The following is a 162,820-nucleotide window of genomic DNA, read 5'->3' as shown; positions in this document are numbered from 1 at the left end:
CCACAAGACCACGGTGGCCTTGTCGCCGATGGTGGAGTTCGGGCGGCGCATGGACCTGGATGACAAGACCACGTTGCGGGCCTATGCGGCCTTCGGGCTGCGTTATACGCCGGACAACACGCATCGCATTGACGCCAGTTTTGCGAATGCGACGGCGGATAACGGCACGTTCACCGACCGGGTGCGTTCGCCGGAGCTGCTGGGCAAGGTGGACTTGGGCTTGCAGATGTTCCGCGCGGGCGGGTTGGAGATCAAGGCGGGCTATAGCGCTGACTTCAGCAGCTCGTTCCTGAGTCAGTCGGCGAACATCCGACTGGGTTATTACTTCTGACTTCAAGGCAGGCCAATTCATGATGACGCATTCACTTCGCCACGCCGTCAATATCAGCGCGGATCACGCCAGGGTTCGGGAAGCGTTGACCACCGCCCGCGGCCTGGAGCACTGGACCGCGGCAAAGGTTTCCGATCAGGGTGCGGCAGGCGAGTGGTCCTTTAAACACCTTGATGGTCCGAGCTTCGTATGGAGGATCACATTGCCTGATGCCGATACGGTGGTCTGGACCTGCATCGCTGGTCCTGGCGATGCCGCGGGTACGACGGCGACCTTCCAACTGGCCAGCGCAGCCGATGGCCGGCTCCATCTGACGCTGGATCATGGCGGCTGGCCCCATCAAGAAGGCAACTTCGTCAAGTGCAACAGCCTGTGGGGCATGATGCTGCACAGGCTCCGCGATTATGCGGAGCAGCGGTAGGTTGACTGCTCCCTTCCCTAAAGGGAAAGGGATTCCCACTTCACAGAACCGAGCCATTGCGCATCAACACTCATGCACTCAGGTCTTACCGTTTCTCCATGGGCTAACACCGCCAGCCCGGCGGCTAATACGTTATGTGCTGCGTTGAGGTCGCGGTCGCGGTCGTGGTCTGTGCGGCAAGCCGAACAAGTCCAACGTCGCACTCTCAACGGCAGCTTCGGTGACACATATCCGCAAACGTGGCAACGCTTGCTCGGGCGTGGGATAGAACCGGAATCGGTAGACACGTTTGGTTTGGATGCCCAAGATACTATCCGCGCCAAACCAAATAACTGGATATTCATCCAGATAATCGCTCAAATCAGACCAATCCTGCAGCCTTACGGCTGCGCCCCTTTCCTCCCCGGCATGAATGCCGAGGTTTCTCGGAGTAATGGATGAATGGAATGTGCTATCAGGATTTCCGCGCGTTTCTTGCTGTTCTACGCGATCAAGGTGAGCTGGTCGATATCGACCGGCCGATCGCGTTGAAGTACGACGTTGCCAAGGCGCTTGCGAAAAGTAGTTCGGTCGACGGGCCGGCGCTGATGTTCCGGAACAACGGCACGGCCTTTCCGCTGGTTGCGGGTTTATTCGGCACGCGTCGGCGTGCCTTGATCGCGTTCGGCGCGGACGACCTGACGATTCATGACAGGGTGCGCAAAGGCATCGAACAACCCATCGGGCCGGTCGACTTCGAAGGCATACCGCCCTGCCAGGATGTCGTGCTTACCGGTGAGCAGATCGACTTGGCCAGACTACCCGTGCCCATCTACAGCCCCAAGGACGGCGGCCCGTATATTACGGCGGGGATCGTCATTTCCGAAAACCCGGAAACCGGCATTCCAGATATCGGGAATTACCGGTTTCAAATTCATGGACGCGACAGGATGGGCGTATTTTCGGCGCCCAATCACCGGTTCGGCAAGAATATGGCCAAGGCGACGCAGATGGGTGTGCCCCTGCATGGCGCGCTCGTCGTTGGCCTTGACCCAATGACGGCCCTGTCGTGCCAAGTGCAATCCAGCGACAAGACCAACGACTGGTTTGTCGCGGGCGGCCTACGGGGCGCGCCGGTCGCGTTGGCCAATGCCGTCACCAGCAGCCTGAAAGTGCCTGCCTATTCAGAGTTCGTCTTGGAATTTACAGTGGATACGGTGGACCAGCAGATGGAAGGCCCCCTTGGCGAATACACGGGTTATTACACCCCCGCCACCCTTAAACCTACCGCCAAGGTCACCGCGATTACGCATCGCAAGGATGCGATCTTCCAAGGACTGTTGACCGGCAAGCCGGTTACCGAGAACCATGTCCTGAAGCAGATACCGTTCGAGGCGTCGATCTTGCGCCAGCTCCAAACCCAGTTCCCGACCATACGGGACGTGGCGATTACGAGTTCCGGCGGCGTTCAAGTGTATGTGGTCATCGCGATCAGCCCCCGCTATGCGGGCGAGGCGCGGCAAGCGATTCTGGCCGCCATGGCGTCCAACCTGCATCCCAAATGGATTGTGGCCGTGGATCCCGATATCGACATCCGTAAGTCCGCCGAGGTGGAGTGGGCGATGTCATTTCGGGTCAAGCCCCGCCAGGACGTGTTTATTGTCGATGGCACGGCAGCCGCGCCGCTGGACCCCTATACCGACGGCGGCTATTCATCCGCAGTAGGTATCGACGCGACCCGCCCCTTTGGGGTCGAGTTTCCGGAAGTTTCCGAAGTACCCGGCTGGCGTGACTTTGACTTGCCGGAGATCGGAAGGCGGTAGTTCCCGGGCGCGTTTGCGCTTTGCGCTGTTTGTTAGTATCCCGCAATGCGCAACAATCGTACATTTTCAATTGAACATCAGGTGGCTCAGGCGCGCGTCATACTTGAACGGCATCTGGGGCCGAGCATCGTGGCAATTCACTTGTTCGGCTCGGCTGTTGATGGTGGGCTTCAGCCTTATAGCGATATTGACTTGCTTGTTACCGTGGACAAGCCTCCCGGCGCAACGGCGCGACATGAGCTCATGCGGGAACTGCTGACCGCCTCGTCCCCTCCAGGCGTATCCACTTCACTACGCGCACTTGAGGTCACTGTGCTGGTGCTTGCGAGCATCGTGCCTTGGCACTATCCCGCGAGGCGAGAGGTTCAATTTGGCGAGTGGCTGCGTGAAGATATTCTCGCGGGTGTTTTTGAGGCGCCGACCATAGACCATGACTTGGCTATTCTTATTGCGAAAGCCCGGGCACACAGTACCGCCATCGTCGGCCCTGCGGCCCACATTCTATTTCACCCGATACCACGAGCCGATCTTGAACGCGCGCTTCTGGATACCGTGGCGCAATGGAGCAAGCCTGAGGATTGGGCAGGCGATGAACGAAATATCGTGCTCGCCCTTGCCCGCGGTTGGTACACCGCCGTTACTGGCGACATCACGTCGAAGGACGCGGCTGCGACTTGGCTAATGGAGAAAATTGCACCTCGACATCAGCCTGTGTTGAGCAGGGCGCGCGCAAGTTACTTGGGGCAAGAGCAGGACAGCCTGAGCAATTATCCGGCTGACGTCGCAGGATTTATTGCCTACGCCAGAAGATCAATCGAGCAAATCTGCTCTGCGTGAAATGTCGCGTTGGGACAGGCTGCTGGCCCTCTCGCGTTAACGGCTGCTGGCCAATCGAATCCCCAATCCCACGAGTGCTGCGCCCATCAAGGCATCGACGACTCGGCTCACGCGTGCATAGACGGATCGCACGCGCCCCACGGAAAAAAATGCAGCAAGAGTCCCCAGCCACCCTGCCGTTATCAGGCCGACCATTGCGACCAGGCTGACATACACCCAGGTGGGTGCGTCGACCGGCAGTACGGTCACGAATAAGGTGGCAAAGAAGGTCGCTGTTTTCGGATTGGTGATGCCGACCATGAACCCTTGGCGCCACGCTTGCAGTGCTCCGACTCGCGGAGCGCCGTCCACGCGTGGTTCGCTGTTCCTGGCCCTGAAAGAGGCAATCAGCATCCGCGAGCCGAGGTAGATCAGGTAAGCCGCGCCGGCCAGACGGATGGTTTCATAGAGCCAGAACAATTCCTTGATCAGCAATCCAAATCCGAGGACAGCCAAGGTTGCCCAGATGACGACCGCGCAAGCGATGCCCAGGCCGACGAACATGCCGGATCGGCGGTCATTCAAGGCATTGGACGTGACGGCAACGAAGTCCGGCCCGGGACTGATGCAGGCCAGGAGAACGATGCCCGAGAGCGTGAGCAATTGAGGCAGGTATTCCATGAATCCAACTCGAGACGTGATTGATCGGAGCTCAGCGAATGCGCCAGCTGGGTATATGGAACCTTACCATTGCCTTAGCACCGATTGCGCATGGCGTCGGCCGTTGGATTGCACAACACACCGCGTACGGTCGAGCTAAAGCCGCAGGCCATTACGGACGTTGGCCTTTCAGCGACTGATTGGGCGTTCGTTTATCCTTGGCGCCTTAGGACGACATGCGTGGCCTTTTCCGATGCGGCGAATTCAACGCATTCGTATCCCAGAGCCCGCAAGTCAAGTCCATCGAACAGCGATTCCCCCCGGCCGAGCAGAACCGGCGCGATAGCGATATGCAGTTCGTCAATGAGGCCCTCACGAAGATACTGTCGGATGGTGTCCGGCCCACCACCGATCCGTACGTCTTTTCCGGCAGCGGTTTCGCGTGCGCGGTCGAGCGCCTCGCGAATGCCGCCTGTGATGAAGTGGAACGTCGTGCCACCTTCCATCTCGATGGAAGGGCGCGCATGATGGGTCAAGATGAAGGCTGGAACATGATACGGTGGGTTGTCTCCCCACCAGCCTTTCCAGGTAGTGTCCGGCCAGTCCCCGCGAATGGGGCCGAACATGTTCCTGCCAAGAATCCAGGCTCCGACATTCCGAAAGCCACGGGCCGCGAAATCGTCGTCAAGCCCAGTCGTACCGTCGTCCTTGCCGAACAAGGCCCGCTGGAACGTGCGTGTTGGGAATGCCCACGGGTGCAGTTCCGTTCCGCCAACGCCTAGCGGATTGTTGATGTCTTGATCCGGACCGGCTCCGTATCCGTCGAGCGAGATGGTGAAGCCCTCAACGCGAACTCGTGTCATCTTTGTCTCCGTGTAGAAAAAACTCGAACACGACCTGCTGCAAGAACAAACGACCTTTCAGGCCTCTTTAGGACCCGCGAGCTCACTCGCGAGAAGGGGTGAAGTACCCTCGAAAGCACGGTCACGGAGTTTTTTAACAGATTTTGCCCGAAGCGGACGCTCCACGACAGACAACATCCCGCCACTCACTCGGGAGTGCGTTTGTATGGCGAGAACGAGTTTAGTAATCTGAGCTGCCGGCTATCAGGGGTTTATATGTCAAGCACACTACCTACGTTACATCGGGAATTCGTGGAGCGGGTTCGCAGCGAAGTGCAGCGCGACCGGCGGTTAACGGCGTTGTTGGCTGGCGGTTCGTATATCCACGGGGGATTTGATGAACACTCAGACCTTGATTTCGTTGTCGTTGTAGAGGAAGAGTATTACAGCGAGGTCATGGCCTCGCGGCAAGAGATAGCGACGAGGGTCGGAGGGCTGTTGGCCGCGCTCAGTGGCGAGCATGTCGGAGAGCCGAGGCTGCTGATCTGCCTTTACGGGCCATCGCTGATACACGTCGATCTGAAGTTCGTGACGCCATCAAATCTGGACTGTCTAGTCGAGCGTCCCGCCGTGCTGTTCGCGCGTGATCGAGATCGACTCGAAGGTTATCTCAATGCAGCTGTTATCGCGTGGCCCAATGCATCGCCAGACTGGTTCGAACAGAGGGCGTGGATATGGCTCCATTACGGGGCGACAAAGCTGGCCCGCGGCGAGCTCTTTGAGGCGATCGGAATGTTGGGCTTTTTTCGAGATCAGGTGCTTGGCCCGATGCTACATCGCCGTGCAGGACACCCACAGCGTGGCGTGCGCAGAATCGAGATGATCGGGGGACTCTGCATCGAGCCGTTGGCAAACACGATCCCGACGTTTGATGCGGTATCGGTGCGCAACGCATACATGGCCGCAGTGGATTTGTACGTCGAACTTCGCGCTGATCAGCCCCCGAGTCAAACCGTCAAGTACATGCCGCAAGCGATTAGAAGCTATCTTGGGGCGAGTGCGTAAGCGGTTCCTTTGTTGGATCAGAGGGCACCACCTCGGTGGCCCATCCGCAATAGAGGCTGGTTCTGGCCGATGGCTGGCCCTGGTATTTGATGATACTTCCATCTCCGTACGGAACCCGCACTGAGCGATCGGCATGCGGGTTCACGTGCATGCCGATATCGAATAGGCAGTGGCCGCAAAAGCATTATGCGGCTCAGACCTTTCTCCACATAACTCTTCAAACAATAAGTCCGGTTCGCGTGACCGGCCATGCCACGTACTCAATCTGGCATCCCGTTATGGTCCCCTAGTGGTCTGGCAGGCCAGTCCACCCAGCGGTCCGCGAGGGTAGGTTCGTACGCTTCGTTGAGCGGGAAACGGACACGGTTGTCATCGCGTGGACGTTCCCCGATCACCATCAGCCGCACTTCGTTTTTCGTATTGTTAATGAAGGTGTGGCAGATTCCGGTGCCAGCCGGAAACGCGACGGAATCGCCTTCAGTAATGGGATGCAGTATGCCGTCGATCCACACCTCGGGCTCGCCCTCGAGCACGTACACAAACTCCTGCTCGGTACTTTCGGCATGCGGATATGACGTCCGTCGGCCGGGCAGAAGCCTGACATGATGAATGCCTATACGCGTGACGCCGAGTGCTGCGGAAAGCGGCGCGTCTAGCGCCATTGGCTCGGTATCGCCGGGATAGGTCTGCGCATCCGGTTCTTCGAGTTCAGTCCAGTGTTTGATGAAATCTGGCCGGCGCATTGGCTGTCCTCCTTTAGGTCAAGTATCGATAGTAGCGGTTGTGGATCGGACGTCAGCCCGCCGGTGTTTTCCGTGGGCTAGCGTCGCTGCGTACGACCCATTATTCGTTTCATGCATACTGGGAATGATGGCCTTCTATTGGACAGGTTCCAACGGCAAGGCCTATCTTTCGTCTCCAAGAGGTGGCCGATGTCACCCACAACAGGCTCCATCCAAAGGGGCAGGAGACGGTATGAACCAAACACGCCAGCCTATCCGCAGTGGCATGGGCCGTAGCACGCCCGACCAAATTTTCGTTCGAGGCCACGATCTGGTCCAGGATGTCATCGGCAAGCTCAATCTTGGCGATATGGCCTATCTGGAGATGACGGGGCGGCTGCCCGATGAGCATCAATCCCGCGTATTCAACGCCATTTTGGTCACGCTCGTGGAACACGGCATGACACCCATGGCGATTGCGACCCGACTTGTCTACCTGGGTGCACCGGAATCCCTGCAATCGGCGGTGGCGGCGGGTCTGTGCGGTATGGGGACGACCTTTGCCGGAACTGCCGAAGGCGCCGCCCGCATGCTGCAGGCGGGATGGGCGGATAACAGCAGCGAGGACGCCGACGCACTGGCCCGGAACATCGTGGCTGACTTTCGCAAGCGGGGCCTGTCCATCCCCGGCATAGGGCATAACCTGCACAAGCCGCACGACCCTCGCACAGCTCGTCTGTTTGAAGTCGCCACGGAAGAAGGCTACGCCGGGCGCTACGTGGCACTGATGACGGCCATTGGCCAACACGCGCAAGTCGCGTACGGCAAGCCGTTGCCGGTCAATGCGACGGGTGCCATCGGTGCCTTGTGTTGTGAACTCGGTTTTTCGTGGAAGGCAGCGCGCGGGGTCGCGGTGATCGGGCGGGCTGTCGGACTGGTGGGGCACTTGGTGGAAGAACAAGCCAATCCCATTGCGCGCGAGATCTGGCTGCGTACCGAAGAAGAAGCAAGCCGCCAGGATGAGACTGCGGTCGACACCGGCCGATAAGGAGGCCCCATGTTTATCAAAGCAAGGTGGTGCAAAGCTGTGGTGGCCCTGTGCCTGGTACTGACTGCACAGGCCGCGGAAGCAGAATGGCCGGATAAGCCTATTAGGTTCATTGTTCCCTACCCCGCCGGCGGGGGAACCGATATCGTGGCGCGTGCTGTCGGCAAGAAGATGGCCGATAGTCTTGGGCAACCCATCATCATCGAGAACCGGCCGGGTGCAAGCACCATCATCGGCACCGAGGTGGTGGCTAGGGCGGCGGGCGATGGTTACACCATTGGCCTGATCACCGATTCGCATGTGCTGAATCCCATTTTCTTTGGGAAAAAACTGCCTTACGACTCGAGCAAAGACTTCGCGCCGGTCAGCCAATTGGTATCCGTGCCGTTCATTCTGGTGGCAAATCCGAAGACCGGCGTGTCTACCGTCGGAGAGCTGATCGAGGCGGCCAAGACGCACCCTGGCAAGATTACTTACGCATCGATCGGCAATGGCACGCCGCACTACCTGGCCATGGAATGGGCCAGGGCGCTGGCCGATATCGACCTTGTGCATGTTCCCTACAAGGGCGTGGCGCCAGCGCTGGCCGACGTGGTGGGCGGACAGGTGGACGTGATGTTTACCGGCATGTCCTCGGGCTTGCCGCACGTGCGCGGTGGCCGCTTAAAAGGATTGGCCGTGTCCGGCCCGCAGCGCTCACCTATTGCGCCCGACTTGCCGACCGTGGCTGAGTCGGGGTTGGACGAGTTCGCATTCATGACGTGGTACGGCGTGGTGGCGCCGGCCTCGACGCCGCCAGAACTGGTGTCGCGGCTAAGCGCCGAGCTGCGCAAGGCGCTCGAAAGCCCAGAGATACAGGATCGGTTTCTTCAACTGGGTGTCGAGGCGGCGCCGTCCAGTCCTGCGGACTTTGCCAGCTTTATGGACAAGGAGTCGGTCAACTATGGCCGCATCATCAAACTGACCGGCGCGAAAGGTGAATAGTGGAATTGACTGATGAGCAGCGGCTTATCCGCGATACCGTACGCGCGCTAGCGCAGAAACAGTTTGCGCCGGTGGCGGCTCGTGCCGATAAAGAGTACCGGCCGCCGGTCGAGAATCTGAAGGTCCTGGCCGAGCATGGGTACACGGGAATTTTTTTGCCCGAGCGCTATGGCGGTGCGGGATTAGGGTTGCTGGAAACAGTCTTGGTCGTGGAGCAACTGGCGCGATCGTGCGCCAATACGGCCATGCTGTTTTCCTGCACAGATGGTGCCACGCCGCGCGCCATTTTGCAGATCGGATCGGAGGAGATCAAGCGCCGCTATCTTCCCGCTTTCGCGAAGGCGGAACTGTACGCCGCGTGGAGCATGTCCGAAGCGAATGCGGGTTCGGATGTGGGTAACGTGCAGACGCGGGCCGTCAGGCAGGGCGACCATTACGTGCTGAACGGCAGCAAGCTGTGGTGCAGCGCCGCCCAGGTGGCCGATGTGTTCCTGGTGCTGGTACGCCTGTCTGACGAGCCTGGCATGAAGGGTGTCGGTGCGGTACTAGTAGAGCGCGGCGCGGCGGGTTTCTCGGTGGGGCGTCATCTGGACTTGCTGGGCCTGCGCGGCACGGGCATGGCTGAACTGGTGTTTCAGGACTGCCGGGTACCAGCGGAAAGCCTATTGCTGCCCTCCGGCAGGATGAAGGATCTGCTGCAGGTGCTTGATGCCGATCGCATTACCGGGAATCCGCCTATTTGCCTGGGGCTGGCACAGGCCGCCCTGGCGCAGGCCGTGCAGCACCTGAAAGACCGGATCCAGTTCGGCCGACCCCTGGCCGACAACCAGGGGTTGCAATGGAAGCTGGCAGACATGGCGATGGATATCGAGGCGGCGCGTGCGCTGGTTTATGGGGCGGCCGTTGGCCTGGACCAGGGGCGACATTCGGTTGCGCAGGTGTCCATCGCCAAGACCTACGCCAACGAAATGGCGGTAAGAGTCACGAATCAGGCCATGCAACTGGCCGGTGCCTATGGGCTGTCTGAAGAGTACCCCTTCGAGCGGTATTTCCGCGATGCGCGCGGCATGTCCATCGGCTACGGAACGACAGAGATTCATCGCAATTCGATTGCGCGCGAAATACTGAAAGGCAATTACCTGACCTGACCCGGACGAGGATTCCATGCATTCCAATATCGAACTGATCGAAGCGGCGGATGGCCGCTCATTCCAGGCCTACATCAGCAAGCCGGCGCGTCCCAACGGACATGCGGTAATCGTTTTGCAGGAGATCTTCGGCGTGACGGCCACGATCCGCCAGGTGGCCGATCATTATGCGGAGGAGGGCTACCTGGCGCTGGCTCCGGACCTGTTCTGGCGTATCGAACCAGGTGTTGAGTTGGGCCACGACAAGGCCGGCGTGGCGCGTGCCTTTGAATACCTGCAACGTTTCGACGAACTGGCGGGCATTGAGGACATCGGCCGCACGGTGGAGCATGTTCGCACTATGGAGGGCTTTCATGGCCGAGTGGCGGTGATTGGGCTGTGCATGGGCGGGAAGCTGGCTTATCGGGCGGCCGCAAAGCTTCCGATTGATGCCGCCGTGGCTTTCTATGGCGTTGGAATAGAAAAGAATCTGGACGAAGCGGCTGCGTTGCAGTGCCCATTGATGTTGCACTATGGCGACCTCGACCGCTATGCGCCGCCGGAAGCCGTCGATCTGATCGAGGCGGCGTTGCCCGCGGCGCCGCGCGCAGTGTTGCATCGCTATCCGCAGGCCGATCACGGTTTCTATACCCGCGGTGCGGCGCAGGATGCCGACTTGGCGCATGCACGCACGCAGCGATTCCTGGTGTCGGTGCTGGGGGTGGATCAATGAAGGTCCTGCAGGGCGTCCGGATATTGGATCTGGGAAATTTCATTACCGCACCACTGGCCGGCATGCTGCTGGGTGAGTTGGGCGCCGACGTGATCAAGGTCGAGCGGCCCATTACCGGCGATCCGTTCCGTGCGTTCAAGGGCGGGTTGTACAGCCCGCAATTCCAGGCGCACAACCGGAACAAGCGTAGCCTGTCATTGGACTATGCGCGGCCTGAAGGGCTGGCGGTACTGGATCGGCTTGTCGCTGGGGCCGATGCCATCATCCTGAATATGCGTCCTGGCGTGGAAGAAAAGTTGGGGCTGGGCGCACAACGGCTGCAGACGCTCAATCCGCGTCTGGTGTATTGCGCGATCACGGGGTTCGGGGCAACCGGCCCTTATGCGACCCGGCCTGCCTACGACAACGTGGGGCAGGCCGCCTCGGGCTGGTTGTCCATGTTTCACGATGGGCCGGATCCCAAGGTGGCAGGTCCGGCGGTGTCGGACGCGGCCGCCGGTATCTATGCCGGGTTGGGCATACTGGGCGCGCTGGTCGAGCGTGCGCGTACCGGCCGGGGACGCAAGGTCGAGGTCAGCATGCTGGAAGCGATGATCGCGATGGCATGCGAACCGCTGGGGTCGATGCTGGCTACTGGTCAAGTCCCTTCCTTGTACAGCCGAGCGGCAATGTCTCAGTCTTATGTGGTGACCTGCCGCGACCAGCGCCGGATCGGGCTGCACTTGTCTTCACCCGAGAAGTTCTGGCGTGGCTTGGTGGCGGGCATCGATCGCCCCGATCTATTGATCGCTTACCCGACGCGCACCGAACGCGTCGACCGCTACGTCGAACTGGCCGCGACACTGGCGGCGGTGTTTGCGGAGCAGGATCGCGAGTATTGGGTTCCTCGCCTCGAACAGCATGACGTTCCGTTCACGCCCGAACGCCGGTTAGACGAACTGGCGGACGATCCGCAGGTTCGTCACCAGGGCGTGTTCTATGACCAGGTTCATCCGCGTCATGGCACCTTGCGTGCCGCGCACCGGCCCATCCGGTTCGACGGCGACAACCGTAGTGATTTTCTGCCTCCGCCCGATTTGGGCGAGCACACCGACGATGTGCTGCACGAGGCAGGCCTGTCAGATGAAGAGTTGTGGGATCTGCGCCAAACCGGCGTTGTCTGAACAGCTTTGAAAGGGGAGCGTCACATGAGCACACTGATGCAATGCGCACGCGCCGCCGCCGCGATGCTGCTGGGCCTGGTTTGTGGAGCGGCTCATGGCGCCTGGCCCGAGCGGCCCGTGCGCCTGGTGGTGTCGTCGGGAGCGGGCGGAACCGCGGATATTCTGGCCAGATCTCTGGCCGAGAAATTGACGGCGGCGCTGGGTCAGCCGTTCATCGTGGAAAACAAGCCGGGCGCGGGCGGTCACCTGGGTGCGGCTCAGGTGGCTCGCGCGCCGGCCGACGGCTATGTGTTCCTGGTAAGCGGCAGCCCGACGCATTCGGTCGGCCCGCACCTGTACAAGAATCTGACTTACGACCCCATGCACGATGTGCCGCCGGTGGCCATGGTGGCAGTGGCGCCTAATTTGTTGGTGGTGGATACCGAGTTGCCGGTCCAGTCTGTGGCGCAACTAGTGGCTCTGGCAAAGCAGCGCCCCGGCGAACTCACGTACTCGTCGGCTGGCAGCGGAACGTCGGGCCATCTGGCGGGCGCCATGCTGCAGAGCATGGCGAACATCCGCATCAAGCACGTTCCGTATAAGACCGGGCCCGAGGCGGTGACCGCCGTGTTGGCTGGAAATGTCTCGATGACCTTTTTTACGATGCCATCAGTGCTGCCCCAGGTGCAGGCCGGAAAACTGCGGGCCCTGGCGGTGACATCCAGTACGCGTACTGCGCTGGCACCCTCAGTGCCCACGATCGCCGAAGCGGGTTATCCCGGTTTCGAGGCGTTGGCCTGGTATGGACTGTTCGCGCCCAGAAATACGCCGCGGGAGGCCACGGACCGGTTGAGCGCTGAGATCAAGCGCATCGTGCAGCATCCGGACATGAAAGAAAAACTGATCCGATTAGGGGCAGAGCCGCATTACTTGAACGCCGAGCAACTGGAGGCGTATGTGCGAGTGGAGTCCCCCAAGTGGAAGGCGTTGATAGATGCCTCCGGCGCGGAGTCGGATTGATGGACACCTCTATGCCGAACGCCGAGCGGATCACGGGCTGGAAGGTATATGTGCGTCAACTGGCCTACGCTCGGCCGGTTCAATGGAGCGATCTGACCGAATCGGCGGCGAGCTTCGTGGTGTTGCGCATCGAGACGGAATCCGGCTGCGCGGGTGCTGCCGAATTGGCCGTCAAGCCCACTTGGGTCGGTGCCACGGCCGCCAGCCTGCGCTGCGTGTTGGCGGAGGTATTCGAGCCATTGGTCCGCAGACAAGGCCTGTCTGACCCGCACCATTTGCGCGTCGCCCTGGAAGCCATTCCTGGTAACCAGCCTGCCAAGACACTGATCGATAACGCATGCTGGGATTGGCTGGCCGCGCGTTCTGGCGTGCCGCTGTGGCGTCGACTGAACGGCACACAAAAGGTGTCCATGTCGTGGGCTGTTACGCGCCAAGCGCCCGAGACGATGGCGCGCGAGGCCCAGGACATGGTGCAACGCTTCGGATTCCGGACCCTGAAGATAAAAGGTGGGCAGGGGCAGACCACGGATCTGGCTTGCATGGCCGCGGTCAGGCGGGCTGTGGGGGACGGCGTCACGCTATATGTGGATGCCAATGGCGCCTATCCGGCCAGCGACGCGCCGACCTATGCCCGGGCCATGGTCCAGGCAGGCGCGGTGCTGGTCGAGGATCCTTGTCCGTTTCATCCGGACCGCGCTTTTGCGACGCTACGGCAGGAAGCGGGCGTGCCGCTGCTGGTGGATTTCGGTATGACGAGCCTGCGCGACGCGCGCCTGTTCCTGGAGCGTGGCGCAAAAGGGCTGAGCCTCAAGCCCGGCCGTTTCGGCCTATCGGATGTATTGGCAATGCAGGAATTGGCTATCGCTTCCGGTTGCAGCATGGTGGCAGGCCTGATGGGCGAGAGCGCGCTGGGAACATGGTCCGGCCTGCAGTTCGCCGCCGCTATGCCTGACCCGGTATTGCCGGCCGAGCTCAGTTGGTTTCTGGCAATGCGCGAGCAATTCATCGCCGACGTGCCATGTGTCATCGATGGAGAGGTTGCCATGCCCGAGTGGCCGTCGGTGTGCGAACGGGTCGACTGGACGGCGATGGCCGATTTCCAGGTGGCGCCATGAACCCCGTGCGCTATCGCGATCTTGCCGTGGGGGCAAGCTACGTTGGTACCGCCCGCACTTTGACTCAATCCGACCTGTCGCTGTCGTGCATGCTGACGGGAGACTGGCATCCCATCCACGCGGATGAGGTCTTCTGTCGCGCCGAAGGCATGCCAGGGCCCATGTTTCATGGGCCCTACGGAATCCTATTGGCCATGGGCATGTCGACCCGCCTGCCCGAGTTCGCCGAGCCGGTGATCGGAGCATTGGGCCTGAGAGAGTGGTGCTACCGGCGTCCCCTGGTGGTAGGCGATACCGTGCACGTTCGCACCTCGATTTGCGAGAAGCGTATCGCGTCGAGCGGCGGGCGTGCCGTGGTCGAGCGGCGTTTCGAACTACTGGACACCCAGTCACGGATCATCCAGGAAGGCTACGGCAGCACATTGCTGCGCTTGGTTTCGGAAGAGGAAGAAACATGATTCTTGGAGATGTCATCGAGCGCAACGCGCGCTGTTATCGCGACCACCCGGCCTTTGTATTCGAGGGGTGCAGCATCAGCCATGGCGAGTTCGCCGAGCGCGTACGGCGATTATGCAACGCTTTGATCGACCTGGGCCTGGAGCGAGGCAGCCGGATCGCCATCCTGGCCCAGAACTGCCCAGAGTACCTGGAACTCTACGCCGCCGCGGGCACCTGCGGATTCATCGCCGTCGGGCTCAATTACCGACTGGCGCAGGCGGATCAGGCGGGTATTCTGCGCGACTGCGAACCCAGTCTGTTGGTGTACGAGCCAGAATATGCCGAGCGAGTTGCCGCATTGCGAGCGGTATTGCCCGAGCATGCACAGGTACTGCGTCTGGGGCCCGGGCCGGATCCAGAGAGTTATGAGCACGCCGTGGCCCGCGCTGACGCGAGCATGCCAGCCTGGCGAGCGCAGGCGGGCGACACCTTGTTCCTCATTTATACCAGCGGTACGACGGGCACACCCAAAGGCGTCATGCTGGGCAACGCGGCGCAGGTGGAGCAGGCACGTATGCTGGCCCTGACCCATGGGGCCAGGCAGGACGACAGGATGCTCATAGTGATGCCCGCCTATCACATCGGTGGGCCCACCGAGTTGCTGAGCTACCTGATATGCGGTGCGACCATCGTCCTGCATCGGAAGTTCGACCCCCGCGAGATACTGACCAGCATCGAAAAGCATCGGGTCACCGCGGCGCATTTCGCACCGATCATGATTCAGGCCATGATTGATGTGCAGACCCGGACGCCTTTCGATGTGTCCAGTTTGCAGATGGTGTGCTACGCCTCTGCGCCTATGTCGGTGGCATTGTCTCGCTTGGCACGCGCGACATTCGGGCCTATTTTTATGCAGGTCTACGGGATGACAGAGCACGGGCCGGGAACGGCCTTGCTCAAGCACCAGCATCTGCCAGACGGTTCGATCTCCGAAGCGTCGCGCATGGCCTCGGCCGGGCAACCCATTCTAGGCGTGGATATCCGTATCGTCGACGAGCACGGCGCTGTGCTGTCCGATGGCCAGATCGGTGAAATCCACATGCGCTCCGCCGCCATCATGCAAGGGTACTGGGGCAAGCCGGACGAGACCGCCGTCGCGTTACAGGATGGCTGGATGAGGACGGGTGACCTTGGCTACTTCGACGAGGACGGCTATCTGTTCATTGTGGATCGCAAGAAAGACATGATTATCTCCGGCGGCGAGAATATCTATTCGCGCGAGGTCGAAGAGGCCTTGCTACTGCATCCGGCGGTGAACGAGGCCGCCGTTATCGGCGTGCCCGACGAGAAATGGGGCGAAGCGGTCAAGGCCTTCGTGGCCCTCAAGCCGCATGCGAGCGTGGATGAGGCAACGCTGATTCAGCATTGCCGCGATCTCATCGCCAGCTACAAGAAGCCGCGCAGCATTGAGATCATGGATGCGCTGCCCCGCCTGCCCAGTACTAACAAGATAGACAAGAAGGCGTTGCGAGCGCCGTACTGGCGCAAGGGTGCCAGACAAGTTGCTTGATATCCAATAACCGGAGACAACAATGAGCGTGATCAGGAAATTGGCAATAGGGGTTGCCGCACTGGTCCTGGGAGCGGGCCAGGCGGCTGCTCAGGACGAGGCATTTCCCACGAAGATGGTGCGCATCGTGGTTCCCTTTACCGCCGGCGGGTTGGCCGATACTGTCGCCCGCGGGCTGGCTCACGAGCTGGCCAGTCGATGGTCGCAATCGGTCGTGGTCGAGAACCGGCCAGGTGCCAATACCATCATCGCGGCCGAATATGTGGCACGGTCCGAGCCGGACGGCTATACCTTGCTGATGGCTAATGATCCCACGGTGTCATCCAATCAGTATCTGTATAGCAAGTTGCCCTATGACCCGGTCAAGGATTTCACGCCAGTCGTCAATGTAGTGCAGACCCGGGAAATCCTGTTGGTGAGTAATGATTTTCCGGCCGGAGACGTGCAGGAACTGATTGCGTTGGCCAAGGCCCAGCCCGGCCACCTTACCTACGGATCCTACGGACAGGGGAGCAAGGCGCACCTGGATGCCGAGACGTTTTCCGCGCTGGCGGGAATCAAAATGAATCACGTGCCTTACAAGGGTGTTACCGACGTCATGACGGCGCTGGTGGGAGGGCAAATCAACATGGCCATGGTGGGCGTGCCGCCGTCCATCCCCATGGTCAAGGCGGGCAAGGTGCGTTTGTTGGCCGTGGCCGCACCGCAGCGGATCGCGGCCTTTCCCGATACGCCCACGTTCGCTGAACTGGGCTTCGAAACAATGGTATCGCAGGCCTGGTTTGGACTGATTGCCCCCGCAGGGACGCCGCCCGCCGTCGTCGCGAAGATCGCGGCCGATGTCCAACAGGTAATGAGACAACCCGCGTTCCAACACAGATATGTCACGAGCGTAGGGTTGGAGCCCCTAGACCAGGGACCTGAAGAATTCGCCCGTTTCCTGGCGCAAGACCGCCGGGAATACGAGCGCAGCATACGTGCCGTGAACGTGAAGCTGGACTGAGAGGCAGGAGAGTTACTCATGAATTTCGAGCTTGCGCCTGAGCTGCGCATGTTGCGCGACTCGGCCCGGCGTTTCGTGGCAGAAGAACTCGCGCCGCTGGAAGCCCGCTACGCCAATGAGCCAGACATTCCGGACGATGTGCGCCGGGTGTTGCAGGACAAGGCGAAAACGCTCGGCTTCTGGGCCTTCGACTTGCCTGAAGAGGTGGGCGGAGGCGGCGTCGGGGTGACCGGCATGTGTGTCGTTTTCGAAGAGCTGGCGCGTTGCAACGTGCCGTCGTTCCGTGCTCCTACGGTGTTCACCCCTTATCTGGGGCCGGTACTGTTCCATGGCGACGAACGCCAGAAGGCACAATACCTGATGCCCGTCGTGCAGGGTTCGAAACGAACTTGCTTTGCTTTGACCGAAGCGGGCGCGGGCTCGGATCCGGCAGGCATGAGAACCACCGCCGTGGCCGACGGTGTGGATTTTGTTATTAATGGCGCCAAGATTTTCATCACTGGCGCCGACAAGGCAGACTTTGTGCAGTTGTTTGCCAGAACGATGCGAGACGGGCAAGACCTGGGCGTTTCATGCTTTCTGGTTGATCGCGCCACACCAGGCCTTCGACTGGGGCAATGCTTTGATCTGATGTCGCCAGACAAGCCCTGGGAACTACTGTTCGATAACGTCAGGGTGCCGGCCGAGCAGATTGTGGGCGGAATCGGCAGGGGATGGGAACTGGCCCGCGAGTTCCTGGACATGGGGCGCCTGATTCACGGACCCAAGTCGATCGGCCGGGCGCAGCGGGCGCTGGAACTCGCCATCGATTACGCGAATACTCGCCATACCTTTGGGCAACCGCTGGCCAAGCGACAGGCCATTCAGTGGATGATCGCTGATTCTACGGTGGAGCTGCACGCGGCGCGTGCCATGGTCTACCATGCCGCATGGAAGGCCGACCAGGGGCTGGATTATCATCTCGAGGCGTCTGCCGTGAAGCTGTATGCGGACGAGATGTTGATTCGGGTCGTCGACAGGGCGATCCAGATACACGGCGGCCTGGGGCTATCGCGCGAATTGCCACTGGAACTGATGTATCGTGACGCCCGTAGCCGAACCATTACCGAGGGGTCATCCGAGATGCAACGGATGATCATCTCGACAGGCGTGCTGTCCGGCCGGCATGGAGTGAATCGCTTCGACACCTGAACCTGCCGCGCCGTCACCAGCGAACAAGATCGCTCTACGGACAAGGACGATGAATATCGAGACTATCGATCTGAATCTGCTGGTGGCATTCGATGCAATGATGCAAGAGCGCAATGTGACCCGCGCGGGCTTGCGGATAGGCTTGTCGCAGCCCTCGATGAGTCATGCCCTGGTCCGCCTCAGGCAGTTGTGCGGCGACCCATTGTTCGTCAGGGTCAAGAGCGGCATGGAGCCCACCCCGTTCGCCCACCGCATGGCCACAAGTGTCAGGGCGGGGCTGTCCATCTTGCAGGCTGGACTGGAAAGTGCAGTGGCTTTCGATCCGACACAGTCTGAACGTATCTTCCAGGTGTTGCTGAGCGACCTGGGAGAGGTCGTCTACCTGCCGCGCCTGATGCGGCATCTGAAGTCGGCCGCGCCCGGCGTCAGCCTGCGAATTTTGCAGTTGCCGCGCGAAGGCTATCGCGACGCCCTGGAGACCGGGGATGCCGACCTGGCGATAGGTTTTCTGCCGGCATTATCGGCGGGGTTCTACCAGCAGCGACTGTTCAGCGATCAACACGTTTGCCTCATGCGGGCCGGCCATCCCCGCATTGGCCGCCGGCTGAACATCAGCCAGTTCACGGCGGAATCCCACATCATGATCGAGCCAGCGGGTTCGCGCTATAGCCGCGTTTCTCCGCATTCATCGACCACTACGCTGATCGAGCAGTACCTCGAAAAACAGGGACTGCGCCGCCATGTGGCATTGCGGGTGCCGCACTTCACGGTGGTGCCCGAGATTCTCGAAGCGACCGATCTGCTGGCTGTCATCCCCAGCACTGTGGCCCGGGTCATGGCGCCGCTGCGGCGCATCAAGATTCTGCCACTGCCGCTGACGGCGCCCGACTTTGAAGTCAAGCAATTCTGGCACGAGCGCAGCCACCAGGACGAAGGGACGCGTTGGCTGCGAGGTGTGATCGCCAGCCTGTTCATGGAGAGCCGGCCCGTACCAACGGCACCATGAAAGTCTCCACGTTTTGCATATACCAATATTTGTACCAATATAAAAATAGGTTTTCAATTTGGTCTGGTACTGGTACGCTTTGCTGCCATCCAGATGGCGTGATGGCCCACTAAAAATGTCAGAACAAGGAGGAGCACGGTGAATAAAAAAATATTGGTACCGCTAGCTTTTGCGGCAAGTATGGCGTTCTGCGCCGCATTGTCGAACGCGGCGGAGCCGGCCGACTCCTACCCTCAGCGACCTATTGTCATAGTTGTACCATTTGGTGCTGGTGGTTCTGCGGACGTTTACGCGCGTTATCTGGGTGAGCAGCTACAGAAGCAGTTCGGTCAGTCCGTCGTCGTCGAAAACAAACCCGGCGCCGGCGGCGTCATCGGCACGGCTGCCGTGGCGCGCGCTCAGCCTGACGGCTACACCCTGCTGGTCATGTCCAATACGCAGACCGTTAACGAGACCCTGCTCAAGGATAAGCCCTACGACTTGATGAAGGATTTCGAACCTGTTGCGCCGATCAACGAGGCGAGCCTTGTTTTGGTCGGCAAGAAAGGCCTCGACGTCTCCAGCGTGCAGGAGCTGATTGCGCTCGAGAAGAAAAAGCCAGGCGAACTTAACTATGCAAGTTCCGGTATCGGCACGCCGTACCACATCGCCGGCGCCTTGTTCGGGTCGATGGCGGGGACCGACGCGCAGCATGTGCCCTACAAAAGCAGTGGCCAGGCGCGAACGGGCGTGGCGGCAGGGGAGGTGGACTACATGTTCGATGCGATCGCCACGATGCAGGCGTTCGTGAACGACGGCCGCGTCAAGGCGCTGGCCACGACAGGTAAGAAACGTTCGCCCGTGTTTCCGGATATCCCCACTGTCAGCGAAGCCGGCCTGCCTGGCTATGAGGCCAATATCTGGCTGGGTCTGCTGGCCCCTAAGGGTACGCCGCCTGGCATTGTCGCCAAGCTGAATCAGGCCGTCAGCGCGATCGCCAACAATCCGGCTGTCCAACAACAATGGGCCAAGGACGGGGTCGCCCCGATGGCGATGACCCCCCAGGCCTTCCGGGAATACCTGCAGCAGGACATCGCGCGCTTGCGCAAGATCGCGTTGGACGCCAACATGGTTCAGCACTGAAATCAGATGATGCCAGTGAACATTCATGTAAACGGCACGCGTCACGAGATCGTTGCACAAGATCAGCGTTTTCTGCTGGACATCCTGCGCAACGAGCTCGGCTTGAAAGGGTCGCATTTTGGCTGCGGCGAGGGCAATTGCGGCGCGTGCATGGTTTTGGTCGATGACGTGCCGGTCTATGCTTGCAATACCCCTCTATGGTCGGTGGCCGGCAAGCAGGTGGTTACGGTAGAGGGGCTGGGCCGGCATGGCGCCGGCGCTGCCGTGCAGTGCGCCTTTATCAAGCACGGTGCGGCACAATGCGGCTACTGTACGTCCGGCATGGTGGTGGCGGCCACCGGACTGCTGATCAACTGTTCGTCTCCGGACGGCAACGCAATCCGCGAGCACATGGCCCGCAATTTGTGCCGCTGCGGCAGCCATCTGCGGGTGATCCGGGCTATTAACGAGGCGGCGGCCGATATCGGTGCAGACCAACCATGAAAGCCGCATTTTCCCCGCTTGCCTCTGATGATGGTGTACCGGTCAGCCTGAAGAGCAACCCGATGCTATCCACCTGGATCAGCATCGCCACCGAAGACGCTGGATACGTGTGCATACGCTCCGGTAAGGTCGAACTAGGGCAGCACATTCTTACCGCGCTCGCGCAGATCGCGGCGCAGGCGCTGGCCGTGCCCATCGCGCGCATCAAAATGGCGCCGGCCTGCACGGATAGCAGTCCCGATGAATCCTTCACGTCGGGGAGTCTGTCCATCCAGCATTCGGGAATGGCACTGCGTGTGGCATGCACTCAGGTACGGCAGCTGTTCTTGCAGCACGCGGCATCTGTGGCCGGTGTGGATGCAAGCGTGATCAGCGTGCGCGATGGAGTTTTTTTGGCAGTGGACCGGGAACTGGGCACTTACTGGAGTCTGGCTCGCGATGTGGATCTGGCGGTGCCGGTCGAACCGAATTCTGATCTGGTCGCGGCCCGATTCGAGGCCGGGTCGAGCGAACCGGCGTTCGGTCTGGCTGACAAGGTGCATGGCCGGTATGGTTTCATTCATGACATGCCGCTGCCGGATGGTTTGCATGGCCGCATGTTGCGGCCGCCCGCTATCGGCGCTCAGCTCTTGCACTTGGATCTGGCTGCTGTGCAGGGTCTGGAATGCGCCGTGCAGGTAATACGGGACGGTTCGCTCGTGGGTGTGTTGGCCGAACAGGAACACGTGGCCGATTTGGCCGTGACCAGGCTGGCGTCATCCGCTCAATGGCGCGAGCAAGCCTGCCTGCCGACCCAGGACGAACTGCCGGCGTGGTTGCGTCGCCAGCCGTGCGATACCCTGGTCTATCGGCAAGCCGGGCAAGCTGACCTGGACGGCGTGGCCGTCGCGGCGACATATACAGGCGATTACTTCAAACCCTTCATCAAGCATGCTTCGATTGGGCCGTCTTGTGCGTATGCCTGCCTGCGCGACGACGGCACACTGAAAGTGTGGACGCACGGCCAGGGCATCTACAACCTCAGGGCCGACCTTGCTGTTTCGTTCGGTATGGATCCAGAGCAGATCGTCGTCGAGCATGTGCCGGGGTCGGGCTGCTATGGCCACAACGGCGCCGACGATGCCGCCTTTGACGCAGCCTGGTTCTCATTACATGCGCCAGGGCGCCATGTGCGAGTGCAGTGGTCCCGCGCCGATGAATTGTGCTGGGCGCCGCAAGGACCGCCGATGTCCGTGCGGCTGCAGGTTGATGTCGATGCACAAGGCCGGATACTCGACTGGCGCACTGACGCGTGGGGACCAGGCCACAGCCTGCGGCCCGGCCGGGCGCAAACGCCGACGCTGCTGGGCAGCTGGTATCGAGAATCTCCCAGCCCGTGGCTATCGGCGATCAACGCACCGATAGCGGCGGGTGGAGGTACCGAGCGCAATATCATTCCTTGCTATGACATCCCGTGCAGCGCGCTGTCGTCGCACCGTGTCATCGATATGCCGGTACGCACCTCTTCGCTGCGCTCTCTGGGGGCGTTCGCCAATGTGTACGCCATAGAGGCCATGGTCGACGATATCGCGCGGGCCCATGACATCGATCCGGCGCAATATCGCTTGAGCATGCTGTCTGATGCGCGTGCCATCGCCGTCATCAACGCCGTGCGTGACATGAGCGGCTGGGACACCAGGCAGGGCGGCGGCCAGGATATCGGGTGGGGAATGGGTTTTGCCCGCTACAAGAACAAGGGCGCGTACTGTGCCGTTGTTGCCCGAGTGTCGGTGGCCCAAAAAGTGTCTGTGCATGATCTGTTCATCGCGGTGGATGTGGGCGAAGTCATCAACCCGGATGGGGTGATGCAGCAGATCGAGGGCGGTGCCATCCAGGCTTGCTCTTGGGCCATTATGGAACAGGCGCGCTTCAGTGACAGGATGCTGATCGACGACACATGGGACAAGTATCCGATCATCCGGTTTACCGATGTTCCTGATGTGCAGGTACGGATACTGGCCCGGCCGGACGAGCCTGCGGCCGGCGCCGGAGAACCCTCGTTGGGGCCTGTGGCAGGGGCAATCGGGAACGCAGTGCGTGACGCGCTGGGGGTGCGGGTGTCGACTTTGCCCCTGGATTTTGACAATATCGTGCGGGCCATCGAGGCTGCCGCATGACGTGTGCAATAAAAGGAGCATAAATGAAGCTGTCCATCTTGAGCGGGGGCGCTGCCTTGGGCCTGGTCGACACGGTGCGTGCCGGATTCGAAGCCGAAACCGGTTGCCGAATTGAGGGTGAGTTCGGCGCCGTGGGTGCCATGAAAGAAAAATTGCTGGCCGGGGCCGATTGCGATGTCGCGATCCTGTCGCGCAAGCTGGTCGATGATCTCGTCAGCGCCGGCCAGTTGCAGGCGCAGAGCGTGCGCGACCTGGGCGTCGTGAGCACCGGCGTGAGCGTCAAAGCAGGCAATCCGTCGGTGTCCGTGGATTCGCCAGCGGCATTCGGGCAGGCCTTGCAGGATGCAGACGCGATCTATGTGCCAGACATGCAACAGTCCACGGCGGGAATACACATGAAGAAAGTATTCCAGCAATTGGGTGTCCTGCAAGACATTGCCGCGAAGATCAAGGAATTTCCCAACGGTGCTACCGCCATGAAAGCAATGGCGACGGCACCTGGCCGGCCTTTGGGCTGCACGCAGATCACCGAAATCCTATATAGCCCGGGCGTGCAAGCGGTGGGCCTGCTGCCCAAGGGTTGCGAACTGGACACGGTGTACGCCGCTGCCGTGTCCACCGACACTCGCCAGGCTGAGCTGGCACGCCAGCTTATCGATGTGCTGACCGACAGCGGCCTGGACGCATACAAGAACGCGCATGGATTCCGAGTGTGATCCCGGGTATCGGCGTTTGCGCAGACGGCAACTAGACGGCAACCATTTTTAACGAAAAAGGAATCAACGTGAGGCTAGCAGCATACGAAGAACAGGGCATTGCCCGTATCGGCATCGTCTCGGATGACGGTCAGTCGATCCAACCCCTGGATCTGGACGGTGTGGATGCCAGGTTAGGGATCCTACCCCTGATTACCGCGCAGTTGCCTCTTGCCGATCTCGCCCGCCAAGCGGGTCCGGCCCGCTCGTTGAGCGGCGTGCGCTTGCGCGCGCCCGTACCGCGACCCGCACGCAATGTTTTTTGTGTGGGCCGCAACTACCATGAGCACGCCAACGAGCTATCTGGCTCCATCTTCAAAGACAGCAAAGACGGCGAGGATTGGCCCATTATTTTCTCGAAGGTGCCCGAATCGGTCGTGGGCCCCACCGACGATGTGCGCTTGCCCCAGGGGATATCTGCAGATATCGATTACGAGGCCGAACTGTGCGTGGTGATCGGCAAGCAGGGTAAGAATATCACCCGCGCTGATGCGCTAGACCACATCTACGGCTACACCATTGTGAACGACGTGACTGCACGCGATGTACAGCAGCGGCATCGTCAATGGCACCTGGGCAAATCGTTCGACACGTTCTGCCCCATGGGCCCCTGGATCGTCACCGCCGACGAACTGCAAGCCGGTAGCCTCGACATTCGCTGCCTGGTCAACGGCGAAGTCCGGCAGTCAGCCAATACGCGCGACCTGATTTTCGATATCGGCACCATCATCGAAAACTGCTCGCGCGGTATCACGCTGTATCCTGGAGACGTCATCGCGACGGGTACGCCGGCGGGTGTCGGGATGGGCATGAACCCGCCGTGTTTCCTGAAAAACGGTGATGTCGTGCGCGTCGAAATTCAGGGCATCGGTCACATCGAGAACGTGTTCAAGGTATAGTGTGCGCTCTTCCTGAGCCACACCATGCAAAACTTCCCAGCCGATGATCATGCTCATCCGGGCAGCCTGGCGGTGCCGCTGGCATCCGCCGTAGGCTCGAAGGCGGCCAGGCTGTTCTGGCAGCATCTCGACGCGCAATTGTCCAGCGGCAAGCTGCCGCCTGGTTCTCGGCTGCCGCCCGAGCGGCAGTTGGCCGAGCAATTCCGCATATCCCGAGGAACCGTGCGCCGGGTGCTCAAGCACCTCGAGGCTGAAGGCCGCATCGTCGGTATTCGCGGCAGCGGCACCTTCGTCCAGTCCGCCCCCGATGGCCAGGCCGAACCGCCGCATGTTCCCGAACTTGCCAGCCCGGCTGAACTGATCGAAGCGCGCATCTATATCGAGCCCCTATTACCGGAATTGGTGGTGCGCAATGCGCACGCCGATGATTTCAATGCCATGGAGCAGTGCCTGCGCCGCGCGGAGCAGGCGCAGACTCTGGCTGAATTCGAAACACTGGATCACGAGTTGCACCGGCTCTTTGCTGTGGCTACGCACAATTCTTTCTTTATCCACATCATGGATATGGTTGGCAAGGCGCGCACAGAGGGGGGCTGGGGCGTCCTGAAACAGCGCAGCTACACACCTGAACGGCATCGGCAGTACATGCAGCAGCATCGCGCCATCGTCGAGGCGCTCAAGAACCGCGATCTGGACGAGTCGCGCCGACTTATGACCGAACACCTGGTGCTGATCCGCAAGAATCTGTTTGGCGATTGAAGCGTTGCGGCTGGGCGCGACTGTCCCGGGCGACCTGGTCGGTGCTTGGAGCCAACAAGCATATTGGCAGCTACCATTAGTACTCCAACGTACAGCCCAAGATCCGCTAGGGAGATAGCTGATGGACAAATCCTCATCGATAGAAGACCCGGACACGCGTCTGCTCGTCTTGGAACGCAATTGCTGGCGTATCGAACAAGCGGATCGGTTTGCTTTCATTGTCGATGCTGATGATTACTTCAGGGCGGTGCGGGTCGCCATGCTCAATGCGCGTCAAAGCATCTTCCTGATTGGTTGGGATTTTGACTCACGCATCCAATTGGAGGCTGGCGAGGGCGACACGGGGCCGTTGACCTTAGGCGATTTTTTCCTCTGGCTGGTGCGGCGGACGCCCGCCCTGGAAATCAGGCTGCTACGCTGGGACACCGGCGCCTTCAAAGCGATCTTCCGCGGCAATACCTTGGCTACCGTCCTGCGCTGGAAGGCCCACCCCCGCATTACGCTGAAGCTCGATGGTGCGCATCCGATTGCCGCCTCTCATCACCAGAAAATCGTTGTGATAGACGACAAACTGGCTTTCTGTGGCGGTATCGACATTACCAGCGAGCGCTGGGATCGGCGCGAACATGCCGATGCGGATCCGAGCAGGCTACGGCCCAATGGCACGCCGTACGGCCCCTGGTATGATGCCACCAGCGCTCTGGACGGCCCCGCCGCGCTGGCGATGGGCGATCTTGCGCGCCATAGATGGCAATTGGCGACGGGAGAACAGCTCAAGCCCGTTTCTTGCGAGTCCGATCCCTGGCCGTCGGGTCTGGCGCCCACTTTCGAGGATGTCTCGCTAGGCATAGCACGGACCATTCCGCAAATGGATGACGAGCCAGGTGTTTATGAGATTGAGCAGATGTACCTGGACCTGATCACCAGCGCCAAACGAGTCATCTATGCGGAAAGCCAGTATTTCGCGTCACGCAAGATTGCTCGTGCAATAGCCCAGCGCCTGTGCGAGCCGGACGGGCCGGAGATCGTCATCATTAATCCGAAAACCGCTGAAGGTTGGCTCGAACCACTGGCGATGGATAGCGCGCGTGCGCGGTTGGTAGAGGCGTTGCGGCGAATTGATAAGTATGGGCGGTTTCAGATCTATCATCCGCAGACGGCGAGCGGCGAGTCCATCTATGTCCACGCCAAAGTCCTTATCGTGGACGATCGTTGGCTGCGAGTCGGATCGTCCAATTTCAACAACAGGTCCCTGCGGCTGGACACCGAGTGCGACGTGACGGTGTCGGTCGATCAGTCCGACGCGGTGCCCGCTCGCGCAAAGATCGCTGCCTTGCGCGATGATCTGCTTGCCGAGCACTTGAACACCGAGCCAGCGCACGTCGCCGAGACACTGAGCCAGACGCGATCCCTCATCGCCACGATAGAACGCCTACGTCAGCCCGGCCGTACGCTCGTGCCGTATGTCATTCCCGAATTGAGCGATACAGAGCAATGGCTGGCAGACAACCAGATCCTCGACCCGGAGGGGCCTGAGAAAATCTTCGAACCCCTGAGCCGACGGGGTCTATTCAGGAAATGGCGACGACCGACCAAGCGCCCTTGACGCTGCGGACGACGCGCGTAAAGCCACAACTGCATTGCGCGTAGGCACGGTACTTGCTGCGTCTCCTTCCAAATCACGCATGTGACCTGGCGACTAAGGAGGCGATCAAAAGTGACCCAACTCATTGACCATCGATATGCCCTGGTTGTGCACCCAGTGCAAGCGGTATTTCTGGCGGGGGCTTTTCCCTTGTTTCTCGGGGCTGCCCTCAGCGATGCAGTCTATGCGCAATCTTTTCACATCCAGTGGAATAACTTCGCATCGTGGCTTCTGGTGGGCGGTCTGGTGTTTAGTGGTGTCGCGCTGATCTTTGCGATTATCGATCTCTTTCGGCCTCATCAACGCGCACGGGGAATCATTCCCTATGTCTTGGTGCTGCTGGCGGTGTGGGTCGTGGGTTTCTTCAATGCGCTCGTGCATGCCCGCGATGCATGGGCGAGTATGCCTACCGGTCTGGGCCTGTCGATAATCGTCGTGGTGCTTGCCTGCGCGGCGATATGGCTGGGCTTTCGTACCCCGCACATCAGAGGCGCGACATGAAATACCTTAGCTTGCTTGCCGTGGTCCCGCTGTCTGCGGCGTTGGGCGTATGCAGCGGCCAAGCCGGACCTGCGCAGATCGGCCCGGACCCTGAATTGCCCCAGCCCGAACGGGGACTGCTGCCCGACATGGTGATTGCAGAACCGGCAGAATGGGGGGACAAGGTACCGACGGTGCCAGACGGCTATACGATTACCGCCATCGCGACCGATCTCAAAATACCGCGACAGACGCTGGTATTGCCCAATGGTGACATCCTGGTGGCTGAGGGCCGTGGCGGCAACGCCCCGCCACTCAAGCCTAAAGACGTGATCGCCGGCGTGATCAAGGCCAAGGGCACCAGCCCGATAAAGGGCGGTAATCGCTTGACGTTGCTGCGCGACGCCGACGGCGATGGCACCTATGAAACGTCGACTTTCGCGGAAAACCTGAATGCGCCGTACGGCCTTGCATTGGTGGATAACAATCTCTATGTCGCCAACCAGGACGCCGTGGTGCGATTCGACTACCAGCCAGGACAAACCAAGGCGAGCGGTCCACCTGAAACGGTGACGCCCTTGCCATCGGAAATCAACCACCACTGGACCAAAGCCATGGCCGCCAGTGCCGATGGGCAATATCTGTATGTAGGCATCGGCTCCAATAGCAACATCACGGAACGCGGCATGACGGCGGAGGTCGACCGCGCTCTTATCTGGCGAATAAATGCCCGCACCGGCGAACACAAGGCGTACGCCACGGGGCTGCGCAACCCCACCGCACTGACTATCCAGCCCGATACGGGTCAATTGTGGGCAGTCGTGAACGAACGCGATGAGCTCGGTCCGAACTTGGTCCCCGACTATCTGACAGCTGTCCAGGAAGGTGCCTTTTATGGCTGGCCGTACAGTTATTGGGGCCAACACGTCGACGAGCGTGTGCGACCGCAAGACCCGGAGAAGGTCGCCGCTGCGATCAAGCCGGACTACAGCTTGGGGTCGCATGTCGCGGCACTGGGCGTCGACTTTTCGGCCGACGCGATGGGTGGACAGTTCGCCAACGGGGTTTTCGTCGGAGAACACGGCAGTTGGAACCGCAGCGAACCCGCGGGCTACAAAGTGGTCTTCGTGCCATTTCGCGATGGGCGGCCGTCCGGTGCGCCCGTAGATTTCGTCGCGGGGTTTCGCGATAGCGATGGCAAGACCCGTGGCCGTCCGGTGGGTGTGACAGTCGACCCACGCGGCGCACTTATCGTTGCGGATGATCTTTCGAATACGATTTGGCGCATAACGCCGACGCAGACTACACAGGCGCCACAGCCGGTCGTGACGGCGCCGAAGAACTAGGCAGTCTCAAACGGAGCATGCCTCGACGCGTAGTACTCGCAGTCTATTTTCATTCACGTGCTCGTGCGGACACATCAGCCTCCTACCAGGACCGGCGTCTCCCGGTAGCGGTCGGGATATTCCTTAGCCAGGTTCTCTACCTTGGGCTGATCGTTGATGACAATGTATAGACTGTCGGGATGATGCACCAGGTAGTCCTGGTGATATTGCTCGGCTGGATAAAAACCCTGCAGATTCTCGATCGTGGTTGCCACTGGACGGGGATAGACGCCCGAGCGGTCTAATTGGGCGATGTAGGCTTGGGCAACCTGCCGCTGCGCTTCGCTGGAAGGAAAAACTGTCGATCGATACTGGGTGCCTGTATCGGGGCCTTGCCGATTGCGCTGGGTGGGATCGTGGGCCACTGAAAAATAGATCTGCAATAGTTGCCCGTAGCTGATGCGACTGGGGTCGTAGGTAATCTGCACGGCTTCGGCGTGGCCGGTGCTGCCGCCGCTGACGGTGTTGTAGTCGGCCGTGTTGGCGTTGCCACCGGCATAGCCCGATAGGGCCTGGGTGACCCCCTCGACGTGCTGAAACACAGCTTGTACGCCCCAGAAACATCCACCAGCGAGCACGGCGGTGGCCGTTTTGGCGCCGCCTGCGGACAAGTCGGCCGCGGGCGGCGGGATATGAAAGACGGTTTCGGCGGCGCGGCTCGGCGCGAGGAAGGCGAACCAGGCACTGCCGGCCAGTAGGGCTGCGCCAGCCAACCTGAAGTAGGTGCGGCGGGCATAGTCGCTAGGATTTGCGGCTGATGTGGCGCGTGTGGGGCTCATGGTGAACTCCTGTAGGATCGTTTTTCAAGAGGCCGTCGCGGTGAAGGCCAGAGCCACACCATTCATGCAGTAGCGTAATCCGGTGGGCTTGGGGCCGTCGTCGAAAACATGGCCTAGATGGCCGCCACAGCGACCGCAATGCACGGCGGTGCGCACCATGCCAAAGCTACGGTCGCTCGTGGTACCGATCGCGTGCGGCAGCGGCTGCCAGAAACTAGGCCAGCCGGTACCACTGTCGAACTTGGTATCTGATGAGAACAACGCCTGTTCGCAGCCAGCGCAGGCATAGGTGCCATCGCGGTGTTCATGGTCCAGGGGGCTGGAATAAGGCCGTTCAGTATCGGCCTGGCGCAATATGGCATATTGCGTCGGGGTCAGCAGGACACGCCATTCGGCGTCGCTGTGCATGACGGCAAAGGTTTGCGCCGCACGCGCTTGCGCGCTCGGGCCGGCCAGCGCGCCCAGCATCGCGGCCAGGGTGGCGCCGCCGCTGGCGGCCAGAAATAGCCTGCGAGTCGATTTCATGATTTGCTCCTATGGGCCGGTAGCGTTTGCGAGCGGGCGCCACCGGCTACGCCGCGACGGGCGATTATTTTTTCATGCCATCGTGGGACATTCCGTCTTTCGTCATGCCGTCTTTGGACATCGAGCTCTTGGACATACCGTCTTTGGCCATGCCATCCTTGGACATCGAGTCTTTCGACATCCCGCCCTTCTTCATACCGTCCTTGGACATCGAGTCTTTCGACATTCCATCCTTCTTCATGCCATCCTTGGACATCGAACTCTTGGACATGCCGTCCTTGGACATGCCATCCTTGCTCATGTTGTCGGCGGCATAGGCGCCGCCGGCCGCCAGGGCCAGGCACATCGAGACAGCGTAGATCGCGCTTTTTTTCATGGTGAAAGCTCCAGTTTGTTGCGGCGTCGCCGCGGGAAAAAATCGTTAGCTGCCGCCGAACCAGTTGTATCCCTGGTCTTCCCAGTAACCGCCAGGAAACGTGTTCGTCACGTAGATGGCCTGGATATGCTTGGGATTTTTGTAGCCAAGCTTGGTCGGCATGCGCAGCTTCATGGGAAATCCGTATTCGGGCGGCAGCGGTTGGCCGTCGTAGGTCAAGGCCAGCAAGGTTTGCGGGTGCAGCGCGGTGGGCATGTCAATGCTCGTGTAGTAGTCATCGGCGCACTTGAAACCCACATACTTGGCCTGCAGATCGGCGCCCACATGCCTCAGAAAATCCGCAAAGCGTACGCCACCCCATTTGCCGATGGCGCTCCAACCCTCTACACAGATGTGACGCGTGACCTGATCCTCCTGGGCCATCGCGCGCAACTGATCGAGACGCCAGGCACGCTTGTCGTTCACCAAGCCAGCCAGCTCGAGCCGGTAGTCGGTCTCGTCGACCTGCGGCACGTCTTCGATGCCGTAATAGGCATTGAAAGGAAACGGTCGCGTGATCATCGATTCAGGGTAGGTGGGTGCCAATTGGCCGGGATCGAATATCCATCCCTGCACTCCATCATTGAAGCGGGACACAGCGGTCAGGGCTTGTTCGACGCTTTCGTCGTCGCTGAGGCTGCAACCCGACAATAGTGCCAGCCCGCCCAGGCTCAGTGTGCGCTGCAGGAACGCGCGGCGTGTCGGCTGTTCAATACGCGGGGCAAGTAGCTTGCGTGCCTCTCGCAGGATGGCCGGGCCATCCAGACCGGGCAGGGTAGGGCGTTTGCGCGGAGTCATTCCGTATCCTTTATTTGCCGCGAATCATGGTCAGCAGGGTGCGCGGCACCAGCGCTACCATCAACACATGCACCATCACGAATGCGGCCAGCAGCGCCATCGCGATGAAATGCACATAGCGGGCCGCCTCATAACCGCCCATCAGCGCGCGCAGCGTTTCGAACTGCACGGATTTCCAGAGCACCAGGCCGGACAGCACCAATACCGCGATGTCGAGCATGATGAACAGATACGCCAGCCGCTGTACGGCGTTGTAATCTCGTGGATCGGCATGCGACAGGCGGCCGCGTAGCGCGGCGCCCAGGTCGGCGGCAATAGTGCGAGGCGACAGCGGGAAAAAGCGGCGTAGCAGGCGGCCACTGCCCAGGTTCATGCCCAGGTACAGCAATCCGTTGCCGGCCAGCAGCCACATGCCGGCAAAATGCCACTGCAGTGCGCCGCCCAGCCAACCCCCCAGGGTGATACCCGCCGGAAAAATGAAGTCGAACAGAGGCGATGCGTTATAAATACGCCATCCGCTGGTGATCATGATCAGCACAGCCAGCGCGTTCACCCAATGGGTTATGCGCAGCCAGACGGGGTGAACGACCCGGGTATCGACCGCGGTGCCAGCCTGCGGATAAGGATGCAATGGAGTAGCCATGTAGGCATTCTTGCCTGCCCCCCATGGCGAAGTCCTCACGAAAACTTAAATTAAATGTGATAACTAGCACGCCGCAATTGGCGACAATAGGGGGTAACCGGCACGTACTGCCCTCCCATATTTCCCACCCGCATTTCCCTCTATCGTCATATGTCCAAGCGCATCCTGATAGTCGAAGACGACGTCCATATCGCAGACCTGCTGAACTTGCACCTGCGCGACGAGGGCTATGCGGTGACCCACGCGGCAGATGGCGAAGCGGGCTTGCGCCATCTGGAATCCGGACGTTGGGACGCGCTGGTGCTGGATTTGATGCTACCGGGCGTCGATGGCCTGGAAATCTGCAAGCGCGCCCGCGCCATGACGCGCTATACGCCTATCATCATTACCAGTGCACGTTCCAGCGAAGTACACCGCATTCTGGGCCTGGAGTTGGGCGCCGACGACTATCTGGCCAAGCCGTTCTCGATGCTGGAGCTAGTGGCTCGCATCAAGGCGTTGCTGCGCCGTGCCGACGCGCTGGAGCGCAACGCCCGGCTGGATGCGGGGCGGCTTGACGTATCGGGCCTTTCCATCGATCCCGTCGCGCGCGACGCCACGGTCGATGACCGGCCGCTGGATCTGACGCCGCGCGAATTCGATTTGCTGTATTTTTTTGCGCGCCATCCAGGCAAGGTATTCTCGCGCATGGACTTGCTGAACCAGGTGTGGGGCTATCAGCATGAAGGCTACGAACACACGGTCAATACCCACATCAACCGGCTGCGTACCAAGATCGAAGCCGATCCGTCCGAGCCCAACCGCATCCTGACCGTGTGGGGCCGAGGCTATAAATTTGCCGCGGCGGCCGCCGGAGAGCCGACATGAAGCGCCTCACCCTCACCCAGCGCCTCTCGGTAGTGTTCGCGCTGCTGCTGCTGACCTGCTGCGGGGCATCTGCCTTGTTGCACATGGCTGCCAATGAACGCTATCAACAAGAAGTCGTGCAGCGACTGTCCAGCGGCCTGGCCGCGCACATCGCCGGCAGCCGCCCACTGATGGATGCCGATGGCTGGAAGCCAGAGTCGGTGCGCGTGCTGTTCGATCAATTGATGGCCGTGAACCCGGCGGTAGAGGTTTACCTGCTGGGTAACGACGGCCGCATCGAGGCCGATGCGGCGCCAGCCGGCCATGTCAAACTGGACCGGGTAGACATGGGACCCGTACGCCGTTTCTTGGCCGGCGATGCCTTGCCTATCCTGGGTGTTGATCCGCGAAATACCGGCGTACGCAAGGCGTTTAGCGCGGCGCCGATTCGGATCGGTGGGCAAGATCGCGGCTACGTTTATGTGGTGCTGCAGGGCGAGGCGCACGATGCCCTGGCCTCCATGGTATCGGCCAGCGCGGTCCTGCGCACCACGCTGTGGTCGATTGCTCTGGTCACGCTGCTAGGGCTGGTGGCTGGGCTGGCGGCGTTTGCGCTTATCACGCGGCCGCTGCGCGCACTGACGCAAGCGGTGCGCAATTTCGACGGCGATGGCGCCGCCGCAGCGGCACTCTATCGAGCCGACGACACCGACGGGCATGGCGACGAGATCGCCGTGCTGCGGCGCGCGTTCGGGCAGATGGGGCAGCGGATTGCTGAGCAGTGGCGCGAACTGACGAGGCAAGACCAGCAGCGGCGCGACCTGGTCGCCAATATCTCGCACGACTTGCGCACGCCGCTGACGTCGCTGCATGGTTACCTGGAAACCTTGCGCTTCAAGGACCAAGCGCTGCAGCCCGATGAGCGGCGCCGCTATCTGGATATTGCCCTGGGCCAAAGTGGCAAAGTCGGTCGGCTGGCTCAGGAACTGTTCGAACTGGCCCGGCTCGAATCCGGGCTGGTGCACCCCGAGCTCGACACGTTCGCATTGCCGGAGCTGGTGCAGGACGTGATCCAAAAATTTGAGCTGGCAGCCGAAGCCCGGCGTCAGCGCCTGAGCACTGATTTCCCCAGTGCGTTGCCGCCCGTGCGTGCCGACCTGGGCATGATCGAGCGAGTGCTGACCAACCTGCTCGACAATGCCATCCGTCACAGTCCCCCGGGTACTGACATTCAGGTGCGGCTGGGCAGCGCGGGCCAGGAGGTGGAGGTGCAGGTCAGCGATACGGGTCCGGGGATCCCGGCCGAGCTGCGCGCGGGGCTGTTCACGCGCGCTTCGGCGCTCAGCCAGCACCGGCGTGACGGCGGAGGGCTGGGACTGGTGATCGTGCAGCGCATTCTGCAACTGCACCGCAGCGAAATTCGTCTGCTTGACGAACCCGGACAAGGTGCGGTGTTTCGGTTCGATTTACCAACGGGACGATAAGCGAAACCTTCGGGTACCAAGAGAGCGTCGAAATGGAAGCTAGGTTCGCATCTGCCACGCATTGTTGGTCGTCATCGCGCCTTTGAACTGCTGTTCACGGGGCGTGTCTTCGATGCCAAGGAGGCGGCAGAGATGGGATTGGTGTCGCGGGTGGCGTCATCTGGGCAGGCAATGACGGTGGCTAGAGAGCTTGCCAACACGCTGTGCACCAAGTCGCCCGAGGTTGTGCGCAATGGCCGTCAGGCGTTCATGCACGCCAACGACAATGGCTATCGTGCCGCGGTTCGGGCGGCTGCGGACAGCTTCTGCGTAGCCGCCGGACGGCCCAGTGCCCGGGAAGGCATTGCCGCTTTTGTTGAAAAGCGCAAGCCCGTCTGGCCGGCCGATGGTTGATGTTTATCTCTAGTGGTTTCCCGCGTGTAAGTGCATCACCTAAGATCGATAGGGGGACGACTTGAATTACTTGCGTGTGGGTCTTGCCTTTCTGCCAATTCCATCATCAGATGCCCGGTTGACCCATTCCCTCAGGAGCCTTAACTGAATTGACCGGGCTTCGATGAGGATTCTCGAAAATATCTTCGACAGACCGCTTGAAAAGCGTGCTGATCCGAAATGCCAAGTCTAAGGATGGGTCGTGCTTTTCCGTTTCGATGGCATTGACGGCTTGGCGAGAGACACCCAATCGCTGCGCCAGATCCGCTTGCGTCCAGGCAGCCTCGGCGCGCAGTACTCGTAATCTATTTTTCATTCACTTGCTCGTGCGGACAAAGGGCGAAGCCAGCGCGTACATTGCCCAGAAGAATGGATAGATGAGCCAACCGGGAATATGGGGCGCAGCCGCGTAAGTCTCGCCAAATCCCCATGCTGTCCAGAGCGTCATCGCAGCGCCCGCGGCCAGGATGAAGCACTTGGCGACAATCACGCGCACGTATTCATCGCTCTCAGCCATGAGCCGCAGGGTGGCCCAGATCTGACCCGCCACAGGCAGGGCGACCGCCGCGGCAATCACCCATCCTTCGGGCTGTCCCAGGACGCTGTCGAACAGCCCCAGGATGGCGGCGACGTTGATCAGTATGTAGATCCCCATGAAGGAAAAAGTGCGAACGATGTAAGTACGAACAGTCGAAGGGGGGTGCAGACGATTGATGCCAGTATGCATACTGAAGGTTCCTTGTAAAGTAAACATGACTTTAATGATGTCAAGAAAACCTGTCAATAAGTAATTAACTCATTACATTGTTGTGAGTCTGTGATCTGTCCTCTGGACCCGGAGCACCCACCACATGGCCTGTCAGCGGTTCAGGCCATAAAGGCCCGCACCATGTCGCGGAGGTGGTGCTGTAGCGCGCCCGCCTTGTCCTCGTCGTAGGCGTAAGGCGGCCTCTCTTCCATGTAGGTCATCTGCGACAGTTCAAGCTGGATGGCGTCGATGCCGTGGTCCGGGTTGCCGTACCGGCGCGTGATGTAGCCGCCCTTGAATCGGCCGTTGAGTACTGCGTTGTATTCCTGTGCTTGGCGCGTCAGTGCCATGATGCGGTCGGCAAGTTCAGGCCGGCAACTGGCGCCGTCGGCGGTACCGAAGTTGAGGTCTGGCAAGCGACCCTCGAACAGGCGGGGTATTGTGGATCGGATTGAGTGGGCGTCCCACAGCCGGGCGTATCCATGCAAGCTATGCAGACGCTGCAGTTCTGTCGCCAGCGCGTCATGATACGGGCGCCAGTACTGCTCTACGCGCTGCGCGATTTCAGTATCGTTCGGTTCTTGGCCGGGCTGGTAGAGCGCCAGCTTGTCGAAAGTATCGAGGGGACACAGGGCCGTGGTGTCGCGCCCGGGATATAGGTTGGAGTTGTCGGGTGGACGATTCAGGTCGATGATGTAGCGAGAGTGAGTCGCCACGATCAACGAGGCATCCAACTCAGTGGCAAAGGCATAGAGTTTTTCAAGATGCCAGTCGGTGTCGTCCAGCGGCGCCGCATATTGTGTCATGCGGCGCGCGTAGGCATCGGGCAGTTCGGTGCCGACATGCGGCATCGAGATCAGCAGGGGCGATTTTCCTTGTCGCAGTGCAAAAGCGGGCAAGATGCGGTCGATCATAATGTGTGGCTCGTTGATGAAATATCGTTCAGTGGTGTGGCCGTTCGAGAACTCGGCCACGATGTGCCGCCCGCTGACATGCGCCGTGTCCGTCCAGACCGAGCCGTGCGCGGTCATCAAGTTGAGTACACGGCAGGGGCCTGCATGCAGGTGGGCCGTTACCGCGGCGTGTCCATCGAAAGTGCAGGCGTCACCGCGAACGCGTAACAGGACGTCGCCCTCATCCGCGATCTGCAGGGTCAGTCCGCCACCGTCCAACAGCACCAAGGTGCGCCGCACGCCGGGAAAGGACGAGAAGGCGCCTGTCTGTTTGATATCGGCAAGGCTAAGGCGCCACACAAGCGGGGCGTTGACATCGCTGGGGCAGCGAGCGATCTCGCGGGTGGTGCCGCCGCCGTTGCGCCAGCATTGCACGGGCAGGTCTTGTAGGAACAGGGTGCGAGGCGTGCCGGGCATCAGCGGATCTCCGGGTAGCCGCGCGCGAGGGCCTCGCGCTCCATGTCGATCAATCGTACGTAGCGGGCCGCTTCGGGCAACACGAAGCGCGCCACCCTAGCATCGCGCAATAGCTGTGCGTGCTGCGGATCTTCGTGCATCGTGAGCAAGACCCGCGACAGGCGTGCCGCGGTGGCACTGTCCACATCGGGACCGGCCACTAGCAACGGGTTGGGCGTCCAGGGGGTATAGGCCAGCGTGCGCAACCCAGCCAGTGCATCGGCGTCGTGTACGCGCAGCAGGTCCAAGTACCAGCCGTCCACGGCGGTCAGGTCAATCTCGTTACCGGCCAGTGCGCGCAGCAGGCCGCGCGGATTGCCGTACGGCCCCTTGGACTCGCTGAACAATGCCCCGCCGTGGATTGCCAACTTGGCCAGTACCGCGCGTGGCGCATTCCAGCCGGATTGCGAATCGCGCACCATCCAGCCGTAGCGGCTACCGGCCGCGTCGGCAAGTGTGCACCATGGACTGTCCGCACGCACCAGGAACTCGCTGCGGTAGCGTGGCTGGCCTTGGTAGGCCGGCCAGTCCGGCACGACGCTGGCAACGGCGGTGTAGGCGCGCCCTGCTTGCAAGGCCAGTGCGTAGGGCCAGCCGCACATGAATGCGCCGTACAGCCCGGGCAGACCCCATAGTTCGCCAATGGGTGTCGGCCAGCGGTACTCGACGAATCGCGCGTCCAGGCCGGCACGTGCTTGCGCGGCGCCCAGCAGCGCATGCCAGGCGGCCTGTGCGGCGGGGGCCACGTCGTACATGCGAGTCGAGGCGATGAGTTCCATCATGCGCCTAGGCGAATTTCAGCGTTTGGCCCAAGCCCATTTTTCGCGCCTTCTGAAGCATGGCGTAGCCCAGTGCGATGTCGGTCGTGGATAGGCCGCGATGCCAGAAGAGGATGGTTTCGTCATCGCGCTCGCGACCGGGCTTTGCGCCGGCTACGATCTGGCCGATCTCGGCGTGCAGATTCTCTTCGGTGATACGGTCGCTGTCGACGTGCGCGCGCAGCGAGCCATAGGGCAGACCCTTGCGGCACTGGCCCCAGTCGTCGACCACGACCTTGCTCATGATGTCGGTTAGGCTCAGTTCTACCGCGCTCATGGTGCCGTAGGGCATGACTAACGCACCCGGCTTGATCCATTCTGTCTTGAGCAGCGGCGTGGGTTCTGGCAGGCGCGAGGCCTCGACGATGATGTCGGCGCCGCGTACGCAAGACTCCCAATCGTTGACCACTTTGACCGGCTTGTTTAGGTCCCTGGATAGGCGCTCACCGAAGGCCCTCTGACTTTCGGGACGGCGGGAATGCACCCGGATCTCATCGAAGTCGTACAGGCTATCGAGCAGCCGCACGTTCCAGTACGAAGTGCCGCGCGAGCCGATGTGGCCCAGCACCTTGCTGTTCTTGCGCGCCAGGTGCTTGGCGCCCAAGGCGGTGACCGCGCCGGTTCGCATGTCGGTGATGGCGGTGGCGTCGATGACGGCCAACGGCTTGCCGTTGACGGGATCAAACAGGTTGAGCAGCGCCATCTCTGAAGGCAGGTCGATCTTGTAGTTGTCCACGAAGTCGCTGACAACCTTTACCCCTGCGATATGCAACGGTTCGACGTAGCCGCGCAGCACGTTGAAATGTCCCTTGGCCGAGGACTCGGGCACCAGGTGCATGCGCGGCTCGATGACGGTCTTGCCGCGGCCTTGTGCGTCCAGCGCGCTTTCCACGGCATCCAGGATCTCCGCGTCGGTCAGGTCCAGCGCATGCACGTCGGGCCCGTTAATGTAGGTGATGTCGATGGACTGCATGGTGTCTCCTCGGTTATTGAATGGGTTGAATGCCGGCTTTCTTGACGATGGCGGACCACTTGCGAGTCTCGTCCTGGATCGTACGGGTGAAGTCCGCGCGGTTGGAGCCGGCCGGATCCACGCCCAGACCGGCGAATTTCTGGCGCACTGATTCTTGTTGTACGGCAGCTGCGATATCGGCCTGCAACTTGTCAAGTATGTCTGCCGGGACCTCGGCGGGGGCGACAATGCCATACCAGGAGGTCACGTCGAAACCTGGGTAGCCGCTTTCGGCGACGGTAGGCACGTCTTTCAGTTGTGGCAGACGCTCGGGGCTGGCGACCGCCAAGGCCCGCAATTTGCCGGCCTGAATTTGCGGCAGCACGGTGGACACGCCCGCGAACATCATGTCGACGTTGCCGGCCACTACATCATTGACGGCGGCCGCCATGGCGTTGTACGGAATGTGCCGGATGACTATGCCGGCGGACTGATTGAGCAGTTCCCCGGCCAGGTGCGCGCCGCTGCCAGGCCCGGGTGACGAGTAGTTGAGCTTGTCGGGGTTCTGGCGGGCGTAGTCCACCACTTCTTTGAGGGTCTTGGCAGGTACGCCGTCATTGACCACCAGCACGTTTGGCGAGGTGGCCAGCAATGTCACGGGGGCGAAGTCCTTGGCCGTATCGAAGGGCAGTTTTGTGTAGAGCAGCGGGTTGACGGTCATGTTGCCCGCTGGCGCCAGGGCCAGCGTGTAGCCGTCGGGCTTGGCGCGGGCCACGTAGTCCATACCGATGTTGCCCGAGGCACCCACCTTGTTCTCGATGATGACGGGCACGCCCCATTGTTTGCTGAGTTCTTGTCCGACGATGCGCGGCAGGGCGTCGGCGATGCCACCCGCGCCAAAGGGCACGATGATGGTGACGGGTTGATCGGGATACTTTTCATTGGCGCCAAGCGCCGGCGCCGTGGATAAGACGCTGGCCAAGATGACACCGGTTATGCGGATGGCGAGAGACGTGTTCATGATTTCCCCTATGCAGATCTCACTGCTGTATTGACCCGATACTCACTGTGCGGCGTCGCGGGTCTCTTCAAGAAAGCGGCCAGCACGCGCGATGTCGTCGGCCAACCGCCGGTCTTCCGAAAGAAATGCCACCTGTGCGCGGAACGCCTGGAGCAGGGCACTGGTGCCTTGGCCCAGTGAGCGTTGCGGATCAGCGCGGGTGCGCAGGTCTACGGCCTGCGCCGCGTGCATCAGTTCGATGCCCAGCAGGGTGCGGAGCAGCCGCACTTGCTGTCGGACGCGTTGTGCGGCCAGCGGCGCATTGGTAGCCACGTCTTCGATGTGCCCGGCGACGACCAGCGCATCCGATGACACCGGGTGGGATAGCGCACGTATTTCGGTGGCCAGTGCCGAGACCGGCTTTTGGATAGTGGTGTACGCCAGTGTCTTGCTGTCGGGGGACAAAAAGCGCGACAGTTGCGTAAAGGAAGGGTCGCCCAGGCGCAGTACGCGTTGCGCTGATGATTGCGCGACATGCGAAAGCGCCACGCCAACCGATTCTAGTGGCACGACCCAGACCGTGGGGTCAAAGCCGGCGCTGGGCAGGATGGCTCCGCGTACATTGCCCTGGGTAACGTAGTAACGCGCCTCTTGCGGCGTGACGCCGACGGGCGGCACGGCGTCTAGCGCCACAGTGGGGTTGTCATCTGAGCTATTGATTTGGATGGTCAACTGCGCGTTTAGCGTCCGAAGGGCCTCGCGGGCCGCGCCGTTGACCTGGCTGACAGTGCGAAAGCTCAAGGGATCTTGCAGCCGTCGCTTGTCGTCCACTTGCCAGAGTGCGCTGCCCTTCAACAAGTCGAGGATGCGTCGAGCGGTCTGCTGTTGCCCCGCGTACGGACGCTGGGCTTGCGTGGCCGGCAGCAGGGGCGCGATGTTGCCGTTCAGACCCTCGAGCGACAGGGCCGCGACTTCGTCGGCGCGATCCAGTATCTGCTCGGCATCGTGCGCCCCCAAGATGGCCAGCGCGGCGCCGTACGCATTCGAACTAAGCAGCGATAGCGCGTCTTTGGCGTAAGGCTTGACTGGCTCAATAGCGGCATCGCGCATGGCGCGCGCCGCTGGCATGATCTTGCCGTCGACTTCGACTTGTCCTTCGCCCATCATCGCTAGCCCGATCTGCGGCAGAATGCCGATGTCGGCCTCGCCCACAGATCCCTGACCCAGCACCACCGGCGTCAGGCCCTTGTTCAGGAACGCCACATACTGGCGTACCAGCGCAGGACTCATACCGGTGCCGCCGAACAGCGCCGTGTTCAAACGCACCACCATCGCGGCGCGAACCACGTCGGCAGAGGCCGGTTCGCCGTAGGCCACAGTATGCGACAGCAGCATGCGGTGGTTGAAGGCTTCGGACAGCGCGCGAGCCTGGTCCGATACCGTGTCGCCCGAGAAAATCGTCTGGTCTTTGTTTTGTCCCACGCCGCGGTTCAGACCGTAGACGGGTTGGCCCAGGCGCGCATACTCCAGCAGCAACTCGTGCGAGCGGGCCACACGCCGCCAGGCGGCATCGGTGGGCGCCACGGCCTGGCCGTGACGCGCCACGTCGATCACTTGAGCGGCCGTCAACGACTCGCCGTCCAATGCCAGCGCTGTTTGCCGAACGGAGATATTGGTAGTGGTCTCGTGGTGTTCGGCCACCACGCTGGCGGCGTGGGCGCCAGGTGCCAACAGGGTGCTGGTAATACATGCCAGGGCTATGAACGCTGTGCCGGCTTTAAGCCGCAATGACAGGGGTAGAGTCGGTAAAGCTCGGTCCGCGGACCGTAGGGGGTAGTGCATTACAACTCCTTGGGCGCGAAGGGGGGTAGGGCACTTCTAGGTTTTGAGCATTGGCAGGTCGAGCCCGACGGCTTGGGCGCAGTCGATCGCGATGTCGTAACCGGCGTCGGCGTGGCGCATCACGCCGGTAGCCGGATCGTTGTGCAATACGCGCGCCAGGCGCTGATCGGCTTCGGCCGTACCGTCGCAGACGATGACCACGCCCGCGTGCTGCGAGAAACCCATGCCCACGCCGCCGCCGTGATGCAGCGACACCCAGGTGGCGCCGCCGGCAGTGTTGAGCAACGCGTTGAGCAGCGGCCAGTCGGATACGGCGTCCGAGCCGTCGCGCATGGATTCGGTTTCACGGTTGGGGCTGGCTACCGAACCCGAGTCGAGATGGTCGCGGCCGATCACGATGGGCGCGCTCAGTTCACCCGTTCGCACCATTTCGTTGAAGGCCAGAGCCAGTCGCGCGCGGTCGCGCACGCCTACCCAGCAGATGCGCGCCGGCAGTCCCTGGAAGGCAATGCGCTCGCGCGCCATGTCGAGCCAGTTGTGCAAATGCTTGTCGTCCGGGATCAATTCCTTGACCTTGGCGTCGGTCTTGTAGATATCTTCGGGGTCGCCCGACAGCGCTACCCAGCGGAACGGTCCGATGCCTTCGCAGAACAGCGGTCGGATATAGGCGGGGACGAAGCCGGGGAAGTCGAAGGCGTTGGTCACGCCCTGTTCCAACGCGACTTGCCGGATGTTGTTGCCGTAGTCCAGCGTGGCGGCGCCGCGCGCTTTCAGTTCGAGCATGGCGCGTACGTGTACGGCCATGGATTGCTTCGCCGCGGTCACTACGGCTTCGGGATCGCTTTGGCGTTTGTCGCGCCAGGTATCCATGGTCCAGCCTTGTGGCAGGTAGCCGTTCAAAGGGTCGTGAGCCGATGTCTGGTCGGTCAGGCAGTCAGGCGTAATGTTGCGGCGGACCATTTCCGAGACGACATCGGCGGCGTTGCCCAGCAGACCCACCGAGACCGCGCGATTCTCGGCCCGCGCTTTTTCGACGATCGTCAGCGCATCGTCCAGCGAGGTAGCCTTGACGTCGATATAGCGAGTACGGAGTCGGAAATCGATGCGCGACTCGTCGCATTCCACGGCGATCATGCTAAAGCCCGCCATGGTAGCTGCGAGCGGCTGCGCGCCACCCATGCCGCCTAGCCCCGCAGTGAGAATCCAGCGTCCCTTTGGGTCACCGTCGAAATGCTGATTGGCGACCGCGTAGAACGTTTCGTAGGTCCCTTGCACGATCCCCTGCGAACCGATATAGATCCAGCTGCCGGCCGTCATCTGGCCATACATCATGAGGCCCTTACGGTCGAGCTCATGGAAGTGTTCCCAGGTGGCCCAGTGTGGCACCAGGTTCGAATTCGCCAATAGGACGCGGGGCGCATCGGCGTGGGTCTTGAAGACGCCTACCGGCTTGCCCGACTGGATCAGCAGGGTCTCGTCGGCCTCAAGCCGGCGCAGCACTTCCAGGATCTTGTCGTAGGCAGGCCAGTTGCGGGCAGCGCGACCGATGCCGCCGTACACCACTAATTCGTGCGGGTGTTCTGCGACCTCAGGGTCCAGGTTGTTCTGGACCATGCGATAGGCGGCCTCGATCAACCAGTTCTTGCAGCTCAGGGTGTTGCCCCGGGGCGCGCGGATTTCGCGCGAGGCATCGTGGCGGGTGGGGGTGTTCTCGCTCATGGCTTGTCTCCGTCAGGTTTCTATTGGCTTTGGGCGCCTTGGCCAGGCTGCGCAGGTACGGTGGCGTAGCCGCTCAAGCGGTACGAGTCGCCCGGATGGATCAGGCGGGCGAACGTCGCGATATGAGGGGACGTCCAGGTGCGCCGCAATACCTGCAGGCAGGCCTGTGGGTCTGCGAGGCCCAGCCAGGCGGCGATCTCGGCGTTAGGCAGGATGGCTTCGATGGTGTGCTCCACCGCCGACAGGGGCGCCACGCGGCTCAGATACGCATTGGGCGTTTCGCGGCTGAAGTCCTGCTCGAGGTATCTCGGGGCGGTTTGGGGATTGACGTAGCGGTCTTCCAGTTGCACCGGCACGTCGTTGTCCAAGTGCAAGATGACTGAATGGAAGACGGGGTTGCCGGGTGCGATACCCAGCGCAATGGCGATGCCGTCGGTGGCCGTGTCTTGTTCGAGCGTGATGATGCGATTGCTGTAGCGGTGGCCTCGTTCGGCGATCTCGTCCGCAATGTTGCGTACTTCCAGCACGGGCAACATGGGCCGGCGTTCAGCCACGAAAGTGCCCACGCCCTGGCTGCGCACGAGCATGCCGTCCTGGGTGAGTTCGAGGATGGCGCGGCGCGCTGTCATGCGTGACACGTCGAACTGGGCGGCAAGCTGGTTCTCGGAGGGCACCTGTTCATTGACGGCCCACTGGCCCGACTCGATGTGCTCAATGATGTGCCGCTTGATGCGAGCGTAGGGGGCGAGGGGCAGGTCGCGGAGTGCGGCATTCATAGAGGGCTTCCAACAGGGTCATCGATGGAATGATTTAACTTGGATATACAAGTATAGTCAAGTAAACTTTCGTCCTATGCTTATTCAGAATAAGGAGCCGTTCCATGGCGCATCCAGGGACCGACAGGATTTGGGATACGTTGATTGTCAACGCCCGGCTGGCGACCTTCGCACCGGAGCGCGAAGGCGACTACGGCGTGGTCAACGATGCCGATGCACTGGCGATTGACCAAGGCCGCATCGTCTGGATCGGCGCTGCGGCCGACCGGTCAGCCCGGCATCAGGCAGCGGTCACGATCGACGCTGGTGGTCAGTGGGTCACACCGGGCCTGATCGACTGCCATACGCATCTGGTCTACGCCGGCTCACGTGCGCGTGAATTCGCGTTGCGCTTGAATGGCGCCAGCTACGAAGAAATATCGCGTGCGGGCGGCGGCATCGCCTCTACCGTACGCGCCACTCGCCACGCCAGCGAGTCCGCACTTATTGAGCAAGCTCGGCCGCGGCTGCGGGCGTTGATGCGCGAGGGGGTCACTACAATCGAGATCAAGTCAGGCTATGGTCTGAATCGCGACACCGAGCTGGCAATGCTGCGCGCCGCGCGTCACTTGGGCGAAACTGAGGCAGTCACGGTGCGCACGACCTTTCTGGGTGCGCACGCTTTGCCGCCCGACTATGCGGGCAGAGCGGATGCTTATATCGACATTGTTTGCGACGAGATGCTGCCTGCGGCAGCCGAGGCCGGGCTGGTCGATGCCGTGGACGTCTTCTGCGAAAACATTGGCTTCGATGTCGCCCAGACTGAACGCGTGTTCAAGACCGCCGCTGCACTCGGACTGCCGGTAAAACTGCATGCCGAACAACTGAGCAACCTGGGCGGCAGCGAACTGGTGGCGCGGTACGGCGGCCTGTCATCGGATCACCTGGAGCACCTGGACGAGGCGGGCGCGCGTAGCCTGGCCGCTGCCGGTACGGTGGCGGTGCTGCTGCCGGGCGCCTATTATTTCCTGCGTGATACCCATACGCCGCCCATCGCTTTGCTGCGCAAGCACGGTGTGGCGATGGCGGTGGCCTCCGACTGCAATCCCGGCACCTCTCCCTACGCGTCGCTGCTGCTGATGCTGAACATGGCGTGTACGTCGTTCCTGATGACGCCAGCCGAAGCCCTTAACGGCGTGACACATGTGGCGGCGCGGGCTCTGGGCATGGACAAGGACATTGGTAGTCTGGCCGTGGGCAAGCAGGCCGATCTGCTGTTCTGGCAGGTGGCCGATCTGGCCGAACTCTGCTACAGCTACGGCACGCACCTGCCCACTCGCGTGTTGCGCGCGGGCGTTGCACGTAGCGCCTAAACCTTATCAACCCTGCACCGCTGGACATTCCAATGCGCTATTTCGCAAGCTCTGCATTATTGCCCGATGGCTGGGCCGACAATGTCGTCCTGGATGTGGACGAGGGCGGCACGTTGCGGGGCGTCGCGCTCGGGCAGGACTGCCCGGCCGATGCCGAGCGCTTGGGCGGCTTCGTGGTGCCGGGTCTGGCCAACGTACATTCGCACGCCTTCCAGCGCGCCATGGCTGGCCTGACCGAATTCAGGGGGCATTCGCAGGACAGCTTCTGGACGTGGCGCGACCTGATGTATCGCTATGCCTCGCGCATCACGCCCATGCAGATGGGTGACGTAGCGCGCTGGCTCTATATCGAGATGCTTAAGGCCGGCTATACCGGTGTGGCCGAGTTTCACTACTTGCATCACGACGTCGGCGGTGTGCCCTATGCGCCGGCAGGCGAAATGTCGCACTGCCTGCTACGCGCGGCAGAAGATACCGGTATCGCCATTACTCTGCTGCCCGTGCTGTATGCCTATAGCGGCTTCGGNGGNNGGCCNNCCNCCGACGGACAGCGTCGCTTCCTGCACGATCTGGATGGCTACGCGGTCCTGCTTGCCGACTTGCATACCGAGTTGCGCGGCACGTCGCGGGCACGTCTGGGCATGGCCTTTCATTCATTGCGTGCGGTGGACGCCACGCAGATCGCCGGCGGACTCCAGGCGCTGAACGCGCTCGACCCACAGGCGCCCGTGCATATTCATATCGCGGAGCAGACGGCCGAAGTGCAAGACTGCGTGCGTTGGTCGGGTCTGCGGCCGGTGCAATGGCTGTTCGCGCACGCCCCGGTCGATGCGCGTTGGTGCCTGGTGCACGCCACGCACCTGGACGATGCCGAAATTGGTCAAATCGCGGCCAGCGGTGCGGTGGTAGCTATCTGCCCCAGTACCGAGGCCAACTTGGGCGATGGTTTTTTTCCCGCGCGACCGTACCTGGATGCGCCGGGACCATCGAACTGGGCCATCGGGTCGGATAGCCACATCACGGTGGATGCGGCCGACGAGTTGCGGCTTCTGGAGTATGGCCAGCGTCTGCTCTATCGGCAACGCGCCGTGCTGGCCAGCGCGACCTGCCCCTCTGTCGGTCGCAGCCTGTACACAGGCGCCGCGATCGGCGGCGGGCAGGCGCTGGGCCGCGATTGCGGTCGTCTGGTCGTTGGCGCACAGGCCGACTGGGTTGTACTTGATCCCGTTCATCCGGCCCTGGCGGGCCGGCGTGGCGATGCCGTGCTGGACAGCTGGATCTTCGTAGGCCAGCGCGCTTGTGTGCGAGACGTGATGGTGGGAGGGCAGTGGCAGGTGCGCGAAGGACGGCACACGCAAGAGGAGCAGGCTTACCAGGCGTTCCGTCGCGTAATCGACAGCCTGCGAGCGAATTCAGGCTAGCATTTTTGTCACATGCTCTCCGAGCTCGCGGTTGACTGCCCGATCACGCGCATCCCAGTCAGGTGGCGGATTTCCCCTGCCCGACTTGCTCTAAACACGCGATAAGCACCGTCGTCGCTTTCATAGGCGCGCTTGCAGGGACAAACCTACTCGAGCTTGATACCCGCTTCGTCGACCACCTTCTTCCATTTGTCGATCTCTGTCTCCAGCGCGCGCTGAAAGTCCGCGGGTTGACTGCCGACGGTCTCGATGCCATCCTGCGCCAGCCGTGCTTTGAGTTGCGGATCGGACAGCACTTTCACAATCGCGGCGTGCAGGGTCTGGATCACCGGTTGGGGTGTGCCGCTCGGCGCCAGCACCGCATGCCAGGCCGATGCTTCGTATCCGGGCAGGCCGGCTTCCTGTACCGTGGGCACGTTGGGCAGCAAGGGAGAGCGGCGCGAGCCGGTAACGGCCAGCGCCTTGACGTTGCCGGCTTCGGCTTGCTTGGAGGCGGACGCCGCGTCGCCGAAAGTCATGTCGACTACCCCACCGACCACGTCCAGCAAAGCTGGTCCCGCACCCTTGTACGGGACGGGAATGACCGAGATGCCGGCTTGCCGCGTGAAGAGTTCAACCGCCAGGTGTGATGAGCTTCCCTGTCCGGCTGTCGACAGCGTGAGCGTGCCGGGCTCGCGCTTGGCAAGCTCGATCAACTCGCGCAGATTGGCGACCGGTAGTTTGTTCTTGACGGCCACCACATAGGGATAGCTGGTCAATTGGGTGATGGGGGCAAAATCCTTGCGCGCATCGTAGGGCAGTTTGCTGTAGACGGCGGGATTGATGGCGTTCGGGCCGCTTTGGCCCAGCAGCAGCGTATAGCCGTCGGGGTCGGCCTTGGCCACGGCGTCGGTGCCGATGATGCCGCCCGCCCCTCCGCGATTGTCGATGATGAATGATTGGCCGAGTTGTTCGCCTACGCCCTTGAATACCAGGCGAGCCACGATGTCAGCGCCGCCGCCGGCGGCAAACGGCACGATGACGCGCACGGGTCGTTCTGGATAGGCCGCCTGGGCCGCCGTTGCGCCCAGCAAGGCAGCAGCGCCCATGAGCAGTCGCGGGAAGAGGCCGTGTGCCGCCACTTTTAGTAAATCAAACATGAGGAAATCTCCGTGTGCGGTTAGTTTTTTTGATTAATGTCTGGCAGACTGCGTCAATGCTGCTCGCGCTCATGCTTTGCCGGCGGCCTGGCCGCGCACTTGCACACCCGCTGCTTCTTCGACGTAGCGAATGATCTCGGTCAGGTCGGCGTCGTTGCCGAACTTGTCTCGTGTATCGTCGACCAAGCGGCGAGCCGCATCGCCGACCCGCAGGGGCACGCCCAACTGTTCGCTTTCTTCCAGGCATAGGCGCACATCTTTGGCCGACAAGCCGATCGCAAAGCCAAAATCGAAACTGCGCGTCAACACGAAGCGCGGAATCTTGTCTTCCGATGCATTGGTGCGGCCCGATCCGGAGTTGATGACCTGCAGCATGACGTCCGGATCCAGGCCAGCCTTTACGCCCATGACCATTAATTCTGAGGTAACACTCAATGCCGTTACGGAGATGAGGTTGTTGATGACTTTCATGGTTTGCGCCATGCCGGCTTGCTCGCCGACGTAGACTGACTTGCCCAGTGCGGCAAACACTTCTTGCAGGGCGTCATAACGGGCACGTGGACCGGAAATCATCAGAGCCAGCGTGCCGCGTTTGGCGCCCGTTACACCGCCGCTGACTGGGCAGTCGATGCTGTCTATCTTCAATGCCCCCAGGCCGTCGGCCAGCATGCGCGCCGCTTGTGAACCACTGGTGGACAGGTCGACCACGGTGCGCACGACGCTGCCGCGGGCCAGGCCTTCTTCGCCCAGCGCTACCTTCAACACGATATCGGGTGTTGGCAAAGACACTAGCACAGTGGCCGCGGCATCAGCCACGGCCTTCGGGGATGAGGCGATCTGGGCCCCTTTGGCGGCCAGCGCCTGTAGTGCGTCGGGCTGGGTGTCGTAGATCGTCAAGGTGTAGCCGGCGTCGAGCAGGCGTTCGGCCATGGGGTGGCCCATGCGGCCGATGCCCACGAAGCCTAGATGTTTTTCCGTCGTCATGATGCGTCTCGCTGTCGTAAAGGTGATGTAGGGTCGATCGCCACCCGGAACCGCTATGCGGCCGTCCAGCCACCGTCGATAGGCAGTGTCGCGCCGGTAATGTCGCGGCCGGCCTCGCTGCACAGGAAGATGACCAGGGCGGCTACGTTTTCCATCGAGACAAACCGGCCTGTGGGCTGGCGCGTCGCCAGGTAGTCGCGTTCGGCCTGTTGCGGCGACACACCGGTGCGCTGCGCAATCTCGGCGATACGGTTGACGATGGCGGGTGTGGGCGCGGTGCCAGGCGCGACGGCATTGCAGGTAATCCCGCTGGCCGCGGTTTCGACGGCCAACGCGCGGGTCATCCCCAGCAAGGCCGTCTTGGTGGTGACGTAGCCAATCCGGTTAGGGGTTGCGCCAGCGCCATACACCGAAGATAAATTGATGATGCGGCCCCACTGCTGGGCCAGCATGCCGGGCAGCGCCAGGCGCGCCAGATGAAAGGGCGCCGAGAGATTGACCGCCAATGACTCGTCCCAATGCTGGCGGGGCAGTTCGTGTGCGGGCTCAAAGTGACGGATGACCGCATTGTTGACCAGGATATCAACACGGGGAATATCGTCGAGCGCCTGACGCATCATGGCCTCGACTTCGTCGACGTTGCGCAGGTCCGCATGCAGCAGCCGCACCTGGGTGCCATGAGCGCTGGATAGCGTCGCTTGTGCGTGACGGGCGGCCTCATCGACGTGCAGGCAGTGCATGATGATGGACGCGCCCGCAGCGGCAAGGGCGTCGGCAATGGCATAGCCCAACCCGGCCTCTGCGCCCGTGATCAGGGCATGTCGCCCTGCAAGCGGGGTGCTCATCCGAGCGCTCCGCCGCCGGTCGTGGGGGCGACATCCAGGCGGACGATCTTTCCTTGCAAGGCGGGTTCCGGGGCAGGGTAGCGCAGCATGACCTGGGGATCATGCCCGGGCACGATATGGTCTTCCGATTCTGCCAACTCACGCACGATTCGGTAGCCCTCCAGCATGTCGCCGACGTTATAGACAACCGGGAAGGGGGCGCTATTACCTATGTTGCCGTAAAGGTGGCTGGCATCGGACGCCAGCACGACCCAGCCACGCTGCGTCCAGACCCGGACGATCTGCAAGCCTCGGGTGTGGCCACCGACCAGGTGCAGCGTCAGGCCAGGCGCCACTTGCGCCGTCCCGTTGTGAAATGTGACGCGGCCCGCATAGAGCTTGCGCACATATTGCACGATGTCTTCGACGTCGTAGGGATGGCGCAGTGGCGCGTGGCACATGCAGCGCCCGGTGACGTAGGTGGGTTCGGCGTCCTGCACATGGAAGGTCGCGGCCGGAAAATCGGCCAGCGTACCCGCGTGATCGTAGTGCAGGTGTGTAAGAATGACGTTTTGGACCTGGGCCGCATCGATGCCCAGCAAGGCCAGGCCGGCGGAGGGCCGCATGAACAGCTCGCGACCGCGCTGGCGCGCCGCCTCTTCGCCAAACCCGGTATCGACCAGATAAATCTCGTCGCCGCGGCGCAGTACCCATACGTAGTAATCAAGGTCGGATTCAGCGTCGTGGAAATCGACCTTGCCCAGATAGTTGTCCGCCGCTATGCGTCCGGCATGGCGGGCATAGCGGATCGCAAACACGTCGAAAGGTGCGCAATTCACAGTGTCTCCTCGTTGAGAGTGCGTTTTTATAAATACAATAGGATTGTATTATAGTAATACGTAATGTGGTGGCAAGTGGATGTTCCGCTGCCCCGCTTTACTCAACGGAGACACCATCATGGCATTGCGGCCTGAATTTCAAAGCGAGCAGTTTCAAAAGGGCCTGGAAGTCCGCCGATCCGTCGTGGGCGACGTCTATGTGGACAAGTCGCTCAACGGGGCCGACGATCTGACCGCTCCGTTGCAAAAGCTGGTTACAGAGTACTGTTGGGGAGAAGTCTGGACCCGCCCCGGGCTTGAGCGCAAGACGCGCAGTTTCTTGAACCTGGCCATGCTGATTGCGCTGAATCGGCCGAACGAACTGCGCTTGCATATGCGCGGCGCGATCAATAACGGTGTAACCAAAGACGAGATCGTCGAGGTGGTGCTGCAGGCGGCCATCTATTGCGGCGTCCCCGCCGCACTGGACGCCATGAAAGCGGCACGCGAAGTGATTACCGACATGGAAAAAGAGGGCGCCTTTGGCTAACCGGCCTGAGCGTGGCGCTTGCGTTGCCGGTAATGCGTGGCCGCATTGTCGGCCGCGGGCCAGGGCACATTAACCTTGCATCGGGCCGTGGCGTCAGTCGACCGCGGCCGCGTGTTCCATCGAACGCTGCAGGATAGCGATGGCAACGCTGGCGGCATTGCGCACGTGCAGGCTGCCTGCCTTGCGGGCGGCCCTGGCATTCCGTGCCTCTAGGGCCTGCAGCAGGTCGGAAATCTCGGCCACGCTGTGCTTGGCGCGGCCCGGCGCTTGCATCGACGTCGAGCGCAGCAGCATGACACGCGAATTGAGTAGGCGCAGGGTGGAGGTCAGGGCTTCGTTGCCTGCACCATCAAGCAACTGCTGATAGAAGGCGTTCTTGGCGGCGATCTGTTCCAGCGCGGTGCCTCGTGTCAGCGCGCGCTTGAGCAATTGGAAAGCCTCGCGCAGGGCATCCAATTGGGCGTCGGTGGCTTCTTGCGCAAACAGTTGGCAGGCCAGGCCTTCGAGTTCTTCGCGGACCTGATAGATACCGCGGGCCTGCTCCGGCGAGAGCCGCTCAACCACCGGACCGCGATGCGGGATGACGATGATCAGCCCTTCGGATTCCAGTTGGCGCAGCGCCTCTCGCACCAGGGTGCGACTGACGCCGGTCATTTCGCAAAGTTCGCGTTCGGGCAGGCGTTCACCCGGGCGAAAGCGGCCGACCAGGATGGCATTGCGAATGCTCTCGGTCACGCTATGCCGCAGCACGGATGCAACGCGCTGGACTTTGAAATTGTCTTGGGGCTCTACGGAGGAAGTCATGCGTTCGTGATGCCGAATGAAAAAGGTGTCCGTCGCGCGCCAAGCGCCCCGGACACCGGTGAAAGGGTAGCCCTGATCAATTGTTTGCAGTCTTGCCCAGCACCTTGCGGATACGCTCAAGGTAGGCAGGGCCATCGAATCCTACTTGCTGGGCACGCTTGTTCCATGCGTCATAGGAGGGGCCGATGTATTGCTTTTGCATTAGTTTAGCCCGTTCTGCCTCGGGGGCGACCCAGAACGTCACGCCCTTCTTTTCCATTTCCTGTTTGGCATTGTCGACAAAGACGTCGTAGTTGCCAAAAGCCTCTTGTTGCAGTGCCTCCATCGCGCCCTGTACTTGTTCCTGCACGTCTGGCGGCAATTTCTGCCAGCTGTCGGGATTGACGAGGATGGCCCAGCCGTTCACCGGACCCAGACTCCAGTTCTGCACGTTCTTGGCAATGCGCCAGAATTCCAACGCGCCGCCTACGCAGGTCGAGATGAACAGGCCGTCGATCACGCCGCGTTCCAGCGCGGGAAATATCTCGGTGGTGGGCATGGCGACCGGCTTGCCGCCCAGAGCATTGACCACTTCGGCGGTCTGCGGGTTGTGCACGCGCAGGCGCTTGCCCTTGAAATCCTCGAGCTTGTGGATAGGATCTTTGGAGAACAACTGCTGGGTGCACCAGGCGCCTTCCGCCAGTACGATGGCGTTCCATTTGTCCTTCCAGATCTTGCGCGTGTCTTCGCACCAAAAGGCGTCGCAGACCTGCTTGTATTCCTTGATGTCGTTGATCAGCCCGGGCAGGTTAAAGATGCCCATGCGCGGCTCGTCGGCGGCAAGATAGGTGTGCAATGCCGCGCTCATATCGACGCGACCCTCTCGTACAGCCGTCGCTATCTGAGCGGGCGGCACCAGGGAATCGCTGACGGTGACTTTGACCTTGCCGTCGGTCGCCTTGGCAACCCGTTCGGGCACCGAGGCGGTAAGGATGGAATAGCCGTCTCCCGGGGCGGTGATGACGGACATGGTCAGGTCGTAGGTCTGAGCGGCCGCGACGCCACTCCAGCTTGTGGCGCAGAGCGCCGCCGCCATGAGCGCGGCACAAAGGCCGGCAGGTTGCCGGATGTCTCGGGTCATAGTGCTCCTCCTGGTAGTAATGCGCAGTGCGCTGTAAGAAATTCGAGCATGCAATAATACAATATGCATATAATATCGTCATAACATAATTCCAGATGGCTCGCTCCGTCAGGGAAAACCACCAGCACGCAGGGCGTGCCAAGTAGAGGAGACCCCAATGAGCAGCATCGAGATATCAGCGCCGATGGCGCCGATGGAGGTGGAGGTGTTTTCCGGCGCCTCGCCTTATCCCTTGGCGACGACGCATGACTTCAGTCTGATTCGCGCAATGGCTGCCCTATCGCGGGCGTCTGGTACGGTGGCCACGGTGGCACTGATACTGATGGCATTTTCGATGTGCTACGAGATTTTCTCTCGCTATGTCTTGAACTCGCCGACCGCTTGGGCAACGGAAATTTCCGGCTATTTGCTGGTCGCCACCGTGTTCTTCGGGCTGGCGGCGGCGCAGGCATCCAATTCGCATGTCCAGGTAGAGCTCTGGGTCGATCGGTTGTCGGCGACCGCGCGACTGCAGGTCGAGCTGCTGTGCCAGTGGCTGGCCTTGCTGTTTTGCGTGGTGCTGGCCTGGCAGATGGCGAGCTTCAATGCGCGCGAGTACGTCAACGACACCCGTGATTGGGGGTTGTTGTCCACGCCGCAATGGATACCGGAGTTGGCCGTTTCATTGGGCCTGTTGACCTTTTGCATGTCCATCCTGGTCGACCTTTATCGTCTTAGCCCGCCGGCAGCGGTCTGGCGTCGCTGGCTGGCACCGGCGGCGCTGGCGCTGATGGTGATGCTGCTGGCGGGCCTGGGTGCCAATGCGGTGCCATTGGCCGGCACACGCCTGGATTGGGGCATGGCGCTGATCGCACTGGCGTTTACGGTCAGTGTATGGGCATGGAGCGGTGGCCGCTGCCTGCTCCGCGTTCTGGCTATCGTGGGCGGCTGTGCCGTGCTGTATGCGTTGGCGCGCGGCCAATCGCTGGGCTGGTTGGCGGCTCTGTTAGTGGCCAGCATGATGTTGCTGCTGTTTCTCGGCGTGCGTATTGGCGTCGCACTGGGTCTGGTGGGGCTGTTCGGTGTGTACTTCCTGTTGTCGCGCCCGCAATTGTCTCTGCTGGCCGAGCGCGCATGGAGCAGCACCAATACTTTTACGTTGACCGCCGTGCCAATGTTCATTTTTATGGGCGGGCTGTTGCTGCGCAGCGGTATCACCTCTGGGATGTTCGATTCCCTGGTGCGCTGGTTTGGCCGTGCGCCCGGTGGCTTGGCGCATGCCTCGGCCGGTGCGTCGGCGGTGTTTGCCGCCGTTTCCGGTTCCAGCCTGGCCACGGCCGCGACGCTGGGCAAGGCGGCCTGCCCCGACATGATCGCGCGCGGTTACAGCCCCAGGCTGACCTATGGCGTGGCGGCTGGCGGCGCCACTCTGGGGATCCTGATTCCCCCCAGCATACCCATGATTATCTATGGGACCACCGTTGGTGCGTCCGTGACGCACCTGTTCCTGGCGGGCATCATCCCTGGCCTAGTGTTGATGGGATGCTTCATGCTGGGCGTGCTGGTCTGGGCATTGATGGTGCCGGGCGCGGCGCCGGTAGCCCGGTCGTACACCTTGCGCGAAAAAATGGGAGCATCGCGCAGCATGATCCCATTCGTGGTCATTATCGGCGCGGTGCTGGGGTCCATGTACGCCGGTGTGGCCACGCCCACCGAGGCGGCGGCTATCGGCGCGGTCAGCGCATTCGTGCTGTGTCTGTTGCGGCGTCAGCTGACGTGGAAAGCGCTGATCGAAATAGCGCAGGATTCGGCCAAGGTGACGGCGCTCTTGCTACTTATTGTGGTGGGCGCAAGTATTTTCAGTTGGGTGTTTGACTATTTGAGGCTGCCTCGCGAGGTGGTCAACCTGATCGAGGGCGCGGACGTTCCGCCGGTGTTGGTGATGGGCGCGATGGTGCTTATCTATCTGGTGTTGGGGATGTTCGTCGAGTCGATCGCTATGATGCTGATGACCTTGCCCGTTACCTATCCGATCGCGATGGCGCTAGGCTTGGATCCGATCTGGTTCGGCGTGTTCCTGGTATTGATGATCGAGGTCGGGCTGATCACCCCGCCTGTCGGCATGGTGCTGTTCGTGCTTCGCAGCATGAACGAGAAGGCGCGCTTTACCGATATCATGCGTGGGGCCTTGCCGTTCGTGCTGATCATCCTGCTGTTCCTGGGGCTAATCTATGTGTTTCCGCAGATCGTGATGTGGCTTCCTCAACAAGTGAGTTGACATTGAAACAAGCAGTCGTACCGTGGACCGATGCACCGACAGTCAGCGCCGCGCTGGCAGACTTTGTTGCCACCAACCGCTGGGAGGACGTGCCGGCGAAGGTGCGCCATGAGGCGCGCCGGTCGTTGTTGAACTTCTTTGCCGTGGCGTTGGCGGCTGCCCGCGATCCCGCGCTGGACATCGCCAGCCGTGTCTACGGGCGCTTTTCCGCCGGCCCGCTGGCGACGCTGGTCGGACGGGCTCAGCGCGTGGACATGCTCAATGCCGCCGCCCTGAATGCCATGATGGCCAACGTCTATGACTTTGACGATACGCATCATCCGACCATCATCCATCCTACTTCGCCTATTGCGCCGGCCCTGTTCGCCTTGGCTGAGAGCCGCCCGGTGACGGGCGCCGAATTGCTGCATGCCTTTATCTTGGGCGCGGAGGCGACCTGCCGGATTGGCAACGCGATATCGCCGGAGCACTATGCTCGCGGCTGGCATATCACGTCGACCTGCGGCGTGTTTGGATCGGCCATGGGCGTGGCCCGCTGCCTGAACCTGACGTCGCGCCAGAATTTGCATGCGCTGGGTGCGGCGGCGGTTCAGTCCGGCGGCTTGGTCGAGGCATTGGGTACCTCGGCCAAGAGCATCAGCGTGGGTAATGCCGCGCGCAATGGGCTCGTGGGCGCCTTGCTGGCAGCCGAGGGTTTCGATGGCCCGGCGCGGCCATTGGAAGGCGAGCGCGGGTTTCTGCGCGTGGTGGCCGACGCGCCGGTATTCGGCGCTATTTCGCAGGGGCTGGGCGAGACGTGGGAACTGCTCAACAACGCCTATAAACCGTATCCCTGCGGTGTTGTGTTGAATCCTGTGATTGACGCCTGCCTGGCACTGGCTGCCGATGCGCGTATTGCCGGCGGCGGCTGGAACCGTATCACGCGCATCGCACTGACGGGACATCCCCTGTTGCGCCAGCGCACGGACCGGCCGGGTGTTACCACGGGACGCCAGTCCCAGGTAAGCGCGCAGCATGCCGTGGCGGTCGCGTTGGTACGGGGGAGCGCCGGCTTGCCGGAGTTCTCGGACGAGGCGGTCGCCGATCCGGGACTGCAAGCCCTGGGCGCACGATTGACGTTCCATGACGACGACACCATGTCCGTCGATGCCGTGAAGCTGCGTATCGAATTCGATGACGGCACCATGTTGCACCGCGACGTCGACGCCGCGCGTGGCTCACTCGCCCGTCCGCTCGAAGATCGTGAATTGGAAGAGAAGCTGCGCGAGCTGCATCGCCACGGTGGGGCGACGGTGGATGTCGAGCGGTTGATCGAGGCCGTCTGGTCGCTGGACAAAGCGCCGGATGCCGGCTTTGTCATTCGCGTGGCCGGTGGTGGGTTCGATGGCTGGAAGTAATCCAGGCAGCAGGAAAGGATGAAAAAGTCTTGTCTGTTGGCCCTCGCCGGGTAGGGCCCGGGCAACAAGTCAACCTCGCGTGGCATATAGCTAAGCACCTCGCGAGCGCATCGCGCAATTAGATCCATCTGCGGACCTTGGCGCAGTAGGCTTCGTAGTCGGCGCCAAAGTTTTGTTTAAGAAAACGTTCTTCGGGCTCGATCTGATAGCGGTTCATGTAAACGATGAAGGCGGCGATGCCCAATAATGAAGATATGTTCGCCAGGTAGACCGCCCAGCCTATCAGTACGATAAGCCCGCCCAGATACATGGGGTTGCGGGTGTACTGATAAACACCCGCGGCAACCAGCGCGGATGCTCCGCCCGGGTTCTTCGGGTCGGCGGTGGTTCTCGCGCGGCTCAGGGCGATAGCCCCTGCAGCGCCGGCGGCCAGCCCAATCAGGCCGATGATGATGGCCACGGTCGAGTTGCTGATAGCCGCCACTGTCAGTGTGGGAAAGAGGGCAGCCAACAGCCTCATGAGCGCGCCTGCCCCGAGCATGACAAAGGGTGGGTAAATAAGCATTTCGAGCGACTTCATGGGTGGCTCCGGGATGGGTAGAAAAATGGGTCATGCCGGTGTCTGGGATGCTATTGCCGTCTGCTTGCCAACACGTGGTCGTATAGATAGCGGTTTTCCCAGACCTGAGATGGTTATTGTGAGCGATTGAGGTTGCTAAATTAATGCGCCGTCGATTCGTTGAGAAGCGTCTCAGGTTGGCTTGCGCTGAGACATCACCACAGATCTAAATTTCGTCAGTCATGAATTATTCACATGGTTATTTTTAATAATAAGATCAATAAGATAAATTGATTGCGGCTGACATCGCCTGTATTTTTATTGATACTGGCGGGAACTTTTTCGAAGTTGTTTTTTATCTGTCACGATGAACTCGTAAGATCGCTCCCTTTAAAACTCGATGTGCTTTGGTCGACGTTTTTGTTTGTTTCCGGTAATGATGGAGCGTTTCAGAAATGAGCGAGTTCTGTTCCAGCTCGTGGCTGGTGTTGCGCACGAAGAGCCGACATGAAGGCGTGGTGGAACGCGCTTTGCAACTGAAGCAAATTACTTCGTACCTTCCCACGCAGAGATTGATGCGGCAACGCCAAGGGCGCAAGAGAGAGGTTGAACTACCGCTTTTCCCTGGGTACGTGTTTGTCCGTCCGCGTGACGATCAGTACGAAGGCATGCGCTACATCAGGGGGTCATGCGGGTTGATTCTTTCATCCAATAGCACTCCTGCAACAATCCCGGAGCAAGATCTCGAGGCTGTGCGTGTGTTGGTCAATCGTTGTTCTAGTGTGTCGGTTGACGATGGGTTGGTGGAAGGCCAGCGTGTGCGCGTCATAGACGGGCCACTTGCGGGAATCGAAGGTGAGTTGGTCCAGATAAAGCAACAACATCTGCTGGTGCTCAACGTAGAGTTGATCAACCGCAGCGTGCGTGTAGAAGTGGATAGGGATCTGATAGCGGCGCTTTAAGCCGCATCAATGGCAGGCTGAAGGCGGTGAGGCCGCCTGAGTACATGTAGTGCAACAGGCTGTTTGTGGCTCCCGGATGGGACGTCACACGGCGGAGCTTTTGTCCAGTGAATGATGAAGCGCCACTCCTGGTTTGTTTGTGAGAACCGGGGGGCTGAGCAAATGGGCACCGTGGTCAATGACCCGTCAATCAATACGATGACGGCGAACACTGCACCTCTCGAGTTTCCTCTTTTTGTCCCGATACCTTTTCGTTATCCGAAGCGCCCTGGCTAGTTGCCTCGGTCTGCCCGGGTTCGTTGGTATGTCCGATGATGGATATGGATGCGTCGCAGCGTCCGGAACAACATGCTCAATCACGAAATGCTGCTCGAATACGCTGAGTCGTATTTAAAGTCCCTGATTGCCGAGGTTTCTCCCGACCTGGGCACGGATTTCGATTCGTCTGCGCCATTTGGCGAATTGGGTATCGACTCATTCCATGTGCTGAAGGTGGTGAAAGCCATGGAAGTGGATTTTGGGACCTTGCCCAAGACCTTGCTGTTCGAGAATTTCAACGTTGATGCGTTGGCGCAGTATTTTGTCGATAAGCATGCGCAGACACTGCAGGCCAAGCATGCCGGTGCCAACGGTGCAGTACGCGATACGAGTGCCGCCCGTCCGATGAAGACAGCTGGTCTCACGACTGCCAGCCCCAAGACAGCCAGCTCTAAGACCACCAGCCCCACTACGGTCCTCCCCATACGTATGCTGGAGACGGATCTTGCGCGGTATCCATCGCTGCAGGCCGACATCCAGGCGTTGTACGAGCGTTACAAGAACGAGGGCGGCGTGTCGCGCGGTACGCGCAACATTGCGCCCAATCTGTTCATCGGCAGCTCACGCAAGGGTTACTTCAATTACAGCCGTGGCAAGGACGTGGTGCTGGTCTATGCCTATACGGGACCGGAAGACTATTTTTCCGAGATTGCTGCGGAGATGCATCGCTATTGCAACGAGCGCAAGCTGCAATTGAGCATTTTCATCGACCGGGAGTTGGGGGAGATAGACGGCGTCGCCTATTCTTCAACGCCTTTCGGCGCTTTGCAGCGAGTGCGCGATGTCCCGTCGTTCTCGCTGGAAGGCGGCGCGATGCGGCGGCTGCGCTATCAGGTTTCCAAATTCGAAAAAGCGGGTACGTGCAGGACGGTGGAGTACCGCTGCGGTACAGACCAGTCGATCGACCAGGATATCGCCAGCGTCATGGAGCGCTGGTGCGAAACCAAAACGATGGTGAATCCGCTGATTCATATCGTGAAAAAAGAGATCCTGGCCGGGACGCTGCACGATCAGCACAGGATTTTTCTGACGTATCTGGATGACGTACTGCAAAACGTCATTTTGATTACCGGCTTGTGCGGGGAGCTCAATGGCTATTTGATGGATCTGGAGTTCTACCCGCCGGATATGCCGCAGGGCGGGCTGGAATATGCCATCGTCAACATTGTTCGATTGCTGGCCACCGAAGGCTGCGACCTGTTCAGCCTGGGCGGCACCTATGGCTGCCGACTGACGAAGTCGGAGACTGCCGATCCGGAATTGGATCGCATTCTGGACGAACTGCATCGACAGAATATTTTCAACGACGAAAGCAATCTGCAGTTCAAGAACAAGTTTCGTCCCGAGAACCGGACCATATATATTTGCCGCCCTGCCGATTGCGGCAATGCGGACAATATTGTCGACATCATCATGATGATTGCCGATCCGGGGAAAGCGCAAGCCGCGGAGATCGAGGATTTCAACGTGGCCGAGGTGATGGGTGGCAAGGGCAGCCACCCCGCCGTCCCGAATCCGTCACCGGCACCAATGGCGGGTTTGATCGAGGGTGAGGCGGGTGTGCGTGCGGCCATGCTGGCAGACTATGGATTCAATCCGCTGAATTTACCGTCTCAGCACGTTGAGTTCGATCTGAAGACGGATTCCTGGGCTCAGCTGGATACCCCGTATGTTGCCAGCCACGGGCGGTTTCTGCGTTCGCAACTACAACAACCCGCGAGCCTGGGCAACGCGTTGCGAGAGATGTTTCCGTTCAAGCATTTCGTGCTGACCGACGCCGGGCGCACGGCCGAGTATTTGTTGTGCAAGGCTTGGCCAAGCAAGGGCATCGTCCTGCAGAACCTGCTGTTTCCCACCGGATTGTTCCATCAGGTCGACCAGGGTTTCACGCCTGTCGAGATTCCTGATCCGTCGGTGTTCGATCTGTCGTCTTCCGAGGTGTACAAGGGGGGATTGTCGTGGCAGGATCTGCAGGAACAGGTGGAGCGCCGCGCCGGCGAGATTGCGTATGTATGTGTCGAGTTGGCCGATAACGCCAGTGGTGGGCATGGCGTTAGGGCAGAGCATCTGGCGCAGGTAAAGGCGCTGCTGGGCCCCCGTCATATTCCGCTGGTGGTGGATGCAACTCGCGTGCTGGACAACGCGCTACTGCTGACGCGCGACGCGGCTCACGCCGGCAGGAATATATGGGATGTGGCGCGAGACCTGCTCTCGTATGCCGATGTGGTCGTTGGCAGCCTGGCGAAAAATTTTGGTGTCGCCAAGGGCGGCATTGTATGCACCAATGACGATGCCCTGATGCACCGTTTGCAATCTGTCCTGCAGAATGATGGTGGGGGATTGAGCGCGCTGGACAAGAAGCTGATCGCCGTCGCATTCGGCCAACGCAAGCGTCTGGAAACCTTCATACAGCGACGTGGCGCGGCGGTGCAGACCGTGTGGCAGGCGCTTGCGTCGCAACAGATTCCCGTGGTTCATCCGGCGGGCGGCCATTGCGTGCTGATTGACGTCAAGAGAATTGCCGAGTTCGCGGGTTTCGCACACCCGGTCGCGGCGTTCGTCGCCTGGGTATATCTCAGGACGGGAATACGCGTGGGCGCCCACAGCGTGGGTATGCAAAAGAGGACGCCTCTGAATGGGCTGGTGCGCGTGGCCATCCCAGTCGGTCTGAAGCCTGAGCAGGCGGATGAGATTGCCCGCCGATTGGTGCGCCTGTTCCAGGACATGTCGGATATTCCGGAACTGGCGTTACCCGGCTCGGCGAACGCGGCCGTCGGCAATATCAATGCCGAGTATGTGTTGGTGAAATATCACAACGCCAGCCTGGCGACACACATAGAAGGCACGGTAGTGAACCGTGATCAGACGGATCTCGGCGCAGCGCCGTTGGCGCGGGTGGCGCCGGCGCATGCCGTCTCGCAACAGACGTCGCCGCAGCCGCAGGCACGGAGCGTAGTCAGTCCGCGGACTGCGGACACCGTGATCGCCGTCGTTGGGATGGCGGGCCGCTATCCTCGTGCCAATAATCTGGTTGATTTTTGGGACAACCTGCGCAACGGACGTGACTGCATAACGGAGATATCCGACGAACGCATGGCTCGCCGAGCCAATCATGTATCCACCCGACGTTATCGCGGCGGGTTCATTGATGGCATCGACAAGTTTGATTCCCTGTTCTTCAATATTTCGCCTCGTGAAGCGGAGGCCCTCGATCCGCAGGAGCGCCTCTTCCTGGAGGTGGCGTGGGAAACCCTGGAAGATGCGGGCTATTACCCGGAAATCGTTGGCGGCGGGCAGGGCAGTCGCGACGTGGGCGTGTTCGTGGGCGCTGTGTGGACGATGTACCAGATCGTGGGCGTGGAAGAAAAACTCGCCGGTAATCATGTCAATCCAAACTCCTTTCTCTGGAGCATCGCCAACCGAGTCTCGTACTGGATGAACCTGACGGGTCCCAGCCTGACGGTCGATACCGCCTGTTCGTCCAGCTTGACGGCGTTGTACCTGGCTTGCGAGGCGATATCGCGCGGCGATTGCTCGAGCGCCATCGTGGGCGGGGTGAACCTGGATCTGCATCAACACAAGTTCGATATCAACTGGGCTGGCGGCGCGCTGTCGCTCGATGGCGTGTGCCGCAGTTTCGGCGACGGCGCCAACGGTTATGTCGCCGGTGAAGGCGTGGGTGCCATCTTGATCAAGCCGCTGGAGCGGGCGTTGGCGGAAGGCGACCACGTTTATGGCGTGATACGCAGTGCCACGGCGAACCATGGCGGGCGCACCAGCGGCTACACCGTGCCGAACCCCAAGGCCCAGGCAGAATTGATCTCGCTGGCGTTGCAACGCGCGCAGGTGGATGCGCGCAGCATCGGATATATCGAGGCCCACGGCACGGGTACCGAACTGGGCGATCCTATTGAGATTGCCGGCCTGGCCAGCGCCTTTGAGAGGGATGGTGCCCCTGCGCAAAGCTGCGCGATCGGTTCCGTGAAGTCCAACATAGGCCACCTGGAGGCGGCTGCCGGCGTGGTGAGCGTCAGCAAAGTGCTGTTGCAGATGCGGCACCAGCAGATCGTGCCTTCGCTGCACGCGACGCCGGCAAATCCGCACATCGACTTCGATCCGTCACCGTTCTATGTGCAGAAAGAGCTTGCGCCGTGGCCTGAGCGCACTGTCGATGGACAAGCGGTACCCCGCCGCGCCGGGGTGAGTTCATTCGGCGCCGGCGGTGCCAACGCCCACATCGTGCTCGAACATTATGTCGTGCCCCGGCATGCCGAAGTCGTGCCGAAGGGCGGCTACGTCTTTCCGCTGTCGGCGCGCACCGAGGATCAGTTACGCGATGTGGCACGACGCCTGCACGACCATCTGGCAAGGGATAGTGTCGAACACAGGCTCGACGATATTGCCTATACATTGCAGAATGGCCGGAAATCGTTCGAATACCGGACTGCCATTATTGCTGGCTCCTGGCGCGAGTTGAGCGACAAGCTCGCGGCTTTTGTTGCGGGGCGGGCGGATACCGATGTCCTGAGCGGACGTGCCGGTAATTCGGAAAGCATCCTCAAGATGCTGAGCCGCAAGGAAAGGCAGCAGTTTGTCGACATGTTGGCACAAACGCGTGAGCCGCATCGGCTGGCCCAACTCTGGATAGACGGTCTGCTGGCTGATTGCCCGGGGTTTTCGCAGCAAGGCAGACGAACGTCGCTACCGACCTACCCATTTGCCGACAAGCGCCATTGGATCGACAGCGGACCCGCCCGACCTGCCGCTTCGGCGCCCAGGATGGCGATGGCGGCGGCAGCGTTGCATCCAATGCTGGACAGCAACGAGTCGACCTTTCAGCGCCAACTGTTCAAAAAGCGTTTCCACGCGCAGGAAATGCTGCTGCGGGATCACGTGGTGGCCGGCCGGCCCACCCTGTCGGGAACGTCATATCTGGATATGGCGCGCAAGGCCGGCGAGCTGGCCGCTGGCCGGAAGATCGATCGTGTCAGAAACATTATCTGGGTCAATCCGCTGGCGGTGGAAGGCGATGCGGCGACCGATGTGGTGATCGAGCTCAAGCCCGGCGCCGACTCGGCCTTGTTCGAAGTCTTCAGTCTGACGGGCGACGGCAAGCGCACGCTTTTTGCACAGGGTCGGCTGGTCTATGCGAATGACGACGCCAGTGCGTCAACCGTTCCGCAAGTCATCGATATCGAAGCGATACGTGCAAAGGCGACCAGGACGATAACCGGCAGCGACGCCTATGCGTCGTTCCGTTCAGCCGGGCTGGAGTATGGCCCGAGCTTTCAATTGCTGCAGTCCGTGCACATCCATGGCGATGAGATTCTCGGGCGACTTGAGCTGCCCCAAGCCAGTATGCAAAGCTTCGGTCAGTTCGTGTTGCATCCCTGCATTCTCGATGCGTCCATGCAGGCAGGCGTGGTCGGACAACTGGGCGACGCATCGGGCGTGATGAAGATCCCGTACTCCATTGGTGAAGTGGAGATTCTTCACCCCTTGACGCCGGTCTGCTACAGCTATGTCACCAAGGCACAGGGCGATGCCTCCGCAAGCGGCATGTCGCGCGAGAACGTTGCCATCGTTGACGAAAGCGGTAAGGTCCTGGCACGCATACATGAATCGGTTGGAGTGGCGCTGTCGGGCGCTCGTGCCGAACCGCCTCGCACGGCGGTGCCTCAGTCGGTGATCGCCCAGCCGTTGGCGGCTGATGGCGAGGAAACGTTCGAGCGGCTGTACTACGTGCCGACATGGGAGATATCGCCGCCGCTAGAAATGAATGGCGATGTCGAAACGCTAGTGCTGTTCGATGTCGACACGACGTTGCGCGATGCTTGCCGGGCCAGAAACCGCAAAGTCGTGTTGGTCATGCCTGGAGACGGTTTCGCCGAGTTGGGTGCCGATACCTATGTCGTCAATCCTCTGAATCGCGACGATTACGAGCGGCTGTTCCGCGCGCTGGAATCCGACCGTGTCGCGCTGGCCAAACTCTGCTACGCCTGGACAGAATCCATCGTGCCGGAAGACGCCCGGGCGTTGGCGGCGGGAATGAAGCGCGGCGTCCAGGCTTTCTTTGTGCTGTGCCAGGCCTTGTTCCAAGCGCGTCGGCTGTGGAAGAAGTTGCAGTTGCTGTATGTCTACTTCACCGACCTGGGTGCGTCGCAACCGCACAACGCGGCGATGGCCGGATTCGCGAGTAGTCTGCGGCTGGAGGCACCGCAGCTCGATTGCAAGGTACTGGAGATCCAGAGATCGGGCAGTGTCGAAGATACGGCCATCCAACCTGCAGACCGTGTCCTTGCCGAGTTGCACGCCGATGCCCAGCATCAGAACGTGGTCCGCTACGTGGGTGGCGCTCGCTATACGCGCTCGCGCAAAGCCGTGCGCCCCGCCGAACTGCTGATGGCCATGCCGGCCGTGGCCACCCCCGAGATGGCGCTCAAGCATCACGGCGTCTACCTGATTACCGGCGGGGCGGGTGGACTGGGTCTGGTTTTTGGCCAGTATCTTGCGCAAGCCTGTCAGGCCCGCCTGGTGCTGACCGGCAGGTCGAGCCTGAATGAGGAACGCCAGCGGGATCTTGACACGTTGCGCGATCTGGGTGCGGAGGTGGTTTATATCTCTGCCGATGTGGCCCGGCGTGATGATGTCGAAACCCTGTTACAGCAGATTCACAGCCGCTTTGGCAGTCTGAATGGCATTGTGCACAGCGCCGGTGTGCTGCGCGACTCCCTGCTGGTCAAGAAATCGCTCCAGGATCTGGACGAGGTGTGCGGGCCCAAGGTGTTTGGCGCATTCCATCTTGACGAGCTAACGCGCGACGAGCCGCTGGATTTCTTTGCGCTGTTTTCATCGCTGGCGGCATTCGGCAATATCGGCCAGGTCGATTATGCATTTGCCAATCACTACATGGACGCGTTTGCGTTCGAACGCGAGCAGCGCCGCACCCGGGGTGAACGCTACGGCAAGACGCTGAGTCTGAACTGGTCGTTGTGGGCCGAAGGCGGTATGACGCTGGATGCGGCAACCGAGGCCTTTTTCCGTCGGCAGTTGGGGATCCGGCCGTTGAGCACCGAATTCGGTCTGGCGGCGTTCACCCAGGGCTTGCTGGCGGAGGCGCCACAACTGGCGGTCCTTGATGTCATCCAGGGGCGCATAGAGCGCGCCTGGGGGCTGGCGGTCGATGAGATATCCGCGCCGTCCCCGGCGGCCGATACGTCGTCGCCAGATCTGACGGGCGCGGTCACCAAGGCATTGTCGGCGTCGGTGATCGAACTGTTGAAGCTCGATCCCACCGATTTTTCAGTCGATGGTGTCTTGACCGACTTGGGCTTTGACTCCATGGGTCTGATGGATTTTGCCAATGCCATCAACGAGCGCTACGGTCTGGATGTCAACCCCACGATGTTCTTCGAGTTCCCCTCGGTGCGGACAATCGCCGGCGCCCTGGTCGACAAGCATTATCAGGAGGTCAACCGGCGTCACGCCACGAGCGGTTTCGCAGCGCCGACACAGGCAGCGCCGCAGGCGCTGTCCTCGGATAGCGGTGCATTCTCGGGCGGCCACTTGCCGATCGACAAGAGCGACGGCGCCGGTGTCCTTGCCGCTCGCGGCGCCGTGGCGGCATCCGGTGATGGGGTCTCGCGTACCCGCCGCTTTGCCGATATGCCGATCGCAATCGTCGGCATCGGTGGCGTCATGCCTCAGGCCGAGAATCTCGAGGTGTTCTGGGAGTCGCTCAAGAACGCGCGCAACCTGGTGACGGAAATTCCGCGCGACCGCTGGATCTGGGAAGAATACGACGGTAATCCGGTGAAAGAGGTGAACAAGTCGAATTCGCGCTGGGGCGGGTTCATGAACGAGGTCGACAAGTTCGATCCGTTGTTCTTCGGCATCACGCCGCGCGAAGCTGAAATGATGGATCCGCAGCAGCGCATCTTCCTGCAGACGGTATGGAGCGCAATCGAGGATTCGGGTCAGAAGGTGTCCGACCTGGCCGGCAGCAGAACCGGCTTGTTCGTCGGCGTATCGGCCAGCGATTACGTGGATGTCCTGGATGCGAGCGACGCCGCGCTGGACGGCTTCTCGGCGTCGGGCAACTCGCATTCTATCCTGGCCAACCGGGTGTCCTTCTTGCTCAATCTGCGTGGTCCCAGCGCGCCCATCGACACCGCCTGCTCGAGTTCGTTGATTGCGCTGCACCGGGCGGTGGAGTCCATCCATACCGGCAGTAGCGATATGGCCATCGTCGGCGGGGTGCAGGTCATGCTGACGCCGGTGGGACATATTTCGTTGAGCTCGGCGGGCATGCTGAGCGTGGACGGCAAGTGCAAGACCTTTGACAAGGACGCCAACGGCTATGTGCGCGGGGAGGGCTCGGGGGCGGTGTTCCTCAAGCCGCTGGCGCAGGCCGAACGCGATGGCAACCCTATCTATGCTGTCATCCGGGGTACGGCGGAAAATCATGGCGGTCGCGTCACCATGCTGACCGCGCCCAACCCCAAGGCGCAGGCCGAGCTGTTGGTGGAGGCCTACGAAAAGGCGGACGTCGATCCGGCCACGGTGGGGTACATCGAATGCCATGGCACGGGCACCGGCCTGGGCGATCCGATCGAGATCCAGGCCTTGAAGTCGGCATTTGGTGATTTGTACCAGCGTTGGAACAGACCGGCGCCGACGGCTCCGCATTGCGGTCTGAGTTCGGTCAAGACCAACATTGGCCACTTGGAGCCCGCCGCCGGCATCGCTGGGCTGCTCAAGGTGTTGCTGTCGATCAAGCACAAGCAGATCCCCGCGTCGCTGCACTTCGAGACACCCAATCCCTATATCGATCTGGCGGGCACGCCGTTTTATATCGCCAGTCAAACCAGGATTTGGGATGCCGTCTTGGCCGCGGATGGCGTGCCCCTGCCGCGCCGAGCGGGTGTCAGCGCTTTCGGCTGGGGTGGTGCGAATGCGCACATCGTGTTGGAAGAATATGTGCCGGCTGCGCCAGCGCAGCCACGGTCTGTCAGCGGACCACAACTGGTTGTGCTGTCCGCGCGCAACGACGCTTGCCTCAAGACTTATGCGCGGAACCTGGCAGAGTATCTGAGCCGGCATCCCGAGAGCCTGGCGGACGTGGCATACACCACGCAGATTGGGCGGGACGCGATGCAAGAGCGGTTGGGGGCGGTGGTCGATTCCGTCGAGCAATTGGTGACGGGGCTTGTCGCCGTTGCCGATGGCGCGGAACTGCCTGATAACTTTCACCATGCACAAGTGAGCCGCTATCGTCGCAATGAACGCGGCCTGACCAGCGTCGCGACGGTGGACGCGGATAGCGCCAAAGACATCGCCGGTTGGATTGCGTCGCGCGATTATGCACGCTTGGCCCGCGCCTGGGTCAAGGGCGCGACGATTGACTGGGCTGCATTGCACACCACGGCCAGGCCGCGCCGTCTGAGCCTGCCGACATATCCGTTCGCCCGCGAACGGCACTGGATTACACCGCGCAAGCGAGACGTTGCAAAGGAGCGCACGCAAGCCGCCGCATTGCATCCGTTGCTACACGCGAACGATTCGACGATGCATCGCCAGTATTACCGCTCGGTTTTCACGGGTCGGGAGTTCGCCTTGTTCTCCGACTCGCGCCGCATGCCGGCCGCGGTCCAGCTGGAAATGGCGCGTGCCGCGTTTGTTCATGCCAAGACCGCTGCCGATCTCACCGCCGTCATGGTGCTGCGCAATGTCCACTGGGCGTCGCCGGCGTCGGGGACCGGCAGTCAGCAAGTGGTTCTGGATCTGTTTGAGCGTGGCAATGGCCAGGTTTTGTACGAAATCCACAGCGACGAACAAGGGGCCTCGGGGCAGGTATCGCGTTGTCTGCATGGATCTGGCATTGCCGCCTACGAACCGCGGGCCGAACAGGTACGCCTCGATCCGGCACATATACGTGCGCTGATGCGTGCAGGCGAGCTAGATGCTCCCGCATTGGCGAGGTTCAGGGCTGCGCTGCGACAAGGCGACGATGCGGCGCTATCAGTGGTGCGAAGGGTCTTTCATGGCCATCGCGAGGCGTTGCTGGAGTTGGCTTTGCCGACGATCCTTGAGCAGGATCGCGAGGCCTACGGCCTGCATCCCGCATTGCTCGATGCGGTACTGGGCGGTGCGCAATGGTTGGCCCACGACATGAAGCCGGACACGGAACTCATCTCTGCGCCGAAAAACATGGCCCGGCTCGAGATGCTGGTGCCATGCCAGGGCGACCTGACCGCATGGCTGCGCTATGCACCGGGTAGCAAACCTTCCGACGAAGTCATCCATGTCGATATTGATGTCATGGACAGCGCAGGGTCGATTTGCAGCAAGCTGCGGTCGGTGGCTATCGAGAACCCCCACGCCCGCTCGGTCGCGCCGGTCGAGCATGAGGAAATTTCACAACTGCTGGACGCGGTCTATCGGTCCCGTGCGGACACGCCTGTAAGACCTGATGCCGACAATGTGGCGAATGACGAGTTCAGGAAACCTCTGGAAGAGATCCTGTAAAGGGAGAAGACATGGATACTTCGGCTGACGATGTGTTGGGACACATACTCGGAAAACAGATCGACAAGCAGGACGCGTTGCAACGCGTCAATCTGCTGGCTCCGGACGAGCGTAGCCGCGTGGTAGCTACGCTCAAGGCGACACTGAACACCGACGTTGAGGCAGACGCACCGCCTGACGCGCACCCGAAGCGTTTGGCCGTGACGCGCAAGCCGGTGCACGAGGGCGAGCTGAGCGAACAGAACAAGCAGTTCATCGAGACACTGATCGAACTGTTCGTCGAGCGCACGGCGACGTCCAAGCGCAATGCGTTGATGCACCAGGCGTACTTTGTCGATCAGCGCAAGGTGGCGGGGCTGAAGCGGGCGCTCAAGCCCATGCAATACCAGCTTACCTACGAGAAGGCCGAGGGCGCTTATCTCTACGATGTCGATGGCAATAAATATGTGGACATTACGGGTGACCAGGGCGTCAACTTCTTTGGTCACCAGGCAGGATTCATCACGCAAGCCCTGAAGACGCGTCTGGGCCAAGGCTACCCCTTGGTGGGCTATAGCGAGGACTTGTTCGAGGCCGCCAGACTATTTTGCGAACTGACCGGACACGAGCGCATGGTGTACACGCAAAGCGGCACCGAAGCCGTGATGTGGGCGGTGCGCATGGCGCGCGCGGCGACGGGAAGAAAGAAAGTGGTGATTTTCGATGGCTCATATCATGGGCTGTCCGATACTGTGCTGGCCATGCGTGGCCGCGACGGTTCGACCTTGTCGGCCGGCCTGGGCATGCTGCAGGAGTTTGCCGATCAACTGATCATCGTCGATTACGGCGATATGGACCATTTGTCCCTGATCGAAAAAAACGCAGCCGACATCGCCTGCGTACTGACCGAGCCCATTCAGTCCCGCTTCCCGTCGCGCCAGCCGCATGAGTTCGTCAAGGCCTTGCGCACGTTGACGCTGGAGAAGGGTATCGTCCTGATCTTCGACGAAATGATCACCGGCTTTCGTGCCGGCCGGAAGGGGGCCGAGGCTTTCTATCAGGTCAAGCCCGATCTTGCCACGTACGGCAAGGTGGCTGGCGGCGGTATGCCGACGGGCATCATTGCGGGATTGTCGAAGTACATGGACTATATCGATGGCGGGGTGTGGGAGCTGGATGACGCCTCTATGCCCAGCCTGCGACGGGCGGTCATGGCGGGCACCCATACGCAGAATTCGCTGAAAGTGTCGGCCAGCCTGGCGGTGATGCAGGAGATGCAGCGTCTATGCATTGCCGACGAATGCAGTCCTCTGACATGCGCTTGCCCGATAGGCCAGTTGAATCGCCGGACCAAGGCGATGTGTGACGACATCAACGCCTATTGTCATGACAAGCGAGTGCCTTTGAGCATTGAATACTTCACTTCGCTGTTCCGCGTGTCGCTGGGACACGATCCCTACGGGATCGTGCGCGAACTGCTGATGATTTTGCTGAAGACAAACGGCGTCGAGACGTCGTTGTCGGGTAACAATTTTCTTAATCTGGCGCATACCGATGAGGACGCTCGCGGGGTAGTCGACGGCTTCAGGCGCAGTGTCGATACCCTGCTTGAGCATGGCTTTTTTGTCGAAAGCGAGATGACGGAAAAGGCCAGCACCGCGACAGCCGAAAAGTACGCCGCGATACGGATTTCCGGCGCAGCAGCGTCCGGCGAGAAGTCGATCTCCGGTGGTTCCGATACTGAATTCCCGCTTCACCGTTTGATGGAAATGGTGCTGGCGGATCTGCGCAGCGTCAACACGCAAGGGTGATCCAAAATGGTTAAGACCGCTGAAATCGATGTCCTGAGCGAGATCTTGCGAGTGATCGAGTCGACCTTGAAGGTGCCGGCCGAAGAGATCGATATCGACGCCAACATGGAGACCTTCGGCATTAATTCGCTGATCGTGATGGAGTTGATGGAGAACGTCGAGAAGGAATTCGACGTCACCCTGTCCCCCACGCAATTTTCGGATGTCGAGACTGTGCGCGATCTGTCGAGTTTGATAGAGAGCCTGCTGGAAGAAAAACTCAGTGCATCCGCCGCACCCACGGCGGCTGCGACGGCGGCCACGCCAGTGTTGACGTCAGAGCAGAGCACCCAAGGGCTACCGCCACATGTCATGGAGTACGTCAGGCAGCGTTACGGCATCGATCTATCGGGCCGTCGCTTTGCTTCGGTAGAGGAACTGGCGAACGCGCTGGTGTCTCAGCATAGCGGTGAGCTGATGAGGCACTACGGGCTGGGCGAAAATCCCGTCGAGACGAAGAAGTCCCGGGTTGCCATCGTCGGCCTGGGCTGCCGCCTGCCTGACGCGGAGAATCCGACGCAGTATTGGGCCAATTTGCTGGCACGCAGGAATAGCGTGCGGGAAATCCCCCAGGCGCGCTGGAACTGGGAGGACTATTACGCCGAGGAAGTCGCGCCGGGCAAGACGGTGTCAAAATGGGGCGCGCTCCTTGATCAGGTGGATTGCTTCGACGCGGAGTTCTTCGGCATTCCTGCCGAAGAGGCGGCTTCCATCGATCCCCAACTACGCCTGTTACTGGAAGAGGCCTATCACGCGGTCGAAGACGCCGGCATCAACATGAAAAGCCTGTCTGGCTCTCGCACGGGTGTCTTTATCGGCTACGAGTATGGTGAATACGAGCACCATCTGCGCCGATTGAACAACCAGGACTTCACTAAAGGGCCGCTGTTCAGTTCGTCCAGTCCCTCCTATTACCTGGCCAATCGCATATCGCACACTTTTGATCTGTGTGGGCCGAGCGAGTCGTACAACGTCAATTGCGCGTCGTCCGCTGTCGCCATCAACCAGGCCTATTCCTCGTTGTTGAATGGGGAAAGCGACGTGGCGATCGCCGGCGGCGCATCGCTCAACCTGTTCGCCGGAGACTACGTCGCCGCGTCGCAGTACGGCATTCTTTCGCCGGATGGCACCAGTGGCGTGTTCGACGATGATGCCAAGGGATTCACGCGTGGCGAGGGTGTGGGCCTGGTGGTCCTCAAGCGCCTGGCCGATGCCGAACGCGATGGCGACCGCATTTATGCCGTGATCCGGGCGGTACACGAGAACCATCGTGGCGCCGCGCGCAATATTTCCGAGGTGAAGCACGAAGCGATTACGGCCGCGCTGCGGGATTGCTATGAGCGCGCCAAGGTCGATCTCGAGAGCATCGATTACGTCGAGGTGGATGGCTACGCCAGCAAGTGGGCGGACTCGTTCGAGTATGAAGGCGTCAAGGCTGCCTTCGCAGGTAGTTCGGCCGGCAAAAAGCATGTGGCGCTGGGCAGCGTCAAGGGCAACATCGGCAACACCGAGCCCGTCAGCGGCGTGGCCAATGTCATCAAGCTGGCGTTGGCGCTGCATCACAAGCGTTTCCCCGCGACGATATCCGTGAAGAAGGTCAATACCTTTCTGGACGTGCATCAGGCGTCGCACCCACTGTACATTGCCGACACCGAGATCGCGTTCGACGAGATCCGTGGCGAGCAGGACCGCCCGATCCGCGCCGGTGTCAATTCGTTTGCCGATAGCGGCACCAACCTCCACATTCTGCTTGAAGAGCACATGGCGGCGTTATCCAGCCCGGGCGCATCTACGGGCGAGCGTCAGTTGTTCGTGTTATCGGCGAAGAACGCCGCCAGACTGGGCGTTTATGTTGGCAAATACATTGAATACCTAGCCGACGAAACGGTGACAGATGCCTTCGACGACCTGATCTATACGGCCCAGACCGGCAGAGAGCCCCTGGCACAACGTTTGGCTGTGGTGGCAACGTCGCGCACCGAGCTGCTGGACAAGCTCAGGCAGGTGATGAAGGCTGGCATCAAGGACGGACTCGGCCTGGAACGCAAGGGCATCTACGATGGCAGGCTGGACGCGGCCGCGCGCAACCCTCTGGCCGGGCTGATTACGCCGGACATGGTACGCATGCAGCTGACGCACAGCCAGCAATCAGGGCAGTGGGCGCAGATGGCGCAATTGTGGGTGAATGGCGTGGACGTTCCATGGGCGACGATCTGGTCGCGGCCGGCCCGTCGGCGCGTCAACTTGCCGACGTATCCCTTTGCGCGCATCCGGCACTGGGTGGATATCGAGATGGCCGCTACCCTCGAAAGCGACGTAAAAAGGGTGGTGCACCAGGCACCGGCCGCCGCGGAACCCGACATGGCCACCGAGCTGTCTTCCGCCGTGCCCACGCAGTGGTATTTCTACTTTCCTTCTGAGCAGGCCGACGTGCAGACCGATGAAAGCGGACTGAGCGGTGAAGAGAAGATGACGTTGTTCCTGCGCCAGGAGATCGCCCTTCGGCTGCATCAACCGATAGATGATGTGTCGCTGGACATCGACTTTATCGAGCTGGGCATGAGTTCAATCGGCATCGCCGAGATGATCATCAAGGTCGATCAGATGCTGCAGACGAATCTTTCGCCTAGCGTGATTTTCCAGAATCCCGACATCAGCTCGTTGGCGACGTATCTGGCGCGCACCCACGCCGACATGATGGACGCCATGCTGGTGAGCGCCGACGAGCCGGATCCCGCCCATGTGCGGGCCGCGGCGAGCGCACTGCCGGCCACAACGGTGGCGTCTCCGGCCGAGATACTCATCGGGTTGCAGCTCAAGGGTGACCGGACGCCGCTGTTTGCGGTGCCGGGTGCCGGCGGCAATGCGCTGTCGCTGCAACAGATCAGCCATGCGCTGGGAACTCGCCAGCCGTTTTATTGCTTTGACCCCGTAGGGCTGGATGGTGCGGCGCCGCTGACGTCGGTTGAGGAAATGGCCGGCCTGAACGTCCAGATCCTGCGTACGGCCCATCCGTCGGGGCCTTATCGCCTGTTGGGCTATTCCAACGGCGGTATCGTCGCGTTCGATATGGCCAGGCAGTTGATGGCTGCCGGCGAAACCGTGGAGAAGCTGGTGCTGCTCGATTCGCTGGCCCCGCCATTGCTGAGTAGGGAACCAATGGAATCGATGACGATTGCGGTGTTCAATCACTTCATCGCTTCGTTGGGTGCGACTTCCAGCATGGACGTGGCGACCTTGCAGGCCGTGCCGCTGGAGGGTCGGGCCGAGTACTTGTACGACTATGCCGTCGGATTGGGGCTGGATCTTCCCAAGCGGCAGTTTGTCGCGACATTTGAGGTGGCCACCGCCAGTGAAGTCGCGTGTCGCAGTTACGAGCCGGTGCCCTTGTCCGGCGAAGTGGAGGTTGTCCTGTATCGCGCCAATCAGGGTTTTGGTGATGTGCCGGACGATTATGGCTGGAATGCCTTGATTTCCGCCCGGTTGCAGGTGTGCGAAATCGCCGCGGACCACTTCAACCTCTTGGAAAAAGATCCCATCGGTGTGGTGGCACGGCATCTGAATCCCATCCTCGCCAAATCCTCGCGCAAAGGCAAGGATCGCACGGCAGCCGTCGCATAGGACCGGCTCACGCTACTGAGCCACGACCGGGCCTAGGGTGGGCCGGTCGCCACGGCGAAACACGCTCGCATTAATTGGAATACGGCAGCAGCCCGGCGCGTTCTCGCGAGGCGCCGACGCAGCTGGTGCGTTCTGGAATCTCTCTCTCCCTCTGGAATAGTCGATGAAACGCCTTATGAATTGGTTGGCGCAATATTTCTCGCAGGTTCCTGACAAGGTGCTGCGACGCAAGCGTCTGGTCTGGATTCTGTTCATTGCCGCGACGGTGTTCTTGGTCGCAGGAATGGGTAAGGTGAAGTTCGACACTTCCATCGAAGGCTGGTTCGACAAGAATGATCCGCTCATTGTTGCGTTCGACTGGTTCCACCATGACTTCGGCAGTGATGATCATTTGTACGTCGTCTATGAACCCAAGGATGGCGACGTATTCTCGGACCAGTCGCTTGCCACCCTGTTGAAACTGCAGCAGGAGATTGAACAGCGCGTGACCGAGGCGCAGGCAGTAGAGGGGTCCGCGTTGCAGCACGTGGTCAAGGTCAATTCGTTGATCAACGCCCGGGTGACGTATGCCGAGGACGGCTCGCTGCGTTCCAGGCGCCTGGTTGGGGACAAGGTGCCGGACACCGAGGCGGGGCGGAAGCGGGTACGCGAGGTAGCGGAATCCCAGCGTAGTTTTCCCCTGCAGTATTTCTCCAAGGACTACAAATACGGCGGCATGATCATAGAAACCGACTTCGGCGCGATTCCGCTGGAGGCGGCGCAGGCGTCCGGACCGGTTTCCGTGGAAAGCTTGTCGTTCGACGCGCCTGCCGAGGGAGGCTATGCGCAGCAACGGCCGCAGTTCAAATCAACCGACCTGGCGGACTACGTCGCGTTGATGGATGAGGTCGAGCTTATTCTGAACAAGCCCGAATACGCAGATCATTTCGAGTACTACCCTGTGGGTAGTACCGCCGCCGCCGAGTACAACGTGGCGATGATCTCGGAGATGGGCGTGCTCAATATGGTGGCCCTGATCATCATCATGGTCCTGCTATGGGTGTTGTTCCGTTCTTTCAGCGCGGTGGTCTGGCCGATCTCTATCGTTGTGTTGAGTACGGTCTGGATGGTGGGCATTACCGCGTGGCTGGGTTTACCCATTACCGGATTTGTGATGGTGGCGGTGATGTTGGCACTGGCGCTAGGCGTGGCCGACACGGTTCATGTCATGTCGGCTTACCTGACTTCGCGACGTAACGGTCTGGACCACAGGGAAGCCTTGCGTCACGGTTTTCGACACGTGGGCGTGGCGTGTTTGCTGACGACCGTCGCCAATGCGGTGGCGGTGGCTGCATTGAGTATCACCCCCATCGTACCCATACAGGTTTTCGCCTTCATGTGTGTGCTGGGCGTCAGCTTGCCGTTCTTTTTTTCGGTGTATCTGCTGCCGCTGATGCTGGACCTGTGGACGCCCAAAACATCGACGACCGCAGATAAGGCGGGCAAGCGCGGCAGTTGGCTGCCGAATATCTCCGAATGGCTGTCGCGCAAATTGGAAGGCGTGTTACCGGCAGTCGAGAAACGTCCAAAATCCATCATTGCCGTGTTCATGGCGATATTTGCGCTGTGCATTTATGGCGCTTCTCAAACCGTGGTGGATACGGACCCCGTAGGGACATTTCCCCAGGATTCAAAGATACGGCAGAGCGTGCGCCTGGTCGACGCCAACATGATGGGCGCGCAGAGCATGGAGATCTATATCGATCTGGATGAGATCAATGGCTTTCACGATCCTTTCGTGCTCAAGACGATAGAGAAACTTCAGGCGACGCTGGAACAGCAGCACCCTGACCTGATCGTGAGAACGACCTCGGTCGTCAACACCGTCAAGGAGTCGTATCAGGTGTTGCACCTGGGGCAGGAAGACAAATACAGGGTGCCTGACACTGTCAACGAGGTGTCGCAGACGCTATTCCTGTTCAATCAGTCGAATCCGGAAGACCGCCGCCGCATGGTCGCGGACAATTATGACCGTGCGCGGATCAGTGTGCGCCTTTACAACCGGGGTTCGCATCAGTACACCGAAGCATGGGAGGCCATGCAGGTGGAGATCGATCAGGCGGCCGCGCAGATCCAGCAAAAATATCCCAACGCCATGGTGGCTATCACCGGCATGTTGCCCCTGATGATGCAGGGCTCCGACATGCTGACCACGGGCGAGTTGCAAAGCTTCGGCCTTGCCCTGGTGTTGGTCAGCATTATGTTGCTGCTGATTTTCGGCACCGTGAAGGCGGGGATTATCGCGCTGGTACCCAACCTGATTCCGGCGTTGCTTGCCTACGGGGCACTGGGCTTGTTGGGCATACCGCTGGACATTACCACCATGATGATCGCGCCCATCATCATCGGTATCGCCATCGATGACACCGTCCACTTCATCACCCGCTATCGCAGCGAGTACGAGTTGCTAGGCGATATCCGCAAGGCTCTGGACGTCACCATCCGGGAGACCGGCCATTCGGTGGCGTTCACCACCGCCGTGCTGGGCCTGGGCTTTGGCGTCATGGCGTTTGCCGCCGATGCCGGTGCGTCGAATCTGGGGACATTTGGTTTTGCGGCCATTCTGATGGGCCTATTGAATGATTTGTTCCTGCTTCCCGCGTTGATCCTGGTTTTCCATTTGACCTTTCCCCGCGAAAGGACAAGTGCCTCCCAGTCCGCCAACGCCAATCTTTCCGCGTCCGGCGTGGAACCCTGAACGGGCGCGTCGAGGCATGCCTTGCCCCGACGCGAGGGAGTCCGTTTTTGATCTCTTGAGGAAATTATGGCTTTTATCTCGACGAAACTGCGTGCCTTTGCGTTCTCCATGGCATTGGTCCCCGTTCTTGGCGTTGCGGCCGAAGAGTCTGCCCAGGCCATCATGGAAAAGGTCGACCATGCGACGCGTAAAAGTTTCGACACCCAGCTCGCGTTTGTAAAGATCACGACCTGCAAGTACACCGTGGTCAAGGGCAGCGTCCAATGTACCGAGAGACCGCGCGAGGTGGTGGCGGAAAACACCAAGAAGGTCAGAATCGAAAATGGCCTGTTCTACGACAATTCGCTGTCCATCCAGCGCGATCCCATCAGTGATCGCGGCACCAGCCTGCTGGTTTACGAATACGGTGAACGAGGCCGCGCCAACGACAATTGGATTTACCTGCCGGCGCTGGGAAAGATCAATCGCGTCATTGCCAACGACGACGAGGCGGGGAGTGTGTTCGGCTCGGAATTTTCGGTGGAAAGCACAGAGAACCCCGAAGCCCGCAAGGTATATGAATACACCTACAAGATTCTCGATGAAGTCAAACAGGACGGCCGGGACGCCTGGGTGATCGAGTTGTTGCCGACACCGGAAAAAGCCAGGACCACGTCCTACACCAAGGTCGTTGCCTGGATCGACAAGAAAACCTATCTGACCCTCAAGGAAGATCTGTATCGCGGCGCCAAGGTGCACAAGCAGCGCACGCAATCCGGTATCAAGGAAGTCGATGGCGTGTATGTCACGACAATCGCCATCATGAACAATCTGACCACGTCCCGCATCAGCCAGATGGCAAAGCTGTCGATGCGCCACAACATTCCGGTCAACGACGAGTTTCTCACGCAGCGCGCGCTCACGGATTTCTCGTTCCGAGAGCGTAATCTTGCCCAGTTCCGTGCGGCTTTGAACGTCGAGCCGGCCAGCCAATGAAGGGACGCTGTACGGCGCTGCTATTTGGCGTCCTGCTGAGTGCACAGGGATTGGCGCAGGAATCCGATTCGGCGACGGATACCTCGCCTAGTCTGGATATGACGCAACCGCTGGACTTGTCGAACCTGAATTTGAGCGCGCCTGGCGGGCTGGGGTTGGAGGCTCCGGAAACCAGCGATATCGCGCCCAATGCCTACCGTTTCACGCTGGGGTATGAGTTGTCGGCGCTCACCAACGATTGGTCGGAACTGGTGAACAACCGAAGCTGGATCCGCTTTGAGTACTCGAAATTTTTCAGCAACAACCTCTATGTGCGGCTGGACACCAAGCAAAACGTGTATTGGAGTCAAGATCATCGAGCTGAGGCGCTTGACCGGACGGTCTACTTTGAGAACAGTACACCGGAAGCTTTTGTGCAGTACAGCCGGCCAGATGGCCAGACGGCCTTCCGGCTGGGCGTACAGCGCATGATCTGGGGTGAGTCTCAGGCTGGCGCGATTACCGATGAGGTCAGCCCAAGAAATTTGTCTGAGCTATTCCTGGTTCCCCTAGAGGAATCGCGCCTGGGACAGTTCATGCTGAGCGTGGATCATTTTTCATCGTTGGGTGACTTTACGGCTTTTTATGTGCCGCGGCCGCGGTTCAACAAGTATGCCGATGAAGATACGGCGTACTACCTGGATCCGTTCGATGGACAGGCCTATGTTCATGATGTCGTGGGCAGTGATCGCAATGAGTACGGCATGCGCTGGCGCAAGGCATACAGCGGAAGCGATGTCAGCTTAATGGCGGCCAGCCTGATCGACAACGACTATGCCATGCGCTACGACGGCGTGGATGCCGATGGCCGTCTCCATATGACGCGTCTGGCAAATCGCATCGGCATGGTAGGCGGTGCATTTAACTATGCCAGCGGAAAGTTTCTATACCGCGGCGAGTTGGCATACAAGTCGGGCCGGCTGTTCAGCGATGCCAACTATCAACTTGTTGAAAAGGACGTAATCGACGCGGCGCTAGGTTTTACGTATTCGCTGGGCGGCTCTAACACGATAGGCATGGAGGTGGTCAACAGCCATGTTGTGGATTGGGATAGCAGCATAACGGGCATCCCGCGCGATACCACCTCGCTGGTGCTGGACGCCAATTTGTTCTTCTTGAATGACATGTTGTCGGTGAGTTGGTTGACGGTGTTCACCCAACCGTACACCAGTATCCAGACATCGATCCGCACCGCATACAAGTGGAGCGACAACCTGACCTACAGCCTGGATTTGCACGCGTTGGCGGTACCCGACGAAAACAACGCCCTGTATCCGTTCCGTGATATGCACCAGGTGGTGTTGCGGGCGGAGTACAGGTTCTGAACGCCCCTCAATCGAGATCTCACGCATGAACAGCAACGACCGACATGATGAGTACGACGCCATCATTGTTGGCTCAGGTACGGCAGGCGCCACCATCGCCAGCGAACTCAGCCGGAGCAAAAAGAAGGTCTTGATCCTGGAGAAGGGGGAGACGGTGGTCTTGCGCGAAACCCTTGCCGGCATTCTCGCCATCGCGCAGGAGGTCAAGCTGGGCAAGGGTCGACTCTCCACGGTGCGCGCGATCACCACAGGTGGCTCTACCGGCATGTATTTTGGCGTCGTTGGCTACCCCGATCTGGACATTTTTTCTGCCCTGGGCATTGATCTTTCGTGGGCCCTGGCCGAGGTCAAGGCCCAGTTGCCGATCGCGCCCATACCGGACGAATTGCTCACGCCGCAGGCAAGCCGCTTGCGCGACAGCGCCAATACGCTGGGACACGTCTGGGGGAAGTACGACATGCTGGTTGATTGGTCGCGTTGCCACGGCGGCTATAGCTACGATGCCAAATGGAAGGCGCGTAGCCTGGTGGAGTCGGCTCTCGACGATGGGGCGGTGTTGACGACGCGTGCCACGGTGGACCGCATCCTGGTCGAGGACGGCATCGCTGTTGGCGTTGAATATCACGAGAAAAATGGCCTGTGGCGGTCGAGGCAGAGAAGGGCCTTCGGCAAGAAAATCGTGCTGGCGGCCGGCGAGCTTGCCACGCCGGGGATTTTGCGCGACAGCGGGTTGCGTGACGTGGGCGATCGCGGCTTCGTGTGCAATCCGGGCTATGCGATCTATGGCCTGGTTCCCGATATGCAGGGCATCAGCGGCTTTGTCGGCAGTATGGGCTGCATGGACGACGACGGTATTGAACTGGGCGACGCCAATATTCCGCGTCCCATCCATGGTCCGATGATGTTGGGCGGTTTGAATTTTCGTCATCTTTTTTCGTTTCCGAAAACCCTGGGCATCGGCGTCAAGGTCAAAGATGAGTTTGGCGGCGAACTCACCGACGATGGCCGATTTCGCAAGCAGATCAGCGTCGCAGACCAGGCAAAACTGGACAAGGGCCGGCGTCGTGCCGTCGAGATTCTCAAGCATGCAGGCGCTCGCCACATCGTTGACTTTGGCGTGACCGCAGCGGGTCGCGTGGGCGGCATGGTTCGCATCAACGAACACATCGACAGCCAGTTGGAGACTCCTTATCGCAATCTGCACGTTTGCGACGGGTCGATCATTCCGGAAGCATTGCGGGTCCCGCCTACGCTCACCCTCGTCTGCCTGGGCAAATATTTATCTCGACATTTGTCCACGCAAATTTAAGCGGGCTTGCCGGCTCGCTTGTCTCCCTATTTTTTTTACCCCATCTCTATCACGGAGTCACCATGGAACAAGCTCTGAACTCTCCCGAGGATACGCGCGTCGCCGCGACATCGGCGCCGCCCCGAAAAAGAAGGCGCATCCTGCGAGTCCTGGGATACATCGTGCTGGCGCTTGCTGTCATTGCCTTGGTTGCTCATTTTGTCTGGCGCGCTTCGGGTTCGAACGAGTGGGAGCTGGCAAAGGACGAAAACGGCGTCAAACTGTGGACGCTCAAGACGCCGGGATCCGGCCTGGTACGGGTACGTGGCCTGGTCGAAGTCGATTCCAGGTTGGCCGGCATGATGACGCTGATCGAAGACCTCGATAGCTGCGTCGACGCGTTTTGCTACGACGAAAAGCGTCTGGACCAGATCCCTAGCGTGAAGGGGCGCGCCGCGACCTATGTCCGGTACAAGTTCGATATTCCTGGGCTGAAGACGCGGGATTATGTGTTGTTTGCCGAGCGCAATCAGCAGCCCGGAAACAACCAGGTCGACGTTAACGTCATCGCCGCGCCCAACAGACTGCCGCGTGATGAGTGCTGCGTGCGCGTTACGCACTTGCACAATCACTGGAAGTTGACGCCATTGCCCAACGGCAAGCTCGAGATCGACTTCATGCAGGACACCGACCTGGGCGGGCTGCCTTATTTTTTCACGAATTTCGCGTTGACCGAGGGTACGTTCCAGGTGTTGCGCGATATGCAGAGCATTCTCGACAAGGACCGCTACAAGAACGCGGTGGTCGAGGATATCCGTGAGTACGGCGAGAACTGAAAAAGACGAGGGTGGCAGCAATGGAATGGATGACGGAGCGGCTTCATCAGTTCGATGGCCGGGCCATAGCCGAGGGGGATGCGGCTACGTTGACCTACGCCGGCTTTGTTGAGCGCATCGCGCATTGGCGCGATGTCCTGGATCAATGGAGAATCGCGCCAGGTGAGCGGATCGGTCTTGTCGCTGATTATCACATTGAGGTGGTGGCACTGATCGTGGCCCTGATCGGTAACGGTTGCGTCGTCGTTCCGTTGCCTGATGACGAAGCCAGCGTATTGGACGAAAGATTGGACATCGTTTGTGCCACCCGCCTGATCCGTGTGGTTGGGGGCGCAACGCAGGCCACGTGCCACGATCTGGCGTTCAGCGGCGAGGTGTCGCCGCTGTTGAATCAGCTGGTAGCACACCACAAGCCCGGGTTTGTGATTTTCACGTCTGGTAGCACGGGCAAAAGCAAGGCGGTATTGCTCGATTTCGAGCGCATGGTAGAGAAGTTTCGGAGCAAGGCGCGCAACGGGTTTCGCACGTTGCTGTTCCTGAAGCTGGATCACATCGGCGGGCTGAATACCCTGTTTTCCGTGATTCTGAATGGCGGCACTGTTGTGACCTGTGGGGGACGTCAGGCTGCCGAGATTTGTGCCTGCGTGGAAACGAACGCGGTAGAGCTACTGCCGACGACACCGTCATTTTTGACGATGTTGCTGATGTCCGGTGTTTATCGCGACTACGATTTGTCCTCGCTCAAGGTGATTACCTACGGCACCGAGGCGATGCCGGAATCCACGCTGGTTGGCCTGCATCGGGCGTTTCCCGGCGTTGTGCTCAAGCAGACCTATGGCTTGTCGGAGCTGGGCATCCTCGCTACTCAATCCAAGGATTCTTCTTCCCGGTGGATGAAGATAGGCGGCGCCGGCTATGAAGTAAAGGTACAGAATGGCACCCTGTGGATCAAGAGCGCAAGCGCCATGCTGGGCTATCTCAACGCGCCCAGCCCGTTCGATGCCGACGGCTGGTATGACACCGGCGACAAAGTGGCGGTGGACGGCGAGTACGTCCAGATACTGGGACGTGAGTCTGAAATCATCAACGTCGGCGGCGAGAAGGTGTTTCCGATAGAGGTCGAGAGCTTTCTGCTGACGCTGGACAATGTGCGCGATGTCATCGTGCGCAACAAGCCCAGTCCCGTTCTTGGCCAGATCGTGTGGGCCGAGTTCGTGCTCGCACAGCCCGAGGACGCCGCTGCGTTTCGCAAGCGGGTGGTAGACGCTTGTCGCGGACGGTTGGCGCCGTTCAAGATCCCCGGGCTAATTACGCTTGCCAGGGCAGACACTCTGGTGGGAGACCGGTTCAAAAAGATTCGCAAGAGCAAAGCCGCAACGCCGGCCGTGCCCTGATTCATCTGGAGTTTTCATGGCAAAAAACAAACAAAAAGTGGCTGTCGTCAGCGGCGGCAGTAGGGGGCTCGGTCTGGGCATTTGCAGCATGTTGGTGCAAGAGGGCTATGCCGTCGCGACATTCAGCCGCAAGCGTACGACGGAACTGGACGACTTGATGGCCAGCGTGCCGGGGCGCATGTATTGGCAATCGGTGGACGTCGCTGATCAGAGCCAAATCGTGAATTTTCTGCGCAACGTCAAGAAAGAGCTGGGACGTTGCGGCTATCTGGTCAATAGCGCGGGCATGGCCAACGAAGGCCTGCTGACTATGATGAAGAACAGCGAAATCTCGCGCATGATCCAGGTCAACCTGGATGGCTCCATTCGTCTGGCTCAGGCTTGCGTCAAGCACATGCTGGTGGGCGGCGGCGGGGCGATCGTCAACGTGTCATCGGTGGTGGGTGTACGCGGCTTCAAAGGGGTCGCGGCCTATGGCGCGACCAAGGCGGCGCTGGATGGGTTCACCCGCGGACTGGCCAAGGAAGTCGGCTCGATCGGCATCCGCGTCAACTCCGTGGCGCCGGGTTTCATGGAGACCGAGATGACGGCTGAGCTTACTGAAAAACAGAAAAGACGCATCGTACGCCAGACGCCCTTGAATCGGCTTGGCACGGTGGGAGATGTGGCATCGGCAATCCGGTTTCTGTTGTCCGATGAATCGCGGTTTATCACAGGCCAGACCATTGTGGTCGACGGCGGCCTGACAGTTTGAACAGGGGAGTGTCTGGAAATGGATATCAACACTAGAGAGCAGGTCGAGCGCGTGGTGAGAATGGTTGCGCAGGAGCATGGTCTGGAAGTCACGCTTATTTCGGATGACACGGCCATCGTCGACGAACTGGGGTTTACCTCCATGATGGTGGCGACCTTGATCGCCAATTTGGAAGAGGAATTGGGCGTCGATCCTTTTGCCGATGAGGACGTCATGATCACCGACGTGCGAACGTTTGGCGATCTGCACTCCGTGTATGGACGCTGTCTGGAGAGCGCGCGCTAGCCGTGGATTGTCTGCGGGCCGGGCACGGGTGCCCGCCACTGATTTTTATGAGATAGAGAAGCATGGGTATCAAAGCTGACGATGTTGCGGTGATCGGTATGGCGGGCCGGTTTCCGGGGGCGAACAGTGTTTCCGGGTTCTGGAGCAATCTGTGCGCTGGGCAACAGAGTATTCGTCAACTCTCTGACGAGGAGCTGCGGCTCGCGGGGGTAGGCGACGAGGACATCGCGGATGCGTCGTACGTGAAGGCGGCCGCGCCGCTAGATGATGTCGACAAGTTCGATCCCGGCTTCTTCAAGATATCGCCGCGTGATGCGGAACTGATGGATCCACAGTTGCGGCTGCTGTTGCAGTGTGCGTGGGAAGCCCTGGAAGATGCGGGCTACGCCACACATAGTGCGCAAAATGTGGGCGTTTTTACGGGCGGTGGCGGGGTGACGACGGGTTATCTGTCGCACTTCATGAATCGCAATCCTGATTTTGACCACTTCACCGTCAGCCCTACCCACCTCGGCAACGACAAGGATTTTCTTTCCACCTATATTTCCTACAAGCTGAACCTGACCGGGCCCAGCATGACGGTGCAAACCGCATGCTCGACTTCGCTAGTGGCTTTGCACCAGGCGCGTTCGAGCTTGCTGTCTGGCGAATGCGACATGGCGCTGGCCGGTGGCGTCACCATACGCGTGCCTCATGCTCAGGGGTATTACTACAAGCCTGGGCACATTTTCTCGAAATCCGGCCGACTCAGCGCTTTTGACGCCGAGGCGGATGGCGTCGTGTTCGGTAGCGGTCTTGGCCTGGTGCTCGTCAAGCGGCTGGCCGACGCCGTGCGCGACGGCGATCATATTTATGCAGTGCTCAAGGGCTCGGCCATCGTCAACGATGGCAAGGGCAAGATGAGCTACGCGGCCAGCAGTGCCCGCGGGCAGATAGCTTGCGTCCGAGCCGCCCTCAAGACCGCCGGTATCGCCGCAGACGCCGTCGGGTTTGTGGAGTCGCACGGCACGGGTACCGCAATGGGCGATCCGGAAGAGGTCAAAGCGTTGTCGGCCGCCTTCAGGGAAGACACCGACAAGAAGTCCTACTGCGCGTTGGGCGCGGTTAAATCCAATATTGGTCACTTGGAAGCGGCCGCCGGCATTACCGGCTTTATCAAGGCGGTGCTGGCAGTCGAGACCGGGGTGATTCCGCCTACGGTGAACTATTCGACACCGAACCCGCGTATCCACTTCGAGAACACGCCGTTCTACATGAATCGCGAAGCCCAGACCTGGGGAGAGCGGCGTAAGCCGCGCGTGGCCTTGGTCAATAGCCTGGGCGTGGGCGGCACTAATGCCTTCGTGGTGCTGGCGTCCTATCGCCCGGCTCGGGTGGTGGCTCGCAAGGCCGCTAAGGGACCTTTTGTGGTTCCGCTCTCGGCGAGAGACGATAGTAGTTTGCGCGCTTATGCGCAGCGTTTGGCGGTATTCGTGTCGGCGTGGGATGACAGCCGCACCAGCGTCGATCTGCAGGACCTGGCGTATACCCTGCAAGTAGGCCGTGTGGCGATGCCTCGCCGCGTTGCCTTCGTGGTGGCCTCCATCGACGAACTGAATGGCGCGCTGGAGGCGTTCATCAACGGCACAGCGGTGGCTATGCCGGAGCATCCCGCCGGCCAGTTGGCGGCGCAATGGAGCGCGGGAGAGCAGGTGGATTGGTCTTCTATGCATGGGGGAACAAAGCCCAGGCGGATCAGCCTGCCCACCTATGTATTCGCTCGCGAGCGCTATTGGGCGGAGCTGGGGGCTGTGGCCACGCTGTCGACGACGCGGCCGCTGTCGCTTGAAAATACCTCGGACCTTCGGGAGCAGCGCTACAGCACGACCTTGACTGGAGACGAGTTTTTCCTCAAGGATCATTGTGTCTCGTTGCTACAGGGAGCCGACAGGGCGGTGGTGAAAGTCCTGCCCGGCGTCGCCTACCTGGAAGTGGCGCGTGCCGCCCTGCAGTTGGCGGCACCGGAGGACTATCAGGCCGGCATCGAACTACGCGACGTGGTGTGGCCGCAGCCGCTGAGCGTGGTTCAAGCCACGCCGCTGCATATTGCACTTGCTGAGCATGAGGTGGGCGAGGGTGCCCCGGCTGTTATCGACTTTGAGATTTATACCCAGGATGATACGGTGCACGGTCAGGGTCGTTGCCGTATCGGTGACGGCGCGCCAGTCGAGTCTATCGACATCGCGGCGCTGACCGCCTCCATGCGGGACGGTATCTGGACTGCCGACGCCATTTATGATGCATTCTCGCGCATGGGGCTGCACTATGGCCCCGGTCACCGTTCGCTGGCTTGCATTATGCGTGGCGAAGGGCAAGTGTTGGCGCGACTGGACCTGCCATCGGCCCTCGCCGGCAGTCTGGCCGATTACGGCCTGCATCCGGCCTTGATGGATGGTGCGTTCCAGGCGGCAACCACGTTGTTGTTCGATCTGGACGAACTGCCGTTGGCGCCGATCGTTCCGTTTGCGCTGCAAAGCTTGCGCACGCTCGCGCCATGCCAGGCGCAAATGCAGGTGTGGGCAAGGTTTGCGCCAGGTGGTCAGGTTGAGGGCGCGCATAGCCTGGATATCGATCTGTGCGATGTTGACGGCAATGTGTGCGTACAAATGCGTGGCTTCGTGCCACGGTCAACGGGGCACGATCGGCCCGGCGTCTTGTTCGCGACCCAGGTCTGGAACGATCGTCCGATAGCCCTGCAGGACCGAGCTCCCGGCGAGCCGCACGTGATGCTATGTGGGCTGCCCGGCATTCGCGCGCAAAGCCTGGCGACCGACGGCGTGACGCTGCAAGACGCCGAGACGCCGAGCAATAGCGCGGATCAGTATCGATTGTTGGCGCAGGCCTGCTTCGCGCGGGCTGCAGCGCTGATTCGCCAGCGGCCGCGGGCCTTGTGCGTGATCCAGCTGGTGTTGCCCAATACCGAAGAATACTTGGTGCATGCGGGTTTGGCCGGATTGTTCAAGAGCATTCATCTCGAGCATCCGCAGGTGACGGGGCAGGTGGTGTTTGTCGACCCCGCCATCGGCGAGGAAGCGCTGGCCGCGCTGTTGCTGCGTGAGCGCAGTCATGCGCACGATACCGTGGTCAGGTATGCGCAAGGTATGCGAACTGTCCAGGGGTGGCACATGCTCGACCCCACGTTGGGCACATCGGTGGCGCCGGCAGGGCTTTTCAAAGAGCACGGTATTTACCTACTGACTGGCGGGTTGGGCGGCCTGGGTGTGTTGTTCGCCAGGGAAATCCTGGCCCATGTGCCCAGCGCGCGGCTCGTTCTGACGGGCAGATCTGCGCCAGACGAAGTGGCCGCATCGCCGGAGAAGTCGGCATTGTTGGCTGGGTTGCAGGCGGCGGGTGCCGTCGAGTATCGCCAGCTGGATCTGGCCTCGCCCGAGCAGATCGATAGCCAATTCACGGCGATCCGAGAAGAATACCGGCAGATCAACGGCATCATCCATAGCGCGGGCATGACTGCCGATAGCTTTGTCTTGAAGAAATCCGACGAGGAGTTTGGCCGCGTGCTGGCGCCAAAAGTCCACGGTACACATTATCTGGACCAGGCAACGCAAGCGCTCGAACTGGATTTCTTTGTTCTGTTCTCATCGCTGAGCGCGGCGGTAGGCAATCTGGGCCAAGCCGATTATGCCGCGGCCAATGGCTTTCTGGATACGTTCGCGGCACAGCGCAACCGATTGGTCGCGCAAGGGCTGCGTCACGGTTTGACTCAGGCTATTCGCTGGCCCCTGTGGCGCGATGGCGGCATGCAGGTCGATGCAGCCGGGCGTGATGGCCTGTACGAAACCACCGGTATCCGGGCGATGGCGACGGCCACTGGCATGCAGATGTTTTACCGCAGCCTGGCGTCCGGTCTGGATCAGACGTTGGTCATGTCCGGCAATGTGACGATGATGCGGCAGACGTTGGGATGGTTTGGAACGGTAGCGAATGTCGTGGCGGGGGAAGGCACGTCCACTGTTGCCGCGCCCATGGAGGCGAGCCAGTCGCAGAGGGACGCCGTCGAAGATTTCTTGTGCGAGCAATTGGCATCCGTGCTGAAACTGCCGATCGACAAAGTGGATCCCGCGGCGCCGCTAGAGGACTATGGCGTCGACTCCATTCCGGCGCTGGATTTGACGCGCCAGTTGGAAAAAACCTTTGGTATTTTGCCCAAAACCCTGTTCTTCGAGTATCTGACAATACGCGATCTGGCGTCCTATTTTGTCAGGGAACATGGACAGGCGGTGGCGACGCTATCGCAAAAAGTCGATGGGCTTCGAGCTGACGTAGCCTTGCCGGCAGCGGGCACCGTCCAGATACAGGATGCTTCGGTGGTGCGCAGGGGCAATGCCAGCCTGCGACGCGGCCGCCGTGCGGCGGTTTCGGCCGTTCGTACCGAGACACGAGATAGCGCGCGGGTGGGCGAGCCCATCGCCATCGTGGGCTTGTCGGGACGGTATCCGGAATCCCGCGATCTGCAGGCGTTTTGGCGCAATTTGCGCGATGGTAAAGATTGCATCACCGAGGTACCCGCAACGCGTTGGGATTGGAGGGAATACTACAGCGCTGATCGCACGGCAGCGGGTAGTCACTACAGCAAGTGGGGCGGATTCATTGAGGGCGTGGACGAATTCGACGCGCGTTTTTTTAATATCTCGCCGGTCGAAGCGGAAATCCTGGATCCGCAGGAGCGCTTGTTCCTGCAATACGCCTGGATGGCGATAGAGGATGCCGGCTACACCCGGGCCGCGTTGCAGGGCGTGAACTGCAACAACACGCCGGGGGCGGTGGGCGTTTACGCCGGTGTCATGTACGGCGAATACCAGTTGCTGGGCGCCGAGGCCAGCCTGCAGGGACGGCGCACGGGTTTTGCCAGCAACCCCGCTAGCATCGCGAATCGGGTGTCCTACTTTTTGAACTTGCATGGGCCCAGCATGGTGGTCGACACCATGTGCTCGTCGTCGCTGACGGCGATCCACCTGGCTTGCCAGGATCTGCGGTTGGGCAACACCGCCCTGGGCATTGCTGGCGGCGTCAACGTAACGATACATCCCAACAAATACCTGATGCTCAGCGCTGGCCAGTTTTTGTCCGGTACCGGGCAGTGCCAGAGCTTTGGCGACGGGGGCGATGGATATATTCCCGGCGAAGGCGTGGGCGTTGTTCTGCTCAAGCGGCTGGCGGATGCCGAGCGTGACGGGAACCTGATCTATGGCGTCATCCGCGGCACCGCGCTGAGCCATGGTGGCAAAACCAATGGCTACACCGTGCCCAATCCGCAAGCCCAGGCTTTGGCGATCCGTCATGCGCTGGCCGACGCTGACGTGGATGCGCGGCATGTCAGTTATCTTGAAGCCCACGGCACCGGAACCAAGCTGGGTGATCCGATAGAAATCGCCGCACTCACCAAGGTGTTTCGTGAAAGCACGGCGGACCGCAGTTTCTGTCTGATTGGCTCGGCCAAGTCGAATATCGGACACGCCGAGGCGGCAGCGGGGATTGCCGGGCTGACCAAGGTGTTATTGCAGATGAAGCACGGAAAGATCGTGCCGTCGCTGCATTCCCGTCGCCTGAACCCGCACATCGATTTCGAGCAAACGCCTTTTACGGTGAACCAGACCCTGCGTCCTTGGGAACGACCGGTAGTTGACGGGCGAGAACTGCCGCGTATCGCAGGGATTTCGTCGTTTGGCGCGGGCGGCTCCAATGCGCATTTGGTCGTCCAGGAATATGTGGCCGCCGCCGATGCCGATGCCGATGCCGGTGTGGTCGGTCAGCATTTATTCCCGCTCTCGGCGCGCAGCGACGAACAACTGCGCCTGAAGGCACGCGATCTCATCGTCTTCCTGAATGACGCGCAGGCGGACGGCCCAGCCGACTTGGCGGCGATTGCCTACACATTGCAGGTCGGACGTGAAGCAATGGATGCGCGCTTGGTGGTGGTTGCCGATTCGGTATACATTCTGGTGGAAAAACTGCAGGCCTTTGTCGACGGCACATCTGTGGATGGCGTGGTGCAGGGCCAAGCGGTTCGTAAAAAAGATGCCTTGTCGCTGGTGACGCAGAATCTCGAGCTGCCGGCGATGCTGGACCGATGGATTGCCGGCGGGCAGTCTGTGCCGTTGGCCGAGCTGTGGGTGAAGGGTATCGAACTCGATTGGCAGCGTCTTCATGTCAGCCGGCCACGGTTTGTCAGCCTGCCAACCTATCCTTTTTTGCGCCAGCGTCATTGGATAGAGGTGGCGCGCACGCCTCTGGCCACCGATGCCGGGGCTCGCCTGCACCCGCTGGTGCATCACAACCAATCCGATCTCGAACAGCAATGCTACACCTCGCGCTTCGACGGCAACGAATTCTTTCTGGTGGGAGCGCCCGGCGAGCGGCGGCTGGGTGAGGCCGCTTGTCTGGAAATGGCGAGGGTCGCAGGCGAATTGGCCATGCCGGGGCGTGCCAAAGCGCACACCGTCGTGTTGCGCGACCTGGCGTGGGGGCAACCGGGCAAAGCCTTGGGCAGCGCGCCGTTGACGCTGGCTTTGTTCGATCACAAGGGCGACCAGGCGAGTGTCGAGTTGACCTGCGGTGCTGGTGACGCGCTAACGGTGCTGTGCCAAGGGCATATCCAGTTTCAGGCGCCGGCCGAGCCGGTGCGGCATGATCTGGCGGTGATTCGCTCGCGTGCTGGCGAGACCGTAGTGGAATTGGCGTTGCCAATCGCGCTGCAGGCGGGACACGAAGCCTATGTGTTGCATCCCGCCATATTGCAGCAGGCGTTGGAGGCCGCGGTAGGTGGGGATATTGATTTGCGGGTTTATGGGATGCGTTCGGTGCGCATTCTGCAGGCGACCGTCACGGCGAAATGCGCTTGGGTGCGGCGATCCATAGGCATGCCGGGGACGGTTGATATTGATATTTGTACGGCCCAGGGCGTGGTTTGTGTCGAACTGCGGGGTGTGCGGATGCGCGCGTCGACGGTGGGGAATGCGTTGCTGGCCCGGGAAGCTGCTGCGCCTGCGTCCACGGGGGCCCGAGGTTCGGCGCCCGATGTGACGGATGGGCCGATACCGGCGCAAGAGGCCAGTCAGCCGCTGGGAAAGGAGGTGCCCATCAGCCTGCGGCGTGTTATTGCCCTGGATGCGGCGATGAGTGTGGATGCGTCATCGTCTAGTGCGTTACTCAAGCCCCATCGCATCGCCCTGCAAGAGCCGGCGGCGGCGATTGCGCCATCGGCAGCAAGTGCGCACAAGCCAAGACTGAGTCTGGCAGCCACCCCGTTTGGTCTGGCCGAGCAGGTTGGCGGTGGCGTTGCGCTGGTCCGCCGGGGCAATGGGGTCTACACCATCAGCGTCGACACGCAGGACGGCGCAAACAGTATGTCGACCGAACTGATCGCAGATTTAGTGCAAGCGCTGCGCGCGGTCCAGGTCGAGGCGGACGTAAAGGTCGTGTTGCTTGAGGGTGGCGACGCCGTCTTCATGCAAGGTGCGGCACAAGCGCATCAACAGGCGCTGCAAGCCCGGTTATATGTTGCGCTAGCCGAGTTCCCCTATCCGTTGGTCGCCGTTGCACGCGGTGATGCGTTGGGCGCGGGATTCTTGATTGCCGCCTTGTGCGACGTCATGATTTGCGGCGAAACCGCTCAGTACGGCTTTGCTTTGCAAGGCCTGTATCCCTCGCAGGCAGTCGACTTTTTCACTCAGCGTTTTGGCCGGACACATGCTGAAGATTTTCTGTACCTGACGGAAATCGCCAGTGGTGCCGAGTTGCGTGCCAAGGGCTGGACTTGCGCCATTGTGCCCAATGCCGAGGTCGTCGCCCACGCCGAGAAGCTGGCGGTAGGTTTGGCGAGCAAATCAGCGTTGGCATTGCGCCTGCTCAAGCAGGAGCTCGGCCGTGGCCTGCTGGCGGCAGCACAATCCTTGCCCGACGTGGTCACGATGTCGGTCGGTGAACGGGGAGTCGAGGTTTTGCCCGAGGCGCCGGCGACGCTGGCGTTGGCGCAGCATCGCGACGGTGTGCTGCATGTGACGATACGTGCGCGGCAGCCGGACGCCGACGAATCCAGTCTGTTGGAAGGCTTGGTCGGCGTGTTCAGGCAAGTGATGGCATCCACCGCGTGGCGTGTTGTGATTCTCTCCAGCGAGTTGCCGGGCTTCTTGCCGGAATATCCCGCAAGCCGGCGCGCCGACGTCGCGCTGCAGTGGGTGCGTCTTTTTCAGAAATTTGATCGGCCTGTTATCGTCGGCTCGAATGACGGCCTCAATGGGGTGGCCACGCTGGCAGCGCTGTATGGCGCGGTTTGCGTTCAGGCCGGCCGTGTGGATCTGTGGGCACTGCAGGAGCCGGTGTTGGCGGCCTATGCCGCTGCGGCGTTGACGCAGCGGTTCGGCGACGATAGGGCGCAACGCATGCTGTTTACCGCCGATGCATCCATGCTGGATGAGGTGGCGGGTCACGCGGGAACCTGGCGCGTCGTTGACAGCCTGCACGTCGACGCCGACGTCGATCGTATCGCTGGCAAGGTGGCGGCGTTACCGCTGATCGAGCTGCAAGAATGGCGACGGCAGACGGCACAAATGCAGGATGATGCGTTGGCCGCGTTCAAGGAACTGCCTTGGGCCGGGGAGCGTGAGCCGGTCACATCGGATGCCGTTGGCGTAGCGGTAGCGCTCGAATCCAGTGTCGTGTCGGCGGTGGCGTACGCCGACGGGGTCCTGGAAGTACACATGGCCGACCGCGAGGCACGCAACATGTTTTCGCCGGCATTTACGGCAGGCATGCGTGCCGCCTTTGCCGAGGCGGAGCGAGGCCACTACAAGGTCGTGGTCCTGACGGGATACGACAACTACTTTGCCATGGGAGGCACGCCGGACACCTTGCGTGCGATACACGAAGGGTTGGAGAAATTTACCGACAATACGGTGTTCCAGTGGCCGCTGAGCTGCCCGGTTCCCGTGGTTGCCGCCATGCAGGGGCATGCTCTGGGCGCAGGCTGGGCGCTGGGCATGTTTGCCGACTTCGCGTTGTTCAGTGACGAGAGCCGTTATGGTAGTCCCTACATGGGCTACGGATTCACGCCGGGCGCTGGCGCGACCCTGGTCTTTCCGGCCAGGGTAGGCCACGACCTTGCGCGCTTGACCTTGCTGGGCGCCGAGTCGTATGCCGGCGGCGAGTTGTTGATGCGCGGCCTGTCCTATCCCGTGTTGGCGCGCCAGGATGTGTTGCCGTCGGCACTGGCGTTGGCACGGCGTATTGCCCGCAATCCGCGTGATCGCCTGATTGCGCTCAAGGCGCGTGGCGCCAGGCCGTTGCGCGATGCGCTGGACGGAACCTTCGAGCGCGAACTGGCCATGCACGAAGAGACCTTCGTCGGCCAGGCGGACACGATTGCGCGTATCGAGCACAGTTTGCCATCGGCAACGCCGTCCATGGCGCCAGCGGCGGCTCCGGTTGGAACAGCTGCCGTTGCGTCGAATGCCGACGCCATTGTCTACGGACTGCGCGAAATGTTGGCACATGAGCTTCGCATGCAGGAAAGCGATATCGATGTCGATGATCCGTTTGTAGACCTGGGGCTGGATTCGATTACCGGCGTGACCTGGATACGTGGCATCAACGATAAATACGGCACGGATATCGAGGCGATAAAGGTCTATAGCTACCCGACCTTGAACCAATTGGGCTTGTACGTGTTGGACCAAATGGGCGTGGTGGGTACGGACGGCGATGTCGTGCCCGACGTATTCCCGCGATCTACGCTGGATAGCGAGGCCGTCGAGGCGCCGAGTCTGGCAGGCGATGCCGATGCGGATGAACGAGTGCTTGTTTCATGGCGTACTCGGGCGTCGGGCAAAACCAGCCATTCCGATGCGGGCCCGATAGCGGTGGTCGGCATGGCCGGGCTGTTCGCGCAGTCAGGGAACCTGCGGGAATTCTGGCACAACATCGTTGAGGGTCGCGACTGCATATCGGAAGTGCCCAAGCATCGTTGGGATATCGATTTGTATTACCAGGAAGGCGCGACGGTGGCCGGCAAGACCTATAGCCGCTGGATGGGCACGCTGGCCGACTATGACCAGTTCGATGCCGCCTTCTTTAATATTTCGCCGCGCGAAGCGCGCAGCATGGACCCGCAGCAGCGTTTGTTCTTGCAGGAGTGCTGGCATGGCCTGGAGCATGCGGGCTACAACCCGCGCAGGCTCGCAGGCAGTCGCTGCGGGGTCTTCGTCGGTTGTTCCACCGGCGATTATCACCAGTTATCACGGCGCGAACAGCTCAGCGGGCAAGGGTTTACCGGCGCCGCGCCGTCCATTTTGGCCGCGCGTATCTCGTACCTGCTGGACTTGCATGGGCCCAGCCTGGCCATCGATACGGCCTGCTCGTCCTCGCTGGTGGCGATCGCCACCGCTTGCGACAGCCTGGCCTCGGGCGGCAGCGATATGGCATTGGCCGGTGGCGTCAATGTGATGGCCGGCCCCGCCATGCAAATCATGACCGCGCAGGTGGGCATGCTGTCGCCACAAGGGCGCTGCTATTCGTTCGATGCGCGCGCCGACGGTATTGTCAACGGCGAAGGCGTGGGCGTGGTCGTACTCAAGCGCCTGGCGGATGCGGAACGCGACGGCGATTGCATTTACGGCGTGGTCGAAGGTTGGGGCGTCAATCAGGACGGCAAGACCAATGGCATCACGGCGCCCAATGCCGATTCGCAAACCCGCTTGCAGCAGGATGTTTATGAACGGTTCGGCATTGATCCCGCGGATATCGGGCTGATAGAGGCCCACGGCACTGGCACGCCGTTGGGCGATCCGATAGAGGTCGCCGGCCTGAAGGCCTCGTTCGGCAAGTACACACGCAATACTGGATACTGCGCGCTCGGTTCGGTCAAGAGCAATATCGGCCACTGCCTGACCGCTGCGGGTGTATCGGGCTTCCTCAAGGCTGTACTGGCGCTCCAGCATGGCAAGCTGCCGCCCACTTTGCATTTCAGCAAACTCAATCAACACATTACGCTGGATGGTTCGCCGTTCTATATCAGCGACACCTTGCGTGATTGGCAGCGGGTGGGCTCGGCGCCGCGGCGGGCGGCGATAAACGCCTTGGGCTTTAGCGGCACGAATGCCCACGTTGTCGTGGCCGAGCATATCACTTCTGAAACACAGGCTGTATCGGCAGGGCCCGTGATCGTACCGCTGTCCGGCGCTTCCGAAGCGCAACTCGTGCGAACGGCGCGCGAACTGTTGGCGTTCGTGCGCGCGCCGGGCATGGAGCCGGGACATCTGGCGCGCATTGCCTATACCTTGCAGGTGGGACGCGAAGCGATGTCCGAAAGGGCGGCGCTGGTGGTGTCCAACCTGAGTGAGTTCGAACGCGTTCTGCAAGCCATCGTGTCGGGTTCCACCGTGGTGGCCGAGAAGTCGGCTGCCCACCTTTATCGAGGGCATGCGGGTGATGACGATGGTGTGATGCGTACGCTGTCCACGGACAGCGATTTCCAGGGCATGGTCACAAAATGGCTGGAACAGCGCGAACTGGCGCGCCTGGCAGAAATGTGGGTCAAGGGCCTGGCATTCGATTGGGGCGGCCTGTATGCCGGCCGCCGTCCGCGTCGTATCGGCCTACCGGGCTATCCGTTTGCCATGCAGCGATTCTGGATCGAAGCCGATGCGCCGTCTGCCGTGGCGTCTACGCCGAGCCAGGTCCCATGTAGTCCTGCGCGTCCCGCCGCCGCACGCAGTGGTGTTCAGGAGCCGCCTATGCACGCGACCACGCAGGCTGCCCCCGCTATTAGCGGTCCATCCCTGGTGCAGTTGCAGCAGGCGTTGCGTGCCAGCCTGGCAGAGGCGCTGTTCATGCAGCCGAGCGATATTGGACTGCAGAAGCCCTTTGCCGAGCTGGGTCTGGATTCGATTATTGGTGTCGAATGGGTCAAAGTGTTGAACAAGCAATACGGAACTGATATTGCTGCAGCGCGGATCTACGACTATCCCAATGTGGCCGAGATGGCCGTGCATTTGCAGGGTGAACTGGGCTCAATGACGCCGACTGTGGCTGCGGCGCAGGTGATCCCGCTAGCGCAACTTCAGCAGGAACTGCGCGTCAGTCTGGCTGAGGCCTTGTTCATGAAGATGGGCGACATTCGTGTCTCTCGGCCGTTCACCGAACTGGGGCTGGATTCGATCATTGGCGTTGAATGGGTGAAAGCACTGAACAAGCGATACGGCACGGACGTTGCCGCCGCGCGCATCTACGACTATCCGAATATTGAGGAGTTGGCGGTACATCTGCGTGATCAGATCGCCAGTGTCGCCCCGGTCGCTTGCGCACCACCGCATGCCGTGGCCGGAAACACGATTGAATGGGCACCCAAGCAGGGTGGCCGATTCGGCTCGCTGTATTTCACCGACAGTGGCGTCGAAGGCGTGTTTGAGGCGGACGGCGAGGTGTCGCTGCACTATCTGATCAGTCCAGAATCCAACGTTAGCCTGCGCGAGCACGTGGTGTTCGGCGAACATCTGTTGCCGACCGACGCCTATATCGAGCTGGTGTATTCGGCTTATCGCCGGTATTTCTCGGTTCAGGAGATACGGCTGAACAATATCGTCATTGTGAATCCCTTGGTCGGCGAGAAGGGCAGCCATACGCCGATCCGCCTGACGTTCCGCCGCAACGGCGATCAACTGCAGTTCTTCGTGCGTTCGGGCAGGCCTCAAGCGACGATGGCCGAGATACTGAACATGCAGGGGATGATAGAAATTGCCGTTGGCCAGCCGGCCCGCCTGCAGACAAATGACGGAATGTTCGACACCAGCCTGACGGCTACCGAGATCGCTACCAATACCGGCCAGTACTATGCACCACTGCAATCCCTGCGTTTTGGTGCTTCGTCCGCACAGGGCGAGATTCAGGTGGCGGACCATGGGTTCGGCTTCATGGCCAATCCTTTCGTTATCTATGGAGCACTGGGCACGGTCATTAATTACGGCGTGCATCTGGCCGCGCAGCGCTACGGTGCCAGCGACGACCAGTTTCTGCCGTACCGGATTGGCAAGCTGTCCGTGATGGGTTCGCTCGATGGTGCGTTGTACCGCAGCCACGCCGTACTTCGTAGTGGGGATCCCGATGCCTTTGAGTTCGATGTCGAGGTCGTCGATCAGCTCGGCAATCCAGTATTGACGTTAGCATCCGTCGTCCTGCGACGCGTGCCGCGCGCGAAACTGGCACCGCCACGGGGCGCTATCGCGGCGTCGCAACCGCCTGTGGCCCGTCCGGAATTTCCCGAGGCAGTGGCGGCCAATGGCGCGGCGCGATTCACTGAAAAGGTGGCCATCATCGGCATGTCCTGCCGGTACCCCATGAGCGAGAACGTCGATGCTCTGTGGGAGAATCTCAAGGCTGGCAAGGATTGCGTGGTCGAGGTGCCTACCGACCGCTGGGGCGCGGTCGACGGTTGGTTCTATCCAGAGCCGAATCACGAGCACACCACTTATTCCAAGTGGTCGGGTCTGGTCGATGGTATCGAGTATTTCGACGCCTTGTTCTTTGGTATTGCGCCGGCCGAAGCCGAGTTGATCGATCCCCTGCAACGGATCTTTCTCCAAGAGTGCTGGAAGACGATAGAAAGCGCGGGTCATGCCCCTAGCTCGCTGGCCAACCAGGCCTGCGGCGTCTATGTGGGTTGTGGCAGCGGCGATTATGTGCGCCTGCTTCATGCCGCAGGCCGGGATACGGCAGGGGCGGCCTTCATGGGTACCTCTACCGCCATTCTTGCTGCACGCATTTCGTATCACCTGAATCTGAAGGGTCCGGCTATCGCCATTGATACGGCATGCTCGTCATCCCTGGTTGCGGTGCACCTGGCGTGCGAAAGCATACGCAATGGCGAGAACACCATGGCCCTGGCGGGCGGTGTCAATCTGCTGACAACACCCATAGGCCATGTGCTGACTTCGCAGGTAGGCATGCTTTCGCGCGATGGCCGATGCGCACCGTTCGACGCATCGGCTGGCGGTATCGTGTTCTCCGAGGGCTGCGGCGTGGTTCTGCTGAAAGCCCTGTCTGCCGCGCAACGCGACAACGACGATATCCTGGGTGTCATAGAGGGATCGGGTATTAACCAGGACGGCAAGACCAATGGCATCACCGCGCCCAGTACCCGGGCGCAAACGGCCTTGCTGCGCCAGGTCTATGAGCGATTCGATATTGATCCGTCGCGCATCGGCTATGTGGAAGCCCATGGCACCGGCACGCCGCTGGGCGATCCCATTGAAGCCGACGCCCTGAAAGAGGTATTCGGCCGGGCAGGAGGTGAGCAGACCTGCGCGCTGGGATCGATCAAGAGCAACATAGGCCATAGCGGCTTTGCCGCGGGGATCGGCGGCATCATCAAGACGCTGTTGTGCCTACGCCATCGCAAACTGGTGCCGCTGGTGCATTTCAGCAAGGTTAATCCTCACATCGAACTGAGTGGTTCGCCGTTCTACGTCAATACCGAGTACCAGGACTGGTCCAACGCGGGGCCTCGCATGGCCTGCGTCAGTTCGTTCGGTTTCTCCGGCACCAACGCCCATGTGGTTATCAGCGAGCATGCTTCGTCCCTGAGCGATCAGCCGACGGTGCAAGAGGTCGCCGCAGGTGTGTTCGTGCCCTTGTCGGCGAAAACCGAAGAGCAGTTGCGGCAACAGGCACTGGAGTTGGCCGGTTTTCTGCGGCGCCGCCAGGAACAAGTGGATTTGCGTCGCATGGCTTATACGCTGCAGGTAGGGCGCGACGCCATGGATCATCGCCTGGCGGTGGTCGCCGACTCGATCGAAGCGCTGGCGTCCAAGTTGCATGCGTGGCTGGATGGAAAATCGGGCGCTGGTGTCTTCCACGGTTGTGCGGCGCAGGCCAATGATGCGCTGGCATCGCTAGCCAGTGACGAGGATATGCGGGCCCTCATTGATCACTGGGTGGCGCGCAAGAACCTGCTCAAGGTGGGCGAATTGTGGGTACGTGGTGTCGAACTTGATCTGGATCCACTGCATGCGGGCAGCAACCTGCGCCGCATGGCTTTGCCGACCTATCCTTTCGCTCGCGAACGTTGCTGGGTTACGCCACGTGCCGATGCGATGCCGCGTGCGGCAAAACAGGCGCAACTGCATCCGATGCTGCATCGAAATACCTCTGACCTAGCCAACCAGCGTTACGCCAGCGAGTTCATCGGCAATGAGTTCTTCGTGGGCGATCATCGCGTGCAGAACCGTCCAATGCTGCCAGCGGTGGCCTATCTGGAGATGGTGCGCGCGGCGCTGGAAGATGCCTTGCCCGACGCCGATAAGCCCGCGCAGGTGGCGTTGCGGCATGTCGTCTGGCTGCAGCCCATGGTGATGGACGCGCCGCGCCAACTGAGCGTGGAAGTCTTCGAAGAGGGCGACGGCGAACTGGGCTTCGAAGTCTATAGCCGGGACGTTGATGGCAGCGAAGTGCTGCATTGCCAGGGGCGTGGCATCGTGGATCGTTCGCAGTTGGCGCTCACTCTGAATCTGACCGACCTGCGCGATCAGATGCACCGAGGCATCCTGGATGGCGAGTCGCTTTATTCGCGTTTCGCCAATATGGGGCTGCAGTATGGGCCCGCATTTCGTGGTGTCCAGACCGTGCACCTGGGTGATGCGCAGTCGTTAGTCGAACTGCGCTTGCCCACCGCCGCACGTACCGGCGACGAATGTGTGCTGCCGCCCAGCCTGATGGACGGCGCGCTGCAGGGTTCCATTCCCTTGATCGCCGATGTGGGTGGGGACAATCCGACGCTGCCATTCGCGCTGGAATCGCTGCGGGTGTTTTCGCCATGTCCCGAGACCATGTTCGCCTGGGTCCGTCATTCGGCCGAGGCGGGCGCTGGTGCAGGCCTGGTCAAGGTTGACATCGATCTCTGCGCGGCGGATGGACGGGTTTGCGTGCAAATGCAGGGGTTCTCGTCGCGTCCGCTGGACATCAATGATGATTTCGACGAGTCGCATTACGCATCACTGATTGCAAGAATTGCGAGCGACGACATTTCGGTCGACGACGCTATCAAGCTAGGTTGAAGGTCATGACGCAAGGTCTAGAGCACATTTATCGCGAAGTATCTGCTGGTCGACTTTCGCAACGCGAGGCCCTCGAGCGTGTCCGCGAATTCAGGCAGCTAGCGACAACCCGCGCGACCAAAAGGATGGCGATCCTGCAGGTCGCGCCGGTTTGGGAACGGTCGAGGCAGCCGGCGTATGCACAGGTGGCGTCTTATGCCGAGCATCATGTGCTGGTCCACGGATTGCCGCACATCGACCACGCCGAGCTCAGGGGACAGCTATATGGTGAACCCGCCATTCAGCGATTGCGCGACGATGCGGCGCTGGGGCTGGGTGGGCAATACCGCTCGGTAGCCACGGCCTTGTTCGAAACGCTGCGCGGCGTGCTGGTACGCAAACCGCAAGGCCTGGCGTTGGTGCAACTGGTGGTGGCCGACGACGCCTCGGCCGGGATTTTTGCCGGTCTTGCCGGCCTGATCGAAACCGCTATGCTGGAATACCCCGATGTATTGGCGCAAATCGTGTTCGTCGCCCCCAGTCTGGCGACGGACGAACTGGTTCGGCAACTGACGGCAAGCGCCGTCGAGCCGCGGCAACGCGTACTGCGTTATGTGGACGGCGCGCGCGATGTGCGCCGTTGGCGAGAGTTGGCGGACACCACGGCCGCTGCGCCGGCCTGCTTCTTCAAGGAACACGGCGTTTATCTTATTACGGGTGGCCTGGGTGGACTGGGCATGCTGGTGGCGCGCGAAATCCTGGCCCAGACCGGCCATGCCCGAGTCGTATTGTGCGGGCGCGCCGCGCCGGACGCCGTGCGCTCCCGGTTGGAGACGCTGGATGGCGACCGCGCCGCCTATCGCCAGGCGGATGTCAGCGATACGGCGTCCACTCAGGCGCTGATCGACGGCATCGTTGACGATTACGGGCAACTCGACGGTATCGTGCATAGCGCAGGCGTTTTGCGCGACGAGTTCATTATGCGCAAGAGTCAGCAGCAGTTCGAAGAAGTGCTGCGTCCCAAGATCGCCGGCACAGAGAACCTGGACTTGGCCAGCCGCGCGTTACCGCTGGATTTTTTCTTGTTGTTTTCTTCCATCGCGGTATGGGCGGGCAATGTAGGCCAGGCCGACTACGCCGCGGCCAACGGATTCATGGACGAGTTTGCGGCGTTTCGCAATGCGCAGGTCGCAGCCGGTGCGCGGCATGGCCGGACGGTGTCGATTGCCTGGCCGCATTGGCTAGATGGCGGCATGAGCATCGACGCCACCAGCCTGGGCCAGCTCGAGCAGCGTACGGGCCTGCGCTCGATGGCGACCGCCGATGGCATGCGGGCGCTGCACCACGCGCTCGCCGCTCGCCACGACCACATCATGGTGATGCATGGCGATGCGGCACAGATACGCCGGGCCTTGGATGGCAGCGTGATCGAGCCGCCGCCTGTACGTACACCGCCCATGGTGGCTGAAGTCGGCGATTTGTCAGTGCGCACTCGCGCGTATTTGCGCGAGGCGTTCGCGAATGTGCTGAAAATACCGCTGCAGCGCATCGAGACCAAGGCGCCGCTGGAGAACTACGGTATCGACTCGATCCTGGCCATGCGGCTGACCAGCCATCTGGAAGCGAGTTTCGGCGCGTTGCCGAAGACGTTGTTTTTCGAATACCTGAGTATCGAGGAGTTGGCCGGCTACTTCGTGCGTTCGCATGCCGATACGCTGGCTGGCCTGCTCGCCGTCAGTAGCCAGCCAGCGGCATCGAAGCTGACCGCGATACCGGAAACGCCATTGGTGCCGGCCCGTGCCGAGGGCGCTAACGCGCCTGTTGCGCGCCGCCGCCGTTTGCGCCGCGCGGAGGCTGTCAGTCGGAATACGGCATCGCACGCGCGGGTGTCGGGCGGCAGTGTCTCGGACACCGGCGCACCTGGACAAACCATGCGCGCGGCCGTGCTGGAGCCGATCGCCATCGTCGGTTTGTCGGGCCGCTACCCCGAGGCATGGGATCTGGAAGCTTTCTGGGTCAATCTACGCGATGGCAGGGATTGCATTACCGAGATTCCCGCTCAGCGCTGGGACTGGCGCGATTACTACAGCGAGGATCGCACGCGTGACGGCGCTCATTTCAGCAAATGGGGCGGCTTTATCGAAGGCGCGGATGAGTTCGATCCGCGATTCTTCAATATCTCGCCGCGCGAAGCGCGCACCATCGATCCGCAGGAAAGACTATTCCTGCAGCATGCCTGGATGGCGATCGAGGATGCGGGCTATACCCGCGCTCGCCTGCAGGTCGCCGATGCCGGCGGTTCGTCAGGGCAAATCGGCGTCTACGCGGGTGTGATGTACGGCGAGTACAACTTGTCGGGCAGCCTGGCCAGCATCGCGAACCGCGTCTCGTATTTCCTGAATCTGCACGGCCCTAGCCTGACGCTGGACACCATGTGTTCATCCTCACTGACGGCCATCCACCTGGCGTGCCAGGATTTGCGTCTGGGTCGCACCAGTCTTGCCCTGGCGGGCGGGGTCAATCTATCGATTGATCCCAGTAAGTATTCCATGCTGAGCGGTGGACAGTTCATTTCGGGCGACGGCCACTGTCAAAGCTTTGGCGAGGGTGGTGACGGCTATATCCCGGGCGAGGGCGTGGGCGTGGCTGTGCTCAAGCGCCTGAGCGATGCCCAGCGCGATGGCGATCACATTTACGGTGTTGTACGTGGTAGCGCCCTCAATCATGGCGGCAAGACTAACGGTTACACGGTACCCAACCCGCGTGCCCAGGCCGATGTCATCCGGCGCGCGCTGGTCGAGGCGGGCGTGGATGCCCGTCAACTCAATTACATAGAAGCCCACGGCACAGGGACAAAGCTGGGTGATCCGATAGAAATCGCCGCGTTGAGCAATGCCTTTCACCAGTCCGCGCCACAAATCGAAGGCCAGACGGGGATTTGTCTGGTGGGGTCGGCCAAATCGAATATTGGCCATTGTGAATCGGCTGCAGGCATTGCCGGCGTAACCAAGGTGCTGCTGCAAATGAAGCATGGCCAGATCGTGCCGTCGCTGCATTCCCGTCGCCTGAATCCCAACATCGATTTCTCTAGCACGCCTTTCGTCGTCGTGCAGGATTTGCAGGTTTGGCCCGCGCCGGTGATCGACGGTGTTGCGCGTACCCGGATGGCGGGTATTTCTTCCTTCGGTGCGGGTGGGTCCAATGCGCATGTCATCATCGAGGAATACCAGACGCCGGAGGTGACGGCTCCGGTGCTGGCCACGCCGTTACTGGTGCCCTTGTCGGCGCGTACGGCTGATCAGTTGATCCGTCGTGTGACTGACCTGCTGGTCCTCATCGAGCGCGCCGGGCAGGCGCCAGACCTGGGTTCGCTGGCCTGGACCCTGCAGACAGGGCGCGAGGCCATGGACGAGCGTGCGGTCTTTATCAGCGATTCGATCGACCATCTGTTGTCGCAATTGCGCGCCTTCGTGGCCGGTGAAGCCACTGGTGGCGCGGTCTTCCACGATCAGGTCAGAAAGCACAGGGATGCTGTCGCGGAGCTGGCCGATGATGTCGCCTTTGCGGGTGCATTGGCGACCTGGCATGCCGAACGCAATCTGACTAAGCTGGGCGAGCTTTGGTCGCGCGGCGTGGAGTTGAACTGGCAGGACCTTGCCGGCGGCGCACCGCCGCGGTTGATGAGCCTGCCCACCTATCCCTTCGCACGGGAATCATACTGGCGGGAGCGGCCCGTGGTGGCCGGATCGCGCTCGCAGGTGTTGCATTCCCTGGTGCACGCCAATACGTCGGATCTGACCCGGCAGTGCTACCAGACGTTCTTGCGCGGCGCCGACCCGCTGCTGGTGACTGATGCCAATGGCCATCAGATTTTGCCGCCGCTGGCCATGCTGGAAATACTGCGTGCGGCAGTGGCGTTGTCGGTACCGCGGACGTCATCGGTCGCGTGTTGGGAGTGGCGCGATATCCACTGGGGCGAGCCGGTAAGCGTGGCGGGAGAGCGTGCGGTTTGCGTCGGCCTTTTTCCCCGCGCAGATGATGTTGTCGACGTCGAGATCTACAGCGGCGAGGGGGGCACCGATACCGTTCACGCTCAGGGTCGCGTGGCGCCCTATGAGGGTGCCGCTGCGGCACGGATTGAACTCGAGCGCATGAAAACCGGACTGCATCCCATGGGCGACGGCGCCTGGATGGGAGATGGCCAACTGGTCGTGGAAGAACCGCTGGCGGGGTCTGCCCATGGCGCGGACCGGGACATGATTCTGACGCCGGCGATTTGGGCCAGTTTGATGAAGTGGACAGCGCAACTCGTCGGCAAGGACGTGCAGCCGTTGGCATTGGATTCCATGCGAGTCTGGGCTAAATCCGGCGGGGCATCGGTACTTGTCCTGCGCACGATCGGCTGTGGCGAATTCGACGTGCAGATATGCGATGAAGGGGGGCATGTATGGGCGCAATTGGGCAGCCTGCGCATGGTGACTGTCGATACCGAGGCTGTCGTAGCGACCGTCGATGCGGCGGCCGTTGATACCAAGACAGCCGGCGCGGCGCCAATCGTCGCAACCGCGGTCAACTTTGCGCCTGCCAACCGCGACGCCGTAACCATTGATCCGCCAGACGCCGCTGTCGATCCCATGCCGGCCCGGTCATGGGCGGTGACACGGGACGCGACACCTCGCTCCACCTCGCCAGGCGCCAAACCGATTGCCGTGCGTTTGGGGGCGGCGCACGTCATCTCGCCGCGCCTCGCCAGCGTCAAGCCTGTAACGCAACTGCATGCGCCGTCGTCGACATCGGCGTCGCACGACCTGAACAGTACCTCCATCGCGGTGAGTGCGCATGAGCAAGCTCCCGGCATTGTCATCATCGACATTCACCAAGCACTGCGAGCGTCGTTGGACGCTCTGCGCCAGGCGGTGCTGCACGTAAACCGGCACTCCAGCCTGAAGACCGTGCTGTTGATCGGCCGCCATGCTGCTGCGTGGCAAGGAGACAGGGATTGCGGCAACGCGGCTGTCCGCGACGCGCTGTATGCAGCCCTGATGGCGCTGCCGTGTCCGGTCATTGCCGTCACGCCGCAGGGCGCGTCGGGCAGCGGCTTGCTGCTGGCCGCGATGTGTGACTTCCTGCAGGCAGGCGCAGAGGCAATCCATGGTTTTGTCGATGTCAATGGTGCCTATCTGCCTAGCCAGGCGGAAGACCGTTATTTGCGCGAGCGCCTGGGCGATGCCGTGGCGGATGAACTGCTTTACCGCAGCGCGCCGTGCAGCGGCCGCCAGTTGAATGAACGAGGCTGGTCTTGCCGGGTGGCGCCGGGCACTCAATGCGTAGACGAGGCGCTCGCCTTTGCTGCCGTCCTGGCAAAAAAGCCACAGCGTGCCCTGCACTTGCTCAAAAACCATCTGGCGCGCGACCTGAGTCCGTTGGCAGCGGTTTTTAGCCCCTATCAACCGGATCGGACAAGCGCTGTTGGCGGCCAAGTCATCGTCGTTCGCCTGGGCGACGATGCGACGCAGCTGTCACAGCTCGCGCAGATAAATGCGGTGTTCGATCGATTGGCGACGCAACCCGGCAATACGTCAGTCATCATCCTGGTTGGTGGTCTCCGTGGTTTCCTCCCCGAACTGCAAAGCCAGCAGGCCGATCCCGACGCGTTCATCGACTTGCTGTCGCGACTGCAGGCCGCGCCAGTGCCCGTGATTGCGGCGTTGGAAGGCGATGTCGAGGGCCTGGCCTGGCTGTTTGCCCTGGCTTGCGACGCGGTCGTTCATAACCGGCATGCGCGTTATACGGTGACGTCCGCCTGGTCTGGCCGGGCGGCGCGTCACGTCGCGGCCTTGGGCGCCATGCGCCTCGGCGCGCCGCTGGGCTATGAAATGGCTCTGTCCGAGCGCGCGTACGAGGGGTCGGAGCTGCCAACACAGACGGTTTTCTTGCGGATGGCGGAAAAAGCGCAAGTCGTGGTGCGGGCCCAAGAATTAGCGAGTCATTGGACCGCTTGGCCACGGGCCGCCCTGACGGGCTGGAAGCAGGCCCAGGCGCAGCGCTATGCCGCGCTGCTGGCCGCATTGCCAAGCTTCGCCTTGCACGAGCACGCCAGCGCGGTGGTGGCGCCGGCGACACATTCTGCCGCGTTGGCGCATAACATCGCCTTGGCCTCATCCGTGGTCAGTGTGCAAGCCTATGCAGACGGCGTGGTCGTCGTCACATTGGCCGATCGTGCAGCCAAAAACATGTTCTCACCGGATCTGATTGCCGGCTTGTCGGAAGCCTTTGCGCATATTGCCGCCATGCCCAGCTACAAGGCCGTCGTGCTGACCGGCTTCGATAGCTATTTCGCCACCGGTGGTACGGTCCAGACGCTGTTGGCGATTCAGGAAGGTCAGGCGCAGTTCACGGACGAGAGGATCTTCCAGGCGGCCATGGATTGCCAACTGCCCGTGATCGCAGCCATCCAGGGCCACGCTATCGGCGGTGGCTGGTCTTTCGGCATGTTTGCCGACGTGGTGCTGTTGTCCGAGGAGAGCCGCTACCTCAGCCCTTACATGGATTACGGCTTTACGCCGGGCGCCGGTTCCACCCTGATGCTTCCCGCAAAAATGGGGTATGACCTGGCTCGCGAAACGCTGTTGTCGGCCCAGGAAATCTCTGGGCAGGAACTAAAGGCGCGTGGCATTGCCTTGCACGTGCTGCCGCGCAAGAATGTGCTGGCTGCGGCGGTTGCGCTGGCCAGGCACTTGGCGTGCCGGCCGCGCGAGGCCCTGATCGCGCAAAAAAGGATGTGGACCGATGTCCTGCGCCAGACGCGCGAGGCAGCGTATCGCCAGGAATTGCTCATGCACGAGGAAACCTTCGTGGGCAACACGGGCACGTTGACGACGATACGGTCCCGTTTCGGCGATACCGATGCCGTCAACGCGCCCGTCGCGCCCGTCGCGCTCGTGCCTCGTGAGACGGTGGCCTCCGGGTCGGAAATCCGCGAAAGCCTCAAGATCATGCTGGCGCAGGAATTGTTCCTGCAGGCCGACGAGATCGAGGACGACACACCTTTCATCGATCTTGGGCTGGACTCGATTACCGGTGTGACATGGGTGCGCAAGATCAACGAAACCTACGGTACCGGCATTGCGGCGACCGAGGTCTACAGCCATCCCACGCTAGGTGAAATCGCAGGCTTGGTCATGAGGGCGATGCAGGCCGCTGGCGAGCCAGAGGGAATGCCCATGGCGGCTTCTGTGACTGTCGCTGCAAAGGAAACCGCATCGTCGCCCGTAGCTGCCAAGACAAGCGCTCCGCTCGCGACAAAACGCCGCCTGGCGTCATGGCGCGGTCAGGCCCAAGCCGCACCACGCTTGGTCAGCCAGTCGGTGGTCGTGCCGCCGCATGCTCCCAAGCCTATCCCTCAGCGGTCCGATTCGATGCGCGCGCCCATTGCCATCATCGGCATGGCCGGCCAGTTCGCCCAGGCGAAAAACATCGACGAGTTCTGGCAGAACCTTGTCCAGGGCCGAGATTGCATTAGCGAGATACCCGCCACACGCTGGGATAGCGAGACCTACTACCGTAGCGGCCTCGCCGCTCCTGGCAAGACCAACAGCCGTTGGTTAGGGGCGCTGGAAGAATACGATTTGTTCGACCCGCTGTTCTTCAGCATCTCGCCTACCGAGGCGGAAAATATGGAGCCGCAACAGCGTGTGTTCCTGCAAACCTGCTGGCATGGCATAGAGAATGCGGGCTACAGCCCAGGTTCATTGTCAGGGCAATTGTGCGGTGTGTTCGTCGGTTGTGGGCCCAGCGAATATCACCAGATCGCCCCTACACAGCAGCTTAGCGCGCAAGGTTTTACCGGCGCCGCCAGTTCGATTCTGGCTTCCCGGATATCGTACTTCCTGAACCTGCGCGGCCCGTGCATGGCGATCGAGACGGCGTGCTCGTCTTCGCTGGTGGCCGTCGCCAACGCGTGCGACAGCCTCAATACGGGCGGCAGCGACTTGGCCCTGGCCGGCGGGGTGTACGTGATGGCGGGGCCCGCCATGCACATCATGACGGCGCAGGCGGGCATGCTGTCCGTAGACGGCCGCTGCTTCAGCTTCGATCAGCGCGCCAACGGCTTTGTCCCTGGCGAAGGTGCCGGCGTCGTGGTGCTCAAGCGCCTGGCTGACGCCCAGCGTGATCACGACCGGATTCTGGGTGTGATCGAAGGCTGGGGTATCAATCAGGACGGCAAGACCAATGGCATGACCGCGCCCAACCAGGCCGCCCAGTCGGAACTGCTGCAGTCGGTCTACCGGCGTTTTGATATCGATCCCGCGCAGATTCAGTTGATCGAGGCCCATGGCACGGGTACCAAGCTGGGCGACCCGATAGAAGTGGCCGGCCTGAAGGCGGCATTCGGGGCTTTCACCCACAACAACGCTTATTCCGCGCTGGGTTCTGTCAAGAGCAATATCGGCCACTGCCTGACGGCTGCCGGTATCGCGGGCGTGATCAAGGTCGTGCAGGCCTTGCGCCACCAAACACTGCCGCCCACCATCAACTACCAGCAGTGCAATGAGCACATCCAGCTCGATGGCAGCCCCTTCTATATCAACGACCAGCGCCGCGCATGGGACGTGGCGCCGGGGCAGCGCCGCCGCGGTGCGGTCAGTGCTTTTGGATTCTCTGGCACCAACGCGCATTTGGTGCTGGCCGAAGCGTCAGCCACCGTTGCGACACGGGCACCGGTGAACGTGCTTACCGAAGACGGCAAGCTGATGATCCCGCTGTCGGCGCGTACCGAGGCTCAATTGCGGCAGAAAGCGGAGGATTTGCTGGCGTTCTTGCGCCGCCACCCCGAAACCAGCCTGACCGATATTGCCTATACCTTGCAAGTTGGCCGGGATGCCATGGGCGAGCGTCTGGGCTTGTTGGCCGGCTCTGTCGACATGCTGGTGACGCAGCTACAGGCTTTCGTATCCGGCGAGCCGAATGCGGCGGGTGTTTACCAAGGCCAGGTCAAGCGCAATCGCGACGAGATCAAGCTGATCGCGCAAGATGAGGAAATGCAGGAGATGGTGGTCGGCAAATGGCTGGGCGAACGGCGCTTGTCCAAGTTGCTGGCGTTGTGGGCGAAAGGCCTGGCCTTCGACTGGAGCCGTTTGTACGGCGCGGACAAGCCGCAACGCATCGAATTGCCCAATTATCCGTTTGCCAAAGAGCATTATTGGCTAGTGCCGGAAATCCCGACGGCCTCGAGCGCATTGGTTGCCGGGCACCGCCAGGTCGCTGTGAGGCTGGCAGCGAACCTGCCAGTAAGCGAGGTCGAGCCTCAGCCTGAAACCGTCATGATGACGCCGCGCTGGGACGTCATGCCGGTACCAGACGAAGCCGCAGTGGCCATGGATCTTCCAGTTCTGGTCATTGGCGCGAATGCGCAGCAGCGTGACCTGCTGGAGAGCCACCATGGCGTGCAACACCTGCACTTCATCGATATTGCGATCACCGACGATGTGGTTGCGATCGCCGACAAACTGCAGCAGGCGGCGTTCGATCGACTGATCTGGATCGCCTCGGCGCACGAGGTAGCGACGCTGGCAGAGGAAACTCTGATCGAGGATCAGGAACGCGGCATTATGCAGGTGCTGCGCATCGCCAAGGCCCTTGTCGGCATGGGCGACGAGAAGCGCGATCTCGTGTGGGACATGATCGTCGCCAACACCTTACCGGTGCGCCAGGGAGAAAGCCTGAATCCCACGCATGCCGGCCTGCAAGGGTTTGCGGGCTGCATGACCGAAGTCTATTCGCACTGGAAAATCCGCCTGTTCGACCTGCAGGCGTGGTCGCAGCCGGTGGTGGCTGCCATGGATCGCCTGCCGTTGCGTGGCCGCAATGCCTGCTATGCCTTGCGCGGCAGCGAATGGTTCGAGCAACGATTGATCCCTGTCGACCAGATGCCGGAAGACGCACCGACTTATCGCCAGCGCGGCGTTTACGTGGTCATCGGCGGTAGCGGCGGATTGGGCAATATCTGGACGCGACATTTGATCCGTCATTACGACGCCAGCGTTGTATGGATAGGCCGTCGTCCACGCGATGCAAGCATTCAGCGGCAAATCGACGAGATTTCCAGACTGGGTCGTACGCCCGAATACATCCAGGCCGACGCCAGTCAGTTGCTGCAAATGCAGGCGGCTTATCAGCAGATCAAGGCGCGCCATCCGGCCATCCACGGCGTCGTTCATTCGGCGGTGGGGACCTTCGACCAAAGCTTGAAGACCGTATCGGAAGCCGATTTCCGTTCCATATTGTCAGTGAAAATAGATGCCTCGGTGCGCATTGCCCAGGTGTTCGACGGGGAGGCCTTGGACTTTGTGCTGTTCTTCTCGTCCAACGCTTCGTTCGTGCGTGGCGCCGGGATGAGTGGTTATTCGGCGGGCTGCACCTTCAAAGATGCGTTTGCGTTGCAACTGGGCCGTCAATGGCCGGGCAAGGTCCAGGTTATCAACTGGGGATACTGGTCGGTCGGCGCCGGAGAGGCCATGACCGACGCTATGAAGGCGTATTTCCACGAAACTGGTTATCGACCGCTGGATCCGGAACAAGGCATGGCGATCCTGGATCACGTGTTGGCCAGCACGCTGAGCCAGGTATCAATTACCCGCAAATTGCCGCAGACGGTCGAGCCCCTGTCTTACCCGAGTGATCGCATTAGCGACTACGGTGCGACGCCCGGAGTCGCCATGCAGGAGGTGGCCGACGCGATCCGTAACATCGATTCCCGTACTCGCTTTCGCCATATTGCGGCGAACGAGGGGCGACAGATGGAGCCCCTGCTGGCGCGTTTGTTGCGCGGCATACTGGCTGCCACGCCCAATATTTTGCCAATCTATGAGCGCTGGCTGAGCGCCAGCCGCGCGTTCATGCCGATCGAGCAACCGGAAACACTCAGTTTGCCTCAGCTCTGGCAGGCCTGGGAGGATGGGTTGCGCGAGTGGACCCGCGATCCCGGCGCCAAGGAACTGGCGCTCTTGGTCGATCTCGCCATGCGTGCGTTGCCGGACATTCTTGTCGGCCGACGCAAGGCGACCGACGTGCTCTTTCCCAATTCCTCGCTGGAATTGGTCGAGCGGGTATACAAGACCGAGACCGTGGGCCTGGCGTACAACCATAGCCTTAGCGATACGCTGGCCGCTGCGGTGCGTGCGCGGGTCGAGGCCGATCCGCACGCGCATCTGCGCATGCTGGAGATAGGCGCGGGTACCGGAGCCAGCACGGTTGGCATCATCGCTGCGCTGCAGCCGTGGCAGGCGCAAGTGGCGGAGTATTGCTATACCGATTTGTCCAAGGCTTTCTTGTTCCATGCGCAGCAGCACTATGCACCGCGCGCCCCGTATTTGCGCACACAACTCTTCAACGTCGAGCAACCCCTTGCGGGTCAGGATGTGCAACCCGGAAGCTATGACTTCGTCATTGCGGCGAACGTCGTCCATGCCACTAAGAACGTCCGCAACACCTTGCGCAACGCCAAGGCGCTGTTGCGCCGCAATGGCGTCCTGCTGCTCAATGAAATCAGCGAGAAGTCGCTGCGCGGCCACGTTACCTTCGGCCTGCTCGATGGATGGTGGCTCAACGAAGACTGCGAGGTACGGATTCCCGGCTCGCCAGGACTGTACCCGCAAGCCTGGCAGCGCGTGCTGGAGGAAGAGGGCTTTCACAGTGTGCAGTTTCCGTGCGCGCCGGTGCACGCGTCGGGGCAGCAAATCGTGGTGGCATTCAGCGATGGCGTGGCGCGACAGCGGCGGGCACAAAAAGAGCAACCACGAGCGATGCCTGCCTTGGCCGTTGAACAAGTTCAGGCGGTGCGGTATGCGCCTGCAGTGGGGAGCGAGCTTGCCGTTGATGCGCCGCAGACGGACGAGCAATTGCTGGCGCTGACCGTTGGTTTTTGCAAGCAGCTGATCGGCAAGGCGCTGAAAATCGAGCCTGCGCTGATAGACGCCACAGAGCCGCTGGAAAGTTATGGCATCGACTCCATCATCGTCGGCCTGGTCAACCAGCAACTGCAGCAGCATTTTGACGACGTGGGCGCCACCTTGCTGTACGAAAATCAAACCGTGGAGGCTCTGGCGCGTCATTTGCTCAATACGCAACGCGACGTTCTGAACGGTTTGTTTGGTACCAAACCGCAAGCGCCCAGCGCTGCGCAGACGCCGGAAGTCCAGATCGCACCGGAGCCGGTGCCGACGCCCGCATTCGGTACGTCGACGGTCATTCCCGCAAGCGTCGAGCCTCCCGTTTCCCCAACCCTGTCCGCACCATCACACGCGCCGCACAGCAAAGGGATCGCTATTGTAGGCATCAGCGGCATGTATCCCATGGCGGATTCGCTAGATGCGTTCTGGGAAAACCTCAAATCGGGCCGGGATTGCATCACTGAAATCCCGCCGTCGCGCTGGTCGCTGGAGGGGTTCTACGAACCTGACGAGCGCATCGCTGTCGCCGAAGGCAAGAGCTATTGCAAATGGGGCGGCTTCATCGATCGATTCGCGGAGTTCGATACGCTGTTCTTTGGTATACCGCCACGCGAAGCACTTAACATGGATCCGCAGGAGCGTTTGTTCATGCAGACTGCGTGGGCGGCGCTGGAGAACGCCGGCTATACGCGCCAGGCATTAAAGCAGCAGTTCCAGGGCCGGGTGGGTGTGTTCGCCGGCATTACACGGGTAGGCTATAACCTGTACCGCATGGCGCTGGGCGAGCAAGAGCGTTTCTGGCCGCGGACGTCCTTCAGTTCGGTGGCCAACCGCTTGTCGTATTTTCTGGACATTCACGGGCCCAGTCTGCCGGTGGACACCATGTGTTCGTCGTCATTGACCGCCATACACGAGGCCTGCGAGCATATCCGCCACGGCGACTGCGAGATGGCTCTGGCTGGCGGCGTCAATCTTTATCTGCATCCGACCAGCTACATCGACATGTCGTCGCAGCACATGCTGTCCGGCGACGGTCGCTGCCGTAGCTTCGGCGAAGGTGCCAACGGTTTTGTGCCGGGCGAGGGCGTGGGCGTGGTGCTGCTGAAGTCGCTTGACCGCGCGCTGGCGGACGAAGACATTATTCATGGCGTGATTCTGGCAACACAGGTCAACCATGGCGGCAGAACCAACGGCTTTACGGTACCTAACCCTGTGGCGCAGGCAGATCTGATACGCCGGGCGCTAGACAAGGCAGGCGTTCACGCCCGGGACGTCAGCTATATCGAGGCCCACGGCACGGGTACCGATCTAGGAGACCCTATAGAGATTGCCGGCCTGCAACAGGCCTTCGGCGACGCCACTGGGGACAAAGGTTTTTGCCGCATCGGTTCGGCCAAATCCAATGTGGGTCATCTGGAGGCCGCCGCCGGCATCGCGGGGCTGACCAAGGTCTTGTTGCAGTTCCGACATGGCCAGATCGTGCCCAGCCTGCATGCCGCACAAGCCAACCCGCATATTCGGTTCGAAAAAACCCCCTTTGTCCTGAATCGAGAACTCATGGACTGGGAGCAGCCGGTGGTCGACGGCCAGTGCAAACCGCGCATCGCGGGGATTTCCTCGTTTGGCGCTGGTGGGGCCAATGCCCATGTGATCCTGCAGGAGTTTGTGCCCGATCGCGTGGACCAGGCGCGGACCAAACCGGCTAGCCCACGTGTGACGGTTGTTCCGCTGTCGGCGAGAAGCGACGAACACTTGTGCCAAAAGGCGCGGGAACTCGCCGCATTCCTCGACGCGAACACCCGTCTCGATCTGGACGAGCTTGCCTATACGCTGCAGACAGGACGCGAGGCCATGGAAGTGCGGCTGGCCATTGTGGCTGACAGTGTGGACGTCTTGCGTCGCCGGTTGCGGGCCTTCGCCAACGGCGAGCATGCCGCAAATGGCGTCCATTGCGGCACGGTGCCGCACAGAAAGGATCGCGTCCTCGTACCGACGCCCGACGACTTGCAGGCGATAGATGAAGGTGTACGCAGGGGCGAGTACTCGCGCGCGCTCGCGTTGTGGGTACAAGGCGTGGCATTTGACTGGCACAAACTTTATGACACCACCAGGCATGGGCGCCGCATCGAACTGCCGACCTATCCCTTTGCCCGGGATAGCTACTGGATCGACAGTGTGGCCGGACATGGCGTCGCGTCGCCCACGCCGGCGCCGAAACCAGCAGTCGAACCTGTGCCTGAACTCGCCGACAGCGTGCGGGTAATCGAGGACATTATTAGCCGTATCGATGATGCCTCGATGGATGCCGCCGAAGGCGCGCAATTGCTCAGAAAGCTTGTCTGAAAAGACGCTGGCAGCCTCTCTCGCGCAGGCGCGGTCGGGGGGGGCGTGCCGAAAGGAATAGCGAAAATCATGATCGATTTTGTTGAGTACGTCGTTTCCGAACTGAAGAGCCGGCGTTTGTCGAAGGCAAGCGCGCTGGAGCTGATTCGGCAGTTTTCGGGCAATACGGGCGGCGCGGCGAGGGAGACGGTCATCCATCCCTTAGTGCAGCGCAATGTGTCCGACCTGCAGGAACAGCGCTACGGCACTTTGTTCAGCGGCAAGGAGTTCTACCTTATCGACCATCGGGTGATGATGGACGGTAAGCCGCAGTCCGTATTGCCAGGCGTGGCGTACCTGGAAATGGCACGGGCTGCTCTGATGGATGCCTTGCCGGACGGCAACGAAAGCGCACCTGTCGAACTGACCGACGTGGTATGGCTTGCCCCGCTGGTGGTGAGCGCAACTCGGCAGGTTTTTATTGCGTTGGCGCCGGCTGCAACGGACGCGGGCGGCATCGAGTTCGAAATTTTCAGCGCCGGGCCGGATGAGACAGGAGACGATGTCGTCCATTGCCGCGGCATGGTTCGCATGCTGGCGGAGGACGCATCGGCGCCGCTTGATATCGCCAGCATCGAACGGCGTATGACGCGTGGCCGCATCGACGCAGCTGAGGTCTACGCCGCGTATCGTGAGATGGGTATACGTTTTGGTCCCGCACACCAATCCGTGCGCACGGTGATCGCGGGTCGTGACGAAGCCCTGGCTCGCCTTATCCTGCCGGAGACGGTTGACGGTACCTTGTCTGCCTATCGCCTGCACCCCAGTCTGGTGGATGGTGCCCTGCAGGCGTCCATAGGGTTGCTGCCTGACCTCGATAATCTGCCTCGTGATTCATCACTGCCCTTTGCCCTGGAGACGATGCGGGTATTCGCACCATGCCCGAAAGAAATGATGGTCTGGGTTCGCCACGCGGCCGATTCCCAGCCCCAACGTGGCGTGATCAGACTGGACATCGATTTGTGCGACGCCGAAGGCAGCGTGTGCGCGCAGTTGCGTGGATTCACTTCGCGGGCGCTGGGCGCAGGTCCTGCCCCCGTCGGTGCTGGCAACGACAACAAAGCCGGCTTGGTGCTGGCCAGCGTCGCCTGGCAGGACGCGCCCCTGTCGGCCAGGGTGAATGAGTATGCGACGTTTATCCATCACGTCATCGTTTGCAATTGGCCGGACGAAGAGGTGTCCGACCTGCAGAACCTGGCGCCGCGACTGCAATGGCATCGGCTGAAAGGTTCGCCTGAGTCGGCGGTAGGATTCACTGCGCTGGCGCTGGATGCCTTCGAGATCATCCGCAACATCCTGCGCAATCCTGATGGCATACCGGCGCGGGTGCAACTGCTGTTGCGTGCCGGCGAGCAGGACGCTTTGTTGGCGTTGTCTGGCCTGTTCAAGACAGCGGCGCTGGAGAATCCGGACTTTCAGGGCCAAGTCGTCATCCAGGATGGCGCGATGACGGCCCAGCATTTATGGGGGTGCTTGCAGGCCGAAATAGAACAAACCTCGGCCCCTGTGGTGCGCTATCGCGGCGCGACCAGGCAAGTGCCGGGCTGGATCGATCATAGCGAACTGGACATTGCACCACGCATGCTGATCAAGGAGCACGGCGTTTATGTGCTGACCGGCGGCTTGGGTGGCCTGGGTAAATTGTTTGCCGCGGACATTTTGCGCCACACCCGTTCAGCCAAGGTGGTTCTGACCGGGCGCGCAGATAGCGATTCGGTGTTGCCGCGCGTGCAGGCCCTGGCGGCCGAGCTGGGCGCGGGCGAGCGTCTGGTCTATCGGCAAATTGATCTGGCCGACCTCAACGACGTTCGTGGCTTGATGGCCGAACTGACGGCGAGCCTGGGGCCGATCAAGGGCATCATCCACAGTGCCGGCATGATTGCCGACAGCTTCATCGTTAAAAAAACCGCCGCTGAATTTGCCAGCGTGTTAAAGCCCAAGGTGTATGGGGCGGCCAACCTCGATCTGGCCAGCCAGGACATCGATCTGGACTTTCTGGTGCTGTTCTCGTCCGGCGCTTCGGTCATGGGCAATCTGGGCCAGGCGGACTATGCCGTCGCCAACGGCTACCTGGATCACTATGCGGCGCGGCGCAATCAAATGGTGGCCGCCGGGCTGCGTAGCGGAGCCACGCTGGCCATCAACTGGCCGCTGTGGCGTGACGGCGGCATGCACATGCCCGAGCGTCAACAGGAAGCCATGCGAGCCGCCACGGGAATGCTGCCGCTGTCCAGCGTTCACGGCCTGCGTGCGTTCCATGCGGGCTTGGACGCCGGGCTGGGCCAAATGCTAGTCGTCGAAGGTGAACTGGACAAGATTCGTGCCGAGTTGTTCGGCAAGGCATCGACGATCACGATCGAGGACGCGGATGCAGAGCGGGGCGAGGTGCGGGCGGTTGATGGAGCGCACGCGGCGCAAGGGGTAGACAAGTTCATACCCGCCGATCTGCGCCAGCGTACGCGGGATTACCTGCGCCACCAGCTTGCCGTGTTGTTCAAATTGCCCTACGGGAAAATTGATCCCTGTGCACCGCTGGAAAAATACGGCATAGACTCCGTCCTGGCGATGGATTTGACCGCGCAACTGGAAAAGCATTTTGGCGCACTGTCGAAGACCTTGTTCTTCGAGTACCAGACCATAGACGAGTTAGCCGACTATTTCATGCAGACGCATGATGCGAGCCTGCGCAAGCTGTTTCCGGTTGGGGCGGCCGAGGCCGACAGCGGTGTCGGGCAATCCGCAATGCCGGTGGGGGGGACTGTCGGGTCGTCGGACGTCGCCGTTGCGTCATCGACGGCCCGTCGCGTGCAACGAAAAAAAGGACGCGCCACCGCGTCTGTTCAGGCCCACACGTTGCCGGACAATCATCAACACGAACCGATCGCCATCGTCGGCCTCAGTGGCCGCTATCCCCAGGCCGAGGACATTGAGGCGTTCTGGACGGTGCTGCGCGACGGCAAAAACTGCATTACCGAGGTTCCGGCCGAACGCTGGAACTGGCGCGATTACTACAGCGAGGATCGCAACGCTCCAGGCCGCCACTACAGCAAATGGGGCGGTTTCATCCGAGGCATCGACGAATTCGATCCGCTGTTCTTCAACATCCCTCCAGTCGACGCGCACATGCTGGATCCGCAGGAGCGCATGTTCCTGCAACATGCCTGGATGGCGGTCGAGGATGCCGGCTATACCCGCGCCAGCATGCAGATCCCGTCGCACAACGGACCGCCGGGGCAGGTAGGCGTCTACGTGGGCGTGATGTACGGCGAATACCAGTTGCTGGGTGCCGAGGCCAGTGTGCATGGACAGCCGGTGGGCGTGCCGGTGAGCTACGCGAGCATCGCCAACCGTGTTTCGTACGTGATGAATCTGCATGGCCCCAGCATGACGCTGGACACCATGTGCTCGTCGTCGCTGACGGCTATGCACCTGGCCTGCCAGGACCTCAAGCAGGGCAGGACAGACCTGGCGATAGCCGGTGGCGTCAACCTAAGCATGCATCCCAACAAATACCTCATCCTCAGCGCCGGGCAGTACATTTCGGGTGATGGCGCGTGCCAGAGCTTTGGCGAGGGGGGCGACGGCTACATTCCGGGCGAAGGCGTGGGCGTGGTCGTGCTCAAGCGCCTGGCCGACGCCGAGCGCGACGGCAATCATATCTATGGCGTGATCAAGGGTAGCGCGCTCAACCATGGGGGCAAGACCAACGGCTACTCGGTGCCCAATCCCAAGCTTCAGGCTGCGGTGATCGCCATGGCGATGAAAGAGGCGGGCATCGATGCCAGGCATATTGGCTATATCGAGGCGCATGGCACAGGTACCAAGCTGGGCGATCCCATAGAAGTCGCCGCGCTGTCGCAGGCGTTTCGTCGCGATACTGACGAGCGTCAGTTCTGCGCGCTGGGTTCGGCCAAGTCGAATGTTGGTCACTGCGAATCCGCGGCGGGTATTGCCGGACTGACCAAGATCTTGCTGCAAATGCGGCATGGCATGTTGGTGCCATCCTTGCACGCCGAGAGGCTCAATCCCCATATTGATTTCGCGGCCTCACCATTCGTGGTTAACCAAATACTGACGCCGTGGGCGCGTACGCGGATAAACGGGCGGGAGATCCCCCGCATCGCCGGGTTGTCCTCGTTTGGGGCCGGCGGCTCGAATGCTCACTTCATTATCGAGGAATACCGTGCGGCGCATACGCCGTCGACTGAGGCAAGCGAGCCAACGCTGATACCGTTGTCGGCGCGGACGGACGATCAATTGCGTCGCAAGGCGTCGCAACTCGCTGACTACATTCAGGCGCGTCCAGGCGCGCTGGACCTGCGCGCGGTGGCCCATACCCTGCAATCGGGCCGCGAGGTCCTGGATGTGCGGCTGGCGCTGGTGGTGAATTCACTAGCGGAACTGGCCGACAAGCTGCACGTCTATGCACGCGGCGAAGATCCCGTCGCACAGTGCTTTGCGGGCCGGGTCGCACCCGACGCCGGCTTCGTCGACAGCCTCGATCAGGACGAGGACATGGCCGAGACCATAGATAGGTGGATAGCGCGCGGCAAGTTCGACAGACTGGCCGAACTCTGGGTGAACGGACTGACGCTGGATTGGAGAAAATTCCATGGTGATCGCCGGCCGACCCTCGTAAGCCTACCCACGTACCCCTTCGCGCGCGATCGCTATTGGTTCAACGGTGGGGAGGCCGCGCGCAAGGCAGCGAGCGGACAGAGTGCGCATCTGCATCCCCTGTTGCACGTTAATTTGTCCAACTTCTTTCAGCAACGCTATCAGTCGGTATTCGACGGCAGGGAGTTCTTTCTTACCGATCATCAGATATCCCTGCCAGGCGTGGGCAAGCAAAAGGTGTTGCCTGCCGTGGCCTATTTGGAGATGGTGCGCGCCGCAGTCGCGCACGCGTTCGGCGACACCGAAGGCCAGCTGGAATTGGAGAACGTCGTCTGGGTGGAGCCGTTGGTGGTCGATGGCTCCGCCACCGTCACCATTGCACTGTTGGCGGACGACAGGGGTGGTGTTGGGTTCGAGGTGCTGAGCGGCGCTGCCGAAGGCGAAACGCACCAACATTGCCATGGCCACGCGCGACGGGTGGAGCCCGAGGCGCGTGGCCCGGTGGATTTGCGTGCAGTCGACGCCACGCTGAGTCAGACGTCGATACCGCCCCAAGCGCTCTATAACGTTTTTGGTGCGCTGGGCGTGCACTATGGGCCAGCATTCCAGTGTGTGGAGATCGTCCGGCGTGGCAACGATCAGGTCCTGGCCGAATTGGCCGTTCGTGACGGCGCACCCGGCTGGGATCAAGGCTTGATGCTGTATCCGGGCCTGCTGGACGGTGCACTGCAGGCCAGCCTGGGCATGATGGGTGACATCGCTTCGCTGCGTGAGCCTGCTATCCCCTTCATGCTCGATCGCTTCGTTATGGTGGCGCCTTGTGGCCCACGCATGCAGGCTTGGATACGGAAAGCCGCGGATAGCGATGCGGCGGCGGGTATCACCAAGCTGGACCTCGATTTGCTCGACACGAATGGCCAGGTGTGTTTGCGCCTGATCGGTCTGGGGCTGCGCGCAGTGCGCCGCGATCCCGAGCGCGGCCTGTTGCTGGCGCGTCCCGAATGGCAATCCGTGTCGCCACAGGGCGAGCCGGTCGCCACGGTAGCGACCGAGCATCATCACGTATGGCTGTGCGGCAAACAGGTTCCAGGCACCGAGCTTGTTGCGGCGGCAATGCCGGGTCGCGAGGTTCGGTTGATCCTGGCGGCAGATGCCAAGGACAGCCATGCTAAGCGCTACCAACGGGCAGCGTTGGCGGGCTTCGAACAACTGCAAGCCCTGATGCAAGCCGGGGTAACGGACAGAACGCTGGTCCAACTGGTCGTGGTTGGCGCCGAGGACGATGCGCTGCTGACAGGGCTGTCTGGCCTGATCGCCTCCGCGCGGCGAGAGAATCCGCTGCTGTTGGGACAGTTGGTGGTATGCGCGCCCGATATGGATGCGGCCAACCTGGCCGCGCGGCTACACGCGGCGGCCGCTTCGCCGCATGAGCCGTGTATCGACATCGCCGCTGCGGTGCCCAGCGTATTGCGCTGGCAACAGCTACCGGTGGACGAGGCCACGCCCATGGCCTGGCGCGACGGCGGCGTCTACCTCATTACTGGCGGCATGGGCGGCTTGGGGACGTTGTTTACGCGCAATATCTTTGCGCATTCCAAGGACGCCGTCGTCGTGCTGAGTGGCCGCTCGGCCTTGACCGATGAGAAGCGCGACGATCTGGTACATCTGGCCGAAGAACTGCAAGTGCCGCTGAGCCGGCTCGTGTACCGCCAGATCGACTTGACGCGGCAAGCCGAGGTCGAAGCCGTCGTCGCGGCGATCGCGGCGCAATTCGGCGGCTTGCATGGGGTGTTGCACAGCGCAGGCATGATCCACGATGGCTTCATCGTCAACAAGACACCGCAGGAGTTTGCCCGGGTGCTGGCGCCCAAGGTCGCCGGTACCGAAAACCTGGACTTGGCTACGCAACGACTAAGGCTGGATTTCTTTGCCCTGTTTTCTTCCATGGCTTCGGCAGTGGGCAACGTGGGGCAGGCCGATTACGCGGCGGCCAATGGTTTCATGGATCACTATGCGGGTTACCGCAATGCGCTGGTTGCGACCGGCGCTCGCCATGGTCGTACGGTCTCCCTCCATTGGCCGCTATGGCAGGATGGTGGCATGCGACTGGATAATGCAACATTGGCTGCCTTGCGCGCGGTGTCGGGCATGGAGCCGCTGGCGACGGCGTCGGGCATGTTGGCCTTCCATCAGAGCCTGTCGCAGACTAGCGCGCGGGTCCTGGTGGCCGAGGGCAACGTAGATCGTTTGCTTCGGGTCTTGCGGCCGGAACCCACAGTCGCGCCGACAACGGATGTCGTCGGGACGGCATCGACCTTGCCCACGGACGCCGACGATTCCTTGCACGATCGGACGGTACGTTATTTGATCGGTGAATTCTCCGAGCTTATGCGGATACCCGCCCACGAAGTGGAGCCCAAGGCGGCGTTGGAGAAGTACGGCATGGATTCCGTACTTGCCATGAAGCTGACTAACCAGCTGGAGCAGCGTTTCGGCGCCTTGTCCAAGACTCTCTTCTTTGAATATCAGAACCTAGCCAGTCTTGCGGGTCACCTGGTCAAGGCTTTTCCGGACAAGCTGAGCGTGCTGATCGGCACAGCCGAAAGCGGTCAGGCGGCTGCAAGCATGGCGGCAGTGAGTTCCACCCCCGCTATGACAGTAGGCGCGGCGCGCCCGCGCAAAATGCTGGCGGGCAAGCTTGCGCCGTCACAACATCCCAAGCCGATAGACGACATCGCTATCATCGGCGTTGCGGGACGCTACCCGCAGGCCGCCAATCTGCGGGAATTCTGGGATAACCTCAAGCAGGGACGCGACTGCATTACCGAGATTCCGCCTGAGCGCTGGGATCATTCGATGTTCTTCCACCCCGAACGCCATCAGCCAGGTAAGGCCTATAGCAAGTGGGGGGGGTTCCTCGATGGCGTTGATACCTTCGATGCACTGTTCTTCAGCATCTCACCCAAAGAAGCCGAACTTATCGACCCGCAGGAAAGGTTATTCCTGGAGACTGTCTGGCAGACGATGGAAGATGCCGGGTACGACAGGGTCGCCTACGCGGGGCAGCATGTCGGTGTGTACGTGGGTGTCATGTGGGGACAATATGAATTCTATGGCGTCAACGCTGGCGCGGGCGGCATGCCCAGTTCATCGTTCGCGTCCGTGGCCAATCGGGTGTCGTATTTCTTTGACTTTCACGGCCCCAGCCTGGCAGTGGACACGATGTGCTCGTCCTCGCTCACGGCGATTCACCTGGCTTGCGAAGCCTTGCGCCAGGGTAGTGTGCCCCTTGCCATCGCGGGCGGCGTCAATCTGTCGCTGCATCCGGCAAAGTACTTGAGTTTGAGCCAGGGCAATTTCGCGTCCACCGACGGACGTTGTCGCAGCTTTGGCGCGGGCGGCGACGGCTACGTTCCGGGCGAAGGCGTGGGTGCGGTGCTGCTCAAGCCGCTGCACCAGGCGGTGGCCGATGGCGACCAGATCTACGCCGTCATCAAGGCGGCAGTCGTCAACCATGGCGGCAAGACCAACGGCTATACCGTGCCCAACCCCGTGGCCCAGGGCGAGCTGATCCGCAATGCCCTGGATCTGGCGCGAGTGAATCCTGCCAGCATAGGCTACGTGGAAACCCATGGTACTGGCACGGCGCTTGGTGACCCGATAGAAATGACCGGCCTGGTGCGGGCGTATACGAATGCGGGCGACGGATCGATGCAGGCGCAGTCCTGCGCCATTGGCTCGGTCAAGTCCAACATAGGGCATCTTGAATCGGCTGCCGGTATCGCCGCACTTACCAAGGTGTTGTTGCAGTTCAAGTATGGTCAGCGAGTGCCCTCGTTGCATGCGCAAGCGCTCAACCCGCATATCGATTTCGCCGGTACGCCGTTCCAGGTGCAGCGCACATTGGAAGACTGGCCAAGCCTGGATGGCAAGCCGCGCCGCGCGGCGATCAGCTCGTTTGGCGCGGGTGGCTCGAACGCCCATGTGATCCTAGAGGAATTCCAGGCGCCACCGTCGTCTCAGCATCAACGCCCCGAGGCCGTGCTGATGTCGGCGCGCGACCAGGCATCGCTGCGCGTTTATGCGCAGAATCTGATTGCGCATTTGCTCGACGAGCCAGGCCTGGCGCTGAGCGATGTCGCCTTCACCACCCAGGTCGGCCGCACGGCCATGACACATCGGCTGGCCGTGATCGCCAGCACCACGATAGAACTGATCGACAAGCTGCGCGTCTGGTTGGCGCAATCCGCGTCGGGTGCGACGGCGTTGGAGCACGTATTTGAGGGCCGAGTGGGCAAGGACGTCCCGGGTGATGTGCCTGTCGTGGACGTTGTCCGTCAGAATTTGTCCGGATTGGCAGAATCGTGGATCCACGGCGCCAGCATCGATTGGCCGGCCTTGTTCCGCAATGAATCCGTGAGGCGCGTGTCGCTACCCACCTATCCGTTCGTCCGGGAGCACTACTGGATCGAGACGGGTGCAATTCCGCCGGCAACACCATCGATGGCGGTTCAAGCGCAAACGCCTGGCGACACCGATTTGCTGTATTACGAGGCGACGTGGCAGGCCTCCGAGGCGCCTGTCGCAAGTGCAACGGGGGCGTCGTCACTTCTGTTGTTGAACGCGGATGCCGTTCTGGCGTCGGCGCTGCGATGGGCCATACCCGATGCCATGATCATCACGGTGGAGATGGCTGGTCCCTATCGACAACGGGATAACGGCCACTATTGCGTAGACGCTAGATCAAGCGCGGACGTTGTCCGACTCGTACAGGATCTGCACGCAGCCGGCACCTTCCCCGACACCGTCGTGCATTGTGCGGGGTACGGTTCCGTGGATAAGCAACTTGATGAGGGTGTGTACGCTATTCATGCGCTGTGCCAGGCATGGCTCGCCTCGCAGGTGCGCGGCCCCCTGAAACTCTTGTCCCTGCATGGTGGGACATCGGGTGTGACGAACGACGTGTCCCTGGCCTTGCATCTGGCTCTCGCCGGCTATTGCCGCAGTTTGGCTTTGGAACGCCCGGGCTTTGTGTGGAAGCTACTATCGATCGACGATCCGTGGCCGATGGATACGCTCGTGCGTCATATCGTGCTGGAACTGGACGATGCCAGCTGGCGGGATGGCGAGGTGCGCTACCGCGGCGGATCGCAGACCCTGCGGCGCGAACTCAAGACCATGCAGCCGCGCAATCGCGCGCAGGCGCCGCTTGGGGCACCGATACGCCAGCGCGGAGTCTATCTAATTACCGGTGGCCTGGGCGGCGTGGGCTATTTGTTTGGCACATGGCTTGTCAAGGAGTACGGCGCTCGCCTGGTGCTCTCGGGACGCTCGGCGCTCGCCGATGCGTTGCAGCGCAAGCTGGCATTGTTGCAGGCCCACGCCGACCAGCCCGATGACGTGGTTTATGTGCAGGCCGATGTGGCCGACGCCAGCCATACCCAACACCTGGTTGCCGAAGCGCAACGACGTTACGGTCGCCTCGATGGGGTTATTCACAGCGCGGGCATCCATCGCGACGCCTTTGTGTTGAATAAGTCCCGTGAAGAGATGGCACAGGTCTTGTCCGCCAAAATCCAGGGCTGTCTGAACCTGGACGAAGCGACCCGGCATCAGAGCCTGGACTGGTTCGTGCTGTTCTCGTCGGTGGCGGGGGCAGTGGGTAATGTCGGCCAGAGCGACTACGCCTATGCCAATAATTTCCTTGACGCTTTTGCCGAGCAGCGCATGCGCTGGGTCGAGGCCGGAGAGCGGGCAGGGCATACCCTGTCCATCAACTGGCCCTTGTGGGAAGACGGCGGCATGCAGCTGCCGGCGTCCGATATCGAGCTGCTGGCGCGGAAAACCGGCTTGCGGCCGTTGCCGACCGAGGTTGGCGTGGCCAGTTGGGAGGAACTGCTGCGGGGCGGCGATGTGCAGTGCATGCCGGTATATGGGAACGCCGCCAAAATCACCGCCTATTTGTCCGCGCCTTTGTCCGTAACCCAAATGGTGTCTGCAACGGCGCCGGTCGCCGCACCGGCGTTACGCCCGGTCGGCGTCGATGTATCGGATCAGGCAATGGACACCGCGTTAGAGGGCTACCTCAGGGCCATGCTTGGCGATGAGATCAAGCTGCCCGTCGAGCGTATCGATCCCCAGGAGCCATTGACTTCGTTTGGTGTCGATTCCATGATGATCAGCCGGATGAACACCAAATTGGAACGGGACTTCGGCGCCTTGCCTAAGACCTTGTTTTATCAATACGAAAGCATAGAGGCGTTGGCGGGTTATTTCCTCAGCGAGGCGGCAGCTGCGGTGGCGCGGCGCTTTGGCGATGCGCAGTCAAGGGCAATCACGCAGGCCTCAGTACCGGATAGCCAGTCAACGCACGTTGATTCGCCTGTGGGTACAAAGTCCGAGCCGATACAGGCCGTGCTCACACAGGCCACGGTCATGCCTGACGCCCGGCGCGAGCCAATTGCCATCATCGGCGTGCACGGACGCTTTCCGGGTTCGGATTCCGCGCAGGCGTTCTGGCAAAACCTGCGTGCCGGTAAAGATCTGATCGTCCCGGTACCTCAGGAACGATGGGATGCCGAGGAACATTTTGCGGATGACCCGGATTTGGCGCGTGAAGGAAAAATCTATTGCAAATGGGGTGGGTTCCTGAACGATGTCGATACATTCGATGCGAGCTTCTTCAGTATTTCCGCCGACGATGCTCGTATGATGGATCCGCAAGAGCGGCTGTTTATCCAGTCGGTCTGGAGCGCGCTCGAAGACGCCGGCTACACGCGGGACAGCCTCAAAGCGCAACATCCCAAGGGTAAGAGCGCAGATGTCGGGGTGTTCGTCGGTGTCACGACCAACACTTATCAAATGCTTGCGCCCGAAGAATGGCGTCGCGGCAACATGGTCGCACCCGGTTCGCTGCCGTGGTCGATCGCTAATCGGGTATCGTATTTCTTTGACTTCCAGGGGCCCAGCATGCCGATTGACACGGCTTGCTCGTCCTCGCTGATGGCGCTGCACCTGGCGGGCGAAAGCCTCAGGAATGGCGATTGCCAGGTGGCGATTGCGGGCGGCGTCAACCTGTACCTGCACCCCTCCAAGTATCAATCCTTGTGCCGGCGCCGCATGCTGGCCGTCGATGGCAAATGCCGCAGCTTCGGCCATGGCGATGATGGTTTCATTCCCGGTGAAGGCCTGGGTACCGTCATTCTCAAGCCATTGTCGCGGGCGATGGCGGATGGCGACCACGTTTATGGCGTGGTAGTAGCGAGCGCGACCGCACACAGCGGCCGCTCCAACGGATACTCCGCACCCAATCCAAATTCGCAGGCCCTGTTGATCGAAGAAGCCCTGGCCAAGGCGGAGATTGATCCGGCCACCATCAGCTACGTGGAAGGCCATGGGACGGGAACCCAGTTGGGCGACAGCCTGGAGGTGTTGTCGCTGACTCAGGCATTCGGCAAACGAACGGCCCGCAAGCAGTTCTGCGCACTGGGGTCGTTGAAGGCGAATGCGGGGCATGCCGAATCGGCGGCGGGCATCGCCGGCGTGATCAAGGTACTGATGCAGTTCAAGTATCGTGAAATCGCGCCGACCTTGCACGCGGATCCGGTCAATCCGGATATCCCGTTCGCTGACACGCCGTTCTACTTGCAACGGCAGTTGACGCCATGGAAAGTGGCAGCAGGCCACGTGCGTCGGGCCATGATCAACTCGTTCGGGGCGGGTGGTGTCAATGCCTGCGTGATACTTGAAGAAGCGCCGGCCGTCGCACCGACGATCGGCGCGGCTAGGCAAAAACATTTGATGGTTTTGTCCGCTCGGGATGAAAGCGGGCTGCGGGAGCGTGCCGCCGACCTGCTGGAATACCTCAAGCACAATGACCTGGTAGACATGAGCCGGTTGGCGTACACGATGCAGATTGGGCGCGAAGCCATGGAGCAAAGGCTGGCTGTCGTGGCAGAAAACGCCGCCGGACTGGCGACTGAATTGGCTGCCTACCTGGAGCAACGGCCGTCCACCGGGCTGTCGGCCAGCCGTGTGGAACCGCATCGCCGGAAGAAGTCCGTCAGTACCGAAGACCGTGAGCGTGTGCGCTTGGCGGTCGCGCAGTCGGATCTGGCGGCAATCGCCCAACGATGGGTGGCGGGCCAGGAAATTTCCTGGAACCTGTTGCACGAGGGACATTCCGTGCGACGCCTGCCTTTGCCCACCTATCCGTTTTCCTCTACCCGCTACTGGCTGTCCGATGGCGCATCTGCGGCGCCGATAAAACACGAAGTTGGGCCGCGGCGCGAAGAGGTTGCCGGGCCGCCGCGACTCCATCCCCTGGTGCACGACAATGTCTCGACATTGAATGAAATCGGCTTTGCTTCGTCATTATCGGCGCAACATTATTACGGGCGGGATCATCGTATTAATGGCGAAGCTATCTTTCCCGGCTCGGGCTTCGTCGAGATGGCTTGCGCCAGCGGTGCGTTTGCGGCCGAAGTCCCGGTTGTGCGGATCAACGACGTCTTCTGGCTGCATCCGCTGAAACTGGATGATGCGGGGCTGCAGGTCAAGACCCTGTTGCAAGCCAGTGGCGGCGATGTGCAATACACCATCGTGTCGCTCGATAGCGACCATGAGCAGATCGTCCATGCCGAAGGCCGACTGGTATTTCAGGCTGACGACGCCGTGGGCGGTGATTCGGAGCCGGCAGTTTCCTTGCCAGAACTCCGGCAGCGCGCCACCCGGATGCTGGGTCACGAGGAATGCTACCGGCAATTCCGGCAAGGCGGCTTCGACTACGGCTTCAGCTTTCAGACGATACAGGAACTGCATATAGGGTCGGATTTCGCGCTCTCGAAACTGAAGCTTGCCGACAGCCTGCTTGAGGACTTCGACCAATATCTGTTGCATCCCTGCTTGCTGGACGGGGCTTTGCAAACGGTCATTGGCATGGTGGCCGGCCACGGTGCAAATACGCCGCATGTCCCCTTCGCCGTGGACGCTATCGCCATCCTGCATCCCTTGACAGAAACCTGCCACGTCTACGTCGAACGCTCGGCGGGAGACACGGCTTCCGGCGACATCATGATGTTCGATATCCGGCTTCTGAATGCCAATGGCGAGGTCTTGGTCAAACTTACCAATTTTTATGTTCGTGCCTTGACCAAGGGCGCCGACGGCGAAATCGATGAGGCTGAACTCAGCGTCGTCGATTGACCCGGGCTACTAGGAAAACGTGCTGTGACGAGATTGCCTAACGAAGCAGTGGACGCAGGAAGCACGGCGTCATTGCAATGTCACGCACGGCTTGTAGAGTTAGATTCTTCGCTTATGTGGCGGTTCCCACTGACCCACTCGTGTCAACGAGAGGGCGGAGCCTGCCCGACACCCTCAAAGGCGCGGTAGCAAAGTGGTTATGCAGCGGATTGCAAATCCGTCCAGGTTGGTTCGAGTCCAGCCCGCGCCTCCATTAAACCCGTGTGCAGGGGACGCCGTGGGCAGCGCCTGGATGGTAGGCAGAAATGAAGTGGTCTCGCCTCACGTATTCTTGATCAAGGTCCGTCATCAGGCCTTTGTGAACAACAACTACCTGATCGTGGATCCAGTGAGCCATCAAGCCGTGGTGGTTGATCCGGCGTGGGAAATGGACAAGATCCAGGTAGAGCTGGAGCATGCCCAGGCGACACTCAGCGGGATCCTGATTACGCACTCGCATCACGATCACATCAACTTGGCCAAACCCATGGCCGACTTCTATAACTGCCCGATCTGGATGTCGCAGCGGGAAATCCAGAGTTCGGGGTTCTCGTCGCGGCATCTGATCGCGTTGGACGATACGGCATTCCATGTCGGCGGCCTGTCGATCCAGCCGATCTTGACGCCAGGACACACGCCGGGCTGCGTTTGCTTCCTGATAGGCAATAATTTGTTTTCCGGCGACGTCTTGTTCGCCGAAGGTTGCGGCATTTGCATGGATCTTGAGTCCGCATACGCCATGTTCGATAGTCTAGAGCTGTTGAAGGCCGTGATAAAGCCGGACACCCATGTGTTTCCCGGCCATACCTATATGCGGTCGCCGGGCCAGAATTTTGGCGACCTGCTCGGCTACAACATTTATCTTAATTTTCCCGATAAGTACGCTTTTGCGGCGTTTCGACTGCGCAAAGGACAGAAACGGGAAAACCTGCTGGCCTTTCGCTGAGTCAGCCGGCCTTTCTTCTTATTGTTTGATCAACTTCTTGCCGCTGCCACGCCAATGCGTGCAGCGAGCGTCGTCTGCGTCTCAGGAGAGCCTACGTGAGCATGGTTGGAATCGAAGCGATGAATGTCTTTGCCGGTACGACGTTTGTCGATGTCAAAAAGCTCGCTGCGCATCGTGGACTGGATATGAGCCGATTCGAGAATCTTCTGATGAAAGAGAAGAGCCTCACCATGCCATACGAGGATCCCATCACGTTCGCGGTCAACGCGGCCAAGCCTATCGTGGATGCGCTGAGTCCGGAGGAAAAGGACCGCATTGAAATGGTGATCACCTGCACGGAGTCGGCGTTCGACTTCGGTAAGTCGATGAGCACGTATTGCCATGATCTTTTGGGCCTGAATCGCAACTGTCGGCTGTTTGAGTTGAAGAATGCCTGCTATTCCGGTGTGGCCGGGCTGCAAATGGCCATTAACTTCGTGCTGGCTCAGGTCTCGCCGGGAGCCAAGGTCCTTGTCATCGCCACCGATATCTCCCGCTTCATGGTCGAGGAAGGCGGCGATGCGCTGTCGGCCGACTGGTCCTTCGCGGAACCCAGTAGTGGCTCGGGCGCTGTGGCTATGCTGATCAGCGATCAGCCCCACGTGTTCCAGATCGATGTCGGCGCCAATGGGTACTACGGTTACGAGGTGATGGATACCTGCCGCCCCTCCGCCGACGCGGACGCCGGCGATACCGATCTCTCGCTGCTGGCCTATCTGGGTTGCTGCGAAAACGCCTATCTGGAATACCAGAGCCGCGTGGATGGCGCGAATTTCGGTTCCACCTTTACCTATCTTGCTTACCATACGCCTTTTGGCGGTATGGTAAAAGGCGCTCACCGCAACATGATGCGCAAGTTGCTCAAGGCGGCGCCGGCGGCGATCGAGGACGATTTCCAACGCCGGGTGACGCCGGGTCTGACGCACTGCCAGCGCGTGGGCAACATAATGGGCGCGACGGCCGCGATGTCGCTGGCCAGCACCATCGACAACGGAGACTTCGAGACGCCGCAACGCATCGGCGTGTTCTCCTACGGATCGGGATGCTGCTCGGAATTCTTCAGTGGCGTTGCCACCCAGGATGGACAACAACGCCTTCGCGAGCAACGCATCGGACAGTGCCTGGACAAGCGCCGCGAGCTCTCGATGAGCGAGTACGACGAGTTGCTCAACAATCGAGCGCTCCGGTTCGGTACCCGCAATCTAGTGCCAGACACGACCTTTGTTGCGGACGCGCGCAGCGTCATGGGCCTGCCGACCTTGTTTCTTAAGCAGATCAAAGAGTTTCATCGGGAATACGAATGGATATCCTGAGCCAGGCTTTCGATACGCTGCGCGTCAGGCAGGAAGAAGACATCTGTTTTATCCAGTTGCATCGTCCGGACGCCGGTAATGCCATCAACGACCGCATGGTCGAGGAACTGGGTAGGGTGCTGGCGGCGTGCGAGCCGGCGATCAAAGTGGTGGTGCTTGAAGGCTTGCCGGACGTGTTTTGTTCCGGTGCGGATTTTCAGGAAATCCGCGAACGTGTCGATGGACTGGCCGGCGCTCGCGAACAAAATCCTGGGCCGCTCTACGATGTGTGGCATAAGCTTGCACATGGTCCTTACATTTCCGTCGCCCATGTGCGCGGCCGCGCCAATGCGGGCGGCGTTGGCTTTGTTTCCGCCTGCGATATCGTGCTGAGCGACGACAAGGCGGCATACAGTTTGTCAGAGCTTTTGTTCGGCCTGATGCCGGCTTGTGTACTGCCGTTCCTGGTGCGGCGGGTAGGGCAGGCCAAGGCCAACTATCTGACCCTGATGACGCAGCCGATCAGCGCTGCGTTGGCGCAATCGTGGGGCCTGGTCGATGCCTGCGAAGCCAACAGCGAGAATCTGTTGCGCAAGCGGCTATTGCGGCTGCGTCTGCTTGGCAAGGCGGGCATCGCACGCTACAAGCGCTACGTGCGCGAGCTGGATGACGGGCTGGCCACTGCCCGTGGACCGGCGCTGGCGGCGAATCTTGAAGTATTTTCCGACCCCGACAACCTGAGCAAAGTGGCGCGTTACGTGAAGACGGGAAAGCTGCCGTGGGAAGCCGATTGACACAACTATGGCTGGTTCCACAAACGGGGTCAGGTCCGAGCAATAGACAAGGCATGTTGCCAAGTCACGCAATGCCGCCCGACTAGGTGCCATTCCGGTCAGAGGCACGGGGCGTGCGACTCACTAAGTGCCATCCATGTCAGACCAGATTATCGAAGTGAGCGATCTTCAGGACGGGATCGTGCAAATCAGAATGCAGGACCGCGCCAACCGTAACGGGTTCACGGTGGAGTTCATTGCCGGGCTGACGGGGGCCTTCGCTGAAGTCAGTCAGCGCGAGGACTGCCGGGTCGTCGTCTTGACCGGTTATGACGGGTATTTTTCGAGCGGTGGAACGCAGGAAGGACTGCGCGACCTCTACGCGGGGAAAATCCAGTTTACCGATAGGGATTTGTACAGCCTGGCGCTGAACTGCCCGATACCGGTGGTAGCCGCCATGCAGGGGCATGGCATAGGCGGCGGCTTCGTTATGGGTATGTTCGCCGACGTTACCGTGCTTGCCCGCGAGGCCGTCTATACCGCGAATTTCATGAAATATGGCTTTACCCCCGGTATGGGTTCGACCTTCATCCTGCCGGAGAAGCTGGGCTCGGTCCTGGCGCACGAAATGATGCTGACTGCGGCTACTTATCGGGGTGAAGACTTCCTCAAGCGGGGCGTGCAACTGCCGATTGTGTCGCGCGAGCAGGTGTTGGAGTACGCGCTCGACGCGGCGCGCAGTCTGGCCGAGAAGCCAAGGGTTTCGCTGGTGACATTGAAGAATCATTTGACGGCGCCTTTGCGTGCCAAGCTGCCGGGTTTCATCGAGCAGGAAATCGCCATGCACGAACTCACGTTTCATCAACCCGAAGTCAAGAGCCGCATCGAGGCGGTCTTCGGCAAGTGATTCGAAACCGAAGCGAGCCTGACCTCTTTTTCGTTATTCCGATAAGTTGAAGGAAATCATTACCATGACCCAGCAAGACATTTTCGATGTCATCGTTCGCCATACTCGCGACGTGTTGCCCAATCTGACTGATCACCCGTTTCAGTCAGGGGATTCGCTGAAGGCCTTGGGTGCGAATTCGGTGGATCGCGCCGATATCATCATGATGACCCTGGAGACGTTGGCGCTGAATGTGCCGCTAGTGGAAATGGCACGCGCCGACAGTATCGGCAATCTTGCCGAAATCATGTATGCCAAGGGCTGAGCTTGCGATCACCGGCGTAGGCATTCAGTCCGCCATCGGTCAGGGCCGGACGGCGTTTGCTGCCGCACTGCTCGAAGGACGGCACCGTTTCGACGTCATGCGCCGGCCAGGACGCCAGCGTCCGTTGGTCGCGGGCACCGTGGATGTCGCGCCGACGCGGTTTATCGGCGCAGAAATGGACGATCCCGTACTGCCGCCATCCGTGCCGCACAGCATGGCAAGAACGTTGTCTCTTTCGGGCCGCGCGGCCCTGGCGTGCCTGAACGAAGCATGGGAAGACGCAGCGCTGGATCGATACGCGCCCGAGCGCGTAGGCCTGGTGGTTGGTGGCTCCAATCTGCAGCAGCGTGAGTTGGTCAACATGCACGACGCCTACCGCGGGCGCGAGCAATTCTTGCGTCCCACCTATGGCATGTCCTTCATGGACAGCGATTTGTGTGGCGTTTGTACGCAAGTGTTTGGAATTCGCGGCCCGGCCTTCACGATCGGCGGCGCCTCGGCCAGCGGACAGGTTGCCGTGATCGAGGCGGCGCAGGCCGTCGCGTCCGGGCGGGTCGACGTTTGCATTGCTATCGGCGGGCTGATGGATTTGTCGTACTGGGAATGCCAGGGTCTGCGTTCGCTGGGCGCAATGGGTTCTGATCGATACGCCGATGCACCGGCATTGGCGTGCCGGCCGTTCGACCAAAGCAGCGATGGTTTTGTTTTTGGCGAATTGTGCGGCGCGGTCGTGATCGAATCGCAGGCTTCGGCGCGGCAACACCAGCGCACTCCTTATGCGCGCCTGGCCGGATGGGCGATGATCATGGACGCCCATCGGAATCCGGATCCTTCGGGTCCGGGCGAAGTCGCGGTCATCCAGTCGGCATTGCAGCACGCGGGGTTGTCGCCGCACGACATCGATTATGTGAACCCGCACGGCACCGGTTCCAACCTGGGCGATAAAACCGAGGTGGGAGCCTTGCGCGAATGCGGTCTGGAACACGCTTATCTGAATACGACGAAATCGCTGACCGGGCATGGCCTGAGCGCTGCGGGAACGGCCGAACTGATTGCTGTCCTGCTGCAGATGCGCGAAGGCCAGTTACATCCGGCCAGAAACCTCGATCAGCCGATCAGTTCCAGCATGAACTGGGTAGGCCCGCGTGCGGTATCCCACTCAGTGCAGAACGCGCTGAACCTGAGCATGGGTTTTGGCGGTACCAACACGGCGGTTTGTGTGCAGCGTTGCGCTTGAACGCCATTTATCTTTGACGAGTATTGCAGGAAGGCAGCCATGAATATCACCATGTTTCCAGGACAGGGCTCGCAGTACAAGGGCATGGGCCTGGATTTGTTCGATCGCTATCAGGATCTGACCGATATGGCCGATGCCATCCTCGGCTACTCGATCAAGGCGTTGTGCCTGGAAGACAAACGAGACGAACTGAGCCGCACCCAGTTCACTCAACCCGCGTTGTATGTGGTGAACGCCTTGTCGTATGCCGCCAAGCTGGATGAGGGCATGGTGCCCCCCGACTACCTGCTGGGCCACAGCCTGGGCGAGTTCAATGCGCTTACCGTCGCCGGTTGCATCGATTTTGAAACCGGGCTGCGCCTGGTGCAAAAGCGTGGCGAGCTGATGAGCCGCGCCACCGATGGCGCAATGGCTGCGGTATTGAACGCCAGCAAGGAGGAAATCGAGAGCCGGTTGCGCGACAACGGCTTGAACAATGTTTTCCTGGCCAACTACAACACGCCGTCGCAAATCGTGCTGTCCGGCGCGCGCGAAGAAATCGGCAAGGCAGAAAAGCTCTTTCAGGAAGGCAAGATGCGGTATTACCCGCTGGCTACCAGCGGCGCTTTTCATTCGGTATTCATGACCGAAGCGATGACGCAATTTCGCGATCACCTGAAGCTGTACACGTTTTCCGAACCGCGTGTTCCCGTCATCGCCAACGTAACCGCCCTCCCGCATACCGCCGACGCCATCCAGGCACGGTTGGCCGACCACCTCGTCAGCACGGTGCGTTGGTTCGAAAGCGTGCAGTATCTGATGGCCCTGACCTTGACGCAGGGCCAGACCGCAAATTTTGAAGAGGTTGGCCCAGGCGATGTATTGACCAAGCTGGTCTACACCATCAAGGCGCAGACCTCGGAAGAAGCGTTGCGCCAGATCGCTGCGCGAGACACCGCTGACGTCCAGGCGGAGCCCGCGGCCGTGGAGCCGGGCGTGAGCCACAGTGCGGCCGCGAAGGTAGCCGCATGGAACAAACAATATCCAGTGGGCACCAGAGCTAAATCAACGTTGACGGACGACGGTCCTCTGGAAACCCGGACCGAAGCCGTCGTGCTGTTCGGACACCGCGCGGCGGTGTATATGAAAGGGTTCAACGGATACTTTGATCTTGACGAACTGTCCCCGGTGTAGCGATCAATCCATCGCGAATGGGGGCAGGATTTTGACTGTTGGTGTATTTCCTGCAACGGAGGTTGTATGACGGCCGCTGACTACTACATATTTGGCGTGGGCTTTGGCGCATCGGACGTTCGATATATCGGTTGGATGAGAAAATCGCTGCAGGACATGAGCGAACAAATCCATGCCGATTTGACCTGCGTCTCGGGTAGCGCCCCCCGCGCGATTGCCGAGGCAGCGCGCGGCGATACCAAACTCAGCATTTTCGAAATCGAATCCGTGCGCACGGCCGAGGATGCCAGGGACGCCACCTGTTTCTGGCATCAATATTTTCGTTCTCTTGGCCTGGACGTCGTCACCGACCAGCGTTAAGCAACGCCCTGGCGTAGGGCGGCGACAGGCCTTGTGGCATTCAATCAGGAGTCGTGCATGCCTAAGACCGTGTTCATGTTTTCGGGTCAAGGGTCCCAGTATTTCCAGATGGGCAAGGACCTGTTCGAACAACACGCAGTGTTCCGCGACTGGATGCGGCGCCTGGACGACATGGCATGGGCTATCAACGGGACCCGTGTCAACGAGGCGATCTACGGGTCACCCAAGTCGAACGTTTTCGCCCGCACGCGGCTGACTCATCCCGCCATATTCATGGTGGAATATGCACTGGCGCAATGCCTGGTGCACGAAGGCATAGAGCCGGATCTTGTTCTGGGTGCCAGTCTGGGCTCGTTCACCGCGGCGGCGGTAGGCGGCAGCCTGACCGTCGAGGAAGCCATGGCGGCAGTGCTGGAACAGGCTGCGGGCTTTGAACGTGACTGTTCGCCTGGTGGCATGATTGCCGTGCTTGCAGCCCCTGATCTCTACGAACAAGAAGCTTTTCTACGCGATCGTAGTGAACTGGCCGGCATCAACTTCCACTCCCACTTTGTCGTGTCCGCCGAGTTCGATGAACTGGATACTATCGAAGCAGAGTTAAAGCGTCGCGACCTGACCTTTCAGCGCCTGGCGGTTTCGTATGCATTTCACTCGCGCTGGATAGACAAGGCCGAGGCCGGCTTTTGTGCATTTATGCGTGGCGTGCCGGTGAGGCCGGCGGCCATTCCTATCGTTTGCTGCCGGCAGGCAGCCATCTTGGACGCGTTACCAGACGAGTATTTCTGGCAAGTGGTGCGCCATCCCATCCGGTTTAACGATACCGTCGCCCTCCTGGAACGCCAGGGTCCGCACCGCTACATCGACGTGGGTCCGTCGGGTACGCTGGCCGCCTTCATCAAGTACAGCCTTGCGAAAGACTCACGTTCCAGCATGCATGCGATTCTGACGCTTTTTGGCAAGGAACATCGCAATTTCGTCGCGTTGCTCAATGAGGTTGGCGCGACGAGCGATGGTGTCCACGATAGTTTCCGAAAGGCCGATGGCGCGATGCCGACAATGGGTCGCGGCAGCGTCGCGCGAGCCGTACGGCCAATCCCACAGCAAGGTTGAATCAGTTTATGGGTCAAGATGATGGACACGCATTCGGAAACGACGTCCAGCAATATCCTCAAGAAAGGCAGCAAAGCCGCGGGTCTGGAAGCGATCGAGGCATAGCGCCGAGCTCGCCACCGCCAGTTGTGTTTGACGGCCGTTGGCTGCGCGACCCTGCCATGCCTCAGGCGTTACAGGGCATGCGCCTGGATGGCATCAGAAAACACCTGTGGCGCTACGGCAATCAAGTCGCGGCGCGCAATGCCATCGTTCGACTCGAAGATCCCCACTGGCTGGCGGCGTGGGATGCCGCGCTTGCCGATTTGACGGACCGCAGGGTTGTGCTGCATGGCAGCGAATTGGGTGTTTTCGCGCTGCGAGCGCTGCATCATGGGGCAGCGCATGTGGTGTGCGCGGACCCTTACCCGCTGGAGGCGCGCATCACCACTGGCATCGTGCAAAAGCATTTCATGAAGCAGTGGCGTGCCCGGTTTGGAGAGGCCGTTGCCTCGTGGACGGAGCAAGAGCAGCGCGCATCATTCGAGTCCTTTGCAGCCTGCGTTGACATTGTCAGCGGCGAACCGCAGACGGTTCTCGAAGCCGACTGCTTGGTGTTTTCGCAGATCGACCATACGCTGCTGGGTACCGGCATCGTCCAGGCGGTAAGGCGCCATCAGGGCGAGGGGCGCAGCATCAGGCGCGTGCTGCCGGCCAGCGCGCGCGTGTTCGCGATGCCCATTGCCTGGAACTACGACGCCACCGGCTACCAATTGGAAGCCCTCAACGTGCTGCGATGGAGCCCTTATCCACAACCGTTCGATGTAGAAACGACGGCCTGGACGCCCATGAGCGAGCCGATCGAAGTCGGTTCGCTGGATTTTTCGGATTTCCAACCGGCCATCTGGGACACCCGCTTGCCTATCGTGAAGACGGGTGAGGTGGATGCGATCGTATTCTGGTTCGAGTTGGATCTGGGCGGTCACTGTATCGGCAACGAGCCGGGCAGCCCCCTGCGTTGGCTCAAGCCGGCGGTTCAGCACATCGATGCGATCTCGGTGACGGACGGCGACGAGCGGGTCTTGCGCACACAGATGACCGAAACCCGCTTCCATTTTCAACTGGGCGATTCGGCAAGCTCGCCTCGTTCACAGAGTTTGCCCGGCTGGTACGTGTCCACGCTGGGCGATGCGCCACGCACGCAGGCGTATCGCGCTGCGATCTCGCGCGCGCTCGACGGAGCGACGGACTCGCTGGTGCTGGATATTGGCGCGGGTTGCGGCATGTTGCCTATGTTGGCGGCCGAAGCGGGGGCTCGGCAGATCGTGGGTTGCGAATCGAATGTCGGCATCGTGCAGGCGGGTAGGGACGTCATCACCGTCAACGGCTATGCCGATCGCGTTGCCCTGATCGGCAAGGACTGCCGAAACATGACGATTCCGGAGGATTTGCCGCGGCCGGCCGACCTGGTGGTACTGGAGTTGTTCGATTGCAGTCTTATTGGCGAAGGCGTGCTGCACTATCTGGGCCACGCACGCGAACATCTGCTGACAGAGTCTGCACGATTTGTGCCCGCCAAAGCACGTATCCGCGCGATGCTGATCGAATATCGGCTGGACCGTCTTTGGGATCTGGACGTCAATCTGCTCAACCCTTATCGTGCGCACACCGGCTTCATCAATGTGGATGCGACCCGGCTGGATTATCGTCCGCTGAGCGAGCCTTTCGACGTATTCGAGTTCGACTTCGCCACGGCGGGTCCACAGCCCGAAGACAAAGTCATTCGCCTGCCGGCGATCGCTTCGGGTACCGTCGGCGCGGTGCTTTTCTGGTTCGACCTGGGGCTGGACGAGGCCAATTGGCTGCCCAATGATCCGCACGCTGCCGGCGGTTCGCACTGGAAGCAAGGTCTGCAGGTGCTGCCGGAGCTAAGCATCGAAACCGCAGGCGAACTGCCCTTGCGGGCCTCGCACAATGGCAGCCGTTTGTCGTTTCGCTGGGAGGCGGAGTCTCTGGCCAAAGACGACTTTTCCCTGCTGCCCAGGTGGGATCCGCGCTGGTTAGCGGCCAACACCGAACTGGAGCAGCAAACCCAAGCCTTGCTACAGCACTGCGTGCAGAATCCCGACGAGTATGCCAAAGTGGCGGAAATCGCCCTGCGTATTGCGGTTGATCCGGCGGCCCACGGCGTCGAACCCGGCATCGCCCAGCGCTTTGCTTCCCTCTTTTTCAATACCTAGGCCGCAGGTCCCGCTATCCGGCTTGTGGCGATCATCGGGGAACGGAGTATGAAGAAAATCTGTATCGTCGGCGCATCGGGCAAACTCGGCCAATATATGGTGCGCCAGTGCCTGGAACGCGGCGACGAGGTCGTCGCCGTGTGCCGTGAGCGCAGCGTGCCCAAGCTGGCAGCCTTCGAAGGCCGTATCCGTGTGGTTCCGGGCGCAACGGATAACCGGGACGTCATACGCGAGGCGGTCGCCGGCTGCGATGGCGTGTTGGTGGTGCTGGTTCCCTGGGGTGTCCAGCAATACTCCACGGGCACAGCCCAGGCCGTACTCGACTACGCCGAGCCGGATGCCCGGCTGGTGTTTTCCTGCGGTTGGCACATCAGCCGCGACGGCAAGGATGTTTACTCCCGCTTGCTCCGGTTTCAGGTTGTCGTGGGCGGCTGGATCGGACGGGTGCTGCGTGTAGGCGACGTCAACGACCAAGTCGAGGCTTGCAGACGGGTGTTCGCCAGTCACCGCCGTTGGACGGTCGTGCGTGGCAGCGACCTCGAAGAAGGCGAGAGCCAGGGGTTGCCGGTGTGGAGCCATCACGTCGGCGATCCGATACTGGCCAGCAACGTCACGCGTCGCGTGGACTACGCGCGATTCATGGTAGCTGCGCTCGAGAACGACGAACTCATCCAGCAGGCGCCCGCCATCGTGGGCTGCCAGACGCCGTCGGCGCTGGCGCACCTGCGCGAGCCTGCCGCTGCAGGCTAAGGCCCGGTGCGTCTTCGCGGTGCCAGCGTCAATTCCTCATCATCGTCAAGCGGCGTCAGCTTGCGTAAGCTGACGCTCTGGGGACGATCGCCCTGGCTTTCGGCACAGATGGCAAGCAGGTAGTCCGCCGTCGGTTGAAACTGCCACAGACGCCAGCGGTCGGGCACGTCGGCCAACTCGGCGTCGATGTCCAGCTTCACCGCACCCGCGTCGGGAAAGCTGAAGCTGAATTTGTCCAGCGGTAGCGACAAACCCATCCCACGGGCCTTGATGTACGACTCCTTGAACGTCCAGTATTCATAGAATCTAAAATCGCGTTCCTGGAGCGGTGTGCGCCGTAGATCGGCGCTTTCCCGCGCAGAAAACATTCTTTCGGCCAACCCCGGCGCCGCTGCACGATGCAGCGATTCGACGTCAACACCCAACATCCCCAGTCGGGTGATCCCCAGCGCGATCAGGCCGCGCGTGTGCGAGACATTGAAATTCAGTTCGCATGCCGCGCCGTGCTGCGGTGCGATCGCCGGACGTCCGTAGGCATTGGCGACAAACCGCCAATCGGCGGGCGCCACCGGTGCGTAGCGTGCCAGCACCGTGCGTACCATGGCACGCGTAACCCCGTAGCGCAGCCGATCATCAGCAAAATAAAACCGCTCGCGCTGCCGCTTCTCGTCGTCGCTCAATAAGGCCTGTAGCCTGCCCTGGGTGCCGTCTCCATCCCAATCCTGGTAGTACGCCAGCCATAGATCGATGGCATTGGCGGCGTTCACGTTCGTCGACACGACGGCTTCCCGCGAGGCATTGACGCTTCCTTTTACGTTCACGGTGATCATACGATGGCAGTCCGCGCCGCGATAGCCTGGTCTCGCGCGTACTGCGTCGGCGGCTGTCCGACGTAGCGCGTGAAGGCGACGCTGAACGTGCTCGCGGAGCCGTAGCCGACCCGCTCGGCGATTTCGGCGATACCGCCCTCGTTGCGGCGAAGCAAGTCCTTTGCGAGCGCCATGCGCCAACCGAGCAGATACGCCATCGGCGCCAGGCCCACCGCGCGGTTGAAGCGCTCGAAGAACGATGAGCGCGAGAGCGCGGCTTGCTTGGCCAATTCCACGACCGTCCATGCTCGCGTCGGCTGCTCGTGCATCGCGCGGATCGAAGCCGCCAGGCGCACGTCAGCGAGCCCGCGCACCAGGCCCGGCGACGCCGTCGTCCCAGCCGTCGATCGCAGCGCCTCGATGAGGAGTACCTCCAACAAACGGGCGAGCACGACCTCGCGCGCAGGTCGCTGCTCGCGTGACTCATCGCCCACCAACTGCACGAGCGTCGCCAGCCGTTGCTCGCCGCGGACGTGAACCAGTTGCGGCAGTAGTGAAACCAGCAGGGCTACGTCCGGCGAGCCGAAGCTACAGTGGCCCGCCAGGATGCGCAGGTCCGTCGGGCCCTCCTGGGCACCGATCCGGAACAGCCCCTGGCCCAGCGCAACCGGCATGGCGTCCGCTGTGCCCGTCGGCGGTTCAAGACTGGACATGGCGATGCCGAGTGCCGCCGGGATAAGAACGAAGTCGCCAGTCTGCAGCACGATCGTCTCGTGTCTGTCGAGCGTGAGGCGGCAGCCGCCCTCGAGGACGACGCAATAGAAGGGCTGTCCGGCATCGGAGCGGCGGATCTGCCACGGACCCGCGCCGACGACCTGTTTCGAGAACCGGGCGGTCGGCTGCAGTAATGTGACCACCTCGGCGAGCGGATCAATCATGGTCGGACTCTCGCAAATGAGATATGGATTCTGGATTGTAGTGAGTATGGATTCGGCGAGCTATCGTCAAGGCCTCCCAACCTACACGAAAAAATCTTATGAAAACTGTCATGATTACTGGCTGCTCTTCCGGCTTCGGACTGGAGACCGCGCGCCACTTCCTCAAGCAAGGTTGGCAAGTGATTGCCACGATGCGCACGCCGAGCGAGGACGTGCTGCCGCCCTCCAGTCGATTGCGCGTGCTGCAGCTCGATGTCACCGATGTATCGAGCATTCACAATGCCATCGAGGCCGCAGGTCCCATAGACGTGCTTGTCAACAACGCGGGCTTCGGCGCGCCCGCTCCGTTAGAGCTGACGAGTATGGAGACCTCGCGCGCGCTCTTCGAGACCAACACCTTCGGCACGATCGCGGTCACGCAGGCGGTGTTGCCGCAAATGCGTGAGCACAAGTCCGGCGTCATCGTGAACGTGACCTCGAGCACCACGCTGAAGCCGTTGCCATTGGTCGGTATCTATCGCGCAGCCAAGGCCGCGGTCAATGCATTCAGCGAATCGCTGGCGATCGAGGTTGAGCAGTTCGGGGTACGCGTGCATATCGTGTTGCCCGGATCCTCGAGCGAGACCCGCTTTCGTGACACGGCGCGGACACACCTGCGCGGCATGGATGACGAGATCTATGGCGAGTTCATGCAGCAGACCATCGCCCGCATGCAAGCCTCCGTAGGCCAGGGAACGCGATCGAAGGACGTGGCCGAGGCGGTGTGGTATGCAGCGACGGATCCGTCGGCACCGATGCGCATCCCCGCCGGTGCCGATGCCGTGCAGTGGGCCGCCGAAACACGCTGACCTCGCGCCGCACGTTGCCTGGAGTTTGCCGGCCGGCGTCCATTTCACCGAGCAAAACGCGCATTTCGTCGAAAAAGGCTTGTGCCGCCCGGCAAATTCCTCGACGCTTACCCGGAATTTTGCTGCAAATCGCTCGCGAGCCTGATCGACGAGATGGGAACCGGTGCGCACCACCTTGCCACATATTCGCTCGATCAACCGGATTTCGCGTGTCCTGAAAACTTACAAGACAGGTGATGTATGGCTACCGAAGCAGTGGTATACATTGGCGGTATCAACCCCCATGATGTGAGGGTCGATCAGCAATACTACGATGCCGACACCGTACTGGAGGCGATCTACGACGACCCCAATACGACTCTGAACGTCGAGGATGACACGGACGTTTCCCGCACGTTGGACCTCAAGCAAACCATCAACGCGGAACTGTCGTCCACCTTTTCGTTGAACGTGCTGGACAACGCCAGCGTCAGGCTGGTCGCGCTGGACGGCTCGGCCAACAATCCCACCTACAACTACGGTCTGGTCGGCAACGGAAAACTGGAAATGACGCCGGAATTTGTCGATGCCGCATTGGGCTTCGTCGGTCAATCGCCGGTTGTCACGATCAACGTTGACTTCAGTGACGCCGGTGCCTCGACGCTGGTGTACGATCCGGGCAATATCTCCAACCTGCGCGTGCCACCCACCATTACCGGCATGTCCATGGGCGACCAGATTCAAGTCCCGGGCGCTCAGAACGTCAACTACGACAATGACGTTCTGTTCTTTCGTACCGATCAGGGCATTGAAGTCGGCCGTCTGCATGCGCCGGACTTGGACCCCGACTGGCTGAAAATGGACGGTGACACCATGACCTACGCGTGCTATCTGAAAGGCACGCACATCGCGACCCCGGGCGGCGAAGTCAAGATCGAGGACCTCGCCGCGGGCGACCAGGTCTGCACCGCCAGCGGCGGCGTCGCCACCGTCAAATGGCTGGGCCACCGTACCCTGTACAAACATCGCACCCCCGCAAAGAACGCAATCCGCGCCTTCCCTATCCTCTTCAAGCAGGGTGCGATTGCCGACAACGTGCCCCATCGGGATCTGCTGCTGTCCCCTTGGCATCACGTGTACTTTGACGGCGCACTCATTCCCGCCATGCTGCTGGTCAATGGACGCACCGTCATCCAGCAATTCGACATGCCTGTCTTTGAATACTTCCATGTCGAGCTGGAATCGTTCGACATTCTCCTTGCCGAGGGCCTGCCGGCAGAGTCGTACGTTGACACCGGCAACCGCGCCATGTTCCAGAATGCCGATACCGTTGCCTTACACCCGGACTTCGGCCCTCCCACCGGGCGACCAGTGATCGACGGCATCAAAGTGGTGCGCGCTGGCCCCACCGTCGAAGCCGTACGCAAACGTCTGCTGGCCCGCGCCCAGGCGCTGACTCAATCCGTGCGCATCACCGACCCCGGTCTCTACGTCGAAGTCGATGGCCAGCAAATACACGCCGAGTCAGCCGGCCAGCCCGAGGGCGTCCTGCGCTTCGCCTTGCCGGCGGGCGCTGTGCACGCCGACGTGTGGGTCCGTTCGCGCTGCGCAGTTGTGCGCGAGACGACCATACGCGCCAACCGCGACTTGCGGCAGGTCGGCGTGGGCTTGGTGCGTATCACCATCGAAGACGAGATCGGCCGTCGAGATCTGGACCTGCTCGACACTCGGCTCGATGGCATGCATGCGCCTCAGGATGTGCGCGGCGCAGTGATGCGCTGGACCAATGGCGACGCGCGCATTCCTGCGGTCTTGCACGGTGCGCGTGGCCCGACGACGCTGGAGCTGCATGTGCTGCGGACTTATTCGTACTGGGAAAAGGCGCTGCGGGCAGCGTAAAGGCAAGCTCGATGCCATGGGCCCCCACTGCGGTGCTCTGCGATACGAAGGGCACCTGGTGAGGGTGCCCTTCGTTTTTTTAGATGCAACCGAGCCATGCCGCGGACCGGTTGATGATTGAAATGACGTAAATTGACAACACGTATCCGTAAGGATGCTTTACTCGCTGATAAAAATCATTATCATTCATAGCTGCTTTTCTTTTCATGGCGAGTGCCGCTGGTGTCGGCGGCAATGACTAGTCAGTCAAGCGCTACATCGCCAAAGCCCTGCAACGCTGCGGCATTGAACTTGTCTTCGTTGTCTTGGTGTAGAACCACTCCCCAGGTCGCTAATGTCACGCCCGAAGTTGCCGAGCAGGCAATCCTATGGTTGCTGGCACAGCATGAGGAGCGGGTCTCGCCGCATGTGATCGGGCAATGGTGCCAGTGGCGTGCCCAGCACCCGGATCACGGGCGGGCATGGCGACGCATCGAAGCCGTAAAAGGAAATCAGTAGCCACTGCTTCCGCTCTGTATCCCTCCGAAAGGTCACCCTCATGCACGTTGTCGCGTCATTTAAGTCCCCCAGTTCCGCGAGCCATCCGCGCACGACCCTCGCCATGGCGCTAAGGTCTGTATTCTGGGCCGCATTCATCGCCACACCAGTCTTGCTTGCTCCTACTATCGCCCGTGCGCAGACGCAACCCGCGGGCGCCACAGGCGAGACAGACGCGGCAGACGTGACCACGCTGTCGACCGTGATAGTGACCGGTGCAGCTTATTCCGATTTACCTGAAGCCTACGCGGGCGGGCAAGTCGCGCGAGGCGGCACTCTGGGTATTCTGGGTGTGCAGGACGTGATGGATACACCTTTTAGCGTTACTAACTATACGGCGCAGACCATTCGGGACGAGCAAGCTCGCACCTTGGCCGACGTGGTCGTCAACGACTCGTCGGTACGCATGCAAACATCTACCGGCAGTTTCAGTGAAGATTTTCAGATTCGCGGTTTCACTGTTCCCAGCGGTGACGTCGGTCTCAACGGCTTATATGGTTTGACGTCGTCCAATCGTATGCCGGCGGCTCTCATGGAGCGTATCGAGGTGCTTAAAGGCCCCGGTACGTTGATGTACGGTATCAGTCCCACCGGTAGCGTTGGTGGCAATATCAATATCATCACCAAGCGCGCTGGCGACACGCCATTGACACGCCTGACCACCACATACGAAAGCAAGTCAGTGCTGGGCACGCAGTTGGACGTAGGCCGACGTTTCGGCGACGACAATCAATGGGGCATTCGTGTCAATGCCCAGTACAAGAATGGCGAAACCAGCCTGGACAATGGCCGACAGGAATTTGGTCTGGGCGCGCTGGCGCTAGATTACCGTTCACCGAAATTGCGCTGGTCGTTGGATGCCTATTCCCAGCGCGAGAACATCGATAACTTTCGCGCGCAGAATGGATTCCGCCCTGGCATTCCCTACATTCCCTCCGCGCCTTCCGGGCATCGTGCGATTTATTCTGGCGCCGACCTGACGGTCTTCGATTCGACCGTGGCGACACGCCTCGAATATGACGTTACCGATCGTCTGATGGTGTACGGCGCGGCGGGTTATCGCTACGGTGGCAGCGAGCAGGACTTTCCCCAAGCACGAACCGTCAATGGCGTCGATGAGCATGGCAACTTTCGGGTGACCAACTCATGGTATGACGCGTATTCGCGTAACAAGACCGGCGAGATTGGCGCGCGCGCGAACTTCGAGACGTTTGGGGTCAAGCACTTGCTGACCTTGTCGGGCTCGATTCTCAAGCTGGAGGCGGGCAGTTTCTACCTGTCATCGGATGAAAGCACGGATTCTAATATCTACGACCCGGTTCCGCTGATTCCGATGAGCGGCCACCGCGGTACTCCGAGCAAGAACTCGGAGACCGAACTCACCAGCTTTGCGTTAACCGATACGCTATCGTTTGCTAACGACCGGATCCTGATTACTGGTGGGCTACGCAGGCAGAATGTGAAGTTGGACAACTTCAATACGGCAGGGAGCGTCACGTCATCCTACGACGAAAGCGCCATCTCTCCGCTCGCTGGCTTTGTTGTTCGCCCCCTGGAAAATGTCTCGTTGTATGGCAATTTCACCTCGGGCCTGACGCGTGGCGGGACCGCGCCAGCAACCGCGGCCAATGCTGGAGAAGTGTTCGCCCCATACAAGTCCAAGCAGTACGAAGCGGGCGTAAAAGTCGATTGGGGTAGCGTCCTCACGACCGCCTCGGTCTTTCAGATCGACCGGCCGAGCGCGATTACCGATCCAACTACCAACGTCTACAGTTACGACGGCGAGCAGCGCAACCGCGGCCTGGAGTTGTCGGCCGTCGGCGAAATCACCCCCGGGCTGCGCGTCATGGCTAGCGCGACCTTCTTCGATGCCAAACTTCAGCACACAGCAGGCGGCGTTAATGATGGCAAGCGAGCCCCTGGCGTGCCCAAACGCACTTATAACCTAGGCGTCGACTGGGATCTGCCCTGGGTTCCGGGCATGAGCGTGAACGCACGCGCCATCTACACGGCCTCAATGCCCTACGACGCGAATAATTCGCTGACACTGCCGTCGTGGACCCGCTATGACATCGGGGCTCGCTACCGCACAAAGGTAATGGGCAAGCAGGTGACGTTCCGCGCGAACGTCGAAAACCTGTTCAACGAGAACTATTGGCTGTCGAGCAGTGCGCTGCTCACTGTGGCGACAGCGGCTGCGCCTCGTACGGTATTGTTGTCGGCCGAGATAGAGTTTTAAGCGACAGAGCAAAAGGCCGCGCATATCGTGTCGCGGCCTTGGCTCAAGGCTGAAGCGGTGGTTGATATGGTGAGACTATCCCCGCCCACTCAAACATGGCCCTATACGTCTAGCTAGCGGTATTCAAGCTCGATAACTCGCGGCCGCGGGTTTCAGGCAATAGCAGGGTAGCGATCAGCACCACCGTATACGCGCCGCCGGCAAAAATGCCGATGGCCATGGCCAGTCCCATGCTGTTGCTCAGGTAGCCCACCAGGCTGGGAAACAATGCGCCAATGCCGCGGCCAAAGTTGTAGGCGAAGCCCTGGCCGTTGGCGCGTATCTCTGACGGGAACAGTTCGGTCAGGTAGGCGCCCAGCCCGCCGAAGATACCCGATGCGGCAAAGCCCAGCGGAAAACCCAGGAACAGCATCTGGCTATCGGTCAGCGGCACCTGGGTATAGAAGTACACGCATATGCCCGACAGCACTGAGTAAATGATGAAGTTGATGCGGCGTCCCAGACGGTCGGCCATGTGCGCGCCGGCGATGTAGCCGCAGAACGAGCCCACGATGATGACGAGCAGATAGCCTCCTGTGTTCAGGACTGACAGATGCCGTTCCACTTTCAGGTAGGTGGGTAGCCACGTGGTCACCGCGTAATAGCCGCCCTGGATGCCGGTGCACAGCAACGCCGATAGCAGCGTGGTCTTGAGCAGCCCCGGCGCAAAGATCAGCCAGGGCGATACCTTGGGGCGGTCTTGCTTTTGCTCGCGTCCTTGTTCGAAAATCTCGGGCTCGGGAACATGCTTGCGGATATACAGCACCAGCAGGGCGGGTAGCACACCGACCCAGAACAGACTGCGCCAGGCCCATTCTTCGGGCAGCACCGAGAACGCAATGGTGTACAGCAGAGCGGCAACACCCCAGCCCACGGCCCAACCGCTTTGCACGGTGCCCACGGCGCGGGCGCGATGCTGGGACTTGATGATCTCGCCCATCAGTACCGAGCCCACCGCCCATTCGCCGCCAAAGCCCAGGCCTTGCAGCGCGCGCAGGATGAAGATCTGTTCGAAGTTCTGGGTGAAGCCGATGCCGACGGTGCATACCGAGAACCACAAGATGGTGATCTGCAGGATGCGCACGCGGCCGTAGCGGTCGGCCAGGATGCCCGCGCCCCAGCCGCCGATGGCCGAGAACAACAGGGTCACTGTGCCCAGCATGCCTGCCTGGCCGCGGTCGATGCCCCATAGCGTCACCAAGGTGGATATCACGAAAGTGAACACCATGTAGTCCAGCGCATCGATGGTCCAGCCCAGGAACGACGCGTAGAACGTGCGTTTACCGCTGGGAGAGAGTTCGCCAAACCAGCTCATGTCATGTCTCCGCTATGGATAGGGTTGTTGGCCGAGTGTGTGGTCACGGCTGTGGCCAATACATTGGTAGCCAACAAGTGTGTAGCTAAACGCGCGCTTCAATCCAGCGCGGGAAAGTCATACAGGGCTTGCGGGTTGTCGACCAGGATGCGGCGGCGCAGGCTGTCGGTAGGCGCCCACTTGGGCAGCAGGTTGCGCAATACACCGGTGTCCGGCATGCGCGGGATGGCTACGTGGGGCCAGTCGCTGCCCCACACCATCCGGCCGGGGGCGGCCTGGATCAGCGCCTGCGCCCAAGGGGTGACATCGTCGTAGTGGTCGAATTGCTCGCTGATGCGATAGGCACCTGACAGCTTCGCCCACCAGCCGTATTCTTTGACGCCGTGCAGCAGGGCTTGAAAACCGGGATGCTGCATGCCGTCGGATACCGGCATGTGGCCCATGTGGTCAAACACGCAGGGTATCGATAGCTTGGCCAGACGAGGCATTGCATCGGGCAGGTGGCGCACGTCCATCAGAAATTGCGCATGCCAGCCCAGCCGGGCGATGCGCGGGGCCAACAGGTCCAGCGCGTCCAGGCCGACACCGCCGCCGAACAAGACGTTAAAGCGTACACCGCGCACACCGGCAGTATGCATGGCTTGCAGTTCGTGGTCCGTGACATCGGGGTTCACCACCGCGACACCGCGCAAGGTGTCGCGGTGACGGCCCAGCACATCCAGCATGTAGCGATTATCGGTGCCATGCACGCTCACTTGCACCAGCACGCCGCGCGCCATGCCGCTGGCAGCCAGCATGGCCAGATACTTGTCTTCGGAGGCGGGTGGCGGCGTGTAGCTGCGGTTTTCCACGTACGGGTAGCGCACGCCGTCGCCAATGACATGCGCATGCGTGTCGCACGCACCGCGCGGTATGTCAAAGCTGGCGGAGGCCACATCGGGCAGGGGCCCCAGACAAAGCGCATGGTTAACAGGCGGTGAGCTTGGGGGCTGCGTCATGGGGGATGGCCTTCTCATGAGAGTGTGGATGAGATTACGCCTGCGCTAGTTTTACTGTCAATAATGTTGTCGATAATATGAAGGGGTAAAGCGATGCGGCTTTGTTATTGACAATAACTGACGCGGGCCGGAAGGAGCATGCAGAAAAGTGTGGTTGGTCAGGGTCAAAACTGGGCCCAACATATGAAGGGGGTATCTAGGCCACACTTACGAAATTTCGTTCATGGTGTCTAGGCTTCCATAGCAAATTGTTCCGAGACGGTCCGGAGCGACGGCATCAACGCCAGTTAGGCAAAACAGGACGTGCGATGTCGAGATTGAGGTTGCTTTGGGGCGCCACCACCCTGGCCATTCTGGCTGTGCTGGGCTTTGCCGGCTGGATATTGAGCTTGCCGGCGGCAACAGCGGTCGCGCAGGCGCCAGTGGTGCCGCAAACGGAGGCCGATGCCCTGTTGGCCGCGCTCAAGTCGACGAAAGGTGAGCGTCCGTTGATTGCCATCTTGGGCATCAACGACGCCACTGAGACGACTGACTATCTCTTGCCCTCGGGCATCCTGCGTCGGGCTGATGTGGCCGATGTCATGATGCTGGCGACCGGTCCGGGTCCAGTGCGGCTCTATCCATTGCTTCAAGTGATACCTGATGCAACCATAGCGGTTGTCAGCGGCGCAAAATACCGCGAATCCAGCATGACGCGCCTCGCAATACTTACCAGCGCCTCAAGTCCTTCGGAGTAGGAAGAGGTACGGTAAGCCGCGCAGATCTGGAGCGGCCTGAAGGGCGTCTGTTGACGGTAACTCACGATGGCGCCTCGCTGGATTTCATTGCGCAAAATGCAGGTGGGCAGCACGCCGATGCCCACACCCGCGGCCACCAATCGGGCGAGCATCGCCAGACTATTGCAAGTGCTGACCCTGAGCGTTGGCCCGCCCTCTTTTTCCCACCAGTTGGTCATCCGCTCGTGTAGTGGCGAGGGGGCGGGCACGCAAAGAATGGTGGATTGCGATAAGGACTGCGGATCGGCAAACTGAGTGGGTAGCGGCATGGCTCGGCTGCTCATCCAGGCGACCGGTGCGAGCGCCAGCGGCTCAACCTGGGTGTTGGCCAGATGGCCCGGATCGGCCAGGATGGCCAGATCCAGCTGATTGGCCCCCAGCGCATCGAGCAGAACGAAGCTATTACCTACTGTTAGCTCGACCTTCAGGCGCGGATAACGCTCTCCTAACAGCGAGACGATTTTGGGCAGTACGGCGATGGCGACGGTTTCCGACGAGCCGACCCGAAGCGTCCCCTGCAGCGGGTCGCCGGTGCGTAATCGAGTCTCCAGTTCATCCAGCAGCTTGAGTACTTCGTCGGCGTAGTGCACGGCGACCGCGCCTTCGGCGTTCAGCTTGGCCGCACGTCCGTCTCGCTCGAACAGTTTGGTGCCAAGCGCCTCCTCAAGCTCGCGCACGCGCAGGGAGACTGTCGGCTGAGTGACGTTCATCTGCCGCGCCGCCGCCTGGAACGAGCCAAGCTTCGCAATGGCCGTAAGCGCTTCAATCTGAGCCAGGGAATATCGACGCATCAGTTTTTCCTATGCAATTGGCCGTAAAAGTTTAATTAGTTTAATGATTGGCGCGTTGCTAGGATAGCGCCATGACGCTGGATACACGGATTTCTCTGGATCGAAATGCGCAGTAGATCCGGCACTATGGAGAGACCGATGACAAAGACAAAACGACTCCGGGACGCAATCTACGCGCCGGAAATACTGGTGCAACTCGGTGTTTTTGATGGATTCAGTACGCGCCTGGTCGAGCACATGGGCTACACGAGCGCCTTTGTGACGGGCAGCGGCGTGAGCGAAACGCGTCTTGGCCAAGTCGATGTGGGCATCATGGGCATGGAAGAGAACGTCGCGGCGGTACGCAGCATAGCGGCATGCTCAAATCTTGCGCTACTGGCTGACGCGGATACGGGTTATGGCAACGCGGTCAACGTGTATCACACCGTGAGTGCTTTCGAGCGCGCGGGCGCCGCCGGCATCATGCTCGAAGATCAGGTTTGGCCCAAGCGCTGCGGTCATATGCGCGGTAAAGAAGTCATCCCTCAGGACGAGATGGTGCAGAAGCTGCGCGCCGCGTGCGATGCGCGTATCGACAAGGATTTTGTTATCAAGTCGCGCACGGATACGCTGGCCACTCACGGCCTAGATGAGGTGATTCAACGCCTGAATGCCTACGCAGAGGCCGGGGCTGATCTCTTATTCGCAGACGCGCTGCTCGACGCCGAGCAAATCCGCACGGTTGCAGCCAATGTTCCCAAACCGCTATGCGTGAACATGGGTTTTGGTATTCGTCAGCGTTCGACGACGCCGCTTTTGTCGGCAACACAGTTGCAGGATTTGGGTGTGGCCGTTGTGATTTACCCGCGCTTGCTGACGGCCTGCGCATTGGCCGGTATGAAAAAAGGCATTGAGATCCTGGGGCAATCGTTGACGAGTGGAAAGCCTGAAGATCGCCCCGACGCCGCGGTGAGCTTCGAAGAGCTCAACGACATCATGGGCATGGCGGCCATCAAGGATCTAGAGGAACGGTTTCTGACCGGTGCACAAAAGGCCGCGAAATATGGCAGTGAGGCGATCGGCGCCCTCCGTGCCACGACATCGGGCGCTGGGCATGAGTAATACGCACGCCACGTCTCGCATACTGCCCCTGGGGTCCGTCGACTGCCATGCGCACGTCATCAAGATGGGTCTACCGTTGATAAGCGATCGACATTCACAGCCCGCTCGCGAGGCGAGCGTCGAGGATTATCTGAGCACGCTGACTGCCCATGGCGTGACATACGGGCTGCTCACGGCGCCCAGTTTTTTCGGACCCAATAACGAGGTGCTGCTCGACGCGCTGCGCTTGTCTGCAGGCAGGCTACGCGGCACCGTGACGGTGCAACCCGATATCAGTGAGGACGCACTTGCCGACTTACAGAGCGAGGGGGTGTGCGGTATCCGGCTGAATTGGGTCAAACGCCAAGCGATCCCGAATATCCATTCCAACGAATACCAGGGCTTGTTGGGCAAGGCAAAGAACCTGGGGCTGCACATCGAGGTGTTTCTCGAGGGCGAGCATCTGCCGCCGGTCCTGGCGGCGATCAATGCAAGTGGCGCGCGTGCTGTCATTGATCACTTTGGTAACCCGGGCGGCAGCGACGGTATTCGAAGCGAGGGCTTTCTGGCGTTGCTCGATGCGCTTGAGGCAGGCAATACCTGGGTCAAGCTATCCGCGCCCTTTCGCTTGCGGGGCAGTGAGGCACCTGCCCTGGCCGCCAAGATCATTCAGCAATCGAACGGTGAGCGCGCGTTATGGGCAACGGATTGGCCCTGGGTCGGTCACGAGGACAAGATCACGTATCCGCAGTGCATCGAATCACTTTTCGAATGTGTGCCGGATGAGGCAATACGGAACCGTATCCTGACAAAAAACGCACACGAAGCGTTCGGATTCGGGTCGTAGCAAGACGAGCCCGGGTCGGGTTCGTTAATCCATCGTCTTAGTAATCACCACGCCGGTTAGGAGACACCATTATGAGAAAGCATAAGCTTCTTGGCGCAACACTACTTGCAGCACTATTCGGGCTGGCCAACGTATCGGTGGCCAGCGATGTCATCAACATGATTATTCCGGCCTCTCCCGGGGGCGGGACCGACGCTCTTTTCCGTGCGATTGCACGCTACGCCGAACCGCATCTGGGCGCAACACTGGTGGTGCAAAATGCCGGCGGCGCGGGCGGCACGATCGGGGTCGGCCAGCTTGCGCGCGCCAAGCCTGATGGCCGGACGATGGCGGGTGTGTGGATGGGACCTATCACTGTCGCACCGCACACGGTCGACGCAACTTACGGCCTGGATGACTATATTCCTGTCATTCAGCTCGATGCTGCCCCCTACGTCATGTGCGTTCGTAATGAGTTTCCGGCCAATACGGGCAAAGAGCTTCTCGACACGCTGAAATCAAAGCCGGAGCACTACACCTTTGGCACTGATGGTGTGGCCGGCCCAGGCCAGCTTGCCGCCGAGCGCGTGTTCCAGGCGTTTGGCGTCAAGGCGCGCGACATCCCGTATCGGGGCGCGGGCGAAATCATGCCAGCCCTGCTAGGTAAGGTGGTCGACGTCTATGTGGGCTCCGTGCCTCCAGCCGCTGGGTTGGCAAAGAAAGGCGACATCAAGTGCTTGCTTGCTACCGGCGCCGATCCCGTCAAGGCGCTGCCACGCGCCACAACGTTGACCGAACTCGGTATCCCCGAGAAAGAGACGCTGCTCTGGCACGGTCTCATCGTGCCTGCCGGTACGCCCGATGCGGAGGTCGAGCGTATCGCCGACGCGTTCGAACAGGCCGCAAACACACCGGAAATGACCCGGTTCTTTGAAACAGCCGGCGTGGAAAAGAAGATCTTGCGTCGCGAGGCATTTTCTCAGCACATCCGTAAGGAATACGCGGAACTTGGCGATTTGGTTAAATCGCTCGGACTTAAAAAACAATGATCAAGGCGCCGCAACCGGTCACAAAGCTGGCCAATTGCGGCGCTTTGTCTTTGTTGTGGAAGGCTTCTTTTTCATCAAAATTTCTTATCAAGCTGGTCAAATAACGTCGCTTTTCTAGATGAAAGGGTGTCCCTATACTGCGGGAAACGTAGCTCTCGTCCGGCAACGCGCCGGCGCGGGAGTTAATTATTTCTATACACAGACAGGAGACAACCATGAAGCCGTGGTTCAAATTTTTTGCCATGCTGGCCTGTTGCGCGAGTGTTGCCGCGCAGGCGCAGTATCCCGACAAGCCGATTCGCCTGATCGTGCCGTTCTCGCCAGGCGGTAATATCGACGCGACCGCGCGCATTATTTCCGGTGGCCTGGCCGAACGCCTGGGTCAAACGGTCATCGTAGAGAACCGCGCGGGCGCTGGCGGCACGGTGGGATCGGAATTCGTCGCGCGCTCATCACCCGACGGCTATACCATGCTGCTGGGCTCAACGGGGGCGTTGGCACCGGTTCGTTCGCTGCATCCCAAGACGAAACTACAGCCGACTGAGGACTTCGCCGCGGCGGCGCCGCTGACTCGCGCGCCATTGGTATTGGTGGTTAGCCCCACGTTACCTGTGAAGACGCTGGCCGAATTCATTGAGTATGCCAAGGCTCGCCCTGGCAAGTTGACGTTCGCCTCCGCGGGCGTGGGGACCGCCGCTCATCTGACGGGCGAACTGTTTCAGAAGCTCAGCGGCACCGAGTTCCTGCATGTACCATACAAAGGCAGCAGCCTGGCGGTAGCAGACCTATTGGGCGGGCACGTGGATCTGACATTCGATCAATTGGCGTCAACGTTGAGCCAGATCCAGGCGGGCAAGCTGCGCGCCCTGGGGGCGACCACGGACAAGCGCTCCAGCGTTATGCCTGAACTGCCGACGCTGGCCGAGTCCGGCTTGCCGGGCTTCGAGGCCAGCACCACCACCGGCCTGTTGTTTCCCGCGGGGACATCCGAGGACATCATTGCAAAGGTCAACGCCGCCGTACAAGAAGTGTTGCGCCTGCCTGACGTGCAGAACCAGTTCCGCGAGCTCGGCTCCGATGTGCTGATCGGCACGGGCGCTGATTTCGATAAGGTGCTGCGCGACGAAACTGCTAAATGGGATGGCGTGATCAAGGAAGCGGGCATCAAGCCCATGGATTAAAGGCCAATCAACAATGAAAAACCACGACGCGACCTCCGCCCCGCTGTGCTTGCCGCCGCTGACGCAGGCATCGAGACCGCGCTGGGCCTTGCCGGCCAACGCCACTGATTGCCACTGTCACGTCTATCAGGACCTGGCTCGTTATCCGCTGATCGAAGAACGGTCCTATACGCCTGCGCCTGCCACATTGCGGCAGTATTCGGAGATGTGCGAACAGGTGGGGATCCAGCGCACCGTACAAGTGAGCGCCAGTGTCTATGGCACCGACAATTCCTTGACGCTTGATGTGATCGCGGCATTGGGCCAGCATCGGGCGCGCGGCGTCGCCGGCCTGGCCGCCGATGTGTCGGCGGCTGAACTGAGCCGGCTGCATGACGGCGGCATGCGCGGGGTGCGTCTTTCCACTCATGTCAAAGGCTATGGTGGTACGCAGGGGCTGGACGCAATGGCTGATCGGATTCGACCGTATGGTTGGCATGTACAGGTACATGTGGCCAACATCGATGAATTGGTGCCGCTCGAGGATACGCTGCTGCGCACGCCGGTACCGCTGGTGTTCGACCATATGGGCGCACTGCGTGGAAGTCAGGGCGTCGACAACCCGGGCTTTCAGGTGATGCTGCGCATTCTGCGCGAACGCGATGATTGCTGGACGAAGATATCGAGCTGGTATCGTCGTTCATCACAGGGAGAGCCGGACTACGGTGACATGGCGCCGATTGTGCGGGCTTTGGTAAAGACACGGGCGGACCGCCTGGTGTTCGGGACCAACTGGCCGCATCCCGCTTTGTTCGCGCCCAGTACCGTGCCGGACGATGGCCACTTGATCGATCTTTTCTGCGATTGGGTGCCGGACGCCGCCACACGTGAACGTATCTTGGTAACTAATCCGGCGCAGCTATACGGATTTGACGGCTGAGTCGAGTGTCGGATTTTCGCACAAGCACTAGCAGGAAACTCTAATTGACGTGCCTTTGTTCGCGGGTTACACCCGTAGCTAGGCACACGTAGCATCAGTCTTATCGCATTGAAAATGTGTTTCGCAGTCGCAGTCGCAGCGCAACATTAAAAAAGCGTTTCCAGGAGACAAGATGAATACTTCAATACGACGTTTCGCATTCCTGCTGTGTTTGTGTGTAGGGTTTTTTCAAGCGGCTGTGGCCGAGAATATCTCGATCGCCACGGGCGGCACCGGCGGGGTCTATTACCCGATCGGCGGTGGTATTGCATCAATGCTGTCCAAGAAAGTGCCCGGCATGGAGGCCACTGCCGAGGTGACTGGCGGGTCGGTGGATAACCTGAAACTGATCGACGGCGATGATTCTTATATCGGACTGACGATGTCCGATGCCGCGCAGGATGCCTACAAGGGTGAAAATAAATTCAAGGACAACAAGGTGCCGCTGCGCACCCTGATGATTCTTTATCCGAACCGCATGCACGTGGTCACGGTAGATGGACGCGGCATCGAAAAGATCGCCGACCTGAAAGGCAAGCGCATTTCCACGGGTTCGCCCGGCAGCGCGACCGAAGTCATGGCTTTTCGCATGCTGGAGGCGGCCGGATTGGATAAGGACAAAGACGTTGACCGCGAACGGCTGGGTGTCGCCGAGTCGGTGAGTGCCGTGAAGGACAACAAGATCGATGCCTTCTTCTGGGTGGGTGGTTTGCCGACGGCCGCGGTAACGGACCTCGCCAATACGCCGGGGACAAAAATCAAAATGATCGACAACGCGGATCTTGTCGGGGCGATGAACAAGAAGTACGGGGATCTGTATATCGAAGACACGATTCCAAAATCCACCTACCGCGGCATGGAGCAGGACAACAAACAGGCGACGGTCATGAATATCCTGGTCGCCAACGAGAAGATGAGCGATGAGACGGCGTACAACATCGTCAAGACCATCTTCGACAGCCGCGACGATCTGATCGCCGTGCACAAGGACACGGCTGAATTCAAGCTCGAGAACCAGAAGGCGGCGGCCTCGCCGATTCCGTTCCATCCGGGCGCCATCAAGTACTTCGCCGAGAAGGGCGTCAAGATCAATTGAGCTGGTTCTTCCTCGCCCCAACCCACGCGGTTGGGGCTTTTACATGGCTCGCGCAACGATAACGCCAAGGCACACAGAGGCCGAACTCCATCCAGGGGAATGTCAGCATGAATGTATCTGTGGAACCGACTTCTACGGCCACCGTCAGCGATGAGGCCTTGCGCAAAGTCGAGGAATACATCGAACAGGAAGAGGGCGCTGCTAATCACCTGGGCGGCTGGCTGGGCATATTCCTGGCTACCGCGGCGGTCATCATGTCGTTGTTCCATATGTACGCCGCCTATGCCATCGTGCCGACGCAGACGTTGCGTCCCATCCACGTGGCATTCGTGATGTCCCTGTCCTTTCTGATGTTCCCCGTCAGCAAGCGATTTCGGCACCGCATCATGTGGTGGGACTGGATAGTGGCGTTGCTGGCGATCGCGGTGGCGGTATATCTGATCGTTGGCGGCGACGATTTTACTGATCGTAATACCAGTCCTAATCCGTGGGATGTCGTGTTTGGCGTGGCGTTGATCTTGATGGTGCTCGAGGGCATGCGCCGCACGATCGGATGGATATTGCCCTTTATCTCGATCTGCTTTCTGGCGTACGCGATACTTGGGGAATATCTACCGCCGCCATGGACGCACAGGGGTTATGGCATCGATCGTATTGTCGGTTTCATGTACATGACGCTGGAAGGTATATACGGCGTAGCGGTGGACGTGTCGTCGTCACTCATTATTCTGTTCACGATCTTTGGGGCGTTTCTGCAGCAATCGGGGGCGGGCAAGTTCTATATCGATTTTTCGTTCTCGGCTATGGGTGGCAAGCCCGCTGGCGCGGGGCGTACGGTGGTGTTGGCGTCATTCCTGCTGGGGGGGCCATCTGGCTCGGGCGTCGCCACGACCGTCACGCTAGGCACGGTGGCGTGGCCGATGCTCGCCAAAGTGGGTTACGAACGCAACGCCGCGGGGGGACTGCTGGCGGCGGGAGGCCTGGGCGCGATCATTTCGCCACCCGTCATGGGGGCCGCGGCCTTCATCATTGCCGAGTTTCTGAAGATCTCGTATCTGGATGTGCTGCTGATGGCGATCATCCCGACTTCTCTTTTTTATATTGCGCTATTCCTGATGGTCGAGATAGACGTACGCAAGTACGGCATGGGCAACGTGATCTTCCAGAAGGTAGACACGGTGTGGAATCTGACCAGGCATTACTGGTTTCATTTCCTGTCGCTGATATCTATCGTCGCATTCATGATGTGGGGATTTTCACCCGTCTTGTCGGTGTTCTGGGCCACGGTCGTGTCGTTCCTGACTAGCTTCTTGCGTCGCGACACGGCGATGATTTCTTATGACTTGTTTCGCGGCAAGGGCTCGATATCGAAGCATTTTTTCCAGTCGCCGTTGATCCAGGCGCTGAAAGCGGGATCGACGGGCATGTTGGGTGTGGGCACGACCTGCGCTGGCGCCGGCATTATTGTGGGCGTGGTGACGCTGACGGGCCTGGGCCTGAAATTCAGCAGCATCGTCATCGACTACGCGGGTGGCTCGCTGTTGCTGACCGCCATCTATACGGCGTTGGTCGTATGGGTGATCGGTCTGGCGGTCCCGGTAACGGCCTCGTACATTATCTGCGCCGTGATTGCCGCGCCCGCGCTGATCAAGTTGGACGTACCCGATTTCGCCGCACATATGTTCATTTTCTACTACGCGGTGCTCTCGGAAGTATCGCCGCCCACGGCATTGTCGCCGTTCGCGGCGTCGGCGATTACGGGCGGCGATCCCTACAAGACCACCATGCAGTGTTGGAAATACACGATACCGGCATTCCTGGTGCCGTTCATTTTTGTGCTTGAGCCCTCCGGTCAAGGGCTGCTGCTGATGGGGTCGACCGAGGCGCTCGCAGCAGCGAACTGGTGGTCGATCGCAGCAGTGACGGTAACAGCGGCCGCGGGCATTTTCTCGCTGGCCGTCGGCTTTCAGGGGTGGCTGCTGGTACGCGCCACGATGTTCGAGCGTGTTCTGTTCTGCATCGCCGGATTCGTGTTGGTGTATCCGGGTGGGGTAGCCGATCTGATTGGTTTTGGCCTAGTGCTGATTGCCCTGCTCTGCCACTGGTGGCGAGGTCGTACGTCGCCTCCGGCTGTGGTTTGACTTGGGTCTTCTCGTCCCAATCGTTCGCAGGCCCCGCGCCGAGCGCGGCTGATGTATTGGCGATCACTTGTCGGGTGGCGTAAGCCGGCGACGAGTCTCAACTGCGATCAATCACCTGTATAACCTTGCTTTTGTCGGTTGCGATAGACGCGAATTTTTTCCCGGTTTCCGCATAGCGTCGACGAGCACCAACGGCGATTTCCGGGTTTGGATCGATCATAAAAAATCCAGCTGCATTCGTCGGATGCACACATCTTCATACGATCCAGTCGATCTGTCACGGATAGCTGATAAAACTCAGCCAGGACGCGGCTCAAGCCCCCTGTGAGTGATCCGGACTGCAGGGTGATGGCACCTGCTTTCCCCATCGCTAACGTCATGGGGAAATGTGCCGCCGCCGCGTTGATCTGTGCGGCAATTGCCGCATCGGCTGCTCGTTCGGCTGGCGCAAGTTGCAAGAATGATCGCAACGCGTCGCGAAGTGCCAAGGCCCGCCCCAGGTCCTGTGCACTTAATGTCGCCTTCTTGGCTATGGCGCCTCGGTTTCTCAGCCAAGCCTGGAGCTTGGCCGCGCTGTCCAATTCGTCATCTGGGACGTGAACCTGCCCCCCTTCGACGTAGCGCCGAAGGTCGAGCGAGTTGACGAAATCGTAGAGCAGCGCGATATCGTCGGGGACGGAAAATTTTTCGGACAAATGCATTGTGACACTAGCATAGCACTTTTGCTGGTTGACTTCTATGACACCAGTAAATAGAATTTGCTCGTGTTTGTTGTTGGCCCCAGGCGCGTCGTTTGACGCGTTGTCGTTCAAACCCATTACCCGTGCAGAGGATTTCCCTTGATTCGATTTCCCGTCGTGCCCAAAGACCTGAGAAATCCGGCTGGCGGCGAGTGGCATTACCTTGATCTTGTCGAATTGGCATCGGGCATCCGGACGGGTGACATTTCACCGGTCGCCGTGACTCAAGCCCAGCTCGAACGCATCGCCGCGTTGGATGGTGCCCTGCACAGCTATGCGCTGGTCATGGCGGATTCCGCCATGGCGCAGGCCCGCCTCGCCGAAGCGGAGATCTCGGCAGGCCACTATCGCGGTCCGCTGCATGGTGTCCCTCTTGCCGTCAAAGATCTATTTTGGACCCAAGGGGTTCCGACTGCTGGCGGGATGGCAGTACATAAGGACTATCGACCGACGGAAGACGCCACCGTGGTTCGACGCTTGAAGGAGGCCGGTGCGGTGTTGCTGGGCAAATTGCAGATGACGGAGGGGGCTTATTCCGATCATCATCCTTCGATAATACCGCCCGTGAATCCATGGGGTGCACAGTACTGGCCGGGAGTTTCGTCCAGCGGACCCGGCGTCGCGACGGCGGCGGGCATGTGCTTTGGCGCGCTCGGTTCGGACACGGGCGGCTCGATCCGCTGGCCATGTGCGGCCACCGGCCTGACCGGGCTCAAGCCGACCTGGGGGCGCGTTAGCCGTCACGGGATGTTTGCACTTGCGCCCAGCCTGGACCACGTAGGGCCGATGACGCGCTGTGCGGCGGACGCCGCAGTGATCATGGCCGCGATAGCCGGGCCTGACCCAAGCGATCCGAGTAGCCGGGTTGATCCGGTATGCGATTACGTGGCTGATGCCCGACTAGGTGTAAAGGGTGTGCGTATCGGTATGGATGTTGCCTGGAACCGTGACGACGTCGATCCGGCAACGCAATCTGTGCTATCCGAAACTGTGGAAGTGTTTCGCAGACTCGGCGCCGAGATTGTTCAACTGCGGTTTCCTGATGTCACTGAGGCTGTGGCCGATTGGACTCCCCAATGCGCGGCGGAGGCAGCCGTGGTGCATGAGGCGACGTATCTAGCGCATAAGCAGGACTATGGGCCGATTTTGTCTTCTGTTGTCGAGGCTGGACGCGCTTTATCAGAGAGCGAATATCAGGCGATACAGCAACGGCGCAACGAATTCCGGCGTCGCGTGGCACGCCTGTTCTCGGGTGTTGAGCTGCTGCTTACCCCAGTTCAACCATTCCCGCCGTTGACGCTTGACGCGGTTCGCATTTTGGGAGAACAGCCCGACCTCATTGCGCAACTGCAGCGATTTACCTGCCCGTTCGATATGACGGGCAGCCCGACCATCACATTGCCGGGAGGCGTCAGCCAACAGGGTCTGCCGATTGCTTTTCAGCTTGTCGCCGCCGACTTGGGTGAATCAATGTTGCTTCGCGCAGGTGTGGCGTTTCAGGGCGCGACATCCTGGCATCGTCGCCATCCGGGTGGACTGACATGAGCCCGCCCTCATTTCGACATCGGGCCTTTCAAGGATGGTTCATCGTTGCGGCAGTGTTCGCGATTACCTTCGTCGGTTTCGGCAGTGCCTATACTTTCAGTGCCTTCGTCGAATCCCTGCAGAGGGAATTCAACGCTTCGAGGGGGGCGGTGTCGCTTGTCTTCTCATTGGCGGGATTCCTCTATTTCAGCTTGGGCGCTATCAGCGGTCCGCTTGCTGATCGTTGGGGCGCGCGTCGATTGGCGATTCTTGGCATGGCGTTGATTGCGCTGGGGCTGGTCTTGGCAGGCATGGCGCGTACGCTCGGCGAAGTTTATGCCGCGTATACCTTTGGGGTAGGGCTGGGGGTGGGTTGCGCCTACGTCCCCGCCGTGGGCGTCGTGCAGCGATGGTTCGTGCGGCGTCGCGGGCTGGCATCGGGCCTGGCGGTCAGCGGAATAGGGGTGGGAACATTGGTGATGCCGCCGGTGGCTTCGCTTCTGATCGATACACTAGGGTGGCGGCAGGCGTATTTCATCCTGGGAGGGCTGGCCGCGATGTTCGGCATAGGCGCGTCCCTGCTTATCAAGGATGATCCCTACACACAGGGGCTCGCGCCAGATGGTGACAGTCGGCATATGGACGCACCCACACCCAATCGTTCAGGGCTATCTGTCCGCGACGCGGTGAGGTCGCCGCAGTTTGTCGGCCTATATATCGCTTGCCTGATCAGTTCGTTCGGCGTTTTCGTGCCGTTCGTTCATCTCGTGCCTTATGCCCTGGATCATGGAATCGCGCAATCCGCGGCCGTGCTTCTGCTGGGTGCGATCGGCGCGGGCAGCACGGCAGGGCGTTTCTTCCTGGGGGGCATCGCCGATCGCATCGGGCGACAGCCATTTCTTCTGATCACATTTTCCGGCATGGCGCTCGCCCTGACGATCTGGGCCGTCGCGACCAACATCTGGACGCTTGCCGTGTTTGCGCTGCTGTTTGGCGTGTTCTATGGCGGGTGGGTGGCCATTCTTCCGGCTGTCATGGTGGACTATTTCGGCGGACGAAATGCCAGCGGCATCATCGGGATTCTCTACACCAGTGTGGCCGTTGGAACGCTAATCGGTCCCAGCGTTGCCGGATTCGCCTTTGACGTGAGCCATAGCTATACGATTCCTATCATTGCCAGCGTTGGCGCAAATGTTTGTGCGTTGATCATCGCGGCATTCGTGATGCGGATGCCGGTGACGGCCGTGGCTTGACTACGCATGTAGCAGATCTTCGATGCGTACCGGCAGATCGCGCACGCGCACGCCGGTGGCATGATAGACTGCATTGGTAATGGCGGCGGCGATGCCCGCCAGGCCGATTTCGCCGATACCGCGCGCGCCGACTTCATTCCAGATGTAGTCGGGATAGTCCAGGAAGTTCACGTCCAGCCGCGGCGCATCGGCATGGGTGGCGACGATGTAGTCGGCCAGATTGCTGTTTACCGGTGCCCCCGAGCGGCTGTCGTAGTGCGTTTGCTCCAGCATGGCCATTCCCACGCCCATGATGATGGCGCCTTCTATCTGGCTGCGGCCGGTGCGCGGGTTCAGAATGCGCCCGCCGTCGATCACCGTGACCACGCGCGACACCCTCAGCCGCGCGGTGGCCGCATGCC

108 protein-coding genes, 1 tRNA gene and 1 pseudogene (1 of these 110 cut by a window edge) are annotated in these 162,820 nt (G+C 60.8%); 75 read left to right on the top strand and 35 right to left on the bottom strand.

Annotated features, from left to right (window positions below; translation table 11 throughout):
• Nucleotides 1–331: hypothetical protein (locus tag ACNAZS_RS19205; RefSeq protein WP_415792103.1), on the top strand; the 331-nt coding region annotated here is incomplete at its 5' end.
• Between the two features lie 19 nt (nucleotides 332–350).
• Nucleotides 351–752 (top strand): SRPBCC domain-containing protein, encoded by a 402-nt coding sequence (locus ACNAZS_RS19200; protein WP_415792102.1) that lies wholly within the window; start codon nucleotides 351–353, stop codon nucleotides 750–752.
• A 17-nt stretch (nucleotides 753–769) separates the two neighbouring features.
• On the opposite strand, the gene ACNAZS_RS19195 is transcribed toward ACNAZS_RS19200, so the two are convergent.
• The gene (locus ACNAZS_RS19195; protein WP_415792101.1) at nucleotides 770–1,096 is read right to left on the bottom strand and encodes a zinc ribbon domain-containing protein; all 327 of its coding nucleotides are present in this window, start codon (nucleotides 1,094–1,096) and stop codon (nucleotides 770–772) included.
• A gap of 93 nt (nucleotides 1,097–1,189) precedes the next feature.
• Between ACNAZS_RS19195 and ACNAZS_RS19190 the strand changes: the two genes are divergently transcribed.
• Nucleotides 1,190–2,554, top strand: a complete 1,365-nt coding sequence (locus ACNAZS_RS19190; protein ID WP_415792100.1) for a UbiD family decarboxylase — start codon at nucleotides 1,190–1,192, stop codon at nucleotides 2,552–2,554.
• 45 nt (nucleotides 2,555–2,599) lie between these two features.
• Nucleotides 2,600–3,391 carry an aminoglycoside adenylyltransferase family protein gene (locus tag ACNAZS_RS19185; protein WP_415792099.1) on the top strand — a complete coding sequence of 264 codons (792 nt, stop codon included), beginning with the start codon at nucleotides 2,600–2,602 and terminating at the stop codon, nucleotides 3,389–3,391.
• Nucleotides 3,392–3,427: 36 nt separating this feature from the next.
• On the opposite strand, the gene ACNAZS_RS19180 is transcribed toward ACNAZS_RS19185, so the two are convergent.
• Together ACNAZS_RS19180 and ACNAZS_RS19175 are read right to left on the bottom strand one after the other, a co-directional pair.
• Nucleotides 3,428–4,051 carry a LysE family translocator gene (locus tag ACNAZS_RS19180; protein WP_415792098.1) on the bottom strand — a complete coding sequence of 208 codons (624 nt, stop codon included), beginning with the start codon at nucleotides 4,049–4,051 and terminating at the stop codon, nucleotides 3,428–3,430.
• A 191-nt stretch (nucleotides 4,052–4,242) separates the two neighbouring features.
• Complete coding sequence (locus ACNAZS_RS19175) at nucleotides 4,243–4,893, bottom strand: dihydrofolate reductase family protein (RefSeq protein ID WP_415792097.1); 651 nt, start codon at nucleotides 4,891–4,893, stop codon at nucleotides 4,243–4,245.
• Nucleotides 4,894–5,148: 255 nt separating this feature from the next.
• Between ACNAZS_RS19175 and ACNAZS_RS19170 the strand changes: the two genes are divergently transcribed.
• A complete protein-coding gene (locus tag ACNAZS_RS19170) occupies nucleotides 5,149–5,937 on the top strand; it encodes a nucleotidyltransferase domain-containing protein (protein WP_415792096.1) in 789 nt (262 codons plus the stop codon).
• A 260-nt stretch (nucleotides 5,938–6,197) separates the two neighbouring features.
• Here the strand turns inward: ACNAZS_RS19170 and ACNAZS_RS19165 are convergent, their stop codons facing one another.
• On the bottom strand, nucleotides 6,198–6,680 hold the full coding sequence (locus tag ACNAZS_RS19165) for a cupin domain-containing protein (RefSeq protein ID WP_415792095.1): 483 nt from the start codon (nucleotides 6,678–6,680) through the stop codon (nucleotides 6,198–6,200).
• 232 nt (nucleotides 6,681–6,912) lie between these two features.
• Here ACNAZS_RS19165 and ACNAZS_RS19160 point away from each other — a divergent pair, with 232 nt between their 5' ends.
• The 21 genes from ACNAZS_RS19160 (at nucleotide 6,913) to ACNAZS_RS19060 (ending at nucleotide 28,681) form a co-directional block, all read left to right on the top strand.
• The gene (locus ACNAZS_RS19160) at nucleotides 6,913–7,707 is read left to right on the top strand and encodes a citryl-CoA lyase (protein ID WP_415792094.1); all 795 of its coding nucleotides are present in this window, start codon (nucleotides 6,913–6,915) and stop codon (nucleotides 7,705–7,707) included.
• A gap of 9 nt (nucleotides 7,708–7,716) precedes the next feature.
• A complete protein-coding gene (locus ACNAZS_RS19155) occupies nucleotides 7,717–8,691 on the top strand; it encodes a Bug family tripartite tricarboxylate transporter substrate binding protein (protein WP_415792093.1) in 975 nt (324 codons plus the stop codon).
• The gene (locus ACNAZS_RS19150; protein WP_415792092.1) at nucleotides 8,691–9,839 is read left to right on the top strand and encodes an acyl-CoA dehydrogenase family protein; all 1,149 of its coding nucleotides are present in this window, start codon (nucleotides 8,691–8,693) and stop codon (nucleotides 9,837–9,839) included. The genes ACNAZS_RS19155 and ACNAZS_RS19150 overlap by 1 nt, the downstream gene beginning before the upstream one ends.
• A gap of 16 nt (nucleotides 9,840–9,855) precedes the next feature.
• A complete protein-coding gene (locus ACNAZS_RS19145; RefSeq protein ID WP_415792091.1) occupies nucleotides 9,856–10,551 on the top strand; it encodes a dienelactone hydrolase family protein in 696 nt (231 codons plus the stop codon).
• Nucleotides 10,548–11,714 carry a CaiB/BaiF CoA transferase family protein gene (locus ACNAZS_RS19140; RefSeq protein WP_415792090.1) on the top strand — a complete coding sequence of 389 codons (1,167 nt, stop codon included), beginning with the start codon at nucleotides 10,548–10,550 and terminating at the stop codon, nucleotides 11,712–11,714. The genes ACNAZS_RS19145 and ACNAZS_RS19140 overlap by 4 nt, the downstream gene beginning before the upstream one ends.
• A gap of 24 nt (nucleotides 11,715–11,738) precedes the next feature.
• The gene (locus ACNAZS_RS19135; RefSeq protein ID WP_415792089.1) at nucleotides 11,739–12,713 is read left to right on the top strand and encodes a Bug family tripartite tricarboxylate transporter substrate binding protein; all 975 of its coding nucleotides are present in this window, start codon (nucleotides 11,739–11,741) and stop codon (nucleotides 12,711–12,713) included.
• Nucleotides 12,713–13,828: a mandelate racemase/muconate lactonizing enzyme family protein gene (locus ACNAZS_RS19130; protein WP_415792088.1), complete on the top strand. Its 1,116-nt coding sequence runs from the start codon at nucleotides 12,713–12,715 to the stop codon at nucleotides 13,826–13,828. Before ACNAZS_RS19135 ends, ACNAZS_RS19130 begins: the two co-directional genes overlap by 1 nt.
• On the top strand, nucleotides 13,825–14,286 hold the full coding sequence (locus ACNAZS_RS19125) for a MaoC/PaaZ C-terminal domain-containing protein (RefSeq protein ID WP_415792087.1): 462 nt from the start codon (nucleotides 13,825–13,827) through the stop codon (nucleotides 14,284–14,286). The genes ACNAZS_RS19130 and ACNAZS_RS19125 overlap by 4 nt, the downstream gene beginning before the upstream one ends.
• On the top strand, nucleotides 14,283–15,836 hold the full coding sequence (locus tag ACNAZS_RS19120) for a class I adenylate-forming enzyme family protein (protein ID WP_415792086.1): 1,554 nt from the start codon (nucleotides 14,283–14,285) through the stop codon (nucleotides 15,834–15,836). The genes ACNAZS_RS19125 and ACNAZS_RS19120 overlap by 4 nt, the downstream gene beginning before the upstream one ends.
• A gap of 22 nt (nucleotides 15,837–15,858) precedes the next feature.
• On the top strand, nucleotides 15,859–16,839 hold the full coding sequence (locus tag ACNAZS_RS19115; protein WP_415792085.1) for a Bug family tripartite tricarboxylate transporter substrate binding protein: 981 nt from the start codon (nucleotides 15,859–15,861) through the stop codon (nucleotides 16,837–16,839).
• 18 nt (nucleotides 16,840–16,857) lie between these two features.
• Nucleotides 16,858–18,030, top strand: a complete 1,173-nt coding sequence (locus ACNAZS_RS19110) for an acyl-CoA dehydrogenase family protein (protein WP_415792084.1) — start codon at nucleotides 16,858–16,860, stop codon at nucleotides 18,028–18,030.
• Between the two features lie 49 nt (nucleotides 18,031–18,079).
• Nucleotides 18,080–19,036 carry a LysR family transcriptional regulator gene (locus tag ACNAZS_RS19105; protein ID WP_415792082.1) on the top strand — a complete coding sequence of 319 codons (957 nt, stop codon included), beginning with the start codon at nucleotides 18,080–18,082 and terminating at the stop codon, nucleotides 19,034–19,036.
• A 138-nt stretch (nucleotides 19,037–19,174) separates the two neighbouring features.
• Nucleotides 19,175–20,158, top strand: coding sequence for a Bug family tripartite tricarboxylate transporter substrate binding protein (locus tag ACNAZS_RS19100; protein WP_415792081.1), 984 nt, complete (start codon nucleotides 19,175–19,177; stop codon nucleotides 20,156–20,158).
• 6 nt (nucleotides 20,159–20,164) lie between these two features.
• Nucleotides 20,165–20,641 (top strand): (2Fe-2S)-binding protein, encoded by a 477-nt coding sequence (locus tag ACNAZS_RS19095; protein ID WP_415792080.1) that lies wholly within the window; start codon nucleotides 20,165–20,167, stop codon nucleotides 20,639–20,641.
• The gene (locus tag ACNAZS_RS19090; protein ID WP_415792079.1) at nucleotides 20,638–22,797 is read left to right on the top strand and encodes a molybdopterin cofactor-binding domain-containing protein; all 2,160 of its coding nucleotides are present in this window, start codon (nucleotides 20,638–20,640) and stop codon (nucleotides 22,795–22,797) included. The genes ACNAZS_RS19095 and ACNAZS_RS19090 overlap by 4 nt, the downstream gene beginning before the upstream one ends.
• A 23-nt stretch (nucleotides 22,798–22,820) precedes the next feature.
• On the top strand, nucleotides 22,821–23,513 hold the full coding sequence (locus ACNAZS_RS19085) for a molybdate ABC transporter substrate-binding protein (RefSeq protein WP_415792077.1): 693 nt from the start codon (nucleotides 22,821–22,823) through the stop codon (nucleotides 23,511–23,513).
• A gap of 68 nt (nucleotides 23,514–23,581) precedes the next feature.
• Entirely contained in the window at nucleotides 23,582–24,451 is an 870-nt protein-coding gene (locus ACNAZS_RS19080) for a fumarylacetoacetate hydrolase family protein (protein WP_415792076.1), read from the top strand.
• A gap of 24 nt (nucleotides 24,452–24,475) precedes the next feature.
• Nucleotides 24,476–25,210: a FadR/GntR family transcriptional regulator gene (locus ACNAZS_RS19075; protein ID WP_415792075.1), complete on the top strand. Its 735-nt coding sequence runs from the start codon at nucleotides 24,476–24,478 to the stop codon at nucleotides 25,208–25,210.
• Between the two features lie 121 nt (nucleotides 25,211–25,331).
• Entirely contained in the window at nucleotides 25,332–26,816 is a 1,485-nt protein-coding gene (locus ACNAZS_RS19070) for a phospholipase D-like domain-containing protein (RefSeq protein WP_415792074.1), read from the top strand.
• A gap of 111 nt (nucleotides 26,817–26,927) precedes the next feature.
• A complete protein-coding gene (locus ACNAZS_RS19065) occupies nucleotides 26,928–27,356 on the top strand; it encodes a DUF2231 domain-containing protein (protein WP_415792073.1) in 429 nt (142 codons plus the stop codon).
• On the top strand, nucleotides 27,353–28,681 hold the full coding sequence (locus ACNAZS_RS19060) for a PQQ-dependent sugar dehydrogenase (protein WP_415792072.1): 1,329 nt from the start codon (nucleotides 27,353–27,355) through the stop codon (nucleotides 28,679–28,681). Before ACNAZS_RS19065 ends, ACNAZS_RS19060 begins: the two co-directional genes overlap by 4 nt.
• A 74-nt stretch (nucleotides 28,682–28,755) precedes the next feature.
• Here ACNAZS_RS19060 and msrA read toward each other — a convergent pair whose 3' ends face one another.
• From msrA to ACNAZS_RS19035, 5 genes are all read right to left on the bottom strand, one after another.
• Nucleotides 28,756–29,499, bottom strand: a complete 744-nt coding sequence (gene msrA / locus ACNAZS_RS19055; RefSeq protein ID WP_415792071.1) for a peptide-methionine (S)-S-oxide reductase MsrA — start codon at nucleotides 29,497–29,499, stop codon at nucleotides 28,756–28,758.
• Nucleotides 29,500–29,523: 24 nt separating this feature from the next.
• Nucleotides 29,524–30,024, bottom strand: a complete 501-nt coding sequence (gene msrB / locus ACNAZS_RS19050) for a peptide-methionine (R)-S-oxide reductase MsrB (RefSeq protein WP_415792070.1) — start codon at nucleotides 30,022–30,024, stop codon at nucleotides 29,524–29,526.
• A 64-nt stretch (nucleotides 30,025–30,088) separates the two neighbouring features.
• Nucleotides 30,089–30,400, bottom strand: a complete 312-nt coding sequence (locus tag ACNAZS_RS19045) for a pentapeptide MXKDX repeat protein (RefSeq protein ID WP_415792069.1) — start codon at nucleotides 30,398–30,400, stop codon at nucleotides 30,089–30,091.
• 45 nt (nucleotides 30,401–30,445) lie between these two features.
• Complete coding sequence (locus ACNAZS_RS19040; protein ID WP_415792068.1) at nucleotides 30,446–31,237, bottom strand: molybdopterin-dependent oxidoreductase; 792 nt, start codon at nucleotides 31,235–31,237, stop codon at nucleotides 30,446–30,448.
• Nucleotides 31,238–31,247: 10 nt separating this feature from the next.
• Entirely contained in the window at nucleotides 31,248–31,880 is a 633-nt protein-coding gene (locus tag ACNAZS_RS19035; RefSeq protein ID WP_415792067.1) for a cytochrome b/b6 domain-containing protein, read from the bottom strand.
• 150 nt (nucleotides 31,881–32,030) lie between these two features.
• Between ACNAZS_RS19035 and ACNAZS_RS19030 the strand changes: the two genes are divergently transcribed.
• From ACNAZS_RS19030 to ACNAZS_RS19020, 3 genes are read left to right on the top strand one after another with little or no spacing between them, the layout of a single operon-like run.
• A complete protein-coding gene (locus tag ACNAZS_RS19030) occupies nucleotides 32,031–32,747 on the top strand; it encodes a response regulator transcription factor (protein WP_415792066.1) in 717 nt (238 codons plus the stop codon).
• Entirely contained in the window at nucleotides 32,744–34,210 is a 1,467-nt protein-coding gene (locus tag ACNAZS_RS19025) for a sensor histidine kinase (RefSeq protein WP_415792065.1), read from the top strand. Before ACNAZS_RS19030 ends, ACNAZS_RS19025 begins: the two co-directional genes overlap by 4 nt.
• Before the next feature lie 51 nt (nucleotides 34,211–34,261).
• Nucleotides 34,262–34,603 carry an enoyl-CoA hydratase/isomerase family protein gene (locus ACNAZS_RS19020; RefSeq protein ID WP_415792110.1) on the top strand — a complete coding sequence of 114 codons (342 nt, stop codon included), beginning with the start codon at nucleotides 34,262–34,264 and terminating at the stop codon, nucleotides 34,601–34,603.
• 106 nt (nucleotides 34,604–34,709) lie between these two features.
• Here ACNAZS_RS19020 and ACNAZS_RS19015 read toward each other — a convergent pair whose 3' ends face one another.
• From ACNAZS_RS19015 to hutC, 10 genes and pseudogenes are all read right to left on the bottom strand, one after another.
• Nucleotides 34,710–34,958: a helix-turn-helix transcriptional regulator gene (locus ACNAZS_RS19015; RefSeq protein ID WP_415792064.1), complete on the bottom strand. Its 249-nt coding sequence runs from the start codon at nucleotides 34,956–34,958 to the stop codon at nucleotides 34,710–34,712.
• On the bottom strand, nucleotides 34,959–35,369 hold the full coding sequence (locus ACNAZS_RS19010; RefSeq protein ID WP_415792063.1) for a hypothetical protein: 411 nt from the start codon (nucleotides 35,367–35,369) through the stop codon (nucleotides 34,959–34,961). It lies immediately after the preceding gene.
• 140 nt (nucleotides 35,370–35,509) lie between these two features.
• Complete coding sequence (gene hutG / locus ACNAZS_RS19005) at nucleotides 35,510–36,304, bottom strand: N-formylglutamate deformylase (RefSeq protein WP_415792109.1); 795 nt, start codon at nucleotides 36,302–36,304, stop codon at nucleotides 35,510–35,512.
• 30 nt (nucleotides 36,305–36,334) lie between these two features.
• Nucleotides 36,335–36,760: pseudogene (locus ACNAZS_RS19000) on the bottom strand (HutD/Ves family protein); the annotation flags it as partial.
• Nucleotides 36,760–37,581, bottom strand: coding sequence for a phosphate/phosphite/phosphonate ABC transporter substrate-binding protein (locus tag ACNAZS_RS18995; protein ID WP_415792061.1), 822 nt, complete (start codon nucleotides 37,579–37,581; stop codon nucleotides 36,760–36,762). The pseudogene ACNAZS_RS19000 and the gene ACNAZS_RS18995, both read right to left, overlap by 1 nt.
• 4 nt (nucleotides 37,582–37,585) lie before the next feature.
• Nucleotides 37,586–38,590, bottom strand: a complete 1,005-nt coding sequence (locus ACNAZS_RS18990) for an ornithine cyclodeaminase family protein (RefSeq protein WP_415792060.1) — start codon at nucleotides 38,588–38,590, stop codon at nucleotides 37,586–37,588.
• A 13-nt stretch (nucleotides 38,591–38,603) separates the two neighbouring features.
• The gene (locus ACNAZS_RS18985; RefSeq protein ID WP_415792059.1) at nucleotides 38,604–39,590 is read right to left on the bottom strand and encodes a Bug family tripartite tricarboxylate transporter substrate binding protein; all 987 of its coding nucleotides are present in this window, start codon (nucleotides 39,588–39,590) and stop codon (nucleotides 38,604–38,606) included.
• Nucleotides 39,591–39,632: 42 nt separating this feature from the next.
• The gene (locus ACNAZS_RS18980) at nucleotides 39,633–41,411 is read right to left on the bottom strand and encodes an HAL/PAL/TAL family ammonia-lyase (RefSeq protein WP_415792058.1); all 1,779 of its coding nucleotides are present in this window, start codon (nucleotides 41,409–41,411) and stop codon (nucleotides 39,633–39,635) included.
• A gap of 36 nt (nucleotides 41,412–41,447) precedes the next feature.
• Nucleotides 41,448–43,130, bottom strand: coding sequence for a urocanate hydratase (gene hutU, locus ACNAZS_RS18975; protein WP_415792057.1), 1,683 nt, complete (start codon nucleotides 43,128–43,130; stop codon nucleotides 41,448–41,450).
• Nucleotides 43,131–43,150: 20 nt separating this feature from the next.
• Complete coding sequence (hutC, locus tag ACNAZS_RS18970) at nucleotides 43,151–43,906, bottom strand: histidine utilization repressor (RefSeq protein ID WP_415792056.1); 756 nt, start codon at nucleotides 43,904–43,906, stop codon at nucleotides 43,151–43,153.
• Nucleotides 43,907–44,010: 104 nt separating this feature from the next.
• Here hutC and hutI point away from each other — a divergent pair, with 104 nt between their 5' ends.
• The 3 genes from hutI to ACNAZS_RS18955 form a co-directional block, all read left to right on the top strand.
• Entirely contained in the window at nucleotides 44,011–45,258 is a 1,248-nt protein-coding gene (gene hutI, locus ACNAZS_RS18965; RefSeq protein WP_415792055.1) for an imidazolonepropionase, read from the top strand.
• A 32-nt stretch (nucleotides 45,259–45,290) separates the two neighbouring features.
• A partial coding sequence (locus tag ACNAZS_RS18960; RefSeq protein WP_415792054.1) for an amidohydrolase family protein occupies nucleotides 45,291–45,784 on the top strand: 494 nt, incomplete at its 3' end.
• Nucleotides 45,785–45,798: 14 nt separating this feature from the next.
• Nucleotides 45,799–46,679, top strand: an 881-nt coding sequence (locus tag ACNAZS_RS18955; RefSeq protein ID WP_415792053.1) for an amidohydrolase family protein, incomplete at its 5' end; no start/stop codon positions are given.
• Between the two features lie 146 nt (nucleotides 46,680–46,825).
• Here ACNAZS_RS18955 and ACNAZS_RS18950 read toward each other — a convergent pair.
• The 4 genes from ACNAZS_RS18950 to ACNAZS_RS18935 all read right to left on the bottom strand — a co-directional run bounded on the left by ACNAZS_RS18950 (nucleotide 46,826) and on the right by ACNAZS_RS18935 (nucleotide 50,465).
• The gene (locus tag ACNAZS_RS18950; RefSeq protein ID WP_415792052.1) at nucleotides 46,826–47,818 is read right to left on the bottom strand and encodes a Bug family tripartite tricarboxylate transporter substrate binding protein; all 993 of its coding nucleotides are present in this window, start codon (nucleotides 47,816–47,818) and stop codon (nucleotides 46,826–46,828) included.
• Between the two features lie 69 nt (nucleotides 47,819–47,887).
• Nucleotides 47,888–48,802 carry an NAD(P)-dependent oxidoreductase gene (locus ACNAZS_RS18945; protein ID WP_415792051.1) on the bottom strand — a complete coding sequence of 305 codons (915 nt, stop codon included), beginning with the start codon at nucleotides 48,800–48,802 and terminating at the stop codon, nucleotides 47,888–47,890.
• Nucleotides 48,803–48,855: 53 nt separating this feature from the next.
• The gene (locus tag ACNAZS_RS18940; protein WP_415792050.1) at nucleotides 48,856–49,647 is read right to left on the bottom strand and encodes an SDR family oxidoreductase; all 792 of its coding nucleotides are present in this window, start codon (nucleotides 49,645–49,647) and stop codon (nucleotides 48,856–48,858) included.
• Nucleotides 49,644–50,465, bottom strand: coding sequence for an N-acyl homoserine lactonase family protein (locus tag ACNAZS_RS18935; protein WP_415792049.1), 822 nt, complete (start codon nucleotides 50,463–50,465; stop codon nucleotides 49,644–49,646). Before ACNAZS_RS18935 ends, ACNAZS_RS18940 begins: the two co-directional genes overlap by 4 nt.
• Nucleotides 50,466–50,583: 118 nt before the next feature.
• Here ACNAZS_RS18935 and pcaC point away from each other — a divergent pair, with 118 nt between their 5' ends.
• Nucleotides 50,584–50,994 carry a 4-carboxymuconolactone decarboxylase gene (gene pcaC, locus ACNAZS_RS18930; RefSeq protein ID WP_415792048.1) on the top strand — a complete coding sequence of 137 codons (411 nt, stop codon included), beginning with the start codon at nucleotides 50,584–50,586 and terminating at the stop codon, nucleotides 50,992–50,994.
• A 93-nt stretch (nucleotides 50,995–51,087) separates the two neighbouring features.
• On the opposite strand, the gene ACNAZS_RS18925 is transcribed toward pcaC, so the two are convergent.
• Together ACNAZS_RS18925 and ACNAZS_RS18920 are read right to left on the bottom strand one after the other, a co-directional pair.
• Nucleotides 51,088–51,798 carry a GntR family transcriptional regulator gene (locus tag ACNAZS_RS18925; protein WP_415792047.1) on the bottom strand — a complete coding sequence of 237 codons (711 nt, stop codon included), beginning with the start codon at nucleotides 51,796–51,798 and terminating at the stop codon, nucleotides 51,088–51,090.
• 76 nt (nucleotides 51,799–51,874) lie between these two features.
• A complete protein-coding gene (locus ACNAZS_RS18920) occupies nucleotides 51,875–52,918 on the bottom strand; it encodes a TRAP transporter substrate-binding protein (RefSeq protein ID WP_415792046.1) in 1,044 nt (347 codons plus the stop codon).
• A gap of 157 nt (nucleotides 52,919–53,075) precedes the next feature.
• Here ACNAZS_RS18920 and ACNAZS_RS18915 point away from each other — a divergent pair, with 157 nt between their 5' ends.
• Together ACNAZS_RS18915 and ACNAZS_RS18910 are read left to right on the top strand one after the other, a co-directional pair.
• Nucleotides 53,076–55,175 (top strand): TRAP transporter large permease subunit, encoded by a 2,100-nt coding sequence (locus ACNAZS_RS18915; RefSeq protein ID WP_415792045.1) that lies wholly within the window; start codon nucleotides 53,076–53,078, stop codon nucleotides 55,173–55,175.
• Complete coding sequence (locus ACNAZS_RS18910) at nucleotides 55,172–56,572, top strand: MmgE/PrpD family protein (RefSeq protein WP_415792108.1); 1,401 nt, start codon at nucleotides 55,172–55,174, stop codon at nucleotides 56,570–56,572. The genes ACNAZS_RS18915 and ACNAZS_RS18910 overlap by 4 nt, the downstream gene beginning before the upstream one ends.
• A 118-nt stretch (nucleotides 56,573–56,690) precedes the next feature.
• Here ACNAZS_RS18910 and ACNAZS_RS18905 read toward each other — a convergent pair whose 3' ends face one another.
• Nucleotides 56,691–57,152 (bottom strand): methyltransferase family protein, encoded by a 462-nt coding sequence (locus ACNAZS_RS18905; protein ID WP_415792044.1) that lies wholly within the window; start codon nucleotides 57,150–57,152, stop codon nucleotides 56,691–56,693.
• Nucleotides 57,153–57,586: 434 nt separating this feature from the next.
• Between ACNAZS_RS18905 and ACNAZS_RS18900 the strand changes: the two genes are divergently transcribed.
• The 27 genes from ACNAZS_RS18900 (at nucleotide 57,587) to ACNAZS_RS18770 (ending at nucleotide 139,403) form a co-directional block, all read left to right on the top strand.
• Entirely contained in the window at nucleotides 57,587–58,093 is a 507-nt protein-coding gene (locus ACNAZS_RS18900; protein ID WP_415792043.1) for a UpxY family transcription antiterminator, read from the top strand.
• Between the two features lie 348 nt (nucleotides 58,094–58,441).
• Nucleotides 58,442–68,938: an SDR family NAD(P)-dependent oxidoreductase gene (locus ACNAZS_RS18895; RefSeq protein WP_415792042.1), complete on the top strand. Its 10,497-nt coding sequence runs from the start codon at nucleotides 58,442–58,444 to the stop codon at nucleotides 68,936–68,938.
• Nucleotides 68,939–68,949: 11 nt separating this feature from the next.
• Nucleotides 68,950–70,728 (top strand): aminotransferase class III-fold pyridoxal phosphate-dependent enzyme, encoded by a 1,779-nt coding sequence (locus tag ACNAZS_RS18890; protein WP_415792041.1) that lies wholly within the window; start codon nucleotides 68,950–68,952, stop codon nucleotides 70,726–70,728.
• Between the two features lie 6 nt (nucleotides 70,729–70,734).
• The gene (locus tag ACNAZS_RS18885) at nucleotides 70,735–74,388 is read left to right on the top strand and encodes a beta-ketoacyl synthase N-terminal-like domain-containing protein (protein WP_415792040.1); all 3,654 of its coding nucleotides are present in this window, start codon (nucleotides 70,735–70,737) and stop codon (nucleotides 74,386–74,388) included.
• A 163-nt stretch (nucleotides 74,389–74,551) separates the two neighbouring features.
• Nucleotides 74,552–77,125, top strand: a complete 2,574-nt coding sequence (locus tag ACNAZS_RS18880; protein WP_415792039.1) for an efflux RND transporter permease subunit — start codon at nucleotides 74,552–74,554, stop codon at nucleotides 77,123–77,125.
• Nucleotides 77,126–77,191: 66 nt separating this feature from the next.
• Complete coding sequence (locus tag ACNAZS_RS18875; protein ID WP_415792038.1) at nucleotides 77,192–78,100, top strand: outer membrane lipoprotein-sorting protein; 909 nt, start codon at nucleotides 77,192–77,194, stop codon at nucleotides 78,098–78,100.
• On the top strand, nucleotides 78,097–79,464 hold the full coding sequence (locus ACNAZS_RS18870) for a DUF1302 family protein (protein WP_415792037.1): 1,368 nt from the start codon (nucleotides 78,097–78,099) through the stop codon (nucleotides 79,462–79,464). The genes ACNAZS_RS18875 and ACNAZS_RS18870 overlap by 4 nt, the downstream gene beginning before the upstream one ends.
• A gap of 25 nt (nucleotides 79,465–79,489) precedes the next feature.
• Entirely contained in the window at nucleotides 79,490–80,773 is a 1,284-nt protein-coding gene (locus tag ACNAZS_RS18865) for a GMC family oxidoreductase N-terminal domain-containing protein (protein WP_415792036.1), read from the top strand.
• Nucleotides 80,774–80,835: 62 nt separating this feature from the next.
• Nucleotides 80,836–81,588 carry an SRPBCC family protein gene (locus tag ACNAZS_RS18860; RefSeq protein ID WP_415792035.1) on the top strand — a complete coding sequence of 251 codons (753 nt, stop codon included), beginning with the start codon at nucleotides 80,836–80,838 and terminating at the stop codon, nucleotides 81,586–81,588.
• A 20-nt stretch (nucleotides 81,589–81,608) separates the two neighbouring features.
• Entirely contained in the window at nucleotides 81,609–82,982 is a 1,374-nt protein-coding gene (locus ACNAZS_RS18855) for an ANL family adenylate-forming protein (RefSeq protein WP_415792034.1), read from the top strand.
• A 16-nt stretch (nucleotides 82,983–82,998) separates the two neighbouring features.
• On the top strand, nucleotides 82,999–83,736 hold the full coding sequence (locus tag ACNAZS_RS18850; protein WP_415792033.1) for an SDR family NAD(P)-dependent oxidoreductase: 738 nt from the start codon (nucleotides 82,999–83,001) through the stop codon (nucleotides 83,734–83,736).
• An 18-nt stretch (nucleotides 83,737–83,754) separates the two neighbouring features.
• Nucleotides 83,755–84,021 carry an acyl carrier protein gene (locus tag ACNAZS_RS18845; RefSeq protein ID WP_415792032.1) on the top strand — a complete coding sequence of 89 codons (267 nt, stop codon included), beginning with the start codon at nucleotides 83,755–83,757 and terminating at the stop codon, nucleotides 84,019–84,021.
• A gap of 62 nt (nucleotides 84,022–84,083) precedes the next feature.
• Nucleotides 84,084–100,121, top strand: coding sequence for an SDR family NAD(P)-dependent oxidoreductase (locus ACNAZS_RS18840; RefSeq protein ID WP_415792031.1), 16,038 nt, complete (start codon nucleotides 84,084–84,086; stop codon nucleotides 100,119–100,121).
• A 5-nt stretch (nucleotides 100,122–100,126) separates the two neighbouring features.
• A complete protein-coding gene (locus tag ACNAZS_RS18835) occupies nucleotides 100,127–114,394 on the top strand; it encodes an SDR family NAD(P)-dependent oxidoreductase (RefSeq protein WP_415792030.1) in 14,268 nt (4,755 codons plus the stop codon).
• 69 nt (nucleotides 114,395–114,463) lie between these two features.
• Complete coding sequence (locus ACNAZS_RS18830; RefSeq protein WP_415792029.1) at nucleotides 114,464–128,254, top strand: SDR family NAD(P)-dependent oxidoreductase; 13,791 nt, start codon at nucleotides 114,464–114,466, stop codon at nucleotides 128,252–128,254.
• A gap of 179 nt (nucleotides 128,255–128,433) precedes the next feature.
• Nucleotides 128,434–128,507: transfer RNA gene (locus tag ACNAZS_RS18825), tRNA-Cys, on the top strand.
• Between the two features lie 39 nt (nucleotides 128,508–128,546).
• Entirely contained in the window at nucleotides 128,547–129,239 is a 693-nt protein-coding gene (locus ACNAZS_RS18820) for an MBL fold metallo-hydrolase (RefSeq protein ID WP_415792028.1), read from the top strand.
• Between the two features lie 95 nt (nucleotides 129,240–129,334).
• A complete protein-coding gene (locus ACNAZS_RS18815) occupies nucleotides 129,335–130,591 on the top strand; it encodes a hydroxymethylglutaryl-CoA synthase family protein (RefSeq protein WP_415792027.1) in 1,257 nt (418 codons plus the stop codon).
• Entirely contained in the window at nucleotides 130,579–131,364 is a 786-nt protein-coding gene (locus tag ACNAZS_RS18810) for an enoyl-CoA hydratase/isomerase (RefSeq protein ID WP_415792025.1), read from the top strand. Before ACNAZS_RS18815 ends, ACNAZS_RS18810 begins: the two co-directional genes overlap by 13 nt.
• Nucleotides 131,365–131,500: 136 nt before the next feature.
• Nucleotides 131,501–132,250, top strand: a complete 750-nt coding sequence (locus ACNAZS_RS18805) for a polyketide synthase (RefSeq protein WP_415792024.1) — start codon at nucleotides 131,501–131,503, stop codon at nucleotides 132,248–132,250.
• Nucleotides 132,251–132,314: 64 nt separating this feature from the next.
• A complete protein-coding gene (locus ACNAZS_RS18800) occupies nucleotides 132,315–132,554 on the top strand; it encodes an acyl carrier protein (RefSeq protein ID WP_415792023.1) in 240 nt (79 codons plus the stop codon).
• A complete protein-coding gene (locus tag ACNAZS_RS18795; protein ID WP_415792022.1) occupies nucleotides 132,541–133,791 on the top strand; it encodes a beta-ketoacyl synthase N-terminal-like domain-containing protein in 1,251 nt (416 codons plus the stop codon). Before ACNAZS_RS18800 ends, ACNAZS_RS18795 begins: the two co-directional genes overlap by 14 nt.
• A 39-nt stretch (nucleotides 133,792–133,830) precedes the next feature.
• Nucleotides 133,831–134,964 carry an ACP S-malonyltransferase gene (fabD, locus tag ACNAZS_RS18790; protein ID WP_415792021.1) on the top strand — a complete coding sequence of 378 codons (1,134 nt, stop codon included), beginning with the start codon at nucleotides 133,831–133,833 and terminating at the stop codon, nucleotides 134,962–134,964.
• A gap of 66 nt (nucleotides 134,965–135,030) precedes the next feature.
• Entirely contained in the window at nucleotides 135,031–135,324 is a 294-nt protein-coding gene (locus ACNAZS_RS18785; protein ID WP_415792020.1) for a hypothetical protein, read from the top strand.
• A gap of 57 nt (nucleotides 135,325–135,381) precedes the next feature.
• On the top strand, nucleotides 135,382–136,434 hold the full coding sequence (locus ACNAZS_RS18780; protein WP_415792019.1) for an acyltransferase domain-containing protein: 1,053 nt from the start codon (nucleotides 135,382–135,384) through the stop codon (nucleotides 136,432–136,434).
• 161 nt (nucleotides 136,435–136,595) lie between these two features.
• On the top strand, nucleotides 136,596–138,653 hold the full coding sequence (locus tag ACNAZS_RS18775) for an SAM-dependent methyltransferase (RefSeq protein WP_415792018.1): 2,058 nt from the start codon (nucleotides 136,596–136,598) through the stop codon (nucleotides 138,651–138,653).
• A 48-nt stretch (nucleotides 138,654–138,701) separates the two neighbouring features.
• Nucleotides 138,702–139,403: an NAD(P)-dependent oxidoreductase gene (locus tag ACNAZS_RS18770; protein ID WP_415792017.1), complete on the top strand. Its 702-nt coding sequence runs from the start codon at nucleotides 138,702–138,704 to the stop codon at nucleotides 139,401–139,403.
• On the opposite strand, the gene ACNAZS_RS18765 is transcribed toward ACNAZS_RS18770, so the two are convergent.
• Both ACNAZS_RS18765 and ACNAZS_RS18760 read right to left on the bottom strand, forming a co-directional pair.
• Nucleotides 139,400–140,233: a 4'-phosphopantetheinyl transferase family protein gene (locus ACNAZS_RS18765; protein ID WP_415792016.1), complete on the bottom strand. Its 834-nt coding sequence runs from the start codon at nucleotides 140,231–140,233 to the stop codon at nucleotides 139,400–139,402. The genes ACNAZS_RS18770 and ACNAZS_RS18765 overlap by 4 nt on opposite strands.
• Nucleotides 140,230–141,150, bottom strand: coding sequence for an AraC family transcriptional regulator (locus ACNAZS_RS18760; protein WP_415792015.1), 921 nt, complete (start codon nucleotides 141,148–141,150; stop codon nucleotides 140,230–140,232). The genes ACNAZS_RS18765 and ACNAZS_RS18760 overlap by 4 nt, the downstream gene beginning before the upstream one ends.
• Nucleotides 141,151–141,248: 98 nt before the next feature.
• Between ACNAZS_RS18760 and ACNAZS_RS18755 the strand changes: the two genes are divergently transcribed.
• The 4 genes from ACNAZS_RS18755 to ACNAZS_RS18740 all read left to right on the top strand — a co-directional run bounded on the left by ACNAZS_RS18755 (nucleotide 141,249) and on the right by ACNAZS_RS18740 (nucleotide 146,652).
• Nucleotides 141,249–141,998 carry an SDR family oxidoreductase gene (locus ACNAZS_RS18755; RefSeq protein WP_415792014.1) on the top strand — a complete coding sequence of 250 codons (750 nt, stop codon included), beginning with the start codon at nucleotides 141,249–141,251 and terminating at the stop codon, nucleotides 141,996–141,998.
• Nucleotides 141,999–142,238: 240 nt separating this feature from the next.
• A complete protein-coding gene (locus ACNAZS_RS18750) occupies nucleotides 142,239–143,876 on the top strand; it encodes a Hint domain-containing protein (protein WP_415792013.1) in 1,638 nt (545 codons plus the stop codon).
• 234 nt (nucleotides 143,877–144,110) lie between these two features.
• Nucleotides 144,111–144,374: a FecR/PupR family sigma factor regulator gene (locus ACNAZS_RS18745; protein ID WP_415792012.1), complete on the top strand. Its 264-nt coding sequence runs from the start codon at nucleotides 144,111–144,113 to the stop codon at nucleotides 144,372–144,374.
• 103 nt (nucleotides 144,375–144,477) lie between these two features.
• The gene (locus tag ACNAZS_RS18740; protein WP_415792011.1) at nucleotides 144,478–146,652 is read left to right on the top strand and encodes a TonB-dependent receptor; all 2,175 of its coding nucleotides are present in this window, start codon (nucleotides 144,478–144,480) and stop codon (nucleotides 146,650–146,652) included.
• 109 nt (nucleotides 146,653–146,761) lie between these two features.
• Here ACNAZS_RS18740 and ACNAZS_RS18735 read toward each other — a convergent pair whose 3' ends face one another.
• The 4 genes from ACNAZS_RS18735 to ACNAZS_RS18720 all read right to left on the bottom strand — a co-directional run bounded on the left by ACNAZS_RS18735 (nucleotide 146,762) and on the right by ACNAZS_RS18720 (nucleotide 150,571).
• Nucleotides 146,762–148,006 carry an MFS transporter gene (locus tag ACNAZS_RS18735; protein WP_415792010.1) on the bottom strand — a complete coding sequence of 415 codons (1,245 nt, stop codon included), beginning with the start codon at nucleotides 148,004–148,006 and terminating at the stop codon, nucleotides 146,762–146,764.
• Between the two features lie 98 nt (nucleotides 148,007–148,104).
• On the bottom strand, nucleotides 148,105–149,004 hold the full coding sequence (locus tag ACNAZS_RS18730) for an amidohydrolase family protein (RefSeq protein WP_415792009.1): 900 nt from the start codon (nucleotides 149,002–149,004) through the stop codon (nucleotides 148,105–148,107).
• A 277-nt stretch (nucleotides 149,005–149,281) separates the two neighbouring features.
• Nucleotides 149,282–149,512: a hypothetical protein gene (locus ACNAZS_RS18725; RefSeq protein ID WP_415792008.1), complete on the bottom strand. Its 231-nt coding sequence runs from the start codon at nucleotides 149,510–149,512 to the stop codon at nucleotides 149,282–149,284.
• Nucleotides 149,513–149,632: 120 nt separating this feature from the next.
• Nucleotides 149,633–150,571, bottom strand: a complete 939-nt coding sequence (locus ACNAZS_RS18720) for a LysR family transcriptional regulator (RefSeq protein WP_415792007.1) — start codon at nucleotides 150,569–150,571, stop codon at nucleotides 149,633–149,635.
• Between the two features lie 138 nt (nucleotides 150,572–150,709).
• Between ACNAZS_RS18720 and ACNAZS_RS18715 the strand changes: the two genes are divergently transcribed.
• From ACNAZS_RS18715 to ACNAZS_RS18705, 3 genes are all read left to right on the top strand, one after another.
• Nucleotides 150,710–151,672, top strand: a complete 963-nt coding sequence (locus tag ACNAZS_RS18715; protein WP_415792006.1) for an isocitrate lyase/PEP mutase family protein — start codon at nucleotides 150,710–150,712, stop codon at nucleotides 151,670–151,672.
• Nucleotides 151,665–152,498 carry an amidohydrolase family protein gene (locus ACNAZS_RS18710; protein WP_415792005.1) on the top strand — a complete coding sequence of 278 codons (834 nt, stop codon included), beginning with the start codon at nucleotides 151,665–151,667 and terminating at the stop codon, nucleotides 152,496–152,498. The genes ACNAZS_RS18715 and ACNAZS_RS18710 overlap by 8 nt, the downstream gene beginning before the upstream one ends.
• 71 nt (nucleotides 152,499–152,569) lie before the next feature.
• Nucleotides 152,570–153,526 (top strand): tripartite tricarboxylate transporter substrate binding protein, encoded by a 957-nt coding sequence (locus tag ACNAZS_RS18705; RefSeq protein ID WP_415792004.1) that lies wholly within the window; start codon nucleotides 152,570–152,572, stop codon nucleotides 153,524–153,526.
• On the opposite strand, the gene ACNAZS_RS18700 is transcribed toward ACNAZS_RS18705, so the two are convergent.
• The gene (locus ACNAZS_RS18700) at nucleotides 153,513–153,758 is read right to left on the bottom strand and encodes a hypothetical protein (protein ID WP_415792003.1); all 246 of its coding nucleotides are present in this window, start codon (nucleotides 153,756–153,758) and stop codon (nucleotides 153,513–153,515) included. The genes ACNAZS_RS18705 and ACNAZS_RS18700 overlap by 14 nt on opposite strands.
• Between ACNAZS_RS18700 and ACNAZS_RS18695 the strand changes: the two genes are divergently transcribed.
• The 4 genes from ACNAZS_RS18695 to ACNAZS_RS18680 all read left to right on the top strand — a co-directional run bounded on the left by ACNAZS_RS18695 (nucleotide 153,742) and on the right by ACNAZS_RS18680 (nucleotide 158,902).
• Nucleotides 153,742–154,707: a Bug family tripartite tricarboxylate transporter substrate binding protein gene (locus ACNAZS_RS18695; RefSeq protein WP_415792002.1), complete on the top strand. Its 966-nt coding sequence runs from the start codon at nucleotides 153,742–153,744 to the stop codon at nucleotides 154,705–154,707. The genes ACNAZS_RS18700 and ACNAZS_RS18695 overlap by 17 nt on opposite strands.
• Nucleotides 154,708–154,720: 13 nt before the next feature.
• The gene (locus ACNAZS_RS18690) at nucleotides 154,721–155,626 is read left to right on the top strand and encodes an amidohydrolase family protein (protein WP_415792001.1); all 906 of its coding nucleotides are present in this window, start codon (nucleotides 154,721–154,723) and stop codon (nucleotides 155,624–155,626) included.
• Nucleotides 155,627–155,798: 172 nt separating this feature from the next.
• Nucleotides 155,799–156,761, top strand: coding sequence for a TAXI family TRAP transporter solute-binding subunit (locus tag ACNAZS_RS18685; RefSeq protein WP_415792000.1), 963 nt, complete (start codon nucleotides 155,799–155,801; stop codon nucleotides 156,759–156,761).
• Between the two features lie 107 nt (nucleotides 156,762–156,868).
• Complete coding sequence (locus tag ACNAZS_RS18680) at nucleotides 156,869–158,902, top strand: TRAP transporter permease (RefSeq protein ID WP_415791999.1); 2,034 nt, start codon at nucleotides 156,869–156,871, stop codon at nucleotides 158,900–158,902.
• A gap of 107 nt (nucleotides 158,903–159,009) precedes the next feature.
• On the opposite strand, the gene ACNAZS_RS18675 is transcribed toward ACNAZS_RS18680, so the two are convergent.
• On the bottom strand, nucleotides 159,010–159,714 hold the full coding sequence (locus ACNAZS_RS18675; RefSeq protein WP_415791998.1) for a CGNR zinc finger domain-containing protein: 705 nt from the start codon (nucleotides 159,712–159,714) through the stop codon (nucleotides 159,010–159,012).
• Between the two features lie 27 nt (nucleotides 159,715–159,741).
• On the opposite strand from ACNAZS_RS18675, the gene ACNAZS_RS18670 reads away from it, so the two are divergent.
• Nucleotides 159,742–161,187, top strand: coding sequence for an amidase (locus tag ACNAZS_RS18670; protein ID WP_415791997.1), 1,446 nt, complete (start codon nucleotides 159,742–159,744; stop codon nucleotides 161,185–161,187).
• On the top strand, nucleotides 161,184–162,419 hold the full coding sequence (locus ACNAZS_RS18665) for an MFS transporter (protein ID WP_415791996.1): 1,236 nt from the start codon (nucleotides 161,184–161,186) through the stop codon (nucleotides 162,417–162,419). Before ACNAZS_RS18670 ends, ACNAZS_RS18665 begins: the two co-directional genes overlap by 4 nt.
• Here ACNAZS_RS18665 and ACNAZS_RS18660 read toward each other — a convergent pair whose 3' ends face one another.
• Nucleotides 162,420–162,820, bottom strand: partial view of a xanthine dehydrogenase family protein molybdopterin-binding subunit gene (locus tag ACNAZS_RS18660; RefSeq protein ID WP_415791995.1) — the 3' end only. 1,801 nt of this gene lie beyond the right edge of the window; 401 of the gene's 2,202 nt are visible here — the last part of the coding sequence; the start codon falls outside the window, past its right edge; the stop codon is at nucleotides 162,420–162,422.

The organism is Bordetella tumulicola (assembly GCF_965138755.1).
Lineage (GTDB): Bacteria > Pseudomonadota > Gammaproteobacteria > Burkholderiales > Burkholderiaceae_B > Bordetella_A > Bordetella_A tumulicola.
Note: the sequence above shows the minus strand (reverse complement) of the source record. Positions and strands in the feature narration are given on the sequence as shown.

What these genes read in the sequence shown, in the direction of transcription:
- ACNAZS_RS19200 (WP_415792102.1), top strand. Translation starts at nt 351, where the DNA reads ATGATGACGCATTCACTTCGCCACGCCGTCAATATCAGCGCGGATCAC.
- ACNAZS_RS19195 (WP_415792101.1), bottom strand. Translation starts at nt 1,096, where the DNA reads ATGAATATCCAGTTATTTGGTTTGGCGCGGATAGTATCTTGGGCATCC.
- ACNAZS_RS19190 (WP_415792100.1), top strand. Translation starts at nt 1,190, where the DNA reads ATGAATGGAATGTGCTATCAGGATTTCCGCGCGTTTCTTGCTGTTCTA.
- ACNAZS_RS19185 (WP_415792099.1), top strand. Translation starts at nt 2,600, where the DNA reads ATGCGCAACAATCGTACATTTTCAATTGAACATCAGGTGGCTCAGGCG.
- ACNAZS_RS19180 (WP_415792098.1), bottom strand. Translation starts at nt 4,051, where the DNA reads ATGGAATACCTGCCTCAATTGCTCACGCTCTCGGGCATCGTTCTCCTG.
- ACNAZS_RS19175 (WP_415792097.1), bottom strand. Translation starts at nt 4,893, where the DNA reads ATGACACGAGTTCGCGTTGAGGGCTTCACCATCTCGCTCGACGGATAC.
- ACNAZS_RS19170 (WP_415792096.1), top strand. Translation starts at nt 5,149, where the DNA reads ATGTCAAGCACACTACCTACGTTACATCGGGAATTCGTGGAGCGGGTT.
- ACNAZS_RS19165 (WP_415792095.1), bottom strand. Translation starts at nt 6,680, where the DNA reads ATGCGCCGGCCAGATTTCATCAAACACTGGACTGAACTCGAAGAACCG.
- ACNAZS_RS19160 (WP_415792094.1), top strand. Translation starts at nt 6,913, where the DNA reads ATGAACCAAACACGCCAGCCTATCCGCAGTGGCATGGGCCGTAGCACG.
- ACNAZS_RS19155 (WP_415792093.1), top strand. Translation starts at nt 7,717, where the DNA reads ATGTTTATCAAAGCAAGGTGGTGCAAAGCTGTGGTGGCCCTGTGCCTG.
- ACNAZS_RS19145 (WP_415792091.1), top strand. Translation starts at nt 9,856, where the DNA reads ATGCATTCCAATATCGAACTGATCGAAGCGGCGGATGGCCGCTCATTC.
- ACNAZS_RS19140 (WP_415792090.1), top strand. Translation starts at nt 10,548, where the DNA reads ATGAAGGTCCTGCAGGGCGTCCGGATATTGGATCTGGGAAATTTCATT.
- ACNAZS_RS19135 (WP_415792089.1), top strand. Translation starts at nt 11,739, where the DNA reads ATGAGCACACTGATGCAATGCGCACGCGCCGCCGCCGCGATGCTGCTG.
- ACNAZS_RS19130 (WP_415792088.1), top strand. Translation starts at nt 12,713, where the DNA reads ATGGACACCTCTATGCCGAACGCCGAGCGGATCACGGGCTGGAAGGTA.
- ACNAZS_RS19125 (WP_415792087.1), top strand. Translation starts at nt 13,825, where the DNA reads ATGAACCCCGTGCGCTATCGCGATCTTGCCGTGGGGGCAAGCTACGTT.
- ACNAZS_RS19120 (WP_415792086.1), top strand. Translation starts at nt 14,283, where the DNA reads ATGATTCTTGGAGATGTCATCGAGCGCAACGCGCGCTGTTATCGCGAC.
- ACNAZS_RS19115 (WP_415792085.1), top strand. Translation starts at nt 15,859, where the DNA reads ATGAGCGTGATCAGGAAATTGGCAATAGGGGTTGCCGCACTGGTCCTG.
- ACNAZS_RS19110 (WP_415792084.1), top strand. Translation starts at nt 16,858, where the DNA reads ATGAATTTCGAGCTTGCGCCTGAGCTGCGCATGTTGCGCGACTCGGCC.
- ACNAZS_RS19105 (WP_415792082.1), top strand. Translation starts at nt 18,080, where the DNA reads ATGAATATCGAGACTATCGATCTGAATCTGCTGGTGGCATTCGATGCA.
- ACNAZS_RS19095 (WP_415792080.1), top strand. Translation starts at nt 20,165, where the DNA reads ATGATGCCAGTGAACATTCATGTAAACGGCACGCGTCACGAGATCGTT.
- ACNAZS_RS19090 (WP_415792079.1), top strand. Translation starts at nt 20,638, where the DNA reads ATGAAAGCCGCATTTTCCCCGCTTGCCTCTGATGATGGTGTACCGGTC.
- ACNAZS_RS19085 (WP_415792077.1), top strand. Translation starts at nt 22,821, where the DNA reads ATGAAGCTGTCCATCTTGAGCGGGGGCGCTGCCTTGGGCCTGGTCGAC.
- ACNAZS_RS19075 (WP_415792075.1), top strand. Translation starts at nt 24,476, where the DNA reads ATGCAAAACTTCCCAGCCGATGATCATGCTCATCCGGGCAGCCTGGCG.
- ACNAZS_RS19070 (WP_415792074.1), top strand. Translation starts at nt 25,332, where the DNA reads ATGGACAAATCCTCATCGATAGAAGACCCGGACACGCGTCTGCTCGTC.
- ACNAZS_RS19060 (WP_415792072.1), top strand. Translation starts at nt 27,353, where the DNA reads ATGAAATACCTTAGCTTGCTTGCCGTGGTCCCGCTGTCTGCGGCGTTG.
- msrA (WP_415792071.1), bottom strand. Translation starts at nt 29,499, where the DNA reads ATGAGCCCCACACGCGCCACATCAGCCGCAAATCCTAGCGACTATGCC.
- msrB (WP_415792070.1), bottom strand. Translation starts at nt 30,024, where the DNA reads ATGAAATCGACTCGCAGGCTATTTCTGGCCGCCAGCGGCGGCGCCACC.
- ACNAZS_RS19045 (WP_415792069.1), bottom strand. Translation starts at nt 30,400, where the DNA reads ATGAAAAAAAGCGCGATCTACGCTGTCTCGATGTGCCTGGCCCTGGCG.
- ACNAZS_RS19040 (WP_415792068.1), bottom strand. Translation starts at nt 31,237, where the DNA reads ATGACTCCGCGCAAACGCCCTACCCTGCCCGGTCTGGATGGCCCGGCC.
- ACNAZS_RS19035 (WP_415792067.1), bottom strand. Translation starts at nt 31,880, where the DNA reads ATGGCTACTCCATTGCATCCTTATCCGCAGGCTGGCACCGCGGTCGAT.
- ACNAZS_RS19030 (WP_415792066.1), top strand. Translation starts at nt 32,031, where the DNA reads ATGTCCAAGCGCATCCTGATAGTCGAAGACGACGTCCATATCGCAGAC.
- ACNAZS_RS19025 (WP_415792065.1), top strand. Translation starts at nt 32,744, where the DNA reads ATGAAGCGCCTCACCCTCACCCAGCGCCTCTCGGTAGTGTTCGCGCTG.
- ACNAZS_RS19015 (WP_415792064.1), bottom strand. Translation starts at nt 34,958, where the DNA reads ATGAAAAATAGATTACGAGTACTGCGCGCCGAGGCTGCCTGGACGCAA.
- ACNAZS_RS19010 (WP_415792063.1), bottom strand. Translation starts at nt 35,369, where the DNA reads ATGCATACTGGCATCAATCGTCTGCACCCCCCTTCGACTGTTCGTACT.
- hutG (WP_415792109.1), bottom strand. Translation starts at nt 36,304, where the DNA reads ATGATCGACCGCATCTTGCCCGCTTTTGCACTGCGACAAGGAAAATCG.
- ACNAZS_RS18995 (WP_415792061.1), bottom strand. Translation starts at nt 37,581, where the DNA reads ATGATGGAACTCATCGCCTCGACTCGCATGTACGACGTGGCCCCCGCC.
- ACNAZS_RS18990 (WP_415792060.1), bottom strand. Translation starts at nt 38,590, where the DNA reads ATGCAGTCCATCGACATCACCTACATTAACGGGCCCGACGTGCATGCG.
- ACNAZS_RS18985 (WP_415792059.1), bottom strand. Translation starts at nt 39,590, where the DNA reads ATGAACACGTCTCTCGCCATCCGCATAACCGGTGTCATCTTGGCCAGC.
- ACNAZS_RS18980 (WP_415792058.1), bottom strand. Translation starts at nt 41,411, where the DNA reads ATGCACTACCCCCTACGGTCCGCGGACCGAGCTTTACCGACTCTACCC.
- hutU (WP_415792057.1), bottom strand. Translation starts at nt 43,130, where the DNA reads ATGAGCGAGAACACCCCCACCCGCCACGATGCCTCGCGCGAAATCCGC.
- hutC (WP_415792056.1), bottom strand. Translation starts at nt 43,906, where the DNA reads ATGAATGCCGCACTCCGCGACCTGCCCCTCGCCCCCTACGCTCGCATC.
- hutI (WP_415792055.1), top strand. Translation starts at nt 44,011, where the DNA reads ATGGCGCATCCAGGGACCGACAGGATTTGGGATACGTTGATTGTCAAC.
- ACNAZS_RS18950 (WP_415792052.1), bottom strand. Translation starts at nt 47,818, where the DNA reads ATGTTTGATTTACTAAAAGTGGCGGCACACGGCCTCTTCCCGCGACTG.
- ACNAZS_RS18945 (WP_415792051.1), bottom strand. Translation starts at nt 48,802, where the DNA reads ATGACGACGGAAAAACATCTAGGCTTCGTGGGCATCGGCCGCATGGGC.
- ACNAZS_RS18940 (WP_415792050.1), bottom strand. Translation starts at nt 49,647, where the DNA reads ATGAGCACCCCGCTTGCAGGGCGACATGCCCTGATCACGGGCGCAGAG.
- pcaC (WP_415792048.1), top strand. Translation starts at nt 50,584, where the DNA reads ATGGCATTGCGGCCTGAATTTCAAAGCGAGCAGTTTCAAAAGGGCCTG.
- ACNAZS_RS18925 (WP_415792047.1), bottom strand. Translation starts at nt 51,798, where the DNA reads ATGACTTCCTCCGTAGAGCCCCAAGACAATTTCAAAGTCCAGCGCGTT.
- ACNAZS_RS18920 (WP_415792046.1), bottom strand. Translation starts at nt 52,918, where the DNA reads ATGACCCGAGACATCCGGCAACCTGCCGGCCTTTGTGCCGCGCTCATG.
- ACNAZS_RS18915 (WP_415792045.1), top strand. Translation starts at nt 53,076, where the DNA reads ATGAGCAGCATCGAGATATCAGCGCCGATGGCGCCGATGGAGGTGGAG.
- ACNAZS_RS18905 (WP_415792044.1), bottom strand. Translation starts at nt 57,152, where the DNA reads ATGAAGTCGCTCGAAATGCTTATTTACCCACCCTTTGTCATGCTCGGG.
- ACNAZS_RS18900 (WP_415792043.1), top strand. Translation starts at nt 57,587, where the DNA reads ATGAGCGAGTTCTGTTCCAGCTCGTGGCTGGTGTTGCGCACGAAGAGC.
- ACNAZS_RS18895 (WP_415792042.1), top strand. Translation starts at nt 58,442, where the DNA reads ATGCTCAATCACGAAATGCTGCTCGAATACGCTGAGTCGTATTTAAAG.
- ACNAZS_RS18890 (WP_415792041.1), top strand. Translation starts at nt 68,950, where the DNA reads ATGGATACTTCGGCTGACGATGTGTTGGGACACATACTCGGAAAACAG.
- ACNAZS_RS18885 (WP_415792040.1), top strand. Translation starts at nt 70,735, where the DNA reads ATGGTTAAGACCGCTGAAATCGATGTCCTGAGCGAGATCTTGCGAGTG.
- ACNAZS_RS18880 (WP_415792039.1), top strand. Translation starts at nt 74,552, where the DNA reads ATGAAACGCCTTATGAATTGGTTGGCGCAATATTTCTCGCAGGTTCCT.
- ACNAZS_RS18875 (WP_415792038.1), top strand. Translation starts at nt 77,192, where the DNA reads ATGGCTTTTATCTCGACGAAACTGCGTGCCTTTGCGTTCTCCATGGCA.
- ACNAZS_RS18870 (WP_415792037.1), top strand. Translation starts at nt 78,097, where the DNA reads ATGAAGGGACGCTGTACGGCGCTGCTATTTGGCGTCCTGCTGAGTGCA.
- ACNAZS_RS18865 (WP_415792036.1), top strand. Translation starts at nt 79,490, where the DNA reads ATGAACAGCAACGACCGACATGATGAGTACGACGCCATCATTGTTGGC.
- ACNAZS_RS18860 (WP_415792035.1), top strand. Translation starts at nt 80,836, where the DNA reads ATGGAACAAGCTCTGAACTCTCCCGAGGATACGCGCGTCGCCGCGACA.
- ACNAZS_RS18855 (WP_415792034.1), top strand. Translation starts at nt 81,609, where the DNA reads ATGGAATGGATGACGGAGCGGCTTCATCAGTTCGATGGCCGGGCCATA.
- ACNAZS_RS18850 (WP_415792033.1), top strand. Translation starts at nt 82,999, where the DNA reads ATGGCAAAAAACAAACAAAAAGTGGCTGTCGTCAGCGGCGGCAGTAGG.
- ACNAZS_RS18845 (WP_415792032.1), top strand. Translation starts at nt 83,755, where the DNA reads ATGGATATCAACACTAGAGAGCAGGTCGAGCGCGTGGTGAGAATGGTT.
- ACNAZS_RS18840 (WP_415792031.1), top strand. Translation starts at nt 84,084, where the DNA reads ATGGGTATCAAAGCTGACGATGTTGCGGTGATCGGTATGGCGGGCCGG.
- ACNAZS_RS18835 (WP_415792030.1), top strand. Translation starts at nt 100,127, where the DNA reads ATGACGCAAGGTCTAGAGCACATTTATCGCGAAGTATCTGCTGGTCGA.
- ACNAZS_RS18830 (WP_415792029.1), top strand. Translation starts at nt 114,464, where the DNA reads ATGATCGATTTTGTTGAGTACGTCGTTTCCGAACTGAAGAGCCGGCGT.
- ACNAZS_RS18820 (WP_415792028.1), top strand. Translation starts at nt 128,547, where the DNA reads ATGGTAGGCAGAAATGAAGTGGTCTCGCCTCACGTATTCTTGATCAAG.
- ACNAZS_RS18810 (WP_415792025.1), top strand. Translation starts at nt 130,579, where the DNA reads ATGGATATCCTGAGCCAGGCTTTCGATACGCTGCGCGTCAGGCAGGAA.
- ACNAZS_RS18805 (WP_415792024.1), top strand. Translation starts at nt 131,501, where the DNA reads ATGTCAGACCAGATTATCGAAGTGAGCGATCTTCAGGACGGGATCGTG.
- ACNAZS_RS18800 (WP_415792023.1), top strand. Translation starts at nt 132,315, where the DNA reads ATGACCCAGCAAGACATTTTCGATGTCATCGTTCGCCATACTCGCGAC.
- ACNAZS_RS18795 (WP_415792022.1), top strand. Translation starts at nt 132,541, where the DNA reads ATGCCAAGGGCTGAGCTTGCGATCACCGGCGTAGGCATTCAGTCCGCC.
- fabD (WP_415792021.1), top strand. Translation starts at nt 133,831, where the DNA reads ATGAATATCACCATGTTTCCAGGACAGGGCTCGCAGTACAAGGGCATG.
- ACNAZS_RS18785 (WP_415792020.1), top strand. Translation starts at nt 135,031, where the DNA reads ATGACGGCCGCTGACTACTACATATTTGGCGTGGGCTTTGGCGCATCG.
- ACNAZS_RS18780 (WP_415792019.1), top strand. Translation starts at nt 135,382, where the DNA reads ATGCCTAAGACCGTGTTCATGTTTTCGGGTCAAGGGTCCCAGTATTTC.
- ACNAZS_RS18775 (WP_415792018.1), top strand. Translation starts at nt 136,596, where the DNA reads ATGCCTCAGGCGTTACAGGGCATGCGCCTGGATGGCATCAGAAAACAC.
- ACNAZS_RS18770 (WP_415792017.1), top strand. Translation starts at nt 138,702, where the DNA reads ATGAAGAAAATCTGTATCGTCGGCGCATCGGGCAAACTCGGCCAATAT.
- ACNAZS_RS18765 (WP_415792016.1), bottom strand. Translation starts at nt 140,233, where the DNA reads ATGATCACCGTGAACGTAAAAGGAAGCGTCAATGCCTCGCGGGAAGCC.
- ACNAZS_RS18760 (WP_415792015.1), bottom strand. Translation starts at nt 141,150, where the DNA reads ATGATTGATCCGCTCGCCGAGGTGGTCACATTACTGCAGCCGACCGCC.
- ACNAZS_RS18755 (WP_415792014.1), top strand. Translation starts at nt 141,249, where the DNA reads ATGAAAACTGTCATGATTACTGGCTGCTCTTCCGGCTTCGGACTGGAG.
- ACNAZS_RS18750 (WP_415792013.1), top strand. Translation starts at nt 142,239, where the DNA reads ATGGCTACCGAAGCAGTGGTATACATTGGCGGTATCAACCCCCATGAT.
- ACNAZS_RS18745 (WP_415792012.1), top strand. Translation starts at nt 144,111, where the DNA reads ATGACTAGTCAGTCAAGCGCTACATCGCCAAAGCCCTGCAACGCTGCG.
- ACNAZS_RS18740 (WP_415792011.1), top strand. Translation starts at nt 144,478, where the DNA reads ATGGCGCTAAGGTCTGTATTCTGGGCCGCATTCATCGCCACACCAGTC.
- ACNAZS_RS18735 (WP_415792010.1), bottom strand. Translation starts at nt 148,006, where the DNA reads ATGAGCTGGTTTGGCGAACTCTCTCCCAGCGGTAAACGCACGTTCTAC.
- ACNAZS_RS18730 (WP_415792009.1), bottom strand. Translation starts at nt 149,004, where the DNA reads ATGACGCAGCCCCCAAGCTCACCGCCTGTTAACCATGCGCTTTGTCTG.
- ACNAZS_RS18725 (WP_415792008.1), bottom strand. Translation starts at nt 149,512, where the DNA reads ATGCCCAAGATGGCAATCAACGGACGCTCACCTTTCGTCGACTTGAGC.
- ACNAZS_RS18720 (WP_415792007.1), bottom strand. Translation starts at nt 150,571, where the DNA reads ATGCGTCGATATTCCCTGGCTCAGATTGAAGCGCTTACGGCCATTGCG.
- ACNAZS_RS18715 (WP_415792006.1), top strand. Translation starts at nt 150,710, where the DNA reads ATGACAAAGACAAAACGACTCCGGGACGCAATCTACGCGCCGGAAATA.
- ACNAZS_RS18710 (WP_415792005.1), top strand. Translation starts at nt 151,665, where the DNA reads ATGAGTAATACGCACGCCACGTCTCGCATACTGCCCCTGGGGTCCGTC.
- ACNAZS_RS18705 (WP_415792004.1), top strand. Translation starts at nt 152,570, where the DNA reads ATGAGAAAGCATAAGCTTCTTGGCGCAACACTACTTGCAGCACTATTC.
- ACNAZS_RS18695 (WP_415792002.1), top strand. Translation starts at nt 153,742, where the DNA reads ATGAAGCCGTGGTTCAAATTTTTTGCCATGCTGGCCTGTTGCGCGAGT.
- ACNAZS_RS18690 (WP_415792001.1), top strand. Translation starts at nt 154,721, where the DNA reads ATGAAAAACCACGACGCGACCTCCGCCCCGCTGTGCTTGCCGCCGCTG.
- ACNAZS_RS18685 (WP_415792000.1), top strand. Translation starts at nt 155,799, where the DNA reads ATGAATACTTCAATACGACGTTTCGCATTCCTGCTGTGTTTGTGTGTA.
- ACNAZS_RS18680 (WP_415791999.1), top strand. Translation starts at nt 156,869, where the DNA reads ATGAATGTATCTGTGGAACCGACTTCTACGGCCACCGTCAGCGATGAG.
- ACNAZS_RS18665 (WP_415791996.1), top strand. Translation starts at nt 161,184, where the DNA reads ATGAGCCCGCCCTCATTTCGACATCGGGCCTTTCAAGGATGGTTCATC.